Source organism: Aminobacter sp. Y103A (genome assembly GCF_030294925.1).
GTDB classification, from domain to species: Bacteria; Pseudomonadota; Alphaproteobacteria; order Rhizobiales; family Rhizobiaceae; genus Aminobacter; species Aminobacter ciceronei.
Genome location: NZ_AP017986.1, coordinates 2,073,851 through 2,293,647 on the forward strand (window position 1 = coordinate 2,073,851; position 219,797 = coordinate 2,293,647).

A 219,797-nucleotide genomic window follows, 5' to 3' on the forward strand; every position below is an offset into this window, starting at 1 on the left:
GGCGCAACCGTCGGTGGTTCGGGCGGTGTCAATGCCGACGTCAACGCGGATGTCGGCGGCAGCAAGGGCCTCGCTGACGCCAAGGCCAATGCCTCGGTCGGCGGCAACCAGGGCCTGACGGCCAATGCCAGCGCCAACGTCGCCGGCAACAAGGGCCTGGCCGGCGTCAATGCCAATGTCGGCCTCGGCGGCAACACGCTCGCCGACATCGGCATCAACATCGGCGGGCCCGGCATTGCCGGTCCGGGCGGACCCGGCGGTCCTGGTGGCCCCGGTGGCCCCGGTGGCCCCGGCGGCCCGGGCATCAACCCAGGCGTCATCGGCGGCATGTCGCAAGCCCAGGTGGCTGCCTATGTGAAGCGCTGCAAGATGGTGCTGTCCAACCCGATGGCATTCGAAAGCGACCTGCGCGAACTGTGCAAGCTTTTGCGCACCGCCAGCCGCTGAACCTTTCGCCAAGACGTTACGGACGGCCCGCTCAGGCGGGCCGTCTCGATTCCGGCGGTCGGTCGGCCCGGATATCGTCATGAGCCGGTCTTTTGGCATGCCCCGGTATTTGTCATGACCCCAGTATTTGTCATGAGATGTCTGGATCATCAGATAGCTGCCTCTGGGCAGCGCGACGTGCCTTGTCTTTGCACGTCATCTCGGCCAGACGAAGCATCTGCGACCGCGCCCGGCCAGCCGGCCTGAAGTCGCTTTCTCTGTATCGGGATAAAAAAACGTGCGTCCATTCGGCGACAAGACCGGCCAGGCCATCGTGCTGTTGCTCATTGCCGGCTCCGGCATGGTGGCGATCGCCAGGGGCATGAGCCTGACCTTCCTGGCCATCCGCCTGCAGGGCGATTTCGGCCTGAGCCCGGCCTGGATCGGCGTGCTGATCGGCACCGGGCCGTTGCTCGGCGCTGCCATAAGCCCGTTTGCCGGAACGATTTCGGATCGCATCGGCCGGCGCGTGGTGCTGGTCACCGCACTCCTGTTTGCCGGGCTCGGGCTCGTCGGCCTCGGCCTGGCGCAATCGGTCGCGGCCTTTGCGCTGGCGCATGTCGTCTCGTCGGTGTCGGCTGCGGTCTATGAGCCGGTGTCGCGGGCGCTGATGAGCGATGCGGCGCCCGAGAAACTGCGGCTCAGGATGTTTTCCTGGCGCTACCTCGTCATCAATGCCGGCTGGGCCGTCGGGCCGATGATCGGCCTGGCCATCGGCGCCAATTCGCCCTTGCCCTTCGTCATTGCCGGCATGGTGCATTTCGTCTTTGCCGCGGCGATCTTTTTCGTCGTGCCGGCGGCGCTGGCCGACCGCAGCGGACAGGCCGCGCCGCAGCAGGCACCCGGGCTGCGCCGGCTCGGCGCTGCCCTGCGCGACCGCCGGCTGCTGTTTTATGTCGGCGGCGGCACGCTGCTGATGGCGGTCTACGGCCAGTGGTCGGTGACCCTGTCGCAATATCTGACCACCAACGTTGACGACGGCATGAAGATCTTTGCCTGGCTGGTCACCACCAACGCCGCCGTGGTGGTGCTCGCCACAGCGCCGGCGCGGCTGGTGATCGAGAAGATCGGGCCGTTGCGGGCGATGGTGCTGGGCTGCCTCTTGTTCCTCGGCGGCGAGCTCGGTTTTGCCGTCTCCACCAATGCTGCCATGCTGATCGGCTTCATGGTGCTGTTCACCATCGGCGAGGTGCTGGTCGTGCCGGCCGAATATGTGCTTGTCGACAGGATCTCCAATGACGGCAACCGCGGCGCCTATTTCGGCGCCCATTCGCTGAGTTCGGTCGGCAATTTCATCGGCCCGCTGTTCGGCGGGCTGGCGCTGGGCGCCTTTGGCGGGCAGGGCATGTTCATGCTGTTTGCCATGCTGGCCGCCGGCAGTGCTGTGCTGTTTGCCATCGGCCACGCCGCGCCGCCGCCCGCCACGTCAGACGGCGCGGCGATCGATGCGACAGGCGAGATCGCAGGCGAAGCGCTGCACCGCAGCCACAGGCCGGCCTTCGCCTGATCGCCAGGCAACGGCCCTTTCCATCATGCGTCCGCTCTAATGGCTGCGGCGCGCTCTTGCCATATCGGTAACTCTCGGCCAAAACCGCCACGCCATGCTCATCATCAATGACCTTTCCCTCCGCATTGCCGGACGCCTTCTCCTCGACCACGCGTCGCTGACCTTGCCTGCCGGCACAAAGGCCGGCCTTGTCGGCCGCAACGGCACCGGCAAGACCACGCTGTTCAAGGCGATCACCGGCGACTTCAGCTCGGAAACCGGCAGCATCAGCCTGCCCAAGAACACGCGGATCGGCCAGGTCGCGCAGGAAGCGCCCGGCACCGAGGAGCCGCTGATCGACATCGTGCTCAAGGCCGATGTCGAGCGCTCGGCACTGCTCGCCGAGGAAAAGACCGCCACCGACCCGCACCGCATCGCCGAGATCCACATCCGCCTGGCCGACATCGACGCCCATTCGGCCGAGTCCCGCGCCGCCACCATCCTCGCCGGCCTCGGCTTCGACGACGAGGCGCAGAAGCGCCCGGCCTCGTCTTTCTCCGGCGGCTGGCGCATGCGCGTGGCGCTTGCCGCCGTGCTGTTTTCCGAGCCCGATCTGCTGCTGCTCGACGAGCCGACCAACTATCTCGATCTCGAAGGCACGTTGTGGCTCGAGAACTATGTCTCGAAATATCCGCACACCGTGCTGCTGATCAGCCACGACCGCGACCTGCTCAATCGCGCCGTCAATTCGATCGTCCATCTCGACCAGAAGAAGATGACCTTCTGGCGCGGCGGCTACGACCAGTTCGAGCGCCAGATATCAGAGCAGCGCGAGCTGCAGGAAAAGGGCCGCGTCAAGCAGGAGGCGGCACGCAAGCACCTGCAGTCCTTCGTCGACCGTTTCCGCGCCAAGGCGTCGAAGGCGCGCCAGGCGCAGTCGCGCATCAAGGCGCTGGAGAAGATGAAGCCGATCGCCGCGCTGATCGAAGACAATGTGCGCCCGTTCAGCTTCCCCGAGCCGGTCAAGACGGTGGCCTCGCCGATCGTCGCGCTCGACCGGGTCAGCGTCGGCTACCAGGCCGACAAGCCGATCCTCAAGAAGATGACCTTGCGCATCGACGCCGACGACCGCATCGCGCTGCTCGGCGCCAACGGCAACGGCAAGTCGACCTTCGCCAAGCTGCTGGCCGGCCGGCTCAAGGCCGAGACCGGCTCGGTGACGATCGCGCCCGGGCTCAAGGTCGCGATCTTCGCCCAGCACCAGCTCGACGATCTGAGGCCCGAGGAAAACGCCTATGAGCATGTCCGCCGGCTGATGCCGGAGGCGCCTGAATCGAAGGTGAGGGCGCGTGTCGCCCAGTTCGGCCTGCCGACCGAGAAGATGAACACCGCCGCCAAGGACCTGTCCGGTGGCGAAAAGGCGCGGCTGCTGATGGGCCTGTCGGCCTTTGACGGGCCGAACCTCTTTATCCTCGATGAGCCGACCAACCACCTCGACATCGACAGCCGCGAGGCGTTGATCATGGCGCTCAACGAGTTTCCCGGCGCCGTGATCCTGATCAGCCACGACCGCCACTTGCTGGAGGCGACGGCCGACCGGCTGTGGCTGGTCAAGGATGGCGCGGTCAACCCTTATGACGGCGACCTCGAGGACTACAAGACGCTGGTGACGGGCGTGTCGGGCGACCGGCGCAAGGAGCGCGAGGCCGACAAGGCCTCGAAGGCCGACAAGCGCCGCGAGGCCGCGGCACGGCGCGCCGCCCTCGAGCCGCTGGCCAAGGAAATCCGCGCCACCGAGGCGCTTATGGACCGCATCCGCAAGCGCATCGACGGCATCGAGGACCAGCTCGCCGATCCCAGGCTCTATGAAAAGGACCCGACGACGGCGACGCAGCTGGCCAAGGAACGCTCGCAACTGTCGGCCCAGCTCGAAACCAACGAAGAGAAGTGGCTGAGCATGTCGGCCGAATATGAAGAAGGCGTCGCCGAGTAGGGCATCTTACCCTCCCTCTTTTTGCGAAGGGTCGGACCGAAGGTCCGGGGTGGGGAGGGTCGGACCGAAGGTCCGGGGTGGGTGGCCGAGATTAGCCCCATCCCGCCTTGCCCGCTCGGCCCACGAGGGGGGAGGGTCATGCAGCGGTCCGCACTGGCCCTACACGGCAAGCCGACATCAGGGTAAAAGGGCGCCATGAACCAGCACGCCAAGATCAGGATCGGCCATTCGGCCTGCCCGCATGACTGCCCCTCGACCTGCGCGCTCGAGGTCGAGCTGCTCGACGACAAGCGCATCGGGCGTGTGCATGGCGCCAAGTCCAACAGCTATACGGCAGGCGTCATCTGCGCCAAGGTCGCCCGTTATGCCGACCGCGTCCATCATCCCGACCGGCTGCTCAAGCCGCTGGTCCGTTCCGGCGCCAAGGGCGACGGCAACTGGAAGGAAGCGAGCTGGGAGGCAGCGCTCGACCTCGTCGCGGAAAAATTCATCGCGGCGGAGGAGCGTTACGGCTCGGAGACCGTCTGGCCCTATTTCTACGCCGGCACTATGGGGCTGGTGCAGCGCGACGGCATCGAAAGGCTGCGCCATGCCAAGAAATATTCCGGCTTCTTCGGCTCGATCTGCACCAATCTCGCCTGGACCGGTTATGTCATGGGCACAGGTGCGCTGCGCGGCACCGATCCGCGCGAGATCGGCAAGTCGGACTGCGTCGTCATCTGGGGCACCAATGCGGTGGTCACCCAGGTCAATGTGATGACCCATGCGATCAAGGCGCGCAAGGAACGCGGCGCCAGGATCGTCGTCATCGACATCTACGAGACCGCGACGCTGAAGCAGGCCGACATGGGGCTGGTGCTGAAGCCCGGCACCGACGCCGCGCTCGCCTGCGCTGTCATGCATGTGCTGTTCCGCGACGGGTTTGCCGATCGCCCCTATCTCGAAAAATACACCGACGACCCCAGGGGCCTCGAAGCGCATCTCGCCGACAAGACGCCGGAATGGGCGGCCGCCATCACCGGCCTGACGGTCGAGGAGATCGAGGCTTTCGCCCGGCTCGTCGGCACCACCAAGAAGACCTTCTTCCGCTTGGGCTACGGCTTTTCGCGCCAGCGCAACGGCTCGGTCAACATGCATGCGGCGCTGTCGATCCCGGCGGTGACGGGCGCCTGGCAATATGAGGGCGGCGGCGCCTTCCATTCCAATTCGGGCATCTTCAAGCTCAATGGCGAGTTGCTTGAGGGCACGAAATTCCGCGACCCCGACATCCGTTATCTCGACCATTCGCGCATCGGCCCGGTGCTGACCAATGCCGAGGATGCGCTCTATGGCGGCCCGCCTGTCACCGCGATGCTGATCCAGAACACCAACCCGGCCAATGTCGCGCCAGAGCAGCGGCTGGTGGTCAAGGGCTTTATGCGCGACGACCTGTTCACGGCGGTGCATGAGCAGTTCATGACCGACACGGCAAAACTCGCCGACGTCGTGCTGCCGGCGACGATGTTCCTCGAGCATGACGACATCTACAAGGGCGGCGGCAACCAGCACATCACGCTGGGGCCGAAGCTGATCGACCCGCCCGAGGGCCCGCGCACCAACCACTTCGTCATCGAGCAACTGGCCGAGCGGCTCGGCGTGTCTGACATGCCGGGTTTCGGCCTGACCGAACGCCAGCACATCGACGTCATGCTGGAGAAGAAGGGCCTGGGCAATTTCGACAGCTTCAAGGACCAGAAATGGGCCGACATGCAGCCGGAATTCGACAGCGCGCATTTCCTCAAGGGCTTTGGCCATCCCGACGGCAAGTTTCGCTTCAAGCCGCACTGGAATGGCGGTGCCGCCCCCAACAAGCCGCCGCGCAGCATGGGCATCTTCGGCCCGGTCGCGCAGCTGCCCGAGTTTCCCGACCATGTCGACCTGATCGAAGTGGCCGATGCGGAGCATCCGTTCCGCCTGGCGACGTCGCCGGCGCGCAATTTCCTCAACTCGACCTTCGTCGAGACGCCGGTGTCGCGCGAGAAGGAGGGCCGGCCCGAACTGTTGATCCATTCCGAGGACGCGGCAGAACTCGGGATAGCGACAGGCGACCGGGTCGAGATCGGCAATAGGCGCGGCGAGGTCGTGCTGCATGCCCGCCTGTTCGACAAGATCAGGCGCGGCGTCGTCATCGCCGAAGGCATCTGGCCGAACTCCGACCATGAGCGCGGCGAGGGCATCAACGTGCTGACCGGCGCCGACGCGCCGGCACCTTATGGCGGTGCTGCGGTGCACGACAACAAGGTCTGGGTGAGGGCGGCGTAGGGTCGTGGGCTCAAGCCAGGTAGCTGCGGCGGCGGCCGAGGCTGGCGCGCATGTCCCTCTGCGCCGGCTCTTGGAGCCAGTTTGCCTATTCCAACGGCCACATCTCGACGACGCCATGCGCAACGGCACAGGGAACGCCTGAGATCTTCTTGACCGCCTCCACCATATCCGCAGCCTCGATGATGGCGAAGCCGGCAACCGGCAAGGCCGACGACATGAATGGGCCATCCCGCGTCTCCGGGCCCGCCGCTTCGGGATTGCGCAGCTGGGGGACGCGATCGGGACGATAACCCTGTCTTTCGGCGCAACCGACGCCAACACAGCCGCATTGGGATTTGTGCTGGCGCGTGCGCATTGGGGGCAGGGACTGGGCGGCGAGTCTATCAGGATCGAGTTCAGGCGAAGCCTTCGGCCCGCATCGCAGCACCGACGGCGGGCCGCTCGCGCATCCGCGCGCGCAGTTCGGCCATCGGCTCGGGAACCTGAACGCCGAAGCGCTCGGCCTGGAACAGCAGCATGACGTTACAGATAGAAATCGGCGGCCGCGTGCTCCTCGCCGAACAGGAACGTGCCGGTGATGCCGCCATACAACCGGGCCAGCAGACCGGCGGCGACAAGAGTGCTGAAACGGGCGACAGCATCGCGGCGAAACAGCTGGCGGCTGCCTTGAAGGAGTGATCGGGATGGCTGTCAGACCTGAACCCCGGGACGCTTACGAACAGCGCGACAGCTAAGAGATGATCTTCGCCTGCGCTTGTCCTTGCTCGATGGACCACTGACCTATCCCACGGGCGGCACATAGGCCTCGAGGCCAAACGCCATCAGCACCAGCGACAGCAGGAAGAAACCGACCGCAACGCAAAGCGCAATCCGCGCGAAAATACCATAGACGTCGCGCATGACGGTGCCGAACACCCGCCGCGCAGGATCATCGAGCGGGCGCGACTTCTCGTCGAGATAGAGCCAGATCTCGGTGCGCCTGGGCGCCTTGGTGCCGGCGGTCATCGCTTTCCACATCAGCACCAGCGCCATCATCAGTGTGAGGAAAGCGCCGCTGCGGAATGCCGATACGGGGTTGAAGGAGAAGCCGACCATGACGCATCCGATCGCGAGCGATCCGAACATGACCGCACGCCCGACGCACTCCACGGCGACCCGCCTGATCTCGCGCATTGACACATCCTGACGATGAACCCGCGCAAGGTGGACCGACGCCCAGGCTGCGCGCAAATCACATTCAGGCGAATACCGCGCGGAAAAGACCCTCGAGGATCGAGCCTCACGGAACGGGCCGGCTTGCCGACATGTTCGGTGAGGCTGTTGGAGCAGCCTTCGACCTGGCGTGCCGGTCGCGCTATGCCGCGGCAGAAAATTGGCCGATATTGTCGGCCCGGGCAACAAGCGGGACATCCGAGCCGGGCATTCAGCAACCTCGCAGGAGCGGACATGAAGCCGGCGACCGGCGCGACACCCCTGATTTCAATGGCGGCGACGGCGGTCGACACCGAGACGACCGGGCTCGACGCCAGCAAGGCCCGTATCCTGCAGATCGGTGCGGTCGGCATCTGGCACGGCAAGATCAAACCGGAACGCCGCTTCGAACTTCTCGTCGATGCCGGCGAAGCTGTGCCGCCTGCGGCTTCCCGCATCCACGGCATTACCGACGACCAACTCGTCGGCCAGCCGGATTTCACCGCAGCCTGGGACCGGTTCCAGCATTTCACCGGACCACGTGTTCTCGTCGGCCACTCCATCGGCTTCGACCTGGCGGTGATGGAGCGCGAATGCCGGCTTGCGAACCTGCCCTGGTCGAAACCGCGCGCGCTGTGCGTGCGCCTTCTTGCGGCGGTGGCCAATCCCAGTCTGGCGGACCATTCGCTCGACGCGGTCGCCGCCTGGCTGGGCGTGGAGGTTGCCGGCCGGCACACGGCTCTGGGGGACGCGTTCACGGCTGGCAAGGTCTTCATCGCGCTGCTGCCCGAATTGCGCAAGCGCAACGTCCGGACGCTGGGCGAAGCCGAACTGGCGTGCCTTGCCCTTTCGCGCGATCTTGAAGCCGGCCATCGCGCCGGCTGGAGCGAACCGGTGTCGCGTCCTCAGGCTCCTGTTTTCCAGTCGGTGGATCCTTACGCTTACCGCCACCGCGTCGGCAGCCTCATGAGCAACCCCGCCGTGGTGGTGACATCGGGCCAAACCATGCGGCAGGCCATCGAGCTGATGGTCACGCGAAAGATCAGCTCCCTGCTGGTGTCCGATGCCGGAGAACCGAACCGACCGGTCGCCGACTACGGCATCGTCACCGAGCGCGACGTGATGCGGCGACTGTCCGGCAGCGGCGCGGATGCGCTGGACCTGCCGGTCGGCACCTTCGCCTCCAGGCCGCTCGCCAGCGTGCGCGCCACAGCCTTTGCCTATCGCGCCATCGGGCGCATGGACCGGCTGAAGATACGTCACCTTGCCGTGCGCGACGATGCCGGAACGCTGGTGGGCGTGCTGTCGGCGCGTGACCTGCTGAGGCTGCGGGCCAGCGAAGCGATCAACCTCGACGACCAGATCGAACATGCCACGGGCGCCGCCGAACTGGCGGCGGCATGGGCCACGCTTCCCGGCGTCGTGCGCTCGCTGCTCGCCGAAGCGATCGATCCGCGCATCGTCGCCGAGATCATCTCCGAGGAGTTGCGCGCCATGACCCGCCGCGCCGCCGTGCTGGCGGAGCTTGCCTTGCAGGCGCAGGGTCACGGCGCGCCGCCCTGTCGATACGCCGTGCTGGTGCTCGGCTCCGGCGGACGCGGCGAAAGCCTGCTGGCACCCGACCAGGACAACGCCATCGTCTTCGAGCACGGCGAACCCGATGGTCGGCAAGACCTCTGGTTCAAGATGTTTGGCGAAAAGCTCGCCGATACGCTCGACGCCGCCGGCGTGCCTTACTGCAAGGGCGGCGTCATGGGCCGCAACGCGGCGTTCCGCGGCAGTCTCGAAACGTGGAAGAATCGCGTCGAGGAATGGGTCCGGCGCTCGCGGCCAAACGACCTGCTCAACGTCGACATCGTCTATGATCTGAAGCCCGTGCACGGTGAGGTGGCGTTGAGCGACGCGCTGTTCGACCATGCCTATGCACGCGGCCACGCCGAGCCGGTCTTTGCCAAGCTCCTCGGCGAGCAGATCGTTTCGGACAACCCGTTCACGCTTTTGGGCGGCCTGCGGCTCGACGACGGCCGGCTCGATATCAAGATGCACGGCCTGTTCCCGATCGTTGCGGCGGCACGGACGCTGGCAATTCGCCACGGCATCCGGGCACTGAGCACGCGCGACCGTCTCGAGGCGTTGATCGCCCGCGATGTCGGCGGCGAGCAGGACATGAAGGCGATGCTGGCCGGCCATGCGTTTCTGATCGGGCTGCTGCTGGATCAACAGATTCGCGACGTCTATGCCGGCGTGCCCGTCTCCAACCGCGTCGACCTGGCCGCAATCCCGCGCGAGCAGCAAGGCGAGCTGAAGGCGCTGGTCAGGCGCCTTCAGTCCGTGCCGGGGCTGGTGCGCGACCTGATGTTCGCCTGAGGCCCGTCAAACGCCGGGCGCGCCGAGAAGTTCATCGACGATCGCGGCGCGATCGGCCAGCTCCAGCAGGTCCTCATGCGCTCTCAGGATGTTCATCCGCAGGAAGTTGAAGATGTAGTCATAGTCGTTGGTCAGCAATTCGGGATGGATCGGCACCGCATCGAACACCATCCGCGCCAGCGGATCGGGGATCTCCCGCACCGGCCGCGGCGCTCCGGCCTGCGCTGCCGCCAGTCTGCCGCGCACCAGGGCGGCCGCGTCCTCCCAGAAGGTCCCAGGCGAGCCGTCGGGAACAGGGTGCTTTGCAAAACTCATGCGGGCGACCCGCTCGATCGCTGTCTCCAGACCGCGCTGACGCCCGGCTGCAACCTCGCGCAGCGACCCTTCAACCATCTCCGCGACCATGGCGTAGCACGGCGGGTAGGCCCGCCAGCGCGCCTGATCGAGCGCGGTCTGGAACTCCTTTTCGCTGAACAGCTTCTGCCAGAACACGCCCGCCCGCACGCGGCAGAATTCGACGATGCACTTCTGCGCCAGGAACGAGGCGCGCGCATCCATGAAATCTGCCAGGTCGGCGGTACCGTGGATCGGCGTGGCCTTGCGGAGAAATCCCGGAAGAAGACCATCGAGAAGGCCCATTGCAATATTCCCTTCGTCTGCCGCGTGCTGCCAAGCGTTAGCCTTCGCGACACCTCTTAGCCAGCCCGCCGAACCGATTCTAAAGTCGAATAACGGTCAGTTGCAAATACAGCTAGAGTTCAAGCAGCGTCGGCTGAGTCCATCATGACGCCGACGCTTGCCACATTCCCGTTTGCGGGAGCTTGGCGACTTGCTGAACGGCCGGTTGGTCGGGGAGAATCTGCACAGGCTGTAAATCAAGGGAGGGATCAACGCGATGGCGACGCCGGACCGCGTAAGCTACTGGAATAAGACCCGCAGTCTCATGTTTCTTATGCTTGGGCTGTGGTTTTTCTTCGGATATGTCATCCACTTCTTCGTCGGCCCACTCAACAATATCGTCATTCTGGGCTTCCCGCTGGGCTTCTACATGGCCGCGCAGGGTTCGCTCATTGCTTTCGTCGTGATGCTCTTCTGGTTTGCACGCAAGCAGAACGGCATCGACGAAGAGCACGGTGTGTCGGAAGAGTGAGGGGGGAACCATGGCAACGACGACAACCAGCGGCGGCGGAGATTTCGTCTCCAATCTAGGCCGCATCTACGGAATCTACACCGGAGGCTTCATAGCCTTCGTCATCCTCATGGCGATCCTGAGCGCCGCCGGCGTGCCGAACTACATCATCGGCTACATGTTCGTCGGCTTCACCATCCTGATCTATGCCGTCATCGGCATTCTGTCGCGGACCATGCAGGTCGGCGAATATTATGTCGCCGGCCGCCGCGTGCCTGCAATCTACAACGGCATGGCGACAGGTGCGGACTGGATGTCGGGCGCCTCATTCGTCGGCATGGCCGGTACGCTTTACCTGCTCGGCTATGACGGCCTCGCCTTCGTCCTGGGCTGGACCGGCGGCTATGTTCTGGTCGCGATCCTGGTCGCGCCATATCTGCGCAAATTTGGCGCCTATACGGTGCCCGACTTCCTTTCGGCGCGCTATGGCGGCAATCTTGCCCGCTTCATCGGCGTGATCGTGCTGTTTTCGTGCTCTTTCACCTATGTCGTCGCGCAGGTCTATGCGACCGGCATCATCTCAGCCCGCTTCCTCGGCCTCGACTTCAACGTCGCGGTCTATGTCGGCCTTGCCGGCATTCTGGTCTGCTCCATGCTTGGCGGCATGCGTGCAGTCACCTGGACGCAGGTTGCCCAATACATCGTGCTGATCATCGCCTACCTCATTCCGGCGATCTGGATGTCCACGGTCAAGACCGGCGTCCCCATCCCGCAGCTCATGCAGGGCACGGCGCTGGCCAACATCACCGCGCTCGAAACCGCGCAGGGCATCGCGGTCCACCACATCACGCCGTTCGTGCACGGCGGCTACAACGCGCTCAACTTCTTCCTGCTCATCCTGTGCCTGATGGTCGGCACCGCTTCGCTGCCGCATGTGCTGATGCGCTACTTCACCACGCCTTCGGTGCGTGAGGCGCGCGTCTCGGTGGCATGGTCGCTGCTGTTCATCTTCATCCTCTACTTCACGGCGCCGGCCTATGCCGCTTTCGCCAAGTGGACCATGCTCGACCTGGTGGCTTCCGGCCTGACGCCGGACAACATCGCCGAGAAGGCGGGATGGATGATGCGCTGGGCCGCAGCCGACAACGCGCTGGTGCAGATCTGCGGCAAGGCTGCCATCGACGCAGCCGCCATCGCCGCAGCCTGCGCGGAACAGGGTGTGACCAATATCGGCTTTGCCAACATCAACCTCAATGCCGACATGATCGTGCTTGCCACGCCGGAAATGGCAGGCATGCCCTATGTCATTTCGGGCCTTGTCGCAGCCGGCGGTCTCGCAGCCGCGCTGTCGACGGCCGACGGCCTGCTTCTGGCCATCGCAAACGCGCTCAGCCACGACATCTACTACAAGATGATCGACCAGAACGCACCGACGGCGCGCCGCCTGGTGGTGTCGCGCGTGCTTCTGGTGCTGGTGGCGATCGCGGCGGCCTACGTCGCCTCGACCAAGCCTGCCGACATCCTGGCCATGGTGTCCTGGGCGTTCTCGCTTGCGGCGGCAGGCCTCTTCCCGGCGCTGGTTCTCGGCGTCTGGTGGAAGCGTGCCAATTCGGCGGGGGCGATTGCCGGCATGATCGCAGGCTTCGGCATCTGCCTCTACTATCTGCTGGGCACCCGCTACGGTGCGGTCGGCTTCGTGGAGATGTGGAGCGGCCTGTCGACGGCAACGGCCGAGCAGTTGGCCAAGTTCGAGGAGCTCAAAGCCGCCTTTGCGGCCGCTGCCCCCGATGCTCAGGCAGCCGCCTGGGCGGCGTTCGACAAGCATGCGCAGTCGATCGCGAACTGGGGCGGGGTGAAGAACCTGTCGGCGGCGGCGTTCGGCTTGCCCGTCGGCTTCGCGGTCATGTATGTCGTCTCGCGCCTGACCAAGGAGCCGTCACACGAGCTGCAGGAGTTCATCGAGGAGATCCGTGTTCCTCGCGGCAAGACGATCATGGAAGAAAAGACAGCCTGATCATCGCATCGGACGTCAGGGGAGGGGTCCGGACAGGACCCCTCTTTCTTTTTTGCGCGATGCCGCTATGGCTCGCATGACCGCCCCATGATCCCCCCATGATCCTCATTGGACCGCGTGCATGAACGAATTCTGGAGCTACTGGTATTTCCACCTGCCCAATTTCGTGTTGGCAGCAGTGATGTACACATTGATCGGGCGGCTGGTTCTCGGTTTTTTCGTGCCGGAGAACTGGGACAACTTCATCTGGCGCGGCTTCCGCTTCGTCACGGACCATGTGGTGCGCGCCGTGCGCTACCTCACGCCTGAAGTGTTGGCCCAGCCGGTCGTGCTGATCTTCGCTGCACTGTGGCTGATGGCGCTGCGGCTTGGCTATTTCATGATGCTCTTCAACGCCGGGCTGGCACCCGGCGCAACGGCGGGGAACTGAGACATGGAACGCACGGGTCTGGTTCCGGTGATGGCGATCGCCATCGTCAACGGTATCTTCTCCCCCTGGGTGCTTGTGCTTTTCGTGCTGTACCCGGTCTGGTACCCATCCTGGGCGCCACCGACCAGCCAGTTCGTCTACATGGCGAGCGCGCTCATCCTGTCGACGCTCACCCTGATGGTGGCAGGCGTTCCGGCCGCACTCTACGAACGCCTTTTGGCGCGCCCCCAAAGCGTCGTCGTTGCGTCGATCTGGCTGGGATGCGCAGCGCTTCTCACACTGCCTGCCGTGCCCAACATCATGCGGGCCCTGGCCGGCTGATCCGATCGCGCAGCGACCCACGCATTTGAGTTGGGGTCATGACATCCCCGGCACGACAGAGTGTTCGCTAAGCGCATCGGAAGTTGGTACGACCGACACAGATCCGAAACTCATGGCGTTGCAGACAGCAAGAACCATCGGCATCGCGCGTCTGGCGATTGTCTGTTCGCATTGATACGCTACGCCGGGCGGACCGCCCATGGCGATGGTCATGAAATCTACGCGTGAACACAGCAGACATCACTGTCGAAACCCGTGAACCAGGGAGCGGTATCCCAGTTGCACGACCCCGACGTCAAACATCTGGGAAGATGAGTTGGCAGCCCATGAACAGACAGGAATTATTATGGTTCTTGCTGCTTGTGGCCACCGGACTGGCCATCGCATCGTTGGTCATATCGCCCGTGCAACAACACAGGCTCCTCGTCCACAACCTCTCCGGCGGCGAATCGAACAGCAAGGTGGCAATGGCGGCGGGATGCGCCGTCGCCACTGCGGTCGGAGGTCCGGCAACTCAATGCCCAGTGAGGGCTGCGAGACGCGTCTCTGCCGTGCTTGCCATCAGCAAGCGCTTTCATCAAAGGAACGTCCGGTAAGTGGAACGAGTACGGAGAGCAGCCGTCGCATGCCCGCCTCCAGGATCGTTCTCGAAGTGCCGAGGTTGATGCGGATGTGGTTCTCTCCACCAGGCCCCATCGGCTCGCCGTAGGTCACGACGAGCTTCGCCTGCCTTTCAATCAGCGGCTCATAGACGGTCCTCGGCGTGTTGAGCCTGGAGAGATCCAGCCAGGCGAAGTATGCTGCTTCGGCGACCGGAACCGTGACCTCGGGCAGGAATGACCGGATCAAATCCGTGACGTATGCGTGATTGCCGGCAATATGGTGCATCAGCGCGTGGCTCCAATCGTCACAATCTCGGAACGCCACTTCGGCAGCGGCGTATCCAAGTGCGCTGCCACCATACTGTAGATTGGCGCGCAGCAGGCCGCGCCGGAAGGCATCCCGCAGGACCGGGTTCGGGGTGACAACGATGGAGTGCTTCAGTCCGGTGAGATTGAAGGGCTTGCTTGGTGAGAACAGGCAATAGGAATTCATCGCAGCCCGTTCTGAAACCGCTGCAAAGGGTGTGAATTCCGTTCCCTCATACAGCATCCCGCTGTAGACCTCGTCGGAAACCACGATGACTCCGCGTTCGGAGCATATGCGTGCCAGCTCCTTCAGCTCGTCGCGAGTCCAGACCCGACCAACCGGATTATGCGGGCTGCAGAGCAACAACAACTTCGTTCGGTCAGTAATGCAGGCCTCAAGCCCGGCAAAATCCATCTCGTATGTGCCGCCGCGATTGATCAGCTGATTGGCGACGGGCACGCGGTCGTTGGCCTTCACGATCTCCGCAAAAACGTGGTGGACGGGTGGCTGGTAGATGATCTCGTCGCCGGCCTGGGTCAGTTCCATGATAATCGAGTGCATCGATGGATAAATCGCGACACACGCGTCGATCCACGTCTTCTCCACCTGCCATCCAAAACGTCTGCTCAGATAGCCCGTGACCGCGTCGTAGTAGCTGGGTCGTCTCAGAGGATAACCAAAATGGCCGGCTTCGACCGCACGATGCAGCGCTTCGACGACGGCCGGTGGCGACCGGAAATCCAGATCGGCGGTTCCAAACGAGAAAAGGTCTTTGTCGCCCAGTCGGTCGATTTCCATCTCCCACTTGAGGGTGCTGAGAGCTGACCGATCTATCGCCTTGCTGAAGTCATGGAGCGATTGCTCGGATGCAGACCGAGCAGCTTTTGCGGACATGGGGTCTCCTTGCCCCGTGGTTTCACGGGGTCGATATCTGGTTGCTTATGGAAGCGGACTACTTGACGCGCGCCAGGAACTCGCGGAGGCGTTGTGATTGCGGATTTGCAATCATTTCCTTTGGAACGCCACGCTCGACAACCACGCCACCGTCCATGAAAACGAGTTGGTCGGCGACTTCTGACGCGAAGCCGATTTCGTGGGTAACCACCACCATGGTCATGCCGTCCCGCGCCAAATCCTTCATGACGGCAAGAACCTCGCCAACGAGTTCGGGATCGAGCGCCGAAGTCGGCTCGTCGAAGAGAATGACCTTGGGCCGCATGGCAAGCGCCCGAGCTATCGCCACGCGTTGTTGCTGCCCACCAGAGAGCTGTCGTGGATAAGCGTCACACTTCTCGGCCAGACCAACCTTGCCAAGCAGATGGACCGCCCGCTCCGTGGCAGATTTGACCGATTCACCCCGGACATGGACTGGTGCCTCGATGACGTTCTGCAGGACGGTCAGATGGCCGAAAAGGTTGAACTGCTGGAACACCATGCCGACCTCGGCACGACGGCGGCAGATTGCGCTGTCTGGCAGTTCATGGAGCCGGTCTTGCCTGAGCTCGTACCCTATGAAGTCCCCATCCACGAGGAGCAGGCCGCCATCGATCTTCTCCAGATGGTTGATGCATCGCAAGAACGTGCTCTTGCCCGAACCCGAAGGCCCGATGATGCAGGCGACGCTGCCTGTCGGGACGCTCAGGCTGACGTCTTTAAGCACTTCGAGGGAACCGAAGGATTTTCGGACGCCTTCGGCATAGACCATGACATTCTGGTCGATACCAAAGCGGCCGTGATGTGTCCTTGAAACAGTCATTGTGTGACCCTCCTGCGAACGGAGAAGGCATTGCCGAATGTTGCTTTCAGCATGCCCTTGCCTTGCCGGGTGACATTGTCCCGAGAGAAATAGCGTTCCAGGTAAAACTGGCCGATCGACATGATCGCCACCACAACGAGGTACCAAAAGGTTACAACCAGCAACAGCGGTATGGTCTCGAACGTACGGGCGTAGATGGATTGCGCCGAATAAAGCAGGTCACCCACCGCAACGACGCTGACCAGCGAAGTGGTCTTGAGCAGGTTGATCGTCTCGTTGCCGGATGGAGGGATGATTACTCGCATGGCTTGGGGGATGATGATGCGGCGCATCAACAGGCTCGGCTTCATCCCGAGGCACAGAGCCGCTTCCCGCTGGCCTTGGTTGACCGACTGCAGGCCGTTGCGGATGATTTCCGCCATGTAGCCGGATTCGTGGAGCGAAAGGCCGACGACGGCCGCGACCAGAGGCGTCATGACGTCGTTGGTCGAAATGGAAAAAACGGTGCCAAGACCAGGCAGCCAAAGCTCGAAGCGCGGAACGATCAGCGCCAGATTGTACCAGAGTATGAGCTGGACCAGCGCCGGCGTTCCCCGGAAGAACCAGACGAACACTTTTGCCGGCGTTGAAAGCAGCCGGCTCGGCGACAAGATCATAAGTGCCGCAATCGTGCCCAGGACAACGGCGATCACCATCACCAGAGCGGTCACGATGAGGGTCACCAGGAGACCATTCATGATCAGCGGATTGAAGAGATAGCTTCCGGCGATGGGCCATTGCAGCTTGGGGTTCATTGCCGCGCTGCGAACTGCCAGCGCGAGAAGCGACAGCACAAGAATGATCGCCGCGAGGCGGAACGGGTGGGGCAGCGGAACCACTTTAAGCTTGGCAATTGCCGCAGAGTTTTGATCGTTTTTCATGGGTGTCGCACAGCTCTCCCCGCCCGGCGGTCGAGGCCACCGGGCGTTCAGTCGATCTCGGATGAGATATGGCGGTTAGTGGTTCAGTTGAGAGACGTCGGTATAGATGACCGGCGCATCCAGGGACGACTTGCCCATGTTGTAACTGTCGAGCAGCTTTTTGTAGGTGCCGTTCGCCATCAATTCCTTGAGGACGGCATCCACCATGGCTGCCGTAGCCTTGTCTCCCTTCGGGACCGCGATCCCAAGCGGTGACGGATAGTAGCTGTCGCCGGTAACGACGAGCTGCCCCTTGCTCGTTTTCTCAAAATAGCCTGTGGCCGTCGAGTCATCCAACCAGGCCTCGGCGCGACCTGAAAGCACCGCAGCGATGCTGTCCTTTGGCTCCGGATAGATCTGCTTGTTGATCTCCGGCAGGTTGGAGGCCTTGCAATCGGCCGAGATCCGGTCGGCAGCGATATCGCCGGAAGTGCCGGTCTGAACCGCGACAGCGTGCCCGCAAAGGTCAAGCTTCTTTGTGAATTTGTCCTTGTCCTCCGGCTTCACCGTTGCCACGGAGCCGGTTTCCATGAAGGAGATGAAGTCCACCTGCTTCAAACGCTCAGGCAGCACCGTGAAGGTGGTCCAGGCCATCGTTGCGCGCCCCGATGCGAGAGCCGGAATCTGCGAGGCGAAGGGAATTGTGACGACTTCCAGCTTCACCCCCATCAGGTCGGCAGCGGCCTGAGCCATCTCGATGTCCAGGCCAGCCGGCTTTCCGGAGGCGTCAGTGAACTCGAAGGGGGCGTAGGCGAGCGAACTGGCGATTGTGAGCTTGCCACTGGTCTTGACGGCATCCGTTACGGGAATGTCGGCAGCAAAGCTGCTGATGGTCGAAAATGCCGAGAGCGCAAGAACCACGCCACTCGTTTTAAGGCTACGCTTCATTGGTTCCTCCCTGTTTGAACCGTGGCCTACGGATAGCAGTCGCCTGCATGATCGGTGAAATTGATAATGTGACATAAGACTATGCATGCCATGCATAGTGCCGTCGTGAAACAGCCCATCAGGGGCCAACGCCTGGCGCACGCCTATTGTTGAGATTGACGGCCGCCGGAGATGTTCAGGCGTCCATACGCCGCTTCTTTCAATGCCCGCTGAACCTCTGTCGTGGCGATGATCAGGCTTCGCAGCCAGGCATGTCCCGCATCGGCCTCCAAACCACGTTCGTAAATCATGGAGACCCGAACGTCCGGGAGAGGGAACGGGGCCGGAACGATCTTGGTCTCGGTTTCTTCGGAGACCGCGAAAATGAAGTTGTCGCCAAAAACCGTTATGAGAGGCGTGTCCTTGATGATCCAAGGCGCCACGAGATAGTGCGGAATGGTGGCGACAACCTTCCGCTTGAGGCCAAGGCCTCTCAGAACGATATCGGCAACGCCATCCGCCTTGCCGTCTGCAGAGATCTGAAGATGAGGCGAAGACAGGTAGCGCTCTTGGGTGAAATCATCCAGCAGGCCATTCCCTTTCCAGCCGGCACAGACCATCTTGTGCGTCGACAGTTGCACGACTGTAATCTGGTCACTCTTGAGCGAAAAGTTGCCGAGCACCGCGCATTCGATTTGCTTGGATTTCAACAAGTCGAGGACTTCAGCCTCTCTGGTGTGCAAGACGTTGAGTGTGGCATTTGGCGCCTGAGCCGAGAAGTTCTGGATGAGGCTCGGAAGGATCGTAACGGCCGAGGAATCCGAGAGGCCGATCCTGAAGTTTCTGAATGTGCTTGCCGGCTCGAAATTCAGATGCCTTTCGACGACCTGACGAATGTCAGCCAGCGCGCGAGTAAGAACCGCAGCCAGTTCTTTCGCCCGAGGCGTCGGCTCCATCACCCCTGAATCGCGAGAAAACAATTCGTCCTTGAAGATATGCCGCAACCTGGAAAGTGAATGGCTTGTGGCCGACTGCGTCCGACCAAGCAGTTCCGCCGCCTTTGTGACGCTGCGCTCCTGCATCAATGCGTCGAACGTACGAAGCAGATTCAGATCGATTTGATTCAAGGAGAACGCGTGTGGGCTCGGAGGCATCTCACAACATCACGAATTTCAGCTCCGGCGACTTATACATACATACGAAAAATGTGCGCTACGATCACGATAATTAAGAAGCAAGGTTACCGCAGATCCTCACCGCCAGGCATGATTGCCGATTTCCGTGCCGGGCTGATCCAGCGTCCGCTTACATCATTTGCTCGCCAAAAGCAGCCGGGCAGAAAACCACCCCATACCTGTCATCTTCACTATCTCGGCAGCGTGAGATAGCTGCGCAGGCTGTCGAGGCGGCGCGCATTTGCTCTGCGTCGGCTCTTGGAGCCGGTTTGCCTACTCCAGCGGCCACACTTCGACGACGCCATGCGCAACGGCACAGGGAACGCCTGAGATCTTCTTGACCGCTTCCGCCATATCCGCAGCCTCGATGATGGCGAAGCCGGCAACCGGCAAGGCCGACGACATGAATGGGCCATCCCGCGTCTCCGGACCCGCCGCTTCGGGATTGCGCACCTGCACGGGCGCACCGGCGATTCCGATCAATGCGCCCTCCGCGCGCAGCCTTGCATCCTGCGCGTGGGCGGCGTCGCGGACGGGTTGTGAGGTCTGGTCATATCCGGCCTGGTCGCCATATCCGATGGTGAGGAATTTGGGCATGATGTCGTCTCCTTCTGGGGGGCTGCGGCACAACAGGCGGCCCGCAGACGATCCAAGTCGGTATGCTGAGGTGCTTCGGAGCGTCACAAATCTGATTGCATTATGCAACCTGTTTTATCGCGACACATGGAATCGACCTTCACCGAGCCGCCGGTGTCGCGCGACAAGGAGGGGCGGCCTGACCTTTTGATGCATTCCGAGGACGCGGCAGCCCCCGGGATCACCACAGGCGACCGGGTCGAGATCGGCAACATGCGCGGCGAGGTCGTGCTGCATGCCCGCCTGTTCGACAAGATCAAGCGCGGCGTCGTCATGGCCAGACTTCAAAGGCGCCATGCGCCACCGCGCAGGGCACCTGCGAAACCTTTTCGATTGCTGCGGCCAGATCGGCGGCCTCGATGATGGCGAAGCCCGCAATCGGCAAGGCCGACGACATGAACGGTCCGTCGCGGGTTTGCAGGTCGCGGGCCTCTGGATTGCGGACCTGCACCGGTTTTCCGGCAATGCCGATGACAGCGCCTTCGGACCGCAGTTTCGAAAGCAAGAAGTCGGCTCTTGACCGGAAATCGCCTGACTCATCCTCACCCCGCAAGAAGGCCGCGGAGGCGATTGAGGTGCGCATGAAAGCCATGGAAATCAGATCGCGCCAAGGTCACTATCTCCATAGTAAATGGCGTAGGCAATTTCCAATGGACGTAGCCAGTTCATATCGGATGATACCGTCCAGTTGCTTCGCGCCGAGTGGCGGGCCGATGACCACCACGGCCTAGCCGGCGTTGGCCCGTGAGGGTCACTCTTGGCATGAAGCGTCTCAGAGAGCGGCGGCGCGGGTGCGATCAGGTGGCGCGATTGCGCGCGTTTCTAGATGCTTGCGCAACAGACAGAAGCCAGTCTGTAAACAAGCCGGCGTCTGGATGCGTGCTATTGCCTGCGGGCTCAACCAGGTAAAAAGCCTCATCAATCGGCAGGGCGAGGGCAAACGGCGTGATAAGCCGTCCTGAAGCCAAAGCATGTTCGGCCAGCGATTTGCGCCCAAGCGCGATACCTCCGCCGTGCGCCGCCAGTTCAAATGCCGTCAGCGACGTGTCCAGATGGAGGCCGCTGCCGGCGTCGATCTCAGGAGCTCCGGCTGCCTTCAGCCAGATGCCCCAGCCCTCATGGTAGCCGAGCACATGCAGGAGCCTGTGGTTGCGCAGATCGTCGGTCTCTCGCAATAGGCTTGAAGGGGCGCAGAGTGGGGTAATCGTCTCCCATGTCAGGCGATGGCTATTGAACCCCGGCCACCGCCCGTTGCCATATTGGATGTCGAGGTCGAAATCTTCGGTGTCGAAGGCATCTTTCCAGACGCTGGATAAAAGGCGGATGGTCTTGCCCGGATATCGATTCAGATAGTCGGGCAGGCGTGGGGCAAGCCAGTTGACGGCGAAGGAAACCGCGCAGCGTAGGGTCAGGACGCTGCTACGGCGCTGGCCAAAGACCTCTCGCGTGCCGATGGCTAGACGCTCCATTGCATCCTGGATCTTGGGCAGATAGGCGGCGCCGGACTTGGTCAGCTCCAACCCGCGCGGTCGGCGGATGAACAAGGGCCGCCGCACATATTGCTCCAGCGCCTTCACGTGTTTTGAGACGGCAGCTTGAGTGAGATGCAATTCGGCAGCCGCCTGTGTGAAGCTCAGCGTCCGGGCCGAGGCCTCGAAGGCGCGGAGCCAGGTCAGGGGAGGGAGATCCAGATTCATCACAGCCTCAAAACGCAGATATAACTATTTGTATAGGCATTGCCCCCGAATACGTCGTTTGACCAATGCGCGCCAGAGGCGTCTCTGGGAGCATCCAGGGAGGTTTCATGTTCAATGTGTTTCCATCGGCGCGCCTGCGCCCATCGCCCTTTTACGCCAGCGCGGTTGCCGAAGGCATGACCGCTGCCAGCATCTACAACCGCATGATCATGCCGACCTCCTATGGCGACCCGGAGGCGGAATATTGGCGTCTGATCAACGGGGTCTCGCAATGGGATGTGGGGGTTGAGCGCCAGGTGCAGCTGAAGGGCCCGGACGCCGGGCGGCTGGCGCAGATCCTGTCGCCGCGCAATCTTTCGACCTGCCAGGTGGGACAGGGAAAATATGTGCCGCTGTGCAATCACCGGGGCACGATCATCAATGACCCGATCCTGTTGAAGCTGGCCGACGACCTCTACTGGTTCTCGATCGCCGACAGCGACATCTGGCTCTGGGCCGGGGCCATCGCCGCCGAGCGCGGCCTGAATGTGGAGGTCAGCGAACCCGACGTCTCGCCGATGGCCCTGCAGGGCCCCAAGGCCGAGGATGTCGTGGCCCATGTGCTGGGCGACTGGATACGGGGCCTGAGATACTTCTGGTTCCGCGAAACCGAGATCAAGGGCATCCCCGTTGCGGTGCAGCGCTCGGGCTGGTCGAAGCAAGGCGGCTTCGAGATCTACCTGAAGGATGGCAAACGCGGCACCGAGTTGTGGAACATCTTCAAGGACGCAGGCCGCCCCTGGGGTATCGGGCCCGGTGCGCCAGCCACTGCGGAACGTACCGAAAGCGGTCTCATATCGGTCGGCGGGGACACGGACGAGGCGACGAACCCGTTCGAAGTGCGTCTGGGCAAATATGTGGACGTTGACGTGCCCGACGACGTGGTGGGAATTCAGGCCCTGCGCCGGATTAAGGCCGAAGGGGTAAGGCGACACCAGCTAGGCCTGGTGTTGGAAGGCGAGGCGCCCGCGCCGCTCGGATTCCGCCGCGAGCAGATCACCCGAGACGGCCAGCGCGTGGGGATGATGACGAACTGCGTCTGGTCGCCGCGCATGAGAGCCAACATCGGCTATGCGCTGATCGATGCAAGCGTTCCCACGGGCGAAACGGTGCTGGTTCTGCGCGATCATGGGCCGGTTGCCGCCAAGCTGGTCGATCTTCCCTTCCTCTGAGGCTCGACATGCACCAGCATTTTGACGCTCCGACGAGGGACGCCGCCAACCACGTGGCACTGTCGCCCCTGTCCTTCCTGAAGCGGGCCGAAACGGTCTACGCGAACATCCATGCCGTGACCTATGGCGACATTCGCCGCACCTGGCGTGAGACCGCTGCGCGTTGTCGGTCGGCCGCCGCAGGGTTGGCGGCATTGGGGGTCAGGGCGGGGGATACGGTGGCGGTTCTGTCGCCCAACATCCCCGAGTTGTTCGAGTTGCACTACGCCGTTCCGCTGCTCGGCGCCGTATTGAACACTATCAACACGCGGCTGGAGCCCGAAACGGTCGCCTATATCATCGACCATTCGGACGCCAGGCTGGTGATCGCCGATACCGCGCTTGCTCCCCTTTTGCGTCATGCGTTTGAGATCAATGGCAGGGACCTTCCGGTGGTCGATATCACGGACCTTCCGGGCCATGCCGGCTTTGGCCAGACCACCTTTGACGATCTGACCGCCCATCCTCCGATGGACTGGGCGCTGCCGCAAGATGAATGGCAGGCATTGGCACTGAACTATACTTCGGGCACCTCGGGACGGCCGAAGGGGGTGATCTATCACCATCGTGGCGCCTATCTGATGGCGATGGGAACGGTCGCGGGCTGGGCCCTGCCGCCGCACCCGACTTACCTGTCGGTCGTGCCCATGTTCCATTGCAATGGCTGGAACCATCCCTGGGCCATGGCGATCGTCGGCGGCCATATGATCTTCACGCGCGACATCGCCCCGGCGAAATTGCTGGCTGCCATGGCAGCGCATCGTGTCACCCATATGGGCGCGGCGCCGATCGTGCTGCAGATGCTCTGCGACAGTCCCGATGCACGCCCCTTCGATCCGAAGATCAGGGTGCTGACCGCGGGCGCCCCGCCGCCGCCCGCCATCCTGGAAAGGGCCTCGGCCCTCGGCCTCGACGTCATGCAGGTCTACGGCCTGACCGAAACATACGGCCATATCTCGCAGTGCCTGTGGCAGGACGAATGGGATAGGCTGCCCGCCTCTGCCAGAGCCGAGAAGCAGGCGCAGCAGGGCGTGGCGTTTCCCATGGTCGAGGATATCCGCGTGGTGGACCGCGCGAGCGGAACCGATGTGCCGCGCGACGGCCTGACCCAGGGCGAAATCGCCATCCGGGGCAACACTGTGATGAAGGGATACTACAAGAACCCCGCCGCCACGGTCGAAGCCTTCGCCGGCGGCTGGTTCTGGTCGGGCGATGCTGCCGTGGTCCATCCCGACGGCTACGTGCAAATCCGCGATCGGCTGAAGGATGTCATCATCTCCGGCGGTGAGAATATCTCCTCCGTCGAGGTCGAGGCCGTTCTCTATCGCCACCCGGCCGTGCTTGCGGCGGCCGTCGTGGCCCGCCCGGACCTGAAATGGGGCGAAAGCCCATGCGCTTTCGTCGAACTTCGCGACGGGGCGACCCCGACCGAGGTTGAGCTCATTGCCTTTTGCCGCGACCGCATCGCTCACTTCAAAGCCCCGAAGACGGTGGTTTTTGGCGCACTGCCGAAGACCGCCACGGGCAAGATCCAGAAGTTCGTTTTGCGCGCGGCCGCCCGCGACCTGGGGCCAAGATCATGACCTGGGAAGCTCCCGTAAAGGACCTGCTTTTCAACATCGCCCTTGCCGCGCCGGGCGAAATCGATCTGGACACGGCTGCCGTCGTGCTTGAGGAGTTCGGCCGCTTTTGCGCGGAGGAAATCGCACCGCTAAACCTCCCCGGCGATCGCGAAGGGTCGCGCTGTGACGCTGGTCGGGTGACCACGCCCGGAGGCTTTCGCGCAGCCTATACCAAGTTCGTTGAAATGGGCTGGCAAGGTCTGCCGCATCCCATGGAGTACGGCGGCCAGGGCCTACCCCGGACTGTGGGCGCTGCGGCGGGCGAAATTCTGAATGCCGCGAACATGAGCTTTGCGCTCTGCCCTCTCCTGACCGATGGCGCTATCGAAGCCTTGCGCCATTTCGGTTCGGATCAGATGAAGGCCGTCTACCTGCCGAATCTGGTTGCGGGGCGCTGGACCGGCACCATGAACCTCACCGAACCGCAGGCCGGTAGCGATCTGGCACTGCTGCGAACGCGCGCCGAGGCGCAAGGCGACGGCATCTATCGGATCACCGGTACCAAGATCTTCATCACCTATGGCGAACATGATCTGGCCGAGAACGTCATCCATCTCGTCCTTGCCCGCACGCCCGATGCCCCGCGGGGCGTCAAAGGAATCAGCCTGTTCCTGGTGCCGAAGGTCCTTCCCGACGGCAGCCGCAATCGCGTGACCTGCCAGAGTATCGAGCACAAGCTGGGCGTCCGGGCCAGCCCGACCTGCGTCCTGAACTACGAAGGCGCGACCGGGTTTCTGATCGGCTCCGAAAACGCTGGGCTGGAGTACATGTTCACGATGATGAACGCCGCCCGCTTTGCGGTCGGCATCCAGGGAGTTGCGATCTCGGAACGCGCGAGCCAACAGGCACTGGCATACGCGAAATCCCGTCTCCAGGGCCGCCCGGTCGACGGCAGCGCTGCCGGTGCGGTCGCCATTATCCAGCATCCCGATGTGCGCCGGATGCTTTCGCAGATGCGCGCCACAACCGAAGCTTGCCGTGCGTTGGCGGTCCTTGCTGCGGGTTGGCAGGACCGTGGCGACGCGGCGATGGCGGAATTCCTCGTGCCGCTGGTCAAGGGGTTCTGCACCGAAATGGCCGTGCTGGTCACCTCTCTGGGGGTACAGATTCACGGCGGCATGGGCTTTATCGAGGAAACCGGAGCCGCCCAGCACTACCGCGACGCCCGCATCCTGCCGATCTACGAAGGCACCACTGCCATTCAGGCCAATGACCTTCTGGGGCGCAAGACCCTGCGCGACGGCGGTGCTACGGCAACCCGCATCACCGAGATGATCGCAGAGACGGAAGCGGCGCTCAGCGGCGGCTCACCGGCCGCGCAGGATATCGCCGCACGGCTCGGAGCAGCGCGGCAAGACTTCGAAGCCACCGTCGCCTACCTTCTCGCCGCCTCTCCAAACGAAGCATATGGCGGTGCCCTGCCTTATCTCATGCTCGCCGGAAATCTGGTTGCAGGCTGGCAGATGGCGCGCTCGGTCCTTGCGGGCGAAGCATTCGCGGGCGACCGTGATTTCATGATCGCCAAGACCGCCACCGCGCGGTTCTACGCCAATCACATCCTGCCCGAGACTGGCCTCCAGCGCGCCCGCGTCATCCAGGGTGCGGCTAGCCTTTTGGATGCCGCCTTCTGATCCCCTTTGCCCTTTTGAACAGGACCGTAGAATGACCCTTGAGATCGACTGCACCCGCTTCGCGAACCTGGCCATTACGGCGCATGAGGATGGCGTCTGGGTTGTCACCCTGAACCGTCCCGCCAAGCGAAACGCGCTGGATTCGCACATGATCGAAGAGCTTGTCGAGTTCTTCTCGACCGCGCCGCGCGCCGGGATCCGCGCGATTGTGCTCGCCGCTAACGGGGATCATTTCTGCGCCGGGCTGGATCTGGTCGAGCATCATCAGGCCGACCGCAGCCCGGCCGAATTCATGCATCTTTGCATGCGTTGGCATGAGGCGTTCAACAAGATGGAGTACGGCGGTGTCCCCGTCATCGCCGCACTGAAGGGGGCCGTTGTCGGCGGCGGTCTGGAACTAGCTAGCGCGGCCCACATTCGGGTGATGGACCAGACGACATATTTCGCGCTGCCCGAGGGCCAACGCGGACTTTTCACGGGCGGCGGCGCCACGATCCGCGTCACCGACCTGATCGGCAAGTCGCGAGTGATCGACATGATGCTGACGGGCCGTGTCTATCAGGGGCAGGAGGCAGTCGATCTGGGGCTTGCGCAATACATCACCGAAGGCTCCAGCCTTGAAAGGGCGATGGAACTGGCTCGCAAGGCGGCTCAGAACCTGCCCCTGTCGAACTTTGCCATCTGCTCGGCCGTCAGCCACATGCAGAACATGTCGGCGCTGGATGCAGCCTATGCCGAGGCGGTGGTGGCGGGCGTGGTGAACACCCAGCCTGACGCCCGCGCCCGTCTTGCGGCCTTTGCCGACAAATCGGCGGCCAGGGTGCGGCCCAACAATTGACGAGGTTGCGCCGATGTTCCCGCCAAAAGAACAGGACTGGCGCTGAACCGGCAGCGTCCAGACTGTGAAGTGGACTGTGTCCCTCTGGCTTCACCTCGGTCGGACGGCGGTCTTGACCGAGTTTCGGGGCTGTAGCGGCTCGTGCTGCTCCGGTCCGAGACAACCAAGCGTCGAGCGTGTCATGAAGACACTCGATTACGGCGAAGCATCATTTCGGTGTCGTTCGAGTCACTCGAGGTCGTCCGTTGGCATGGTGAGTTGATTGCCCGACATGGCGGAGTAGCAGCAGTGCCTTTACAGCGCATTCGACAACCAGATCTAAATCCCGAGCCGAAAGGCAGCTTCTAGGTCGTTGGTGCAGGAGCCCCGAGCGACCGAATTGAGGGCGCGTAGCAGACATCAACAGCGTCTAGCCCTGCGGCAACAACCCACTCCGCACCCTCATCTGAAGGCTCGCGTCCTAGGCGTAAGCCCAGAAATCGGAGCTGCACCCCGCGCGATCACTGTCTCTTCAGCGCGAGATAGCTGCGGAGGCGGCCGAGGCGGGCGTGCATCTCTTCTGCATCAATTAGAAATTCGCCGCCGCCGGGTCGGTATATTGCGCGAGATCGCCGACGCGGTCGTTGACCATCTCGTCACCAGGAAACAGGTCCGAAAGCAGCAGCTCAAGTCGGTTCGCTGCCGCCAGGCTGGTGTCGTCGCCATCGACGAAGCGGCGAAGCAGCGTATCGAGTTCGAGGGTTGCTTCATTCATCAAGGCATCGCTTCCAAACGAGGTGTCTGCGCGTGCTCCGGGCGGCGCTCTGGTTCGCTGCCTTCCCGGCTAACGGCCGCTATGTGGACGCGTGAAGGGTTGGCCGTTGAATGTGTGGGTGCAGCAGGAACATGACGGCTCCATCTGCTCGACGGACAGTGAGGGATCGACGATCGTTAGGCGGTTGTTTTCGTCGACATAGAGGCCGCTGTAATAGGAGTTCTGGCCCACCAACACCTTGGCGCGCTGCTCCGCTTCGGTGCGGGCGACGAGCCAGAAGATCGGCGCCTCGTCATCGAGCCGTGACACGGCTTCGCTGTGCACGTCAGTCCAGTCCCTGCCGACGCGTGACAGCAGGAACCGGAACAGCGGCGTGTAGTCCCGCCCACGCCGCTTTCCCGCATGCATGGAGCCTCGGCTCTCCAAGTTTGCAATGCTCAGGCTCTCGTCGCCCTGGCTCTCATCGCCCAGGCTGTCTTGGCCCGAGTTCGTTTTGCCCAAGTTCGTTTTGCGTTGCCGTGACGATCGATAATCGCCACCAAAGTCGTGGCGGACATTGTGCGTGCGCGTGTTGACGCGGCGAAACAGTGGTTCTTTGCCCGTTCGAGATCGACTCATGTCAGGACTTGACCATATCGAACGTCGTCTTTCCACCTGCACCAAAACGGGCTGCGCGCCGGATGGCGCGCAGCCCTTTCTCCCTGACCGCTCAGGCGGCCAGCGCGGCAGCCGTGTCGCGCAGCACGTCAGCGAGGGGCACCAGGCCCTTCATCGCGCCACTTCCGGTGGCCGTGACGTCACCGTCTTCGATCGCCACCGCGAAGCGGAAGGCCGGGTCGGCTTCGATGCGGTTGCGCAAAGCGAGGATGCGCGGGTAGTCGGCCGGGTCGACGGCCTCATGGAACTCGACCCAGCGTGCCACGCCTGCAAACACCGCATCAGCCAGCGTCGGCTTGTTGCCGAGCAGATAGGCGCTGTCGCCGATCATCGCCTCGAGCTGGGCGTGGCGGGTGGCGACGAAGCTGCGGCCGAACTTGCGCAAGGTCTCGCGCTCCGCTTCGCTGGCGTCGTCGGCTTCGAGCGCCACCCAGAGCGGGCCGAAGGCGCCGGTGAAGGCGGTGTTCAGGAAGGCGATATATTGGTGCATCCTGTCGGCATCCGGCGTATCAGGTTCGAAGCTGATGCGGCGCTCGGTGTCGCGGGCTTCGAGCCACAAGGCGATCGCCATGGTTTCGGTCAAAACGCGGCCGTCATCGGTGACCAGAACCGGCGTTTCCACGCGGCCGTTGAAGCGCTTGTAGGCCTCGGTGCGCATCTCGCCCAGCATGTCGACGCGGGTCAGCCGGTAGGGCTGGCCGAGCCATTCGAAGGCGGTAACGAGGCCGGCCGACGAGCCGAGCGGGAAGCCGGAGGTGAAGATCGGTAGGGTTGTCATGTCAGGTCTCCATTGTTGAGAACCCTGATGTATCCCCGTGGACTTTGATGCTGTAGTCGGGCAATCTGAAACAAAACGTCCACATTCATAGACTTTGATGCTGAACCTCAACGATCTCCAGTTCTTCACTGCTGCCGTCGATCACGGCGGTTTTGCCGCCGCCGCCCGGCGCCTCGGCTGCCCCAAATCGACCGTCAGCAAACGGGTGGCGGCACTGGAAGTGTCGCTCGGCGCGGTGCTGATCCACCGCAGCTCGCGCAATTTCACGCTGACCGACGTCGGCCGCGACTGTTATGACCATGCCCGTGCCGCCGTCATCGAGGCCGAGGCGGTGGAGACGGTGGTGTTGAAGAGGCTGGCCGAGCCGGCCGGCACAGTGCGCATCACCACCTCGGTGCCCAACGCGCAGTTCCGGCTGGCGCATCGGCTGCCGCTGCTGGCGCGCCGCCACCCCAGGCTGCTGGTCCAGCTGCATGTCACCGACCGTTTCGTTGACCTGGTGCAGGACGGTTTCGACATCGCGCTGCGCAGTCACTTCGCGCCGCTGCCCGATTCCGATCTTGTGCAGAGGCGGATGAGCGAGGATGCGATCACGGTGCTGGCGGCACCGTCCTATCTCACAGAACACGGCGCGCCGGAGACACCGGAGGCGCTTGCCAGCCATGACGGGCTGATGAGCTCGATGACGTCAAGGAGCTGGCGGCTGCGCAACGGGCAGGGCCGCATCGTCGAGGTGGCGCCGCGGCAGCGTTTCCATGCCGATGAATCGGTGCCTCTGCTGATGGCGGCGGAAGCCGGCCTCGGCATCGTCTGCCTGCCCGAACTGATTTCTGCCAATGCAGTGGCGCAAGGCAGGCTGGTGCGGCTGCTGCCGGACTGGACGGCCGGCCGCGTCACCACGACGATCCTGACGCCGCACCGGCGTGGGCAATTGCCGGCGGTGCGCGCGGTGATCGATTTCCTGCTTGAGAAGGAGCCGGCAAGCTAGTTGTCGCCGCGCTGGGGGGCGACTTCCGGAATGACGCAATCACCCATAAAGAGGCTGGCTGGTCGGCGGCGAAGAAACGAGCGGAGGGGGCGCGTAAGCCCAGACAGGAAAGCGCGGTAGTGTGGCCGTGGACGCACCAGTCGTCGCGCGTGCTCCACTAGGTGTTCGCTGGATATGCTCGGCGTTTTCATACTTGACGCTGGCCCGGAGTTGCGCCGATTGCCCGCTCGAAGCCCGCTGGTTAGGGCGGGCTTGAGGGTGGAATGCCAGGGCGATGGTGCGTTAGGCTCTGCCAGCGATCCCATACGGAGCGTCTGAAAATAGAGCGCTATGAACGATCAGGGTATCGCCCGAGATTTCGTATAGGATAGTTACTGAGGGCAATCCTATGGAGCGGGCACCATCAACGGTAAACGATCGTAGCGAGCCGCTCTCGTTGATGGGCGTACCAATCATATGGTCGTGTAGGGCAACCCAGGTGGCAGTCTGCCAAGCTTCATCCGCGCGGGGCCATCGATCAACCGCGCTGTTATAGGCCTGCTCTGCGTCCGCCCCCTCGATCAGATGCAATTATGTCAGGCCCAGTTCTTTCGCTTTGGATTTTGCCCATTCGAGTTCTTTGGCGTTTGGCTCTCGAACTCTCTGCGCTAGGACCGAGATGAACGGAAGGCGTTCACCCATCGCAGCTATTTCCCAGCCGAAATCATGCGAGAGTTCGCTGACGCTTTCTGCTGTATGCTCGTGGACAATGAACGTTGACCAGTAGTTAATTTCCTTGAGCTCGCCCTCCGAGAACACGCCGGAAACAGGATGTTGCAAGGCCTTGAACTGCCAGTGTTCGTAGTGCCTCTGTTTCAACAGAAGCTGAGAAATCATACCTTCTGCCGCCAGTTCGCCGCGAACAATCATGACATCCCGGGGTACTGGGCCATGTTCCTGGCGTGTGTAAGGGGCGCCAGTAATTGACTTCCCAGTCAGGACGTAACTGCGGGCGTCAGAGAACCAAGCAATCTTGTTGAGTTTGGTGGCGCCGAAGTCTGGGTGTGCACCAACCTTCCAGATCACATAGTGAACCAGAGCCTTCAGTCGGTCGCGTTCATACACCCGATCAGCCATGGTCTTAATATAGCGATTTCGCCCATGTTGTGCCAGATAGGAATTCGTTCCTCTTTCGTTCTTGGCTCTCTCTCTGGGGGAAATATTTCCTATACGGCGTCAACCGAGAACGCCATGGGAGGCGAGTACGAGTGCAACGTATGCGAAGGGTGACGCCATCACCGGTGATTTCGAGGAAACGTTCCAGGCGTCGCCATTCTCATAGGCGTGAGCGCTGCGGCTTTCGTCCGTCGTCCAAATCGGGCTAGCCTGTGCCAGGAGATTCCGAACGGAGGCCTTGATGAGCGGCGACCACGACCATGGCGACATGCAAAACACGCCTGTTTCAAGGCTGTGGATCGCCTTTGGCCTGACCGGCAGCTTCATGATCGCCGAGGTCATAGGCGGCATCGTCACCAACAGTCTGGCGCTGATTTCGGATGCCATGCATATGGCGACCGACGCCATGGCGCTGGCGATCGCTTTGATCGCCATCAAGGTCGGGCGCCGCGCCGCCGACCTGTTGCGCACCTATGGGTATGCCCGTTTCGAGATCCTGGCCGCCGCCTTCAACGCGCTGCTGTTGCTCGGTGTCGCCTTCTACATCCTCTATGAGGCCTATGTCAGGCTGTCCCAGCCGACCGAGATCGCCTCGCTCGGCATGCTTGTCGTCGCCGTCATCGGCCTTGCCGTCAATTTCCTCTCGATGCGGCTTCTGACGCAACACAAGGACAACAGCCTCAACGTCAAGGGCGCCTATCTCGAGGTCTGGGCCGACATGCTGGGCTCGCTCGGCGTCATTGCTGGTGCTGTGGTCATCTGGCTGACCGGCTGGACGTGGGTCGACTCGCTGATTGCCGTCGGAATCGGCTTCATGGTCTTCCCGCGCACCTGGGTGCTGCTCAAGGCGTGCATCAACATCCTGCTCGAAGGCGTGCCGCCTGGCATGGAGCTGGCCGAGGTCGAGCTGGCGATCTCGACCGTGCCCGGCGTGGCCTCGGTGCACGATCTGCATCTGTGGGCGATCACCCAGAGCAAGGCGTCGCTGACCGCGCATGTGGTGCTGGAGGAGGGCGGCGATGCCGAGACGGTGCGCCGGGCGGTGGAGGTGCGGCTGCAGGAAAAGTTCGACCTGCACCACACCACGCTGCAGATGGAGCGGGTGAGCTGCGCGCCGCTGGAGCGCATTCACTGACCTGCCTGCGTTGGAGAAGGAAACGCGGATTTCTATTGGCAAGCCAGACCGTCGCCGACAAGGGATGGCGCGAAGCGGCTCAGTTCTAGATCATATCTTTGACAAATAATTTGGATAAAACTTAACAAAATCAATTGGTTATTTTATCCTCCTGTCGAAGCCCTGCTTTCACAACGAAGCTGCTGCTTTCGAGCGTGTTGAGATGATGCTGTGTCAAACTGCCAGAGGATTAGCGTTTTCCGAGAATCTTGCACCTGGCTTGATAGATCGTTCGAAAGTGCTTCCCACTAAGGGTCGCGGATGTCTCACTCGCCATTTGCAGCACAATCAAACGCCATTCTCGGTATTCAAACGCCTGATCTTGGTTAAACATTCCTTCTGAGCTGATAGCGTCAAACGTCGCAGTGCCCTCCGCAAGCCTCAGGTCCGCCTTCTTGACTACTCCAACTTGCTCGCCGTGCTGGTAAACGCCGTCCGGGTGACGCGCTGGCGCGAGTGAAATGTGGGGCACAGGGGTAGGCGATAGCCGCTTTTCGAGATCGGCTATGGTTTCGTCGCGCTTAGTTATGCGCTCATTGAGTGTGGCGATGCGTTCACCAGATATGAAACGCCCAGCCGCAAAACCTCCGCCACCTATGAATACCACCAACGCAACGAACACCCATGGCGCGGCTGCCACTGCCGCCCAGTTTGTTTGCAGAAATTCGATAAGCCCCATGTGCGATACATACCAGAACATCCATGGTTGGGAACGTCCATATCCGGGCGATCGAGCACTGGACCAATTCGACCTGCACCACACCACATTGCAGATGGAGCGGGTCAGCTGTGCGCCGCTGGAGCGCATCCACTGACCCTGCCTGCGTCAAACTGTCAGCACTCTGTCCCGTTATCTCTAACATCTGGAATGCCTATCTATGGCTCGGCCGATGCGTGTTCGGCGCGGAACCTTAGGAGAGCGTCGATGGGCGGGTTTGATTTCAGGAACAAATACAGCGGCAAGGGCCGGGATGGCCTGCTTGGCTCGGTCCTCGGCGAAATCGGCAAGCGGCTTGGCGACAAGGCCTCAAGCGGCAGTCATGGCGGCACCAGTCACGGTGGCAGCAGTCATGGCGGCAGCAGTCGCGGCGGCAGCGGCCATGGCGGCGGCGGCAACTGGGGTCAGCGTTCGGGCAACGACGGAGCCTTCGGGCGCGACGGGCGTGTGGCGTCGGCAAAAACCGCGCCGCGCTCGCGTTTGCCCGGCTTCGGCAGCACGGCAGCGCTTGTCGTGCTGGTGGTGTGGACGCTTTTGGCCTGGGGCGGCTACAGCCTCGTCGACGGCGTGCTCGCCTGGACGTCGACAAATGCCGGCGCCCTGGTGCAGACCGGCCGGGATGCGGCGGCCGCGACCGGCATCGGCTCGGAGGTTGTCGGTGTCGTCGGCAGTGCCGAGACGTCGGGCCTGCTCGGCGGATTTTTCGCGCTCGTCGGTGCCGTGCTCAAGCCGCTGGTGGTCGTGGTCTGGCTGGTCGGCGCCGTGCTGATCATGGCGGCACCCAGGCTGGTGTCGCTGCTCACGCGCAAGTTCCGCTAGGCGGTTTTTGGCCCGGCGCGGCCAAGACAGGCACGCCCAGGATTTGCGTGGCTCAAGACAGGCCACGCGCCCCAGGACCTGGCATGGCGCCACGTCGGATGCGGTGACCAGGGGGGCCATCAAGGATGGTGATAGCGGAACTCCTGGGTCTTGCCGCCATAACCGTAGGACGCCGCGCGCACGTCATGGACGTGGATGTAGCTCTCTTCGTGGATGTCGCCGAGGATGTCGGCAAAGCCTTGGAAAACCGCCGCGATGTAACGCTTCTTCTCGTCCTTGGTGTTGGTCTCGTCGGTGATTTTGATCTCCAGCGCAAAGCTCGACTTGCCGTGGCTGGTGAGCGAGCGGCCGGCGATGATCCAGTCGCGCGGGTCGACATAGCTGATGGCAATCGCCGTCACTTCGGGCTTCTTGCCGAGGATTGTGCTGGTGTGTTCGGCGAGCATCGCCGCCACCTTGTCGGTCAGCGTGTCGCTGCGCTGGGCTGCGATCTTGACGGTGAGGATAGGCATTTTCTCTCTCCTTTTGTTAGCTATGCAACTATTGTGAAGGGCTCATGGGTCGTGATTGGCTCATTCCAGCTTGGCGGCGATCGCCTTGGCCTGCTCGACAAAACCGGCAAACACCTGGTCGCCGAAAACGCCCTGCAGGCGTTGGGTGACCGCGCCGCTGGCGGCGTTCAGCGCGTCCTTGATCGCAATCGCCTCCGCCGTCGGCGTGATCAGGGATTCGCGTTTGTCCCCAGTCGATTTGGTCCTGACGATCAGGCCCCTGGCTTCCAGCCCGTCGAGGCCGCGTGTCGCGGTCGCCCGGGCGATCTTCAACTCGTCAGCCAGTTCGCTCTGCAACAGGCCCGGCCGTGCCAGCACCGCCCTCAGCATGAAGCCTTGCGGCGGCGTCAGGCCGAAGGGCTGAAAGGCCGCCGTCCAGACGCGGTCGAGCTGGCGCGCCAGAGCTGTGGTGTTGAAGTAGATGCAACGGTCGAACATGGAGACGGTATAGCCGATAGTAGTTGCATATGCAATTATTATTTTGCCCGGTTTAAAAAAGGGCGCGGCCGACCGGGTGAGGGCGGCGGCCTCGAAGGACTTAATGGCCTGATGTTGCCGGGCAGGGGCGGCTGCCGGTTGCTCGCCGGTTTCAGGTGCTGGCCGATCTTCAGAATGCTGGGATGGCAGGGAACTGACCCGGCCGTCGCTCGTCCGCGCCGCCGCGCCTCAGCCCAGCTCTCTTGGCCTGATACAATGGGTCAGGCGCGCGCTGCCGGGGCGCAGCTCGTTCCAGCCGCCTTCGAATTCGAAGCGGGCCAGCGCGCCGCTGGGGAATTTCTCTTCGAGCGACTGGACCGCATCGGCCTCCGAGCCGGGACCGGCCAGTTGGGCAGCGAAGATCTCGAGCCCCGGATTGTGGCCGATGACCAGCAGGCTGCCGATCTCCTGGGGTGCTGATCTGGTCAGCGCGAACAGGTCGTTGGCGAGCGCGCCATAGATGCTGTCGTGGAAGCTTGCCTGGGGCAGGGGCGCCGGCCAGTCCGCTGACGCCAGCTGCCATGTTTCGCGGGTGCGCGCGGCAGGCGAGACATAGACCAGCTCGGGCAGCCAGCCGCGTCGGGCAATTTCCTGGCCCATGCGCGGTGCGGCCTTCAGCCCACGCGGCGCCAAGGGCCGGTCGAAATCGGCAAGCGCCTCGTCGTCCCAGCTCGACTTGGCATGGCGCAGAAGAAGAAGATGCCTCGTCCTTGCCATGCCTGCCTTTGCCATGTCGGGTCTTTCGGCTCAGGGCGTGATGCGGGCGAGCTGCTCGAGGTCGATCTCGTCGCGCGCCGGATGGGGCGAGACGATCTCGTCGGTGCCGATGCTGTCGCTGAAGCCGGAAAAGGCCGTGCGGCTGCCCTCCATGCGCACCTTGCCTTCGGCAAACAGCTTGAGGGCAAGCGGATAGAGCCGGTGCTCGGCCTTGAGCACGCGGGCCGACAAGGTCGGCTCGTCGTCGTCGATCAGCACCGGCACGGCGGCCTGGGCGATGATGGGGCCGTCATCCATCTCGGGCGTGACGAAATGCACGGTGCAGCCATGCACGCGGATGCCGGCGTCGAGCGCGCGCTGGTGGGTGTCGAGCCCCTTGAACGACGGCAACAGTGCCGGATGGATGTTGATCATCCGGCCCTGCCATGTCTCGACGAAGCCGGTGGTCAACAGACGCATGTAGCCGGCTAGCGCCACGATCTCGGCGCCGAACGTGTCGAGTGCCGTGGCAATCGCCTCGTCATGCGCTTCCTTGCTGGCGTGCTCCGCGCGGGTCACCACCTTGGTGGCGATGCCGCGGCTGGCGGCGATGCCGAGGCCGGGCGCATTGGCCTTGTCGGAGATGACGCCGACGATCTCGGCCGGGAAGGCCGGGTCGGCGGCGGCGTCGATCAGCGCGGCCATGTTGGAGCCGCGGCCTGAAATCAGGATGACGGTGCGTTTGCGCTGCAGGCTCATAGGGCGAGCGACCCGCGATAGATGACGCCGGTGTCGCGGCGCGGCACGATGCGGCCGATCGGCGTGACGGTCTCGCCGGCCTCCTGCAGCACGGCGGCGACCTGCGCTGCCTGTCCGGCGGCAACGACCGCGATCATGCCGATGCCGCAGTTGAAGGTGCGCATCATTTCTTCAGGCGACACACCGCCGGTGGAAGCCAGCCACGAGAACACGCGTGGTGCCTCGATCGCCGACAAATCGAGCTCGGCCGAGAATTCCTTGGGCAGCACCCTGGGGATGTTTTCGGGGAAACCGCCGCCGGTGATGTGGGCCAGCGCCTTGATGCCGTTGGTCTCGCGGATCGCCTTGAGCAGCGACTTGACATAGATGCGCGTCGGTTCGAGCAGCGCTTCGGCAAGCGTCGGGCCATCGGCGAAAGGCGCCCGGTCGCTCCACTTCAGGCCGGAGACCTCGACGATGCGGCGGACCAGCGAATAGCCGTTGGAATGCACGCCGGAGGAGGCGAGGCCAAGCAGCACGTCGCCTTCGACGACGTCGTCGGTCGGCAGCAGCCGGCCGCGCTCGGCGGCACCGACGGCAAAGCCGGCGAGGTCGTAGTCATTGCCATGATACATGCCGGGCATTTCGGCGGTTTCGCCGCCGATCAGCGCGCAGCCGGCCTGGCGGCAGCCCTCGGCGATGCCGGAGACGATGTCGGCGCCCTGGTTGGGGTCGAGCTTGCCGGTGGCGAAATAGTCGAGGAACAACAGCGGCTCGGCGCCCTGGACGACGATGTCGTTGACGCACATGGCGACGAGGTCGACGCCGATCGTGTCATGCTTGCCGGCATCGATGGCGATCTTGAGCTTGGTGCCGACGCCGTCATTGGCCGCGACCAGGATCGGATCGTTGAAACCGGCGGCCTTGAGGTCGAACAGGCCGCCGAAGCCGCCGATCTCGCCATCGGCGCCCGGCCGGCGCGTCGAGCGCACCAGCGGCTTGATCTTCTCGACCATCAGGTTTCCGGCGTCGATGTCGACGCCCGCCTGCGCATAGGTGAGACCGTTCTTGCCTTCGCTCATCGCCAATTCCTGATGCCCAAATCCTGGTGCGCTTTTGCGGCGCTATTCGCATGAACGGCCGGTTCCCGCAAGCGAGACAGCCGGATTGCCTTGGAAACGGCCGCCAAAGCGGTGGACAGGGGGCTGACGCGGCCCGCTCTCTTGCGATGCGGTCAAGTCTCGCCCATTTATCGACCAAAGACAAAATATCTTAAAAAGACAAAGCAAAAAGGCGGGATGCTGATTGTGACTGTTCCGAACATGATCACCATCATGAGGCTGATCCTCGTGCCGTGCGTGATCTACGCCATGCTGGCGGGCGAGTGGGACTGGGCCTTCGCCGGCTTCGTCATTGCCGGCGTCTCCGACGGCGTCGACGGTTTCATCGCCCGCCATTTCAACCAGCGTTCGGAACTCGGCGCCTATCTCGATCCGATGGCCGACAAGCTGCTCCTGGTCAGCGTCTTCGTCGTGCTCGGCATCATGGGGCACCTGCCTTTGTGGCTGGTGATGCTGGCGGTGTCGCGCGACGCGCTGATCATCGGCGCCGTGCTGTTGTCGACCATCATGGGCCACCCGGTGAAGGTCAGCCCGCTGATGGTGTCGAAGGTCAATACGGCGATCCAGATCGTTCTGGCGGCGGTGGTGCTGGCCGAACTTGCCTTCAGCTTTGCGCTCGGCCCGGTCCGGCCGGCGTTGATAACCATTTCCGGCCTCTTGACCGTCGCTTCGGCGGCAGCCTATCTCGTGGCTTGGCTGAGGCACATGAGCGGTTATGGCGAAGGCGACACTCCCAACCGATAACGACGCGGCCGAAGAAGCGGCGGCGGCGGCATTCCGCAAGCAGATCCGCTTCTGGCTGATTTCGGCCGTCCTGTTCGCCGCCTTCCTCTATCTGTTCAGCGACATCCTTTTGCCCTTCGTCGCGGGCATGGCGCTGGCCTATTTCCTCGACCCGGTCGCCGACCGGCTGCAGAAGCTCGGCCTGTCCAGGTTGATGGCAACCGTCGTCATCCTTGTCTGCTTCCTGGTGCTTCTGGTGCTTGGCCTTGTCATCATCATTCCGGTGCTGGCCTCGCAGATGGCCGATTTCGCCGCCAAGGTGCCGGGTTATCTCGAAAGCCTGCAGCAGCTGATCACCAACTTCAATCCGCAATGGCTGGAGCAGCGTTTCGGCGTCGATGCGCAAGGCCTGCGTGAGGGGCTGAGCTCGCTGCTCAAGTCGGGCTTCGGTTTTGTCACCACCATCTTCCAGTCGATCTGGAGCTCCGGCGTGGCGCTGTTTTCGATCGCCAGCCTGTTCGTGGTCACGCCCGTCGTCGCCTTCTACATGCTGCTCGACTGGGACCGCATGGTCGCGGTCGTCGACAGCTGGATCCCGCGCGATCACGTCGTCACCGTCCGCCAGATCGCGCGCGACATCAACACCGCGATCGCCGGCTTCGTCCGCGGGCAGGGCACGCTGTGCCTGATCCTCGGCATCCTCTATGCCGTCGGCCTGACCTTGACCGGGCTCAATTTCGGCGTGCTGATCGGCCTGTTTGCCGGCCTCGTCAGCTTCATTCCTTATGTCGGTTCGCTGCTTGGCCTGGTGCTGTCGATCGGCGTCGCCTTCGTCCAGTTCTGGCCCGACTGGACAATGGTGGCTGCGGTGGCGGCGGTGTTTTTCATCGGCCAGTTCATCGAGGGCAACATCCTGCAGCCGCGCCTCGTCGGCAAGAGTGTCGGCCTGCATCCGGTCTGGCTGATGTTCGCACTCGTCGCCTTCGGCGCGATGTTCGGTTTTGTCGGCCTGCTGGTGGCGGTGCCGTCGGCGGCGGCCGTTGCCGTGCTTGTGCGTTTCGCCATCGGCCGTTACCTCGATTCCCCGCTCTATCACGGCCATGCCGTGGAGGTGCCCGAGGCGCCCGCGCCGAGCGGTGCAAAAATCGAGGCCGCTCGCTTGCCGAGCGATGCCAGGACCGAGGCTGTCGCTTCGGGTAGCGCCAAGACCGCCGCTGCCATGCGGAGCCGTGCAAAAACCGAGGCCGATAGGCCGAGCCGCGCCAAAGTCCAGGCCCGCAAGCCGGGCGATGCGAAACCGGAAAAATGACAGTGTCGCGCGAGCCGATCAAACCGCGCCAGCTGCCGCTCGACCTTGGTCATTCACCAGGGTTTTCGCGCGACGACCTCGTTGTCTCGGGGGCCAACGCGCAAGCCGTGTCGCTGATCGACCGCTGGCCCGAATGGCCGGCATCAGTGGTGCTGCTCGCCGGTCCGGCCGGCTCGGGCAAGTCGCATCTCGCCGCGATCTGGCGCGACCATGCCGACGCACTTCAGCTCGACGTTTCAGACATATCAGCCCATCTCGGTGAGGTCGGCACAGCCTCGGTGCTGATCGACGATGCCGACCAGGGTCGGCTCGACCAGAACGGGTTGTTTCACCTCATCAACACGGTGCGCGGCTCGGGCGCGCAGCTGCTGCTCACCGCGCGCAGCTTTCCCGTCGCCTGGGGCGTGACGCTGCCCGACCTCGCCTCGCGGCTCAAGGCTGCGGCGACAGTCGAGATCGACGAGCCCGACGACCTTCTGCTCGCCGGCGTCATCACCAAGCTGTTCGCCGACCGCCAGGTCGAGGTCGAGCCGCATGTCGTGCAGTTCCTGGTCCGCCGCATCGAGCGCTCCCTGTCGACCGCCATCCGCGTCGTCGAACGCCTCGACCGCGCCGCCCTGGAACAGAAAAGCCGCATCACCCGGGCACTTGCCGCCGAAACCATCGGCGCCCTCGACGCCGGGCAAGGCGAGTTCGAGCTGTAGGGCGGGTTCTGCAGCGCTTGGGCGCTGCCGTAAGGGTGGCTTGCCGCGAGCGGCCTCTCCGCTCCGTCATCCCAGACGCTTGACCCGAGGATTCATGCCGTGAGGGTGGGGAATGTGGGACGGGTGGAAGAAAGTGCACACGTCCTGCACCGCTTGAGCCCGGCTATAATGTCACGGCATGGATCCTAGGGTCTACGCGACGGAGCTTCGCTCCTGCTTCGCCCTAGGATGACGAAGGACGGGGGGCGGTCGCAGGCTTAGTGATGATGATTGCCGAGCGCTGCCCTCTAATTCGTCGCCGAGCGGTGCCTCTCCACTTCGTCATCCTCGGGCTTGACCCGAGGATCCATGCCGTGAGGGTGAGGAATGTGGGGCGGGTGGAGGAAAGTGCCTGTGTTCTGCATCGCCTGCGCGCTGCCAGCCAGGGTAAGGCTTCAGTCGACGCGAAGCCGTTATCCCGGCTCTTCCCACTGCCTCCGGATCTGTTGCTCCAGCCTGTCAATTATCTCGCCGTTGACGCCATCGCTCGCCGCATGAGCGAGGCGAGACACCACCGCCAAAGCCGCATATTGCCCCTCGGTCGTCGCGACATCGTGCATCGCGGCCAACGCCTGTTCTGTCACCACCGTCCCGCCGTCGATCACCTGTCTGGCCAGATCGGCGATACGAGCGGCAAGAGGGGACGTCGAATTCTCGAGCCAGCTTGCCAGCAAGTCGCGTTGTCGCTCAGTCGGCAGCCGGTCGGATGCTGGCGGGCAGACGATCTCGTACAGCACGCAGAATTCAGCATTGGTCGAGATGAATCTTGCCTCCGCCATGAGCGCGGCAGCCCTGGCGGCATCCAGATACGGGAAGTTGCAGTCGATCCTGTCGGAAAAAGCCTGCTCTTGATTGTCCATGAAGGCGCTCGGCGGAGAAGATGCAAGTTCCGTAGCAAGCCGATCTCGGGACCGCAATTGAAGTGGATTTCCGTCCGGAATGGCGCAAGACCAAAAGTGCCTCCACAAGTCGAAGAAAGGCGGAAACGCTCCTCGGAAGGAGCACGCGTTCTGAACCGTCTTTACGTTGCCGTGAGGTCACGGCATGGATCCCAAGGTCTCCGCGACGTCGCTGCGCTCCTGCTCCGCCCTAGGATGACGATGGTGCAGGCTCTCGTGACATCACCACCCAAGCCCACGAAACAGCTCGTGCCATTCCGGATTGGTCGTCTCGATCAGCTCGACCTTCCACTGGCGTGGCCAGCGTTTCAGCGATTTTTCGCGCTGGATGGCGTCGCGGATGTCGAAATGCTCCTCGTACCAGACGAGGCGCTGCACGCCGTAACGTGCGGTGAAACGAGAGCCTTTGCCTGCCTTGTGCTCCGGCAGACGGCGCGCGAGATCGTTCGTCACGCCAATATAGATCGTGCCGCCCTTCTGGCTGGCGGTCATGTAGACATATCCGGTCATCGCGAGAGATTATTCGCGGCAAGGTTGCGCGCAAGGCCTGCTGCACGCATGCCCGCAGCTGAACCCACCTGGCGACACATCCATCCCTTCGTCATCCTAGGGCGGAGCAGGAGCGCAGCTCCGTCGCGAAGACCCTGGGATCCATGCCGTGACACTGCGGCAGCGCCGAAGCGGTGCAGAACGCGTGCTTTTTCTGCCCCTGCATAAGGTTCGTCACCCTCACGGCATGGATCCCCGGGGCAAGCCTCTGGGATGACGAAGCGGAGAGGCATCGCTCAGCAATCCAGCCTACCACCAAGCCCGCGGCGACACACCCATCCCTTCATCATCCTAGGGTCTTCGCGACGGAGCTTCGTTCCTGCTTCGCCTTGGGATGACGATGGTGCGGGAGTGTTGCCGGAATTGCCCTAACCTCTGGCCAGCCTGGAATAGAGCGCCTTGGCGCCGAGCAGCACGGCCAGCAGCGTGATATTGGAGACCAGCCCGACAGCGACGGCAAAGGCCTTGGCGATGTCGTCGGAGGCGCCGAAGCTGAACGGGATCAGCACGGCGACGAAGACGACGCCGAGCGCGATCGGGATCCAGCGGTTGAGCGTCGGCGCGGTGTTGGCGGCGGTGACCAGAAGCGCGACCAGCAGGCCGATGCGGAACGGGTCGGTCAGCTGGGCCAGATAGATGTCGAGATAAGGCATTGTCGTTTCTCCCCCCTCCAGTTGTGCAGGTCGCAGGCCAACTGTCGAGTAAGCCTATCGTCTAGATCGGCGCCGTTTGTCTTCGAACGGCAGCTCTGTCTCTGTGCAAGCATGATCCCGAAAACCGCTGGCCGCTCCAGCGATCATGCCCTAGCTGCCCGGTCGCGGCAGGGTCACGCCGAGCAGGAGCCGGACCAGCGACGATTGCTTGGAAACGCCCGACTTGGCGAAGATCGAACGCAGATGCGAGCGCACGGTTTCCCGGGCGATGCCGAAATCCTGGCCGATGGCGTCGATGCTGCGGCCGTCGGCAAGGGCCGCGGCGATGCGCGCTTCGCTCGGCGTCAGGTCGAACAGCGCCTGCAGCACCTTGACCGGCGGCGCGCCCGGGCCGGGCAGCGGCATGATGACGAGAATGCTGTTCATGCGGCTGAACACGTCGTTGGCCGAGCCGCGCACCGGCAACAGATGGGCAACGCCTGACGGCTTGCCGTCTTGGCCCTTGATCGGGAAGGACTGGACGATGCCGCGCCTGGTGCCGCCGGCCAGTGCCGAAAGGGCCTGATCGAGCAAGGCATCGGCCTTCCTGTCGGTGATCTGGGCACGCGCCGTGCCGTCCTGCACCATGTCGGGGATCAGCCTGTCCATCAGCGCGTTGCAGGCAAGCAGTTGGCCGCGTCCACCGAGCACCGCCGCCGGCAGGCCAAGCGCCTCCAGCGCGTCGGCCCCGGCACGCGCCTTTTCCAGCCCGAGCCGCGCGCCGACCATGGCCGCGCGGGCGACATGTGGGCGTAAGCGGTCGAGTGCCTCGACAAGGGGACGCTCGAACGGGCCGCGTGCGGTCGAACGCTCGAGGTTGAACGACAGCACGTCGCCGGTGGGCAGCGGGATATGGGTGCCGGCGGCCCAGCCCATGCCGCGTGGCCTGAGGAAATCGCGGTAGATCGGCTCGCGCTCCAGCTCCTCTTCGCTGAAGGCATCGAGGTCGGTGATGAAGCCGGGATAGGCAAGCGCTTCGGCGCGCGCCGCCCGGCCGTTCACCGCCATCCAGCCCTCATCCATGAAGGCCCCGACATGGGGCGCGACCGCCTCCGAGGCGACATAGGCGGAAGCACCGCGGCTGATGGTGAAGAGATAGCCGCCGATGCCGTCGACGGCCCTGGCGAGGTCGTCGAGCAAGGCGGGCCATTTCTCCGGGACGAAGGACGCCTCATAGATCTGGTCGATGAATTTTTCCGACAGCTCCGCCAATCGTTGCCACTCCCACCCTGGCCCGCGACCGGTTATGCAAAGTCATTCGCGCGTGGCGCAAAGCCGGCGAGCGGATCCGCCAGGCCTGGGCATGGTGGAACGCACTGCTGTCATTCAGCTTTTGTTGACCATGCTTGATCGGACGATAGCACTACACTTTGATTCATCAAATGCTGGCTGCCCTGCGCAAACGTCGCAACGGCACAACTCCCTGTGATCTTTCCACAATCTATGGCCGCCGCCGCCACGCACATCGGTTGTTCGGGTGGAGGATGTCCAGGCTGCCCGGCGCCGGCCGCGCCGGGCGGCGCGCTCAGCCGGCCTGGCTTTCTGACGATTCGGCGACGAGGTGGCCGCCGCCGACATCGGTGAGCACCAGTTTCTGAGGCGCGTCGCCAAGCTTGCGCACCGGGCTCGGGATTTCGCGCTCCATGCGGGCGAAACGTGTCCTGCGCCTGAGCGGATCGGGAACCGGCACCGCCTCGATCAGCCGCCTGGTGTAGGCATGGCGCGGATTGGAAAAGATCTGGTCGCGCGTGCCCATCTCGACGATCTGGCCGAGATACATGACGGCGACACGGTCGGAGATGTTCTCCACCACCGCCATGTCGTGCGAGATGAACAGATAGGCGACGCCGAATTCACGCTGCAGCTCCTTCAGCAATTGCAGCACGCGCGCCTGCACCGAGACGTCGAGCGCGGACACGCTTTCGTCGGCGATGATCAGCTTGGGCCGCAGCGCCAAGGCGCGGGCGATGCAGATGCGCTGGCGCTGGCCGCCGGAAAACTCGTGCGGATAACGTTCCATCTGGTCGGCAGAAAGACCGACGCGCTCGAACAAAGCGGCGACCCGTTCGCTGCGCTCTTTGGATGTGCCGATGTCGTGAATCACAAGCGGTTCGGCGACGAGGTCGCCGACACGCATGCGCGGATCGAGCGAGGCGTAAGGGTCCTGGAAAATCATCTGCACGTCGCGGCGCACCGCCTTGCGCGCCTCGCGGCCGAGGCCCTTGAGGTTGCGTCCGCCGATCTCGAGCTCGCCGTGATAGGGCACCAGGCCGGCAAGCGCCTTCGCCGTCGTCGACTTGCCGCAGCCGGATTCGCCGACCAAAGACAGCGTCTCGTTGGCGGCGATGGCAAAGCTGATGCCCTCGACGGCATGGACCCGGCGGTTGACCCGGCCGAAGAAGCCGCCGGTGAGGTCGAAGCGGACATGGAGGTCGCGCGCCACGGCGACCGGTTGGGGTTTCGCCGCTTCGATCTCTGTCTGTGCTGCCTGCCGCGCGGTGCCCATGCGCGGCACCGCGGCCAGCAGGTCGCGTGTGTAGTCGACCTGGGGCCGTGCGAAGATGTCGGCGACCTTGCCCTGCTCGACCATGCGGCCGTTGCGCATGATGATGACGCGGTCGGCCATTTCGGCGACGACGCCCATGTCGTGGGTGATGAGGATGACGCTGGTGCCGTGCTGGCGCTGCAGGTCGCGCAACAGTTCGAGCACTTCGCCCTGCACGGTGACGTCGAGTGCCGTTGTCGGCTCGTCGGCGATCAGCACGTCGGGCTTCAGCGCCAGCGCCATGGCGACCATGACGCGCTGGCGCATGCCGCCGGAGAGTTCATGCGGATATTGCTTCAGCCGGCTTTCGGCCTCGGGGATGCGCACGGCGGTCAGCGCCTCGATGGCGAGTTGGCGCGACTGGGCCGCGGACACACCTTTATGGGCCTCGATCGCCTCGACCAGTTGGCGGCCGATCGACAGCACCGGGTTGAGCGAGGTCATCGGCTCCTGGAAGATCATGGCGATGCGGTTGCCGCGGATGCGGCGCATCCGGCGTTCGTCGAGCGAGGTGAGATCGGTGTCGCCGAGCCGGATCGAGCCGGCCAAAATGCGCGCCGCCGGCTGCGGCAGCAGCGCCATGATCGCCAGCGAGGTCATCGACTTGCCGGAGCCGGATTCACCGGCGATGCACAAGGTCTCGCCGCGCGAAAGCGAGAAGGAGAGGTCGGAGACGACGGGTCGTTCGCCGTCGTCGCCGCGCACGGAAATGGTCAGCCCGGCGACGTCGAGCACCGGCCTGTCGGCTGCCGGGGCAGGGGCTCCGGCAGCCTGTTTCGGATCGGTCGCTGCGTTCATTCGAACACGCAGCGCGGGAAGTAGAATGTGACAACCCAGTTCGGCATGTCGACGATCTCCGAAATGCGCAGGTCGCCGCACACCGACACGAGCATGTAGGCGTCGACGGGGTCCATCTGGTAACGCCGTGACAGCAGGTCGACCATCTGGGCGACGGCTTCTTTGGCGCCGGTCATCAGATCGGGACCGATGCCTGTCGTCACCTCATAGCCCTTGGCGTCGAGATGCCGCGTCACCGGCCCCGGCGTGGTGAAGCGCGGCGTCTTCAGCCTGGCATCCTTGACCAGGTCGAGGGTCAGCACGACGTTCATCGGGCTTTCGATCGCCGTGCCGCAGACCTCGCCGTCGCCCTGGGCGGCATGCGTGTCGCCGACAGAGAACAGCGCGCCCGCCACTTCGACAGGCAGATAGAGCACGGTGCCGGCGGCAAGGTCGCGGATGTCGAGATTGCCGCCGACGCGGCGTGGCGGCACCACCGAGTGGTGCCCCATCTCGGCAGGGGCGTTGCCGATGGTGCCGGCGAAAGGCTTCAGCGGCACGCGGCCGTTTTTGCCGAACAAAGCCGGCTCGAGCGAGGTCGCGTCATATTTCCAGATGGTGAGCGCCGGCTCGGCAAAATCGTCGGCGAGCAGGCCGAAGCCCGGAATGTTGGCCGTCCAGCCGAAGCCGGACGGCTTGAACGCCTCGATCGTCACCTTGAGCGCATCGCCCGGTTCGGCGCCCTCGACGAAGATCGGCCCGGTCACCGGGTTGATCCGGTCGAAGTCGAGTTTGGCGATGTCGTCGACGGTGCTGTTTGCCGTGAGCTGGCCGCCCGAGGAATCAAGACATTCGAACTCGATCGTCGAGCCGGGCGCCACCCGCTCGGCCGGGGCAAAGGAATTGTCCCAGCCGAAGTGATGATGGCGTCCGTGGATGGTGTAGTTGCAGTTATTGCACATCGGTCACATACACATAGTCGTAGTTGATCGGGATATGGACCGGGTCGACATACAGCTTGTCGTCGCCGCCCATGCGCGGCGACTTCATGGTGAAGCGCTGCTCGTTGAAGACAGGCGCCCAGGGTGCGTCGGCCATGATCCTGGCGTAGATCTCGCCCCACAATTTGGCGCGTTCCTCGGCCTTGGCGGGATCGACGATCGAATCGGCGGCTGCCGCCTTTTCGTCGAGCTCCTTGTTGCAGTACCAGGCCCAGTTCCAGCCGCCCTGCACCGCACCGCCGCAGCCAAGGATCGGGCCGTAGAAGTTGGACGGATCGGGGAAGTCGGCGATCCAGGCCATGCCGCCGGACCAGATCATCGGCGCGCCGTCCTTTTCGCCGCCGGCGGCAATGACATTGGCCTGGGCGAGCGACTGGATCGCGGCCTTGATGCCGATTGCCGCCAGATCCTGCTGGATCGCCTGGGCGATGCGCGGGTTGGGATCGGTGTTCATGACGAACAGTTCGGTCTCGAAGCCCTGGGGATGGCCGGCCTCGCCGAGCAGCGCCTTGGCCTTGTCCAGATCGAAGGCGTAACCGGTGAAAGCCTTGTCATAACCGGGCATCGACGGCGGCAGCGGCTGGTTGGCGGGGACGGCGCGGTTGTTGATCAGCTTGACGATGCGGTCCTTGTTGATCGCCATGTTGACCGCCTGGCGCACCTTGACGTTGTCGAAGGGCGCCATCTGGGTGTTCATGGTGACGTAGCCGGTCTGCAGCTGGCCGCCTTCGACGACGCGCGCCTTCTGCTCGGGATCGGCCATCACCTCCTGGAACTTGGCCGGCGGAATGCCGTCGCCCGGAACGTCGACCTCGCCATTCTGCAGGCGCAGAAGGGCTACGATCGGCTCCTGGCCGATCTCGAAGGTGATCTTGTCAATATAGGGCAGGCCCTTGTGCCAGTAGTCGGCGTTGCGCTCGAACACCAGGCGCTGGCCGAGCGTCCACTCGGCCATCCTGTAGGCGCCGGTGCCGACAGGGTGCTTGCCGAAGTCGGCGCCGTATTTCTCGACCTCTTCCTTGGGCACGACATGGCTGAAATTGATCGCCATGACATGCAGGAAGGTGGCGTCGGGGCGCGACAGCTCGATCTTGACAGTCGAGGGGTCGACGACGGTGACGCCGGCCAGGCTTTCCGACTTGCCGCCGGCGACGTCGTCATAGCCGTTGATCGAGGCGAAGAAGCCGGCGCCCGGGCTCTGCGTCTTGGGGTTGGTGACGCGGTCGAGCGAATATTTGACGTCGTCTGCCGTCATCTCGCGGCCATTGTGGAATTTCACGCCCTTGCGCAGCTTGAAGGTGAAGGTCTTGCCGTCGGGCGAGATCTCGTAGCTCTCGGCCAGTTCGGGCCGCAGCGTGGTGGTGCCGGGCTCGTAATCCATCAGCCCGTCGAACAGGCTCTTGATCATCGACCAGTTCTGCCAGTCATAACCGATCGCCGGATCGAGGGTGGCGACGTCGTCCTTGTAGGTGATGGTGACCGCGCCGCCCTGCTTGGCCTTGGGGTCGAGCGTTTCCTGTGCGGTGGCCGAGGCCAGGCCGAGCGCCAGCAATAGCGCTGACGCGGCGACGGTCGATGTCAACAATTGTCTCATTCGAGGTTCCCTTCTCTTTGTTTGTCTGCTTGTCGTCTGTCTGTTGGCAGTCTGTTGGTCTTGTCGGGGATCAGCGCAGCTTGATGCGCGGATCGATGAACGGGGCGACGATGTCGGCGAGCAGATTGCCGAGCACGATGGCGCAGGCCGAGACCAGCGTGACGCCCATGATGATCGGGATGTCGACGCGCTGGATCGCCTGCCAGGCGAGCTGGCCGATGCCGGGCCAGCCGAACACGCTTTCGACCACCACGATGCCGCCCATGAACATGCCGATGTCGATGCCGATCATGGCTATGACAGGCAGGATGGCGTTGGGCAGAGCGTGGCCGAACAGCACGGCGCGCTGGGCCAGCCCCTTGGCGCGGGCGGTGCGGATATAGTCCTGGCGCAGCACGTCGATCATCGACGAGCGCATCATGCGCGAATACCAGCCGGCGCCGAGGATGCCGAGCGTCAGCGACGGCAGCACCATGTGGCTGAAGGTGCCGTAGCCGCCGATCGGAAACCAGCCGAGCTTGACGGCAAAGACGTAGAGCAGCAGCAGGCCGACGACGAATTGCGGCGCCGACACGCCGATGAAGGAGCCGACCATCAGCGCCTGGTCGGTGGCGCTGCCGCGCTTCACCGCAGCGATAAGCCCCATGCTCAGGCCGATGACCAGCTCGCAGACGATGGCGCCGACCATCAGAAGCAGGCTGGCCGGCAGGCGCGCCACGATCAGCTCGCTGACCTCCGAACGCTGGATGTAGGAACGGCCGAGATCGCCGCTGACGAGGTTGGTCAGATAGCGCCAGTATTGCACCGCGAAGGGCTGGTCGAGCCCGAGCTGCTGGCGGATGCTCTCGACCGTCTGCGGGGTTGCACTGCGGCCGGCGATCTGGCGCACCGGGTCGGCCGGCAGCAGATAGAGCAGGGCGAAGGTGATCAGCGACACGCCGAGCAGGATCAAAGCTGCCTGGATCAGCCGGCGGGTGAGATAGGCGATCATGCCCGGCCTCGCTGCGTCGGGTCGAGAATGTCGCGCAGGGCGTCGCCGACAAGATTGAAGGCGAGCGCCAGGGCCAGGATCGCCGCACCTGGGAAGAACACCAGCCAGGGTGCTGCCTGGAAATAGGTCTGGTTCTCGAAGATGATGTTGCCCCACGACGCCGTCGGCGGCTGCACGCCGATGCCGAGATAGGACAGCGTCGCTTCGAGCAGCACCGTCGTCGAGATGCCGAGCGTGCCCCAGACGATGATGGTCGGCAGAAGATGCGGCAGGATGTGGCGGAACAGGATGCGTGCCGTGCCGGCGCCGATCGTGCGCTCGGCGTCGATGAACTCACGTTCGGCCAGCGAGCTGGTTTCGGTGAAGACGATGCGGGCCGTCTGCACCCAGTTGACCAGCGCGATCACCATGGCGACGATCCACAGGCTGGGCTGGAACACGGCGGCCAGGCAGATGGCGAGCAAAAGGGCCGGAAAGGCCATCATCAGGTCGGTGAAGCGCATCAGCGCTGCGCCTGTAAAGCCGCGGAAATAACCCGCGGTGATGCCGACGAGCGTGCCGATCAGAAGGGCAGCGCCATTGGCGACGATGCCGATGATCAGCGAGGTCCGCGCGCCATGGAGAATGCGGGTCAGGAGGTCCCGGCCGAGCAGGTCGGTGCCGAGCCAGAAGGTGGCGCTGGGCGGCAGCGGCGCGCCTTCCAGCGTCAGCCCGTCGAACATCTGCTCGTTGGGGTCGTAGCCGGTGAGATAGGGGGCGAGCAGGGCGCCAGCGACCGTGATCGCGATGATCACCAGGCCGGTCAGCGCCAGCGGCCGCCTGACGAGGCGGCGCCAGACACCGGCGCGTGCCTTGGCCGGCACGGCGATGGCTGATATCTCAGGCGCGATGGGACTGGTCAAGGCCGCCCTCCTTGTCGGTCTTGGCCTTTTCGGTCAGGGCCTTCTCGGTCATGGCCTTGTCGGTCTGGGCCTTCTCGGTGATGGCCTTGTCGGTGAGGGCGACGACACGCCGGGCGGCGTCCTCGAGGCTGACCTGCCAGTTCATGGCGAGCGAACGCAACTGCGCATAAGCGCGCTCGTCGTCGACGCCCTGGCTCGACAGCGCTGCAACAGCGCGGACAATGGTCTGGCGCTCGGCGACGCGCTGCTGGAGTGCTGCGATCTCGTCGGCCAGCTGCCGGCGCGCGGCAAAACTCTGGCGGGCAATCAAAAGCGCGCTGTAGACGCCGGCATTGCCGACCGGCTTCAGCAGCTGCGCATCGGCCTTGTGCGACAGCGCCCATTCGATCCGGCCCGGCGCTTCCGAGCCGATCAGCGCGATCGTCGGCATCGGTGCGGCACCCCGCGCCCACGGAAACTGCTGGTCGAAGCCGAGATCGACGTCGAAGAACACGAAGTCGGCGGCCAGCGCCTCGGCCGGCAGGTCCGGCCAGCAGTCGACGACCTCGAGGCCGATCGCCTGGAGCTGGCGTGATATGGCGCCGACCGTGGCATGCGGGCGGTGCAGCACGAATGCCTTCGCGCCGCCGAGATTGGGGATATGGGCGGCCCGGCTCATGACACGACCCCGCTCATGACACCACCTTGAGCCTGGCACGGCCGAAGGTATTGGCCCGGTCGTAACGCGAGAGATAGGGGTCCGGGGCGACACGCTCGATATGGCTGACGCGTTCGAAGCCGAGCCCCGAGATGCGGCCGATCTCGACCGGCAAGGTCGCATGCTGGGTCTGCGGGTCGACGGCGATGGTGCCGAAGGGCGTGGCGAAACTTGACCTGGCAAAGGCGGTGGACAGTTCGGCGAAACCCGCGCCGGGATTTGCCTGGAGCACCTTGGCCAGCACCATGACAGAGGCATAGCCGGAGGCCTCGAAGGACGACGCCGGCGTCTCGGCAGTGGCGGTGCCGGCGTCGCGGAAATAGGGGCCGACGGAGAGGTGGCCGCCGCCGGCAGCACCGATCGCCGGCAGTTCGGCCTCGGTCAGGTTGCAGGACAGGATCGGGCAGCGCTCAGGCCCGAAATGCGGGTCGTTGCGCGCCAGCTCGGCATATCTGGCGAAGAAGGCGTAGGACGAGGTGCCGATCAGATTGTTGAGGATGAAGGACGGCCGTGTCGCTTTGATCTCCTCGATCAGCCTGGAAACGTCGGCATCGCCGATCGGCAGATAGCGCTCGCCCAGCACCTTGCCGCCGGCATCCGCGATCAGGTCGCGCGCGACGCGGTTGGTTTCCCAGCCCCAGATGTAGTTGGAGCCGAGCAGGAAGCCATCGGCGCCGAAGCGCGGCACGACATGGGCCAGAAGCGGCACCAGGTGCTGGTTCGGGCAGGCATGCATGTAGACGACATGCTCATTGGCCTCGAAGCCTTCATAGGGGCAGGCATACCACAGTGCCGCCCCCGACTTCTCCAGCACCGGGATGACCTCCTTGCGGCTCCACGACGTCACGGCGCCGATGACATGGCGCGCGCTGCTCTGGCGCAGGATCTCGTCGCACAAGGGCGCATAGCGGTCGATATTGCCGCCGGGGTCGCGCTCGATGGCGACGAGCTCGATGCCTCTTGCCGGGTCGGCGTTGACGTCCGATATGGCGCGCATGGCACCCGCATGGCAGGCGTTGGCGACCAGCTGGTAGCTGCCCGAGCGCGAATAGAGCACGCCGATTTCGATGCGCGACTTCAAGAAATTCCCTCCCAAAAACAAAAATGCCCCGCAGCCATCGCCGGGAGGCGAGGCATACGAGGCATGTTTGCCACCCGGCAGTCGGGGCCGGTATTTTGACGTCAGCCTAGCCTGTCGCGCTCTTCAGTCAAGGGGGGCAGATGCGAATGCATGGATCCGGGCGAATCCATGGACGCTTGATCAGGCAGCCCGTCAGATCTGGTGGCCGACAAGCGCCAGGCCGAGCCCGACAAGGATCGAGCCGCAGGCCTTGGGCACGATCCAGCCGGTATTTCCCGATGCGACGCGGGCGAGGGTGACCGAGGCGATGCCGACGGCAGCGACGTCGGCAACCGAGAACACCAGGTTGACGAACATGCCGAGCAGCAGGAACTGCAGCCACACCGGCAAGGCGGCTGCCGGATCGACGAATTGCGGCAGGAAGGTCAGGAAGAACAAGGCGGTCTTCGGGTTGAGGATCTCGACGATGATGCTGTCGCGCAGGCTTTGTGACGCGAGACTGGGCGAGGCCAGGCTTTGTGACGCGGGGCTGGGCGAGGCGGGGCTGGCGGCGTCGCCATGCGGCTTGCCCCAGCCCATGAACATCGAGAGGCCGAGCCAGACGAGATAGGCGGCACCGGCAAGCCTGATCGCCTCGAAAAGCATCGGCGCCTGCTCGATCAGCGAGGCCAGGCCGATGGCCGCGGCGAAGATGTGGACGTAGCAGCCGATATGGACGCCAAAGGCCGCCATCAGCCCGGCCCGGCGGCCGAGCGCCACCGTCTGCGCCGTCATGTAGAGGATTGCCGGCCCCGGCATGCAGGCGAAGGCCAGCGTTGCCAGGGCAAACGGCAACAACAGTTCCAGCGACGACATGCAGGCTCCTCCCCAGTGATCCGATCGCCACATGACGCGATCGCCACATGACGCTGTGGAAGGGAGGAATAGGCTGGGCCATCAGGCGAAAACATACGGCATGTGGCGTATATCGACTGCCCGTCGCCTCGGCTAAATAGTTGATGGTTAAAGAGATATTGACGTGATGTCGGGCGCCGGCAGGGCGCTGCGCGGCAACCTTCAGGCTGTGGGCAAACCCAGGCGAACCGCATAGGCGGTCAGTTCGGCGGCACTGTGGAGATTGAGCTTGCCCATCAGGTTTTCGCGGTGCTTGCGCACCGTCTGCGGGCTGATGCCGAGCCGCTCGGCGATTTCGCGCGCCGTCAGCCCCTGCGCCACCAGTGCGAGGATTTCGCGCTCGCGCCGGGTCAGCGGCACCGGCGACAGGATGTCGGGCACGGCGTGCTGCCTGCCGCTGCCGGACGCCTCGCCGACGGCGAAACGCACGGTGCGGGCAAGGTAGGTGCCGCCTTTCCCGATTGCCTCGATCGCCTCGCCGAGTTCCTCGGGGTCGCCGTCCTTGGTCAGATAGCCGCTGGCGCCGGCCTCGACTGCGGCGCGCACCGTGCGCGGCTCGATATTGGCGGTCAGCACGATGATCTTCAGCCTGGGCACGAGCTCCCTGATGTCGGAGATGAACTGGATGCCGGCAACGCCGGGCATGCCGAGGTCGAGCAGCAGCAGGTCGGCGCGGGTCTTTGTGACCTGCTCCAGCAAGGCCTCGCCATCCGCGGCTTCGGCCACCACCGACATGTTGTCCATCGTCGAGATCAGCATCTTCAGCCCTTCGCGCACCAGCGCGTGGTCGTCGGCGAGGATGAAGGTGAGAGGGCGGTTCATGTGGTCACCATTCATGATGAAGCGATGCGAATCGGCAGAACGCCAACTTATGGGAAATAAAATGGTGGTAGATCAACAGTCCCTGATGAGGAAAGCTTATGCGATCTTCATCCGGTACTTCGGGGGAATCGGATGCAGGAAGACAAGATACGCCAGGCTCTGGTCGAGCTTCTCTATCGCAATTCATATGGCGTGGTCATTTCCAACATCGTCATTTCGCTCGCCGCCGTCTACGTCTTGCGCAGCGGCATTTCCACGCCATGGCTGGCGGGATGGCTCGGCACGCTCTATGCGCTGACGGCGCTGCGCGTCCTTGCCTCCCGCCGCTTCTTCAGCCGGCCGCGCGATATCAGGACGATCATGCGCTGGGCCTGGCTGGCGGCCGCCTTTTCCTGGGTCTCGGGCCTGTTGTGGGGCATGTTCGGCTGGGTCGGCTTCCTGCCGGAAGCGCCGCTTCTTCTGTCCTTCACCGTGGTGGTGCTGACCGGCCTGGTCTGCGGCACAGTGCCGTCGCTTTCGGCCTTTCCGCCGGCGCTGATCGGCTCGATCCTGGCGACTGTGCTGCCGGTCGCCGCCCGCGTCATCACCAGCGGCAGCGCGATTTCGGCGGGTTTTCTGTTCCTGCTCGTCTCGCTCGTGGTGATCAATTTCTACTATTGCCGCATAACCTACCGCATGCTGCGCGAGACCATCAGCCTGCGCCTGGAAAATGAACGGCTCGTCGAGCATCTGCAGGAGGAGCGCGACCGGGCGCAAACCGCCGACCGCGCCAAGACCCGCTTCCTCGCCGCGGCGAGCCACGACCTGCGCCAGCCGATCCATGCGCTCAGCCTTTTGGTGTCGACGATTGCCGTGCTGGCCAAACGCGGCAACGTGCCGGCCGAGCAGGCGCGCGGCCTCGCCGGCCGGGCCAAGTCGATCATCGGCAATCTCAGCGGCCTGCTGAACGCGCTTCTCGACATCTCCAGGCTCGATGCCGGCATCGTCACGGTTGCCCGCGAAACCGTGTGCCTGCGCGAACTGTTCCGCGATTTCCGCGAGGAGTTCGCCACCGAGGCCAAGGAGCGTGGCCTGACATGGCGGGTGGTCGACAGCCATCTGCTGGTCGAAAGCGACCCGATGATGCTGAAGCGGGTGCTGACCAACCTGGTCACCAACGCCTTCCGCTACACCAGGCAGGGTGGCGTCGTGCTCGGCTGCCGCAAGCGCGCCGGGTTCGTCGAGATCCAGGTCTGGGATACGGGGCCCGGCATTCCAGACGACCAGCAGGCAATGATCTTCGAGGAATTCGTGCAATTGCAGAACCCGGCGCGCGATCGCACGCAAGGGCTCGGCCTCGGCCTCGCCATCGTCCGCCGCACCGCCGGCCTGCTGAAGCACCCGCTGAGGCTGGTATCCAGACCGGGGCGCGGTTCGATGTTTTCGATCACCGTGCCGGAAGTCCGCGCTGCGAAGGCGCCGGTGCCGCAGCGCGAGACGCGGACTGAAGCCCTGACCGGCGGCATCATCGTCGTCGAGGACGAGAGCGACATCCTCGAGGCGATGGAGCAGCTTTTGACCATCGAGGGCCACAGCGTCTATGCCGGACGCTCGGCGGCGGAGGCCCAGGCGGTGCATGCGGCCGCCGCCCTGCGCGGCGCGGCATCGGTCGACCTGATCATCTCGGACTACCGGCTGGCCCATGGCGCCACCGGGCTCGAAGCGATCCGCATGCTCAGTGCCTATCTCGGCCGCAGCGTGCCTTCGATCATCATCACCGGCGACACCTCGCCGTCACGGCTGAAGGAGGTGAGCGCCGGCGGCAGCCGCATCCTGCACAAGCCGATCTCGGAGGCCGAGCTCAGCCAGGCGATCCAGGCGGCGTGGGCCGACGGCGGGGCGGTGACGGCGGGGGAATGAGCCTGGCTGGCGGAGCGTGGGCTCTCCGCTTCGTCAATCCAGAGGCGACGTTCCTGTTGGCTCGAGACAGGCGTTGGAGAGACCGGCAACGCTTTGCGCATTCGTCATCCTAGGGCGGAGCAGGAAGCGTAGCGCATGGCGTAGACCCGGGGCCATGCCGTGAAGGTGAGGAATGTGGGGTGGGCAGAAGAAAGAGCACTTGTCCGCTCGCTTGAACACAGTTGCCATGCGGTGAGGGTGGTGGGTGGAAGAAGGAATGCGCGTCCTGCCCCGCTTGAGCCCGGCGGCAATTTCACGGCATGGATCCCAGGGTCTCCGCGACGGAGCTGCGCTCCTGCTTCGCCCTGGGATGACGAAATGGTGGGCTCCCGACATCACCACCCAAGCCCACGAAACAGCTCGTGCCATTCGGGATTGGTCTTCTCGATCAGCTCGACCTTCCACTGGCGTGGCCAGCGTTTGAGCGATTTCTCGCGCTGGATGGCGTCGCGGATGTCGAAGTGCTCCTCGTACCAGACGAGGCGATGTACGCCGTAACGCGCGGTGAAACGAGAGCCCTCGCTTGCCTTGTGTTCCGGCAGACGGCGCGCGAGATCGTTCGTCACGCCGATATAGATCGTGCCGCCCTTCTGGCTGGCGGTCATGTAGACATATCCGGTCATCGCGAGAGATTATTCGCGGCAGGGTTGCGCGCAAGGCCTGCCACATGGGCGCACGCCCCGCAGTTGAACCCCACCTGGCGACGGCCCACCCCTTCGTCATCCCAGGGTCGCCGCGTCGCTGCGCTCCTGCTTCGCCCTAGGATGACGAAGCGGAGAGGCCGCTCGCGGCAACCGGCTCACCACCTAAGCCCGCGACGACGCCCCCGCCCTTCGTCATCCTAGGGCGAAGCAGGAGCGAAGCTCCGTCGCGGCGACCCTAGGATCCATGCCGTGACCTCGCGGCCGGGCTCAAGCGGTCCAGAAGCCTCTCCTGCACCCGTCCCACATTCCTGGACCTCACGGCATGGATCCTAGGGTCAAGCCCTAGGATGACGAATTGGAGAGGCCGCTCGGCAGGCCAAGACCACCCAAGCCAGCGGCGTCCACGCCGTCCTGCGGCGGGGCAAGGCAAGGTCAAAAAACAATCCGGGCGCCGTCGGGTCTCGATGGTCGAGACCGCAACGGCGCCCGGTTGGCCTCAGGAGGCGATGGCGACGGTTCTGATGCGCGACGACAGCGCCCAGAACAACAGGAAGCTGCTGGTGACGGTTGCCGGCGCCGACAGCAGTTCGAGGTTGGGGATGGCGAGCAGGATGATGCCGATGGCCACCGCACCGAACCAGGCGACCATTCCGGGCGCGTAATAGGCCGGGAAATCGTCGTCGGGACGGGCGCTTTCCTCGCCGCTGCCGTCATGCTGTCCGCACATGATATAGGCCAGCGCCACGCCGACCCAGGCGACGACGAAGATGCCCTGATAGGCGAGTGCGACGAGCAGATACTGGAAGATGTCGGCCAGCATCACGACATAGACGATGACGCCGACAATGATCGCCCAGACATATTTCGGCATCTCCAGCTTGAACACCAGCCGGAAGAACGCCTGCATGTTGACTGTCGACAGGTAGAAGTTGGTGGTGTTGATGCGCGTCTGGCTGATCCAGACGAACAGCAGGCCGAGCGCGCCCATCATCACGATCAGCGCCTTGACGACCGACACTTCCGAGGTTGCGCCCTCGAGCGGGATCGTCTGCACCAGGAAGATGCCGACCAGGCCGTTGACGAAATAGGTCAGCGTGTAGAAGGGCAGGCCGAAATTGAACACGGCGTGGTAGGTCTCGTCCTCCTTCTTGCCGAAGCGGGCGAAGTCGAAGGTGCACATCATCATCCACCAGACGCCCATGAAGGCGATGAAGACGTTGATCCAGCCATAGGGCGGGGCGCCGCCATCAGGCGTCATGGTCAGCCAGGCGTTGGAATAGCCGTAATGCGAGATGGCATAGATCACCGTGCCCATCAGGCCGACAAGATAGAGCGGCAAAAGATAGCCGTTGAACTTGTCGAGCCAGTGCTGGACGCTGCCGAGGATCAGCGGCACGCTGTAGATGCAGACGATAAGCGCTGCGACCGCGAAGGTCAGGCCTTCGAAATAGTAGGTCGCCGCCGTGGCGATGACCGAGCCTTCGAACACGGCGTAATAGATGCTCGACACCGCATAGATGAAGGTGGCAATCGCCGAGCCGTAGCGGCCGAACAAGAGCCTTGAAAACAGCGACACCGACAGGCCGCTCCTGATCGCGTAGCGGGTGATGACCGCATTGATCGCCGAGTAGGAGATAACAGTCAGTATCAGGCCGATAATCGTATTGGCGGTGCCATAGATCTCGGCGAGCGTCGCCGAGATGATGAGAAAGAACATGGCGCTGCAGATCGCCCAGAAGGCCATCGTCAGATTGAGCTTGGGCATGCGGCCTTTGGGTGGGACGGGCCGTTGCGAATAGTCGAGTTCCCCTGCGACATCGAGACTTCCAGACATGGTTCATCTCCGAATTTTTGTTTTTTGGCAGATTCTTGATTCTTGATATGCGAACCCCGTTGGCGAAGAAGGCAGCAAGCCCACTGGAGCCTGCTGCCTTCCCTTGATCAGGCGACCTTCAGGGTCGCGTTGGCGGCCTGGCCCGATGCCGTCCAGTAGGGAACCGTCCGCCGCTTCAGCATCTCGCGGAACTCGGCGGTGGTCTTGGCAAGAAGCTCGCCCGAGCCCCAGTCGACGATGACGCCGTATTGCCGGATCAGGTCGAGCATGTTGAGCTTCTTGTCGCGATAAAGGGCGGCGATCTTCTCGGCGTCCTCGTTGAGCCAGTCCTTGCGGTGGCTGGCGATGCGCGCCCGTTCGGCCAGCGTGGCGTTCTCGTCGATCCTGTATTGGTCGAGATCGAGATCGACGACATGGACGACGACGCCATAGTCCTTCTTCGCCCGCTCGACCGAGACATAACCTTCGACCACGTCGCTGAGCACGCTCTGGATATCGCGCTTGAGCGGATCGCCGAGGCCGCCGCCGCCGGCCGAGGGCCGCTGCACGGTGTCGCCCTGCTGCAGCGGCACGCCTGAAAACAGCGAGCCGAGATAACGCTCCTTGTCCTGGCCGGGATTGACCCAGACGCCGTGCGGGATCGACGGCAAGCCGCCCCACAGGCCCCAGGTGATCGAGCGCTCGCGGTCGCAGCAATAAGACACCACGGTGCGTTCGCAGGCGTAGAGCGTGCCGCCCTTCTGGACGCCGAGGCCGCCGCGGAATTCGCCGGGGCCGCCGGAATCGACCATCAGCTCGTGGCAGGTGGTGAGAACGGGCGACAGCCGCTCCTGGCCTTCGAAGGGCTGGGTGCCGAGCTGGACGCCGAACACCGGGCCGGTTGCCGCCCAGCCGTCACGGCCGTTGCGCGCGCCCCAGCCGCCGACCATCCAGTCGTACCACATGAAGTAGGGCTTGCCTTCGTGACGCGTGTCGCGGCCGCCGATCAGCAGATAGTCGAGGTTGAAGGTGCAGGCCATGGCGCGTTCCGGCAAGACCTCCGCCCAGAGCTCGAACACCGCGTTCATGATCTTTTCGAACGGACCGGAGGCGAAGCCGGCGACCGGGGTCGGCCATTCGGCATTGACCACCGAGCCGAGCGGGCCGGCATCGACCGTCACCACCCGGTAGAAGCCGGAGTTCATCGGAATGTCGGGCGACTGCATCTTGGTGCCGGCGACGACGGCGGCGAAGGCGCCGCCATAGCAGCAGTTGAGGAACGAGCCGACCGTCTTGGGGTGGGAGCCGGTCAGGTCGTAATGGACGCGGTCGCCGTCGATGGTCATCTTGACCTTGATCGGCACCAGCCCTTCGCCCTCGTCGGGATCGACGTCGATGTAGTCGATGGTCTCCCAGGTGCCGTCGGGCAGCTCGGAGATGCGCTGGCGCGTCATGTCCTCGACATAGTCCTGGACCTCGTTGAACGACTTCTTGATCGTGTCGACGCCATATTTGTCGCACAGGCGCTGGATTTCGCGCTCGGCCAGGCGGCAGGCTTCGGCCTGGGCCTGGAGGTCGCCGATGATGTCGCTGGGCGCACGCGTATTGTGGGCGATCAGCTCGGCGACGTCGGAGAGATAGACGCCCTTGCTGTAGACCCGGACCGGGGTGATGCGCAGGCCCTCGGCCATGTGGTCGAGCGCGTTGACGTTGAACGAGCCGGGCACGGCGCCGCCGACATCGGCCCAGTGGCCGTTGGCCTGGGCGAAGCCGAGCAGCTCGCCCTTGTAGAACATCGGCGCAAACAGGCGGGTGTCGTTGAAGTGGGTGCCGCCCTGGTAGACGTCGTTGATGACGAAGACGTCGCCCGGGTGCACGTCATGGCCGAACTTCTTGATCACCGCCTTGGCGGTCAGGTGCAGCGTGCCGACGTGAGCGGCGATGTCGCCGCTGCCTTGCATGATGGTGTCGCCGGTCGGGTCGCACAGCGCCGAGGAGAAGTCGCGGGAGTAGATGACGAAGGAGTAGCAGGTGCGCAGGATCTGCTCCGCCATCTGGTCGACGATGTTGACATAGGCGTTCTTTAGGACCTCGAAGGTAACCGGATCGAGCGTGCGGCGATCTTTTCTAGGTGCCATTTCCAATCTCCAATTCAGAATTTGCGTGAGGGCTAAAGCTCGGTCGTTCAGGACTGCTGCGGGACGTGCATCCTGATGATCAGGTACTCGTCGACCTCGGCCTTGATCCCGGGCGGCACGACGATGGTCGAGTCGAGCTGGTCGATGATGGCGGGGCCGGCGACGACGGCGCCCGCATGCAGGGTCGAGCGGTCATAGACCGGGGTCTTGATGCGCTCCGGCGCTTCGTCGAAGCGGACCAGGCGTTCGCCGACGGGGGCGGGCAAGGGTGCTGTGCGCAGTTCGTGCCGGGCGAGCTCCGCCTTGCGGTTGAGGCCGGTGGCCTTGACCTGGATGCGGCACACTTCGACCGGGGCATCGGGCCGCGAATAATTGTGCTCGCGGCCATGCTCCTCATGGAACTGCCTGACCGCCTCGTCGAGATTTTCGATGTCGGCGCTGACCGGGATCGACATCGAGCGCCACTGGCCGAGATAACGCATGTCGATGTAGCGCTGGAACAGCATCTGCTCGGGCGAGATATCCTCGCTCAGCAGGCGGTCGTGGCCGTCTTCTTCGAGCAGGCGGAAGGCGCTGTTGAGCTCGGCCATGTCGATGTCGCTGACCGTGTCGGTGTACATCTGGGTGATGTCATGGGTGATGTCGACGAGCAGGCAGCCCATGGCCGAGGTGACGCCGGGATTTGGCGGGATCAAGACGACGGGGATGTAGAGGTCGCGGGCCAGTGCCACGCCATGCAGGGCACCGGCGCCGCCGAAGGCGACCAGTGCGAAGTCGCGCGGATCGTAGCCCTTGCGCAGCGACACCAGCCGCACCGCGTCGGCCATGTTGGCGTTGGCGACCTTCAGGATCGACAGTGCCGCCTGTTCCGCATCCATGCCGAACGGTTCGGCGATGACGCGGTTGATGGCGCTTTCGGCCAGCTTGACGTCGAGTTCGACCCTGCCGCCGGCGAGCTTGGTGCCGAGGCGGCCGAGATAGACATTGGCGTCGCAGTTTGTCGGCTCCGTGCCGCCCTGGTTGTAGCACACCGGTCCCGGCGTCGAGCCGGCCGATTGCGGTCCGTTGCGAAGCGCGCCGGCCGCGTCGCGCCAGGCCAGCGAGCCGCCGCCGGCGCCGATGGTCAGGACCTCGATGCTGGGGAAGCGGATCGGATAGCCATATTCGACATGCCAGTCATTGGTGACGTGGAGATGGCCGTCGGAGCACAGGCTGATGTCGGTGCTGGTGCCGCCCATGTCGAGGCTGATCGAGTTCTTGTAGCCGGCAAGCTCGGAGATGAAGCGGCTGGCAATGGCGCCTGCGGCGATGCCCGATGCCGCGAGCCGTGCGGCAAATTTGGTGGCGCCCTTGGCGGTCATGACGCCGCCGCCGGAATGCAGCAAAAGCACGTCGCCGGCATAACCGCCGTCCTGCATGCGGCTTTCGAGCTCGGCGCCATACTGGCCGGCGACCGGTCCGAGCACGGTGTTGGCGACCGTGGTGTTGAAGCGTTCATGCTCGAAGATCTCGGGCATGATGTCGCTCGACAGCGAGATCGACACGCCCGGCAGTTCCTCGAGCAGGATGTCGCGCATGCGCTGCTCGTTTGCCGGATTGACGAAGGAATTGACGAAGCAGATGGCGACGTTGTTGACGTTGCGCTTTTTGATGACGCGGGCGAGCTCGCGCGCCTCGGCTTCATTGACGCCTTCGATGACCTTGCCCGAATAGTCGATGCGCTCCGACACCACCAGGCGGTCGCGGCGCGGCAGATAGGGCGGGGCCATTTCCTTGTAGGTGTCCCAGAGATCGTCACGCGTGCCGCGGCGGATTTCGATGACGTCGCGAAAGCCCTTGGTCGTGACCATGATGGCCGGCGGGAAGCGGCGGGTGATCAGCGCATTGGTGGCAAGCGTCGTGCCATGCGAGAACAGGATGATGTCGCGCAGCGCCACGCCGCCCGCCTCGATGCCCTTGAGCACGCCGTCGATCGGGTCCGGCGTCGTCGGCGTCTTGGCGACATGGATCTTGCCGGAAGCCTCGTTCAGGATGCACACATCGGTGAATGTGCCGCCCACATCGCAGGCCACACGCACCGCAGTGCCAAATGTCTCTACCTTGTTCACGTCCAGTTCCTCCTCAGGCTGATTGGTGTTGTCGTGCTTCCGCCGGGCGGGGCCGTTTTGGCACAGCTCCGCACGTCTGGAATCCTTGCGGAATCCCAGGGAATTCGGGGTGCGAGCGAGGTCAGTCGCTCGAAGCGGCAATGGGTAGTGTCAGCGTCGTTGCTGTCTGCGCAGCCGAAGAGACGGGGCGCGCAGCGCACTGGTGGTAAAACGCAAAAAGGCTCCGGCGGAGATGAACCGCGGGAGCCTTTTTGCTCTGGTCTCAGCCCGCAGCGTCGCAGGCCTGATGTCGATGATCATCCGCAACTTCCCGATTTCTGTCAACCGGGATTTCGTCCGATCGGCGCAACATCAGGCAAAGCAACCTGTTGCGCGGTTTGTCGGCTCGCCTGCGAGCGTCGGACAGGCTTTGCCGGAACAGGGCAGTGGCCTGATATCGTTTGCCCAGGCGCAAGCGAGTTGACGGGGCAGGGCGCTTGAGGCACAGTTTACGTAAGGACAGCGATGTCCCGATCAGTCGAGCAAAGGCGCTTGCTGCGGTAACCCGCGCTGGGCGCTTTTTTTGTGTCGAGTTCGCGGATGAACAATCTGACGGAGTTGGCAATCGATGGCGACAAGAACCGAGGAGCCGATGAAGGTCGGCGTGTTGTTCTCTGAGACCGGCGTCACTTCGGTGATGGAACGCAGCATGCTGAATGCGACGCTGTTTGCCATCCACGAGGTCAATGAAGCAGGCGGCATCGACGGCCGTGAGCTTGTTGCCGTCCATTACGATCCGGGCTGCGATGCGGTTGCCTATCACCACCTCGCCAACCGCCTGCTTGTCGAGGACGGCGTCCGGATCATCTTCGGCTGCTACATGTCGAGCACGCGCAAGGCGGTGCTGAAGGCGGTCGAGCACCGCAACGGGCTGCTCTGCTATCCCGCGCAATATGAGGGCTTCGAATATTCGCGCAACGCCATCTATTGCGGTGCCGCCCCCAACCAGAACAGCGTCCAGCTCGGCGAACATCTGCTCAATCATGTCGGCCAGCGCTTCTACATGGTCGGCTCCGACTATATCTGGCCGCGCGAGTCCGACCGCATCATGAACGAGATGCTGCTGAGGCATGGCGGCGAGGTGGCGGGCCGCGGCTATCTCAAGCTCGACGCCCGGCGCTCGGCCTACAAGCCGCTGATAGCAGACATCAAGCGCAAGCAGCCTGATGTGATCTTCTGCAATTTCGTCGGCGAAAGCATCGTCCATTTCTACCAGGCCTTCGCCGAAGCCGGCCTCGATGCCAGGGCGATGCCGATCGCCAGCCTGACCACCAGCGAAACCGACATCCAGGCGATGGGCATCGACGTCGGCGCCGGCCACATCACCTCGGCCAGCTATTTCCAGTCGGTCGGCGGGCTTGAGAACGAACGCTGCGTCGAGCGCTACAAGAAGAGGTTCGGCAGCGATGCGGTGACCAACATGTGCTGGGAGGCGGCCTATTTCCAGGTCCATGTCGTGGCCAATGCGCTGCGCAAGACAGGCACCGACGATGTCGAGACGCTCAGGCCGGCCATCCTCGGTTCGGAATTCGACGCCCCGCAAGGGCGCATCCGCATCGACCCCGACAATGCGCATACCTATGTGTGGCCGCGGGTGGCACGGGCGCGCGAGGACGGCCAGTTCGAGATCCTGTCGAGATCGGCAACGGCCATCCGCCCCGATCCCTATCTCGCCAGCTACAATCCCGAGGAATGGGGGGAGCGCCTGGCCATGCATTCCTTATGACCCGTGCTGGGAGGCAAGGGACTTCAGCGATGACCCTGTGCCGAGGGGCATGGGGACAAGAAACCGCCCGACATCAGGGCAAACGACACCCTGGGCAAGCGTTGTTGCCGACGACATTGCCGTAATGAGGACCAATGGTATCACGTAGCCCCCACGTGGCGCCGCATGACGGATCAGCGCCGATCCAGATCAAGGACATACGCTCGCTGCGTGTGCTTCTGCTGCAGCCCAAGAGCAGCGAGGGCGAGGAGCTTTGGCAGCACCTCAACCGCATCGGCTGCCAGGTCCAGACCAACTGGCCGCCGCCGGCGGAAATTCCTGCCAATATCGACGTGGTGTTCGCCTTCATCCGCCCGCTCGTCGAAGGCGGCATCAGCTGGAACTGGAACGCCGACGACCCGCCGGCGGTGCTGATCGCCATCGTCGACTATGAGAACCCGATCATCGTCGAGAAGGTGCTGCGGCTCAGGGCGCAGGCGGTGATCGGCCTGCCGCTCAGGACTTTTGGAATCCTCGCCAACATCCTTCTGAGCGTCAACAACCACCGCCGCGAAGAGCGGCTGCGCATCCGCGTCGAGCGGCTCTCCGCCAAGCTCAAGGCGCATCGCGACATCGACAAGGCCAAGGAAATCCTGATGGCCACCAACAAGGTGTCGGAGCAGGTTGCCTACGAGACCTTGCGCGAGCAGGCGATGAACAAGCGCACCACCATCGAGGCGATCGCGCTTGCCATCATCAATGCCAGCGACGCGCTCAAGCTGCCGGTGAAGGAGGCCGTTGCCTAGGCATCCGGGAGAGGGGCCGATGCGCTCCTCGGTCACTCCCGGTCGGCCTGACATGCCGGCGGCCCGGGCCTGTGGCGCATCGAATGCCGGCGCGCCGCCGTCGCGCCGCGCTTGAGGCGATTCGCCATTCGGCCCGAGCCCGCGTGGCCCGTGACGCATCGCATGCCGGCGCGCCGGAGCCCCCTCGACGTGTCCGCCCCGAGTCCCAGAGATCCACCCCGGGACGCCCCCCGGATGCCCCCCGGATTCCCATTGACATGACCGGCTAAATCCCTGACGCTTCACCCCATCGCGCCCGCACCGATGCGGGCCGATGGCAGAGCAAAAAAGCTCCCGCGGGTCACCCCGCCGGGAGCTTTTTGCGTTCTGGATGCAACCAGGCGGGCCGCCTCGCGCCGCAGCCGAGGTCCGCAGACCACTGACGTCGCGCCGGCGTGCAAACGGGTGCCGGAATTAGGGGGCGGAGTTCGGGTCGGGCCGTCGTGACCGGCGGTCGTTGCGATAGGGCGGCAGACGCCGGCGACAGATGCCGGTGGCAGACGCCGGCGACAGATGCCGGCGAAAGATGCCGGCAACAGGGGGCCGACGAGGCCGGCGACATGGTCATTTCAGGAGGTGGCGCGCATGACTATTTCAGGCCTCGACTTCGGCGGAGGCGACATGGCCGACGCGGCTTTGGCGTTGACCCAGGACCCGCACGCCCTGCGCGGCGCTGCCGGCAACCGGCTCGAAATGGCGATCGGCCGCGAGGTCAGGGCCTGCAGGCGCAGGCATGGCATGACCATCATCGAGCTGGCACGGGCCGCCGGCCTGTCGCTCGGCATGATGTCGAAGATCGAGAACGGCATCATCTCGGCGTCGCTGACCACGCTGCACCAGCTGTCGCGCGCCCTGGCCGTGCCGCTAAGCGTTTTGCTGAAACCGTCCGAGGAACTGCGCGACGCCAGGTTCGTGAAGGCCGGCTTGCCAACCGAGCGCTGCGGCACGCGCGCCGGTCATCGCCCGCTCGGCTATGTCGTCCCCGATGCTGCAGGTGTCTCGGTCGACCCCTGTCTCGTTTTCCTGACCGATGACGCCGACCGCCCCGCCTTGCGCCAGCATGCCGGCACGACATTCATCTATCTGCTGGAAGGCGAGATGGTCTGGCGCCACGGCATGGAACTTTACCGCATGGCCCCTGATGACAGCCTGTTCTTCGACGCAGCCGCCCCGCACGGCCCCGATCAGCTGCTGACGCTGCCGGTCCGATACGTCTCGGTCGCGTCATGCCGGCCGGCCAGAACGGGCTGAGCGAGGGCCGGGCGCATTCCATTGCCCACGATTCGCCTGGGCATGGCTGAGGCGCGAGGATGAGGGACCTGGGGCGGAAGCAGGAGAGCTTTCTGGACCGCTTGAGCCCAGCGACAAGGTCACGGCATGGATCCCAGGGTCTCCGCGACGGAGCTGCGCTCCTGCTTCGCCCTAGGATGACGAAGGGGTGGGCCGTCGCCAGGTGGGGTTCAACTGCGGGGCGTGCAGCCATGTGGCAGGGCTTGCGCGCAACCTTGCCGCGAATAATCTCTCGCGATGACCGGATATGTCTACATGACCGCCAGCCAGAAGGGCGGCACGATCTATATCGGCGTGACGAACGATCTCGCGCGCCGTCTGCCGGAACACAAGGCAAGCGAGGGCTCTCGTTTCACCGCGCGTTACGGCGTGCATCGCCTCGTCTGGTACGAGGAGCACTTCGACATCCGCGACGCCATCCAGCGCGAGAAATCGCTCAAGCGCTGGCCACGCCAGTGGAAGGTCGAGCTGATCGAGAAGACCAATCCCGAATGGCACGAGCTGTTTCGTGGGCTTGGGTGGTGATGTCGCGAGCCCACCATTTCGTCTTCCCAGGGCGAAGCAGGAGCGCAGCTCCGTCGCGGAGACCCTGGGATGACGAAGGCACATTGGTTTCGGCCAACCGCCACGGTTGGCGCTTGGGCAGGCTCCAAGGCTGGCTTTTGGCAAGAGCTCGTGGCAACCGCAGAGCATCGCTAGGCGATCTGTGCCGGTCGCCGCCACTGATAATTGGCCTCAGGCCCACCCCTTCGTCATCCCAGGGCGGAGCAGGAGCGCAGCTCCGTCGCGGAGACCCTGGGATCCATGCCGTGACCTTGCCGCCGGGCTCAAGCGGTTGAGAACCAGTGCTCTTTCTGCACCCGCAGCACCGCACGGCCCCGAGCAATTGCTTGAGCTGCCGGTGCGTTTCCTTTCGGTCGCGTCATGCCGGAAGGCAGGGACGGGCTGAGCGCTGGCCGATGTCGGCCGTTTCAACACGCGCGATTCGTCTGCGCATGGCCGTGGCGTGATGCGCAAGGCCGTTGCCATCGCACGCCAGATGCCATGGGCGGACAGATCGATGTCTTGGGAAAAAAGCTGTCGCGGGGAGAAAATGGTCGGAGTGGAGAGATTCGAACTCCCGACCCTCTGGTCCCAAACCAGATGCGCTACCAGACTGCGCTACACTCCGAAATCACATTTCGACGCCGTGCCTAGTGGCTTCCGCTCGACATGGCAAGGGCAAAAAAGCGGAAACCGGCTTTCGCCTTGCAGCAATGGCGATTGCGCAGTAAATGACGGGCGCATCTGGACGTCCGCGCTCGCTGCGGACTCACGAATGAGGGAATTAATGTCAGCGCGAATTTTCAGCCCTGCCAAGACCGCCATGCAGTCGGGCAAAGCCAAGACCGGGCACTGGGTGCTCGAATTCGACGCCGAGAAGCCGAAGAAGATCGACCCGCTGATGGGCTACACCAGCTCCGGCGACATGATGAGCCAGATCCGGCTGACCTTCGAGACCCGCGAAGAAGCTGTCGCCTACGCCGAGAAGGAAGGCATCGCCTTCCGCGTGCAGGAGCCGAAGGAAGCCAAGCGCCGGCAGATTTCCTACTCCGACAATTTCCGTTATGACCGCAGGACGCCCTGGACGCACTGACGTCCACGATCACGCCGGCCCCGCCGGCCAGCGGTCCCGTAGCTCAGCTGGATAGAGCACCGGCCTTCTAAGCCGATGGTCACAGGTTCGAATCCTGTCGGGATCGCCACTTAATTCAATGGCTTAAGTCGCGCCAGGCTCGGCCGCTTGGACAGATCGCCTGTTACGATCTTATGGAGAGCGCTGAGGGTAGGTCGAATTCGAAGGCCGACACCGTGGAGCTTTTCAAAGCATCCTCCCTCACGTTTCGGGGCGGAAGCTTACCGATAATCGCTCGCAGTCGACGGTGGCGCATATCAGCAACCGTCAATGTTCCGACAATAGGTCATTCTGGCGCCAAGTGCCCTTGGCGGGTCGATTGCGCCTAGAAGAGCGCAGCGATGGCGCCGGCTATTCCGAAGGCTGCCAATGCGAGGATGGTGATCGGATAAACGACAAACGCGGCGACATCGCCGCCAGGCAACGACGTTCGGAAGTTCGTGAGCACAGGCAACAGGGCAACCGCGAGCAGGATAAAAATCGCGCTGACCGACAAAGCCACTTAGCTCTCCTTCCTGTTGCAGCAGACGCGGCCGCGTCATCGCAGCCGGAAGAGCGTTCTACAGTGCACAGTTCACGGCGACGACCACGTGCGCCACATCCTCGGCAGTCGCCGATCCTGTTGGCGTTCATTCTTCTGGGCAGCGGTCATCCCCAACGGAAAAGACCGCCCGGATGTTCCTCCCGATCCGGGCGGTCGCTTCAGGAGATCGCCTGCCGTCCTTCCATCTCCTGAAGTCTTATGTGCGTTCCGCACACCACGCTTCGGGCAGTGCACTTGGCTCGGCCATAGCCTGCCCCGTCTTAAGCGCATCCTCGAGGCAATCGGTGAAATACGCGGTTTCCGCAGTCGCCCCGAAGTGGTTGATGCGTATTCGGCCCTGGGACTTGCTCATGACGATGCCAACCATCCTCAGCCTTTCCTGCACGTCGCGATACTTCATCCCTCTCCACCCCCTTCATTTCACGTCAGAACACACGCCGGCCAACCTCCCTGGCGGCTGATATGAAGGCTCGGCGGGCGTCCGGGGGAGCCCGCAACCCATCGAGCACATCGCGACATATGCGAACGGCCGAACGGTATCGCGGGCCTGTGCAAGCCGGTCTTCGCAGTCGCAACCACTCCAGCGCTTCCCAGGCGGACGCTATCGTCCTGCGTCCGGCTCGGTTCTCGCGTGCTATCACCACCGGTGGGTTGAATTCCTTGTCCATGTTGAAACTCCCGGCGCGGGGCTATCCTTCGACCGCCGCCGAGGACGTCGTTTCGGGCACGCCGTCCATGGCTGCGAGCTTGTCAGCGCACATCACGGCAGCGCCTGCGACTTCCTCCGACCCGAACTGGCTCCAGCCGCCGTCTTTGACAAAGTCATCTCGTTGCCAGGAACTGAGAGCTTTCAGGTCGGTCAGTCTTTGGGCCGCATCGGTGCCACCGAGAAAGCGGTTCACACATTCCGTAGAGGCCAGTTCCGCCACGGCATCCCGCGCCGCCACCGTCGCCATAAGCCTCGCGGATCCGCCGGTAACCCAGCCTCCAGCAGTAAAACCGAATATCATGGTCAAAATAGCGCTGATCACAATTGACCAAGCCAAACTCTTCTTGCTTGGTCTGTAATCTGAAATCCTCTGATCCAAGGACTTCCGGTCATTGTTCGCCTGATTCATTTCGGGCTCCTTCCGCATTGATTGCTGCGAGATTGAGCATTCACGAAGTGTAACACATTATTTCGATCTGTGGGGCCGCCCTCACGGGATCGTGAACAAGCGTTACTGTAGGGATATCATCAAGAAGTGAGCGTTCGCTTGGCGGCGCGCTCACTGGCCGCGCACGCGGCCCGCAACCTGCAGGCGCCGGCAGAGGCGGGCGCCAGAACCAGATGTCCGGGCGCCGCATCTTTCACCGGCGGCCAATCATGGCCATTTCGCGTGAAGGTGCGCGCCTGCCCCGTGGCGCGGGCCCATCCCGCGCCACTGACGCGACATGCAGATCAGTCGAGATGCTCCGGCATGTCTTTCAACTGGTCCTTCGTCCACGATGTCACCGCGTGGACCTCGCCATCCTGGTCGCGCATGAAATCGAGCTGGCTGACGGGCACCGCGACCGGTTTTGCCCCGATGCCGAGGAAGCCGCCGACATCGATGATCACCTGGGCCGTGCTGCCGGATCCGTGGACATGCGACACCGATCCGATGTCCTCGTCGTCGGGGCCATAGATGGTGGTGTCGGCAAGCAGATCGGGCGTGAGTTCGGCCTCGGTGAGGCGGACGTGATTGCTGTGGTCCATGACTGATCTCCTCTGGGGGGAATGGCGAAACCATCCAGTCGGCGATCCGTTCCGACAAACCCGCCGCGCGGCGGCAATTGTGATCGTGATGCGGCAGCTGCGGGTGTGCCGGCTCGCGGTTCGATCCGGGCGGGGCTCGGCTGGGTGCTCACCCAACGATGGAACTTCGGCGCTGTTGTCGGGTTTAGACACTGCACATGTAGCCGGTTTCGTCCCTTTCCCGGCTGCGCATCCCAGAACCTGACGGCCTGCCGACGGAGACGTGGGCAGGCCTTTCTTTTTGGTGCATCAGCGCTTCAGCTTGCGCTGAAGCTTTTCGACGTCCTTGTGGGGCGCGGTGTCGGGCTGGTTTTCGTCGGCGTCCGGATTGGCTGACGGGTCGTCCCGCGTGTCTCGTGTCGGTTTGTCGTTGCGCGTCGGTTCGTTCCTGGGCGTCGGTTTGTCGTTGCGCGTCGGTTTGTCCTGGGGCGTCGGTTTCACCCTGGGCGTCGGATTGTCCGGGGGCAGTGCCGGCCTGGGTTCGGCTGGGCTTTGCCGCGTTGCTGTCTTGGCCATGGTGGGTCTCCGTTTCCTGTCAACAACCCGCCGTGCTCAGCTAGGGTTCCCCCACGCAGCGAAGGATGCCGCCCGGCTCAAAAATGTGCGTCTGTAAAAGAGGCCCGTCTGGTTGCGGCTGAAGGCGATATCAGCCGTCACCACCCGGTTTCCGGTCTGCGGGTGTCGTTCGACAGTGACGATGCGCATTTTGCCGGCAATCCTGCTCGCCACCTGCATGGTGGCGACCCGCGCGCCTGAGCCGCGGTCAGGCCAGTTGATCTGCAGCGTGACAGTATCGCCGCTGCGTCTGCCGGCAAGGCTGGCCGCACCGCGACGTGAACCGACATAGGTGCCGGAATAACGCGCCCCTTCGGCGCGCAGATCGACGCCGATGCGCCTGGAGAAGACGATTTTTGCCCGGCAATTGCCGTCCAGATTGAGCGAAGCGCCCTTGCTGCGTGATCGCAGCGTGCAGACGACCGGGACCGGCGCCGTATCAGGCCGCAGCCGGACCTGGCCGGAGCCCTGCCAACTGCCGGAAAGCGTTTGAAGAAAGTCCTTCTCCGTCGCAGGGGCCGCCGACAGCGACATCAGCGCCAGCGGGAGTGCCAACAATGCCTTGCTCATCTCTGCCCTCTCGAGGTCATGGGCCTGCCCTCTGCGCGAGACGACCGGCCGGTGGTCATGGATCATGCCGAAAGTGCCTGACGATTGGCCTTGTTGTCGGCCAGCGCCGTCAGGTCCTTGCAGCGGCGGAGGTCCCGGTAACCCCTTGGTCGGGACCCGGGACGTGTCATTGTCTGTCGTCGTCGCGGCAACGATCGACCGTGGTTCCCGACGGCAGCATCTGTTCGAGGCTGCGGATTCCGGTTTCGATCTCGGCCAGGTCGTCCCACGGCGTTTCACCGGGGTAGAGCGCCCGGTACAGGCTGCGCAGGCTGGCATCGAGGTTGCGCAGACGACCGATCTTCTCATCGATGGACAGGTCGGGGTTGTCGATGATTTCGGGCGGCAACATGGCGCTCACCTTTGCATGCACGTGTCGTGCCGGCCTCGGCCGGCAGGCATTTTCTCAGTAGCCGCCGATGATCGGCAGGATCTCGCCGGTGATGTAGCTGGAGCAGTGCGACGAGGCGAGGAACACATAGGCGGGGGCGATTTCCTCGGGCTGGGCCGGACGCTTCATCGCAGTCTTTGCGCCGAACTGCGCCACGTCCTGCGCCTGCTTGTCGGACGGGTTCAGCGGCGTCCACACCGGTCCGGGCGCGATGGCGTTGACGCGGATGCCGCGATCGACAAGGTTGGCGGCAAGCGCCCTGGTGAAGGCATGGATGCCGCCCTTGGTCATCGAATAGTCGACCAGCTCCTTGCTGCCCCTGATGCCGGTCACCGAGCCGGTGTTCAGGATGACGGCGCCTGGCCCCATATGCGCGAGCGCTGCCTTGGCCATGTGGAAATAGCCGTAGAGATTGACCTTGAGCGTGGTGTCGAAATGCGCCTCGGTGAGGTCGGCGATATCGGCCGAATGCACCTGGAAGGCGGCATTGTTGACGAGGATGTCGAGCTTGCCGAATTGCTTGACTGTCCTCGCCACCGCCTTGCGGCATGCGGCGGGCGAACTGACATCGCCGCGAAGCAGGATGCAGCTGCGGCCTTCCGCTTCGACGGCGAGCTTTGTCTGCTTCGCATCGACGTCTTCGCTGAGATAGCCGATGGCGATGTCGGCGCCCTCCCGCGCAAACAGCACCGCAACCGCTCGACCTATGCCTGAATCGCCGCCGGTGATCAGCGCGACCTTGCCGGCGAGTTTCTGCGAGCCGAGATAATAGGGCGCGTCATACATCGGCGCCGGCTCGACCGCGGTTTCGTGGCCGGGTTTCGGCAGATGCTGCTTCGGGAAGGGCGGCGCAGGATAACGTCTGGCGCCGGCCTGCATCGCCTTGGCGGGCCTGGCTTTGCGCGGCGCCTTGCGCCCGTCGTCCTTGTCTATCTTTGCCTGTATTGCCCGTTGCCTGCCTGCGGCGGCGGCTGGCTGCAAGGAAGCCACCGGTTAACCCTCCGCCTTGAATATCTTGGCCATCTGCTCGAGCTTTTGACGGTCCCGGCCATGCAGCCTGACAAGTTCTGCGGCCTGGAGCGGCGACAGATCGCTGGTTTCCACGAGGTGTCTGACGAGTTCGTCATCGGTTGGGAGAGGTGGGGTCGTCGATTTCATGGTCGCGCCTGCGGTTGCTCTTGAGGGGTCCCGCGGCTCTGCCGGTTTGTTCGGCAGAGCTGCAGGACGGTTGATCATGCGGCCAAGGCCTGGCGGTTGGCCTTGCTGTCTGCCAGCATGGTCAAATCCTTGTCGGTGGTCTCTTCCTCGGCCAGGGTGGCGGCGAAAAGTTCCGCTGCCTCCGGCATCTTCATGATTTCAGCCCAACGACGCAGCGTGCCGTAGCGGGTGATTTCATAATGCTCGACGGCCTGGGCAGCCGAGATCAGGCCGGCGTCGCCGGCCGCCGTGCCCTTGAACTCCTCGAGGATTTCCTCGCCCTCTTCAAGGATGCCGTCGATAGCGGGGCACGTCTTGCCCTTGGCCGGCTTGTCCATCAGCGCGAAGACCTGCTGCAGGCGCTCGACATGGCCTTCGGTCTGGTCGCGGTGTTTCTCGAACGCCGCTTTCAATTCCATGGAACTGGCGCCGCGGGCCATCTTCGGCAGCGCCTTCAGGATTTTGCGCTCGGCGTAGTAGATGTCGCGCAGAGTGTCGTGGAAGAGGTCTTCAAGGCCCTTTTCTTTGGTCGGCATGGTTGGCTCCTGTGGTTGAGATCCCTCGGGGCCAGAACGACTGATGGCGCTTACGGTTCCGGAGGATTGAGGAGAACGTCGCCGCCGCTGCTGCATCGGCAACAGCGTGCGCGCCAGTTATCTCGGCCAGCCCCTGTTATCTCGGCCAGCCCCCGTTATCTCGGCCAGCCATGGCAACCATAGTGGCGCGAGAAGGTTGAGTGAGTGGCCTAGAGGCAAACACGCCTGAAAGGCCAGGAGAAATCAAAAAATGAAAAAGCTCATTCTGGCGCTTGGCGCCACGCTGTTCCTTGCCGGCACGGCTTTCGCAGGAACTGCTGAAGGCGTGATCAAGGAATACAACAAGGAGACCAAGGTCATCATGCTGGAGGACGGCAAGAGCTTCACGGTCGGCGCCGACGTTGCCGTTCCCGCTGAGCTTGCGGTCGGCAAGAAGGTGGTGGTCACCATGGACGGCGACGACATCACCAAGGTCACGCAGGTGACGCTGTCACCGCCGATGTGATCTGGTTCTCCAGCGTGTAATCTGGTTCTCCAGATCGAGCCCCGCTGCCTTGAGGTGGCGGGGCTTTTTTATTTCATGGCAGGGGGCCGCCGGCCCGATCCCCAAGGGCTCATCAAAAGGCGTTCGTCAGGTCGAGGCGCTTCGGGCTCGGCTCCGATGAGGGTCGAGCGGGGTATGGCGCTCAGGCGTCCATCATCATCAACGAGCTGGTCTGTACTCGCCGATCCCGAGCAGCCGCAAGCCGGCGGCGAAGCGGAACAAGAATGGGTGAAGGCCGGGGTGCTGCCGATGCTGCGGCGCCTGACGCAAGGGAAAACGCACGCGAACTATTTCCCCATTGCCCCGCTGTCGAAGTCCAGCTTGTCGCTTGAAAGAAGGCGTGCCATTGCCTCGGTGATGGTGAGATCGTCGTAGGGCTTCGAAAAGAAGCGACTGCCTCCGGGTAGCATGCTCTCCTCGATGATGGCAGCACCTGAGGCTACGATCAGCTTCACGGGCGGCCATCGATCGCGGATGTAGTGGGACAGTTTGATACCGTCCATCGTCCCCGGCATCTGCACATCGGTGAACACGAGATCGATGTCATCTCGCATTTCGAGGATGCGGATTGCTTCGTCGGCGTCGCCAGCCTCCAGCGCTTCGTAGCCCGCCGACAGGACAAGATCGACTGCGCTCATTCGTATGATTGGACTGTCTTCCACGATCAGGACGACCGGTTTGCCGTTCTTCATTGGTCACTCAAGGTGGGCTGCAGCACTGCAGTTTGTGGGAGCAGATTGGTTTCTACGCCGCTGAACAAAGGTCGGTCCGCAGGCCCGCGGTTTCCCGACGGCTGATTGTGACCACCGTACCTGGGGCCGCGTCGCTCACCGTAATTTCGGCGTTCAGGTTCTTAACGAGCGCTTCCACGATGCTAGTCCCGAGCCCTGCCTTGGGCGCATCGTCCCCCACGGGTATTCCGATCCCGTTGTCGGCAATGGAAGCGTCCAGTCGTTACCCGACGATCGATGCTCGATCACGATCGTCCCGGTCCGCTCGCCGGGAAAGGCATGCTTGAGGGCATTGATCACGAGTTCGGTTACGATGAGCCCCATGCTTATGGATATGTCCGCATCCACGGTGCTGTCATCGACCTTCACCTGGATTGACAGCCTCTCGGGGTCTGCGATCATCGATGCGCCAAGACTTTGACAAAGCTGCGTGAAATAGCCACGGAGCTCAACGCTGCCGCCAGCGGATATGGAAAGCTGTCGTTGCAGCGCTGCGATTGACATGATGCGATGACGGGCGTCGTGGAGATGTCCACGAACCTCCTCCGACTGCACACGACGTGCACTCTGCATCAGGACGCTGGCGATAATCTGCAGACTGTTGGCGACCCTATGTTGGACCTCCTGCAGCAGGATGGCCTTGTCGCGAACCAGATTATCCTTCAGGCGAGCCTGGGCGCGCATGTCGGTCACATCGGTTATGGCGAGAAGCAGGCGAATATGGTGGAGGTCGCCGTCGTCGAGCGTTCTTGCGTTGACGACCAACTGCCGCGTCATCTGGTCTGGTCGCTTCAGGTCGATCTCGTAGGCATCGATGCTCGCACTGCCGGTCGCGGTCGCCGTCAACAGTGAAACGAGCTTGGGCATCGCCCACTCCCCGTTTCCAAGTTCGCCGAGGAGCTTGCCTGCGACTGACGCGGGGTCGATCTCGAATGCCCGGCAGAACGACGCGCTTGCCGCAATAATTCTGAGAGTGTCAGACAGGAAAAGCAGCGGTTCGTTGGAAGACATCACCACGGCAAGGGTGCTTGCCGCTTCAAAATGCTCTGTCGGATGTGGCATGGAGAGGCCCTCAAGGGCCGGAGACTCACGAAGCAAGTCATGACTCGGCAGTTGCGTCGAAAGGCTGATTGGCCAGATCCGACACGAGTATTGTACCACGGTTGATGCGCGGGCCTTGCATCGATTGTTCCAACTTGACCGCAATGCCGGCAACTCGATCTCGGCCCTGGCGGAATGGGCGGAAGACGGACCCCGTCGGGCGTGCAACCGCTGTACGTCGCCGCGCGGTACGGCTCCCGGCGTGCGGCCGATGGTCAGTCTGGCTGTTAGACAGGCTTGCGGCACGCGCCCTGCGCGAGATCGGCAGGGCATGGATGGTATCTTCTGGCTTCGGACACATTAACACCAAGGCTTTCACCGCCTTTTCCGGCTGCGCTGTACAATCTTAGGTGGAATCCGCTGAATTCCAAAAGCTGGAGTTGACAACGCGACAGGGCTGTCCTACATGTGGAACATCGATATTTGCTTGCTGAGCTTTGGTTACCGCGCGTTTGGCACCGCGCCCTGAACGAACCTTTTCTTTCAAAAATCGCTATCACCATCCGCAGCGCTTCGGCGTTGTGGTCCCGCTTTTGCTATGAAAGGGTTCATCATGACCACTGGCACCGTTAAATGGTTTAATTCCACCAAAGGCTTCGGCTTCATCCAGCCCGACAATGGCGGCGCGGATGCGTTCGTTCACATCTCTGCCGTCGAGCGCGCCGGAATGCGCGAACTCGTCGAGGGCCAGAAGATCGGCTTCGAGATGGAGCGCGACAACAAGTCCGGCAAGATGTCCGCCTGCAATCTGCAGGCCGCCTAAGCCATCCAGTATCTGTCTCTCCGTTGACCACGGATGTACTGGCACTGTGAGAGCATGATACCGATCAAGGTCAGGCAGCCCGCCTGACCTTTTTTATTGCCGCGCACCCTGTGCGGCCTCCCAATCGGAAAAACCATTGTTTCAGACACACAGCAAATCCCGCCAGCAGGCGGAGATTGCCTTCAGCCGTGCGCAATCGCAATTTTTCGCACGCAACACCCCCCTCGATGTGGTGGACGTCCTCGTTCGCTCGCGCGAGGAAAAGACGCTCCGGCTTCGTCAGGCGCGCCTCGCAAAGGAACTGCATGATCGTGCAGGGGCGACCGCGATCGCTCCTGGCCAGGCAAGCCGAGACCAACGGACCGCAGCTGTCGCGAGACAGGTCTGACGCGGCGCCCTGTCATCCGCGCATTGTCAGGCGGCTGCTCAAGCCCAGCGTGAACCAGGGCCCCGCGTGAACCCGGCCCCGCGTGAACCCGGCCCCGCGTGAACATTGTCCAGGGCCGAGCCACCCAAAGGAATAGCCATGTCGGAAGACACCAATGAAATTCACGCGATCAACACCGCCTGGCAAATTGCGATCCAGGAGGTCCTGCGCATGGTCATCCGCGACATGTATCGCGCGGACGGGGAGGTCGCCTTCATGGCGCATATCAAGCGCATCGAAGAGGCGGCGGTCGACAGCATCTACACCGACCTGAGGCTGCGCGGCACGGACGACTGGACGACCATGCTGGTCAAGGAGAAGGCGAGCAATTTCGTGACCACCTTGCTGACATCGTTCACATTCGACCGGGCCTGATCTGGCGACCGGGCTTGATCTGGCGACCGGGCTTGATCTGGCGACCGGGCCTGATCTGACGACCGGGCCTGATCTGACGACCGGGCTTGATCTGGCTGCGACGACCCGAACCGTCGGGCGTCGACCAGCGGAGATCGTGGCAAGGCGGATCCGTGCCTGAGCGTCTTTCCCGCGCAGTGCCAGACAACCCTCCGGCGTGCCTTCGCCCGGGGAACTTATCGAGGCGACCAGAGTTGTAGTGGCGAGCATGGCCTCCCCCCTCCGGTCATGCTCACACCAGGCCTGCCGGATGTGCCCCATCCGGCAGGCCTTTTCCATGGAACCTGTCATGAACTCGGCGATTGAGCTTGCCAGCGGGCAATTGTCCGTTGTGCAGGCTGCCACCGAGGAGGCGCCTGCTTTCTTCGCCAGCCAACTGGGTCGCGATCCCCGACAGGCAGAATTCAATGAACATCCTCCGGCAATCACCTGACGCTGAAGCCATCCGTCACGACCTCAGGCTGCTCAGGAAACGGATCGCCGATCTGCATGATCGCAGAAGTTTCGACGACGTCGACATTCTATTGTCGGTGGCGGAATCGCATGCCGACCAGCGCTTGGCTACCCTGTGTCGTACCGGCGGATAGGGTGAGGTTCGCTTGCCGCAGCTTGCACCAACGCCTCTATGAGCGCATCGGGATAGGTCTTTTCGGGGCATAATTCGGCGATCAAGCATCGTGCCGGCGCATGAAGGTCGGACTGGTCGGTCGGCAACGGGATGATGCGGCGCAAGGCGCCGAGGACAGTTTCGAAATCCAGTGCCGAGACGTTCGAGGAGCTGTTCACGGCTTCCCGCCCGCAATTGGGGCGGAAGCTTGAGGCCAACAGCCACTGCCATGCAGTATCAGGCAATTGGGCGGCGTTTGCTGCAGCGACCATCTTTTGACGGCATTCTGGAGATTGTTTCACACAACTTGCGCGCAAGGCAAGCACCGCTATCGCCGCCGCTTCGGCGCAAAGCGCATGCGGAAATTCCGTCGGGCTTCATCATCATGGATCGTCTGGCACTGGTCCGCGGCGACCAGATTGGCCTCGGGCACCATGCGGTCGAATGCCTCTTCCGTGCTGCGGATGCGATAGTGGCGGTGGCCGTTCTCGCTCGGCAATATCGTCTTGACGATGAAGCTGTTGGGCGTGCCCAGGGGCACGCCGGCACGGGACCTGAGACTGACCGTCTGGTCGACGCTGAAGGCGGTGGGCTGGCTCGGTTCAGGCATCTGTCCGGGTCATCTGCCCGCGCGGCCGCTGCGTGATGATGGCGTCAAGTTTGCGGCGGGACGGGCCGTATCGCCTGATCATCGCCGCGGCTTCGCCGCGCATCAGGTCATATTTGCGCGCGAACTCCTCGATCTCATATTCCTGCTTCGATACGAGCTTGCGGTCCTGCTCGGTTTTCTTTGGATCGTCCGGCATGTCTGCCTCCTGTATTAGCAAATGGTAAAACGCGCATGCGAGCCATTCGATCCGTCAGCTGGCGGCATGGGCCGCCATAGCCAGGCGGCCCGATCGGAATGCCGGATCGGGCCGTCAGCATTGCCCGGGGTCAGACGCCCGCGTCGAAGAAGCGACGGCGGCGGTTGACACCGGTTCAGACTACGGGTGTCGGATCAGTGGGGTCAGACCACCGGAGGAATGCGCGTCGCGTATCGCCGGCGCTCTTCCTCGATATCCCTGGGCGAGTACGGGTCGGCCGTTTCGTCGAAGGCCGTCCAGCCGCCATCGGCATAGACTGCCCGGCGCTCGCTGACATCGACTGGATTGGCGTTGTGCAGGATGGACCTTGCGGTGTCTTCTTCAGCGCCTGCGGTGACGCGCGCGGTCACCAGCGTGCCACCCCGCCGGACGCCTTCGGCGTAGACATGGGCGTCATCGGCGGGGACGCCGGAATCGGTCAGCGCCCCGATGAGGCCGCCCGTCGCACCGCCCGCCAATGCACCGGCCGCAGCACCTGCGGCGGTCGCCGCCAGCCAGCCGGCCGCCACCACCGGGCCAACCCCGGGGATTGCCATGACGCCGAGACCGGTGAGCAGGCCGCCTGTGCCGCCAACCAGGGCGCCGATACCCGCGCCGGTGCCGGCAGCGTCTGCCGTATCCGACGAGCGGGCGTCATAGGAGCCGTCTGCATTGCTCGCCACGACACTGATGTCGTCATGCGAAATGCCGGCGCCGTGCAGCTCTTCGACCGCTGCCTGTGCGTCGGAATAATTGTCGAACAACCCTGTCACACTGACCATTGTGATCTTCCTTTTACGATTTGAAATGATGGGAGGAGGCGCGATGACGTCATCGGGCCCGATTACTGGGCGACGACATTGCCCTGATAGTCGAGCGAAACGGCCATTTCCTTGCCGTCCTTGGTCGCCTTGCCCTGCCAGATGCCGCTGTCGGCCTTGACCAGCGCCGTCACGTTCTGGAAGCCCGCCTCTTCGATCTTGGCCTTGGCCTGGGCTTCGGTGAAGCTGTTGGCGCCGGCCACCGGAGCCGTCGGATTGACACTGTCAGGCGTGGCGATGGCCGGCGTCTGAGGGTCGGTCGACGGCTGGGTCTGCGCCTGGGCATGGAAAGCCGTGGCAGCCAGAATGGCCGCGCTAAGTATAAGATTTTTCATTGTTTTCTCCTGACTTGCGACAATAGAACCGTTGGCGAGACGATTGGTTCCCAGAAAGTGCCGGCACAATTTCGGCGCGCCGGCCCAGGCCGCCGCCTGGAATCGATGGCCGATCGGACGCATCAGCGGGGCGACCGGGATGTCGCAAATGCCGGCTCTGCCGGCGGTTCCCCGGAGAGCGGTAGTGCCAGTTGCGGCCCCCTTCATGTCGCGTCCCCCACTTCATTTCGCGGCCCAGGGAACCGCACCGGCGTCGCGGCATTGAGGATCATGTGCGCACCGCACCCCCTCTCCAAGGAATGAACAATGGCCAAGTCAACGAACCGCACGTCGGGCAAGCTCGCCACGATCCATGACCAGAAACTCCGGCGCGGCGAAGGCGGCGAGCTGCACCAGCTGGCCGAAGGCGCAACCCATGTGCTCACCACCGCCCAGGGCGGCCCGGTCTCGGATGACCAGAACTCGCTGAAGATCGGTGCACGCGGACCGACGGCGCTGGAAGACTTCCACCTGCGCGAGAAGATCTTCCATTTCGACCATGAGCGCATTCCCGAGCGCGTGGTGCATGCCCGCGGCTACGGCGCGCATGGCTATTTCGAGACCTACAAGTCGCTGGCAAAATACACCCGCGCCGACATCTTCCAGCGCGCAGGCGAAAAGACGCCGGCCTTTGTCCGCTTCTCCACCGTTGCCGGCAGCAAGGGTTCGGTCGACTTGGCGCGCGACGTCCGCGGCTTCGCGGTCAAGCTCTACACCCAGGAGGGCAACTGGGACATCGTCGGCAACAACATCCCGGTGTTCTTCATCCAGGATGCGATCAAGTTTCCCGACATCATCCATGCGGTGAAACCCGAGCCGGACAGCGGCTTTCCACAGGCGCAATCGGCCCACGACAATTTCTGGGACTTCATTTCGCTGACGCCCGAGAGCATGCACATGATCATGTGGGTGATGTCCGACCGGGCGATCCCGCGTTCGTTCAGGTTCATGGAGGGTTTCGGCGTCCATACCTTCCGGATGGTCAACGCCAGGGATGAATCGACCTTCGTCAAGTTCCACTGGAAGCCGAAGCTCGGCCTCCAGTCCGTGGTCTGGAACGAGGCGGTCAAGATCAACGGCGCCGATCCCGATTTCCATCGCCGCGACCTCTGGGACGCGATCAAGGCCGGCAATTTCCCCGAATGGGAACTGCAGGTCCAGCTGTTCGACCAGGAGTTCGCCGACAGTTTCGATTTCGACGTGCTCGACGCCACCAAGCTCATCCCCGAAGAGCTGCTGCCGCCTGTCCCGGTCGGCCGCCTGGTGCTCGATCGCATGCCCGACAACTTCTTTGCCGAGACCGAGCAGGTGGCGTTCATGACGCAGAATGTGCCGCCCGGCATCGACTTCTCCAACGACCCGCTGCTGCAGGGGCGCAACTTTTCCTATCTCGACACCCAGATCAAAAGGCTGGGCAGCACCAACTTCACCCATATTCCGATCAACGCGCCCAAATGCCCGTTCCACCACTTCCAGCAGGACGGTCACATGGCCATGCGCAACCCGGTCGGCCGCGCCAACTACCAGCCGAATTCCTGGGGCGAGGGGCCGCGCGAATCCCCGCAAGCCGGGTTCCGCTCCTTTGCCGACGTCGAGAGCGGGCCCAAGCAGCGGCTGCGCGCCGAAAGCTTCGCCGATCACTACAGCCAGGCCAGACAATTCTACCTGAGCCAGACCCCGCCGGAGCAGGCCCATATCGCAGCGGCGCTGACCTTCGAACTCGCCAAGGTCAAGACGCCGGTCATCCGCGAGCGCATGGTGTCGCATCTGGTCAATGTCGATCGCGGCCTGGCCAATGGCGTCGCCGCCAATCTGGGCCTGCAGTCCATGCCCAAGGCGGCCGACGCTGCAATGCCAACGCGCCAGGATCTCGAGCCGGCAGCCTCGCTCAGCATTCTCGCCAAGGGACCCGAGCGCTTCGAAGGACGAAAACTCGGCATTCTCGTCACCGACGGCACCGATGCCGCCCTGCTTTCGGCGCTCAAGGACGCGATCGCCAAGGCCGGGGCCAGCTGCGAGATCATCGCGCCGAAGGTCGGCGGGGCCAAGTTGAGCGACGGCAGCCTGGTGCCGGCGGACCAGATGATCGCCGGGGCGCCCTCGGTGCTCTATGACGCGGTCGCGCTGCTGCCGGACGAGAAGACGATGCCAGCCTTGTCGGACAATCCCGATGTTCGTGACTTTGTCTCCGATGCTTTCGCGCACTGCAAGTTCATCGGCCATGTCACGGCTGCCAAGGGGCTGGTTGAGAAGGTTTGCGGCAACGGCGCACTGGAAGATGAGGGCGTCATCCGCCTTGCCACGCCGCAGGACATGCCGGCTTTCGTCGAGGCTCTGGGCAGATTGCGGGTGTGGAAGAGAGAAGCGCGCTGACGCATGTCAGTCGCAGGCGAGCGGGTCCGGTGGCCCGCTCGCCTTGGCCGGAGCCGGCGCGTATCCTCTAGAGCGTTTCCGCTTTTCTTCGAATCGCGGAATCTCTCTATCTTCTTGTTTTTGCGCAATTCCTGACGGAAAACCGCTGCACACTTTTCCTGGAATTGCTCTAGCGCAGAAGCCCGGCCGATCGCAGCGCATCCTCGATTGTCCTGGTGATCCCCTCGGCGCGGGCCGGCCTGGCGGGAGCCGCTGCTCTTTCTCGTTTTTGCGGCAGCAGGATCTCGACCTGCGGATCTGCGATTTGCCAGAATTGCGCGATGCGCTGCGTCGACGAGATGCCGGCGTCGATCATGAACGGGCCGGGGGTCCCGATGCCGTTTGCAGCCAGCGGCGTGCCGTGCCCCATGCCTTTGATGCGATACTGTTCGATCACCTCCCGTCCCGAGCCGTCTTTCCAGACGCGACGGCTGTGGCCGTCAACCATGGTCGTCCAGGGCGGCGCTTCATCGTCGATGCCGTGAATGGTTCGCCATTGGCCGATGATGTCGTCGGCGTTCGATCCGACGACGATCTGGTCGGCCGAGCCGTGCCAGACGGAAAGCGTCGGCCATGGGCCCGTGTGGGGCGAGGCGGCGCGCAGCAGCTGCTGAAGCCGCGCCTCCGAGGGGCCGCCATGGCCGCGCATGCGGTCGAAGGCCGTCGGGATCGAATTGGCCGTGCCAAAGGGCAATCCGGCGATGATGGCGCCGCCGGCAAACACCTCCGGATAGGTCGCCAGCATCACCGACGTCATCGCGCCGCCGGCCGAAAGCCCGGTGATGAAGATCCGGCCGCGATCAAGCCGATGCGCCAGAACCATCGCCTCGATCATCTGGCGGATCGACAGAGCTTCGCCGCCGTTGCGCATCATGTCGCCCGGCTCGAACCAGTTGAAGCAGAGATTGGCATTGTTGGACCGCTGCTGTTCTGGAAACAGCAGCGCAAATCCCTGGCTGTCGGCAAGGGCGGACCAGCCGGCGCCATGGTCGTAGCCCGACGCGGTCTGGGTGCAGCCATGAAGCACGACGACCAGCGGCGCTGAGCCAGGCAGGTTCTCCGGAACATGGCTTCTGGCTCGCAGGGCACCGGGGTTCGAGCCGAAGTTCACCAGATCCCTGAGCGGGTCGTCATGCCGCTCCGGCGCGACCGTTTGCGCACGGCGTGCTGCCAGGCGCGAGATCGTATCAGAGAGGTTTCTCATGGCGGTGTCCTGTTTCCGCAGCCCTGACCGGACCGCGCGCCCTCCACAACGCCGATGGGCGTCTATCGTTGCTGCACTGCACAATAAATCGCGCGGCGCAGTTTCCAGCCGCGCAGGCGCGACAAAGGCCTGCTGAGGCTGCCGCCTCAACAGGCCTTGGCCGGGCAGGCTGGCTGGTGCTGATCTGGGTGGCGGGCAGGGCTGTTCGCGACCTCTGTCTCCCCGAACGCGCCCCGCACGATCCGGAATCCGAAGACCTTGTGGGCCTGGCCGCTGGTGGCAGCGGCCAGACGGCTTGGCGGTTTCGCAGGGTCTGGTGTTGTCGGCGCCTGCGCCACCTTCCGCTCGCGCTGGCCACGTCCACAGGTGGAAGTCGCCAGAAGACCTGTCCTGCGCGATGCGCTGCCAGAGCCGGTCGACCGCCCGCTGGATGCGCGCTTGGGTCAGGCCGAGATGTTGTGCCGCCTGCGCCGGCGATGCCGGGTCCCAGGCAAGGCGGTCTTGCGTGTTCGACATCAGGACGTCGACGAGCGCGTCCCTGACTTTGTGCATCGGTCATCCCAAGGCTTTGGTGACAAGCACCTGGGGCCAAGGCGCAGCCTCAGACCTGGGCCGACGCCCGGCCTCGCAGCCATGTGCGGCAACAGCTCCAACACAAGTCCGATTGCTCCGGCATCGGCAAAGACCAGGCCGATGTTCTCCACGATCCCAAAACCGCCGTCGAACGGCCGAGGGCGAAACAACGGTCGTTGCCCCCGGGGGCGCCGCCAGGCGGATCATGTCTCCGGCACCATTTCAGTTTCACGGCGGCGCCAGCCGATGCTGGCAAAGGCGATGGCCGCGGCGATGCCCAGCACGATGGCGATGGCCAGCGCAGGCCAGGTGCCGAAACGCGCCATCAGCACTGAAAAGACAAACGGAGCCAGTGCCGATACGATCAACCGGATCGACGATATCTTGCCCAGCAACGCGCCATAGCCCTCGGAGCCGAACAGGGCCAGGGGCAGGGACCCCTGGACGATGCTGGTCAATCCCGACCCGAGGCCGAAAAGGATGGCGAAAGCCGCCGCACCCCAGATCCAGGGAGCCGACACCAGCAAGGTCGACAAGCCGGCGACGAGGAAAGCGGCGGAGATCACCGCCAGCACCAGCTGCGACAGCCCGCGGCCGGCCAGCATGTTGATGAAGCGGCTGAACACCTGGGCAGGGCCGAACAGCGTGCCCACCAGCACAGCACTCGCCCCAAGCCCGACGGCGCTGAGCAGCGGAACCATGTGGACGAGCAGCGCCGACAGGACGAAGCCTTCGAGCGCGAATCCCAGGCCCATGAGGGCAAACGCCCGGCGCCGATCCCAGGAGGCGACGCTTCCTGCGATCGCTGCCACGGCTCTGGCCCTGTCCTTGCCGCCGCGGCGATCGGCGTTCATCGCGCGTGCCAGCCAGCAGTGAAACGGCAGGCACGCCACCAGATGCAGGACGGCGAAGGCGAGATAGACCTGCCGCCATGTCAGATGCGCGTGCAGTTCGGTGGTGATCGGCCAGAACAGGGTCGAGGCAAAACCGGCAATCAATGTCAGATGGGTGATGCTCTTCTGGCCGCTTTGCGGCGTGATCTGCACCAGGGCGGCAAAGGCCGCGTTGTAGAGGACGAAGGCCGAGGCGATCTCCATGACGATCATGCCGGCGACGAAGGTCAGGCGATCGGGTGCGAGCCCGCACAGGACCAGCGACAAGGCCGCGACCAGCGAGCCCAGGGCCATCATCGCACCCGCGCCATGGCGATCGATGCGGCGGCCGATGGACGGCGCGGCGAGACCGCCGATCAGCAAGGCGGCGGAAAAGACTGCGAACACCCATTCCTGCGTCCAGCCGAAATCCCTGGCCATCCCGGGCGCGAGGATGCTGAAGCTGTAATAGAGCGTGCCGTAGCCGATGATCTGGGTCAGGCCGAGGCCCCAGATGACGGTGCTGCGGCGCTGTTCAGTTGAAACGGGCGGTGCCATTTTCCATCTTTCCGGGATTATCGAAATAGCTGTCAAAAAAACTATGCCGCGTTGTCTTTCGTCTGCGGGGAGCGAACGTCGGCGCAGCATTCGTCGGAGAGGAAACCGAGAAGGCCGTTCATTGCGGCGTAATTGGCACGGCAGATCAGTGTTGTTGCCTGGCGCTCCTGCCCAACGAGACCAGTGGCGATCAGTCGATGCAGATGATGGGAGAGGGTCGATGCGGCGATGCCGATCCTCTCCTGCAGATGGCCGACGGCGAGCCCCTGTTCGCCGGCGCGGACGAGGGCTCGGTAAATCCGTAGTCGCGTCGGGTTGCCGAGCGCTTCGAGCTGGGTAGCTGCTGTTTCGAGTTTCATGGAAATAGCTAGCGCCCACCGCGTGGCAACGTCAATGGGTATTTCGAGAATGATAGAAATATGCCGTTAGGACGACGACCTTGCCGACGACCCCAACGGCGGGACCAGATGCTCTAGATCGCCTTGAGCTTCATGCGCGCCTCGAGCTTTTCGGCATCTTCCTTGCGTTCGCTGTAGCGGCTGGTCAGGTAGTCCGAGACATCGCGGGTGATGAGCGTGAACTTGACCAGCTCTTCCATCACGTCGACGACGCGGTCGTAGTAGGATGACGGCTTCATGCGGCCAGCCTCATCGAACTCCTGGTAGGCCTTGGCCACGGAAGACTGGTTCGGGATGGTGATCATCCGCATCCAGCGGCCGAGGATGCGCATCTGGCTGACCGCGTTGAACGACTGCGAGCCGCCCGAGACCTGCATCACCGCCAATGTGCGCCCTTGCGTCGGCCGGATCGAACCTGTGGCCAGCGGGATCCAGTCGATCTGCGATTTCATCACCCCGCTCATCGCCCCGTGCCGTTCCGGGCTGGTCCAGACCTGGCCTTCCGACCAGAGCGACAGCTCGCGCAGTTCCTTGACCTTCGGGTGATCGGTTGGCGCGCCGTCCGGCAGGGGAAGGCCGGAGGGATCGAAGATGCGGGTCTCGGCGCCGAAGTGCTCCAGCAGGCGCGCAGCTTCCTGGGTCAGGAAGCGACTGTATGAGCGTCCACGAAGCGATCCGTAGAGAAGCAGGATCCGCGGCTTGTGGGTCGACAATGCGACGGACAGCTTGCTGCGGTCAGGCAGGTCCAGCGCGTTGCTGGCGATGTTGGGCAGGTCAGGCAACGCGGTTTCCCCAGGCATCGATCAGCACCTCGCCGTCTTCCTTGTGAAACGGCCCTTTTTGCGGAAGCGGCAGGATGTCGAGCACGATCTCGGAAGGTCGGCTGAGCCGCACGCCCCAGGGCGTGACGACGAACGGCCGGTTGATGAGGATCGGATGCGCCAGCATGGCGTCCAGCAACTGGTCGTCGGTCAGCTTCGGATCGTCCAGGCCCAGTTCCGCATAGGGTGTGCCCTTCTGCCTGATGGCTTCGCGCACGCTGAGGCCGGCCTTGGCGATCATGTCCTGCAGCACGGCGCGCGCGGGCGGCGTTTTCAGATAGTCGATCACAGTGGGCTCGACCCCGGCATTGCGGATGAGCGCAAGCGTGTTGCGCGACGTGCCGCAGGCGGGGTTGTGGTAGATGGTGACGTCCATCAGGCGGACCTTTCAGCTTCGGTGGAGGATTTGACGGCCGCGCCGCGCTCGTACCAGCCCTTGCTGCGGTTCACGATCCAGACGACCGACAGCATCACCGGAACCTCGACAAGCACGCCGACGACGGTTGCAAGTGCTGCACCCGAGCTGAAGCCGAACAGGCTGATGGCGGCGGCGACCGCCAGCTCGAAGAAATTGGAGGCGCCGATCAGCGCCGACGGACCGGCGACGCAATGCTGCTCGCCCGAGATGCGGTTGAGCAGATAGGCCAGGCCCGAATTCAGATAGACCTGGATCAGGATCGGCACCGCCAGAAGCGCGATGATCGCCGGCTGGGCGATGATCTGCTCGCCCTGGAAGCCGAACAGAAGCACCAGCGTCGCCAAAAGCGCCACCAGCGAAAGCGGCTGCAAGGTGTGCAGCAGTCGGTCGAGCGCGGCCTGGCCGCCTGCGGCGAGCAGCCGGTGTCTGATCAGCTGGGCGATGACGACGGGAATGACGATGTAGAGAACCACCGACAGGACCAGCGTGCCCCAGGGAACGGTGATCGCGGACAGGCCGAGCAGCAGGCCGACGATCGGCGCAAAGGCAACTACCATGATGGCATCGTTGAGCGCCACCTGCGACAGGGTGAAATGCGGTTCACCCCTGGTCAGGTTCGACCAGACGAAAACCATGGCCGTGCAAGGGGCGGCTGCCAGGATGATCAGACCCGCAATGTAGGAATCGATCTGGTCGGCGGGCAGAAGCGGGCGGAAGAGCCAGCCGATGAACAGCCAGCCGAGCAGCGCCATCGAGAACGGCTTCACCGCCCAGTTGATGAACAGCGTGACGCCGATGCCGCGCCAATGCCTGCCGACCTCGCCCATGGCGGCGAAATCGATCTTCAGCAGCATCGGGATGATCATCAGCCAGATCAGCACGGCGACCGCAATGTTCACCCTGGCGATCTCGGCGCCGCCGATGGCCTGGAAGACAGCTGGCAGCAGATGGCCAAGCGCGATGCCCACGACGATGCACAGCGCGACCCAGAGGGTCAGGTAACGTTCGAATGTCGACATGATTTCTGGCCGTCCCTTAACAGCAAGCGGGCGCAAGGGCCGGCTGGCAGATGGCCGGATTGCCGGCGCAGCAGTCCTCCATCAGAAACCGGATCAGGCCGCTCAGGGCCTGGTAGTCGGCCGAGTAGACGATGGAGCGCGCGTCGCGGCGGGCGGTGACCAGCCCGCCACGCTCCAGCTCCTTGAGGTGGAACGACACATTCGATGCCGTAACCCCTGCGGCCTCGGCAATGCTGCCTGCGGCCATGCCGTCCGGCCCGGCCTTGACCAAGAGCCGGACGATCTTCAGCCGCGTTTCCTGGGACATCGCCCCCAAGGCGATCAGCGCTTGACGTTCATCCATATTTCAACAATCCTAGAAATGTCAAAATGAGGAATAACCGAGATGCCGACCCCTGACAACCGCGATTTTGCCGGCTCGAACGATTTCCCGGGCGACGACATATCGATCGGTGAGCTGTTGTCCGTCCTTGCCGAACACAAGGACAAGCCGTTGCTGTTCAGCTATGGCGGCCGCACGGTGAAGCCGGGCTATCATGTCACCGAGGTCAAGGCCGGAGCCTTTGCAGCACTTGATTGCGGCGCAAACCCCGAGGCCTGGACCGAGCTCTTCATCCAGCTCTGGGATGTCGACGAAGACGGACGGACCCATATGACCGCGGGAAAATTCGCGGCCATCATCGGCAAGGTAGGCGCGCACGTGGCTCTTGATCCCGGGGCCAGGCTGACCTTCGAGGTCAGCGACGGCATCGCTGCGATACAGCTCCACAAGGCATCCATGCCGCTTGTCCAGGGCGGCGAGGTCCATGTCCAGCTCTCCGCCCGGGCGTCGAGCTGCAAGCCGCGCGACCGCTGGCTTGTCGAGCAGGCGAAGGCGACCACTGCCTGCTGCGGCCCCGCCAAAGGCGATGGCCAGCCCTGCTGCGGCTAGGGCGTAAAACCCTCACAGCTTGATGGCTGCTCCGGCAGGTGGTAGCAATTTCGGGTCCCTGCATGATGGGTTGGAGACGGATGGTCAGGCCTTCCAGAAGACCCGGTTACGACAATTGCGACGCAGAGAGCTGCGCCGGGCGCTAGCCCGTTCGCCATTTCTGCCGCTTTTTCCGTAACCGCTTCTGGAGTCATAGAGATGCGCCATTCGCTGCGCTTTCCTCCTGCTGTCCTGTTGGTAACTGCATGCGCCCTGTGGGGAGCTGCGACCGTCCTGAACAAGGCGCTGCTTGCGTCGATCAACCCGGTGACGCTGCTGGTCGTCCAGCTGGCGCCGAGCGCCCTGTTCCTGTGGGCTGCGGTTCTGATCACAGCCTGTCCGGCTCCGGCGACGTCATACTGGCTTCCGCTGATCGCGCTCGGCGTGCTCAACCCGGGCATTTCCTACACGCTCAACCTGATGGGGCTTGCAAGTGTATCGGCAAGCGTCTCGACGCTGCTGTGGGCGGCCGAACCTCTGATGATACTGGGCCTGGCGGCACTGTTCCTCGGCGAAAAAATCACCTGGCGGCTGTTGCTGGTGATGCTGCTGGGTGGTCTCGGGGTGGCTTTGGTGGCCAATGTCCATGGCGGGCTCGACGCCATTGCGCCCCAGGGCGTGGTCCTGCTGCTGGGGGCGGTGCTTTGCTGTGCATTCTACACCGTGTTCTCGCGACAGCTGGTCGAAAGCGTCGACCCTGTCTTCACCGTCGCGCTGCAACAGACGGCCGGACTGGCTTGGGCGGTGGCCTTGCTGCTCGTCGGCACGCCATTCGGCTCGGTCGACGATATCAGGGCCATTCCTCCTGCTACTCTCGTTGCGGCGGCAATTTCCGGCCTGCTTTATTACGCCGCTGCCTATTGGCTTTACATCGCCGCGCTGCGTTGGGTTCCGGCGGCCGTTGCCGGCAGTTACTTCAACGTCATCCCGATATTCGGCGTTGGGCTTGCCTACCTCTTCCTCGGCGAGACGCTGACGCCTGTTCAGTGGCTTGGGGCGGGTGCAATCCTGGCATCGACCTACGCGCTGGTTCGGCTCACCAATGGTATGGGCTCCGGGCGATCGGCGGAATGACCGAGCAGGCGGTTTGACCGCAGGCATGACGGCCCTGGCCTCCGGTCATGCCGACAGCCTCCGCAGCTTTGCCGCATCGCCGGAGGCTTCGTCCGCGCTGCCATGGCGGGGGTTGTTCGGCCTCGCTCTCTAGCTCGCCGCCGGGGCCACGAGGTGCTTCATGAAATAGACCGAGGCTTTCGCGTTGCCGAAGGGATCGACAAAGTGGTTGGGCACGATGCCGATCTCTTGCCAGCCCCGTCGCCGGTACAGCCGCTCGCCGGCGCCGGCCTGGACCGTATCGAGGATCAGCAACGAACGGTTCCGATGACCAGCTTCCAGCTCGACCCTGTCCATCAGTGCCGCGCCAAGGCCGCGTCGCTGGAAGTCGCGGTGAACCAGAAGCTTGTAGACCTCCGCCCGGTGTGGTGCATTCGGTTCAGGCGACAGATAGAGCTGCACGGTTCCGACCACCTGGCCCTCGATCAGGGCGCAGACCAACAGCCGCTCGCCCAGGCTCACCGAGCGAATCGTGCCGTGCCAATAGGCCCGCGCCTGATCTGCGGAAAAAGGCAGCACGAAGCCGACGAGCGCGCCATCCCCAACGCTTGCCGTCAATATCTCCACCAGTCTCGGCATGTGCCTTTCGGCTTCGACCGCAGTCAGCACGGCGATCGTCATGTTCGCATTCATCGGCGATCTCGTCTCAGCACCGGTGGCGGAGCCATTGCCTTGTGAGTGGCCCTTCGAGGTCATGTGCGGCGGTGGCTTTGTCAAATCGCCCCCAGCCGGGATGGCGCTTCGGCGCACTTGAGCGCGTTCGGCAGGCATATCGGCATTGCTGCGGTCGGCGATGCGCGGCGACGGTTGCCCCGGTGCGGCCCTGAGCTCAGACCTTGCCCTCTTTTTGCGCCTTTTCGAGCTTTTCGTGGGTCTTCTCGAACAGCGTCTTTTCGACAGGCTCCGGCCGGAACTGCTTGTCCATCTCCTTGACCTGTTCCATCGCCTTCTGGTGCGCTTCGGCTGCACCGACGATCTTTCCTTCGTTGGGCATGATTATTCCTCCTCTTCTCCGGTTGATGACATCGACGCGTCTAGCGAACGTTCCAGTTCGTGATGGCAAAATCCACGATCATCCATCCCATGGTCAAAACCAGCGCAGCGCCCAAAGCCGCATCGACATAGTCGCCATATTTGCCGGGCAGGATTTCATCGAGAAAAACGGCAACGAAAAAGCCGAGTATCGCCCCGACCGCGCCCAGGGCAGCAGCGCCGCCTTGCCCCCAAAGAACATGTCCGGTCACGACCAGCAGTAAGAAAATCAGTATTCCAACGGCGCCGGCAGCGTGGTTCATTGTCTTTCGACCCGCGATCTCCCGTATAATGCGGCACGAAATCTCGATTGTTGCAAGTTGTCGACAGTGTTGAGTGCGGCTAAGCTTTGCCACATGCCATCTCATTTCAGATTCGCCTCCAGCCTTGGATTTGCGCTGGCCGTTCTCGCCTCCAGCGCGGCGCATGCCGCGGGCTCTTGCCCTCCCGTCAGCCGGGCGTCCGAACGCGGCAAGCTGCAACAGCTGCTTGCATCCAACGGTGTGGCGGAGAGCGAGCGGACCTTCCTGCTGGCTGGTGCCGAACAGCGGCTCGAGCAGATCCCATCGAGCGCCCTCAACGCCGATGGCGCGATTTGCGGCATCTCGGTCGTTCGTGCCTATGTGCTCAGCTGCATGAACGCCACTCTTGGCGAGCCTTTGCGCGCGATGCCGGCGGACAAGGCCTCAGGCAAGGCGCTGTGGGGCCGGGCCGGGCTGTCGGCCCGCGGTGCCGTGTTCATCGGCATGTTCGAAGCCTGCCGCGGCGGCGCCGCGGAGGCGTTTCTGTCGCGGTGACCTGATCCGTCGAGGTGCCCAGATCTACCCCGCTGGCTTGATCTGCCCAGCCGCCAAGATCTGCCCAGCTGCCATGCGCACGGGGCGAGCAACAAGCAGGATTTCCGCATGAGCCTCTTTGTCATCACCGGCGCGATCGCCGCCGGCAAGACCACCGTCGCCAAGGCGCTGGCGCAACGTTTCCCCCGCTCGGCCGTCGTCGGCGGCGATGTCTTCCGTCGCATGATCGTCAACGGCGCAGCCGTGATGGGGCCGATGCTCGACGCCGAAGCGCGCGCGCAACTGACGCTGCGCCAGGTGATCGCCACCGATGCCGTGCGTCGTTACCGCGACGCCGGCTTCACCGTGGTCTATCAGGACATTCTCATCGGGCAGGATCTTGTCGCCGCCGTCGAGCGGCTGGCCGACCTTGATCCGCGCGTCGTGGTGCTGGCGCCGTCGGCCGAAGTGCTGGCGCAACGCGACAGGGACCGGGCGAAAACAGGCTATTCCGACCATTTTCCGCCCGCAATCCTCGCCGAGGCCCTGGCGCGCGAGACGCAGCACCTCGGCCGGTGGATCGATTCATCCGCCATGGATGTCGAACAGGTGGTCGACGCCATTCTCGACGACTGACGCCTCAGCGCGTGCTTGCTGCCGTCGCCTTGTCGGTCACGCCTGCGCTGCCTCAGTTCCCTTGCCGCCGCGAGACATGTTTGCTTTCCTGAATCGGGGACAGAAGAGGCGTGTGACAGAAGCGACGGGGTCACGGGAAAAGGGGAAATGGCACATGGAAAACCAGACTTGCCGTGGCTCAGGCTCCTGGTCATCGCGCTGTTTTGTGTGTCGTGCGCTGCCTGGATCTCTGGCGTCATGACTGGTGAACTCAAGGGCCTGAACGCAGTCGCCGCCTTCTCGCTTTGGTTACCTTTGGTGTGATGCGAACTTTCGGTGGACGGATAGAACGATAGCCCAACGTTCGCTCCTCCCTGTCGCTGCCCTGCCTTTGCCGGAACTGGGCGAAGCTTTCATATCGGGTATTGGGAGTACGACCATGGCGAGGTCCAGAGGGACGACAGTACCGGGTTACGTCAATAAGCATGGGGTTACCGTCGTAAGGGGCACGGAAACACCTGGTACTGACCACGGCCAATACGTCTATGTCATGCGTTGTCCATCCGACCATGAGTTCGGCGCAAATGGCAGTGACCTGTGGCAACGCAAATGTCCTGTCTGCCAGGGAGGCCGGCCCGGACTTTGCTACTAGGCGCCGTCCGCCAGCCTCGCCCTGCGCCCCTAAGTCCACATCGAGCGCATCTTGCCCTTGATGTCGACCGATGTGCGCGGCCGTGTCGCCTTGTCCTGCTGGAACGACTGGCTGGTCCAGGCGGTCGTCTCGAAATGGGTAAGCAGATGCTGCGCAATGAAGCGGCTGCGTGAGGCATAGACGTGTCTGTCGCCGCGCGCCGCCTGGCCGGAGGTGAAGAAACGCTGCGGCGTGATCAGGTGCAGCGAATCCTTGGCCCGGGTCATGGCGACATAAAGCAGCCGGCGTTCTTCCTCGAGCTCCTTGCGCTCGCCGGCGCTGAGGTCGATCGGCATGCAGCCGTCGACCGCGTTCAAGACGAACACCTTGGTCCACTCCTGGCCCTTGGCCGAATGGATCGTCGACAGGATGAGATAATCCTCGTCGAGATGCGGCGGTCCGGCCTCGTCGCTGGTTGCCGAGGGCGGGTCGAGTGTCAGCTCGGTGAGGAAACGCTCGCGGCTGGGATAACCGGAGGCGATCTGTTCGAGTTGCAGCAGGTCGGCCCGCCGTGTCGTCGCATCCTCGTGCTTGCGCTCGAGATGCGGCTCGTACCACAGCCGCGCCCGCTCCATCTCGGCCGGCCAGCCGGGGCCGCGCCGGAGGTCCGAAAACAGCGCGACAAAACCGGGCCAGTCGCTTGCCGCCCGGGCCGGCGGGGAGAAGCGCGCCAGCCCCATTTCGAGGTCGAGCGACTGCTCCATGCTGTCGATGGCGTTCGACGCCGCCGACGGGCCGACGCCCGGCATCAGCTGCATCACCCGGAAGCCGGCGATGCGGTCGCGCGGGTTCTGGGCAAAACGCAGGATGGCCAGCACGTCCTTGACATGGGCGGCATCGAGAAACTTCAGCCCGCCGAACTTGACGAAGGGGATGTTGCGCCTGGTGAGCTCGACCTCGAGCGGCCCCGAATGGTGCGCTGCCCGAAACAGCACCGCCTGTTCCTTCAAAAGCGTGCCGGCCTCGCGCTCCTTCAAGACCTCGTCGCAGACATAGCCGGCCTGTTCGGCCTCGTCTGCAACCGTCACGATGCGGGGCTTTTCCAGCGACCGGCGTTCGGTCCACAGGTTCTTGGTGAAACGCTCCTCGGCCTCGCCGATGACGGCATTGGCGGCGTTCAATATGGCGTCGGTCGAGCGATAGTTCTGGTCGAGCGTCACCACCTGGGCAGGTTCGGCAAACAGGCCGGGGAAATCGAGGATGTTGCGCACTTCGGCGGCGCGGAACGAATAGATCGACTGGGCGTCGTCGCCGACCACCGTCAGGCCGCGGCCGTCGGGCTTGATCGCCGTCAGGATCGCCGCCTGCAGCCGGTTGGTGTCCTGGTATTCGTCGACGAGGATATGGTCGAAACGCTGGGAAAGATGGGCGGCGATGTCAGGCTCGGCGGCCATCTGCGCCCAGTAGAGCAGGAGGTCGTCATAATCGAGGATGTTCTGCGCCTGCTTGGCCTCGACATAGGCGCCGAACAGCGCCTTCAGCTCGTCGCTCCAGCCGACGCACCAGGGAAAGGCGTGGCCGAGCACCGCCTCGAGCCTGTCCTGGGAATTGACGACACGGGAATAGATGGCAAGGCAGGTCGCCTTGGTGGGAAAGCGCTTCTCCGTCTCGGAAAAGCCGAGCTGGTGGCGAACCAGGTTCATCAGGTCGGCCGAATCCTCCCGGTCATGGATGGTGAAGGCCGGCTCGAGCCCGATGTCGAGCGCATAGTCGCGCAGCAATCTCGCGCCGACGGAATGGAACGTGCCGGCCCAGCTCAGCCCTTCCATCAGGCTCGCCGCGCGCTCTTGCAGCACGTCGGCGGCGATGCGCTCGACGCGCCTGCTCATCTCGGCCGCGGCACGGCGCGAAAATGTCATCAGCAGGATGCGCCGGGGGTCGGCGCCGCGAACGATGAGATGGGCAACCCGGTGGGCGAGCGTGTTGGTCTTGCCCGAGCCGGCGCCGGCAATGATCAGCAAGGGGCCCGACACCGCGCCGTCGCCATGCAAGACGGCAGCACGCTGGCCCGGGTTCAGGCGGGCGAGATAACCGGAAACTGCTGCCGAATCACGGATGGCGATGTTCATGCCGGCATGAAGCATCGTTTCCGTTTCGTTCGCAACGGCCTGCTCCGGCGGGGCGAAGCCTGCGGCGCGCGCCATTGCCCTTGGGTTGGCATTTTGTGAATTGACGCCTGGAGGTATTTGTTCCTATTTTGTTCCCATGCCGATGTTATCCGAATTTCCCTCCGACAAGATCATCGTCTCCTGCGACAAATGCGGGATGCGCAAGCAGTTCGACCGCGACGCGATGGTGCGGGCAGGCGGCGACCGCACGCTGGCGCTTCTGCTGGACGCGATTGTCGCGCGCATCGGCTGCACGCGGACCAACACGTTCAACATTTATGACCGCTGCGGCGCCAAATATGAGGAACTGGTGCGGCTGCTGGGGATGTCGACGTCGCATCGCGCGCCGGACCGATGAGCGTCGTGGATGGGCTCCCGTATCGCCTCGGCGATCAGGGGCGCGCGCCAGGCGATGGTGAGGGCGCGGCCTGGTCGCATCGCGGCCGCGTCGCAGTCCGGTCAGACAGGAGCAAACATGTCGCGCAGGCACCACAGAAACGACAGACTGACCGAGAGCGAGATCGAGGCGATCGTCCTGGCGGCGATCCCTTTGCGTATGGCGATCCAGAAGTGCTTCATCAGCCTGAAGCCCTTCAACGAGACCTATTCGCTGCTGCATCACCACGTCGCCGGGCTGGACGCCGTTCTGGAGAGCATTACCGGCCGAAGCCTCGATTACCGCAGTCGGGATCTCGGCCTGGTGCCGCGTCGCGATGGCTAGGCACATAGCTCTCCGGCATCGCTCTCACCGGCATCGCCCTCACTGGCAGGCTTGAGCAACGCGCCCGCATTCGGCCGGCCCGCGCTTCGCGTCATCGATGGCTATTTGAGCAGTTTCGCATATCATGGCAAAGGCCTTTCGGTTGATCAGGGGCGACGAGGCCTACGCCGCCTGGCGCGCCAGGATCCGGTCGGCGAAGCGGCGGAAGAATCGGAGATGGAGGCGCATCGCCTTGGCCTTGCGGAGCGCCTGGGCGTGGTTGTGCCGGCGCCATGTCGGCATGGCGCGGGTGCGGAGGATGAAGGCTTTGATGTCTTCGAGCGCCTCGTCGACCGTGTCGGCCGGATGGATCATGACCTGACACAGCGCGGGATCCCGGGCGAGGGCGTCGGTGAGCTTCTTGCGGGCAAAATGCGCCGCCCGCGCCTCGGCGATGCCGGAGCGGCGGATGGTTTCGAAGGCGGCGAGCATGGCAGGGCTGTGGCCGGCATAACCGCATTGCTCGGCAAAGGCTTTGCTGGCGTTCATCGCTTGCTCCATCCCATGGGGTGATGGAGCAAGTTTCCATTATGGAAACATCGCTGTCAATCAAAAGTTTCCAAAATGGAAATTCACCGGATCATCATCTCCCGGATGTTGCGAATCGCCCTGGCGCATCGCTGATCCGAACGCTGGGGCAGGGGCGCCGCTAGTTGGCGGCCAGGCCGTAGGCGATATCGGCGCGCACGCGCCGCCCGGCCGGCCCTTCGACTGCCAGCACGGCGCGGAAGAAGCGTATCGTTGCCCGGCACAGATTTTCGTCCTTGGGGTCGAGGGCGGTGAGCGACTGGAGATCGTCGCTCGTTCCGCCCTGGGCAATCAGGGCATTGCCGACTTCCTCCCAATCGGCGTCGGTGACCGCTTCGATCGGCTGCGGATTCTCTCGCGCCGCACCGATCGCCCCGAACACGTCGACGGCATTGGCATCGAAGGCCCTGAGATATTGCTTGTCCGGCTCGACCAGTGCTGCCGGCCCGCTGATGATGAAGCGGGCGCAGCTTGCCGCGGTCTCCCTGGCGGCGACAAGTTGCATCAGGTCGAGTTGCGAGGTGAGCGCAGCATGCAGGCTCTCGTCCGGCGCCTGATGCATCGATTTCGCGTGCTTCTTGCGGATCGCCGCGGTCGCCTGAAGGGCCTGGTCCCTGGCCTGGGCGGCTGTCGGCCGCCTGGCGACGATCGCCGCTATTTCCTGTGTCAGCGCGGCATAGTCTTCCGGCAGTTGCTGCTCCATCACGTCGTACATGCGGTAGCCCTGGCTTCGAAGGTCGGAGAACACATCTTCCGCGGAGGGGCGGCCAGCCGGTTGTCTCAGGAAATAGTCGCCCGATACAGCGTCGAAACCGCCCGACAGGGCCTCGACCAGAAGCAAGGATCCCAAAGCAGCAACAGCAACGGTGACGGTCTTCCACCAGGACATTGACAACTCAGCCCCCCAAATCGACCAGCCCGATCCAATCACCTTTCCATATCAGTCACAATCAGGGGATGGAGGAATATTTTCCTCTGATGTTCTTGACTCTGTATAAAGGAAAATGTTCCTATCCGCTGAGAAAAAGGGAGCCGGGATGGCGATCAGACATCAGATCAAGGCGCGCTACCGATCCCGCAATGACGAGATCGTCGCCGGGCTGCGCGATGCCGCGCACGCCGCAGCCCCGCTTGATCCGATGATGGTGGTGAAACGCAAGGCAGCCGAGATCTCTACCGCGATGGCTCTTTTGCACGGCGGCGACTGGCGGGTGCAGATCGATCACCGGGAAGGGCTTGTGCTGATCGTTCGCCGTCGTCATCGAGGAAACCCTTGACCACGGCAACCGCCTTGCCGAGGTCGTCCTTGTCGACACCGAAGGCCAGAAGGGCGGCGCGCAGCTTGCTCTCCGGCGAGGTGACGGCAGCAGCAGCCGTCGGATCGCGGTAAAGCTCGATCGGGCTCGCAAGTTCGAGCGCTGCCGCAAACTGCGCCAGCCAGACGCCGTCGATGTTTTCAGGCCTGGCGAGCTTCTTGCTGATGGTGCCGCCGGCGACCTTCATGCGCTCGGCCAGCCGCTTCCTGTCCAGGCCAGGAATGGTCGCCATCCATTCTTCGATATAGAGCCGCGGCGCCTCGAAATCTGTCATGGCTAACTCTTTCATGGCCAAAATGTAGCTTTCCAGAACGGAAAGCGCAAAATTTCCAAAATGGAAATAATTGCTTGACGAATGATTTCCGTTATGGAAATCATTCGCCCATGTTCACCTCCAACAAAGACCGGCGCCGCGCGGGGCTGAAATCGGCCGACCGGGCAGCGCCGTCGCGCCGCCTGCGCCGCCCTCGGCACGCTGTCCGCCCCGCGGGCGGGCTCGAGCTCGACACGCCGGCCGGCACCGCACGACAGGCGGGGACGTTCAGATGATCCGGCTCGAGCTGGACATCACCAGGGGCAGGGGCCGCGTGCCTTCAGCGTGCGACCGGCGCGCTGACCTCGAGGCCGCCCTGTCCAGCCAGCGGCCGCGCCGGCTCAAGGGGCCGGTCTATGTCCGCCTCGCGGCATCAGGCGCCCGCGCCGAGGCCGGCTGCGGCGACGCCGCCGATTTTGGCCGGTGCATTCTCGACACGCTCACCGCGCATGGCCTGATCGACGGCCTGGTTCGCCGGCTGACGGTTGCGTGGGTTGCAGATGGCAAGCGGGCTGAAGACGGCCCGCGCTGCGTCGTGCTGGTCCAGCCGGAGGTGGCCGCATGAGCGACATGCCCTGGGTCCGCTTTTTTGCCTCGGACTGGCTCGCCGGCACACGCGGCATGAGTGCTGCTGAAACCGGTATCTACATCACGCTGGTGGCCTCGATGTATGAGCGCGGCGCGCCCGTGCCGGAAGACCATCTCCGCCTCGCCAGATTGTGCGGCGCCTCGAGCGCTGCCTTCAAGGCAGCACTCGAAAGCCTGATCAGTGACGGCAAGATCCGCCGCATCGACGGCGGGCTGTGGAACGGGCGTGTCGACAAGGAATGCGCCATCCGTTCGGAAAAGTCGCTGGCCGGCAAACAGGCGGCCCGGGCGCGCTGGCGCAAAGCCGAGCAAAATCAAGCGGCCGCCGATGCCGATGCAGTGCTGCCGCACAGCGTTGGCACTGCCAGCCAGAAGCCAGAGACCAGACCCAGAGAAACGGAAGCTTCTTGCAAAAAGCGCGGCAGCCGGCTGCCCCAGGGCTTCAGCCCTGATTTCGACGACGCGGCCAAGGCAGGGCTTTCGCCTGATGAGGCGGCACGCGAGGCGGAGAAATTCCGCGACTACTGGATTTCGCAGGCCGGGCAGAGGGGCGTCAAGCTCGACTGGCCGGCGACCTGGCGCAACTGGTGCCGCAATGCCGCCGAGCGCCGCCCGCGCCCGCCACCCCAGCGCAAACGCACCTTCGTCGACGTGGCAATGGACCGACTAGGAGCTTCCCATGGACCAGAGAGCCTATTTGGCGCTCACCGCAATGTTGAATTCTTTCCCCCAGACGGCGGGCAATGCCGACCTGACGATGCAGACCTATGAGGCGGTGCTGGCCGATGTCGCCCCGCAGGCGGTGATCGAGGCGGCCCAACGCTTCACCACGGGCGCCGTCGACGGCCAGAACCGGACGTTTGCGCCCTCGGTGGCCGAATTCGTCCACGAGGCGCGCCGCATCGCCGGCATCCTGCCGCATCGCGGCCGCAAGGCCCTGCCTGTGCCGTCAAGGGCGCTGCGGCGCGAACCCCGGCCGGACGAACGCGCCCGCATGTGCCTCAAGCTGCCTTTGCTGCAGGCGGCCATCCGCAACGGCCGCGCCGATCTGTTGGCCGAGGCCAGCCGCCACGGCCTCGATGAGCTGGTGGCGCTGGCCCGGAGCTGGCGCGTGCCGGTGTCGGAAACAATCCTGACGCAGCTGAAGAGGGCGTGATGAAACACCAGCAAGCGGAAGCCATGGCATCCCGACCCATGGCCTGGGACCTCGATCTCGCCGGCCGGATGCGTGGATCCGGCATGAAGTTCAACCAGATCGCCGTGGTCTTCGGCCTGTCGCCCGACACGGTGCATTGCCGGCTCGACCCTGATTACCGGCGCAAGCGCGCCGACGCCAAGCTTGCGCGCTGTCAGCCGGTGGCTCCCGGCTTCCGCCGCCAGGACGACAGGGTGACCCGGGCCGAATTTGCCGCGCGCCTGGCCGAGCTGCCGGACGACGACCGCGACCTCACCGCGCGTGTGCTCGGCGACCCGGTCTTTGCCCGCTCCGCCGCGGCGAAGGCAGCAGTACAGCCGCCGGCCGCCGGCACCATCACCCTGCCGCGCCTGTCGATCCTCGGCGACAGGATCTCCGGAGAGAAGATTCTCGGAGACAAGATGCCCCGAGACAACATCTCCGGAGACAACATGGCAGGAGACGGGCGATGAACCATTTCCACGCCAAGGCGGAATGGATCGACGGCGCCTGGCGCGCGCTCGTCCGCTACAGCCACAAGGCCGACTATCGGCCGGTCATGTCCGGCGCGCGGCCGGCGGCCTACCCCTCGCGCGACAAGGCGCTAATCGCCGCCTACCAGGCCCAGGAAGAACACCTCAACGGCACCATCCGCGGCTTCGGCGACAAGGTTTGCGCTGCCCGCGCCGAAGCCGAGCGGCTGTTCAGGCCCGGCCGCAAGCCGGTCGTCGTCGAACGCGCCCGGGCGAGACCGCTATGAGCCGGGCCAATATGAGCAAGGGAGGCGAGGCAGGCATGGGCAAGGCGGGCATGGCGGGCACGAGCATGGGCACGGCGGGCATAGGCAAGGCGAGCGAGGCGGGCATGGGCAGGTCGGTGCCGACAATGGCCACACTGCTCGGTTCGTGGTCCTCGCCGACGCCGCGATATGGCCGGGGTCTCATGAGGGCTCCGGTATTCGGAGGCTCGAAGAAGCGGAGAGGCGTCGGGGACAACTCGTCCGCGATCGAGCAGCCTATTATCTCCGGTTTGCCGAGGACTTGGAGGAAATGCCGGCCGAAGTAGTGTTGGGGCGCGTGGTCCGTTTCCTCTCTCATGACCTGCGAGAGGTGCTTGAACCAGTCGATTGGCGCGACCTGCCTTTGCACATCAGCGGCCGATGCATTGGGTGTGACTATCTCGGTTTTGCCTGGACAAGAACCGGCGCTGACGCCGCCGCGATCGATCAGCGCTATTGTGCGCCTGAGGCAGTTCGCGTGGATCATTTGAGCCGTATTGCGGGACTGACCGAGGGGGCCTGCGGGAAGTTGGCCGAGCGTGATGTAACCACGATCGGGGCCTTGTCAGCCGTCAACCCGGGCAGCACGATCTTCGACAGGCACCAGAACCTCAAGGCGACCCGGCACATCGTCCATGCGCGGGCGTCGTCTCTCCGCGATCGAACCCCTGCTCGACTTCCGGATCGAACCGGCACGTCAGCCATTATGCCTCGCTTCAGCGATATCCGTATTGCCCTGTCGGCGGATTATGACGTTTCATCGGGTCTCACATTCGCCATGGGGGCCCGAGTTGAAGCCTTTGTGCCCGATGGAAAGCAGCGCGACGAGGCGGGCCGGCCGATGTTTACGGCTTGGGGTAAAGCGCGTCTGACCGGAAAATGGGAACGCAAGGAGCAGACAAGGCTCGTCCTAAAGAAGACGGTCGAACAGGAGGGGGAAGTCTTTGTCGATTTTCTCTCCCGATTGCGCGACACGATCTACGAGTTCCGCCGGCAGATTCGTGCCGGTCGCCAGGAGCACGCCGACGACACCAAGTACGAGCCGACCGTCCAGTTCTTCCTCTGGGATAATCTGAACTTTCAGCAGTTTTGCCGAATGATGGGGCGGCATCTGGAGCGGATGCGGTCTGCGCCACCGTCGCCGATCACCGGCGTCGGAACGCTCTCGCCCATGGCATGGATATTCCCGCCAGAGGATGTGGTGCAGGAGGCGGACCATGTTGAGCAGAACTCACCAATCACAATCGTGGCCGAGATGGTCCGTTTGCTTGCAGCCGACATCCCCTACCACTACGCGCAGGGAGAAGTAGCTAATGCCTATCGACATCCGACGCCCGAAGGGCAGCGGATGTTCGACTATCGGCAGCATCCGTTTTATGCGGACCCGCTATCGGATCAAATCCCATCTGAACGCGGGCACGAGGTGTGGGCAGGCAACAAAAGCCCTTTCCGCAATCTGACCCCAGACGACTATCGCGACGAACTGCGGCGCGTCGTCGGTCATCGTCTTATGGCCACGTTGTCCGTTGCCGATCGCCTCGCCAGCGATCTCAGCCTAGACGAGGAGACAAAGCTCACGGCCCGAGCCCCCACGGTGTCGAGGGTTTTCGGCACGGGAGATCGTCTGGCTACCGTCGCACAGGATTTGCAGGTCATCTACCAGCATGCTAGGCTGATGGAGGCTGCTCATGCGCTCGATGTCGATCTGCTCTTGGCCAACCCGCCTTTCGAGCGTGAGGCGCGCTTTCGCAGCATCCGGTTGACCGAGCGCCTGCTCGATGACGACAGGCAACGGATTCTCAACGACGTGGGGCTGGCTCACCTGCTGGGTGATGATAACGCTTGGGCTTTCCGGATATCCCACCGCTCGACCGAGGCGAAGGTTAAGGAAGGCGACTTCAACCTGTCTCTTCTGCCGGAGAGCCAACTCTATCTCAGGCACTGGAAACTTGGCCAACTCGCCAACGAATTTCCCGACCTCTCTAATCATGTATTGGGCAAGGCCTACTGGAATGTTCGGAAGGCGGCGACCGTCCGGCTTGTCAGGTTTGACCGAGTGAGGCGTATCGTCGTCGTCGCTGCTAGCAGTCTGTTGGAGGTCATGGTGAAAGTTGGAGCTATTACCCTCGACTTCGATGGCAGCGCCGGCAGGTTCGGGATCATCGACCCGATACATTCCGATTTCTTCGTCGGTCCTCGGCTGTCGCATGCCCTGCGGTTGATAGCTTCTCCAAGGATTTCGGTCGACGATCCCCTGATCAGTGCGAAAGGGATCATCCGGTCGGGGGAGGCCAAACCAAAGGTCAAGGAAACCGGGAATGGCGCAGTCGACTTCCTGTGGCGTGCCGATCAATTGGCCACGCCCATACCCAGGGATATCGAGAGGGTCATGGCCGACTTGCCTAGCAACATATGGAACAACGCCAGGCAGCAGGAAGCGGTCCGACGAGGGCTGACGCAACGGCTGACATTACTGTGGGGACCTCCTGGCACGGGCAAAAGCGAGACTTCTGCTGCCCTGTTGGGTGGCTTTGGTCCGGCAGACACGCAGTGAAGGGAAATCGATCCGCATCGTCGTGACAGGGCCGACCTGGATAGCCATCGACAATGTTCTGCGCAAGCTACCAGGCAGGCTCAAGCCGAACGAAGCCCTGTTGGTTCGCCTGAAGTCGACCGAAGCAGGTGACGCCGGCATCGATCCGGTTCTGCTGCCTTATGTGGTTGCCAATACGCCCAGCGATGGTAGTTACGGCCAAATGATGGCGCACCTAGATGCCTCTCAAACTGTGATCGTCGGCGCCACGGCCCAGCAGATCGGAAGGTTGATGCGCAGCCATGGGGGAGAGGTCGGCCTTTTTGACTACCTCTTGATTGACGAAGCCTCCCAGATGGACGTGGCCTACGCCACAGTCGCGATGAGCTCACTGGTCGGCGGTGCGAGTGTAACGGTCGTAGGTGATGACTTGCAGATGGCGCCGATCCATCCGATCGATCCACCGGTCGGCTCCGAACATCTGGTCGGGTCAATCTACGACTTCTTCAAGCACTACCGGCGGGGCCAAACCAACGACGCTGGGGAAAGTCGCGGCCTCACGCCGGTCATGCTTGACCGAAGCTATCGATCGAACCGCGAAATAGTCGAGTTTGTCGAAACTACCGGGTATGAAAAGCTCACCGCCGAGTTTCCCGATCTTCGCACGCTCGTCACACCGCCGTTTTCGGCGGAGCGCCCGGAGCATTTGGCGGCCGGCCTGGCGTGGTCGCCGGCAATGGCCGAGATTCTCAATCCGGAGCATCCGCTAGTCGCCGTCGTGCACTCCGACCGATACAGCAGCCAGCGCAACGACAGCGAGGCGGCGTTGGTCACTTCGCTGGTGGCCTCGCTTGCAGGGCGGCTGGTCAACCCGGAAACCGATCAGCCCTTCGACCCGAAGACCTTCTTCGAAAAGGGTATCGGGATTGTCACGCCGCATCGGGCTCAACAGGCGGCGGTCATTGAATGCCTGATCGCTGCCCTTGACCCAGACGAACAAACGGCGGATGCCATTGTTCGAGCGGTTGATACGGTCGAGCGTTTCCAAGGGCAGGAAAAAACCGTGATGTTCGCTTCGTTCGGCCTGGGCGACGGCGACCAGATCGCGACGGAGGAGGAATTTCTCTACAACCTCAATCGCTTCAACGTCGTGGTTTCGCGCGCCAAGACAAAGATGGTTGTTGTGCTAAGCCGGCGTGTAGCGGACTATCTGCCCAAGGACATCAAGGCTTTGCGGCATTCCCGGCTTCTCAAGAACTTTGTCTACGGATTTCTGCGAACTGGATCGACCTTCTCGGTCGCCGGCCTGGAGGATCTTGGCGAGTGTGAGTTGAGAGTGCGATGAGTGTGGGACTGCCGGAAACTTCTTTGCTCGATGCCGGCATTCTCCCCGTCGGAGAAATCGCGCATATCGCACGGCGCGAAGGCGTGCGCCCGCGCGCTGCCTACCAGACGCACAAGTGGTTCGCCCGTCGGCTCGCAGCCACGGCGCGATCTTTGGCCGTTGCCGCGGCGACGCCGGTCGACAAGAACTTCTGGTCCGCCTATTACGGAGATACCACCTGTGAGGGACTGACCGTCCTTGACCCTTTCATGGGTGGAGGGGTGATGCTGCTCGAGGCCTCGCGTCTGGGCGCCGACGTCTATGGCACCGATGTGGAACCGGTCGCCGCCGCCGTTTCCGATTTCCAGGGCCGTCTCACTGCCCTTGAGCAGATGGATGATGCACTATCGCATTTGACGGAGACGGTCGGCGCCGAAATGGCTCAATACTACAAAACCAGTGACGCGTCGGGCACCGAAGAACGTCTGCTTCATGCCTTTTGGGTTCAACAGCACGCCTGTACCGGTTGTGGCAACGTCTTTGATGTCCATCCCACCTTTCGGCTTGCTTGGAACGACACGGGCAAACGCGAGTGGATCGTTTGTCAGGGTTGTGGCGATGTAGCGGAACGGCAGGTAAAGAAAGGACCGCACACGTGTGGTTGCGGCACTAAGACCAAGCCTGCAGAGCGGCGTCTCGATCATGGCGCGGCTGTTTGCCCATGCTGCGGACAACGAGATCGGTTGATCGACTCGGCGACCCTGACTGGGCGCCCACCCAGCTACCGGCTTTTCGCCGTTGAAACCCTGCCAGCCGGCGACGAAGCCCGCTACCCGAACATACAGCGCCGCATTCGAGCGGCTGTCGCGGCCGACCACGCCGCTTTCCAAGCTGCTGCAGATCGACTTGCTGAGGAACTGGCCGCTGACTCGGACTTTCTTGCTGCGGGTCCAATTCCGGCCGCCGGGCGCTCGGACAATCGGTTGCTGCAATACGGGTACCGGGACTATTCGGACCTCTTCGGCGCTAGGCAGAAGCTGCATCTGGGCCTCTTGGCTCGTGCGATTTCAAGGATCGAGGGTAGCGTCGGCGAAGGCATGCGCGTGGCCTTTTCCGACCACCTGACGACCAACAACATGATGTGCGCCTATGCCGGCGGCTGGCGTCGATTGACCGGCTTGTTCTCGATCCGGGCTTATCGCCACATCGCACGGCCGGTAGAGCTGAACCCATGGCTGACCAAAAACGGACGAGGGACTTTTCCCAATGCCGTTCGCGCCGTGCGCCGTGCCGCGGAGGCACTCCGACAATCGGTTGAACCCACGCTCGATGGCGGCACGCGGGAAGTGCGCTGGGTCAAACCCGGGGATTGGGACGTCAGATGTGCTGACGCGCGGAGACTAATGCACATCCCAGAACATAGCATCGATCTTGTCCTGACCGATCCGCCCTACTTCAACTACATTTCGTATTCCGAGTTGGGCCATTTTTTCACTCCCTGGATGGTTCGTCTCGGGATGATTCCCGCAATGCATCTCGTGGGGTTCCCGTCCGGGCAACTCGCCCAACCCGGCGGCAGCGCCGCAGCGGCCGACGCGTTTGCCAAATCGTTGGGTGAGGCACTCACCGAAGTTGCTAGGGTTTGCAAGCCAAGCGCAAGGATGGTCTTCACCTACCAGAATCTGGATGGGCGGGGTTGGCAGGCGCTCGCCTCCGGCTTGGCGACTGCCGGGATTGTCCCGCTCCGTATCTGGCCGATGTACGGTGATAGCAGCGGCGGCCTGCACAAGCGTGCGAACTCTATCTCCTGGGATTGCGTAGTTCTGTGCCGGTTCGGCGCGCCGGTTGACGATCTAGGGGGGCTGTCCGATCATGCAGTCGAAGGCGCGGCCCAAGCCAGTGTTTGGGTCGAACGGCTCAAGGAATCGGGTCACCATCTGGCCACGGGAGATGTACGCAACCTCACCCATGCCTGTGCCATGGTCGCTGCGTTCCAGGCGGCCAATATGCTGGCGAAAGCCCCGGTTGAGTTTGTCGATGGAGTGACAGCGTGAGCGGCGAGCTACTTGAGCATGTGTTCGAAAAGGTCGCCGCCGCGATCAAGCGGGCAGCGGCCGAGCGCAACTATATGATGGCATCCAAGGAGGCGGAACGCCTCGGCGACGGCACTCCATCAATTCGCCACCATTGGGAGCGCTAGGAGGGAACAGGGCGGGTGACGTTCATGTGGCGATGGTACGACCAATCGAAGGCACTCTCCATCCAACCCGACATGAACATCATGGCCGTTGAGCTGATCGGGAACGATACGGTCGTCCGCTCTGCCGGTGATAGCTACGAAGACTGAGTTAGTCTTTTACTTCCGCAGCCTTTTCGTGTGTGGGAGTTGTAGTCCACCTTATATTGGTCATGGTGGCAGCCTTCCAATGGTTTGGACTTAAGCGCTTGCTCGCAATCCTGCCACGCCGTCAAATGGGCATGGAGGGCTGACACCACCATACACGGATCGCTACCTGCTGCCAGTCGACGCCCCAGGCCATTGCGCGCCACGTAATCGACGATCTCATCGCTGTTGCGAGCCATGCCTTCAGCGAGATACTTCGTCAACTTCGGGCCCAGATCCTGTCGCCAATCGAGAAGAATACGCAGGGTCCTCGCGAGTGTGCCGATGTAATGTGGATTGGCTTCAAGATTGATATCGACAATTCGATGTTCGATGCTTGTCCAGAAATTATCGGACCTCGTTATCTCGTGGGTGCGACAATGAAAGAGCACGGAATCGCAGTCAAAGAAGGTCGTCTTGACCAGATCTTTCAGCGAATGGACGGCGACATGGCCATGGCTGACAGCCCACGTCGACTGTAGTGCCCATACGTCGAAGTCGAAGCGGCCATACGTCAGCCTGTACCCGCCGAATCGATTGCGTCGACCACCGAGTGACGCCAGCAGGGCATGGAGAGCGTCGGGTGAAGCTTCGACAACAACGTCAACATCAGAACTGAAAGCGGATCGCCCCTCGCGTGCGAAATCGCGGGGCAGGCCACCTAATATAGCACTGTCCCCCACTTTCCCCACCATATCGACTAGGGCACCGATCTCGGCGCCTTGCGATCCGCGGATGAAATCAGCGATGTCGTTGCTCAGGTCCCGGTCACGAACCAGGTATCGAGCGTTCATGCTGCTCCTCTTTGGCGCAGGTCTTGCAACATTGAGATCGCAAAATTGTCCGTCATGCCCGACATCATGTCCGTCATGAGCTGCAATTCACGATAACGGATAGGCATACGATTGTCCGCCGCCTCCGCCACACGCCGGTAATTCTCGGAAATGCGGGAATAGACATACCGATCGAGCGGAGTCGTTCGCTTCGAACCCAGGTCGAGCGGATCCTTGCGATTGGTTATCGCGGCCCAGAAGATATCCATGAGACCATGAATGGTCTGATGCCCCGTCAGTTCCACCTCGAGCACTCGGCGATGTGGGTAGATATGGTCGCTGGCGAATTCCTTGAGAAGGGCCCACAACTTGCCTGCGGACGAAACCGCCATCAGCTCTTTGTCGAACTTGCCTTCCATCATCGCCGGCAGGCTCTCGGCAAAGGCCTTGGTCGCGGCAACTATCATCACACCGATAGCGTTGACCCGGAACATCTGCATCGTGATGTCATCGACTTCCGCCGCCGATAAGGCTTGCGCGCGAAATTCCTTGTACTGCTCTTTTGCCTTGGCGAGCACGGACTTGATGCAGTCGTCGCCGTCAGCCTTGAAAGCAAGGAAACTCGCAAGTCGGTCGAAGTTGATCAATCCCTTCTTGGCCGCATCCTCGACGTCCACCACCGAATAGGCGATGTCATCGCAAGCTTCCATGATGAAGGTCAGCGGATGCCTGACGCCCTCGGACAGCCCCGTTTCGCGCCAGACCTCTTCGGCGATGTCTGCTTCGGATTGGAAGTAGTTGAACTTCTTGCGGGCAAGAACGCCCTTGTACACGCGATCGGACGGGCTTGGATATTTCATGATCGCTGCCAGGAACGCATAGGTCATGTTCAAGCCGAATGAGTCATTGACGATCTGCAGACGGGTCAAAAGCCGGAAAGCCTGGGCGTTGCCCTCAAACTTCAGGAAATCTTCGCGCAGGGCACCCTCTTCCAGCCCCTCGAAGATTTCAGTCTCACGGGCCTTCATCCAGGACTGGATCGCATCCTCGCCTTGGTGGCCGAACGGAGGATTGCCAAGGTCATGTGCAAGGCCAATGGCCTCCAGCAATGCGGGTAGGTTCCGCTCCGGGATGAGGCCTTCGGGCAGCCGCAGTTGTTCGGGGTAGACGTAGACCAATGCTGTGCCAAAGCTACGGGCCATGTTGGCCACTTCATGACTGTGGGTCAGACGCGTGCGAACACTGTCATGGGGGTCTAGAGGGAAGACTTGGGTCTTGTCCTGCATGCGACGCACAGGTGTGGAGAAAAGGATGCGATCGTGATCGCGCTCCAGTTCAGTGCGGTGTTCGGCAGTTTTCGCAGAACGCTCTGCGCTTTTTCCCCGCGCCTTGTCCTTACGGCGTTGAGAGTTCAGCAGCTGTTCCCAGTTCAGGTCGACCAAATGTCCAATCCCCCTCAGGCTAAGGTCTCGGCGCCAGGGGCCGATTCGTCAATCGCCCTGTCGGTTTAGGCTACGAAACCATGTGAATTGATAATCAATCACGGTGCGATCTCACCATGCTCTATGACGAATAGATGTAGTTCACTCTTTGTTCTATAAGGGTTTGTGCGAGAAATAAAGGCTATTTCGCATAACCGCTTGCCCAAGGGCTGGCCGATCCCCACGCTCGTTAGCGCGTCGAACGAGTCCGAAGAAAGTGGCAGCTTTCAGCACAAGTTTGAACTTTGGCATCAATGACTGAAATCGGGCCCGAAGCCGTCCGTCCCGGCCGCATCCCCCGCGCACCCGCCAGCCAGCCCCGCCCGCTCACCCGCCACCGCCATCAAGCGGCTGCACCGGTGCCCCCGGAAATATCTTCTGCAAATTGCCGGAGATGATCTTGTCGCCTTCCTTGATGCCTGACGTCAGCGTCACCAACTCGCCGTCGGTGGGGCCGAGGGCGACGACGCGCTGTTCGACGAGATTGTCCTTGCCGACGACATAGACATATTTGCCGAACTGGCTGGAGCCGAGTGCGGTCTGCGGCACCATCAGCGCGTTGGGCAATTCCCTGATGTGCAGGCGGATGCGGACATATTGGCCGGGCAGCAGCGACAGATCGAGGTTGTCGATCGTCGCGCGGGCGGCAATGGTGCCGGTGTTGCGCTCGACGGCATTGTCGATGAAGGTCAGCTTGCCCTGACGCGGCTTCTCGTCGCTGCCGGGGATGATGACCTCGGTTTCGACGGTGCCCTGGGCAAAGGCCTGCTGGATCTCGGCCAGTTCGGTCTCGCCAGGGTTGAAGGTGATGTAGATCGGCGCGAGCTGGACGAGATTGTTCAGCGGCGTGCCGGCGGCACTTGTGACCAGCGTGCCTTCGGGCGCCTGGTTGCGGCCGAGGCGACCGGCGAAGGGGGCGCGGATCTCGGTGTTTTTCAGGTTGATCTCGGCGGTCCGCATGGCCGAACGTGAAATGGCAAGGGCAGCTTCGGCCTGGCGCACGGCGCTGCGGCGCTGGTCGAAGCCGTCCTTGGCGAGATAGCCGTTGTCGGCGAGCTTGTTGCCGCGGGTGAGGCTCGACTTGAGGTATTCGAGGGATGCCTGGTCACGCTCGATCTGCGCCTTGGCCTGGTCGAGTGCTGCCTGATAATCCGTGGCCTCGATGCGGTAGAGCAGGTCGCCTTCATTGACGTCGGCGCCGTCGGATACCGGCTGTGCCTGCAGATAGCCCGACGCCTTGGCACGCAAGGTCACGTTGCGGATGGCTTCGGTGCGCGCGGCATATTCGAGATAGATCGGGATCGTCTTCTTGACCACGCCGACAACCGGCACCGGCATGGCCTGGGGCACTTGTGCCGAAGGGGCGGCACCGGCAGTCGTGCTGCCGACGCCCCAGCCCTGTTGAGCAAGCAGGTAGCCGCCCGCCACAGCCAGAGCGAGAAGGCTGGCGTTGAGGCCGAGTTTGAAAATGCGCATCGTAATACTCCTGATTATTCGGCCGGCTCGACCGCCTGGGTGGGCAACGAGCGGCGCGCGAAACGTTCACGCCAGGTTTCGAGGACGACGTAGAAGATCGGCACGAAAGCAAGCGTCAGCACGGTCGCGATCAACATGCCGCCGAAGACGGTGGTGCCGATCGACTGCCGGCTTGCCGCGCCGGCGCCCGACGCCAGCATCAGCGGCACGACGCCGAGGATGAAGGCGAAGGCCGTCATCAGGATCGGGCGCAGCCTGAGGCGCGCGGCTTCGACGGCCGCGGCGACGATCTCGACACCTTCTTCGCGCCGCCGCTTGGCAAATTCGACGATCAGGATCGCATTCTTGGCGGCGAGGCCGATCAGCATGACGAAACCGATCTGCGAATAGACGTCGATCTGCAGGCCGCGCAGCCAGATCGCCAGCAATGCGCCGAGCAAAGCGAGCGGCACGGCGAGCAGCACCACGAAAGGCATCGACCAGCTTTCGTACTGCATGGCCAGGACGAGGAAGCAGAAGACGATGGCGAGGCCGAAGACGAGGTTGGCGATCGAACCGGCGCGGATCTCCTGATAGGTGATGCCGGTCCATTCGAAGGCGAAGTCCCGGGGCAGGGCGCTTGCCGCGACACGCTCCATGGCGGCGACCGCCTGGCTCGAGCTGTAGCCTTCGGCGGCGGCACCATTGACCAGGGCGGAAGGGTAATTGTTGTAGTGGGTGACCGTTTCCGGGCCCGACACCGCCTTCAGCGCGCCCAGCGTGCTGAGCGGCACCATGTCGCCCGTGTTGCTGCGGACATAGAGCCGCGAAATGTCGGTGGCTGAAGCGCGCGCCTGCTGTTCGGCCTGAAGCGTGACGCGGAACGTGCGGCCGAACAGGTTGAAATCGTTGACATAAAGCGAGCCGAGATAGATCTGCAGCGTCGAGAAGATGTCGGGCAGGTCGAGGCCGAGCAGCTTGGCCTTGTTGCGGTCGAGGTCGTAGGAATATTGCGGCGTCGAGGTGCTGAAGGTGGTGAACAAAGTGAACGGGTTCAGCTCCGGCTGCTTGCGCGCCTCGGCAAGCAGGGCCTGCGTCGCCTCGTCGAGGGCGACCGCACCGCGGCCGGTCAGGTCCTCGACCTGGAACTCGAAGCCGCCCGTCGCACCCAGACCCTGGATCGAGGGCGGGTCGAAGGCGAGCACCAGCGCTTCCGGAATCTGGATCAGCTTGCCCTGGGCGATGTTCTTGAGCTCGGTCGCACTTTCCCCGGGGCCGCGCTCGTCCCAGGGCTTGAGCACGGCGAACTGGACACCGGCATTGGACTGGTTGGCGAAGGTGAGGAAAGAGAAGCCGACGACGGAGCCGACGGATTCGACGCCGGGCAGGGCGCGCAGGACCTCCTCCGACTTCTTGGCCACCGCAGCCGTCCGTTCCACCGAGGCGCCGTCGGGCAATTGCAGCACGACGAAGAAGTAGCCCTGGTCTTCGACCGGCAGGAAGGTGGAGGGGATGCGCTGCGACAGCGCGTAGGTGGCATAAAGAGCGAGCGCGAACAGCCCCATGAAAGCCCAGCGCCAGCGGACGAAGCTGCGGATGCTGCCGGCATAGGCGTTGGACAGCCAGCGGAAGCCTGAATTGAACCAGCGGAACAGGACGAATTTCGGCGCGCCGCGATGGCGCAGGAAAACCGCACTCAGCGCCGGGCTCAGCGTCAGCGAGTTGAAGGCCGAGATGGCGAACGAGATCGCCACCGTCAGCGCGAACTGGTTGTAGAGCTGGCCGGCGACGCCGGGGATGAAAGCGACGGGCACGAAGACGGCGAGCAGCACGCCTGTGGTCGCGATGATCGGGCCGGTGACCTCCTTCATCGCGATCTTTGCCGCCTCGAGCGGCGGATGGCCGTCTTCGAGCTGGCGTTCGACGTTTTCGACGACGACGATGGCGTCGTCGACGACAAGGCCGATGGCCAGCACCATGCCGAGCAGCGACAGCATGTTGAGCGAGAAGCCTAAGAGATACATCACCGTCAGGGTGGCGATCAGCGACACTGGTATCGCGATGATCGGGATGATGGTGGCGCGCCAGCTCTGCAGGAAGATGAAGACGACGAAGACGACGAGCAGCAGCGCTTCGACCAGCGTCTTGATCACGTCGTCCATGGCGGCGGAGACGAAGCGGGTGGTGTCGTAGAACATGTTGTAGGACATGCCCGAGGGGAAGCGCTGCGACAGCTCGTCCATCTTGGCCTTGACGCTGCCCTGCAGGTCGAGCGCGTTGGAGCCCGGGGCCTGGAGCACGGCGAGCACGACGCTGTCCTCGCCGTCGAGGCTGAAGGAGGAGGAGTAGGACAAAGCGCCGAGTTCGATGCGTGCGACGTCGCGCAGATGGATCGCGGCGTGGGTTTCGGGATCGACGCGCAGGATGATCTCGCCGAACTGCTTGGGGTCGCTCAGGCGGCCGACGGCACTGACCTGCATCTCGAAGGGCGTGCCCGACGGCGCCGGCGACTGGCCGATCTTGCCGGCCGCGACCTGGATGTTCTGCTCCTGGATGACGTTCTGGACATCGACGGCGGTGACGCCGAGGCGCATCGAATAACGACGCTCGCCGAAGAACTGGACGTCGCCGACGCCGGGCAGCCTTTTGATCGGGTCGAGGATCTGCAGATAGGCGTAGTTCGACAAAGTGGTGAAATCGACCGACTTGTCAGGCGAGCTGAGATTTACCAGCACGTTGAAGTTGGGGTTCTGCTTGATGACGGTGACGCCGGTCTGGTTGACCAAAGCCGGCAGGGAGGGGGCCGCCTGCGAGACGCGGTTCTGCACGTCCATGGCGGCGATGTCGACGTCATAACCGACCTGGAACGAGATGGTGATGCGCGCCGAGCCGTCGTTCGAGCTCGTCGACGACATGTAGAGCATGCCGGGCACGCCGTTCAGCTGCTGCTCCAGCGGCGTCGTCACCGTGTCGGCCACCACCTGGGCGCTGGCGCCGGGATAGTTGGCGGCAACCACGATCTGCGGTGGGGTGATGTCGGGAAACTGCGAGACCGGCAGCAGGAAGTAGGAAATGGCGCCGGCCAGCACCATGATGATGGCGATCGCCGAAGCGAAGATCGGCCGCAAAATGAAGAAGTTGACCATGATGGCTCTCTCCGAGGCGGCTCGTGATGGTCGATGGCTGCCCTGGGAGATGGCAACGAAAAACCGATGCAGCGCACGGAACCGTGCGCTGCTCCTGAACAACCCGATATTGACTTCAGACGATGGATGTTACTATCTAGTAACAGGATAAATGTTACGGATCGGTAACATTGTCAAGGGCGTTCCAGCGACAAGACTGGAAGCGAGGAAACGTTGATGACAGTTGCTGTCAAATGTCCCCCGAGAGAGCGGATCATCGACGCTGCGCGCGACCTGTTCCGAAAGCACGGCATCAAGGGCATTGGTGTCGATGCCATCGCCGAGGCGGCCGAGAGCAACAAGATGACGCTCTACCGCCATTTCGGCTCCAAGGACGACCTGGTGTTCGTCTGCCTCAAGGAGGCGGCCGCCGAGGCCGACGCCTTCTGGGAGGGCATCAAGGCGGCCAATCCCGGTGATGCCAAGGCGCAATTGCGCGACTGGGTCCGCTGCGCCGGCGAATTCGTCACCGTCGAACATTGCAATTGCGAGCTCTTGGATGCCGCAGCCCAGCTGGTCGAGATCGACCACCCGGCGCGGCAGTTCGTCGAGGAGCTTCGCAACCTGTACCGCGTGCGCCTGGTCGAGCTCTGCGAAGCAGCGGGTGCTGCCGACGCCGAGCTGATGGTCGATGCGTTGACGCTTCTGGTCGAAGGCGCCAGGACCAACTGGCGCAGCGCCGGGCCTGGCGGCGCGGCAACGCGCTTCGTCAAGGTCGCGGAGATGATCGTCGACGATTTTCTGGCCTAGCCTGGTGGCAGCTTTGGGCCGGATCCAGACAGTCCGATCAAGGCGCCTCGACATCCATGAGAATGTTCTGCGCAAATGGGGGCGCGGGACCGATCTGCAGCATGCGTTTTTCGGTCATGGGCACATGACACCGGAGCAGAAGACCGGCGGGCCGCCGTCTCGATCGCAACCTGTTCCAATGGAACGGCGCCGTGGGCGTCCCTCATCGCCTTCATCGCGGCGGACGCGGATTGCGTGCTTGTCCTCATCAATGGCATTTTAGCTGTCTCTGTAATATGGTTGTCACAATTCGGTTTGCTGACATCGGCATCCTGTCATCAGCAACCGATCCGCGCTCGAACCGATTGCGGTGGGCAATGCAGGCTGGGACCGATCCGAACAATCCTGCTTTGCCCTATGGCGAGGAGCCGGAAGGGTTCAGGCTCGCACGCATAGGCGACCTGCAGGATCTGGAAGGCGGCGCGTATTGGCCGCGGCTCCAGCCGCACTTCCTCAAGCCTCATTTCAAGCTGTTGCGCTATAGGATTCAGGAAAGGACCGGGGCCGACCGGACCCCGAAATTCTTCTCGGTCCGGGGCGCGAGCGGGGTCGGCGATCTGGATGTCGCCTATGTTGCGGATCGGCTCGCCGCGACGCTGACTGTCACCGGATCCGGCATACCCGACTACTGCCTCACCGCCGTGAGCAGGGGCGCCTTGAAGTTCGGCGGCGCGCCGGGCGCTCGGACAGCTGGAATCGACCGCAGCGTGGGCCTGGTATACCGCGGCGAGCCCGGAACGACGCTGTCCGCGACCGGGAGCCACGAGCGACTTTCGGTTTGGATTCCTGCGACGAGCCTGAACCAGCGATTGGCTGCGTTGCTGGGTGGGCCCGTGACGAAGGACATCGCCTTTGAGCCGGTCTTCGACTGGGATGCTGTGCCGGCGCAGCGCTTGAGGCGCCTCATGGAGCTGATGGTGGAGGAGCTTCGCGCGCCGACACCGTTTGCGGGCAGCGAACTCGCCAGCCACTCCTTCATCGACCTCATGCTCTACACACTGCTGCGCGCACTCCCTCACAACCATTCGGATCATCTTGCCCGGGCAGGCAGCCCCGCTGTCCCGGGAATCATACGGCGGGCGGAGGCCTATATCCACGCCCATGTCGAAGAGCCCATCGCGCTGCACGAGGTGGCGGCGGCGGCGGGGTGCAGTGTGCGCAGCCTGCAGCTTGGCTTCCGGCGGTTCCGCGAGACGACGCCCCTGGAAGCGATCCGCCTCGCCCGCCTCGTCGCGGTGCGCGACGCGCTCAGGACCGGCGACATCGCGGGCACGGTCACCGATCTCGCCCTTCGGTTCGGCTTCACCAATCCCAGCCGCTTCGCGCACGACTACAAGGCGGCATTCGGTGAGGCCCCACGCGACGCCTTGCGTCGCGGTTCAGGACATCGACGACACAGCAGGTGAGGGCGGTTTGCCGCTTTCGCGATGTTTGCGCGATCTGTCCTGCTCTTTCGTTTTCCGCATAGAACGCAGCCTTAACGCCGCGTTAACTTAGGCCTGTCGCGCTCAGTCCGGCTCTCTTGCCGTTGAGCAGCGCAGCCGCCCCTGCGGCTGCCAGGCAACCGACACTATGACACCAAGCGCAACTACCAGTTCGCTTAGGGAGGGCTGATCATGAAACGCGCGCTATCTGCACTTCTTGCATTGCCTGCAGTTCTTGCATTGCTTGTACTTTCGCATGCGGCACAGGCAGATACGAAAACAGTTGTGGTCAAAAAGAAAGCGGTCATATCAGAGGAAAGCCCGCCGGCTCTCGACAAAAGGTCCACCGGATCGGTCAGGCCCGCTTTCGATGCGATCACAGAACCGGCCGATAAAACCGGCAAAGACCCGTCCTATCCTCCGGCACTGTGGTTCACGTTCTAAACAGCGCGGCGCGTCCTTTGGGGCGTGCGAACGACGTTTTGACACGTCGAGTTGACTGATGACGGCACGCGTCAGCTTCGCTGATCTGGAGCGATGTGTCGCGTGCGGTGATCGACCACAGGGCGTTTGGCCTGCTGACCCCCGAGCCGATGGTTGGGGCGGCCGGTGGAAGCGCGCTTCATGCTGCAGCGAGCCGGCGCAGGATGTACTCCACCCTCTCATCGGCAGGCAATGGCGGCACGGTTTCGAGAGGGAAGCCGAGGGACCGGTACACGTCGATCAGCAACGCATGGATCCGGTGTTGTGCACCGGTGTCTTCGGTCCGCGCATAGTCCCTGGCGAGCGGCAGCAGGTCGAGGACGAACACCTTCCGGTAGGAGGCGGTTTTCAGCGCTTCGATCAGTTCCGGCTCCGGCTCGAGCGACAGGAAGCGGTAGTAGGCCAAGGCATCGGGCAGCGCGCGGTCGAGGAAGCAGACCTCGTCCGGGTCGAGCATTCCTTCCTGCTCGATCTGCATCTTGAGAACGCCCTTCTGGAACTCGCGCTGGTTGGCCCGTATCTCGGCGACCGTCCGTCCGGTGACGCGCTGCGTGTCGATGAAGTGCCGTGCGTGCTCGATCGTGGTGCGATAGCCACGCTTGGCGAGCAATTCGATGGTCGTCGTCTTGCCTGAACTCGGTCCGCCGGTGATCACGTACCAGTTTGTCATGGACGGCAGCCTGACACGCGGCGGCGATCGCGCCCTTGATCGGGATCAATTGGCAGCACAGGCATCGTGCTGGTCCGGACCTTTCTTCCCAGTCCCGCGAGGCAGGCATGGTCAGATATGCGAAACTTGCCGAGACATATGCTCTGCAGGTCGGTGACTTCGAGGGTGACGGTTTTCACGCTCGGGCCTCGGGGTCGGCAGCCGAAGGTCGACATCATGCCGGCCGCCTTGTGGGAGAGGTGGTGGAAGTCGTCTGATGCTGTTCCAACCGCGACTGGACGGTCGCGGTTGGGGGGATGGCATGGAACTGCCGCTGCTGGTCATTGAGACCGCGCCGGCCCTGCGGCCGGCCCGTCTCACAGTCCGCGTGCCGCGACGGCGTTATGGACCGCAGCCACGATCGCGCCTGCAATGATGCCGAAAACGAGGCTGAAGAAAATGCCTTCGAGCCAAGCCTGGGGCGACGTCACGGGTGCGAGCGTGAACAGTCCTACCCAGGCATGCGTCACCTGCAGGCTGGGAAACAGCACTCCCACGAGCGCGCACAGGACGAACAGCACGATCAGCGCTGCGCTGGCCGCCATTGCCAGCCCCAGCATCGACAGCGTGCGTCTATTGACGATGTCGGTCATGGCATGTCTCCCTCAGCAGGGGCCTCGGGTGCGGGGATGTCCTTCTGCATCTGCCGCATCATCCGCATCATGTCCATCTGCATCATCTGCATGGACCGCATCATCTCCATCATCTGCATCTGCGGCGAGCCGCCGGCGCCTGGCTGCATCATCCCGCCACTCTGCATCTGCTGCATGAGTTGCAGGTGCATCTGCATCATCATCATCATGTGCATTTGCATCATCGGTATGGCTGCTCCCCCGCCGCCCTTCATCATGCCCATCATGTCCGGGCATTGGGCCGTCGCGTTGGCTGCGGGCGGGGCAGGAAGCTGGGCAATGTTGCCTGCCGGTGTCCCGGTCGTGGCAGAGGGGGTATCGGCCCCCTCGGGGTGATGCGGGTCGGTCTGGGCGATCGCAGGATTGGCGAGGCTGAGGAACAGCGCCGCCATGAACAGGGGCCTGGTAACGCGCATGGGTCTTCTCCCTTTGCGTTGTGCTGGATTGAATGGGTGGTGACGAGACGCCGGACAACGGTGCAATGCAGGGCAGTGCGCGGGTGAGAAGCGAAACGCCGCGGCCGTCAAGGTCGCTTGTGTCAGCCGAGGTCGCGGGGCGGATGGCGGTTGACGAGCGGATCGATGCCGTGGAGGCATTGCGCTCCTGCCAAGGTCCAGGTCCGGTGCGCGGAACCGGCAAAGCCGGGCGCGTCAGCCGGCGCCACGAGGGCAATACCGCTGCAATGCGCCAGGCTTGAACAGCAATCGGCGAACCGATCATCGCACGGCTCTTGCCCGTCGGCGTCGTGCGCGATCGATGCAGGATGGACGATGGCCAGATGGTGCAGTTGTTCGACGGACGTGCCGGGCAAAGCGGCAACCGCCGCAGCGCCGACGCCAAGCGCCAACGCCAGGCTCAAAATCAGCGCCGTCGCCAGAAGCCGGAGTTCATCGCACAACCAAACCATGTTGACACGATAAGGCCATCCCGCAAGCTGTCCTTGATCGAAATCAAAATCGCGTCGCCGGACGTTCGAGCTTGCGGCCGGCCGGTTCGAGCCGCACGCCGGTTTCGGCGGCCAGGTCATCATAGCCAATGGCCTGGTCGCGGCGGTCGGGATCGTCTGCCTTCTCAAAAATCGTTCGTTTCCGCGTTTTCGTGCGCTTGCTCTGCGTCAATTCGGATCCGCAGGCCAGGTGATAGGCTGGCGTCGGATTGTGGTGCCTACGCGCCGTCTCGCACGCAAACTGGACAAAGCGTCGGCCACTCGCCGGACGCAGAAAAAGGAAGGGATATGTCAGCAACGCCGGGCAGCGATCTGCCCATGGATCTAAAGCTTGCGGATGGCATGCCGCGTCGCAGCGGCCGGTGGTTCCACAAACGATATTTGCTCGTCCTGCTGATACCGGTCTTCATGTTCTTGGGCGGCGTCCTGGGTATGTATTTCCAGCCCGTACCCCTCCAGAAATTCTATGAGATTACCGGGCTGACGCCGGGTGCGGGATCAGCCTCGCCAATCGCGCTGCCTCCCAATATCGAGTTGCCGGCGCAGTTGGCCGAAACGATGCTGCCGTCCGACGTCGTGGGGCTCGCCCGCGTGATACCGCGCGGTGACGTCTCGATCGTTGCAGCGCCTTACGGGGCCGGAGATGCCAGGCTTTCCGAACTGCTCGTCGGTGTCGGCGATTGGGTCGACCGGGGCACGCCACTGGCGCGCCTGGACAACCGCGACGCACTCGAAAGCGCCGTTCTTCTCGCTGAGGCAAATCTGGCGGTACGTCAGGCTGCACTGCTTCAGACCCGCAGCACCGTCTTGTCGAGCCGCGACGAGGCGCAGGCGACGCTCGACCAGGCTCGCTCAAATCTGCGTGAAGCCGAAGCCAATCTCGATCGCACCGGGAAGCTTGCCGGTAGCGGGGTTGCGACCGGCGCTACGCTCGATACGGCGCGCGCGGCCGTCCAGGGTGCCGCGCTCAGCGTGACGCGTGCCGAGGCAACGCTCGCCCGTTTTTCCTCGGTTCACCCCGACGAGCAGCCGGACGTGGTTGTCGCCGGCCGCAACGTTGCTGCCGCCGAGGCCGATCTTGCCCGGGTGAAGCTCGACACGCAGCGGGCGCTCGTTGTCGCGCCTATTGCAGGAACGATCCTCGATATTCACGCGACGCCGGGGCAGCGACCACCGACGGAAGGGATCATGGAGATGGGTGACACCAGCCAAATGATGGCGGAGGTCGAGATCTATCAGGACCGGATTGCCAGCGTTCGAGCCGGCCAGCCGGTGGAACTGGTCGCCAGCGCGCTGGGGCGGACATTGCTGGGAACGGTGGAAAGCATCGGCCTGACTGTTGGCCGACAGGGCCTCATCTCCGACGATGCCGCCGCGAACACCGATGCGAGGGTCATTCGCATCCTCGTGGCTCTTGACGCCTCGTCGACGAAGCTGGCTTCGGGCTATACCAACCTGGAGGCTATTGCCCGCATCGACACGTCAGCGGCGACACGGGCCGCACGATGAGCCGCCTGCTGCAACGGCTCTTTGGGCGGCTCCCTATCGGCTGGTTGCAGCTGACCCATAATCGCACCCGCTTCGCGGCTGCGATCGCGGGTGTCGCCTTCGCCAACGTACTGGTCTTCGTCCAGCTCGGCATAATGAACTCGATGGCCGTTGCGACGCTCAGACCGTATGAGTTTTTTCGGGCCGACATCATCATTTCGGCGGCCGACGCCAATGCGATCGCGGACGGGGGGAACGTTGCTCGCCAGTGGATGCTGCAGGCGCTGGCAAATCCGGACGTCATCGCAGGCATGGGCCTCTTTGTCGCCAATGTGCCCTGGGACCGCGGACAGACGGACATCAGCCTCACAACATTCGGGATAGATCCGTTCAAGCAGGACTTCATCTCGCCCAAGATTGCGGCCGACCTGAACCTGCTGCAGGTGAACGACGCGGCGATCCTGGACAGGCTCGCGCGCGGAATTACGCGAGACGAAGCTGTCGCCATCCGGCCGCAGACGCCGCTCTCCTTCGAGACTGACGGCCGCACCATCAAGGCCTACAACACGTTTTCCGGCGGTGGAGGGTTCGGCGGCGACGGCTACATGCTGGTCTCCGACCAGACCTTCCTGTCGCTGTTTCCCGCGCGAAGCTCGGCCGCGCCCGATCACATCCTCCTGCGCACGAGACCCGGCACGTCAGTGGACGAAGTGTCGGAACAGCTGCGCGGCCAGATCTCGGATTCCTCGCTGCGCATCCGCAGCTACGCAGACGCGATGGCCGAGGATTTGCGGTACCAGCAGACGCGACGTCCAACCGGCGTGATATTCGGGTTCGGCGTCTTTATCGGCATACTGGTTGGCCTGATCATCATCTATCAGGTACTCTCCACCGATGTGGCGGACCACTTGCGGGAATACGCGACCTTCAAGGCCATGGGATATGGCTCGCGGTTCTTTCTGGGCATCGTATTCGAGGAAGCGTTGATCCTCGGTGTCTTCGGCTTCATCCCGGGCCTGATCGTCGGCACGACAATTCTGACTGTAATGGCAAAGGTGACGACGCTGCCGCTATCGATGACGCTCGTTATGGCGGCTTCTGTCTTCGTCGGAACGATCGCAGTTTCGTCCCTGTCGGGCGCGATCGCCACCAGACGCGTCGCAGCCGCAGATCCGGCGGACCTCTTCTGATCATGGAAACGCCAGATCGCGACGTCATCGAAGTCCGTGGGCTCAACCACTGGTTCGGCATAGGCGATGCCCGCAAGCAGGCGCTCTACGATCTCAATTTCGCGATCGAGGCTGGAAGCTTCACCGTGCTCATGGGGCCATCCGGCTCCGGCAAGACGACGGTGCTTACCCTGCTCGGTTGTCTTCGCGGCGTGCAGGACGGATCTGTGCGCCTGCTCGGGGAGCAACTGAACGGTGCCCGTGAAACCACGCTGATGACGCTGAGACGGCGCCTCGGCTTCATTTTCCAAGCGCACAATCTGCATGAGAGCCTGACGGCCTTGCAGAACGTGATCATGGGCGTTCAGGTTCATGGTGATGTTTCGGATGAACTCGCACACAAGGCAGCGGTCCATGTCCTTGAACTCGTGGGCCTGTCCGATCGAATCAACTATCTGCCCGCCAACCTCTCGGGCGGACAGAAGCAACGCGTGGCCGTTGCCCGCGCACTCGTTGGCAACCCGGCACTCGTGCTGGCTGACGAGCCCACCGCCGCGCTCGACGCCGACAGTGCATCCGAAGTCGTGGATCTCCTCAAGCGCCTCGGCCGCAGCCGCGGCACGACCACTCTCCTTGTCACCCACGACAGCCGGATACTCGAACGCGCAGACCGTATCCTTGTGCTGGAGGATGGTCGAGTTGTCTCTGATACGGCACCACGAACAGCGCAGAAACGACACCACCCCTGACGCTTTTGGCGCCCTGCGCGGTCCTCTCATGAACTTGAAAAGACAAGTTTCAGTATCCGATCGCGGGCAGCTGAACGACCGCAACGGGGCGCATTGCCGCCGAAGCTCGTCGGCCGATGAGAAGCCGCTTTGTGATGTGGTTGTTTCGGCGGCATCCGGCCGCCGCAGGCCTGAATGGCAGAGTGATCTCAGCTGGACAAGCCTAGCCCTGCCATCCTTCTGCGCCGGCCTTGTCGCGGAGGTCGAACATCCACAGGCCGCCATCGTCGACATGAGGCCGATGATAAGGACGGTCGGCCGGGATGGGCTCGAGCTGCACGCCGGTTTCGTCGGCGAGGTAACCGACGGCCTGGTCGCGGCGGTGCGGGTCGAGAGGAGGTCGCGCCGGGCGCTGCGCCGGGCCGGGTCGTTCATCTTCAGATGATAGAGGTTGAGCCCGCTGCGTTATTCGCGGAAGCCGGCGTTCTTTGGATACCAGAGATCATGCAGTCCGGTGTCGATGCGTTCGGCCGGGTCGAAGGTCCGGAACAGGCAATGGCGGATCTTGGCGCCAAAGAGCGAGGTGACTGCAGCCCCTATCTTGCTCTTCGAGCGATGATGTCATCGGTATTCGCCAGAAGCTTGCGGACCGCGTTGCGCGCGGCATTCGGCTTCTGCAGTCGAATGCACTTCTCGATGTTCTCGTGCAGTTTCTGCGCGCGCAGCAGGCTGCTGTCCTCGCGGGTCACGTGAACGAACAGGTGGTTCAAGGCAGATTCGATCAGGACACCGAGCGGCACCAGAAGGTCGTTGCCCGATGCGCGCAGGATTGCCACGTGAAAGCGTGTGTCGGCCTGTGTCCGGTGCTGCAGCGAGGCGGCATTGCCCATGTCGTGAAGCGCCTGGCTGATCTCCGCCATCTGCGCTTCGGTCCGGCGCTCGGCGGCCAGTGCCGTCGCTTCCGGCTCGATGATGTGGCGGAACTCCTGCACCGTCCTGAGAAAGCCTTCGCGGTCGGGCGAGGCGGCGTACCAGCTCAGGACGTCGCGGTCGAGCAGGTTCCAGTGCTCCTTGGGCTCCACCCAGCTGCCGATCTTGGGGCGGGAGGCCAGCAGGCTCTTGGCCATCAGCATCTTGATCGCTTCGCGCACCGCGGAACGACTGACATCGAAGATTTCGGTCCACTTGGCCTCGTTGGGCAGGATCGTTCCGGGGGGATAGTCGCCGCGCACGATCCTGAGGCCGATCTCGCTGGCAAGGGAGGTGTGGACGCTTGCGCCCGAAATACGCGTGGCGTCGGTTCGGCGGCTCGCCAGCGGCTTGTCGGCGATGAGTGCGTCTGTCGGCTTCGAGGCCATTGGTCTTCCTGTTGTCGTCTTCCTGTTGTCGTCTGGCCGATGCTTGAATTTCGGGCCGCCTTCGCAACAGAGTGGTGCGCCATCCCAAGTGTCAAGCGTCGCTTCCCGGCGCCGGCCAATCAGTTTTGCGAGACGTATTTTCGCCAGCTGTGCTGGCTGCGGAAACCCAGGACCTCCTTGGCCTTGCGATTGGACAGCAGCGTTTCGAATTCGCCGAGTTCATGCTTCAACGGCACGCCGGGATAGAACCGCTCGAGCAGCTCTTGTGTCGGCAGGTCGGACGAGGTGTCGTCATTGGCCGCGTTGAATACCTGATAGCCCAGGCCGTCGGTCTTGACCGCGAGGTCGGTGATCTGACCCAGGTCACGCGCGTCGATGTAGCTCCAGGCGATGCGCTTGCGGAAACCCGGATCGGCAAACCACTTCGGAAACAGCTCGTATTCGTGCGGCTCGATGACGTTGCCGATCCGCAAGGCATAGATGTCGAAGCCGCTGCGCAGCGCAAAGGCCCGTGCCGTCTTTTCATTGACGACCTTGGAGAGGGCATAACTGTCCATCGGGTCGACGTCATAGTCCTCATCGAGCGGAAAATAGTGCGGGTTTCGCGGCTCATTGGCGAAGACAAGACCATAGGTCGTCTCGCTTGAGGCGATGATGATCTTGCGGATGCCGAGTTTCACCGCCGCCTCGATGACGTTGTAGGTGCCGAGCGCGTTGATGCGGAACAGCTCGTTGTCAGGTGTGAGCATGATCCGGGGGATGGCGGCGAAATGCACGACGGCATCGACCGGCTGCGGCCGCAGCGACGGGTCGAATTCGTGCAGCCCCATGTAGCTGGTCAGCGCGTTGAAGAGCTGGCCGCTGTCGGTGATGTCGGTGATCAGCGTCCGGACCTTTGGATTGTCGAGCGGCCTGGCGTCGAGATTGAGAAGCTGGTGCCCCTGGTCGACAAGGTACTGGACGACGTGGCGGCCGGCCTTGCCGCTGCCGCCGGTAAAGATGATCCGCTTCGACATTTTGTCCTCCACATTCTGCCAGATCATTGGATATTGTCAGACAATATCATCGGTGACGACTGCGCCGAATTCAACCTGCGACCGGAGGGCACGGAAGATGGCAAACAGCACCAGATCGACCGAGCAGATCGGTTTCATCGGCCTTGGCCTGATGGGGCATGGCATTGCCAGGAACATCGTCGACAAGGGCTATCCGCTGACCTTCCTCGGCCGCAGGAACCGCGGCCCGGCCGAAGACATGATCGCCCGCGGCGCCGTCGAGGTCCCCACTGCTGCGGAGGTGGCCGCCCGCTCGAGCGTCATTTTTATCTGCGTCACCGGTTCGCGGCAGGTCGAAGACGTCGTTCGCGGCGCAGGCGGGTTGAAGCAGGCGCTGAAGCCGGGCTCGGTGGTTGTCGATTGTTCGACGTCCGACCCGGTGTCGACGATGGCGCTGGCGGCCGAGCTTGCCGCCGTCGACGTGACCTTGGTCGACGCGCCGTTGAGCCGCACGCCAAAGGAGGCGTGGGAGGGCACCCTGGACACCATGGTCGGCGCTTCCGATACGATGTTTGCCAGGCTGAAACCGGTGTTCGACACCTGGGCCGGGCGTGCCGTCCATGTCGGCCAAACCGGCGACGGCCACCGGATGAAGCTGTTGAACAATTTTCTGTCGCTCGGCTATGCAGCACTTTATTCCGAAGCCCTGGCCCTGGCCGGCAAGGTCGGCATCTCGCCCGCCCGCTTCGACAGCGTCATCCGCAACGGCCGCATGGACTGCGGTTTCTATCAGACCTTCATGCGCTGGACCCTCGAAGGGGATCGCGACGCCCACAAGTTTACGCTGGCCAATGCGGTCAAGGACCTGACCTATCTCGAATCGATGGCCGATTCCGTCGGCATGGTGAACCCGCTGGGAAATGCCGCCAAGAACGCGTTTGCCGGCGCCGTCGCCGCCGGTGGGGGCGAACGCTACGTGCCGATGCTGGCGACACATATCGGGCAAATCAACGGCGTCGACCTGGCGCCGCCGGAAAAGAGCTGAGTGAACCCGTCGCGGAACAGGCGTCTACCGTCCCGAGCGGGCGATCACGTCGTCGGTGTCGGCCAGCAGCCTGTGCACGGCGTTGCGCGCCGCCCTGGGGCGCCGCAGCCGGATGTTCGTCTCGATCGCTTCATGCAGGCTCTGGGCGCGTTCGTCCTGGATCTCCTGCGTCACGAAGGTGAAGAGGTGATGGAGCGCGGATTCGATCAGCACGCCCAGCGGCACCAGAAGGTCGTTGCCGGATGCACGCAGTATGGCAAGGTGGAAGCGCGTGTCTGCCTGGGTGCGTTCCTGCAATGATGTCGCCTGGCCCATGTCGCGACAGCTCTGGCTGATCTCGCCCATCTGCGCTTCGCTGTGGCGTTCCGCGGCAAAGGCGGCGGCTTCCGGCTCGATGATGTGGCGGAACTCCTGCACTGTGCGCAGAAAAGCTTCACGATCGGGCGAGGCCGCATACCAGCTCAGCACGTCACGATCGAGCAGGTTCCAGCGATCCTTCGGTTCGACCCAGCTGCCGACCTTGGGGCGCGATGCCAAAAGGCTCTTGGCCATCAGCATCTTGATCGCCTCGCGCACGGCCGAGCGGCTGACATCGAAGGTTTCGGACCACTTCGCCTCGTTCGGCAGGATGGTGCCCGGCGGATAGTCGCCGCGCACGATCCGGAGGCCGATCTCGCTGGCGAGCCAGGCGTGTACGCTCGATCCGCTCATGCGCGCGGCGTTGGGGCGACGCATTGCCGGCGGGCGGCCGGCGACCGTTTCCTCAGGCCTTTTGGACGTTCCGTCTGCCATCGACCGAGTTGATCTCTGCTGGATCAATTCCGTTCTGATTGGTGCAGCAAAAGCCGGCTCGGGCCGGCGGGACCGTCCGCGCGCGACATCAACCGCACAGGCTTGTCGGAGCGCCGGCGAGCCGGGCGCTCCGAACTGCACCTACTTCTGGCCTGCACCTATTTCTGGATACAGGTATCGACCGTGTCCTTGGTGCACTCGTCGAGACCGGTGAAGACCGGATCGTCGACCGTCTTGCCTTCGATCAGATCGATCATGACAGTCGGTGCTTTGTAGCCCATTTCGAACGGCCGCTGGCCGACCAGGGCAGTGACAAGGCCCTCCCTGGCGATCGCCACCTCGTCGCCGATCGTGTCGGCAGCGCCGATGACGAACTCGTTCTTGGCGATCTTGTCGGCCATCGGCTTGAACAGGTCGCGATAGGGCTGCGGGGCGCCGAACAGAGGCCAGCCGCCCATGATGCCGAAGGCATCGAGGTCGGGATTGGCCGCAAGGATGTCGGTCATCGCCTGGACGCCCTTGGCGCCGTCGTCATTGGTGAAGACAGGGCAGCCGGCAACCTCGGTCCAGCCGCCTTCACCCTTGAGTTCAGTCAGGCCCTTCTGGCCGGTCAGCGTGTCGCGCATGCCCTGGGCGCGGCGCAGGATGTTGTCGGCGCCCGGATTGCCTTCGATGGTGCAGATCTTGCCGCCACTGGGCTTGGCTTTCTTGATGTATTCGCCGATGCGCGCGCCCATCAGGTAGTTGTCGGTGCCGAGATAGGTCTTGCGCAGTGCCGCGTCCTCGGCGGCGAGATCCGCGTCCAGCGTCATGACCGGAACAGTCGGGTTGGCGGTCTTGATGGTCTGGGCGATCAGCTTGGCGTTCGACGGCGAAATGGCGATGGCGGCGGTGTCGGCCTTGCCCAGCATGTCCTGGACGATCTGCGCTTCGCCAGCCTCATCCGACGTCGATGCCGGCCCGGTGTAGAAGCATTCATATTCCGAGCTGGCGTTTTCCTTGTTCCACTTCTGGCAACCCTGGTTGATGGCTTCGAAGAACGGGTTGTCGAGGCCTTTGACGACGATGACGAGCTGCTTCTTGGCGAGCGCGTTTCCAGCGCTGAGTGCCAGGACAGCGGTAGCGAGCAATAATGCCTTCCTCATTGTTTCCTCCCATTTGAACAAACGGGCACGGCGTGCCCGCGACGAAATCAACCCGGATACCAGACGGTGCGAGGATCGTTTTCCGAACGCTCGTACCGCCAGGCCGAGTCGATGAGCATTTCGAGGTCGTATCGGGGTTGCCAGCCAAGCAGGGACCTGGCCTTGGCATTGTCCATCCAGTTCGAGTGGTACTGGCTCGCTATGTCGATCGAGGCGAGGTGACGGGTGCGGGCGAGGTGGCGGGCGACCTCGCCATAATCGACCGGACGATCCATGCAGACGTTGAAGAGTTGCTGCCTGGCGCGCGGATTGTCGATCGCCGCAAGGATCGCCGACACCAGGTCGTCGACATGGACGAAGTTGCGTTTCAGCGGCTGCCCGTCGGCATCACGCAGCAGCGGCACGGTGCCCGCCCTGGCATGGCGCCTGGCGTCTGCCTCCGGCACCAGTGTCTTCCAGTCCGGGCCGCCAAAGACGTCGTCACCGAAAGACAGCGTGTATCGGAAGTCGTCCTTCTCCATGATCCACGGCGCGCGCAGGCAGCACCAGTTAAGGCCATATTGGATGCCGAACTGCTCCAGCATGACCTCTTCGAGAACCTTCGACAGCGCATAGCTGCCGGGATAGGCCCGATGCCGTGCCGCTTCGGTGAGGGGCGCATCGTTGCGGTAGTGGAAATGACCGATCGCCGCGTCGCCGCCGATGAGGATGAACTGTCGGGCGGTTGGACTGAGCCGAAACGCCTCGAGCAGCCAGAACAGGCCCTTGACGGCGACGTCCATCACGTCAGCTGGCGTTTCCTTGCATGTGGCGAGGTGCACGACGTGGGTGACGCCGGCAAGCGCGTTGGCAACGACGTCGCGATCGGCGATCGAGCCGCGGGCGATCTCGATGCGGTCGCCTTCATCGACGGAGCGGTTGTGACAAAGCGCGCGGATGCGGGTCTCGGAAAATCGCGGATCGTCAAGCAGCCCAGCGATGAAGTGCCGCCCGACCTTGCCCGTTGCACCGGTAACAAGGATCAGCATGCTCTTCCTCCGATGCCCAGCTAATATCCTGGCGCCGTCGTCGTCAATGCTATTTGTCCGACAAAACAGATTTTTGAGACATTTGTGCCGAACCCACCCGACAATTGATTGACGCTGTCGAGGCGTTTTGCATAAATGCGGGTCTTCGCGTTTCCCGGGAGGAGATCGGGGAACGTGAATGCGCAGTGCCCGAGCGTGACGCGTGCGGGACGGCTTGCGAGGCTTGCATGTTTCGGGAGGCTAGAGGCTGGTGGCAGTTCTCGAACTCGCCAACATTTCCAAGCATTTCGGCGCTATCCAGGCGGTCAGCGACGTGTCGTTCTCGCTCGAGGCGGGACAGGTCGTCGGCCTGATGGGCGACAACGGCGCCGGCAAGTCGACCCTGGTCAAGATGATCGCCGGCAACTTTCGGCCGAGCCATGGCAGCATGCGGCTGGAGGGGGCCGAGCTGGTCATGCATCGCCCGGTGGAAGCGCGGCAGCATGGCATCGAGATCGTCCACCAGGACCTCGCGCTGTGCAACAATCTGACGGCGGCGGCGAACGTCTTCCTTGGCCGCGAGCTGCGCCGCGGTTTTGGACCGTTGCGCGTCCTCGACTACAAGGCGATGTACAAGCGGGCCGGCGAGATCTTCAGGGACCTGAAGTCCGAGACGCGGCCGCGCGACCTCGTCCGGCAGATGTCGGGTGGGCAGCGGCAGGCGGTGGCCATTGCCCGCACCATGCTTTCCGAGGCCAAGATCGTGTTGATGGACGAGCCGACGGCGGCGATCTCGGTCCGTCAGGTGGCGGAAGTCCTCAACCTGATCCGCCAGCTGCGCGATCGCGGCATTGCCGTCGTGCTGATCAGCCACCGCATGCCTGATGTCTTTACGGTGGCTGACAGGGTCATCGTCATGCGGCGTGGCCACAAGGTTGCCGACAAGCCGATTGCCTTGAGTTCGCCGGAGGAAGTGACGGGGCTTATTACCGGTGCCATCGAACAGGTATGATCAACCCTGCCGGTCGCGCAGTGACGAAACGAAGGTCGATGATGGCTGTTACCCTTGACCAGAGCATTTCACAGAAACAGCAGAGCTGGATGGCGCAGGTTCTCGGCAGCCAGACCTTCTGGGTCCTCATTGCCGTCATTCTGGCCTGCATCTTCCTGTCCTTCGCCACCGATTCATTCGCGACGACGAAAAACCTCTACAACATCACCCGCAACGTCACCTTCGTCGCGATCATCGCGCTCGGCATGACGCTGGTCATCATCACCGGCGGCATCGATCTGTCGGTCGGTTCGGTGCTGTGCCTGTGCAGCATGGTGCTGGCGGTGGTCATGCATGCCGGATACGGCATCGAGGTCGGCATTGCGGCGGCCATCGGCACCGCGCTGGTGATCGGGGCGTTCAACGGCATCTTGATCGCCTATCTCGACTTTCCGCCATTCGTGGTCACGCTCGGCATGCTGTCGATCGCCCGCAGCCTGGCCATGGTCGCATCCAACAACACCGTCGTCTTCCAGTTTGGCCCCGACCACGACAAGCTGCTGGCGCTGGGCGGCGGCGCCTGGTTCTTCGGCATCGCCAATCCGGTGCTGTACATGATCGTTCTGGCGCTGCTCACCGGTTTTGTGCTGCGCTGGACGCGATTTGGCCGCTACGTCTTTGCCATCGGCGGCAATGAGCACGCAGCGACGCTGACCGGCGTTCCGGTACGCAAGATCAAGGTCGCCGTCTACATGATCTCGGCGCTGTCGGCCGGCATCGCCGGCATCATCCAGACCGGCTGGCTCGGTGCCGTCACCACCAATATCGGCGCAGGCATGGAACTTCAGGTGATCGCGGCCGCCGTCATCGGCGGCGCCAACCTGGCCGGCGGGGTCGGCACTGCCTTCGGCGCGATCATCGGCGCGGCGCTGATCGAGGTGATCCGCAACAGCCTTGGCCTGCTGGGCATCAACGCCTTCTGGCAAGGCACATTCATCGGCAGCGCCATCGTGCTTGCCGTGCTGTTCGACAGGATCCGCAATTTCCGACTGAGCGAATAGTGGTTCTGCGGGGCGGCGATCCTCGACGGCCGAACCGAAAAATTCCGTCCCGTTGCCTGTGCGCGCAACCGGCTTGACGCGAGCGGAAAGCCGACCAACGCAGCCGCCAACCGGCATGCCAGCGGCGTTGCGAGCGGGGAGACGCCGGAGTAAACTTACACCCGATGGACCAGAAGCGATGCGGGAGCATTGTGGAAGGAGGTCCGGCATGGAAGCGCCCTCGAACGACAACCCACAAAAACCGCCGGCGGCGGAGGCTGGCGTCATTCTCAAAGACCCTGTCCACGAGCTGACCGTCCATGCCGACGTTCTCGCCTTGTTAGCCGATCCGGCAACCACGCGGCTTTGCCTGGATATCGCCGAAGACGCAGCGTGTGCCGTCGGCGGCACCATGGCCGCCGCCCATGTCGGCGCCGATCCTGAAAGGATGATCGCGGCCGCCGAGGAGATCGACCTGCAGATGCTGCGTGACCTCGACGAAGGCTCGCCGGCGCAGCGGGTCACTTCCGCATTCGAAGACTGGAAGCGAGGCAAGCCGGGTCGAGACCGTCTTCGTCTTGATGATTGCCGCGGCGACCTTAATCGCTGCGTGACGAGCGAATGCCATGAGACGGCACTCGCCGTCGCCCCCTGCCATGGCAACATAGATGCCCGCGATGCGTTTCACGACCTTCTGTTCAACGAACACAAGCTCGTCCTGGCGCCGCCGCCCGGCCAATATGCCGGTGATCTGATGGGTCACATCGTGGTTGGCTGGAAGCAGCATGATCATGCCCAGCGCGCCGTCGTCGCAGCGAGACGCTGGCTGGCGGCAGCCGATCACATCACCGTTCTATGCATCAACGACAAAACCGACGGACGTAATCAGTTCACGGCGCGGGAACTGCTCAAGCAGCTCGAGCTGGACGGCGACGTTGTCACGACCAGCTCAGGCAACTGCTCCGTCGGCGAAACGATCCTCGATTTCGCGAAAACCGCGAAGGCCACCTGCCTGCTGATCGGCGCCTTCAAGCATGGATATTTCCTGGAGCTGCTGCTCGGTCGCGTCACCCACTACCTGTTGTCGCATAGCACGCTGCCGATGATGATGAAGCATTAGAGCGCCGGGCGGGGTCGTGGCCACCGCGGACTGGGCATCATCGGAAAGCGGGCGATCGTCCTTCCCATGGCACATGAATCCAGCTCAAGCGGAGTTTAGAGGTTTTTCAGACCTTCAATATTTCTCCGGCACCCAAACGCCAGAGGAAACGAGGTGCGAACAAACACCCTTTTCCGGAATGTTGTGAGCGCTTGCCTGCTCCTTTCCAGCACAGCTTTTGCCGCTGTCGCCTTGAACGGTCGCGATGGAATGTCATGGACACTCTTTCTGCGGTCGGCGCATAGGGCAACCACGCCACATATATAGCGCCTGAGGAACTCGAATAATAGAATCTCTAAACTGAATAATCTTATGTATTGCAAGAATAAATATGATTGTTTTTGATTTCGTGAGACTGTTTTCCAAATTATAAGATCATAATATGAAATTGATGATTAAATTAAGGTGGGTGAGTATTTATATTATTTCGGGAGATTTCAGATTTTTCCTTGAAAAAATCTCTGGAATGGCGTATATATAAAACTCGTAGATTTTGCCGACTTGGCCTTTCGCGGTGTCAAAGACCTTCGACCCGCCATCACCGCCGAATTCTCGAAAGCGAATGCAGGGCACCGATCCGGGGCTTATCTTGCCTGGTTCGGAGCTTGGAGTGATCTCTGACGTTGACCGTGAATGTGGCGTCAGAGCGTTGCGGGACGTATCCCGCGCAATCCTGCGGAGAACGCAGCCGTGACCAGCCGAACCATAGAAACCGTCGTCCACTTCGCATCCGCATTTTCATTCGCGGGCATCGCCGGACAGCAACCGGCGGGAGCCTACCGTGTCGATCGAGACGAAGAACTGATCGAAAGCGTCTCCCGAGTGGCCTGGCTGCGAACCAAGACATTCTTCCATCTGCCGGCGATCGACACGCCGGGGCCTAAACAACAGATGATGCCGATCAATCCGGCAGACCTCGAAGCCGCACTGGAAAGGGACCGGCAATCATGACTGCGACCTTCCTCATGCGAGGCAAGCATCCTGCCCGGCGCGACCCGACGATCCATCGTTTTTCGATAGGGCAGACCGTACGGTTGAAGCGAAGCTTCGGCACGCAGGCATACCGCATTACGGGCACGTTGCCCGCGAGAGAAGACTCGCCTCAGTACCGCATCCGCAACGAACGAGAACTTCATGAGCGCGTGACGTCCGAAGACAATATCGAACTGCTCGGCGCGCCACTGGGGCAGGACGACGCAAGTCTCATCGAAAGGGCATTCGGCCATGGCTAAGGGACAAAAGCGCAGCAGTCGCGAGATTCGAAAGCCCAAGCAGGCCCAGGTGAAAACACCTCCGATGCGTGAAGTCACGTTCGGCAGCCAGATAAAGCTCGCCAGAAAGGTGACCGCGGGCGGCAGATGAAGATCGTGATCGAATTCTATCGCACCCGCGGCAAGGACGACGCCCATGCGGTCGTGGGCCGCGAGACAGATGAAGTCGCCGACGTCGAGGGGGCGATAGAGCTTGCACTGCGCCTGTCGCAAACCCTCGACCTGCCGCAGCGGCCGGACGGCATCACGATTACCGACGCGGATGGCAGGGTTCTCTATTCCGGGGACGTAGATGCCGACGCACTCTCTGAAGGAAGGTCACGACCATGACGGACCGCAGCACCGAAAGCCAACCCAGACGCGATGCCGCCGCGATCGACATCTGGGACAATGAAGGCGGGGCGCCTTACTCCATCGAACATCAAGTTGGCCGCCGCATCGAAGCGGATCGCTCCTGGACCGTCTATCATGTCTTCACGGGCATCCCGGTCAATATCGACGGCCAGGCGATGACGGGGCTGACCCGGTCTCGTGCGACGAGCGGGATGATTTTTCTCAATCTTCGCAATACAGGCCGCCACAGGGGACGGAGCGGGCCGGAAGCGTTTGGGCTGAGCGCAACAGGAGGCAACACGTGACGCTTGCATTTCTCAATCCGAGCCGCAGCTTCGACCAAGCAAAAAATGCCGTCCGCTTCATCGGTCACGACGGCATGTTCGAAGTGCGCTTCTTCGTCGAAGCCGGCGCATTGGCGAGAGCAGGGGCCTGTGCAAGCGGGACACAGCTGTCCGAGTCAGAATGCCTGACCGCGTTCGACGTAGCGCGCAAGTCAATCTACGATGTCGCGCGCGAAGCCTATTCCCATGGTCGCCGCACCTACTACACGCTGACTGCCGTCGATTTCCGGTGAGACAGCCAATGCCCCGGGGACCGATCGTGCCTGCGCACGATCCTGTCCCAGGCGTTCACGCCGTTGGCTGCCGATTGGGTCGCAACCCGAAAAGTCGATGCAGCCAATATGAGCAACTCAAAATCTGGTCTGGAGTTTCGTCATCAACAGCTTCCCACAAGACGCGCGAGCCGCGAGCCGCACTCTGCTGAACACATGCAAGAAGGCAGCTCGTCCGTTCGCTATGCTCGAGGTCTTTGGAGCGGCCAGGCGAATGTTCCCTCTCGATACATCAGGCATGAGGCTCGCATACGCCACCGCAAGTGAAGCATCGAAGGCTGGGCCCAGCGTCAATTCTGATGATGCCGCAAAGGTGATGGATATCGAAAAATCGGACGATGAGGGCGCCGCCGTGAGAGGACCAAGAACCGAAACCCAGCGACGGAGCGAAAACGACACGAGCGGCATCAGGCGCAGGGCAAGAGAAACGCACACGCGACATCAGCTGGTCTAGGCTATTGTGCCCATCGTGCCCGACGACCAGCGACGTTGAGCGCTCTGTCCGTTGAATCTGGCCAGAAGGAAGTGGACGATGACGCGGATCGGGCATGGCTCGGACCGCTCGCTACGTCCGCTCTCGAGACGCCAGCGACTTGCTCAATATTTCCATGGCCGGCAAGTTTCAGTCGACGCTCCCAGGCAATGGTCCGCGATATCGGAACCGAGATTCCAACGAACAGCATGTGCACATCCTCAATGAGGGAGATCGACGTGAAATATCGTGAGCTTCAAGAGTACCTTCGACCGCTTGGTATAGTCATGAGCAAGAGAGGGACGACAATCCGGTTAAACAGTTTTGGCGGCCTCGAGAACACTGCGCGCTACTCCGAGACATTGGAAGGCGCGCTCGCCATAGCAGGAGATATGGCGAAACCTAGACGCAATATACTATCGTGATGGGTTTCTGGCTTGTTTTGTGTTAAAGTATGACTGACCCATTGCGGGCGCCATGCCTGCATTTCCGTTGATCGGAAAAACCATGAGATCACCTATGCTCTCGATAGCGGTGCTTTACGGCGCCGCCATCGGCGCTCTGGCTACAGCAACCATCGGCTTCACCGTTGGCGGATGGGTTACCCAAAGCACGGCCCTCTTGATGGCCGAGGCCTCATCGCAAATGGCTGTGGCGTCTGTGCTGACGCCGTATTGCCTGGAACGCTCAAGATCCGACCCGCTTTCCACTCAAATCTTGTCGGAGCTGGAGACCAGCCGAGGCTTCAACCGCCGTGGGGTCATTGAACGCGCCGGCTGGGCCACTCCACTTGGGTCCGACAAACCGCTCTCCGAGGTTGCGATTGCATGTGAGACAGCGCTCGCAAAAGGGTAGCTCGGCGCTTTTCAGAGGTGGATTGAACAGAGGTCCGTGCCAAGCTCTGCCGGCTGTTCGAGCCGATCGGCGGCGTCGGCGAATGGCGCGGCGGTGCGGCATCTTGCGCCGCAATCCCGGCGTCGGGGCGGGGTGAGAGCGGCACGGCCCTGCCTGCGGGCAGGTCTTGGACGCCGCCGGCTGCCGCCTCTGCGCCCGCCGCCGCGGCGGCGCCGGCGCATCACCGCTGCCGGGCAGCGGCCCCAGCGGCCGGACCCGGCGGCAGGCGGTTGTCCTTTTTTGTCCGATCCTTGTCCGCTGCATGGCTGGCGCGGCTGGACACGAGGGCTAGGATCAAGCACATCATGGTTCACGGAGTGTCCAGAAATGACCGATACCGCCCTGCTTGTCATCGATGCCCAGGAAAGTTTCCGCCAGCGCGCCAGCTGGCACGAGGTCGACAGCCCGACCTATCTCAGGAACCAGCAGGCGCTGATCGACGGCGCGGTGAAGAAGGGCTGGAAGATCGTGCGGGTGTTCCATGCCGAGCCTGAAGGCATTTTTTCGCTCGCTTCCGGTTTCGTCAGGCCGCTGGCCGAACTCAGGCTCGACAGGCCCGACCTCGAATTCCACAAGTTCCGGCATTCCGCCTTCGTCGGCTCGCCGCTTGAAGTGTTCCTGATCGAGAACGGCATCCGCCGCCTCGTCGTCTCGGGCATCCGCAGCGAACAGTGCTGCGAGACCACCACCCGCCATGGCTCGGATCTCGGCTGGCAGGTCGACTATGTCACCGAGGCGACCCACACCATGCCACTGACCGATGCGAGCGGAAAGACCTGGACGGCGCAAGAGATCAAGGCGCGCACGGCGGCCGTGCTCGATGGACGTTTCGCCCGCGTCTGCACCATATCAGAGGCGCTGGCCTACGAATCCCTGGCCGACGAGGGCAGGGCAGCCGCAGCATGACCGAGCCGCGCCGGATTCCGACCTATGTGGTGATGCCGGCGCGGACGCTTCTGCTCGATGTCGCCGGGCCGATGGAGGCCCTGCGTTATGCCAATCTGCTGCAAAAGGACGTCAGGTTCGACGTCGCCTATGTCGGCGCCTTGCCCGAGGTGACGAGCTCGATAGGCTTGCGCATTTCAGGCATCTCGCCGCTGCCCGAGACCATCGAGCCGGACGCCATGATCGTGGTGTCGGGCGACACTGACGAGCCGATGGATACGGGCCAGCCGGTCGAGGCGGCCGGTCAGGATTCGGACGAGCTGGTCCGCTGGCTGAGGCGCAGCATAAGGCCCGGCATGCTTTTGGTGTCGATCTGCTCGGGCGCGCTTCTGGCCGGCAGGGCCGGGCTGCTCGACGGCGTCAGATGCACCACCCATTTCAGCGATTGCGACCGTCTTGCCCGCCTGGCGCCATTGGCGCGGGTGCAGGAGAACAAGCTCTATGTCGAGGATGGCGAACGTTACACCAGCGCCGGCATCACCGCCGGCATCGACCTGATGCTGCACATCATCGGCCGGCTGACCAATCCTGCCGTCTCCGCGGCGGTGGCCAAGTCGCTGGTCGTCTATATCAGGCGCCTCGGCAGCGACCCGCAGCTGTCGCCCTGGCTCGAAGGCCGAAACCACATCCACACCGCCATCCACCGGGTGCAGGACGCCATGTCTGCCGATCCGGCGCGGGACTGGTCGCTTTCGACCCTGGCCGACATCGCCATATCAAGCCCCCGCCACCTCAGCCGCCTGTTCAACGACCAGGCCGGCATGAGCATTCCGGATTATCTCAACCGGCTGCGCGTGGCTCTCGCCCAGCAGCTTCTGAGCGAGACGCGGCTCGACATCGAGCGGGTGGCGGAGCGCGTCGGCTACAGCTCGAGCCGGCAGTTGCGCCGCGCCTGGGGCCGCTTCAACGCCACCCCGCCAAGCGCCTTTCGCCGCGGCGGGGCAGGCCAGCCGCAGCAGCTGCCCACGAGCTGAAACGCCTGGGCAGATCGGCGCCAGGCTGGGATCGGCAGATGTCGAAGCGCTCAGCCATGCACCCGTGCCTTTGTTTCGCGGGGCTCAGAAGCTCTGCAAGATTTCCGGCCGCAGCCCGATCGACCGGCTGTTGCCCGACAGATTGGGGGGGACAGCTGCCATTCCTCCCCCACCCCATTCTCGCCGACCCATGCATGGGTCAGACAGCAACCCACCATTCGGCACCTGTAGCTGTTACGTACCGCAGAATGTCTGCAGGACGCGTTCTTCGTCTTTTGGTGGCCGCGCATAGTCCTCCATCCCGGGCTGCTCGTCGAACGGGCGCGCCAGCACGGTGAGCAAGCTCTGGAAAGGGCCAAAGTCGCCTTCATTGGTGGCGGCGGCGATGGCGGCTTCGACGCGGTGATTGCGTGCTATGTATTTCGGGTTCACCCCGCGCATGCGCGCCGTGCGGTCGGCTGCAGTCTCCGGCTCGCGAGCCAGCCGTTCACGCCAGCGCAAAGCCCAGCTATCGAAGGCAGCAGGGTCGATGAAGTGGTTGCGCACGCGGCCGGAGCCGTCGACCTCATCGGCGAGATCGCGAAATGTGAGGGTGAAATCCGCCCCGTTGCGCGCCATCAGCGCAAGCAGTTCGGCAGCAAGACCAAGGTCCTCAGGCTGTTCGGTTAACAGCCCGATCTTGTGGCGCATGCCTTCATGAAACGCAGCCTCGTAGCGTGCCTGGAACGATCCGATCGCCGCTTTCGCCTGCTCGAAGCCTTCATCGTCTCCGCCTGCTTCGCTTCCCAGAATGGGCAGCAGCGCTTCGGCCAGTCGCGCCAGGTTCCAGACGGTGATGCGGGGCTGGTTGGCAAAGGCGTAGCGGCCTTGATGGTCGATGGAACTGAACACGGTCGCCGGATGATAGGCGTCCATGAACGCACATGGACCATAATCGATCGTCTCGCCGGAAATTGCGACGTTGTCGGTATTGAGGACGCCATGGATGAAGCCGACCAGCATCCACTGCGCCACCAGCTTCGCCTGCCTTGCTACCACGGCATTGAGGAACCCGAGGTAGCGACGGGGGGCTTCGGCGAGATGCCGATAGTGCCGCGTTATGGCGTAGTCCGCCAACGCCCTCAGGCCGTCGCTGTCTTCACGTACGGCAAGGTACTGGAACGTGCCGACGCGGATGTGGCTGGCGGCAACGCGCGCTATCAGCGCTCCGGGAAGCCTGGTCTCGCGAAAGACGTGCTCGCCAGTGGCAACCAGCGACAGGGTTCGCGTGGTCGGGATGCCGAGGGCGTGCATCGCCTCGCTGACGATGTATTCGCGCATCATCGGTCCGAGCGCTGCGCGCCCATCGCCATTGCGGGAAAACCGGGTCGGACCGGAACCCTTCAATTGAACGTCGCGCAACTGGCCTGTTGTATCGGGCAACTCTCCGACGAGGACGGCACGACCGTCGCCAAGCTGCGGCACGAAGTTGCCGAACTGGTGACCCGCATAGGCCTGGGCGATGGGACGCGCGTCAGCGGGGAAGCGGTTTCCGGCCAGCATGTCGATACCTTGGGGACCACGCAACCAGCCGATGTCGAGGCCCAGCTCCGTCGCCAGTGTTTCATTCAGTTCGAGCAGACGCGGTGTCGAAACCTGGGATGGATCCGGACTGGCGTAAAGCCGCTCGGGGAGGTCGGCGGCATAAGTGTGTTGGAACCGGGGGCTGCGCATGACAATTCGGGGCTTGTTCAGGTTACCGGCTAGATAGGGATGCCGCGAGGCGCGGGCCAGCAATTCGAGAGGGGCTGTTAAGTCGCAACCCAATCGCAGTTTCCGATGTTGGCGTCCAGCCAGGAAGCTGCTGTCACCAGGAAGCTGCTGTCAGTTGTCGCCGTAGCCCCATTCCACATCTGGAAGGAAGCGGGCGGCCGAGGGTCTGATGGGTGCTCTTGACGTCGTCCTCGTTCCGGGTGGCGCAGACCAGCGACGCCGAAGTCGGCATCTCGCCAGTGTCAGCGAGGACTGATAGTTCTGGGCTCCATGAACACGCTCGGTGTGATCTCGGATACGCACGGCCTTCTGCGCGAGGACGCCGTTGCGCTTCTTCAAGGCGTCGACCACATCGTCCATGCGGGCGACATTGGAAACCCCACCATCATCGAGAGATTGGAACGTATTGCGCCAGTCTCGGCAATTCGCGGCAATGTCGATGTCGAGCCGTGGGCGTCTCTGTTTGCGGATACCCTTCAAGTGACGCTGTTCGGGCAGAAGATATTCGTCATCCACGACCGAAAGGATATGACGTTTGCTCCAGCCATGATGGGCATCGATCTCGTGATTTCTGGTCATTCTCATCGTGCCAGTATCGAGAGCCGCGATGACGCCATTTATCTCAACCCGGGCAGTGCAGGCCCGCGCAGGTTCAGGCTGCCCATCACCTTGGCAATGGTCCAGATCATCCACGGGCGATTGGTGCCCAGGATCTGCGAGATTGCCTCAGATCTTCATTGAAGCCGACTGCATGGCTGACCAGGGGGCGATTGCAGACTGACTGGTTTTGGGCCAACTCAAAGGACAACGACCCTTCGGCAACCGGCCCGCTTGCTGTCGTTTCGCGCTGGAAAGCAAAACCTCCCAAGTCCCCGCACGGATCGCTCCCGCAGGCTTCTGCGAGATGACCAAGCGCCATGGATTTGCCAAGGGTTCGGCCGCCGAGCGCGATTGGCCGAACGCGATCATTCAAGACTGGCGTAGACCGTGCTGTCCATCTCGGCCGTGCCGGAGATGGCTACCAAAGTTGCGAGGGTTGACGTTGCGCCTGCCGCGGTCACGCGGCAGGATGCAGCGAGGTCGAATGGCCTGTTTCAGGGAGCCTTTGCATGGCGTTCTTCTTCTTTGGCATGAACCAGTCCCTGGATGGTTTTGTCGATCACGATCGTTTCCCCTTCGCCCCGGGCCCAAGACTCTATCGCCGCTTTGTCGAGCAGACGGAGAAGCTCGCCTGCAGCCTTTATGGCCGCCGCCTCTATGAGACGATGCGCTACTGGGACGAGGACCAGCCCGGCTGGGATGCGGACAGGCGCGCCTTTGCGGCAGCGTGGCGCAAGACCCCGAAATGGGTGGTCTCCAGGACGTTGCAGACGGTCGGGCCCAACGCCAGGCTGCTCGGCACGGAGACCGAGGCGGAAATCCGCCGGCTAAAAGTCGAGCTGGAGGGCGAGGTGGAGGTCGGCGGCCCTGAACTGGCGCGTTGCCTGACCGAATGGGGCCTGATCGACGAATACAGGATCTATCTGCACCCGGTCGTGCTCGGCCACGGCACGCCCTTTTTCGCCGGCCCCCGGCCGCCGCTGCGCCTGACCGGAACCGAGCGCTATGACGGCGACGTCATCCGGCTGAGTTATGTGCCGGCCTGATTGTGCCCCCGGCATGGCTCGAGCGGCGCAGTCCGGCGGGCAGGCGCGCGCAGCGGCACGTTTCGCTTCACCAGGCGTAACGCAGCACGCCCTTGCCTGAACAGGACCGCGTCACGTCGGAGAATTCGCCTTCGAAGCCTGCCGTCGCCGACCAGCCGTCTTGCCATCTCGTCTCGACCTCAGCGCCGACCAGTGCTGTGTCGCGCGCCATGGCAGCGCCATTGACGACGAAAGTGGCGCCGGGCAGCGTCTGGAAGGTCGCGGTCAGGCTGCGCTCGGGATCGAAATGATGGGCCCAGGCAAGGCGCCCGCGCAACGTCACCACGGCCTCGGCCATGGCAAAGGCTTTGCCCGCCCGCAATTCGACCGGATGCGGTTCGTCTCCTTGTTTGGTGTCAGCCGCTCCGCCATCGACTCCTCCTCGTCTGAAGGATCCCGGCCGGGGGGCTTGGGCACCCGGCCGGTCAGTCAGCTGTCACTTGGTGGTATTGATTGTGATGCGCTTGGCGTTCGCCTGCGCCCTTTCCGTCTTGGGCAGGGTCACGGTGAGGACGCCGTTCTTGAATGCCGCCTCAACCTTGTCCTCCTCGACCTCGCGGCCGAGAGCAAGGCGCCGCTCGAAACGCCCGTAATAGCGTTCGCTGAACTGACGATCCTTGTCTTCGGTTTCCGATTTCTTCTCGCCGCGAAGTGTGAGAACACCGTCTTCAAGCAGAACCTCGACATCGTTCTCGTCAAGCCCGGGCATTTCCGCGACCACCCGGATTTCCTTGTCGTTCTCCGAGAATTCGACGCTTGGCCAGGTGCCATTGCGAGGCGTCATGCGGCCAAGAACCGACGGTGTGTCAAAGTCCCGGAACACCTCGTCAAACAGCCGATTGACGTTGCGATGCAGCGACATGAACGGATCCATGTCCTCACTGCGATTGATCGCCGGGGCCTGGTTGTTGCCACGGTTCCATGGGATCAGGTCACGTACACTCATTGCCTTTTTCCTTTCGTCTTTCTTGTTTGTCCTTTCTCGTTTGGTCGCGACGACACCCCACCCCAGATGGGGTGTCGCACTGGACGGTTCAGTTAAGATCATGCCGCTACGTTGCCTTCGATCCGCTTCGAGGCAGACTTCGTGTCAGCGCCGGCGTTGATCGCGATCCGTCGCGGCTTCATCTCCTCGGGAATTTCCTTCTTGAGGTCGATGATCAGCAGGCCGTTCTCGAGCTTGGCGCCCATGACGCTGACATGGTCGGCGAGTTCGAAACGACGGTCAAAGGTCCTCATCGCCAGTCCATGGTGGAGATAAAAAACGTCGCCATTTTCCGTCTTCGAGCCGTTGATGACGAGCAGGTTTGGCTCATGGGTGATCGAAAGCTCGTCTTCTGCGAACCCAGCTACCGCAAGCGCGATGCGATAGGTGTCTTCACCGAGCTTGACGATGTCATAGGGCGGCCAATTGTCGGCCTGTGGGGAACTGGATTTTTCGAGCAGGTCGAAAATCCGGTCAAAGCCGATGCTCGACCTGTAGAAGGGAGAGAAGTCCATATTTGTTCTCATAGCTACATCCTCCTTGGAGCAACATAGGTACGAGGGCGCGCCAAGAAGCCTGGCGCTCCCTGACCGTGTCGACCCTTTGCAGCAGCCGACGGAATATGAGTTGGGAAGCGATTTGAGCGACGTCAAGGGGCGAGCCATCGAGCCGACATTTTGACGGCGTGGTGGTGGGTTCACAGGCTGGGGCCGCTGGAAAGCGCTCCGTCCAATGCCCATCTAGTCTGCTGGCAAATCGATGGAGTTAGCGATGACCATGACGCGGGAAGACGTTGTCTCGGTCCTCGGGCCGGTGGACGATACGATGATTGCACAAGTGATCCTGTCCGGCGCTTCGCTCGTGGAACTCAGGGAGGCGTGGGGGTGGGCTTTCGGCGACGACGCGTTGATGGGGCAAGGCCGCCCTCTGCCCGGAACGCGGGTTGCGGCACTGATCGACTTGATTGAACCCGACGATGACGAGACAGAGGGCCCGGCTGCACCGGGCCCCGGTGCTCACTGAATCGTAAATACCCCATCCACTGCCTGCCACTCGGCAGGTTTGATCAGCCGGTGGTGGGCAACGCGCACGGAATGCAGCGCACCTTCAAGTTCCTGTTCCCAGTAGCTCAGGAAACCTCTCAGCGTTGGGAATTCCGGTGCGAGGTCGTATTCCTGCCAGACATAAAGCTGCAACAACCGCGGGTAATCAGGAAGGTGATAATGGATCTCCGCGGTCGTGAGGCCGTAACCCTCCATCTGGAGCCGGAATTCCCTGCTGACCACAAGCTTCTTCTCGGTCACCATCAAGCGTCCAATCTTTCCGGGCGTTCGTGGTTGCCGCTCTGGTCGAATTTGCAAGCGACGTCGGCGCGGATTTCATCGAGGCGGCGAAGCGCATCCATGACGGCATCGAAAGTCACCGGGGCCGCAATGCCTGGTGGCTTGCGCAGGGCCGGTATGGATTCGACCGCGCATGCATCCGATGCCCAGGAGGCAAGAATGGCGCGCTTTTCCTGAATGCCGAGTTGATCGTCCGTTATCACATCGTCGGGATGGCTGAAGAACCGGGCCGGGAAAAGCAGACGGTCCAGTGACAGATCCGTGATTTCAGGGGCGATCGAGGGGATAATCGTCGGGACAGTTCGTTCCATCGATGGTCCTCCGTTACAAAAATCTCCTTGCGTTGACGATCCGACGATGGTCCCAGGCGAACCACCGTCGGACAGAAAAATTTGGAGGATTCGAACGAAATTGCAAGCCCCCGCTTTCGCGGCTTCGCGGCGGATAGCTTCATGAATTCAGCGCGCTAGCACTCGGCAAACCCGGGCGCTAGAATTTTTGCAGCCACCTCTTGAAACTCAAAAACACCTCACCCAGATCGATTGCGCGCGATGCCGAAGAGGGTCGCGCACCCCGCGCCGGCACCGCTTCGGATGCGGCGCGGAGGAACCTCAAAAATCTGTTTGTCCATGAGGAGAACGACATGACGTTCCGTCCATTGCACGACCGTATTCTGGTCCGCCGCATCGAGGCCGAGGAAAAAACGGCCGGCGGCATCATCATCCCCGACACCGCCAAGGAAAAGCCGCAGGAAGGCGAGGTCATCGCCGTTGGTCCGGGCGCCCGCGACGACAGCGGCCAGTTGCTGTCGCTCGACGTCAAGGTTGGCGACCGCATCCTGTTCGGCAAATGGTCCGGCACCGAGATCAGGCTCAATGGAGAGGATCTCCTGATCATGAAGGAGTCCGACGTCATGGGCGTGATCGATGCCGCGGTCCAGGCGAAGAAGGCCGCCTGAGTGGAACCTGCCGTTTTGAGAAGGAGCAAGAAAAATGGCTGCTAAGGAAGTCAAATTCCACACCGAAGCCCGCGAGAAGATGCTGCGCGGTGTCGACATTCTCGCCAACGCTGTGAAGGTCACGCTCGGTCCCAAGGGCCGCAACGTCGTGATCGACAAGTCGTTCGGCGCCCCTCGCATCACCAAGGACGGCGTCACCGTCGCCAAGGAGATCGAGCTGGAGGACAAATTCGAGAACATGGGCGCGCAAATGGTGCGCGAGGTCGCGTCCAAGACCAGCGACATCGCCGGCGACGGAACCACAACGGCGACCGTGCTTGCCCAGGCGATTGTCAAGGAAGGCGCCAAAGCTGTCGCTTCCGGAATGAACCCGATGGACCTGAAGCGTGGCATCGACAAGGCGGTCGACGCCGTGGTCGCGGAACTCAAGGTCAATGCGCGCAAGGTGACCAAGAACGACGAGATCGCCCAGGTGGGGACCATCTCGGCCAATGGTGACGCCGAAATCGGCCGCTTCCTTGCCGAGGCCATGGAAAAGGTCGGCAACGAGGGTGTCATCACCGTCGAGGAGGCCAAGACCGCGGTGACCGAGCTCGAAGTCGTCGAGGGCATGCAATTCGATCGCGGTTATCTCAGCCCGTATTTCATCACCAACCAGGACAAGATGCGCGTCGAGCTCGACGAACCTTACGTGCTGATCCACGAAAAGAAGCTGTCCAACCTGCAGGCGCTGCTTCCGGTTCTGGAAGCGGTGGTCCAATCCGGCAAGCCGCTGCTGATCATCGCGGAGGACGTCGAGGGCGAGGCCCTTGCCACGCTCGTCGTCAACAAGCTGCGTGGCGGCCTCAAGGTCGTGGCCGTCAAGGCGCCTGGCTTCGGCGATCGCCGCAAGGCGATGCTGGAAGACATTGCTATTCTGACCGGCGGCACGGCGATCTCGGAAGATCTCGGCATCAAACTCGAGAATGTAACGCTGAACATGCTGGGCCGCGCGAAGAAGGTGGTCGTCGAGAAGGAAAACACCACCATCGTTGACGGCGCCGGCTCCAAGACCGAGATCCAGGGGCGTGTTGCCCAGATCAAGGCCCAGATCGAAGAGACCACTTCGGACTACGATCGTGAGAAGCTGCAGGAACGCCTGGCCAAGCTCGCCGGGGGCGTCGCCGTCATTCGCGTCGGCGGCTCGACCGAGGTCGAGGTGAAGGAGCGCAAGGATCGCGTCGATGACGCCATGCATGCCACCCGCGCCGCCGTCGAAGAAGGTGTGTTGCCGGGCGGCGGCGTTGCCTTGCTGCGCGCAGTGAAGGCGCTCGACAATGTCCAGGCCGACAATTCCGACCAGAAACACGGCATCGAGATCGTGCGGCGCGCCCTCGAAGCGCCGGTGCGACAGATTGCGGAAAACGCTGGCGCCGAAGGCTCGATCATCGTCGGCAAGCTGCGCGACAAGGCCGAGTTCGGCTATGGCTGGAACGCACAAACCGATGAGTTCGGCGACCTCTACACACAGGGCGTCATCGATCCGGTGAAGGTGGTGCGCACCGCACTTCAGGACGCGGCATCCGTCGCTGGCTTGCTGGTCACCACCGAGGCGATGGTGGCCGAGAAGCCGAAGAAGGACGCGCCGCTGCCGGCGATGCCCGGCGGTGGCATGGACTTCTAAGAGACAGACAGAGAGGCCGTGTCCGCGTCCATCGAGGCGCGGACACGGCTCCAGACGGACGGGTGATTGGCATGGATACGACCAACATCAACAAGATTGCGCCGCCGCAACGTGCGGCTACCGAACTCAATTATGAGGCCGATCTTAGAGTCGTGCTGGAGCCGGTGCTGACCGAGGTGCTCGACACGGCAGAATCCGCGGGCTGGGACCGGCGGAAGGCAGCGTACACGGTGATGTTTCTGGCAGCACGGCAGTTGTCAGCCGGAAAATCGACCCCGAAAACGGATGTTGGAAAGGGTTGAGAAAATGGAAGTGGCGCATGCCGGCAAATGAAAGGAACGGACAGTATCGTCCGTTCCAACCCGGTTAGACCCGATAGCCAGCCGGAAGCGTCGAAAGGAGGAACCTGGACTTTGGGGCGAAAAAGGATGACCATGAGTTCGTCGAGTTGTCTTGCCGCGCTTTCGGCAGTTGTTCTCGACATGACCCGGCAGTCCAGCCTGCGCGCGCCGCGCTACCGCAGCCTCTCGCTGGTTTTGCCGCGCGCCCTGCTGGCCCCGCTGGTCGTCCCCGACGCCGACAACACCAACCACGCCGACGACAACGCGTTTACGAGCATGCGGCGGCAGTTGCTCGGGATGGGAGCGGGGCGGGGGTAGGGGCGTGGCGGGGTGGGGCAGGGGCTTGGGGGCGATCTTGGGGCGCAAGGCTGATCGGGGAGCGCCAGTGCGCCAGAGCTCGCGTTAGGGGCTACAGGTAATCAAAGACTGGAGTGGAGCCGTTTCTTTCATGATTCAGGTTGTCGACCTCGAACGACTTGGCGACCGTGCTGTCAGTCCCTTGCCGTGGCGTTTTGGACGGCGCGAGGTAGAGAGCCATCGTCTTGGATAGCGGTGTTCGCAGGCCCGATCCCAGCCGACTTCTCGTGCAGAACGGCTGCGTCGCCCAGAATGAAGCCGGCATTCGCATCAGTCCTGATCTGCCAATTCAAGCCGAGAGCACGTTGCGGACGATGTCGCGGCCCTTTGGGTCGCGAATGAGATCGGTGAACGTCAACTCGGGGATGTTCGTCCCGGGAACCGGCAGTGCGTTTACCGAGATGAGGATCCTCGAACGCACTGCCGGCTGACGCCTGGAGTTGGGATAACGCGGCGCGCCGGGAGTGGTAGCGCGCCGCGGAAAACCAGGCGTTTCTTTACGACCGGGTCAGGAGGCCAAGGCATCAATGCGTGTTGCTGCAGCCTCCGCCTCCAGCAGAGCTGATCGCTTGCCGCGGTGGAGATCCTTGGCAAACACACAGGCCGCATCGTGTCCCGGGGACAGCTTCAACGCGGATGGCACCTGCTGCTTGCAGTCCTCGACCGCCATGGGGCAGCGGGTTCGGAACCTGCAGCCGGACGGCGGATTGGTCGGGCTCGGCACCTCCCCCACCATCAACGGGACCTTGCGCTGTCTCTCGGCAATGGGATCGGCTTCGGGCACCGAGGCCAGCAGCATCTGCGAGTAGGGATGGCTCGGATGGTCGTAGAGCTCCTGCGACGGGCCATGCTCGACGATCTTGCCGAGATACATGACATAGACGCGCGTGGCCGCCTGCCTGACGAGTTCGAGGTCGTGGGCAATGAACAGGCAGGCGACGCCCAAATCCTTCTGCAATCGCAGGAACAGGTTCATCACCTGGGCGCGGATGGACAGATCCAGCGCGCTGACCGGCTCGTCGCAGATCAACACCCGTGGATTGACGGCAAGGGAACGAGCAATGGCAACGCGCTGGCGTTGGCCACCGGAGAGCTCGCGCGTGTGGCGATCCTTGACCGCATCCGCGAGGCCGACCTGGTCGAGAAGCTCCTTGGTGCGGCGGTCGCGATCGGCCCTGGATTTGAGCCCGTCGATCTGCAGGGCTTCGTCGATGGCTTCCCCGACCGTCTGGCGGTCATTGAGGGACGAATACGGATCCTGGAATACGTATTGCAGCGCCCTGCGGCTGTCGCGGAGAGCTGGGCCCGAAAGCGTGCTGAGGTCGACGCCATCGAGCAGCACACGTCCGGCGGTTGCCTTCTCGAGCCCGACGATGGTGCGCCCGAGCGTCGACTTGCCGCAGCCGGACTCGCCGACCAGGCCAACGATTTCACCCGGATAGAGTTCGATGGAAACATCGTCGACCGCGTGCACAAACTTGCCGCGCTGGACGCTCTTGAATCTGGTCTGCAGGTTTTCGACTTTGAGAACAGGTCCGTGTGTCATGCTGCTGCCCTTCCTTCATTGACGACGGGACAAGCGACAAAGACCGAACCGTCCGCCGAAGGCACCAAGGGAGGCCGGCTGGCCGTGCATGCGGGAACTGCAAAGTCGCAGCGCGGCGCAAATGCACAACCCTTGAGCGGAGCGCCGAGCGTCGGCGGAATGCCAGGAAGTCCACGGAAAACCGAACCAATCGGGTCTTCCCGTTTCGGAATCGCGTTGATCAGGCCCCGTGTGTATGGATGGCGTGGCGTGACCAGAACCTTGTCCACCGGACCGCGTTCCGCTGCCCGTGCCGCATACATGACAACGATATTGTCGGCGGCACCTGCGACCACACCCATGTCGTGAGTGATCAGCACCATGGCCATGTTGAGCCGACGCTGCAGGTCCTTGAGCAGGCGCAGAATCTGGGCCTGAACCGTCACGTCGAGCGCGGTCGTCGGCTCGTCGGCGATCAGCAGCTTGGGTTCGCCCGCCAGCGCCGTGGCAATGACGATGCGTTGCCTGAGACCGCCCGACAACTCATGAGGATACTGGCGGAGCCGGGCAGCCGGATCGGAGATGCCGACGAGCTTGACGAGTTCCAGCGCGCGCGCCTCCGCCGCGCGCGGTGTCATATTGAGGTGAAGCTCCGCCATCTCGGCAATCTGGCGACCGATGCGCCGCACCGGATTGAGGGCGCTCATCGGGTCCTGGAAGATGAAGCCGATGGATTTGCCGCGTAACTTGCGGATATCGGGTTCCGGCAATCCGATCAGTTCACGCCCGCCAAAGCGTACCGAACCGGACAGGCTCGTTGTCACGCCGGTGGGCATGAGACCGAGCGGAGCGAAATTCATCACCGTCTTGCCGCTGCCGCTTTCGCCGACGATGGCAAGGCACTCGCCCTGGCGGACCGTGTAGCTTACCCCGTCGACGGGACGCACGGCGGATTTTGCGGTCAACAGATCAACGGTCAGATTGCTGACGCTCAGAAGCGGTTCGTCATGCATCGGAATTCTCCTTGCCCCAGCCGGCGACTTCGATCCGCCGCGCGGCGAGCATGCGCCGCGTCAGCGGCTTCGGGATGCGATTGAGCGCGATGGACTCTCCGAGCGTGTTGAAGCCGATGACCGCAGCGGTCAGAGCCAGGCCAGGCAGGATCACCTGGCGCGGATCGGATTCGAGATAAGGCAATGCATCGACAAGCATCTGCCCCCATTCCGGCGTCGGCGGCTGGATGCCCAGACCAAGGAAGCTGAGCGTCGCGACGGCCAAAGCGGCCGTGCCGGCATCTGCTGTGGCATAGACCATGACCGCGCCGATGGTGCCGGGCAGCAGGTGGCCGAAGTAGATTCGCCAGGGGCTGGCGCCAAGCACACGCAGGGCCTCGATATGTGGCTTGCTCATGATGCTTACCGCAACCGCCCGGCTGATGCGACCGCTCATCGGCCACCATGCCAGCGCAAGTGCAAGCACCATGGTCCAGTAGCCGGGGCCGACAATACCAATGACCGCCAGCGCAACAATCAGGCTGGGGACCGACAGGCCCACGTCAACGACACGCATCAGCAGGTCATCGACCCAGCCACGGTGATAGCCGGCGATCGTGCCCATAAGGATGCCGATCGTCATTGCGATGATGAGGACCGAACCAACGCTGACCAGCGAAGTGTTCGCAGCGATGATCAGCCGACTGAGGGTGTCTCGGCCGAGATGGTCAGTGCCGAGCCAGTGAGCGGCACTTGGCCCGGCACTTCCCTCCAGCAGATTCTGCGCGCTGGGATCCTGAGGGGCGAGCCAGGGGGCAAAGGTCCCCAGCGCAACGAACAGGCCGATGACGACCAGGGCCGCGCGGGGGAACTTGTTCAGCCGGGCGAAAAGTGGATTGAGTTTGTTCATGATCAGCTCCATTGGCGCCGGATGCGGGGATCGGTCATCAGGACCGCAAGATCGACGATCAGGTTCACCACGATGAAGAAGGAGAGGAAGATCAGCAGGCATGCCTGCACGACCATGAAGTCGCGGAAGCGCACGCCTGCGAGGAAGTAGTCACCAACACCCTGCCAGGCAAAGAGCGGCTCGACGATGATCCCGGTGGCCGTCATCAACCCCACCTGGGTGCCAAGTGCATTGATGAAGACAGGCGTGATGTTTGGCAGCGCTTCGCGAAACAGGATGGCGGTGCGCCCCAGTCCCTTGCTCTTGGCCGTCAGCACGTAGGGGCTGGTCATGGCTTCCTCCAGTCCGACACGCACGACACGGCTGAGCACTGCCGCCGGCAGGACCGCAACCGTGAGCCAGGGCAGCACCCAGCTCGCGGGACCGTTGAAACCGAAGGACGGAAACAATTGGAAGGTGACGGAGAAGCCGTAGATCATCAACGCCCCGACGAAGAAGGTCGGTGTCGACGCGCCGATGAGGGCCAGACCGCGCGAAACGCGGTCCGGCAGTTTGTAGGGCCAGAAGGCACCGAGGAAGCCGAGAAGCAGGCTGAGCAGGGTCGCAATGACGGCGCTGCCGGCGATCAGCGTCCCAGTGACCATCATGCGCTGCGGCAGGTCCGCACTGACCTCCTGGCCCGTCCTGTAGGAGATGCCGAAATCACCTGTGACGGCATCACCAAGCCAATCCACGTAGCGCATCAGCAGTGGCTTGTTCAGTCCGATCTCCTCCTCGACCTGGGCGACGTAACCTGGGACGGCGACCGCGCCGCGCAGTTCGGCGATCAGGACGGCGACGTTTCCAGGGGCCGAGACGACGAGCGTGAAGCAGACCACGGAAGCCAGAAACAACAGGACCAGGGAATGCTTCAGCCGCTTGCTGATGAAGTGGATCAAGGCAGCCTCCCTCAGTCGGCCAGCACGATTTTTTCGTACGGCATGTCGTATTCGGTGACCGGGCTGGTGAAGCCCTGGACACGCTTGGAGTGCGCCCAGATGCTGGGGACGTAGACCAGCGGCGCGATGGCGTCGTTGTCGTACAGCCAGTCATAGACCTTCTGGATCGTCGGCTCGATCTGGTCGCCGGTCGCGGCCGTCGCCGCATTGATCAGCGGGTCCAGGTTGGCGGCATCGGTGACCAGCTTGCCTTCGACATCGTTCTTGAAGGTGGACAGGCAGAGCGCCACGACCGAACCGAACGGATCATAAGGAGCGCCATAGGTGAGGAAGAAGCCGAGATCGTACTTCTTCTCCAGCATGTCAGTGTGCTTGGACGCATGGTCGACAGAACGGACGACCAGGTCGATGCCGATCTCCTTCATCTCCGACTGGATCACTTCGGCGATCAGGCGGGAGCCGGGAACGGCATCGGGACTGACGACCATTTCGAGCGTCAGCGGCTTGCCATCCTTGGAGCGGATGGGACTGCCCGTCCAGCCGGCCTTGTCAAGCAGGGCCGAGGCGGCAGCCACGTCGCGGACGGGAGCGTCGTGCTGCTTGCCGGCATAGGGCAGGGCCGACGAAAACAGGTTGCCGGCCGGTTTCGCATAGCCATGGTAGAGAGCCTGGGAAATGGCCGCGCGATCGATGCCGATGCTGATCGCCTTGCGGACCTGCTGGTCCTTCAGCGCCTCGGCACGATCGGGATTGAAGGCCATCACCAGAGAGACGTTGCCCGGGTCGATGACGACGTTGAAGCCTGCCGCGTCGAGCTGCTTGCCTTCCTCCGGCGTCAATGGCGCGATCCAGAAACCGCCGATCAGGTCGATCTCGCCGGCGCGCAGTGCCGCGACCCGTGACCGTGGATCCGGGATGACCTTGGCTTCGAGCCGCTCGTAGGACGGCATTTCGCCCCAATAGCCTTCGTGGTGCTCGAAGACGCTCTGGGTGTCGTCGGCACTGACCTGGCGCCATGGTCCGGTGCCAACCGGCTCGCCGAACTTGCCGTCGGCGCCGACGGACTTCGGGCTCAGGAAGCGAACGGGACGCGTGTAGGAGAGCTCCTGCATGAGCGCGAGGACCGGCTCCTTGAAATGGAGGGTGACGTGATAGTCGTCGACCACTTCGAGGGACTCGAAATACTTGGAGCAGTTCATCCAGCTGAACTGTTCCTTGCCCAGCCAGCGATCGAGGTTCCACTTGCACGATGCGGCGTCGAACACCGTACCGTCCTGGAAGGTTACGCCCTGCCGAAGCGTGAGATGAAGCGTCTTGCCGCCATCTTCGATCTTCCAGTCGGTCGCAAGGCACGGCTCGATCTGGCCGCCCTTGCCGTACTTCACCAAGGGCTCGAACATCAGGTCCTGGATCGCCCAGATGGCGTAGTGGCTCTGCGGATCGAGATTGCCGGCGGGCTTGGCAATGGCGACACGGAGCGTGCCGGCGGCTCCCTCGGCATACGCGATCCTGGCGAATGCGGCCTCGGCCATGACCAGCCCTACGGCCGCAGTCGATACCTGCAAAAATGAACGTCTATTCAATGACATTGGGTAGCTCCTCTCTTTGATGGTCGTTCCCTGGCGCCTTGAAACTTCCGCTACGGAAATTTAGCGCTCACTTGTATAGACATATCATTCTAGGCATGTATACAATCTTTCGTCAACATCGTATTTTTCGAAAGGAAGTTTCGCGAACGGCATGATCGACGGAGGAGAGCTGAGCTGGTCACTGAGACGCGGTAGATGGTGCTCCGAGAGGCCTGGAACCCTCCAGGCAACGGTGAAGCTTTGCCGAAAAGGCAAGCTTTGGCTCGCCGGCAACCCCGCGGACAGAATTGGCCGTCAGCCATGCAAGCATTTCGGAGACGAACTATCGCGCTCCGTTGAGAATCCATTGATGTCAAAAAATTGTATACAATATTGGAGGAGCGAATGCGAATTAAGCTGATAAATCCCAATACCACAGCTTCGATGACCGAGCTTATGGGCGAAGCCGCGCGTGCAGTCGCAGCACCAGGCACCGAAGTTGTTCTCGCGACATCTCGGTCCGGCGCAGCATCGATCGAAGGGCACTATGACGAAGCCTTAAGCGTCCTGGGCACCATCGATGAGATACTCGAAGGGGGTGCCGCCGACGCGTATGTGATCGGCTGCTTCGGCGATCCGGGGCTGCTCGCAGCCAGGGAGATCACCGCAGCTCCGGTCATTGGCATTGCGGAAGCGGCTATGCATGCGGCAGCATTTGTCGCCACCAGCTTCTCCATCGTCACGACACTCGAACGCACCCGCGTCATCTCCGAACAGCTGGTGCGCAACTACGGCATGCAGGGCTATTGTCGGCGCGTCCGGGCCACCGATGTCCCCGTGCTGGAGCTTGAAAAGCCCGGGTCCAGCGCTCGCGCAATCATCCTGGGCGAGTGCGAGGAAGCGCTGCGTGATGATCGCTCGGAAGCAATCGTTCTCGGCTGCGCCGGCATGGCGGACCTGGCGAAATACCTGGAAGAACGGCTCGGCATTCCGGTGATCGACGGCGTGGCTGCTGCAATCAAGTTTGCCGAAGCAATTGTGGGGATGCGGCTGCGCACGTCCAAGGTTGGCGATTTGGCATATCCGCTGCCAAAACCCTACCTAGGCAAGCTCTCTGGCTATGCGCCAGCAAAACTGTTTCCAGCCAATGAGCGTGAGCGCACCGCCTATTTAGCGATCCAGCGGAGCTGATCATGGATTTCGATTTCGCAGAACTGCCCGAGAACGACCGCTACCGTCTGCTCTCCAACTTCGTCGGTCCGCGCCCCATCGCGCTGGTCACCACCGTCGACGAGCACGGCTGCAACAATGCCGCGCCGATGAGCTTCTTCAACGTCTTCTCGCACGAGCCTCCGCTGCTCATCCTCGGCATGCAGACCCGTCCCGACGGCACCGCCAAGGACACTGTCGCCAACATCAGGCGCTCGGGCGAGTTCGTCGTTCACATGGTCGACATGGCGATCGCCAACGAGATGATCGTCACCGGCATCAACTTCCCTAGCGACGTCGACGAGATCGAGTTCGCCGGTCTGACCAGCACGCCGTCGGTCAAGGTCGCAGCACCCCGCATCCAGGAATCGCCTAGCGCCATGGAATGTAAGGTGCTGCAGATCCTCGACTATGGCCGTCGCACCATCGTCATCGGCGAGGTCGTGCAGATGTATGTCCGCGACGAATGCATGGACGAGCGCGGCCGCTATGTCCGGCCGGAGGTCTACCAGCCAATCGCGCGCCTGCATGCCGACAACTACATCGTCGCCGAAAACCAGTTCGTATTGAAGCGTCCGACCGAGCTTCTCCATCATGAGGGGGCCGCCGGCTATTTTGCAGCTACAATGAGGTAGGCAAAATAGACACCTGAGGGTCACAGAACCAAGGCCCAATGCTGGTATAAAACGATGTCCGAAATTGGCGGAACCGCGATCTCCAAGGCGGTTGCCGGTAGTGTCCGCACTCAGGCACGGGCAGATCTGACTTCAATGATTGCCATGGTGCGCGAAGCTGCCGGCGATGGCGGTGGTCTTCATTCAAGACGGCATGTGCTCAGGAAGCGACCGGACTCTGCGTCTGGCTCAACAGCAGACCGAGCGCCTTCATGACCGTCATGATGGTTGCGAAGACCCCGTCTCTGCTCGGGGGCCGTCAATCCACGAACTTCCGCCGCAAGCACCGGTTGTGCTAGAGGCATCCGGACGTCCTGCCATATGTTCGATCCCGCGGAGGTTCAGTTGGTGTTTGCCCCCGATGCCCCCAGATGTGCGTGCGGAACACTCGAGGCGTTTTCGCGGGAGCCGTCGATCCCCATCGTCTTCGATGCTGAGCTCAACGAGTATCACATCGTCGGCGCGGGCCAGGAAAAGGTCATGATCTATCACTGCATCTCCTGCGGCGGCCGGGCGCCGGCCTCGCGCAGGCCCGATCTGTTCATGCATGTGAGCCTGGAAGAGATGGAAAGGCTGAGGCAGGTGACGCAGGGTCTGAAGAGGCTGGACGATGTCATCCAGGCGTTCGGGTCGCCTGATTACGACCAGCCGGCCGGATACGGTCACACCGAAGCGGCCGGTTCCGGCCCGCGCCGGACCACCTGGCACAGGCAGATGATTTTTGGTGGCCTGTCGGACACGGCCAATCTCCACGTCGCCATAGGCCTGGACGACAAGGTTCAATTCAGCTTCATGCCGAAGGCGCGCGACTGAGCAAGGTCGCCCGGCGCCGAGGCGAGACGCGTTTCAGCCAGGGATGCCCGGCAGGCACCCGACCCAGAAACGAACGTGCCCAGATACGAACGGGCCCAGATACGAACTGGATTGCCGGGAGTAACCTCGTCCGGCATGTTGTGTTCACGATGGCGCGTTTCGTCGACAATGTGCCACTCTACTGGGGGCTGCTTCGGCGGCCCTTTTTTCGTTTCTGGTTGCGCCGCTCAAGCTTCAGGCGTCGTCACGATTGCCAGAAGCGGGCTCGCTTCATGCGGTATCCGGACTGCTCGCTGCCACCTGGCTTTTCGATGCCAGGCTGATCGGGGTTTTGCGGGTCGGGGTTTGGCCGCTCAGTGCCCGGCGGGTTCTGGCCGTCGGCGTGACGGGTCTTTTCGTTGGTCTCGTCGACAGGCTCGGTGTTGCCGTATGTGTCGGCGGGTTTCCTGTTTTCGGCGGCTTCCTGGCTGACGCCGTCATCTTTTTGCCTGTCATTGGGCTTTGAACTGTCATCGGGCTTTGGACTGTCATTGGGGTCGCGATAGTTTGGTGCCGGCTTGCGGGCCGCTATTGCTTTTTCGTGAGGCATGATTGGTCTCCTGCTGTCCCTGAGACAACATGCGGTGCGGCGTAAGGTTCCGTTTCAGCGGGGCAGGGCGCCAGCTTGGCGCGGCCTGCCCAGGCGCACCGGCCCCAGAACGCCGCCCCCCGGGCCATCAGCTCATGAGGGACGTATTCACCGGCTGGTCACAGGCTGCGCGATGGGCCGCCACGGGTAGACCTGACCTTGAGCTGAAAGTCGCCGTCATAGATCCGGTTCAGGATCGAGCACGCAGATGTGGCGCTTTCAAACGAGCGCTCGACAAGGACGGTATTGCCAAGTGTTGCGGGCTGATCTTCGGCATCATCCCAGACCTGCCATGATCCGTTCGGCTCCTGGATACATCTGAAACGTGTAACAACTGCGGTCACGGGCTGCCCCTTTGCTCTATGGCTGGGCTCGATGGCTTGATCGTTGCCTTCCGCAACGCGCGAAGCGCGCATTCGTTCAATCATGGCATCTGGGCTAGGACAGGCAGGACGCCGAGCAGCACCCAGATGGCCATCAGGATCGCGGCCCCCTTTGCCTCCGCCACATCAGCCCCCTTGAAAAGACCCCGGCGCAGCAAAGCAAAGCCGGCCCGCCGCGGCAATAGGGGCAGCTGGTGCAGCGCCGTTTTGCCCTCCGGCGACGCGACGTTGCAGCTGGGGGTGAGGGACCACCTGATCTCGCCGTCGATCAAAACGGGATTGCGTCGGGTTACCCGATACGGCATGCTGTTCTCAACATGGCGCAGTGCGTCGATTGGGGGCTGCTTCGGCGGCCTTTTGCTTTTCAGATTGCCCGGCAGGGCAGGCAGGCCAGAGCAGGAGCAGCGGATGTCACGGTCCCGGCGCAGGACGCCCATCGTCGGCATGACGACCGCTGAGAGCGACAAGCCTTTCAAGGTGGCTGAACATCGCCGCGAGCGACGCAGCGTCAGGTCGGCAATCAAGGCCGGCGACGACAGCCCCACGGTTCGGCTGTTTGGCAATCCCTGGGCTTCCGACAAGGATGGCAAGCAGTGGCTTGGCGACCGTCACCCCGATCTGATGCGGAAGTAATTACGGCTTTCGCCAGGCGGGCAGGCCAAAAGCCAGCGCAGCACATGCCGGGCCGATAGAGGCGGCGCACCCTCGGATAGCAGCGCTTTTTGTATAGCTGAAGACTTTCGCCCCGCTTTCGCAGCCGGGCGGTCTTGCCGTGCGGCTTCGATGCCGCGCCAACACGTCTCGACACCCAATCCATGAGGACGACATGAAAAAGCTCGGCAGCCTGCTGCTGATGGTATCGGCCTATCTCCTGGCCTTCTATGGCATCGCTTCTGCAAATGTCGCGGTACCCGCCCAACCCTACAAGAGCCACCAGACTTCCTGCAACCTGATCACGCCATTCAAGATCGGCGAATGGGATCTGAGCGGCGATGGCGCCAATGGGTGGGTCTATTACGAAAAGACAGCGCTCGGAAACTGGGCGAACCACATCGTCGTCTTTGACTTCCAGGCCGGCTGCACCTTTTACCCGCTGGACGACAGTCTTTCCGGCGATCCCAACGCCTTCTACACGGTGTCGGCGCTGCAGATGGATGGCACTGCCGGTAACGAGCTGGTCGTGCGGCCGCGGCCGGGTGGCAGCGTCGGCGGAACGCCGACCTGGAGCCACCGCACCAGGGTGATCAAACAGAGCACCAGGGTCTATTATCTCGTCGACTATGGCGCGGTCGGATACCAGGCCTACAACGCCACCGACTACAACGCCCAGGCCGGCACGGACATCAGCGCGCTAGGCAGCTTCGTCGATTTCGCCGGCAACGAATCCTATTATTTCCACGTCTTTTCGCTACTGCCGTCGCCGGCGTTCCGCCAATACGACTATCGGGCGACTGTCAGCCTGCCCAACTCCCCCTTCGCGGTGCGCCCGTATAATGGGGTGATGAGCGGCCAGCTCGACGCCCAGCCCGGCGATGAAGCCGCCGTGCTGCTGCCGCCGACCAACAGCACGTCGGGCGTGATCTACATTTTCTCGGATCGCGACAGGTCGAAATGGGTCGGCAGCTTCAGCGGCAATTACGGATCGTTCGTTGCCATGGTGAAGTCGGCAACCATCGCGGCCGGCAAGGTCACGGTCGTCGTCAGCTACATCAATAATCTGACGCCGAGCGCGTCTTATGATGCGACGTTCCAATATGCGGTGCGGGTCAACACCTCCAAGGTCAACTGACAGCTCATTGCAAAACGGGATTGCGCCGGGGTAACCGTGTGCGGCATACAGGAACCACGATGGCGCATTGCGTCGATAAGGGCTGCTGCGGCGGCCCTTTTGCTTTTCCGGTAGCAGGGATTGTTCGTCGCGAGATCCACGGCATGCAACTGTGTTCAAGCGAAGCAAACAAGTGCTCTTTCTTCCACCCGCCTCACATTCCTCACTCTCACGGCATGGATCCTCGGGTCTCCGCGACGGAGCTGCGCTCCTGCTCCGCCCGAGGATGACGACGGCATGGGGGCTCGCGGCTAATCTCCAAGGTCGGCACTTGGCTGCAAAGCTTTCCGGCAGTCCAACACCACTCAACCCTGCGACATTCCCCGTCCTTCGTCATCCTAGGATCTCCGCGTCGCTGCGCTCCTGCTTCGCCCTAGGATGACGAAGCGGAGAGGCCGCTCGCGGCAACCGGCTCACCACCTAAGCCCGCGAAGACGCCCCCGCCCGAAGACGCCCCCGTCCTTCGTCATCCTAGGGCGAAGCAGGAGCGAAGCTCCGTCGCGGCGACCCTAGGATTCATGCCGTGACGTCGATGAAGCCGCAACGGGGCAAGAAGGCCAACTACGGACCGGGCGTCAAAGGTACAAGACTGCGCGATCCCAGATCCGAACGGCACCAACGCTGCCGCCCAACCCGACGACAGGCCCGACGACAGGAATGCCCATGTCCGCACCCCTGGGAAACCAGTTCTGGAAGGCGCGCAGCTCGCATGGGCGCGATCCGATCTTTGCCACGCCGGATGCGCTGTGGGGCGCATGCGGCGAGTATTTCGAGTGGGTGGACGCCAACCCGCTCTTTGAAGCCAGGCCCTTTGCCTATCAGGGCGAGGTCAAGGTCGAACAGATCGAGCGGATGCGGGCGATGACCATTTCGGGCCTGTGCATCTTCCTCGGCATCGGCCGCGCGACATGGGACGGCTTTGGCGAGCGTGACGGCTACAGCGAGGTCACCGCGCGGGCCGAGGCGGTCATCCGGACGCAGAAGTTCGAGGCTGCGGCGGCCGATCTGTTGAACCCGACGATTGTCGCCCGCGAGCTCGGCCTGGCCGACAAGGCGGAGGTGACCGGCAAGGCCGGGGCGCCGCTGACCTCTGCGGTGGACGAGCTGTCCAAGAACGACATTGCCCGCCGCGTCGCCTTCCTGCTGGCGCAGGGACTGAACAGTGCAGCTCAGTGAGGTGCTGGCGGCCCTCGACGCCCTGCCGGCGCAGGCGCGCCAGGAAGTGATCGACGAGGCGGTGAAGGCGTCGGTCGGCCGCTACATGATCCCGAACCCCGGGCCGCAGACCGAGGCGTGGCTGTCCGAGGCCGACGAGACCTTTTATGGCGGTGCGGCCGGCGGCGGCAAGACGACGTTGATCTGCGGCCTGGCGCTCGAAGAGTACCAGCCGGCACTGATCCTGCGCAGACAGGCGACCCAGCTCAAGGGCATCGAGGACGAGCTCGCCCGCATGCTCGGCGGCCGCGGCGGCTACAACAGCCAGTCGCATGTCTGGCGCCTGGCCAATGGCGGCAAGATCGAGCTCGGCGGCGTGCCGCATGAGGCCGACAAGGAAAAATACCAGGGCCGGGCGCATAGGCTGAAGGCCTTCGACGAGATCACCCAGTTCACCGAGAGCCAGTACCGCTACATCATCGGCTGGTTGCGCGATGCCAGGGGCCGGCGCTGCCGGGTCGTTGCAACAGGCAACCCGCCGACCTCGGCCGAGGGCATGTGGGTGGTCAGGTACTGGGCGCCATGGCTCGACAAAAGCCACCCAAAGCCTGCGGCTTCTGGCGAACTCCGATGGTTCACCACCATCGGCGGCGAGGACCGCGAGGTCGATGCCGACTATGAGGGACCGAAGGGCGAACGTCCGAGGTCGAGAACCTTCATCCGCTCGATGCTGGAAGACAATCCGGAGCTGATGGCGACGGGTTATGCCGCCCAGCTCGAAAGCCTGCCCGACGAGATCCGCGAGCGGCTGCGCTACGGCTCGTTCGAGGCAGGCGGCAAGGACGATCCCTGGCAGGTGATCCCGACCGGCTGGATCAGGCAGGCGCAGGCGCGGTGGCTCGCCACTCCGCCCGACCTGCCGATGACGGCAGTGGCCGCCGACATCGCCCAGGGCGGATCCGACAAGACGCAGATCCAGAGCCGGCGCGAGTGGTGGTATTCGCCTTTTGCCAGCTACAAGGGCAGCGAAACGCCCGACGGGCCGACGGCAGCGGGGCTGATCGTAAGGCAGATGCGCGACCGTTGTCGTGTGGTGGTCGATGCCGGCGGCGGTTATGGCGGCGACACGCTGACCCAGCTTGCCCATGCCGATGTCGACTGTTTCGGCTTCAAGGGCGGCAGCGGCTCGACCGCTTCGACACGCGACGGCCTCTATGGTTTTGCCAATCTCCGGGCCCAGGCCGTCTGGCAGTTTCGCGAACAGCTCGACCCGACCTATGGCGCGCGCATCGCCTTGCCGCCCGATGCCGAGCTGGAAGTCGATCTCGCCGCCTATCGCTATGAAATCCGCGCCGGGGGCGGCGGCGAGGACATCCTCGTCCTGCCCAAGGATGTCATGCGCGAACAGCTCGGCCGCTCCCCCGACAAGGGCGACACCACGATCATGCTGTCGGCATCTGCCATCAGCGGGCTGAAGCGCCCGAAGGCAGCGCAGGAGCGGCGCGAACAATCGAGGCTGCGGCTGCAATCCGTGACGTCAAACAGCGCCTTGAAGGCCAAACTGCGAGGAAAACGCCGATGAGTGGACTTTTCGGAAAGAAACAGCCGATGCCCGAGCCGGAGCCGCCGGCAACGATGCCCGACCCGGAAGATCCCTTGGCCAAGCGCCAGCGCAGCCGGACGCGCTCGCTGGCCCCGGCGGCCAAAAGCAGCGCCGCCACCGACCGCCTGGCCCAGGTTCCGGGTACGATCGGGCGTGAGTTCTCGCGCGGAACGCTCGGAGCGAGCTGATGAGCGACCAGGCAGGCCGCGACCTGATGGCGATCGATGCGCGCCTCTTCTCCGCCAAGGGCGCGCTCGACAGCCTGTATCAGGAAATCGCCGAATTCCTCTTCCCCGAGCGGGCCGACTTCACCACCGACATCGTGCTCGGCCAGGAGTTCGCCGCGCATCTGACGGATGCCACGCCCGTGCTGATGCGGCGCGAGCTTGGCGACCAGATCGGCTCGATGGTGCGGCCCGATGGGCGCCAATGGTTCAAGGCGGCGGCCTCCAACAAGCGCATCGGCCGTGACCGCGATGCTGCGTCCTTCCTCGAATTCATGACAGACGTGAACAGCGCCATCCTGAATTCGCGCGACAGCGGCTTTCGCCGCGCCGCCCAGCAGGTCGAGCATGACTTCGCCGCCTTCGGCATGGGCTGGCTGCAGGTCAGCTACAACAGGAACCGCGACAACCTCATCTACCGCTGCCACCATCCCAAAAACATGGCGGGGCAGGAGGGGCCCGACGGCCAGGTCAACCATGTCCACCGCAAATGCGACATGACCGCTGCCGCCATGGCCCATCTGTTCGGTGAGGCGAAGCTGCCGCATCAGGTGAAGAACGCGCTGCGCGACAAGGACACCAGGTCGACCTTCAAGGTCCGCCACATCTTCATCCCGCTGGAGCTCTACGAGCCGCGCCGCAAATTCCCCAAGGGGGCGAAGTGGGCGGATGTCTATGTCAGCGAAGACGGCACCATCCTGCAGGAACTGCCTGCTTTCACCTTCGATTATGTCGTGCCGCGCTGGTGGCTTCTGTCGGGCAAGTTCTACGCCGTGTCGACGGCGGCCTCGATCGGCCTGACCGAAAGCCGCATGCTGCAACGCATGAAGATGACGATCATCGAGGCCGGCGAAAAGCAGGTCGACCCGCCTCTGGTCGCCACCCAGGATGCGCTTTTGTCGCCGGTCGATCTCGGCGCCAACGGCATCACCTTCATCGACAGCCAGTATGACGAACGCCTGGGGGCGGCACTGCGCGTGCTCGACTTGGGCAAGAATGTCGGCCTCGGCATCGACCTGATCAACGACCAGCGCAACCAGCTCGGCGACGCCTTCTTCCTGAGCAAGCTGCAGCCGATCGCCCAGGCCGACAAGACGATGACGGCTTACGAGGCAGCGCAGCGCGTCCAGGAATGGATCCGCAACGCCATGCCGCTGTTCGGCCCGATCGAACATGAATGGACCGGTGCGGTGCTCGACCTGACCACCGAAAAGGTGATGCGGGCCGGCGGTTATGGCCCGGTGGACCGCAGCGGCGTGCCCTTGGACATGCCCGACATCCTTCTCGGCCAGACCATCCAGTACGAGTTCAACAATGCGCTGAAGGAAGCGCGCGACCGCCAGGTGCTCAACGCCTTCCAGGAAAGTGCCGCCATCCTGCAGGCAGGCGTGTCGCTCGATCCGTCGCTGGCCGGCGAGGTCGATGCCCGCACCATGTTTCGCGACGCCTTTGCCGCGATCCCGAACAGCCGCGCCGACTGGCTGCTCGATGCCGAGCAGGCGGCGGCCAATCTCAAGCAGAGCCAGCAGGCCATGGCCGAACAGCAGCAGATGCAGCAGGTCGGCACTGGCGCCGCTGTCGCCACCCAGGTCGGTGATGCCGCGCAGTCGATCCGGGCGGCACTCGGACAATGAGCCAGAAGCCCTATCGCCCCTGGCACCCGGTCACGGTGCGCACGGACAACGAGATGCCGCGCAGCGATCTGGAAATCCGCAAGGCCGATTGCGCAGCGCTCCATGCGCTGGCCGCCGGCATTGCCAATGAGGAGCAGCAGAAGCGGGCGCTGGGCGCGGTGCTGCATATTTGCGGCCTGCATCAACCCTCCTGGATGCCGTCGGAGCATGGCGGCGAGCGCGACAGTTCTTTTGCCGCCGGCAAGCAGCATGTCGGCTTCCAGATCCGGAAGCTGATTTCCCATTCCCTTTCCATTTTGACAGGTGAGAGCAATGACCGACCAGCCCATGACCGACGCACAGGCAAACCAGCCGACGACCGCAACGCCGACCGCGCCAGACAATAGCCCGGCGCCGGTGTCGCATTCGCCGGGTTCGACGTCGCCGGCGCCAAATTCGCCGCTACCTGGCGCCGACGCGGCACTGCAGTCGTTCCGCGAACAGCTGGCCGGCGGCGATGCCGCGATGATGAAGCAGCTCGAGCGCTACAGGTCGACCGACGAGATTTCGAAGGCCTTCCGCGAAGGCTACAGGAATGCCAAGAATGGCGGCCGGCAGGTCGAACTGACCGAGAAGTCGACGCCGGAAGACGTCAAGGCCTATCGCGCCGCCAACGGCATCCCTGATGACGCCGCCCAATATCCCGGCGCGTTCCGCGAGGGTTTCGAGGTCACCGACGCCGACAGGGCGATCCTCTCCGACTTCAAGGCGGCGATGCATGAGCGCCACGTGCCGCCGAAGGTGGCAGCCGCAGCGCTTGACTGGTACCAGGATTTCGCCGCCACCCAGGCCCAGGAGCTGAATGCCCAGCTGGCCAAGGTCGCCGGCGACACGCAGAAGACCCTGCGCAGCGAATGGGGCGGCGACTATGACGGCCAGATCGGCGCCGCCCAGGAGCTGATGCGGGCGCATCTCGGCGACGACGGTTTCGGCCAGATGATGGGCCTGCGCCTGATGGACGGCTCGCGCCTGCAGGACAATCTCGGCTTCGTCAAGATGATGGCGACCATCGGCGCCGACTATTACGGCTCGACGGCGATCCTCACCGGCGACATCGAGGCGACCGGCAAGACGCTTGAGGCCCAGCAGCAGGAGCTCCTGGCGCTGCGCGTCTCCGACCCGGAAAAATACAAGAGCGACGCCGTCCAGGGCAAACTGACCAGGATCTATGCCCAGCTCGACAAGATAAACGCCCGGAAGTGATCCGGGCGGCCTCGGATCAGGGCATTTCAGCCCTTCTTCTTCGGGAAAAGCGTTTCGGTTGCGCTGCCATTGGCCCAGGTGCCAACCAATGTCCCATCATTCTGGACTTCATAAATCACCGGATCGGCGCTGCCCCAATCTACAGTGATCGTCCGTCCTTCGAGGCTCCCAGTCCCCTCATAGATGCCGCCGACCGACCAATCGAACTGAAACTTGTTGCCTTCGATCCGGGTGATACGGCACGTTCCGGAATAGCGGCTGCCGCCGGGATTGGTGCCTTGAGCGTCGTACAGCCCTTCAAGCGAGGTTGCGAGAATGTCATGAAGCGGCTCTTTCTTGGCTTCTACGGGCTGCCTTGTCGCTGCTGCCTCTTCAATTAGATCTTCGCCATATTCAATTGAATCGACGCTATCATCAACAATATCAAGTACAAAATTGATATCATATGATTTATGATATTCTTTGCCAATAAAATTTATATATAATGGAATTGTATCAAGAAAATTATTCCACAGATTGACGATGATTGGCCTTTTCCCATATTCGGCAACTTGTATCAGCGTGAAAAACTCGTCCCCGTCGAGTTCAAATGAGTCGAGAATGAAGGTGTGAATGCGGCAATCGGCCCGGGCCGGCGCTCGGTCATTGCCTTCGCTGACCGGCGTCAGATCACTGCCCAATTCCTTCAGTCTTTTCAGATCCAGCTCGGCAAACTGTCTCAGATACGCAAAATCGTCTGCCGTGAGGTGTTCGGAACTGCTCGACAGCATGGTCGAAAATGGAGGTGGAACCCCCATCTCCAGAAGGTCCCTTTCGTTTTTGAGTGATTTCGACGCGCTGTCTAGAAGCGTCAGTATGTTGTCGGTAATCGCTATCTGCTGCCTGATGATTTCGCGTCGCTTGCTGATGGACGCCAATTTTGTCCACAAGCAAAGTCTTTTGACAAAATCAGCTGTCGTCATGAGGTGTATTGAGGCGCTGACATCCTTAACCCCGATCTCACTGCCCGATACTTTCAGAGTAAACTCAAGGTCTCGTCTGAATTTATCTGCAGTTTCCTGCACCACGCTCTTTCGATTGGGGTCAGGATGTTGCCAGGGCGGGTTGGGATTGACGGCCGCCCCTATGGATGCCTCGGCCAAGAAATTATGCTCTATGAATCGCGCGGCCTGTAATTCAGCATCGGCAGACGAAATGTCGAAAAGCAGCTTATCTCGTGAATTTTTCAGAAAGTCTTCAACGTAATTTTGAATTTCTCTCGTTTCAGATCGAGCAATGTCAATACTCATCAGCGAAGCAAAGCTGAAAACGAGAGCTGCATATATGGAAACGACAGCGATCCGAACGTATGATTGTTTGGCATTCGATCCGATCGGGGGCATCGGGGTGGCCCTCCAAGGCCACATAGGTCGCAGTGGCGCGTGCGCGCCGGACATGATCCGTTAGAGGCAACTTTCGATCAATTCACCAGTTAGCACTACATCCGATGGGCTGGACCTGGCGGCAGGGCAGTGCTGACATTGCCGAAGCCGTCATGCTTGGGTGATGGACCGCGGAAAGCCGGTTCTCCCGCTGCACGACAGGAATTGCGCTCCTGATGGACTTGCGCTCTCTCTCTCTCTCTCTCTGATTAAGCAATTCCGGACGGAAATGCGCTTCGCACTTTTCCTGGAATTGCTTCCGCGGCACCCCGGCAACGGCCCCGCAAAACGCTCCAACAAGAAAAGCTGATGTGACGCCCCGCGACGGGGTGAGTAGCGGCCCCGTGCTCCCGGCACGGCATCCCGCGAAAGCCCTGCCTGCTGCACCCCGATCACGGCTGGAAGAACCCCTCCAATCATCAATAAAGGAAATTCGAGATGCCTTATGCCATCACGAAAACCCAGTACCGGGATGAGTGGGTCGTCGCCTTTCAGCGCGGCGAAACCTACCTCAAGGACTGCGTCACCAAGGAACTCATGATCAGCGGCCTGACCGCCTCGTTCGCGCTCCAGGGCGCTGCCGGGCGCATGACCAGGCGCGGCACGAACGGTCTCATCCCGTCGCGCAACCGCACCGACAGCCAGCCGACGATCACGCTGGAAGAAAAGCACACCAAGGAAACCCGTCCCGGCTTCGACGTGTTCACCGCGGCTGCCAACCTGCGTGAAGCGATGCAGAACGCCAGTGCGCTGACCGCCTCGCGCGAAATCGACATGACCATCATCGAGGCGCTGTCGACCGCCACCAACGCCTATGCCGGCGGTGCGGCCCAGACCCTGACCTACGGCAAGACGGTCGACGCCTTGTCCGACCTGTTCGAGCTCGACGTCATGGCCGGCAACGAGATCACCTGCCTGTGGACGCCGAAAGCCTGGGCCCGCCTGCTCACCTTCCAGGAGTTCAAGTCGGCCGACTATATCGACGCCAAGCCGCTCGTCGGCCTGACGCTCGACCGGCCGAAGCTCTGGCTCGGCGCCAAGCACATCATGCACACCGGCCTGCCGGGCATGGGCACGGCGACCGCGTCCAACTTCATCTTCGCCAAGCCGGCCGTGGGTCACGCCATCGCCGGCGACGTGAAGGTCGATGCCGGCTTCAACGGCGAGGACGACTACTCCTACGACCGTGCCACGATCTACGACGGCAGCACCATCCTGCAGCAGGCCGGCGTCATCAAGGTCGTCACCGACGACACCGCTGCGTTCTCCTGAGGAGGCTTGGAAATGGCTTATGAAACGAACGGCTTCAAACTCCTGACCGATGGTCTTTCCGGCGCCAGCACCATGAAGACGTGGCTGCTGGATTCGGTCGACGCCATCGCGACGGTCAATACCTCCAACTATGTCAGCGACGGCCACGCCAAGGGCGCCCGCCAGGGTGACATCGTCATCGTGCGCACGCGCACGACCACGCTGGCCGGCCCGGTGACGGCGATCCACCATTGCTGGGTGATCGACGAGAAGACCGGCAGCGACGGTCGCGGCATCGACCTGACCGACGGCCTCGCCATCACCGCGACCGACACCGATTGACTCGAAGCGACTTGGGGGAGGCCTGCGGGCCTCCCTTTCCCTTTCATTTCCCTTTGATCCCAGGTGAAAAAATGACTGAAGTCACCAAGCTTGCCGGGCATCGCTTCGCCCAGGCCGACTACGCCATCGGCCGTTATGCAGCGACAGTGCCGTCGGACACCACGCTCGCCGACGTCACCCACCCCGAATTCTTTGCCAACCACCTCACGGTGTTCCGGCGCGGCATGACCATCGACATCGTTTCGGATGATTTCGGCCTCGACTGCACGCTGCGTGTGCTCGCCGTCACCAAGACCACGGCGGTTATCCGCGTCATCAGGCTGTTCGACGAGGACAGCGCCCCCAGGGCGACCGCCACCGAGGTCAGCCCGGCCGAGGTCAGCTTCGGCGGCCCGCACCACAAATGGCGTTTCCTGCATGGCGGCAACGTCATCCAGACCGGTTTCGACACCAGGGACGCGGCTGAAAAAGCAGCCGACCGGTATGTCCAGCAGATGAAGGGCTGACAATGCCATGGCGACAAAGCTCGAGATCTGGAAGCAGGCGCTGGTTCACCTGGAGAAGGCGACGATCACAGCCCTGACCGACGATGTCGAAGCCACCTATGTCTTCGCCAACGCCTGGGACGGTGCGGTCGAGGAAGCCTTCAATTCAGGCGACTGGAACTTTGCCAAGGCCTCCGCCGCCTTGTCGCCCAACGGCGCCGTGACGCCGGCCCTGGGCTGGGCCCATGCCTTCGACTACCCCCAGAACTGGCTGCGCACGGTGGCCGTCTCGGACCGGCCCGATTTCGCGGCCTTCCATGACTATGTCGACGAGGGCGGCCGGCTGCATGCCCAGACGCCCGCGCTTTATCTGCGCTTCATCAGCGATGCGAACGCCGCCGACGACAAGGTCATGACCTGGCCGACGATGTTCTGGCGTTATGTCGCCCTCAAGCTCGCCTTCGACACCTGCGGCAAGCTGACCTCGGGCGATACGCTGGAAGAAAAGCTGCGCCAGCGCATGGAGCGTGCCCTGGTGCAGGCCAAGAACATCGATGCCCGCAACGAAAACAACAAGCTGATAGAGCCGGGCAGCTGGCTGCGCGCCCGGCGCAGCAGTGGTGTCGGCGGCCGTCATGACGGCGGCGCAACCCTCGTCGGCGGCCAGATCAGCTTTGGCGAGGGGGAGGTCTGATGCCGCGCGTTTCAGCCCCGGTCTATTCGGTCAATGGCGGCGAGATCGGCGAGGAAGCGCTGTCGCGCCTCGACCTCGAGCGCATGCAGTTCGCCTCGGCGCTGAGCTCGAACATCTTGCCGCGTGTCGTCGGCTCGATGACGCTGCGGCCCGGCCTCGAGCACATTGCCGACATCGATCTCGGTGATGTCCGGCTGCTCGAATATTCTTTCGCCGGCTCGAATGCCTCGATGCTGGTGCCGATCCTGTCGAACAACGAGATGCGGGTTTTGAAGGACAATGCCTTCGTCTCGCGCGTCGCCGTCTCGACCACGATTACCAATGGCGACTTCAATTCCTTCACCGGCTGGACCAATGCCAGCGCCGTCGGCGCCTCGGCAAATGTCGCGGGCGGCAATCTGGTGCTGACCGGCACCACCCAGGGCAGGGCGGCGGCGCGCCAGACGATATCGGTGGCAGCCGGCGACCAGGGCAAGGAACACGGCCTGCGTGTCGAAATCGTCCGCGGCCCGGTCTGGGTGCATATCGGCTCGTCCGCAGGCGCCAGCGACATCCTGCCGCTGTCGATCCTCGACGACGGCGACCATTCGATCGCCTTCACGCCCAACAGCACAAGCATCCATCTCGAGATCTACACCGACAAGGCGCGCCAGGCGCTGGTCGCCCGCTGCCAGATCGATGCGCCGGGAACGCTTGTCATTTCGACGCCATGGACGACGGCCGATCTCGCAGCCCCCCGGCTCAAGCAGAATATCGACGTGCTTTATCTCGCCTCGCGCCAGTTCCAGCAGCGTGAGATCCAGCGCCGCGGCGACACCAGCTGGGGCATCCAGCGCTACAAGGTCGACGACGGCCCCTTTGTGTCAGCCGACGGCACGGTGGCGCTGACGCCCTCCGTCTACACCGGCAACGGCACGCTGACGGCGAGCCGGCCGCTGTTCGAAGCGAGCATGGTCGGCCGCCTGTTCCGCCTGTTCCAGTCCGGCCAGACCGTGCAGGAGAGTTTCACCGCCGCCCCGGCGAATGGCGCCTCGATCCGCGTGTCCGGCGTCAATGCGGCACGCGATTTCAGCTTCCAGGTCTCCGGCACCTGGGTCGGTTCGGTCCGCCTCGAGGTCGCGACCGATGACGGCAGCGGCAATCCCGGCGCCTGGAGCACGGTGAGCACCTATGCGGCCAACACCGGCCCGACCAACTACCGCGACCCCGACAACAACGTCGTCAAGTTCTTCCGCTTCGTCGCCGTCACCTTCACCAGCGGCACCATCGACACCGCGCTGGTCTACACCGGCGGCAGCCAGGTCGGCATTGCCCGCATGACTGCCTATGGCAGCGCCACCGTTGCCAACGTCGAAGTGTTGAGCCGCTTCTATTCGCTGAGCCCGACCTTCGAATGGGACTTTTCGACCTGGTCGGACTTCGACGGCTGGCCGTGGGGCATCGAGGCCTTCGGCGGCCGGCTCTACTGGGGCAAGGGCGACTTCGTGCACGGCTCTGTGCCCGATGCCTTCCACAGCTTCAACGACAATGTCGAGGGCGACAGCGCGCCCATCTACCGCTCGATCGGCGCCAGCACCGACAGGGGCATCCTCTGGCTGCTCGGCCTGCAGCGGCTCATCGCCGGCACCGACAATTCCGAGATCTCGATCAAGTCGTCGAGCTTCGACGAGCCGCTGACGGCGTCGAGCTGGTTTCCCGTCGATGGCTCGACGCAAGGCAGCTACGACCTGCGCGCGGTCAAATGCGACAAGGACGGCATCTTCGTGCAGAGCACCGGCCTCAGGGTCTTTGCGCTGATCGCCGAGCAGGGCACGCTCGATTACAGCGCCATGGACCTGATGGCGATGCATGAGGAGGTCTGCGGCGGCTCGCCCATCGTCAGCATGGCCGTGCAGCGCCAGCCCGACACGGTGGTGTGGTTCATCCTCGAAAACGGCGAGGCCCGCGCCTTGACCTATCGCCCTTCGGAGAAGGTGGTCGCCTGGTCGCGCGTCGTCACCGACGGTGCGTTCAAGCAGGTCATCGCCTGTCGCGGCAAGGGCCAGGACAATGTCTATTTCGCCGTGCTCCGCAACGGCACGCAACGCCTGGAAAGGCTGGCCGACCTGAAGGACTGCCGCGGCGGCAAGGTGAACTGCCTGGCCGACGGTTTCAGGCGCTTCACAACCACGGCGGGGCAGACGACATTTGCCGTGCCGCATCTCAACGGCAAGGGCGTCACCGTCTGGCTCGACGGTGCGGCCCTGCATGACCAGGACAACCTCTATCCCGTTGCCGCGGGGCAGGTGGTGCTGCCGCCGCAGCCGGCCGGCCGGGCAGTGGTGATCGGCCTGCCTTATGTCGGGCGCTGGCAGTCGACCAAGCTGGCTTATGGCGCTGCCAACGGCACCGCACTGTTCCGCAAGAAACGCGTGTCGCAGCTCGGCATGTATCTGGTCTACACCATGCTGGACGGCCTGCGCGTCGGCAACACCTTCGACAGCCTGCACCGGCTGACGGTGACCAAGGGCGACAAGCCGATCGCGGCAAACAGTCTGTTCACCAGCTTCGACGCCGACATGATGTCGGTGTCGAGCGACTGGGACACCGACAGCCGGCTCTGCCTCGAACATCGCTCGCCCTATCCGTTCACCGCCGGCTCGCTGGTGATGGATGTCAAGACAAATGGCTGACATCAGGCCCGCCGACGACATCGACTTCGCCCGCTTCTATGGCGGCGTGCAGGTAACAAGCCGGTGGATCGGCCGCGCGCTGTGGCGCCGTCGCCTGCTCGCCGGTTTCGGCTGCGTCATCGAGACGGGTGAGGGCGAGTGGATGGCCTTCCTCGAGGTGCCGGCGGAAGCGCGCCGGCCCTTCATCTTCCGCCACATCCTTCAGGTGCTGGCGGAGGTGAAGGCAAGCGGCGCCCGCGTGATCAAGGCGACCTGCGATACCCAGATCCCGCGCGCCGAAGCGCTGATGCTGAAGCTCGGCTTCAGGCCGACAGACGAAATCTTGGACGGAAAGGTGGTGTGGCAATGGGTTTCCTGACACCGGTGCTCGGGGCAATCGGCACGATCGCCAGCATCGGCGGCACGATCATGTCGGTGGCCGGGGCGATGCAAGAGGGTCGCGAACAGAAGGCCCGCTTCCAGTACGAACAGAAGGTTGCCGCCCAGCAGGCCGACGAGGCTGCGGCGGCAAGCCAGCGCGACGCCATGGCCCGCTATCGCGAAGGCAGGTACCTGCTATCGCAGCAGCAGGCGGCCATTGCCGGCTCGGGCGGCACCATGACCGATCCCTCTGTGATCGACATCATGGACGACACGTCGGAGCGGGTGCGGCTCGCCGCCGAAACCGACATCTACAAGGGCGACCAGCAGGCGCGCGGCTACAACGACGCCGCCAAGGTCGCCGGCTACAACGCCGAAAGCGCCATGCGCGCGGCACGCATCCGGGCGGCGGGTTCGCTGTTTTCGGGCATGTCGTCTTTGTTCAGCCGCTTCGGCGAAAGCAACAAGAAGACGCAGGACCGGAGCTCGGTCTCTCTCCCCTACAACGCCCCCAGGTGAACAGCGCATGGTGACCATTCCCACAGCACGCGACGTCGCTTACGCCGATCCGCGTTCGGGCCGCATCGCCAATGCCGGGCCGACGCCGATGGTGGGGGCTGCCCTTGCTGACGCCGGCCAGGCCGTCGTCCGGGCGAGCTACAGCCTGCTCGAGCTCGCCGAGCGCGAAAAGATCGACGTCGCCAACGACCGTTCCAACGCTGTCTCGACCAGCCTGACCCGGTTTCTCGCCGATGAGGAACAGCGTTTCCTCAAGGCGCGTGAGGACAGTTCGGAAAGCGGCATCGGCTTCACCCGCCAGTTCATGGAAGGCCACCAGCAGCGCGCTAACGACTTCGCCAAGGCCAATTTCGAAGGCCTGACCAAGGATGCGCAGACGGGATACCTGAACAACATTCTGTCCCGCGGCAATTCGCTTTATGAGAAGGCTGACGAATACGAGCGCAACGCCAAGGGCGCCTATTACGACCGCACCACCAACAGGAATCTCGACAGCTACCGCACGCAGATAAAGAACAATGCCGCCGATTTTGTGCAGCTCAAGCGCGCGGGTCTGGAAGCGATCAATTCGACTGACATGCCCGAGCCGTGGAAGGCGGCGCGCCGGCAGCAGTGGGAAGCCGACGCTGCCGAAAGCAAGTGGCGCTGGACGTTCCAGCAGGATCCGGCCGCTGCAGTATCTCAGATGCGCGCTCCGGTTGGCGGGCGTGTCGGGCGAGCCTATCAGCGCCTGATTGCGAAGGGTTGGGCGCCGCACCAGGCGGCAGGCATCGTCGGCAACCTGCAAGCGGAGTCCGGCGTCAGCCTCAATACACAGGCCCGCAACGCTGGCGACGGAAGCGACGGCTCGGACAGCATTGGCATTGCCCAATGGAACGGAAAGCGCGCGCAGGCGCTCAAGGCGTTCGCTGCATCGCAAGGCACTGACTGGCACGACTTCGATACCCAGATCGATTTCATTGATCACGAGTTGCGCACGAGCGAGCGTGCGGCAGGCGAAAATCTCGCGCGGTCGACGAACGCAGAAGACGCCGCTGCAGCCTTCACCGGTTACGAGCGACCGGCGGGATGGTCTGCCAGCAATGCGCGGGGCGCGCACAATTGGACGGGGCGGCGTGACAACGCGCTTCGTATCGCAGGCGAGAACCCGCAGGCTGAAGACGCCGACCTCGACAAGATTCCGTATGACCGCCGGGACCAATTGGCGTCATGGGGCGAGACGGAACACAGCCAGCAGGTCACGCGGCAGCGCGCAACGACGAAGCAGCGCTATAATGACCTGATTGCCACCGAGCCGGACACGGTTCGGGAAAGCGTGATCCTGGCCGACGCGACGCTCGAAAGCAGCGACAAGGCCGACCTCGTGACGACCCTCCGCGTCGCGCAGCAGGAAAGCGGCGGCGTCAATGCGATGATCGGCGCCCTGGCCGGCGGCAAGGTCGACGTCGACAGCTTCGACAGCGACCAGACCAGCATTGCCGACAAGACCTATGACAAGCTCTTTGCCGCAGCCGAAGATGCCGTCCAGCAGAATGCAATCACATCAGAGTTTGTCGCGCGCACCGGCTACATCCCGAAGAGCGTGCAGGCTGATATTCGCAAGGGTGTGGCGTCGACCGATCCGGCGACTTTCGCGGCGGCCATGTCGAAGGCCGACACGCTCGAACCTCTTGCGCCCGTTTCGTTCGGCGCCTTCGAAGGTGGTGCACAGGCGCGCGAAAAGCTCGGCGTCTTCCGCCACATGGTCGTTGATCTCGGCCTCAGCGGCGAAGAAGCAGCAACCCGCATTCTCGCCGCGTCCAATCCGTTGATGATGGCCAATCGCGAAGTGCTGAAGACCAAGGCGGCCAGGTTCATCAAGTATCTGAGCGTCTCTGATGTGACGAGCTCCTTTGACCCGGGCTGGTTGTCTTCGGCGCCCGGCGCCGGCATCGTCCCGCAACAGCCCAACGGTCTGCTGGCCGAATATCGCGAGATCGCCGAAGAAAAGTTCTACGAATATGGCGGCGATGCCGCTGCGGCGAAGGCCGCGGCGCTCACCGACCTCAAGCGCCGTTGGAACGTCAGCAACGTTTCGGGCTCTCCGAATCTGATGCGGATGCCGCCCGAGTTGCACTATCCGGCGATCGGCGGCAGCCTCGACTATCTGCGCGAAGATGCCATGAAGACCGCCAGCGACTACGCCGCCAAGCTCGGCCGGAAGGTCGAGAACGTCGCGATCCTGGCGTCCGACAAGACGCGTGCCGACATCGAGGCAAAACGCCCCCCACGCTATCGCCTGTTCTATCAATACACGTCAGGCGGCCAGACGCAGTTCAGTGAGGTCTTCGGCCCGCCATGGGGTGTCGATGCTGCGACCTTCAAGCGATACAGCGACAAGCTCGGCAAGCTCTCCATGGCCGAGCGCGCGCGCCAGGATGCTGCGAGTGATGCGACACGCGCCGGCGATGCTGCAGCGATGCGTGCGCTCGAGGCAACCGTCGGCCCCGACTGGATGAAGGCACGCGCGGCCGAAGCTGCCCGCGAGCTTGGCCGATCCCAGTCCGAAACAATCCGAAAGCGACCGCTTGAGACTCCGGCAAAGCCAACCTTCGATCCCGAGAAACTGCCAGTCACCTTCGGCCATGCGATGAACGACGCCATGTGGAGCGACGATGCCGCAGATTGAGTATCCCGATGAGCGTCCTGTGCTGGGCGCCTTCCGCGCGCTCGACTACACGCAGATGGACGAGCCGGAGTTTGATCCCGACACGGCGACGGTGATCGGGGCAGCGTGGCGAGATGGCAATACGTTCGGCTCGGCAGCCAACAACAAGCTGGCCGGCATCGATCGGACGACGCCCGAAGCGAGCTATACAGGCGAAGCTGCCTGGAATGACATTCGCGGCACGGCTTACGAACCGCATTGGGAGCGCTTCACCACGCTGCGCAACTGGCGCGCGCACGCAGCCATGAAAAGCCAGATCGACATGGAGCGGGAAGACGACCGCATTCTCGAAGCTGGCGGGTGGACTGCGACAATTGCACAATTCGGCGCTCAAGCGTTCGACTGGCCATCGCTCCTCCCGGGCGGGGCTCTGGTGCGTGGCGCAACGACCGGTGCAACCATCGCCCGTACGGCGCTCTCGACCGGCTTTGCCGGTGCGCTCGGGGCCACCGTGTCCGAAACGGCGCTGCAGGCAACACAGCAGACGCGGCCTCTCGAAGAGAGCGTGCTTGCCATCGGTGGCGGTGCGGTTCTCGGCGCGCTCCTTGGTGGGGGTGTCGGCGCATTGTTTTCGGCATCTCAACGCAAGGCGGCCCTGGCCACTGTCGACCGTGTTTTGTTCGAGGCCGACGACAGCGGGGCTGTGCCGGCTGAACTCAGGGCTGGCATTGCTGAAGAACAGGTCGCGGGCACTGCTGCGAACGGCGGTATCAAAGACTCCGACAACGCCGCGCGCGCCGAGCCGCTGGTCACTGTCGACAGTGTTTTGGCCGCGGCCGACGACAGTGGGGCTGTGCCGGCTGAATTCAGGCCCGGCGTCGCCGAAAAACAGGTCGCGGGCACTGCTGCGAACGGCAACATTAAAGGCGGCGACGACGCTGCGGGCGAAAAGCTGCTCGCCACTGTCGACCGTGTTTTGGCGGAGGCCGACGGCAGCGGGGCTGTGCCGGCCGACTTCAGGGCGGGCGTCGCCGAAGAACAGCTCGCGGAAGCTGCAGCGGACGGCAACATCAAAGACGTCGACAATGCTGCGCGCGCCAAGCCGCTGGCCACGGTCGACCGTGTATTGGCCGGGGCCGACGACAGCGGCGCGGCTCCGGCTGAAGTCAGGGCGGGCCTTGCCGAAGAACAGGTCATGGGCATTGCTGAAGACGGAAACATCAAAGACGTCGACAACGCTGTGGGCGAAAAGCCGCTGGCCACGGTCGACAGTGTCTTGGCCGAGGCCGACACCAACGGCGCGGCGCCGGCTGACTTCAGGGCGGGCATTGCCGAAGCACAGAGCGCGGGTGTCGCTGCGGACGGCAACATCAAAGATGCCGACAACACCGCAGAGGCCGGGACGGCTGGCCCGGCCAGCGATCATCTCGGGCCGCTGCGGCGCGCCCTGGACAGTCCGTCTGCCGTTCATCGCTCGCTCATGGCCGACCTGGTCGATACCGGCTCCCATTTCTACAACACTGCGCGCGGCGAGGGTGAAATTGCCTAGGAAAGTGAAGTGAAATTCTGGGGGCGCGCCGGGGTCGCCAAGGCCCTGACCAGAATGCGCTCCATCTATGACGAAGCGCGCAAGGCCCGCGGCTTCAACATGGGCTGGGAAGAGTTCAAAATCGCCGTCGGCAAGGCCATGCGTGAGGGAGATAAAAGCGACAACAAGGCGGTGCACAAAGCCGGCGTTGCCTGGCGCAAGGCGGTGTTTTATCCGCTGAAGCAGCTGGCAATCAAGGCAGGGCTGCTGCCGGTTGGCGTGAGCGACCAGGGCGCTATTTTGTTTCTGGCCCGCTTCGGCAACGCCCCGCGGCTGAAAGCCGGCGAAGTCCGCTTCAAGACCATTGTGAGGCAGTGGGTTGACCAACAGCTTGCGCGCCTCGAGCGCGAGGCTGACAAGATGGGCAAGCCCGCCCGCATCAAGGGCGTGAAACCCGACGCGCTCGACCAGTTGGCGCCGGAGGCCGAGCCGAATAGCCACCGGTTTCGGTCGCCGGGGGAGCGGGCGGACTATGTGAACGGCGTTGTCGACGACATCTTTTCCCAGGTCACCAGTCGGGCAAACCAGGACATGCCGTTCTATGACATCGTGATGTCGAGACACGGGCTGCTGGCGGGACGCCCCTTCGACATCGATTTGGATCGCATCGAGGAGTTTCTTGAACACGATGTCGAATTGATCGGCCGGCGCTTTGCCCGCGTCGTTGCGGCCGACGTCCAACTGGCACGCCTGGACAGGCGCCTTGGCGGGCCGGGCAAGCCGACGCTTCAGAGCCAGCTGAGCCGGCTGGAAGACGATTACCGGCAACTGCGTGAACAGGTGCAGGCATCCGACATGGACGAAGCAGCCAAGGCCAAGGCACTCCAGGACCTGACCCGCCGGGAAAGCAGCGACATCGCGGACGTCACCGCCATGCGCGATCTTCTGCGCGGGCAGTCCGGGCTCGACAGCCGGCACACCGACTTCGCCCGCGTCTTGCGGACGGCGGGGCTGTTCGAGGTCATGGGTCGGCTCGCCGGCATGCTGGTTTCGTCGCTGGGAGATGCCGTGCGGCCGGCGATGGTCCACGGGCTGGGCCGGTATATGAACGAAGGTATCGCACCGCTGGTCACCAATCTCGGCGCGATCAAGTTCGCGGCCGCCGATGCCAGGCGCCTTTACACGGTGGTGAAACACCTGTTGCGCTCGCGTATCGCCGCCATGGCCGGGCTGACCGATCCTCATGCGATGATTCCGCCCTTCGAGCAACTGATCGACAACATGGGCACCACCTTCTCCAGAATGACGCTGCTGCCGTTCCTGACCGACGTGAACACGCACGTTTCTTCAGCGCTGGTCCAGAACCGCATCCTGAAGAATGTGCTGGCGGCGAGCGATGGCGCTTCCCTGCCGGCCCGAGAGCTGGTCATTGGCGATTTCTTTGAGCAGCCGACTGTATCGCTTGATGAGCTCTATGCGGTGGTCGGCAAACGGCAGGCCGAACTCGTCGCCGCGGGAAGCGAAGTCGCCGAGGCAACCGGCTCGACCTTCGTAAATTCTGGATTCAAGGACAAGGAGAAAGCGGCAGTCAAGATTGCGCGCAAGGGATATGACGACGCGTCCCACCTGACGGATGTGGTCCGGGCCGGTTTCGTGGTCGAGACACCTGCCCGGGCCGACGAAGTGGTTGCGAAGCTGGCGGAGCGATACGACGTTCTGGACGAAGGCTGGAAGAAAAAGACCAACGGCTACTTCGACCGCAAGGTCATCCTGCGCTTTGACGATGGAACGGTGGGTGAGGTCCAGCTATGGGAATCGAACCTGCGTGACGCGAAGTTCGGACGCGGGGAAGAGCTGTACAATCTCGCGCGAGATCTTGATCCCACGTCCGAGGAATTCCTCAAGCTGGAGAAGGAGGCCGAGAAGCTCTATTCGGCGGCGCGGGCTGCTGCAGGCGAGACCTGGTCGAGCGAGAACATCGGCGGGTTCAGTTCGCCGAAGCTCTTGAAGCGTTCGCGCCAGGCCTCTTCGGAGAGCACGTCGGCGGTTTCCCAGACATCCATGAAGTCCACCGGAACCCAAGGGGAGTTGGGCTTGAGCATGGCGAATGCTCCGGCTTCACCGATGACTGCTGGGCGGTTATCCCAATTCACTAAATTGGTGGGGCGCATATCGGATTCCTTGTTTGGAAAAAGTGTAACACAGCCGGGAATCCGGGGCTATGCGGGCCTTTCTGCGGCCGACCGCAAATACATGGAATTCGTCGGTATCGACGAGGATATGGCCTTAAGAATTGCGGCCCAGTACTCACTGTTCGGACAGATCGAAGAGACTGTCCACATTCCGCTGATCGGGCGCTGGACCGATGACGAAGCGCGCCGCGCCTTCACTGCCGCCGTCAACAAGGACGTCGACACCACGGTGGTCACCGAGAGCTTGGCGGATGTGCCGCTGTTTGCTCACACGCCGGAGGGCAGGGCCTTGCAACAATTCACGAGCTTCGCGCTGGCCGCCAATCAGCGTGCATCGATGCACGGCCTGCAAGACGGTCCGGGCTCGTTCGTCTCGGGCACGCTGGGCATGTCTGCTCTGGGCATGCTGGTCTACTGGCTCGAGGCCATGGAATCGGGCAGCGAGCTTGCGGAGGATTCCGAAACATGGATTGCCGCAGGGCTGGACCGCTCCGGCATCATGTCGGTCGGCATGGAGATCAACAACGCCTGGGAAAAGCTGGGCGGCCCCGGCTTCCATGCATTGGCCTCGGCAGGCGGGCAATTGCCCGATCCGACAGCCGAGGCGCGCCGGCCCGCCGCGCGCGTCGCCGATCGGGACGCCTACGGCTCTCGGCTCGGCCCGTCATTCCGGCTTGGGACAGATGCGGCGCGGTTGCTCGGCATTCCCGCTCACGCCTCATCAGGTGATCTCGCTATGTTGTCTGGTGATGTTGACCGCCGCTCCAGGATGGCGCCGTTCCTGACGCTGCCCTATTGGCGCTGGATCATAGAGGGTGGCTTCGGGTTGCCGGACGATTTCAGAGGTGTCGAACCTGAGCTCACCTCCCTGGCCGCATAGGGCGGCGCTTTTCAGGGGACGGCAACTGGCTGCAACTCATCTCGACATATGTCGGGGCTGGACTGTGGAAGGACACTGTCGAGGGAAAAAGAGGGTGCCGCTGTGCCCGATTCCCGCCCGCCAGCTCTCTACCGGACGGGGACACGTCCGGCGGCCTTACAACAGGCGATGCTCACGAATTGGAGGGCCGCTATGGCGTTTCGGGTTTGGGGTACCATATCTGAATTCCGGGGCTGCGCCGGTCTGGATCAGGCGGCCCGACGATCGGATCCAGCGGTCCGGGTGGCGACAGCTGGTCGATCATCGGCGGGTCCAGTTCGCCGAAGCTCTTGAAGCGTGCGCGCCAGATCTCTTCGGGGAGCACGTCAGCGTTCCACCAGACATCGACGAAGTCCACTTCTACCCAAAAGGAGTTGGGGCTGAGCATGGCGAATGCTCCGCGTTCACCGATGATCGCAGGACGGCGGTCCCAATCTACCAAAAGGGTGCGGCGCTTGTAGGGTTCCGTGTCCGGTGATGCAGCACTTGCGGATTCCCCGGCTGCGCCGGCCGGGAGCGCAGGCGATGGCGGCGCCGAGGCAGAAGGCTCCGCAGCCGGCCGGCCGGTCGGTTCCTGCGCTCGGGGCAAAACCTGGTCGAACATCGGCGGGTCGAGTTCGCCGAAGCGCTTGAAGCGTTTGCGCCAGATCTCTTCGGGGAGTATGTCACCGGACCACTGGACATCTACGAAGTCCACCGGCACCCAGAGGGAGTTTGGCTTGAGCATGGCGAATGCTCCAGCTTCACCGAAGATCGCCGGACAGCCGTCCCAATCCACCAATCGGGCGCCGCGCCTATAGGGTTTCGTGTCTGGAGGAGGTGCACTTCCGGCTTCCGGGATTGCGCCGGCCTGCAACGCAGGCGATGGCTGCTGCGGCGCCGAACCTCGTTCTTTGGCCATCCACCCGAAGAGCAGGGAAAACAGGCCCCTGAGGAAACCCAGATTTTCCTGCGTTGGACAGGCCATCCAGACGCCAACGGAATACCCGACCATCGCGACCGGATCGGCATTGGTCACACACGGCTTGTTGTAATTTTCGATGATGGTGGCGAGCTCATCCCGATTGCGGAGGCCGATCACTTCGAGCACCGCGTGCGTGCTGGCATACTCGAAATTCGTGCCGATCTTGGACGAGAAATGTCTCGCGGCCACCATGGCGAACAGACCCGCGAGCAAGCGCACGTCGCTGTCGACGACCGAGCGGGGTGTAATGATGTGGCTTACGAGAAGCGCTGCCGAGCGCGGCGCAAGCTGGGTATCGGACCCGGCGGCTATCATCTCGCCGCCGATCGTGGAGATGGCCGAGCGCAGCATGGCGAGGTTTTGGCCTCTGGCGCGCGCCTCCGCGAGGAGTGCTTGCTCCCTGCGGGCTTTTCTGCTGCGAAGCAGATCGAACAGTCCCATGAGAAGCCCAGTCGAAGGTCGGTTTGACCCTGGGTTGAGGCGGCGCAACACCAGGGTATGAAAACGGTAGAAGATCGCCAGCAGGAAAAGGTTGGCGATCAGGCCCAACGCTATGCCGGGAGCCTCGGTCGGCCTGACCAAGGGCATCAGGACTGCAAACACGATCGCCCCGAGAGTGATCGTCAATCCGACCGCAATCCTGCTCTTGAGTTCGAGAGCGGTCGCCAACAGAAATGCCATGAAGGCAATCCGTGCAGGGTCAATCAACAGATCGATAAACAGGCCCATCGTCCAAGCTTCGCTTATTTTCGCGTATAACGTGTATTCAACCTGAAATTGCCGCCCCTTTCAAGGCCGGCTCTCGGCCACGAAATCGCGCTCGCCCCATGCCGCACGGACAGAACCGAGCGGCACGATGTCGCCGATGCCGGATGTCCATCGCGCCCAGGCCGGCCATTCCGACCATCGGTCAAACAAACGAACAAGCATTGGTGCCCCTAGGGTCGCTGCGGTCCGAGCTCGCTCGCGCCAGCGGTTTCATGCCGGTTCTGCCCGCGACGAACAAGATTAGCGCAGATCGTCTCGACCTGCGCTGCTTCTGCGCCGGTGCCCTGACTTCTGATGGCAACAATCGTTCCAGACGTCGATCGATCTGACGGCGCGTGGTTCGCGCCAGGCGCAAAAAGCATCGGCCTGTCTCTCCGCATCACCCACTCTGAACCGCTCGCCGCGGCGAGCCGCATTGCCTTGAGGACAAGATATGGCGACGGAATTCGACAATTCGCTGCATTGGGGCCTGTTCCTCACCGGAACCACGCTGACCAGCGAGACCGGGAAATATGTCAGGGTGTCCGAGCTGGTTCTGTCGGCGCTTCGCGCGGCCGGCGTGTTCAGCAACATGGTCGACGGCATCGTCGCACCGGCAACCGACAAGCTCTGGCTCGACAAGAATGTCGATCCGGCCGTGCTCAAGGAGTGGGACGCGACCGGGGCGTCATGGGTGCCGATCAGCTATGGCAGGCTGTTCGGCCGCGCCGCCGTGGACAAGCTTACGGTGACGGGCGGCACCGGCAATGCCGTCGTGGTCAGCCAGCCGGTGGGGTTTCAGGCCGACAGGCTCTATCTGATGACGCCGACGGCCAACAACAGTGCCGCTGCCACCAATGCTTCCTGCGGCTATCACAGCGCCGTTTCCAATCGTGACGCCAGACATAATAATAGCGCGTGCACCGATCCATACATCATGGCCAATGGTAGTCGGCCCTTTCCCCCAATATTCAGTCAGCATGCGGTCAGACTTGGCGTAGTGACGATCAAGGGGAAAGCTCGATACCCATTCGGTTCGGTGGTTCGACCGGCACATGAAGATGACGCCCTCGGCCACTGAGCAATAAGACCCGACGGACAGCAGATAATCGCTCCCCGGATAGCCAATAACTTCCCCGTTGTGCTTCTCGTACCCGAATACATTGGCTTCCCTCACACCGTAGGTGCATCGGCCAATCTTGATGCCTGGCCAAGGCCAGAGCGGCTTTCGCAGCCCGAGCTTAATCCGCAGTCCCTTGAACAGTCCCATCCCGCCATGCTCTTTTGTAAGCGTCGCGACGTATTTTCGCTGTTTGCTCTTCGCATCGATTTCCCGCGCCTTCAACCTGCTGGTCTTGGCAATCGCGCCGATCTGGGCCGCATGGGCACCACGCCGCTACCATATGCTACCAGGCAATCGGTTTGCCAACACGCCAATCTCGGCCACATGATCAAGGTCACGTTCAACCTGTATCGCCGGGCACTTATGAGTAATTTTGATTGACCGTAGAAAGTTCTACGCGGCCTTGCGCGCGCCCGTCTCGCGTGTTTGAGGGACGCTAGCTGCCACCAATGTTCGCAATTGGGATGACTGTATAGCGAGGGCGAGTCGCTTTTAAAATCAGGCGCTTTGCTTCTCGTCGAACCTTCTGCATTAAGGATTGGCGAGGCTTCAATCGTTTCAGACCTCTAGCGTCTTGGCGCCCTTGCTCCAAGGTGCTTGCAATCATGTTACTGCCAGGGAGAAACATGTCTTGTATGCAGATGGCGGGCGCCAACTGCCAGCAGGCGCCTTTGTGTAAATCAAATATGAAGTCGTCAACCGGTCGGTCGACCTTATCAGCGGAAGCGGCCAACAAAGCGGCGTGCCTTCGAGAAAGGATGTAGCCAGCCGATCCGTTGTGGAAGCTTTGCAACTTGACCAAGGCGTGGCCTGCGAACTCGAATTGCCGTCCGCCGACGCGAACGGGATTGAGCGTAGTCTCGAGTTTGATTAGATCCACTCCCAGCGGAATCCACGATGTGTCGGCCAGAAATACGGTGGCATCTGGGGAGAGATGCACGTCGTCTTCAAAGATGGCAGCATAAGGTTCGGCACCTACGGCAATCTGCTTCCATAGCTCGACGTGACTCAAGAAGCAGGCGATCTCGCCTCGCGACCAGCCGGCACTCCCGGACGCGTGACTGACTGTTTCATCAGATAGCTGATCTTTGTTGATGGCGGGATAGCGATCAAAGCTAAGCCCGACCTTTCGGAACGCATCCGTCATCCATGCTAGACGCGTAGTGTCTCGATCAAGATTGATGACGTAGCACCGCATCATCCCCAGTCCAGGGAAACATGAGATAGGCGCTCTGCTGCGATCCGGTTTCGAATTCGGTCCAGGCGCTGTGTCAGTTGCGGGAAAAGGCGGTCATGTGTTTCGACCAGCATCGCGCCAATGCTGCGATAGATACCCGACTCGAACAGCGCTTCCAAACACTCGACCTCAGCACCTTCGATGTCCATCTTGACGACCGAAACGGGCTCGCGAAGATCCCGGAGGAACTGCACGAGGTCAACAACCTCTACCTCGATCTTGCTGCCACTGAGATGCTCATGGGTCTCGAGCAGGGACGACGACTGCGTCTTGCCAACATTGGCGATATCGGGCCGCTGATAAAAAACGGCAGTCCGCGCCGAAGCACCTACCGCCTTCGGGATGATTGTGACCCGGTCGTTACGGCCAAATCGCTCGACGAGAACCTGCCTGGCGACCGGATCAGGCTCGAATGCGATGACCCGCATCCCGTACGCAAGTGCACGGTTGGTCACATCCCCGACATTGGCGCCGAGATCGACGAACAGTCCGCCACGCGGCAAAGACTTCATGACCTTGTAGAAGGTGAGTTCCGCCTTGCGCGTTGGGTTCGGTGGCCGCTTCCATCGCCGATACAGATGCCAACGTAAAATGAATTCCGGATAGCTTTCGCTGAGCATCCCGTAACAACCCCAAGTTAAGCCCGTCAGGTTGTTATCTCTAATACTCTAGGTTGGCAATTGGGGCCGACGCCTGATTCCTGCGGTGCAAATCAAGGACCTTCACATGGACCAAACCTCGAGCGGGCGCTTGCGCTCGTTTTCAAACATGAGGGAGGCTAGTCGGATTTTCGGCCGCGCCCCTACCGTGAGGGCCGGCGAAATACGGTTGCGAGCTGTCGGTACGAGCGCGTTCGGAAAGAATGGCTCTTAGCGTTGACCGGGCGCTACTGGCCGGAAAACTGCTTTTTCAAGAGGTCAAACGGTGTCCGCCACAATCTCAACGCGGCAGCGGCGTTGACTTGCTCGGCAATGGCCAAATGGCTCTTGGTGACTACAAAATCCTCTATGCGCCTTCGAGCAAACCTCTTTTTCCCACTCGTGCTGTAGTTCCGGATCGGCAACCCGTGCGGGCTGACAGTTCGCCCCTCCTGCGCCAGCGCCACGCCTATGCAGAATTGTTCCGGAGTGTGAGAGCGGAGTACGCGGCTAACCTGCTCAATCGCTGAGTAGGCAGTCTCTAGCGCGGCCAGGTTCGATGTGTGGACACCAAGAAGGCCGCTGTTCCACATAGGCTCTGCTCCGGTCAGGACCTGATCCCCCACAGCAATCCCCCTACCTGCCAGAGTTGGGTAATCCATGCGCGGGCGACCTTCGCACATCCTCATGACCGAGTGTGTCGGCGAGATCCGATCAAACACGCGGGAGACGTTTGCAACGGGGTACATGTCGGTGTCCATGAAGAACAGCCGGTCACAGCCTTTCAGAAGCTCCATTATGCCAGCGGCCTTGATGCCGAAATGGTATCGATTGCCGAACGACATTTCGGTCTTTTGAGCTTCTGAAAGCTCAATCGTCTCCACTGGGTAACCATCAAAGGCAGAGCGCTTGTCGGTCAAGATTCTGATCTTTGCGGCAGGATCGTAGTGAAGGAGCCGAAGGGCGCTGAATAGTGCCCCTCTGTGGTAAAGCTCATCCTCCCCGTAAGCGATGAACCCGTAACTGTCATGCATGCTTTGGCGCGGCCCCGGTTGCTGGCTCTGTAGATAGATGCCACGAACTCTCCCCACAACTCCTGAGCGGATGACGCCCACGATCCGAGGAACCACCATGGACCGCAACGTCGCGCGGGCGCTTGCGCTCGTCCTGGAACATGAGGGGGCCCGGTTGGATCATCCGGCCGCTCCTGGCAGCGCCACCATGAAGGGGTGACGCTGTCGACGTTCCGCTGCTCCGTGAAGCCGGAGGCGATCACCCATATCTGGTGGCGTTAGAGATCGAGCTCGATCTATCCGCACAAGCGGTCGGCGCGCTCCTGCGTTGCGGCCGGCAAGATCACCTCGGCGCCATGCATGCGCATTGCCTGCCACGTGCTCCGGCATCTGGCCTGGCGTGCGCATTCAACTGTGGCCGGAGCAGTCAGGCCGACTTGTGCCTGCCGCGAAATACCGACCAGGCAATCAGGCCGGCCCCGATCAGGCTTGCACCCCAGGCGATCAGCGCCGGCATCATCGGACTGCCGAAACATCCATAGAGGCCGATGTAATCCATCTGGTAGCAATGTCTGGCCGGGCTTTCGTTGTCAAAGCTGTAGGTTCGCGTGAACATTCCGTTGAAGAACAGGAACACGCCGGCGATGAGGATCACCCACTTCATTCAGCCCTCCCTCCCGTTGATGCTGGCAGATTGAACGACTTCATCATCAAAGGAAATCACCAGTGGCCGCAATCTACACCGGCGCTCGTCCTGAAACGTGAGGGGGGCTGATCGCACCGTGATCCGGATGCCATGGCCGCTAGCTAGTAGCCGGCCAGCCAGAAGATGCCGCTAGCCGCACCGAACGCCACGGCGATGTAGAACAGGTCAGTCCATTGCGGTCCTGGAACGTCGCTCAGATGGTCGACAGGTGCCATGTGCTCGACGCGTGAGCCCCCTGAGCCACGGAGATATAGAGCGCGTCTTTCAAGGTCATTGTCGCTGCGGGACGACTTCAGATCGGCCGTCATATTCGCCTCCCAAGAAGATTGCTTAACTCCTTGGACGGCTGACCGTTCCATGCCAGTGCGGGGCAGTCTGGCGCCGGGCCACCCCCGGTGGAGGAAGAGGGATGGCCCCGCTCACTGCTGCGGGGCCCATCAGGACTACGCGGCGTCCGAGACGTCCGACATTTGGTCGAAAATGCCATCCGGAAGGCCGAGGGCTCGCGCAATGCGGTCCCGGTATCCCTTTTCGAAGCGATGTCCGGCCTCGATGCTTTCGACTTCATCAACCGTAAGCCCGCTTGTTACAGCGACGGCGCCGATCGAATAGCCCAAATATTGGCGGTAAGCCTGGATGGCGGGCGTTCCATTTGCAATTGCTGACAGAACTTGCGCCGGCAGCGCGAAGGGCGTTGCAATAGACATTTAGCCTCCAAATTTTGAGTACAGCGCTGGCGGTTGTTTGAAATGCGTCAGCGCTGATTGAGATGGCATGCCGGAAAAGCCGGCAACCGAAAGCGTCACTCCCGAAACGGTGAGAGGCGCAATCGCAATATGGTGCCTGACCCCGAAGTGATCAAGCCATTCCGCCGATGTCAGATCGTCGGACGAACGCGACGTCGCGTCACCGCGCCTGCTGGCTGCTCAAACCAACCCCAACCGAAGGAATTTTTCATGGACCGCAATTTCGCGCGGGCGCTAACGCTCGTCCTGAAGCATGAAGGCGGCTGGTCGGATCATCCGGCCGATCCTGGCGGCGCCACCATGAAGGGGGTGACGCTGGCGAATTTCCGCCGCTACGTGAAGGCGGATGCAACCAAGGACGATCTGCGCGGGATCACCGACGCGCAGCTGGCCACCGTCTACCGGCGTTTCTACTGGGACGCCGTGCATGGCGCCGAGCTGCCCGACGGCGTCGATCATGCCGTCTTCGACTTCGCCGTGAACAGCGGGCCGGGCAGGGCGGCCAGATATCTGCAAGGCGTCGTCGGTGCCGTCCAGGACGGCCGGATCGGCCCGGCGACGCTGAACGCTGTCAGCGCCATGATGCGCGCCACCATCATCAACGACCTGTGCGACAGGCGCATGGCCTTCCTGCGCGGCCTCGCCACCTGGCCGACATTCGGCAAGGGCTGGACGGCCCGTGTCTCCGCCGTTCGGTCGGCGGCGCTGAAGCTGGCCGCGCCCCACGCGCCTGAACACGCGTCGCCGTCACCCGCGCCGGTGGGGCACCCAGTGGACGACAAGCAACCGACAGCCCCCACCAGACCCGCGCCTCATCCCGCCGGGCGCGGGAGCGGCCTGGCTTCATTCCTGCAACTCATCACCAGGGCGATCGCCGCCTGGTTCATCAGAGGACACCGACCATGGCACCGATAATCCGCATCCTGCTGCGTTATGTCTCGCTTCCCCTGCTGGCGCTCGGCCTGATCCTGCCCGAGGAACAGCAGGCGCTCATCGCCGATCCGCAGCTTGTCGAATGGCTGGGCACCGGTCTTGGCCTCGTCGCCTCGATGGTCGCCGAGGGCTGGTACTGGGGCGCGCGCCGCTTCGGGTGGACGAAATGACCGATCGCGCCGTCCCATCAGGCGAGGCGCTGACTGTCATGGGCTCTGTCCTGGGGCTGGCCGTTGCCGTCGTCATCCTGCTCGCAATGCATGCCACGCGGCAGCGCTGGGGAAGGGGCGGCTCATGACCGGCTTCCTGCTCTCCAACCCGACGCTTCTGGCGGTCATGGGCGGCCTTTTGGCCGCACTGGTCGCTTTCCTCAAAGGCAACAGCCGCGGCGCCCGCCGTGAGCGCGACCGGCAGGCCAGGGCCGAGCAGAAGGCGAGGGACATCGCCTGCGAGGTGCAGTCGGACATTGGCGTCATGTCTCCCGGCCAGCTGCGCGCCGAGCTCGCCAGAAGGACACGACAATGAGGGCGCGGCCAGAACCACACGACCATGAGGAAATGGCAATGAGGACACGACAATGAAGCGCCGGCTGCTCGACCTGATCACCCGCATCCTGCTTCTGATCGTCGTGCTGACGGGCGCTGCCGCCTGCACCGCCGCGCGCGGCAGCATCTGCCTGGGTCCAGACCTCCGCTATCGGCAACAGGTCTATGACGCCATGAACGAAGCCGAGGCAGCGCGCCACCTGGCCGCCCTCAAGCTGCGCGAACAGCTCTGCCCGAGGTCGAGATGATCATCCAGGCCACGCTTCTCACCATCAACGACGTGCTGCTGATCGGCTTCGGTCTGTCGATCGGCTGGCTGGCGGTGGCCGGCTGGCGGCGGGGGGCACCGACATGAACGAACGGAACACGGAAATCGACGGCGACCTGCGGTCCCGGCTGGTGGCGCTCGAGCATCAGGGCGCCAGCCGCGACCAGCGCCTGGCGGCACTCGAAGCCCGGCAGCGCCAGAGCGATATCGCCGAGGCACGCAAGGACGAACAGTTCAAGCACATGGACATGCGGTTTTCGACGCTCGACGCCAAGATCGACGGTGTCAGCGGCACGCTCAACTGGATCGCCAAGCTGGTCATCAGCGGCATCATCCTCGCCATCGTCGCCTTCATGATGGGCGGTGGCTTCAAGCTGCCCTGATCATGGACCGAAAGCCGACGTTCCTTGAGCCCCGCTGCCTGGAGGCGGCGAGTTTTTTCTGTGCAAGCTGGCGCGGGTGCTCATGGCCCGCAGGCCGGGGCATTGGTGAATTCAACGGCGACACCGAAGCCTGGAGCCGCAGCGTCGCATCTGCCGTTGACGATCGTATTGCCTGTCGAGCCGGTGAAGATGTTTGCCTCATAGATGTGCACGGCGCGCGTGTTGACGACGTCAGATGCGCGAGCGTCGATGGAGTTGCCACGGACAGTCCCGCTCGACATGAACATTTGAACACCAGTAACGTTGCCATCGGTGTAGTGCTCAACGGCGACGATGTTGTCGGCTATGGTCACATTGTTAGACCATCGAGCGCTGATACCAAAAGCAGTGTGGCCCGCCGATGTCGTGCTCACCGCGTTGTTGGTAATTGTTGCATGATTTACGTTTCTGGCGACTATTGCGATAGGATTGCCAAAGCTTCCCGGATTTTGGCGGTGAACAACCATTCCGGAAAATGTGCTGTAGTCCGCCATCTCCACCGCAGCCTGATTGCCTGAAATTGCCGAGTTGATGGTAGCTGCCTGGGTGTACAACGTGGCGCTTCGGCCCGAAGCGCTGCTGACGATCGTGGCGCCGGCGCCCATCAACGTCTGGCCGGTCTGAAGTCGAACCGGGGCATTGGTGTCGAATGTGCCGGACAAAATGACATGGCTGTTGGCGCCTGCGCCGGCCACTGCGCCGGCAAGATCTGCGCCAGTCGTCGTGCTGCTGCTGATCACCGAAAGCGAGCGACCGTCCGCCGTTTGCGTAGCCAGCTCTGCTGGTCCACCTGTCACCTGGGTGACGACATCGAGGTCCCGAACCACTCGTTCGGTCATCCGCGATTCCTGGGCGGTCAGGTGACCGCTTCTGCCGGCTGGACCAAGGGGGATGCGAAGGCGGGCAATGGCCGACGCTTCGGTGCCTCTGACATTGTCGTGATGCAGCTCGGCGCCGACCGTCAATCTGGTACCTTCGGCCATACCGATGAGATCCGACAGGCCGTCGAAGCTGGCCTCGAGGCGGCCGCGCGGGCCTGCTATAGCCTCGTCGACCTTGTCGCTGTCGAAATAGAAGCCACCGGCATAGGCGCGGATTTGGGTGGCGTCGCTCGGGTCAAGAATGGGCAGACGCCAGCCTATCTCGCCATCGAAGCCGGCGAGGGCATGCTCTTCCGTGCCCTGAATCCAGATGTTGGTACCGAAAATCGATGCGGTGGCGGCTTGGCCTGTGTCGCGGGTGCGCTGCCCGATCGGCAGGTAACCATTGAGGCGCAGCTCGAAGTCGGCATTGAGTGCCTCGATGCCGAGGGTCAGCTGTCGAAACGTGTTGTCGTGAACCGACCGGCGAACGTCGAAGTAGCCGTACCCACCAATGTTCCAGCCCTTGTCGAGCATGTGGCGAAGACCGACGCCAAAATTACCTTCGCGATTGGAGTTGTCGTCGAAACGCGCTCGGACGTCGGCGAACAAAAGCGAGGTGTCATTCTGCCACAGCGGCGCGAACAATGCGGCATCGCCCAGCGTACGGGCCGAGCTCACTCGACCTTCAATCTCCAGATGCGCGCCCCATTTCGTTGCGAAGTCCGAGGCGAGGGCAAAGGGCATTGCAAAAAGCCAGGCACCTGTCGCCAGTACCAGCCAGATGCCCCCATTCGTTCGATGCAAGTCCCCCACTGGTAGCTCCCGGCAGACGTTTCCCAAGTCGGCCGTCTACCCAGAGGACGCTTCGGAAAAAATACGTCACATGCCGTATTTCGGCAGTGCTCGCCGTAGAGCGGGTCTTTGGTCGCCTTAAATCGGGTGCGGTTCGGCGAAGCTGGCGAACGGCACCACAGATCTGCTCCCGACACCGGAAACATGTTATGCTGGCGCCACTGACCTCCCAGGAGCCCCGCTGCCGCAAAGCAGCGGGGCCTTTTTTCGTTTTCGTTCATGCAGGCCGCGAGACTATCCGTCTCTCAGGCAGTTCCTGTTGATGGAAACCGACACCAGGGAGAAAAACCTCCCCTGTTTGTCGGCCCGGGCGATGCCGCCGATGTCGAAACCGCATTCCGTCGCGGATTCGTACAGGTTCTCCGCGTCGCGAAAATTGTAGTAGACCGCGCATCCCCTGTCGTCGCAGCGCGTCAGATTGTCGATCGGCCTCGACAGGCGCACATTGAAGTAGTCACTCAGGAAGCGCCTTGTGCAGGGTTCCAGCGCCTCGGAGCAGGATGCGGCCAACGGCATGGGTATTGCGAAGTACAGGCTGCAGAAGCGGTGCGAAGCCGAAAAGCTTGTGCCCGGCATTGCGACCCTTGCCTTGATCAGGCAGAGCTCGCGCAGGTGCTGGCCGTATCCGTCAGAATCGATCGGGAATTCAAATGCCTGCGCGGCCTGATAAGGCAGGACGAGCAGGACTGCCCCCGCAATCGCGCTGTGCAGATGCGGTCGCCGCCGTCCCGGATCGCTGATGTCGGCCGGAGCCGTCATGGCTTCTTCGCCGCCGCGCGGATCGTTGCACATGCGAACATTCGGAGCCCCCTGCCGCCCTCCGGAATGGCCATCCCGAATGATAAAAAGCATAGCTGCTGGCGGCAGGCAGGCAAGGGGCTTGTGGCGGGAGAGCAGCGCATCGAGGCCGGCGCGACTCATGTTATGCTCTGTGCGTGAACCTCTCCCATCCTGCCCCGCTGCCGAAAGGCGCGGGGCTTTTGTCGAGAGCGCAAAGTCGCCAGCGCAAACAAGTACGGCCCGCCTGGACGTCGCCAGGTCGGGCCGTTCGTTGCGTAGCATGGGTTGGCGGGGCAGCCGACGCAACACTCATTCGTCGATGTAAGGCGTTGCGCCGGCGATCAACCCCACCTTGCCAATGCTTGATATTACTTGAGGCAGCGGCCGGCCGACAGTCAGCTGGATGGCGTAGCTCGATGGAGCGGGTTTTGGGGTGGCCCCGCCTCGATGCATCTGCGCGAGGCGGGCAACGGCACGGCTGTCACGACCTAGAAGCCGTAGCTCGCGCCGAGCCGCACGACATGGAGGTTGGTGTCGAAATCGTAGCGGTAGGCGTCGCCAGATCCGAACGATCCCCTGTTGTCCTGGAGGTCGACATAAAGATATTCGGCGCGCAGCGACCAGTTGTCGGAAAGCGCATATTGTGCGCCGGCGCCTATGGTCCAGCCGGCGACGACATCGTCGGCGACGGCGTGGTTGCCTGGGCTGAAATCGTTGTCGTCATAGCTGCTCCTGACGTGGCCGAAGGCGAGGCCGCCGGTGACGAAGGGCAGGAAGCGGTCGACCGAATAGCCCAGGCGGGCGCGGGCCGTGCCGAACCAGTCGATGCGGGTCGAGAAGCTCTCATTGGAGCCCGGGATCATCGAGTTGGCGACGGTGGCGTCGATGTCGGTCCCGGTGACATCAAGCTCGACGCCATAGACCCATCGGCCGGATTGCCAGTTGTAGCCGGCGTGGACGCCGCCGAGGAAACCGTCCGAATCGAATCTGAATTCGGTGTCGCCGAAATTCGAGAAGGAATAGTCGTCCAGTTCGGTGACGGTGGTTCGGGCCCCGCCATAACCGAGATGGACGCCGGCATAGCCGCCGGCCCAGACAAACCCTGGCGCGGAGGCCGCGTCGGCGGCCCTGGCCGGCAGGCAGGCGGCAAAAGGCAGCGAGCCCGTCAGCAGCATCAGAACTGACGCCTGGCGGATGAATCTTGTCGTGGTCATGGCTTTCCCTGTTTTTGGCGACTGCAGAACGAACAGGGCAGCGTTCGTGGTGATAAAGGGCTGTCTACTGCAGCTTATGGTGGTGTGCAAGCGCCCCAAGCAACTTTGGCGCGGCGTGTTCTCCTGTCTGGCTGGCTTTATCAGGCGCGTTGCGGCAGAGTTGGAGCATGTGCGGCCGTGTCTTTGTCAGATCGACCCTTGCCGAGATGGTGCGCGGCTTCAGCTTTGCCGACCCCGGTGACGTCGGCGCGCTCGACAACAGCTTTCCCCGCTACAACGGCGCCCCGAGCCTGGTCTATCCGGTCATCGTGCAGGACGAAGCCCAGAAGGGCAGCGCGATGTTCGTCCAGGCGAAATGGGGGCTGGTGCCGTCCTGGCAGAAGGAGGCCGGCACGGGCCGTCCGCCGCCGGTCAACGCCCGCTCGGAAACCATCGCCACAAACGGCCTGTTCAAGCGCGCCTATGCCTCCCGGCGCTGCCTGGTGCCGATCGACGGCTATTTCGAGTGGCACGACATTCACGGCACCGGCAAGGACAAGCAGCCTTACGCCATTGCGATGAAGGACGGTTCACCCTTCGCGCTCGCCGGCATCGTCGATCTCTGGCGCAACCCAGAGACCGGCGAGCTTCTGCGCAGCTTCGCCATCGTCACCTGTTCCCCCAACGAACTGATGGCCACCGTCCACGACCGCATGCCGGTCATCCTGGCACCAGTGGATTACCAGAGATGGATCGGCCCGGATGCCGATCCGGCCGAGCTGATGAAGCCGTTCCCCGCCGGGCTGATGACGATGTGGAAGATCGGCCGCAAGGTCGGGTCACCGAAGAACGACACGCCTGACATTCTCGATCCCGCAGAGCCGTAGCCGCCCGGAACGCGCGCATCATCTTGATGGCGGGCGGCGCCTTCACGCTGACCAGGTCATCCCGCAGGCGCCGGCACCATGCTGGCGCCACTGACCTCCCAGCGCTGCCGGGGCCTTTTTTGTGCGCGCAAACAGGAGCCCCGAGGCCGGGGTTTGCGATCGCTCTCGCGCGCTAGAACCTGTAGCTCGCGCCGAGCCGCACGGCATGGATGTTGTTGTCGAAATCGTATCTGTAGCGGTCATTTCCATCCAGCAATGATCCCTGGCTGTCGTTGAGGTCGACAAACAGATACTCGGCACGGACGGACCAATTGTCTGTCAGGGCGTATTGCGCGCCTGCACCTATGGTCCAGCCACCCACAACTTCGTCCGCAACGGCATGATTGTTCTGGCTAGGGTCGTTGTCGTCGTAACTGCTTCTGATGTGGCCCAAGGCGGCACCACCGGTCACGAACGGCAGGAAACGGTCGATCGAGTATCCTAGACGGACACGAGCGGTGCTGAACCAGTCGATCTTGGTCGAGAAGCTTTCGTTGGACATCGGCATCATGGAATTGGCGACGGTTTTGTCTATATTTGCGCCGGTGAAGTCAAACTCCACGCCATATACCAATTGACCCGACTGCCAGTTGTATCCAGCGTGCACGCCGCCAAGGAAGCCGTTAGAGTTGAATTTGAACTGCGTGTCGCCGAACGCCGAGAAGGAATAGTCATCCAGCTCTGTGACCGTGGTTCGGTCGCCGCCATAGCCGAGGTGGACGCCGGCATAGCCGCCTGTCCAGACAAACCCTGCGGGAGGGGCGGAGAGGGCGTCAGAAGCGGCTGCCGGCAAGCTGGCCGCGAGCGCCAAAGAACTCGCAAAAAGTGTCACAAAGGACGCCTTGCGAATAGACTTGATTATGGTGGGGTTCATGGCTTGCCCTCATTCACGACTCAAGTCGAGCGAACAGGGCAGCGTTCAACATACAGCGTGCGGTTATCATGAGTCATGATCAGGGGCAAGGTGGTTGACTATTCAGCCAGCGGTCGCGGCAGCCAGGATCGACGGCGTCAGCGGCACGCTCAACTGGATCGCCAAGCTGGTCATCAGCGGCATCATCCTGGCCATCGCCTTCATGATGGGCGGGGGCTTCAAGCTGCCGTGACAGCGGTATCGCTCTTGTTCAGCGATATTTGACAGCTAAACGGCGCCCCGCCGCGGCAAGGTCGCGGGGCTTTCGTCGTTTCGGCCGATCTTGCGGATGCGGCTTTGTGCGGCCCGTGCTATTTTAGCGATCCTGCAAGGAGCGTGCGCAATGCGATCATTCGTCCTGCTGACAGCTTCCATCGTCTTCGCATTGATCACCCTGACGCCGGGCCTTGCAACAGCGGAGAAGAAACTCGACAGCTGCAAGAGCGACCGGGCACGGTTATGCCCCGGTTTGGCAAGGCATGAATGCAAACTCGGGCGGTACGTCGATCAACTCTCTACGATGTGCAGGGCCGTTATCGAGCCTGAAATGAAGGCAAAGGGAAAGGTGCCGAAGCAGCGGGAGGCAAAAGGAAAGGCGCCGAAACAGCGCGAGGCGAAGGGTGACGGTGCGTGCGCGGCCGATAGGGCCCGTTTATGCGGATCATCCAAGGGTGGCGCCGATTGCAGGCTTGGCAAGATGATCAATGAACTGAGCCCCAGATGCCGGGCAACAGTGCAGCAGAGGCAGGCAACCCGTTAGGCGTGGCCGATTTCCGTCGTCGGTGACCTGCTGGATCGGGATTCGCTATCTGAACATTCTTGGCTGGCCATCTTTGGGCAGGCGCGTCGATTCCGCCGGCTTCGGCCGGCGGGCCTTTGCGTTCAGCAGCATCGCTCGAGACTATTCGCCGTTGTCGTGAACGATCCCCGGCTGTCCTGGAGGTCGACATAGAGATACTCGGCGCGAAGCGACCAGTTGTCGGTGGGGGCATATTGCGCGCCGGCGCGTATGGTCCAGCCGGCGACTCAGAAAACGATCTGTTTGATCTGGATCAGGGCTTTCTGGGAACGAACGCGAGATATTGCGCCGTTCACCAGAGGGTCAAGTGATGCTCGAACATACGATTCAGGCGACGCGCATCGACGAGCACGGCAGCGTCGCGCGATGCAAGGACGCGGCGATCCGTCTCGATACTGACATGGATGGACGCGCCGACGCATTCAACCCGGCGGAGATGCTGCTGGCGTCGCTTGCCGCCTGCATGATCAAGGGCATCGAACGGGCGGCCCCGCTCCTGAAGTTCGCATTCCGGGGGGTTGAGGTCCACCTGCGCGGCGTGCGCGAGGACAGTCCGCCGCGGATGGTTTTGGTGGAGTACGAGATCATCGTCGATACCGACGAACACGACCGTCGGATCGAACTTCTGCATAAGAACGTCCGCAAATATGGCACGATCTTCAACACCCTGTCTTCGGCCACCGTGTTGTCTGGCCAGATGGTCCGGAAGCTTTGACAGGCGCGGAAGCCGCCAGGGACTCGGTACAAACAGCTCGGCCAGCCTGACCGCATGGCGGTCCATTGCGGCGGTATCGGAGGGCGGCAGATCGAGCCGCGCCGTCATGTCAGCGGCGAGCACGCGCCCGCTGGCCGCGAGGAGGTCGACCGTTTCCGTCTTGGCGACCGGCGTCGCCGCCGCGAGCGCTTTCGCAGCAGCGATGTCCACCGGGATCACTGCCGCGGCGGCGTCGGCTTGGCAGTGTCTTTGAAAGGCGAGCGCAGGGCGAGGTCATGGCTGCTCCGGAAGGGGCCTCGCGACGGGAGAGGGGGAGCGTCGCCGGGCGTTTCCGTCCGGCAGCGCGATGCACGGGTCAGCCCGCGCTGTATTCCATCGACTTGAACGAAAGATCCGCAGCCGAGGCGGGCGCATCCGATATCTTGCGGATATTGGCCCAGGTGTGCTTGTAGTTCGGCAGGATCAGCTCGTTCGTGCCGGCATTGACGATGTTGCCCTGCGCGCCATTCGGCGCCCCGAACACCATGAAGGTCTCCTTTCGCCGTGCGGTCGGCGTCGGATAGACCAGCGCCTGCGTCGCACCGACGTCGTTGAACACCTCGACCAGGTCGCCGGCCTTGACCCCCAGTTCGGCCATGTCGTCCGGATTGATCTCGATGAACGGGATCGGGAAGCGGTCGGAAACGAAGTCGTTCGCCTTGTCTAGGAACCAGTTCTGCCAGATCACGTTGGCGCGGCCATTGTTGATGAGAAACGCGAAGTTGTCCCTCTGGTAGGCCTTGCCCGGCGCCTGCAGCCCGCGCCATTCGCCGCCGCAGAACAGCGCCTTGCCGTCCTCGCGGCCGTGACGCGTGAACTTGCCGTCGGTGTAGAGCCGCTTGGTCCCGACCAACTGGCCGTTCTCGAAGCCGACCACAGGCTCCTGCACGCCGTTGTTGCCCATGGCCCGCAGGCGGTCATACGTCACCTCCGGATTGCCGGAGTTGTAGCCGTCCATGAAGGCATCTTCCTCGGTCTTCCAGTCGTAGCCCTTGAACTGGTCGGCATAGGCGTCGCGACCCTCCTCGCGCAAGACCCGCTCCAGGTTCTGGGCGATCGCGGCTGCGATCAGGCAGTCCGGCTTGGCGTTGCCCGGACCGTCCATGTATTTCTCGACCAGACGCAGCCTGCGCTCGCCGTTCATGGAGGTCAGGTTCATCTCGCCCGACTCCACCGCCGGCAGGATGACGTGCGCGGCCTGGCCGATCTGGCTGTGGATGATGTCCACGTTGACCGAGAACAAGCCTCCCGCGTTGATCGCGCCAACGATGGCGTCTACCAGTTCCTCGCGGCTGGACCCCGCATGGGCGTCCATGGCGTCCTTCACCATGTTGGTACGGCGGTTGTATTCGCGCTTGAACTCGGTCGCGTTGAGCGTGGTCTTGTAGTGGTCGTTGGCCCAGATGTGATGCACCTTGCCCTGGCCGCCGATGATGAGCTGATCGACATAAGGCGCTGGCCGGCCGACATGTGCGTCGGAGGGCCGGAAGTAGCCTTCCTGATGACCGCCGAGACGGCACACGCCACCGCCCTCTCGGCCGATGTTGCCGGTTGCGAGCCCGATGTTCACCAGCGCGCCGATGACGCGGTAGTTGTCGTTGCCCCAGATGATACCCTTTTCGTAACCGGTGGTGCATTTGCGGCGCGAGCCGTCGTCCTTTGGCTTGGCGATCCACTCGGCAGCCTTGACGATGTCGGCTTCGGACAGGCCGGTGATCGACGCGCCTTCGGCGAGCGACATCTTGCACTTGGCGCGCGCCATCTCGAACGAGCCCAGAGCGGCAGGGTGCGCCTCGTCCAGCGGCACCGCGACGTCGCCCTGGAGGGTCGATGCCGCGATGAAGTCACTGTCCACCCATCCCTGGTCGGCGATGTAGGTGAAGAGCGTATTGAACAGCGCCAGGTCGGTGCCGGTCTTGATCGCCAGGTGCAGCACATTGTCGGCGCCGGCCTCCACTTCGCAGGCATTGGCGGTCACTGTGCGGCGCGGATCGACGATGATCACCTTCGCCCCGTTGCGCATGCCCGGCACCATGTGATTCAGGAACAGGTTGGTCTGGCATTCGAGCGGGTTGGTGCCGACCAGCATGATCGTGTCGGTCAGCGTGTAGTCCTCGTACGCGTAGTTCAGCTCGTCGACACCCATGTCGCGGGTCGAGTGAACCTCGGAATTGTAGGCCGGCCGGTTGTGGATGCGGCAGTTCTTGACCTTCATCGAGCCGAAATAGAGCTTTCCCGTGCCCCGGGTGTTCTCGTAACCGCCGGCCGAACCGCCATGGTCGAACATCGAGACGAACAGGTCGTCCTCATCGTCCTTGTCGATGACGCGCGTGGTGACGCGGGCGACCAGATCGAGCGCGTCGGCCCAGCTCGTCGGCTGCCAGGTGCCGTAGCGCCAGACCATCGGCTCCGACAGACGCTGCTGCTGCGTACCCGTCTTGTCGGAGCGGCGGTTCTCGGCCATGCGGGCGCCGCGCACGGAGCCCAGGCCGGAATTCACGACGCAGCCCCTGTCCGGCTTGATGACGAGATGGACGTCCTTCCCGTCCTGCTTGACGATGTTGTACATCGACGGCGCGTACCAGGCCTCGGTCTCCGCCGGCTGCTGCTCGGCGAGGTTCACGCCGAAGGCATTGGCGGCGGCGTCGGTGCCGCCCTGCTTGTTCACCGGCCAGGTGTAGGCGTGGTAGCCGCAGCCGACGATGCAATAGTGGCAAGTGACGTTATGCTTCTTCGCGTCCGCCGGGATGATCGGCAGGCGGTCGATGTTTCGCTTGTAAGCCATGGTTCCCTCCCTCAGAGCACGTTCGACAGGCGGCCGTAGAGAAGTTCGTCCACGCCTTCGGCGTAGATGTCGCCCTTCTCGTCCACCCTCAGCGCATATTGCGGAAGGTTCTGCGTTGCCTGGCCCCAGATCTGCTGGCCGCCGGCCTCGCAGTCGAAGCGGGAGTAATGGCCGGGGCAGTTCAGCGTGCGGTCGGCAGCAACGTAATTCAGTGGAAAGCCCTTGTGCGGGCAGATCGTCGAGAAGCCGACAATGTCGCCATCCGGTCCCGCGCCGCCTTCGACGCGCGTGCCGAGCTTGAGCAGCACGCCAGGGGCGTTCTCGTCCGGATAGGCGACGTCCAGGGGTTCGTTCGGCTTGAGGTCGGCGACATTGCCGAGGCGGTTCAAGGGATAGTCGACCCGCGCAAGCGCTGCGGCCTTTGCAGGCGCCGCTGGAAGCGCGACGGCGGTGGCGGTAGCGGCAGCGGCAATCGCGCCACCCCGCAGAAACTGACGGCGACCGACATCGACCAGCTTGTCGCAACGATCCATTGTTTTCCTCCCTGGTTCGCGACTGGGTACGCATTGCGTGCAGCAAGGAGCATGCCAGCTGCCGTTCGCCACCCCGACGCCGCAGTTGCAGGGACTTTGCAAATGCCGTCGATCGCGATGTCCGGAATTCCGGACATGCTGCGCCGCCGAAGGTCCGGAAACCCGGACGGCCGAAGGTGCGGGATTTCCGGTCGATTTTGACGGCGCGCGGCGCTAATCTGTCCGGCAGGGAGGATTTCGCGTCTTGACCGCACGGTACCCAGCCGCGAGCCAGGTACTCACGCGCCGTTCGGCGATCGCGCTGTGCGGCGCGGCGGCGTCGGTCGCGTTCGCGCCGGGCCTCGCTTCCGCGAAGGACGAGGGGTTCAGGTTCGGTCTGACGCCCGTCTTCCTCTCGAACGATCTCGAACTGCTCGCTGCCCTTCGCGCGTATCTGTCCGAGGCGACCGGACATCCCGTGGAACTGGTCAGCCGCCGGACTTACCAGGAGATCACCGCACTGCTCGTCGCGGGCCAGCTCCACGCGGCATGGATCTGCGGCTATCCGTACGTCCAGTTCAAGTCGGAACTCGATCTCGTCGTCACCCCGTCCTGGCATGGCAAGCCGCTCTACCAGTCCTACCTGATCGCCGCCCCTGACAGGCCCGCAAACCACTGGCAAGACCTGAAAGGAGACATCCACGCCTTCTCGGATCCGGACTCCAATTCCGGCTTCCTCGTCACCCGAGCGCTTCTGGCGGAGAACGGGCTGAAGCCCGAAGGTTTTTTCGCCCGCACCTTCTATACCTACGGTCATCGCAACGTGATCCGCGCCGTCGCCTCCGGGCTCGCCCAGTCCGGCAGCGTCGACGGCTATGTCTGGGACGTCATGCGCGAGATGGAGCCAGGCCTCGTCGGCCGCACACGAATCGTGCGCCGTTCCGAATGGCTCGGCTTTCCGCCGGTTGCGTCGCCGAAGGCCCTGGCAGGCGATCCCCGCATCGCGCGGCTCAAGCAGGCGCTGACGACGATGGATCGGCACGAGGAGGGCCGCAAGGTGCTGGCCTTGCTGAAACTCGACGGCTTCCTCGCCACCGAGCCAGCGCTGTTCGACACAATCGCGGCGAAGGTCGATGCGGTGAGGCGGTTCGGATGAGGTTCCTCGGCCGCCTGCGCACCATTCCAGTCTCCTATCGGGTGCCTGTGCTGGTGGCGCTCCTGATGGTGGCGATCAGCGTGGTGATTTCCGAGCGCGTTCTCGACCGGCTGTCGCGCACCCAGGAATCCTTCCTCGACGGCCTCGCCGGCAGCTATCTCGACGGGCTGACCGCGGCGGTACTGCCAGCGGTGCTGCGTGGCGACGTGTGGGAGGTCTTCGACGCGCTCGATCGCTCGCGAAAATCCTACCAAGCACTTTCGCCAATCGAGGCGGTGGTCACCGGTGCCGACGGCAAGGTTCTGGCGGCCACGGACCCGACCCGCATTCCCTCCTTCTCGGATCTGCCGGAAGCCTATGCCTCACGCTACGGTGCGAGCACGGTGACTTTCGACCGGGACTCCGCCACCGGCTTCGCTCACCGTGATCTCGTCTATCAGGGGCAGCCGGTCGGTGCGATCCACACCGCCTTCGACGCCTCCCACATTTTCGCCGAGCGCCGTGAGATCCTGGTGACGCTGCTCGTCACCAACGGAATCCTGGCGGCGGTGTTCGCCTTCGGCGGCTTCCTGCTGGTCCGCCGCATGATCGAACCGATGCGCGTGCTGGAGGATCACATGCGTGCCGCTGCGAACGGTGTCGCCGAGCCCATTCCGTCAGCCGAGTTTCCGGCGCGCGGCGGCGAGGTGGCGAGCCTCTTCAACGGCTACAACGCCCTCGTCCATGCCGAGCGCGAGCGCGCCAATTTCGCCATGCAGCTGGCAGAAGAGGAGAAACTGGCCAGTCTCGGGCGGCTGGCCTCGGGCATGGCGCACGAGATCAACAATCCGCTGGGCGGCCTGTTCAACGCCATCGACACGCTGAAGACCCACGGCAGGACGCCCGGTGTGCGCGACACCTCCATCAGCCTGATCGAGCGGGGATTGCACGGCATAAGGGAAGTCGTCGAAGCGGCGCTTGCTACCTATCGGCCGGAGCGATCGGCCCGGCCGCTCAGCGCCGACGACCTCGAGGACGTCAAAGTGCTCATGAAGCCGGAACTGCGCAGGCGCAGGCAGCGGCTGGACTGGCAGGTCGAATGGCCTGCGGACGCCGCGGCAACGATCCCCGGCGGCCCGGTACGGCAAGCCGTGCTCAACCTTCTGCTCAATGCCAGCGCGGCGACGCCCGAGGGCGGCCATATCGGTCTTAAGGTCAAGCGGACTGCGGACCGGTTGAAGATATCGGTCTCCGACGAAGGCCCCGGCATGCCAAGGGAATCGATCTCCATGCTGAGCGACGACGATCCCGGTCCTGCCGTCCGCGCCGGAAGAGGGCTCGGCTTGTGGATGGCCCGCCGGATGGTCGACGCCTGTGGAGGCAAGGCCACCGTAGAGCCAGCTCAGTCGTCGGGATCGATCGTTACGCTTATCTTGCCGATCGGGGAGGAAGCAAAGCATGAGGACAGTCATGCCGCCTGACCGCGCGCGTGTCGGGCTCGTCGAGGACGATCCCGTCATGGGCGGTTCCATTGTCCAGCGGCTGGAACTTGAGGGCTGGGAGGTGACCTGGTGGCAGACTGGGCGCGAGGCTGTCGCAGGTCTGGGGCGTGTTGCCAGCGCGCTCGATCTCGTGATCTGCGACATAAGGCTGCCGGATATGTCCGGCGAAGCTGTCTTCGAAGAGGCAGCGCGGCAGCCCAACGCGCCGCCCTTCCTGTTCGTTACCGGCTTCGCCGAGATTGACCAGGCCGTTCGCCTCATGCGCTCAGGCGCGGCCGACTTCATGACCAAGCCCTTCGCAATGGACGATTTTCTGAAACGCATCGCCACAGGCCGGCGGAGCGCCTGCTCCGGCATGCGGCTGAAGGAATATGTGCTTGGCCAGTCGCCGACGATCCAGCACGCCGAGGATCTCATCCATCGCTATGCCGTGCACGATCTGCCGGTGCTGATCACCGGCGAAACCGGGTCCGGCAAGGAGGTCGCGGCGCGGCTCCTGCACCAGATCTCCGCGCGGGCAGAGCAGCCCTTCGTCGCGGTGAACTGCGCCGCAATCCCAGCCGACCTCCTGGAGAGCGAAATCTTCGGCCACGAGAAGGGAGCATTCACCGGCGCCCACCAGCGCCACCTCGGATACGCCGAACGCGCGAAGGGCGGCACGCTCTTCCTCGACGAGATCGGCGACATGCCGGCCGCGCTGCAAGCCAAGCTGCTCCGGCTGATCGAAAGCGAGTCTTTCACGCGCCTCGGCGGCGAGACGCCGGTTCCCTTCCGCGCCCGCATCGTCGCCGCAACGCACAGAGACCTGGCGCCGGGGCAGGCGTCGGGATTCCGCGAGGACCTCTATTTCCGGCTCGCCGTGCTCCCTGTCGAGATTCCGCCATTGAGACAACGGCCCGAAGACATCGTCTGGCTGCTTGACCGCTTTATCGAGAATGCGGTCGCGCGCTCCCACGCCCGCATCCGCGGCTTCAGCGCACTAACGGAGGAGGCAGCACTCGTCTATTTGTGGCCGGGCAACGTGCGCGAATTGCGCAACCGCGTCGACCGTGCGGTCGCACTCTCGGCTTCGGAATGGATCATGCCGGGCGATCTATTCCCCGACAGTCCGGGAAGGCGGCCCGTACCTGGTTTCCTTCCTCTCGCCGACGTCCGCGACGCAGCCGAACGGCGGCAGATCGAACGCGCGCTGGAACAGACCGACGGACAGGTCATCAAAGCTGCCGAATTGCTCGGCATCGGTCGTTCGACGCTTTGGGAGAAGATGACGCGGCTGGGGGTGCGTATTTGATCAGCGTGATCGCGCCACGTGGCGTGGTCGGCAAGATCGAAATCGAGCGTTGAACGGAGATCGCTTTTCACGGGGACTTGGCGTCTTCGACGACATCCAACACAAATGTCGTGTTGCCCCGCGTGTGTCCGCCCATATTCAAGGCTGTGACTGCAATTTCGCCCAGGCGAATTACGTCTCCTTCACGCAGGACGCGGTCGATCGTTGTTCACGGATAGTAGCAAGCCTCATCCTTGCCATAGTGAAAGTGGCTCTTGCCGCCATCCAGCATGGCAGGGCCATCACCCTCCCTCATGGCAAACTTGCCGGCGCAGCATTGTGGGCTAGCTCCAGCCTTTACGGGAGCAGCCTTCCGGTGCCGTCAACTTGTTGTCGTCGAACGGCGATCAGAAGTGATAATTGACGCCCAGCCGCGCGGTATGGAACTTGAAGTCTGCCAGGAAACCATCGCCGTGGCCTTCGCCAAAACGGGCTCTTCCAAGATCGACGAACAAGTACTCGGCCTTGGTTGACCATTTGTCGTTGAAAGCCCACTCAAGGCCGCCGCCTGCGGTCCAGCCGGTCTTGGTATCGCTGCCGCACCAAACGTCGCCAGGACACCCGCCATCAAGTTCACCACTGACGCGACCGATGGCGACACCGGCTGAAACAAATGGCAGGACTGGACCGACCGCATACCCCAGACGAGCGCGCAGTGTCGCTGCCCAATCGACCCGGAACGTGCAGATATCCTCAACACCGCAGCCCCAGTCGTCGCCGCCGTCGCCTTTACCCGACATGCCCGCCCCCGAAACGTCACCCTCGACGCCAACGACCAAGTTGCCGAATTGCTTGTTGTAGCCAACTGTTAGGCCGCCGATGGCTCCCGAGTAGCCGATGTCATCGGAGTGTACGCCATCGAATGCGCTCGTATCACCGGTTCCGTATCCGACCATGCCGCCCATATAGACGCCCGACCAGTCAACCGCGGAGCCGTTCTGGCCAGCATCGGCTGTTTCGTTGGTGACAAGCAAAGCCGCGCCCAAGAGCAGTACGACCAGTCGTATTCTGATGTTTTGGCGAAAGGTGGAACTGTGGTCCATCTCTGATAGCCCCGACTAAAGCTCAAGTTGAGCGAACGGGGCAGCGTTCGCGATGCATTTTTGCGACTATCACGGGCGGCAACGCAAGACAAGACGGCTGATCTTCCGCCGTGGCGTCCCATCGGAACGTTCAAAACGCCCCCGCTGCCTGGAGGCAGGTGGCTTTTCCTGCGTTTGGGAGGAATGGCGGCGAAAGGCCGGCCAGCATCGGGCAGCATCGGCGGCCCGACATTGGTCTTGCGCGCCCGCTGAGCCGTGGACGCGCCTGCGCCGGCCAGCCCGTTGCTGGCATCCGACGACAGCTGGTCCTGGGCTAATCGCGGCTTTCGCCGGTGTCCCGCTCAGCACGCACCCGGTCCGGCAGGCCGTCATGACCGCCCAGCTCGCGCTGCGGGGCGTCGTGCCACCAGTCCTCGCGGATCGCCTTGCGCTCGAGATTGACCGGATAGATGATCCGGTTCTCGTCCTTGTTGGTTTCGCCGACCACCAGCAGGCGCACTTCGGCGTCGGTGTTGTTGAGGAAGCTGTGCGCCAGCCCGGTGCCGGCGGGGAAGCCGACGGAATCGCCCGGCTTGAGGCGGTGCAGGGTGCCGTCGAGCCAGACGTCGGGCTCGCCCTGGATGACATGGACGAATTCTTCCTCCAGGCTTTCGGCATGCGGAAACGAGGTGCGCCGGCCCGGCGGCAGGCGGACATGGTGGATGCCGAGGCGTTCGAGGCCGAAATGCTGGGCGAGCGGCGCGCCGAGCCCGCGCAGCTCCGAGGTGCCGATGAAGGTTTCGCCGTCGGGCTTTTCGACCTCGCTCCAGTGGACGATTTCGGCAGGGCGGCCTGAGGTTGTCATCTCGATACTCCCGATGAACGTGCCACATTCAGAAGGGCGAACGTCGTGATGGCGACGCTGCCTGTTGGTTCGCGTGCGCAGGAAGAGGTATCACGGCCAGCTGTCGGGCGCAGCTGCGCCCGGCCGCCTTACCTCACTCAGCCCACCGCATTCGCCGCAGCCAGGCCGGCGGCGATGTCTTCTTTCAGGTCGGCGACGTCTTCGAGGCCGATCTGCAGGCGGAGGATCGGGCCTTCATAAGGACCGTTGGCAATCTTGCGGTCGGCGAGGCTGACCTGCACGGCGAGGCTTTCATAACCGCCCCAGGAATAGCCGAGGCCGAAGATCTCGAGCGCGTCGAGGAAGGCATGCGCCTTCTCGGTGCCGCCGCCCTTGAGCACCACCGAGAAGATGCCGCTCGAACCGGAGAAGTCGCGCTTGAACAGCTGGTGGTCGGGGTGGCTTTCGAGGCCCGGATGCAGCACGCGGGCAACGCCCGCCTTGCCTTCGAGCCAGCGCGCGATCTCGAGCGTGCTCTTCTGGTGATGGGCGAGCCGTACGCCCATGGTGCGCAGGCCGCGCAGCACCTGGTAGACGTCGTCGGGACCGGCACAGCAGCCGAGTGTGACATAGGCGTCGTGCAGCTTCGGCCAGCAGGCGGCATTGGCCGACACCGTGCCGCTCAAAACGTCCGAATGGCCGGCCGGATATTTGGTCGCCGCGTGAATGGTGACGTCGACGCCGAAGTCGAGCGCCTTGAAATAGAGCGGCGTCGCCCAGGTGTTGTCCATCATGACGATGGCGCCGGCTGCATGCGCCGCCTTTGCGATCGCTGGAATGTCCTGGATCTCGAAGGTGTTGGACGCCGGCGATTCGGTGAACACCACCTTGGTGTTCGGCTTGATCAGCGCTGATATGCCTGCGCCGACATGCGGGTCGTAATAATCGACCTCGACGCCGAGGCGCTTGAGCATGGTGTCGGCGAAATGGCGGGTCGGGAAGTAGACGGAATCGGTGATCAGGATGTGGTCGCCCGACGACAGGAAGCCGAGCAGGGGGATCGTCACCGCGGCCAGCCCCGAGGGCACGGCGATGGTGCCGGCCGAGCCTTCGAGCTCGTCGATGGCGTGGCACAGCGCATCGCTGGTCGGCGTTCCGCGGGTGCCATATGTGTATTTTTGAGCACGCCCGGCCATTGTCGCAGCGTTGGGGAACAGAACCGTCGAGGCGTGCACGACCGGCGGATTGACAAAGCCATGAAAGCCGTGTGGATCGTGCCCGGAATGCGTCAGCCGCGTGTTGACGCCTTTGATCCTGCCATTGTCACGAGTCATGAATCCGCACCCTTTCAGTGAAGACGCCAGCCATAAGGCGACTGCCCGACCCGTGCAACCGCCGCAGGCGCCCGTTCGGCTGGGCCAGATCTGGCCGCGCGGCCACGCCGGCCGGCTGTGGGAGACGGTGGCGTTTTCCTCGCGGCGCATCCGCCGCCGGCCGATCGGCCCGGCGCAGCCGGTGTGGACGCGCGGCCTGACCTTGCTGCTCCTCTGCGGCGCCGTCGCGGTCGGGCTTTTGTTCACGATCGATTCGGCGGTCATGAACTTCATGCTCAGCAACCGCAACGGCCTGACTGCCTGGCTTGCCTGGCTGAGCGACATCGGCCGCTCGGAATGGTATCTGGTGCCGGCCCTGCTGGTCTATCTCTTGACCGCTTCGGCCGACTGGCGCGGTACAGCTTATGGCGTCAAGGCGCGGCTGGTGACCTTGTTCGGCCAGGCCGCCTTCGTCTTTGGCCTCGTCGCCTTCACCGGCATCGCGGTCAACATCATCAAACTGTTTTTCGGCCGCGCCCGGCCGGCCTTTTATGGCGAATATGGCGCCTATCATTTCGACCCCTTCGTGGTGACGCGGTATTCCTCGAGCTTTCCCTCCGGCCACGCCACGACGATCGGCACGGTGGCGGCGATCCTGATGATCTGGTTTCCGCGCCACTGGCTGGCGATCGGCATCGGCGGGCTGGCGCTGTCGGCGCTCCGGATTCCGGCGGCGGCGCATTATCCCTCCGACATCACCGCCGGCTTCCTGTTCGGCCTGATCGTGACCATCATTGCCGCCCGATTCTTCGCCGTGCGCCGGACAGGCTTCACGCTGGTGCCCGGCAGGCTGCTGCCCAGAGCTGTCGGTTTCGGCAGACGAAAACGCGCCGCCGGCTAACGTCTTTCAAGTGAAGCCGGGCCTGGCCGCAGCAATCCCTGCGGCCGCCATCTAATACTAAAGGCGCAGCCGACGGCAGCGGGCCTTTATTGCTTGACCTCACAAGAATTATCGCCTTCGATGCATGCGTGAACCGGACTGCAGCAATGCGCGCCGGACAGGACGCGCAATCCGGATTTGGGCCGGATAGGGGATGCTGAGTTCACAATTCAAAAAGGCAGGCACAAAGCCTGTAAAAAACAGAAGGGTTCGTGGGTCATGAAGTACATCATTTCAGGCATTCTCGGGGCAGCCACGCTCGGCATGGTGGCGACCGCCGCATCTGCCGGCACCCTTGAGGACGTCAAGGCAAAGGGCTTCCTGCAATGCGGCGTCAGCACCGGCCTGGCCGGTTTCTCGGCGCCGAACGACAAGGGCGACTGGCAGGGTCTGGACGCCGATTTCTGCCGCGCGGTTGCCGCTGCCGTGTTCGGTGACGGCACCAAGGTCAAGTTCACGCCGCTCTCGGCCAAGGAGCGTTTCACCGCGTTGCAGTCGGGCGAAATCGACCTGTTGTCGCGCAACACCACCTGGACCATCAACCGCGATACGGCTCTTGGCCTGAACTTTGTCGGCGTCACCTATTTCGACGGCCAGGGCTTCATGATCAACGCCAAGAAGCTGCCGGGCGTCAATTCCGCGCTGCAGCTTTCGGGCGCCGCGGTCTGCGTGCAGACGGGTACCACGACCGAACTCAATCTCGCCGACTACTTCAAGGCGAACAAGATGGAGTACAACCCGGTCGTCTTCGAGAAGCTCGAAGAGGTCAACGCCGCTTATGACGCCGGCCGTTGCGACGTCTACACCACCGACCAGTCGGGCCTCTACGGCATCCGCCTGACGCTGGGTGCGCCGGACGATCACGTCGTGCTGCCGGAGATCATCTCCAAGGAGCCGCTCGGACCTGCCGTGCGCCAGGGCGACGACAAGTGGTACCACATCGTCAAGTGGACCTATTTCGCGCTGCTGACCGCCGAGGAACTCGGCATCACCCAGGCCAATGTCGAAGAGATGAAGGCGTCGGGTAACCCCGAGGTCAAGCGCGTCCTCGGCACCGAAGCCGACACCAAGATCGGCACCGATCTGGGCCTTGGCAACGATTGGGTCGTCAGCATCGTCAAATCAGTGGGCAACTACGGCGAAGTCTTCGAACGCAATGTCGGCCAGGGCAGCCCGCTGAAGATCGCCCGCGGCATCAATGCGCTCTGGACCAAGGGCGGCCTGCAGTACGCACCGCCGATCCGCTGATCCGAAGTCTCACCCGGAGGGCGGCGCAGCCGCCTTCCGGCTCCTCTTTTGAAGGGACTTCCGATGGCTACGCAGGACATTCCCCAAGACGTAGGGGGCGGCCGCGCGTCGCTGCTCTACGACCCGAAGGTGCGCGGCATCTTCTTCCAGATCCTGGTCGTCGTTGCGCTCACCGCCTTCGTCTACTGGATCATCGGCAACACGGTTGAAAACCTCAAGCGCGCCAACATCGCCTCGGGTTTCGCCTTTCTCAACGGCCGCGCCGGTTTCGACGTCAGCGACACGCTGATCGCCTTCGATTCCGATTCGACCTACAAACGCGCCTTGCTCGTCGGCCTGATCAACACCGTGGTCGTGGCCGGGGCGGGTATCGTCACGGCGTCGATCCTCGGCTTCCTGATCGGCATCGGACGGCTGTCCAACAACTGGCTGATCCGCAAGATCTGCACCGTCTATGTCGAGCTGTTCCGCAACATCCCGCCGCTGCTCGTCATCTTCTTCTGGTATTTCGGCGTGCTTTCGGTGCTGCCCTTGCCCAAGGAGAGCATCGAGCTGCCTTTCGGCTCCTATCTCAACAGCCGCGGCTTCTATTTCCCCAAGGCGGTGTGGGGCGAGGGCGCATGGCTGATCGGCGTGGCCCTTTTGCTCGGCATCGCGATGTCGTGGTTCGTCGCCCGGCAGGCGCGTCAGCGGCAGATGGCAACGGGCGCGACATTCCCGGTGTTCTGGACCTCACTGGCACTGATCGTCGGCCTGCCGCTCCTGGCGCTTGTCGTCACCGGCTTTCCTGTCAGCTTCGACCTGCCGCAGAAGTCGACCTTCAACCTGACCGGCGGCCTGCAGATCAAGCCTGAGTTTCTCTCGCTCTATCTGGCGCTGTCGTTCTACACCGCAGCCTTCATCGCCGAGATCGTGCGGGCGGGCATCCGCGGCGTCAACAAGGGTCAGACCGAGGCCTCGTCGGCGCTCGGCCTGCGCTCCGGACAGGCACTCAGGCTGGTGGTGGTGCCGCAGGCGATGCGCATCGTCATCCCGCCTCTGACCAGCCAGTTTCTCAACCTGACCAAGAACTCGTCGCTGGCGATCGCCATCGGCTATCCGGACCTGGTCGCGGTCGGTGGAACGGTGCTCAACCAGACCGGACAGGCGATCGAGATCGTGGTGATCTGGATGGTCGTCTATCTCGGCCTGAGCCTGATCACCTCCGCCTTCATGAACTGGTTCAATGCCAAGATGGCATTGGTGGAAAGGTAGGAGGCGGACATGTCACTCAACACAGTTGGATACGTCCGCACCGAGATGGCGCAGCCGCAACCGGCGCCGCTTCGCGAGCGCGGGCCGGTGGCCTGGATTCGCAAGAACCTGTTCGCCAATCCGTTCGATTCGGTGCTGACCATCATCGGCATGATCATCGTGATCATGATCCTGCCACCATTGGTCGACTGGGCGCTGGTCCAGGCGCAGTGGACCGGCACCGACCGAACCTTCTGCTCGACCGTCGCCCAGGGCGGCATCCAGCCGGAAGGCTGGTCCGGCGCCTGCTGGGCCTTCGTCAACGCCAAGTTCGGCCAGTTCATGTTCGGCCGCTATCCGATCGAGGAGCGCTGGCGCGTCATTCTGGTGGCGATCATGTTCGTGGCGCTTCTGGTGCCGCTGCTGATCCCCCGGGTGCCGCGCAAGGGGCTGAACGCATTCCTGTTCCTGGTGGTGTTTCCGATCGTCGCGGCCTTCCTGCTGATCGGTGGGTTCTTCGGCCTGCCGCATGTCGAGACCCCGCTCTGGGGCGGCCTGCTGGTGACGCTGACCCTGTCTTATGTCGGCATCGTCGTGTCGCTGCCGCTCGGCATCCTCCTGGCGCTCGGACGGCGCTCGAAGATGCCTGTCGTCAAGATGCTCAGCGTCATCTTCATTGAGACTGTGCGCGGCGTGCCGCTGATCACGGTGCTGTTCATGGCCAGCGTCATGCTGCCCCTGTTCCTGCCGGCCGGCGTCAGCTTCGACAAGTTCCTGCGGGCGCTGATCGGTGTGTCGCTGTTCGCCTCGGCCTATATGGCGGAGGTGGTGCGCGGCGGCCTGCAGGCGATCCCCAAGGGCCAGTATGAAGGGGCCGATTCGCTCGGCCTCAGCTATTGGCAGAAGACCGGACTGATCATCCTGCCGCAGGCGCTGAAGCTGGTCATCCCGGGCATCGTCAACACCTTCATCGGCCTGTTCAAGGACACCAGCCTGGTCTACATCATCTCGATGTTCGACCTGCTCGGCGTCGTCAGGCAGAATTTTTCGGATCCGGCCTGGGCGTCGCCCCAGACCCCGGCGTCAGGGCTCGTCTTTGCGGCGCTGGTGTTCTGGATGTTCTGCTTTGGAATGTCGCGATATTCCATTTATATGGAGCATCGCCTCGACACCGGGCACAAGCGATAACGAACAACAAAAGGGAACGGCCCATGGCCATAGAAAACGCAGTCAGCGCCGACGACATCAAGGTCGATGGGGCAAAGATGCACATCTCCGATACCGACGTCGCCATCGACATCGTCGGCATGCACAAGTGGTATGGCGAGTTCAACGTGCTCAAGGACATCAACCTCAAGGTGATGCGCGGCGAGCGCATCGTCATCTGCGGTCCGTCCGGCTCGGGCAAGTCGACAATGATCCGCTGCATCAACCGTCTGGAAGAGCACCAGAAGGGCAAGATCATCGTCGACGGCAAGGAGCTGACCAACGATCTCAAGAAGATCGACGAGGTCCGCCGCGAAGTCGGCATGGTGTTCCAGCACTTCAACCTGTTCCCGCATCTGACCATCCTGGAGAACTGCACGCTGGCGCCGATCTGGGTGCGCAAGACGCCGAAGAAGCAGGCCGAGGAGCAGGCGATGCACTTCCTGCGTCGCGTCAAGATCCCGGAGCAGGCCAACAAATATCCGGGCCAGCTGTCGGGCGGCCAGCAGCAGCGTGTGGCGATCGCCCGCTCGCTGTGCATGAACCCGCGCATCATGCTGTTCGACGAGCCGACCTCGGCGCTCGATCCGGAAATGATCAAGGAGGTGCTGGAGACCATGGTCGGCCTCGCCGAAGAGGGCATGACCATGCTGTGCGTGACCCACGAAATGGGCTTCGCCCGCAAGGTCGCCAACCGCGTCATCTTCATGGATCAGGGCCAGATCGTCGAAGAGAACACGCCAGCTGAGTTCTTCGACCATCCGCGCCATGAGCGCACCAAGCTGTTCCTGAGCCAGATCCTGCACTAGGAATCGGATTCCGGAAATCAGAAAGCCCGGTCGTATTTCGGCCGGGCTTTTTTGTTGCAACAAGTGCTGCGGAAGCGGGGACGGCGGCGGGTGAGAAGAATTCTACGTCTGCTGGGCGCTATCGTGCTTGTCGCCGTGGCGGCGTTCGCGTTGGGTACGCTCGTACCACGGCCGCTGTTCGGCGGTGCTCCGGACGGGGCAAGTCCCCGCCATATCCTCGTCTTCACCAACCCGATCCACACCGACATCGCCGTGCCGATCGACGATGCCGTGCTGCAGAAATTCGGCTTCCTGCTCGACGCCGGCATCCAGGCCGACCTGCCGGCGGCGCGTTACCTGGTGTTCGGCTGGGGCAGCAAGGCCTTCTACATCGGCACGCCGACCTGGTCGGAGCTGAAGCCCGGACCGGTGTTTGCGGCGCTGACCCTCGACAATTCGGTCATGCATGTCGATCTCGCCGGCGACGTCGACCTGCCTCAGCCCGCCGTCCAGCGTTTCGAGCTCGGCGAGGCGGGTTTTGCCGCCATGCTCGACTTCATCGAGCGCAGTTTCGTGCGCGACGAAGGGGCCGTTCAGCGCATTTTCGGGGTAGCCTATGGCGAATATGACGGCTTCTTCGATGCCCATGGCAAGTTCAACGCACTCGCCGGCTGCAACACCTGGACGGCGGCGGCACTCCGGGAAGCCGGCTTGACGACAGGCTGGTGGAACCCGCTGCCGGCGACCTTGAATTTTTCGCTCGGCCTCTACAACCGGTCGTCGGATGATCTAGGCGGCGACCAGCCCGGCGGCGTCCAGCCATAAAGCCAGTCCATGTCGGCGGCGAGGCTCGCCGGCGACTTGAACCTGAGGAACAGGTTGCGGGCGAGCGCCACCGGCCCGCTCGCATGCCAGGCGAAATGGTTGAGCGCGCCGCGCCGCGCCACCCTGGCGACACGCGCCTTGCGCACCGCTTCCCACTGTTGCAGCGCATCCGCCTTGTTCTGGGCGGCGAGCACGGCGTCGGCCAGCGTCCAGGCATCCTCGATCGCCATGGCGGCACCCTGGGCGGCAAAGGGCGTCATGGCATGCGCCGCATCGCCGATCAGCACGATGCCGGATGCCGAGGTCCAGGGACGGGAGGCATCGACAGTGTGCAGCGGCCACACCGTCCACGGCCCGGCCTCCTCGACAAGCCGGGAGAGTGCCGGGGCCGTGCCCTGCATGGCGCGGGCCAAGGCGCCGGCATCGGTTTCACCGGACCATTGCTCGGAAATTGCCGTGCCGGGGGTGAAGGCGACAAGATTGACGGCATGGCCGGCGCGGACCGGATAGGCGACGAGGTGGAAGCCCGGATGCAGGAAGGTCGTGACAGTCGTCAGCGATGTCACTCCGGCGAACTGCCGGCCCAGCTCGCTGTCGACCGGGATCGTCGTGCGCCAGGCCAGCTCGCCCGAGAACCGGCTCTTTTCATGCGGGCCGACAAGGCGCCGGCTGGCCGACCAGACGCCGTCGGCGGCAACGAACAGGCCGGCCTCTTGCTGTGACGTGATGCCGTCCTGGGTGATCGAGATGCTGAGGCCGTCCGCCCTGGGCTCGACCGTGTCGACCGTCGATCCGGTGGCGACCGAGATCAGCAGGCTTTCGCTGACGCGGCTGAGCAGCGCCGACTGCAGATCGGCGCGGTGGGCAACGAGGTAAGGCGCTTTCCAGCGGCGTTCGGCCGCAGCACCCAGCGGCACGCGGCCGCGCTCGACAAGGCTTGCCGCGCAGCGCAGCACCACCGCCTCGGGCCGCACGGCAGACCTGCTGACCAGATCGAGCACGCCGAGGCGGTCGAGAATGCGGGTGGCGTTGGGAGAAAGCTGGAGACCGGCGCCGACTTCTTCGAGCACCGGCGAACGTTCATGGACGTGGACACGGACGCCGTGCCGGGCAAAGGCAAGGGCGGCGGTCAGCCCCGCGATGCCGGCGCCTGCAATGACGACCGGCGGCGACCGCATGATCGTGCCTGGGCCTCAGGCGGCGCGATCGATGGCGTAGAGGCTGCCCGCCGGCAGGGTCTCGGTGGCCTTCAGCTTGGCGGAGTAGCGGTACAGCGTCGAGCAGTAGGGGCAGACCTTCTCGGAATCGGCGCCCATGTCGAGGAACACATGCGGATGGTCGAACGGAGCCTTGGCGCCCACGCACATGAACTCCTTGACGCCGATCTCGATCACGGCATGTCCAGCGTCGTTCTGGAAGTGGGGGATGGAGCCACCGGCCATGGTATTTTCCCTTCTGAGGACCCTTATTGCAGAGCGTTTGTATCATAAGCGGCGGCTTTGCAAGATGCTGAAATGAAACTGTCGCAATTGCCTGTCAGAGGATAAGTTGAGCCGGATAAGCGGCGGAACGCGGCAGTGGGGAAGGGTTGTCCAAATGAATCAGCTGAAACCGGTCCATACCGATTTCGTCAACGACAAGTCGCCGACCGGCGCGATCGACGGCAATCCGGACCGCTTCGTCAACCGCGAGTTTTCCTGGCTGCAGTTCAACAGGCGGGTGCTCGAGCAGTCGCAGAACCCCAACCATCCGCTGCTCGAACGCGTCCGCTTCCTGTCGATCTCGGCCGGCAATCTCGACGAGTTCTTCATGGTCCGCGTCGCCGGTCTCGCCGGGCAGGTGCGCGAAGGCATCACCATCCGCAGCGCCGACGGCCGCACGCCGGAACAGCAACTCGACCAGCTGCTGCACGAGGTCGAGCGGCTGCAGGAAGACCAGCAGAAAAGCCTCGCCAGCCTGCTCGAGCTGCTCAAGCTCGAAGGCATCGAGACCATCGCCTCGGCGGATCTTACCAAGGAAGAGCGCAAGTGGCTCGAAGATCATTTCATGGAGCAGGTCTTCCCGGTGCTGACGCCTTTGTCGATCGACCCGGCGCACCCGTTCCCCTTCATCCCCAATCTCGGCTTCTCGATCGCCCTGCAACTGCGCCATCGCAAGAGCGGCGAGGAAATGACGGCGCTGCTGCGCCTGCCGGTGGCGCTCAAGCGCTACATCCGCTTGCCCGACCGCAAGCGCTCGGTGCGTTTCATCCCGATCGAGGAAACGGTCAACCTGTTCATCGGCAAGCTGTTCCCCGGCTATGAGGTCAAGGGCTCGGGCACCTTCCAGATCATCCGCGACAGCGATATCGAGGTCGAGGAAGAGTCCGAGGATCTTGTCCGGCTGTTCGAGACGGCACTCAAGCGCCGCCGCCGCGGCTCGGTGATCCGCGTCGAATTCGACAGCCTGATGCCGGCCGAGCTGCGCGAGTTCGTTGCCAGCGAACTGGGTGTCGCCTCGAACCGCGTCAGCGTGCTGAGCGGGCCGCTGGCGATCAACCAGATCTCGGAGATCGTCTCGATCGCCCGCGACGACCTGAAGTTCCCGCCCTTCAATCCGCGTTTCCCCGAGCGCATCCGCGACCATCGCGGCGACTGTTTCGCGGCGATCCGCGAGAAGGATTTTGTCGTCCACCATCCTTATGAATCGTTCGACGTGGTGGTGCAGTTCCTGCGCCAGGCGGCGATCGATCCGGAAGTGGTGGCGATCAAGCAGACGCTTTACCGCACCTCCAACGACAGCCCGATCGTGCGCGCCCTTGTCGACGCCGCCGAGGCCGGCAAGTCGGTGACCGCACTCGTCGAGCTCAAGGCGCGTTTCGACGAGGAGGCCAATATCCGCTGGGCCCGCGATCTCGAGCGTGCCGGCGTGCAGGTGGTGTTCGGTTTCCTCGAACTCAAGACCCACTCCAAGATGTCGCTGGTGGTGCGCCGCGAGGACGGCCGCCTGCGCAACTACGTCCATCTCGGCACCGGCAACTACCACCCGATCACCGCGCGCATCTACACCGACCTGTCCTTCTTCACCACCGATTCGGCGATCGCGCGTGATGTGGCGCATATCTTCAACTTCATCACCGGTTATGCCGAGCCGGCCGACGAGATGTGCATCGCACTGTCGCCCTACACGCTGCGCAGCCGCATCCTCAAGCACATCGCCGACGAGGTCGAACATGCCCGCGCCGGCCGGCCGGCGCAGATCTGGATGAAGATGAATTCGCTCGTCGATCCCGACGTCATCGACGCGCTTTATGACGCCAGCCGCAGCGGCGTCGAGATCGACCTGGTGGTGCGCGGCATCTGCTGCCTCAGGCCGCAGGTTCCCGGCCTGTCGGAGAATATCCGCGTCAAGTCGATCGTCGGCCGTTTCCTCGAGCACAGCCGCATCTATTGTTTCGGCAATGGCCACGGCCTGCCGTCGGACGAGGCGATCGTCTATATCAGCTCGGCCGACCTGATGCCGCGCAACCTCGACCGGCGCGTCGAAACCATGGTGCCGATCGCCAAACATTCGACCGTGCACGAGCAGGTGCTGGGCCAGGTCATGCTGGGAAATATCATGGACAACCAGCAAAGTTTCGAAGTATTGGCGGATGGAACCTCGCGGCGGATAACGCTCGACGAGGGCGAAGAGCCGTTCAATGCGCAGGAATATTTCATGACCAATCCGAGCCTCTCCGGACGGGGTGACGCGCTGAAGTCTCACGCGCCCAAACGCATTGCCCAGTTCAAGCGTCGCAAGAAGGCGGAGGCGGCGGCCGGCTGATGGCGCAGCTTTCGCAGGGCCGGCTCAAGGACCGCCGACCGCTGTCGATCATCGATATCGGCTCGAACTCCATACGTCTCGTCGTCTATGAAGGGTTGGCACGCTCGCCGACCCTTCTGTTCAACGAAAAGATGCTCGCCGGCCTCGGCCGCGGCATCGTCTCCACCGGCAAGCTCGACCCCGAGGGCGTGACCCGCTCGATGGAGGAGTTCCGGCGCTTTCGTGCGCTGTCCGAGCAGGCCGGCGCGGAAAGGATGTATGTGCTGGCCACCGCCGCCGCACGCGAGGCGATCAACGGCCCCGACTTCATCCAGCGTGCCGAGGACGTGCTGGGCACCAAGATCCAGGTGCTGACAGGCCGCGAGGAAGCCTATTATTCGGCGCTCGGCGTCATCTCGGGCTTCCATCCCGCCGACGGCATCGCTGGCGACCTTGGCGGCGGCAGCCTCGAGCTTGTCGACGTCAGGGGCGAAGCCATCGGCGACGGCATCACCTTGCCATTGGGCGGCCTCAGGCTGCAGGACATGGCCAAGGGCTCGCCTGTAACGGCCGCCAAGATCGCGCATGCCGAACTCGCCCGCGCCAAATTGCTCAAGGGCGGGCAGGGCAGGACATTCTATGCCGTCGGCGGCACCTGGCGAAACCTCGCCCGGCTGCACATGAACACCTCGAATTATCCGCTGGAGGTGATGCATCACTACCAGATGGACCCGGTGACCCTGGTGCCGTTCCTGCGCCAGGTGGCGCGCGGCGAGGTCGAGAAGATCAAGGGCATCGAAGGCGTCTCCAAGAACCGCCGGTCGCTTTTGCCTTATGGCGCGCTGGTGCTGCAGGAGATCATCACGGCGATGAAGCCGGAGAAGATCGTGGTCTCGGCGCTCGGCGTGCGCGAGGGTTTTCTGTTCTCGTTGCTCGAAGAGCAGGAACAGCGCGCCGATCCGCTGATCTCGGCGGCCGAGGAGCTGGCCGTGCTGCGGGCGCGTTCGGTGCGCCATGCCCATGAACTGACCGAGTGGACCAAGCAGTCCTTCGCCGCCTTCGGCATCGAGGAAACCGAAGAGGAGGCGCGTTACCGTCACGCCGCCTGCCTTCTCGCCGACATCGGCTGGCGGGCGCACCCGGAATATCGCGGCCGCCAGTCGCTCAACATCATCGCGCATGCCTCGTTCATCGGCGTCGATCATCCCGGCCGTGCCTTCCTGGCGCTGGCCAATCTGTTCCGCCATGACGGTGTCTTCAACGACAGCTTCGCCCCTGAGCTCAAGGAACTGGCGACGCCGCGTTATCTCGAGCGCGCCCGCATCCTCGGCGCGATGATGCGTGTGGTTTATCTGCTCTCGGCCTCGATGCCGGGGGTGATGCCGAAGCTGCGCTGGGAAGACAGGGGCAATGGCGTGTTGGCGCTGGTGATCCCGTCGGAGTTCGGCCAGCTCTATGGCGAGCGGCCGGCGGGACGTCTGGCCCAGCTTGCCAAGGTCACCGGCCGCAAGCTGGTGCTGGCGGTCGAGGACGGCCCCAGCATCTCAGTCAAATAGCATCGCCGTCAAACAGGCTGGCGGGCGAGCAGCCGGTCGAGCGACAGCGCGCCGGCACCCGCCACTGAGAGCGCCAGCAAGCCGCCCGCGGTAGCGATGTCCTTCATCAGCGCCTGCTGGTGCATGAAGGCCATGGCGGCATTGTCGCCGCCCCGGCCGTAATGGCCGATGAAGCCGGCAGCGAGCGCGAAGGCGGCGAGCAGGACGGGCACCACGCGGGACTGGAAACCTGTAAGCACCAGCAGGCCGCCGACCAGCTCGAACAGCCCGACGCCCAATGCGACGAGCGTCGGCAAGGGAAAGCCGAGCCCGGCGAAATAGCCTGCGGTGCCCGAGATGTTGGACAGCGTGCCGATGCCCGCCGGCACGAACAGCGCGGCGATCAGAATTCTGGCGACAAGAAGAAGCAGGCTGTTCAGCATGGAGGTGTCCTCGCAGCCGCAGGATGCACCGGCTCACTTTCGATGTCATCACCGTCTCGAACCGGCGTCAGGGCCAGGGCACAAAAAAGCCCGGGACGAGCCCGGGCCATTTCTTGGGAGGAATTTCTGCAGCTTAGCGGCGGCGGCCGTCGATCGACAGGGCGCCGGCGCCGAAGGCGGCGAGCACGAACAGGCCGCCTGCAATGGCGAGGTTCTTCTGCAGGAACATCACCTGGACCTGGTCGGCGAAGTCGAGATGGGCAACGGCGGTGGCAGCCAACGTGAACAGGCCGAGCACGATCGCGGCGATGCGGGTCTGGAAGCCGACCAGGATGGCGATGCCGCCAACCACTTCGACCAGGCCGACGACGACGGTGGTGACGGTCGGCAGCGGCAGGCCGATGCTGGCGAACCAGCCAGCGGTGCCTGAAATGGCGGTCAGCTTGGCAAAGCCGGCGAGGATGAAGATGACCGACAAAAGCACGCGGCCGGCAAGGGTGAGGGCCGAGGCGTTGGTGCTGAGGCCGGACTTTGCGGTGGCAATGGAAGCGTTGGACATGGGCTTGGGGCTCCGTTGAAATTCGATGGCCAACACCTAGTCGATCTCGACTGTTCACTAAAGGTGTGGATGTGTCGACAGATCGTTCACAGTTAGAATGAATTGCTCGAAGCCGTCGGCCGAACGATCTGGGCTGCACATAAAGAAACGGCGCGGCAGGTGACTGCCGCGCCGTTTCAAGGGGATCGACCCCGGGCCGAAATCAGCCCGGACGGGTCATGTCCTCGGGGCGGACGATGCGGTCATAGTCCTCGGCGCTGACCAGCCCGGTCGCCAGCGCTTCGTCGCGCAGCGTGGTGCCGTTCTTGTGCGCGGTCTTGGCGATCTTGGCGGCGTTGTCGTAGCCGATGGTCGGCGCCAGTGCGGTGACCAGCATCAGCGAGCGGTCGAGCGCTGCCTTGATGTTGTCCTCGCGCGCCTCGATGCCGACGAGGCAATTGTCGGTAAACGAGATTGCCGCGTCAGCCATCAACTGCACCGACTGCAGGAAGTTGTAGGCCATGACGGGATTGTAGACGTTGAGCTCGAAATGGCCCTGGCTGCCGGCGAAGGTCAGCGCGGCATTGTTGCCGAACACCTGGACGCAGACCTGGGTCAGCGCCTCGCACTGGGTCGGGTTGACCTTGCCGGGCATGATCGACGAGCCCGGCTCGTTTTCGGGCAGCGCCAGCTCGCCGAGGCCCGAGCGCGGGCCCGAGCCGAGGAAGCGGATGTCGTTGGCGATCTTGAACAGGGCAGCGGCCGCCGCATTGATGGCGCCGTGCGAGAAGACCATCGAATCGTGGGCGGCAAGCGCCTCGAACTTGTTCGGCGCGGTGACAAAGGCGATGCCGGTGATGGCGGCAATGCTTTCGGCAACCTTTTCGGCGAAGCCGACCGGCGCGTTGAGGCCGGTGCCGACGGCGGTGCCGCCCTGGGCCAGTTCCTGCAGGCCGGGCAGGGTCAGCTCGATGCGCTTGATCGACGAGGCGACCTGGGCGGCATAACCGCCGAATTCCTGGCCCAAGGTCAGCGGCGTCGCG

General features: G+C 63.1%; 237 protein-coding genes, 2 tRNA genes and 4 pseudogenes (2 of these 243 running past the window's edge). 118 read left to right on the forward strand and 125 right to left on the reverse strand.

Annotated elements, in window-relative coordinates:
- The 4 genes from Amn_RS10020 to Amn_RS10035 all read left to right on the forward strand — a co-directional run.
- Positions 1 to 447, forward strand: partial view of a hypothetical protein gene (locus Amn_RS10020; RefSeq protein WP_286296677.1) — the 3' portion only. Its footprint begins 165 nt before the window's first position; 447 of the gene's 612 nt are visible here — the last part of the coding sequence; its start codon lies beyond the left edge, outside the window; its stop codon occupies positions 445 to 447.
- Positions 448 to 724: 277 nt separating this feature from the next.
- Complete coding sequence (locus tag Amn_RS10025; RefSeq protein WP_286296679.1) at positions 725 to 1,993, forward strand: MFS transporter; 1,269 nt, start codon at positions 725 to 727, stop codon at positions 1,991 to 1,993.
- Between the two features lie 94 nt (positions 1,994 to 2,087).
- Positions 2,088 to 3,965: an ABC-F family ATP-binding cassette domain-containing protein gene (locus Amn_RS10030; protein ID WP_286296681.1), complete on the forward strand. Its 1,878-nt coding sequence runs from the start codon at positions 2,088 to 2,090 to the stop codon at positions 3,963 to 3,965.
- A 195-nt stretch (positions 3,966 to 4,160) separates the two neighbouring features.
- On the forward strand, positions 4,161 to 6,266 hold the full coding sequence (locus tag Amn_RS10035) for a molybdopterin-containing oxidoreductase family protein (RefSeq protein WP_286296682.1): 2,106 nt from the start codon (positions 4,161 to 4,163) through the stop codon (positions 6,264 to 6,266).
- 85 nt (positions 6,267 to 6,351) lie between these two features.
- Here Amn_RS10035 and Amn_RS10040 read toward each other — a convergent pair whose 3' ends face one another.
- Positions 6,352 to 6,483, reverse strand: coding sequence for a YciI family protein (locus Amn_RS10040; protein WP_281381240.1), 132 nt, complete (start codon positions 6,481 to 6,483; stop codon positions 6,352 to 6,354).
- A gap of 178 nt (positions 6,484 to 6,661) precedes the next feature.
- The gene (locus Amn_RS10045) at positions 6,662 to 6,784 is read right to left on the reverse strand and encodes a hypothetical protein (RefSeq protein WP_286296686.1); all 123 of its coding nucleotides are present in this window, start codon (positions 6,782 to 6,784) and stop codon (positions 6,662 to 6,664) included.
- Between Amn_RS10045 and Amn_RS10050 the strand changes: the two genes are divergently transcribed.
- Complete coding sequence (locus Amn_RS10050; RefSeq protein ID WP_286296688.1) at positions 6,783 to 6,944, forward strand: hypothetical protein; 162 nt, start codon at positions 6,783 to 6,785, stop codon at positions 6,942 to 6,944. The genes Amn_RS10045 and Amn_RS10050 overlap by 2 nt on opposite strands.
- A 102-nt stretch (positions 6,945 to 7,046) precedes the next feature.
- Here Amn_RS10050 and Amn_RS10055 read toward each other — a convergent pair whose 3' ends face one another.
- Positions 7,047 to 7,439, reverse strand: a complete 393-nt coding sequence (locus Amn_RS10055) for a hypothetical protein (RefSeq protein WP_154385113.1) — start codon at positions 7,437 to 7,439, stop codon at positions 7,047 to 7,049.
- 273 nt (positions 7,440 to 7,712) lie between these two features.
- Here Amn_RS10055 and Amn_RS10060 point away from each other — a divergent pair, with 273 nt between their 5' ends.
- On the forward strand, positions 7,713 to 9,824 hold the full coding sequence (locus Amn_RS10060; RefSeq protein ID WP_286296693.1) for a DUF294 nucleotidyltransferase-like domain-containing protein: 2,112 nt from the start codon (positions 7,713 to 7,715) through the stop codon (positions 9,822 to 9,824).
- A gap of 6 nt (positions 9,825 to 9,830) precedes the next feature.
- On the opposite strand, the gene Amn_RS10065 is transcribed toward Amn_RS10060, so the two are convergent.
- The gene (locus Amn_RS10065; protein ID WP_286296695.1) at positions 9,831 to 10,463 is read right to left on the reverse strand and encodes a hypothetical protein; all 633 of its coding nucleotides are present in this window, start codon (positions 10,461 to 10,463) and stop codon (positions 9,831 to 9,833) included.
- A 256-nt stretch (positions 10,464 to 10,719) separates the two neighbouring features.
- On the opposite strand from Amn_RS10065, the gene Amn_RS10070 reads away from it, so the two are divergent.
- From Amn_RS10070 to Amn_RS10085, 4 genes are all read left to right on the forward strand, one after another.
- Positions 10,720 to 10,974, forward strand: coding sequence for a DUF4212 domain-containing protein (locus Amn_RS10070; RefSeq protein ID WP_067963983.1), 255 nt, complete (start codon positions 10,720 to 10,722; stop codon positions 10,972 to 10,974).
- 10 nt (positions 10,975 to 10,984) lie between these two features.
- Entirely contained in the window at positions 10,985 to 12,967 is a 1,983-nt protein-coding gene (locus Amn_RS10075) for a sodium:solute symporter family protein (RefSeq protein ID WP_154385116.1), read from the forward strand.
- A 121-nt stretch (positions 12,968 to 13,088) separates the two neighbouring features.
- On the forward strand, positions 13,089 to 13,397 hold the full coding sequence (locus Amn_RS10080) for a YggT family protein (RefSeq protein WP_154385117.1): 309 nt from the start codon (positions 13,089 to 13,091) through the stop codon (positions 13,395 to 13,397).
- Positions 13,398 to 13,400: 3 nt separating this feature from the next.
- On the forward strand, positions 13,401 to 13,718 hold the full coding sequence (locus tag Amn_RS10085; protein WP_286296707.1) for a hypothetical protein: 318 nt from the start codon (positions 13,401 to 13,403) through the stop codon (positions 13,716 to 13,718).
- 561 nt (positions 13,719 to 14,279) lie between these two features.
- On the opposite strand, the gene Amn_RS10090 is transcribed toward Amn_RS10085, so the two are convergent.
- From Amn_RS10090 to Amn_RS10115, 6 genes are all read right to left on the reverse strand, one after another.
- The gene (locus Amn_RS10090) at positions 14,280 to 15,521 is read right to left on the reverse strand and encodes a MalY/PatB family protein (protein ID WP_286296709.1); all 1,242 of its coding nucleotides are present in this window, start codon (positions 15,519 to 15,521) and stop codon (positions 14,280 to 14,282) included.
- 58 nt (positions 15,522 to 15,579) lie between these two features.
- The gene (locus tag Amn_RS10095; RefSeq protein ID WP_154385201.1) at positions 15,580 to 16,332 is read right to left on the reverse strand and encodes an amino acid ABC transporter ATP-binding protein; all 753 of its coding nucleotides are present in this window, start codon (positions 16,330 to 16,332) and stop codon (positions 15,580 to 15,582) included.
- Between the two features lie 47 nt (positions 16,333 to 16,379).
- Entirely contained in the window at positions 16,380 to 17,303 is a 924-nt protein-coding gene (locus Amn_RS10100; protein ID WP_286296713.1) for an amino acid ABC transporter permease, read from the reverse strand.
- Between the two features lie 75 nt (positions 17,304 to 17,378).
- Positions 17,379 to 18,230: an ABC transporter substrate-binding protein gene (locus Amn_RS10105; RefSeq protein WP_286296715.1), complete on the reverse strand. Its 852-nt coding sequence runs from the start codon at positions 18,228 to 18,230 to the stop codon at positions 17,379 to 17,381.
- A gap of 143 nt (positions 18,231 to 18,373) precedes the next feature.
- The gene (locus Amn_RS10110) at positions 18,374 to 19,336 is read right to left on the reverse strand and encodes a LysR family transcriptional regulator (protein ID WP_246340759.1); all 963 of its coding nucleotides are present in this window, start codon (positions 19,334 to 19,336) and stop codon (positions 18,374 to 18,376) included.
- Between the two features lie 321 nt (positions 19,337 to 19,657).
- Positions 19,658 to 19,981, reverse strand: coding sequence for a YciI family protein (locus Amn_RS10115; RefSeq protein ID WP_286296720.1), 324 nt, complete (start codon positions 19,979 to 19,981; stop codon positions 19,658 to 19,660).
- Between the two features lie 129 nt (positions 19,982 to 20,110).
- On the opposite strand from Amn_RS10115, the pseudogene Amn_RS10120 reads away from it, so the two are divergent.
- Positions 20,111 to 20,299 (forward strand): annotated as a pseudogene (locus Amn_RS10120) (molybdopterin dinucleotide binding domain-containing protein); the annotation flags it as partial.
- On the opposite strand, the gene Amn_RS10125 reads toward Amn_RS10120, so the two are convergent.
- Positions 20,292 to 20,612 (reverse strand): YciI family protein, encoded by a 321-nt coding sequence (locus Amn_RS10125; RefSeq protein ID WP_353622425.1) that lies wholly within the window; start codon positions 20,610 to 20,612, stop codon positions 20,292 to 20,294. The pseudogene Amn_RS10120 and the gene Amn_RS10125 overlap by 8 nt on opposite strands.
- A 205-nt stretch (positions 20,613 to 20,817) precedes the next feature.
- Entirely contained in the window at positions 20,818 to 21,717 is a 900-nt protein-coding gene (locus Amn_RS10130; protein ID WP_154385124.1) for a LysR substrate-binding domain-containing protein, read from the reverse strand.
- A gap of 107 nt (positions 21,718 to 21,824) precedes the next feature.
- Between Amn_RS10130 and Amn_RS10135 the strand changes: the two genes are divergently transcribed.
- The 4 genes from Amn_RS10135 to Amn_RS10150 are packed head-to-tail and all read left to right on the forward strand — an operon-like array spanning position 21,825 to position 27,058.
- Complete coding sequence (locus tag Amn_RS10135) at positions 21,825 to 22,928, forward strand: glycine cleavage T C-terminal barrel domain-containing protein (RefSeq protein ID WP_286296721.1); 1,104 nt, start codon at positions 21,825 to 21,827, stop codon at positions 22,926 to 22,928.
- Positions 22,929 to 22,936: 8 nt separating this feature from the next.
- Complete coding sequence (locus tag Amn_RS10140; RefSeq protein WP_286296723.1) at positions 22,937 to 24,550, forward strand: AMP-binding protein; 1,614 nt, start codon at positions 22,937 to 22,939, stop codon at positions 24,548 to 24,550.
- Positions 24,547 to 26,220 (forward strand): acyl-CoA dehydrogenase family protein, encoded by a 1,674-nt coding sequence (locus Amn_RS10145; RefSeq protein ID WP_286296725.1) that lies wholly within the window; start codon positions 24,547 to 24,549, stop codon positions 26,218 to 26,220. Before Amn_RS10140 ends, Amn_RS10145 begins: the two co-directional genes overlap by 4 nt.
- A gap of 31 nt (positions 26,221 to 26,251) precedes the next feature.
- A complete protein-coding gene (locus tag Amn_RS10150; RefSeq protein ID WP_286296729.1) occupies positions 26,252 to 27,058 on the forward strand; it encodes a crotonase/enoyl-CoA hydratase family protein in 807 nt (268 codons plus the stop codon).
- Between the two features lie 568 nt (positions 27,059 to 27,626).
- Here the strand turns inward: Amn_RS10150 and Amn_RS10155 are convergent.
- The 3 genes from Amn_RS10155 to Amn_RS10165 all read right to left on the reverse strand — a co-directional run bounded on the left by Amn_RS10155 (position 27,627) and on the right by Amn_RS10165 (position 29,247).
- Positions 27,627 to 27,812: a hypothetical protein gene (locus tag Amn_RS10155; protein WP_286296731.1), complete on the reverse strand. Its 186-nt coding sequence runs from the start codon at positions 27,810 to 27,812 to the stop codon at positions 27,627 to 27,629.
- Between the two features lie 69 nt (positions 27,813 to 27,881).
- Positions 27,882 to 28,220: a hypothetical protein gene (locus Amn_RS10160; protein ID WP_286296734.1), complete on the reverse strand. Its 339-nt coding sequence runs from the start codon at positions 28,218 to 28,220 to the stop codon at positions 27,882 to 27,884.
- 301 nt (positions 28,221 to 28,521) lie between these two features.
- Positions 28,522 to 29,247, reverse strand: a complete 726-nt coding sequence (locus Amn_RS10165) for a glutathione S-transferase family protein (RefSeq protein ID WP_286296736.1) — start codon at positions 29,245 to 29,247, stop codon at positions 28,522 to 28,524.
- A gap of 97 nt (positions 29,248 to 29,344) precedes the next feature.
- Between Amn_RS10165 and Amn_RS10170 the strand changes: the two genes are divergently transcribed.
- A complete protein-coding gene (locus Amn_RS10170; protein WP_286296738.1) occupies positions 29,345 to 30,235 on the forward strand; it encodes a LysR substrate-binding domain-containing protein in 891 nt (296 codons plus the stop codon).
- 570 nt (positions 30,236 to 30,805) lie between these two features.
- On the opposite strand, the gene Amn_RS10175 is transcribed toward Amn_RS10170, so the two are convergent.
- A complete protein-coding gene (locus Amn_RS10175; protein WP_286296741.1) occupies positions 30,806 to 31,339 on the reverse strand; it encodes a Panacea domain-containing protein in 534 nt (177 codons plus the stop codon).
- Positions 31,340 to 31,631: 292 nt separating this feature from the next.
- On the opposite strand from Amn_RS10175, the gene Amn_RS10180 reads away from it, so the two are divergent.
- Positions 31,632 to 32,525: a cation diffusion facilitator family transporter gene (locus Amn_RS10180; protein ID WP_286296743.1), complete on the forward strand. Its 894-nt coding sequence runs from the start codon at positions 31,632 to 31,634 to the stop codon at positions 32,523 to 32,525.
- A 229-nt stretch (positions 32,526 to 32,754) separates the two neighbouring features.
- Here Amn_RS10180 and Amn_RS10185 read toward each other — a convergent pair whose 3' ends face one another.
- The gene (locus Amn_RS10185; protein WP_286296746.1) at positions 32,755 to 33,243 is read right to left on the reverse strand and encodes a hypothetical protein; all 489 of its coding nucleotides are present in this window, start codon (positions 33,241 to 33,243) and stop codon (positions 32,755 to 32,757) included.
- Between the two features lie 246 nt (positions 33,244 to 33,489).
- Here Amn_RS10185 and Amn_RS10190 point away from each other — a divergent pair, with 246 nt between their 5' ends.
- A complete protein-coding gene (locus Amn_RS10190; RefSeq protein WP_286296748.1) occupies positions 33,490 to 34,101 on the forward strand; it encodes a hypothetical protein in 612 nt (203 codons plus the stop codon).
- Positions 34,102 to 34,220: 119 nt separating this feature from the next.
- On the opposite strand, the gene Amn_RS10195 is transcribed toward Amn_RS10190, so the two are convergent.
- From Amn_RS10195 to purM, 5 genes are all read right to left on the reverse strand, one after another.
- A complete protein-coding gene (locus Amn_RS10195; RefSeq protein WP_286296752.1) occupies positions 34,221 to 34,613 on the reverse strand; it encodes a tautomerase family protein in 393 nt (130 codons plus the stop codon).
- Positions 34,614 to 34,673: 60 nt separating this feature from the next.
- Entirely contained in the window at positions 34,674 to 35,090 is a 417-nt protein-coding gene (locus tag Amn_RS10200) for a MarR family winged helix-turn-helix transcriptional regulator (RefSeq protein WP_286296756.1), read from the reverse strand.
- Positions 35,091 to 35,318: 228 nt separating this feature from the next.
- Positions 35,319 to 35,861, reverse strand: a complete 543-nt coding sequence (locus tag Amn_RS10205) for a SixA phosphatase family protein (RefSeq protein ID WP_286296759.1) — start codon at positions 35,859 to 35,861, stop codon at positions 35,319 to 35,321.
- Positions 35,862 to 35,876: 15 nt separating this feature from the next.
- Positions 35,877 to 36,584, reverse strand: a complete 708-nt coding sequence (purN, locus tag Amn_RS10210; protein ID WP_286296762.1) for a phosphoribosylglycinamide formyltransferase — start codon at positions 36,582 to 36,584, stop codon at positions 35,877 to 35,879.
- Positions 36,581 to 37,645 carry a phosphoribosylformylglycinamidine cyclo-ligase gene (gene purM, locus Amn_RS10215; RefSeq protein ID WP_286296765.1) on the reverse strand — a complete coding sequence of 355 codons (1,065 nt, stop codon included), beginning with the start codon at positions 37,643 to 37,645 and terminating at the stop codon, positions 36,581 to 36,583. The genes purN and purM overlap by 4 nt, the downstream gene beginning before the upstream one ends.
- Positions 37,646 to 37,870: 225 nt before the next feature.
- Here purM and Amn_RS10220 point away from each other — a divergent pair, with 225 nt between their 5' ends.
- The 3 genes from Amn_RS10220 to hdaA are packed head-to-tail and all read left to right on the forward strand — an operon-like array spanning position 37,871 to position 40,420.
- Positions 37,871 to 38,428, forward strand: a complete 558-nt coding sequence (locus Amn_RS10220; protein ID WP_263007650.1) for a CDP-alcohol phosphatidyltransferase family protein — start codon at positions 37,871 to 37,873, stop codon at positions 38,426 to 38,428.
- Positions 38,400 to 39,716: an AI-2E family transporter gene (locus tag Amn_RS10225; protein WP_286296769.1), complete on the forward strand. Its 1,317-nt coding sequence runs from the start codon at positions 38,400 to 38,402 to the stop codon at positions 39,714 to 39,716. Before Amn_RS10220 ends, Amn_RS10225 begins: the two co-directional genes overlap by 29 nt.
- Positions 39,713 to 40,420, forward strand: coding sequence for a DnaA regulatory inactivator HdaA (gene hdaA, locus Amn_RS10230; RefSeq protein WP_286296770.1), 708 nt, complete (start codon positions 39,713 to 39,715; stop codon positions 40,418 to 40,420). The genes Amn_RS10225 and hdaA overlap by 4 nt, the downstream gene beginning before the upstream one ends.
- A gap of 452 nt (positions 40,421 to 40,872) precedes the next feature.
- Here hdaA and Amn_RS10235 read toward each other — a convergent pair whose 3' ends face one another.
- The 13 genes from Amn_RS10235 to Amn_RS10295 form a co-directional block, all read right to left on the reverse strand.
- Positions 40,873 to 41,319 carry a hypothetical protein gene (locus tag Amn_RS10235; protein ID WP_286296772.1) on the reverse strand — a complete coding sequence of 149 codons (447 nt, stop codon included), beginning with the start codon at positions 41,317 to 41,319 and terminating at the stop codon, positions 40,873 to 40,875.
- A 261-nt stretch (positions 41,320 to 41,580) separates the two neighbouring features.
- Positions 41,581 to 41,868 carry a GIY-YIG nuclease family protein gene (locus tag Amn_RS10240; protein ID WP_067963929.1) on the reverse strand — a complete coding sequence of 96 codons (288 nt, stop codon included), beginning with the start codon at positions 41,866 to 41,868 and terminating at the stop codon, positions 41,581 to 41,583.
- A gap of 407 nt (positions 41,869 to 42,275) precedes the next feature.
- The gene (locus Amn_RS10245; protein WP_182575304.1) at positions 42,276 to 42,560 is read right to left on the reverse strand and encodes a hypothetical protein; all 285 of its coding nucleotides are present in this window, start codon (positions 42,558 to 42,560) and stop codon (positions 42,276 to 42,278) included.
- 150 nt (positions 42,561 to 42,710) lie between these two features.
- Positions 42,711 to 43,811, reverse strand: coding sequence for a helix-turn-helix transcriptional regulator (locus tag Amn_RS10250; protein WP_286296779.1), 1,101 nt, complete (start codon positions 43,809 to 43,811; stop codon positions 42,711 to 42,713).
- A gap of 313 nt (positions 43,812 to 44,124) precedes the next feature.
- Positions 44,125 to 45,942 (reverse strand): ABC transporter ATP-binding protein, encoded by a 1,818-nt coding sequence (locus Amn_RS10255; RefSeq protein WP_286296782.1) that lies wholly within the window; start codon positions 45,940 to 45,942, stop codon positions 44,125 to 44,127.
- Positions 45,939 to 46,883 carry an acetamidase/formamidase family protein gene (locus tag Amn_RS10260; RefSeq protein ID WP_286296784.1) on the reverse strand — a complete coding sequence of 315 codons (945 nt, stop codon included), beginning with the start codon at positions 46,881 to 46,883 and terminating at the stop codon, positions 45,939 to 45,941. The genes Amn_RS10255 and Amn_RS10260 overlap by 4 nt, the downstream gene beginning before the upstream one ends.
- A complete protein-coding gene (locus Amn_RS10265; RefSeq protein WP_286296788.1) occupies positions 46,873 to 48,516 on the reverse strand; it encodes an ABC transporter substrate-binding protein in 1,644 nt (547 codons plus the stop codon). Before Amn_RS10265 ends, Amn_RS10260 begins: the two co-directional genes overlap by 11 nt.
- 70 nt (positions 48,517 to 48,586) lie before the next feature.
- A complete protein-coding gene (locus Amn_RS10270) occupies positions 48,587 to 49,507 on the reverse strand; it encodes an ABC transporter permease (protein ID WP_182575309.1) in 921 nt (306 codons plus the stop codon).
- Positions 49,504 to 50,409: an ABC transporter permease gene (locus Amn_RS10275; RefSeq protein ID WP_286296791.1), complete on the reverse strand. Its 906-nt coding sequence runs from the start codon at positions 50,407 to 50,409 to the stop codon at positions 49,504 to 49,506. Before Amn_RS10275 ends, Amn_RS10270 begins: the two co-directional genes overlap by 4 nt.
- On the reverse strand, positions 50,387 to 51,067 hold the full coding sequence (locus Amn_RS10280) for an ANTAR domain-containing response regulator (RefSeq protein WP_286296793.1): 681 nt from the start codon (positions 51,065 to 51,067) through the stop codon (positions 50,387 to 50,389). The genes Amn_RS10275 and Amn_RS10280 overlap by 23 nt, the downstream gene beginning before the upstream one ends.
- A 13-nt stretch (positions 51,068 to 51,080) precedes the next feature.
- Positions 51,081 to 52,187, reverse strand: a complete 1,107-nt coding sequence (locus Amn_RS10285) for a transporter substrate-binding protein (protein WP_286296795.1) — start codon at positions 52,185 to 52,187, stop codon at positions 51,081 to 51,083.
- Positions 52,188 to 52,379: 192 nt separating this feature from the next.
- On the reverse strand, positions 52,380 to 53,042 hold the full coding sequence (locus Amn_RS10290; protein ID WP_286296798.1) for a LysE family translocator: 663 nt from the start codon (positions 53,040 to 53,042) through the stop codon (positions 52,380 to 52,382).
- Between the two features lie 201 nt (positions 53,043 to 53,243).
- Positions 53,244 to 53,903, reverse strand: coding sequence for a response regulator (locus Amn_RS10295; protein ID WP_286296800.1), 660 nt, complete (start codon positions 53,901 to 53,903; stop codon positions 53,244 to 53,246).
- Between the two features lie 132 nt (positions 53,904 to 54,035).
- Here Amn_RS10295 and Amn_RS10300 point away from each other — a divergent pair, with 132 nt between their 5' ends.
- Positions 54,036 to 55,802, forward strand: a complete 1,767-nt coding sequence (locus Amn_RS10300) for an ATP-binding protein (RefSeq protein ID WP_286296802.1) — start codon at positions 54,036 to 54,038, stop codon at positions 55,800 to 55,802.
- 374 nt (positions 55,803 to 56,176) lie between these two features.
- Here Amn_RS10300 and Amn_RS10305 read toward each other — a convergent pair whose 3' ends face one another.
- From Amn_RS10305 to Amn_RS10320, 4 genes are all read right to left on the reverse strand, one after another.
- The gene (locus Amn_RS10305; protein ID WP_067963896.1) at positions 56,177 to 56,464 is read right to left on the reverse strand and encodes a GIY-YIG nuclease family protein; all 288 of its coding nucleotides are present in this window, start codon (positions 56,462 to 56,464) and stop codon (positions 56,177 to 56,179) included.
- Between the two features lie 517 nt (positions 56,465 to 56,981).
- The gene (locus Amn_RS10310; protein WP_067963906.1) at positions 56,982 to 58,319 is read right to left on the reverse strand and encodes a purine-cytosine permease family protein; all 1,338 of its coding nucleotides are present in this window, start codon (positions 58,317 to 58,319) and stop codon (positions 56,982 to 56,984) included.
- A 107-nt stretch (positions 58,320 to 58,426) separates the two neighbouring features.
- Entirely contained in the window at positions 58,427 to 60,436 is a 2,010-nt protein-coding gene (locus Amn_RS10315; RefSeq protein WP_067963905.1) for a hydantoinase B/oxoprolinase family protein, read from the reverse strand.
- Between the two features lie 47 nt (positions 60,437 to 60,483).
- A complete protein-coding gene (locus tag Amn_RS10320; RefSeq protein WP_286296810.1) occupies positions 60,484 to 62,544 on the reverse strand; it encodes a hydantoinase/oxoprolinase family protein in 2,061 nt (686 codons plus the stop codon).
- 286 nt (positions 62,545 to 62,830) lie between these two features.
- Between Amn_RS10320 and Amn_RS10325 the strand changes: the two genes are divergently transcribed.
- The 5 genes from Amn_RS10325 (at position 62,831) to Amn_RS10345 (ending at position 66,948) form a co-directional block, all read left to right on the forward strand.
- Entirely contained in the window at positions 62,831 to 63,007 is a 177-nt protein-coding gene (locus Amn_RS10325) for a hypothetical protein (protein WP_286296815.1), read from the forward strand.
- Between the two features lie 144 nt (positions 63,008 to 63,151).
- On the forward strand, positions 63,152 to 64,309 hold the full coding sequence (locus Amn_RS10330; RefSeq protein ID WP_286296817.1) for a transporter substrate-binding domain-containing protein: 1,158 nt from the start codon (positions 63,152 to 63,154) through the stop codon (positions 64,307 to 64,309).
- Positions 64,310 to 64,443: 134 nt separating this feature from the next.
- Positions 64,444 to 65,094 carry an ANTAR domain-containing response regulator gene (locus tag Amn_RS10335; protein WP_083948635.1) on the forward strand — a complete coding sequence of 217 codons (651 nt, stop codon included), beginning with the start codon at positions 64,444 to 64,446 and terminating at the stop codon, positions 65,092 to 65,094.
- 624 nt (positions 65,095 to 65,718) lie between these two features.
- Positions 65,719 to 66,384, forward strand: a complete 666-nt coding sequence (locus tag Amn_RS10340) for a helix-turn-helix domain-containing protein (protein WP_182575323.1) — start codon at positions 65,719 to 65,721, stop codon at positions 66,382 to 66,384.
- A 276-nt stretch (positions 66,385 to 66,660) separates the two neighbouring features.
- Complete coding sequence (locus Amn_RS10345; RefSeq protein WP_067963896.1) at positions 66,661 to 66,948, forward strand: GIY-YIG nuclease family protein; 288 nt, start codon at positions 66,661 to 66,663, stop codon at positions 66,946 to 66,948.
- 569 nt (positions 66,949 to 67,517) lie between these two features.
- On the opposite strand, the gene Amn_RS10350 is transcribed toward Amn_RS10345, so the two are convergent.
- Positions 67,518 to 67,594: transfer RNA gene (locus Amn_RS10350), tRNA-Pro, on the reverse strand.
- A 159-nt stretch (positions 67,595 to 67,753) separates the two neighbouring features.
- Between Amn_RS10350 and Amn_RS10355 the strand changes: the two genes are divergently transcribed.
- Entirely contained in the window at positions 67,754 to 68,059 is a 306-nt protein-coding gene (locus Amn_RS10355) for an ETC complex I subunit (protein WP_067963894.1), read from the forward strand.
- 32 nt (positions 68,060 to 68,091) lie between these two features.
- Positions 68,092 to 68,168, forward strand: a tRNA-Arg gene (locus Amn_RS10360).
- 255 nt (positions 68,169 to 68,423) lie between these two features.
- On the opposite strand, the gene Amn_RS10365 is transcribed toward Amn_RS10360, so the two are convergent.
- The 11 genes from Amn_RS10365 to Amn_RS10415 form a co-directional block, all read right to left on the reverse strand.
- Positions 68,424 to 68,600 (reverse strand): hypothetical protein, encoded by a 177-nt coding sequence (locus Amn_RS10365; RefSeq protein WP_263007636.1) that lies wholly within the window; start codon positions 68,598 to 68,600, stop codon positions 68,424 to 68,426.
- Positions 68,601 to 68,838: 238 nt separating this feature from the next.
- A complete protein-coding gene (locus Amn_RS10370; RefSeq protein WP_154385155.1) occupies positions 68,839 to 69,042 on the reverse strand; it encodes a hypothetical protein in 204 nt (67 codons plus the stop codon).
- Positions 69,043 to 69,067: 25 nt separating this feature from the next.
- Positions 69,068 to 69,310 carry a DUF982 domain-containing protein gene (locus Amn_RS10375; RefSeq protein ID WP_083948634.1) on the reverse strand — a complete coding sequence of 81 codons (243 nt, stop codon included), beginning with the start codon at positions 69,308 to 69,310 and terminating at the stop codon, positions 69,068 to 69,070.
- Positions 69,311 to 69,331: 21 nt separating this feature from the next.
- On the reverse strand, positions 69,332 to 69,760 hold the full coding sequence (locus Amn_RS10380; RefSeq protein WP_067966828.1) for a hypothetical protein: 429 nt from the start codon (positions 69,758 to 69,760) through the stop codon (positions 69,332 to 69,334).
- A 323-nt stretch (positions 69,761 to 70,083) separates the two neighbouring features.
- Positions 70,084 to 70,380: a PRC-barrel domain-containing protein gene (locus Amn_RS10385; RefSeq protein ID WP_067963891.1), complete on the reverse strand. Its 297-nt coding sequence runs from the start codon at positions 70,378 to 70,380 to the stop codon at positions 70,084 to 70,086.
- A 288-nt stretch (positions 70,381 to 70,668) separates the two neighbouring features.
- Positions 70,669 to 70,935 (reverse strand): hypothetical protein, encoded by a 267-nt coding sequence (locus Amn_RS10390; protein ID WP_154385156.1) that lies wholly within the window; start codon positions 70,933 to 70,935, stop codon positions 70,669 to 70,671.
- A gap of 36 nt (positions 70,936 to 70,971) precedes the next feature.
- Complete coding sequence (locus Amn_RS10395; protein WP_286296828.1) at positions 70,972 to 71,544, reverse strand: hypothetical protein; 573 nt, start codon at positions 71,542 to 71,544, stop codon at positions 70,972 to 70,974.
- A gap of 166 nt (positions 71,545 to 71,710) precedes the next feature.
- Positions 71,711 to 71,935: a hypothetical protein gene (locus Amn_RS10400; protein ID WP_154385158.1), complete on the reverse strand. Its 225-nt coding sequence runs from the start codon at positions 71,933 to 71,935 to the stop codon at positions 71,711 to 71,713.
- 54 nt (positions 71,936 to 71,989) lie between these two features.
- The gene (locus Amn_RS10405) at positions 71,990 to 72,964 is read right to left on the reverse strand and encodes an SDR family oxidoreductase (protein ID WP_371818583.1); all 975 of its coding nucleotides are present in this window, start codon (positions 72,962 to 72,964) and stop codon (positions 71,990 to 71,992) included.
- Positions 72,965 to 72,967: 3 nt separating this feature from the next.
- Positions 72,968 to 73,132: a hypothetical protein gene (locus tag Amn_RS10410; RefSeq protein WP_185910175.1), complete on the reverse strand. Its 165-nt coding sequence runs from the start codon at positions 73,130 to 73,132 to the stop codon at positions 72,968 to 72,970.
- A 74-nt stretch (positions 73,133 to 73,206) separates the two neighbouring features.
- Positions 73,207 to 73,707, reverse strand: coding sequence for a YciE/YciF ferroxidase family protein (locus Amn_RS10415; RefSeq protein ID WP_263007634.1), 501 nt, complete (start codon positions 73,705 to 73,707; stop codon positions 73,207 to 73,209).
- Positions 73,708 to 73,957: 250 nt separating this feature from the next.
- On the opposite strand from Amn_RS10415, the gene Amn_RS10420 reads away from it, so the two are divergent.
- The gene (locus tag Amn_RS10420; protein ID WP_115732756.1) at positions 73,958 to 74,212 is read left to right on the forward strand and encodes a DUF1344 domain-containing protein; all 255 of its coding nucleotides are present in this window, start codon (positions 73,958 to 73,960) and stop codon (positions 74,210 to 74,212) included.
- Positions 74,213 to 74,538: 326 nt separating this feature from the next.
- Here the strand turns inward: Amn_RS10420 and Amn_RS10425 are convergent, their stop codons facing one another.
- Positions 74,539 to 74,943 (reverse strand): response regulator, encoded by a 405-nt coding sequence (locus Amn_RS10425; RefSeq protein WP_263007633.1) that lies wholly within the window; start codon positions 74,941 to 74,943, stop codon positions 74,539 to 74,541.
- A 52-nt stretch (positions 74,944 to 74,995) separates the two neighbouring features.
- Positions 74,996 to 76,044 (reverse strand): annotated as a pseudogene (locus Amn_RS10430) (sensor histidine kinase).
- A 592-nt stretch (positions 76,045 to 76,636) separates the two neighbouring features.
- On the opposite strand from Amn_RS10430, the gene Amn_RS10435 reads away from it, so the two are divergent.
- From Amn_RS10435 to Amn_RS10450, 4 genes are all read left to right on the forward strand, one after another.
- Entirely contained in the window at positions 76,637 to 76,846 is a 210-nt protein-coding gene (locus Amn_RS10435; RefSeq protein WP_067966826.1) for a cold-shock protein, read from the forward strand.
- A 136-nt stretch (positions 76,847 to 76,982) separates the two neighbouring features.
- Positions 76,983 to 77,234, forward strand: a complete 252-nt coding sequence (locus Amn_RS10440; RefSeq protein WP_286296842.1) for a hypothetical protein — start codon at positions 76,983 to 76,985, stop codon at positions 77,232 to 77,234.
- Positions 77,235 to 77,372: 138 nt separating this feature from the next.
- A complete protein-coding gene (locus tag Amn_RS10445) occupies positions 77,373 to 77,648 on the forward strand; it encodes a hypothetical protein (RefSeq protein WP_286296844.1) in 276 nt (91 codons plus the stop codon).
- Between the two features lie 328 nt (positions 77,649 to 77,976).
- Positions 77,977 to 78,120: a hypothetical protein gene (locus Amn_RS10450; RefSeq protein ID WP_182575332.1), complete on the forward strand. Its 144-nt coding sequence runs from the start codon at positions 77,977 to 77,979 to the stop codon at positions 78,118 to 78,120.
- A 128-nt stretch (positions 78,121 to 78,248) separates the two neighbouring features.
- Here the strand turns inward: Amn_RS10450 and Amn_RS10455 are convergent, their stop codons facing one another.
- The 5 genes from Amn_RS10455 to Amn_RS10475 form a co-directional block, all read right to left on the reverse strand.
- Entirely contained in the window at positions 78,249 to 78,566 is a 318-nt protein-coding gene (locus Amn_RS10455) for a hypothetical protein (protein ID WP_286296847.1), read from the reverse strand.
- Between the two features lie 56 nt (positions 78,567 to 78,622).
- Positions 78,623 to 78,904, reverse strand: a complete 282-nt coding sequence (locus tag Amn_RS10460; RefSeq protein ID WP_067963871.1) for a hypothetical protein — start codon at positions 78,902 to 78,904, stop codon at positions 78,623 to 78,625.
- Positions 78,897 to 79,100: a DUF3606 domain-containing protein gene (locus tag Amn_RS10465; RefSeq protein WP_286296852.1), complete on the reverse strand. Its 204-nt coding sequence runs from the start codon at positions 79,098 to 79,100 to the stop codon at positions 78,897 to 78,899. Before Amn_RS10465 ends, Amn_RS10460 begins: the two co-directional genes overlap by 8 nt.
- 203 nt (positions 79,101 to 79,303) lie before the next feature.
- Complete coding sequence (locus Amn_RS10470; protein WP_286296854.1) at positions 79,304 to 79,921, reverse strand: general stress protein; 618 nt, start codon at positions 79,919 to 79,921, stop codon at positions 79,304 to 79,306.
- 62 nt (positions 79,922 to 79,983) lie between these two features.
- Entirely contained in the window at positions 79,984 to 80,295 is a 312-nt protein-coding gene (locus Amn_RS10475) for a hypothetical protein (protein ID WP_067963865.1), read from the reverse strand.
- 306 nt (positions 80,296 to 80,601) lie between these two features.
- Here Amn_RS10475 and katE point away from each other — a divergent pair, with 306 nt between their 5' ends.
- A complete protein-coding gene (gene katE, locus Amn_RS10480; protein WP_286296857.1) occupies positions 80,602 to 82,707 on the forward strand; it encodes a catalase in 2,106 nt (701 codons plus the stop codon).
- A gap of 169 nt (positions 82,708 to 82,876) precedes the next feature.
- On the opposite strand, the gene Amn_RS10485 is transcribed toward katE, so the two are convergent.
- The 7 genes from Amn_RS10485 to Amn_RS10515 all read right to left on the reverse strand — a co-directional run bounded on the left by Amn_RS10485 (position 82,877) and on the right by Amn_RS10515 (position 88,952).
- Entirely contained in the window at positions 82,877 to 83,950 is a 1,074-nt protein-coding gene (locus Amn_RS10485; RefSeq protein WP_286296858.1) for an extracellular catalytic domain type 1 short-chain-length polyhydroxyalkanoate depolymerase, read from the reverse strand.
- Positions 83,951 to 84,726: 776 nt separating this feature from the next.
- Positions 84,727 to 85,953: an arsenite efflux MFS transporter ArsK gene (gene arsK / locus Amn_RS10490; RefSeq protein ID WP_154385167.1), complete on the reverse strand. Its 1,227-nt coding sequence runs from the start codon at positions 85,951 to 85,953 to the stop codon at positions 84,727 to 84,729.
- Between the two features lie 41 nt (positions 85,954 to 85,994).
- A complete protein-coding gene (locus tag Amn_RS10495) occupies positions 85,995 to 86,312 on the reverse strand; it encodes an ArsR/SmtB family transcription factor (RefSeq protein ID WP_067963858.1) in 318 nt (105 codons plus the stop codon).
- Between the two features lie 113 nt (positions 86,313 to 86,425).
- Positions 86,426 to 87,151, reverse strand: coding sequence for an arsenical resistance protein ArsH (gene arsH / locus Amn_RS10500; RefSeq protein ID WP_286296863.1), 726 nt, complete (start codon positions 87,149 to 87,151; stop codon positions 86,426 to 86,428).
- Positions 87,126 to 87,548, reverse strand: a complete 423-nt coding sequence (arsC, locus tag Amn_RS10505; RefSeq protein ID WP_067963854.1) for an arsenate reductase (glutaredoxin) — start codon at positions 87,546 to 87,548, stop codon at positions 87,126 to 87,128. The genes arsH and arsC overlap by 26 nt, the downstream gene beginning before the upstream one ends.
- Complete coding sequence (arsB, locus tag Amn_RS10510) at positions 87,548 to 88,609, reverse strand: ACR3 family arsenite efflux transporter (protein ID WP_286296866.1); 1,062 nt, start codon at positions 88,607 to 88,609, stop codon at positions 87,548 to 87,550. Before arsB ends, arsC begins: the two co-directional genes overlap by 1 nt.
- A 16-nt stretch (positions 88,610 to 88,625) precedes the next feature.
- Entirely contained in the window at positions 88,626 to 88,952 is a 327-nt protein-coding gene (locus Amn_RS10515) for an ArsR/SmtB family transcription factor (protein ID WP_154385172.1), read from the reverse strand.
- 42 nt (positions 88,953 to 88,994) lie between these two features.
- Here Amn_RS10515 and Amn_RS10520 point away from each other — a divergent pair, with 42 nt between their 5' ends.
- Complete coding sequence (locus Amn_RS10520; protein ID WP_286296871.1) at positions 88,995 to 89,540, forward strand: DUF6428 family protein; 546 nt, start codon at positions 88,995 to 88,997, stop codon at positions 89,538 to 89,540.
- A 198-nt stretch (positions 89,541 to 89,738) separates the two neighbouring features.
- Positions 89,739 to 90,653, forward strand: a complete 915-nt coding sequence (locus Amn_RS10525) for a DMT family transporter (protein WP_286296875.1) — start codon at positions 89,739 to 89,741, stop codon at positions 90,651 to 90,653.
- Between the two features lie 129 nt (positions 90,654 to 90,782).
- Here Amn_RS10525 and Amn_RS10530 read toward each other — a convergent pair whose 3' ends face one another.
- The 3 genes from Amn_RS10530 to Amn_RS10540 all read right to left on the reverse strand — a co-directional run bounded on the left by Amn_RS10530 (position 90,783) and on the right by Amn_RS10540 (position 91,987).
- Positions 90,783 to 91,313: a GNAT family N-acetyltransferase gene (locus Amn_RS10530; RefSeq protein WP_286296877.1), complete on the reverse strand. Its 531-nt coding sequence runs from the start codon at positions 91,311 to 91,313 to the stop codon at positions 90,783 to 90,785.
- Positions 91,314 to 91,521: 208 nt separating this feature from the next.
- A complete protein-coding gene (locus tag Amn_RS10535) occupies positions 91,522 to 91,686 on the reverse strand; it encodes a hypothetical protein (protein WP_154385174.1) in 165 nt (54 codons plus the stop codon).
- Positions 91,687 to 91,726: 40 nt separating this feature from the next.
- On the reverse strand, positions 91,727 to 91,987 hold the full coding sequence (locus Amn_RS10540) for a hypothetical protein (RefSeq protein ID WP_286296880.1): 261 nt from the start codon (positions 91,985 to 91,987) through the stop codon (positions 91,727 to 91,729).
- A 93-nt stretch (positions 91,988 to 92,080) separates the two neighbouring features.
- Between Amn_RS10540 and Amn_RS10545 the strand changes: the two genes are divergently transcribed.
- Together Amn_RS10545 and Amn_RS10550 are read left to right on the forward strand one after the other, a co-directional pair.
- Positions 92,081 to 92,521, forward strand: coding sequence for a hypothetical protein (locus Amn_RS10545; RefSeq protein ID WP_286296881.1), 441 nt, complete (start codon positions 92,081 to 92,083; stop codon positions 92,519 to 92,521).
- A gap of 108 nt (positions 92,522 to 92,629) precedes the next feature.
- On the forward strand, positions 92,630 to 93,136 hold the full coding sequence (locus Amn_RS10550; RefSeq protein WP_286296884.1) for an AAA family ATPase: 507 nt from the start codon (positions 92,630 to 92,632) through the stop codon (positions 93,134 to 93,136).
- A gap of 660 nt (positions 93,137 to 93,796) precedes the next feature.
- Here the strand turns inward: Amn_RS10550 and Amn_RS10555 are convergent.
- Positions 93,797 to 95,875, reverse strand: coding sequence for an ATP-dependent helicase (locus Amn_RS10555; RefSeq protein ID WP_502874769.1), 2,079 nt, complete (start codon positions 95,873 to 95,875; stop codon positions 93,797 to 93,799).
- A 196-nt stretch (positions 95,876 to 96,071) separates the two neighbouring features.
- Between Amn_RS10555 and Amn_RS10560 the strand changes: the two genes are divergently transcribed.
- Both Amn_RS10560 and Amn_RS10565 read left to right on the forward strand, forming a co-directional pair.
- Positions 96,072 to 96,272, forward strand: a complete 201-nt coding sequence (locus Amn_RS10560; RefSeq protein ID WP_157097127.1) for a hypothetical protein — start codon at positions 96,072 to 96,074, stop codon at positions 96,270 to 96,272.
- Positions 96,273 to 96,389: 117 nt separating this feature from the next.
- Positions 96,390 to 96,635, forward strand: a complete 246-nt coding sequence (locus tag Amn_RS10565) for a hypothetical protein (RefSeq protein WP_154385180.1) — start codon at positions 96,390 to 96,392, stop codon at positions 96,633 to 96,635.
- Between the two features lie 162 nt (positions 96,636 to 96,797).
- Here Amn_RS10565 and Amn_RS10570 read toward each other — a convergent pair whose 3' ends face one another.
- The 3 genes from Amn_RS10570 to Amn_RS10580 all read right to left on the reverse strand — a co-directional run bounded on the left by Amn_RS10570 (position 96,798) and on the right by Amn_RS10580 (position 98,792).
- The gene (locus Amn_RS10570) at positions 96,798 to 97,163 is read right to left on the reverse strand and encodes a hypothetical protein (protein WP_286296893.1); all 366 of its coding nucleotides are present in this window, start codon (positions 97,161 to 97,163) and stop codon (positions 96,798 to 96,800) included.
- 160 nt (positions 97,164 to 97,323) lie between these two features.
- Entirely contained in the window at positions 97,324 to 98,091 is a 768-nt protein-coding gene (locus Amn_RS10575) for a hypothetical protein (RefSeq protein ID WP_286296895.1), read from the reverse strand.
- A 284-nt stretch (positions 98,092 to 98,375) separates the two neighbouring features.
- Positions 98,376 to 98,792 carry a hypothetical protein gene (locus tag Amn_RS10580; RefSeq protein WP_115732705.1) on the reverse strand — a complete coding sequence of 139 codons (417 nt, stop codon included), beginning with the start codon at positions 98,790 to 98,792 and terminating at the stop codon, positions 98,376 to 98,378.
- Between the two features lie 271 nt (positions 98,793 to 99,063).
- On the opposite strand from Amn_RS10580, the gene Amn_RS10585 reads away from it, so the two are divergent.
- From Amn_RS10585 to Amn_RS10625, 9 genes are all read left to right on the forward strand, one after another.
- Positions 99,064 to 99,396: a hypothetical protein gene (locus Amn_RS10585; RefSeq protein ID WP_286296899.1), complete on the forward strand. Its 333-nt coding sequence runs from the start codon at positions 99,064 to 99,066 to the stop codon at positions 99,394 to 99,396.
- Positions 99,393 to 100,190, forward strand: coding sequence for a YdaU family protein (locus Amn_RS10590; RefSeq protein ID WP_286296902.1), 798 nt, complete (start codon positions 99,393 to 99,395; stop codon positions 100,188 to 100,190). Before Amn_RS10585 ends, Amn_RS10590 begins: the two co-directional genes overlap by 4 nt.
- Entirely contained in the window at positions 100,132 to 100,575 is a 444-nt protein-coding gene (locus Amn_RS10595; protein WP_286296907.1) for a hypothetical protein, read from the forward strand. Before Amn_RS10590 ends, Amn_RS10595 begins: the two co-directional genes overlap by 59 nt.
- On the forward strand, positions 100,575 to 101,066 hold the full coding sequence (locus Amn_RS10600) for a hypothetical protein (RefSeq protein ID WP_286296910.1): 492 nt from the start codon (positions 100,575 to 100,577) through the stop codon (positions 101,064 to 101,066). The genes Amn_RS10595 and Amn_RS10600 overlap by 1 nt, the downstream gene beginning before the upstream one ends.
- Positions 101,063 to 101,353: a hypothetical protein gene (locus tag Amn_RS10605; protein WP_286296913.1), complete on the forward strand. Its 291-nt coding sequence runs from the start codon at positions 101,063 to 101,065 to the stop codon at positions 101,351 to 101,353. The genes Amn_RS10600 and Amn_RS10605 overlap by 4 nt, the downstream gene beginning before the upstream one ends.
- A gap of 289 nt (positions 101,354 to 101,642) precedes the next feature.
- Complete coding sequence (locus Amn_RS10610) at positions 101,643 to 103,925, forward strand: DEAD/DEAH box helicase family protein (protein WP_286296915.1); 2,283 nt, start codon at positions 101,643 to 101,645, stop codon at positions 103,923 to 103,925.
- On the forward strand, positions 103,903 to 105,249 hold the full coding sequence (locus Amn_RS10615; protein ID WP_286296918.1) for a DEAD/DEAH box helicase: 1,347 nt from the start codon (positions 103,903 to 103,905) through the stop codon (positions 105,247 to 105,249). Before Amn_RS10610 ends, Amn_RS10615 begins: the two co-directional genes overlap by 23 nt.
- Positions 105,246 to 107,282 carry a hypothetical protein gene (locus Amn_RS10620; RefSeq protein WP_286296921.1) on the forward strand — a complete coding sequence of 679 codons (2,037 nt, stop codon included), beginning with the start codon at positions 105,246 to 105,248 and terminating at the stop codon, positions 107,280 to 107,282. Before Amn_RS10615 ends, Amn_RS10620 begins: the two co-directional genes overlap by 4 nt.
- Positions 107,279 to 107,428: a hypothetical protein gene (locus tag Amn_RS10625; protein ID WP_286296923.1), complete on the forward strand. Its 150-nt coding sequence runs from the start codon at positions 107,279 to 107,281 to the stop codon at positions 107,426 to 107,428. Before Amn_RS10620 ends, Amn_RS10625 begins: the two co-directional genes overlap by 4 nt.
- 134 nt (positions 107,429 to 107,562) lie before the next feature.
- Here Amn_RS10625 and Amn_RS10630 read toward each other — a convergent pair whose 3' ends face one another.
- The 4 genes from Amn_RS10630 to Amn_RS10645 form a co-directional block, all read right to left on the reverse strand.
- Positions 107,563 to 108,405, reverse strand: coding sequence for a hypothetical protein (locus Amn_RS10630; protein ID WP_286296927.1), 843 nt, complete (start codon positions 108,403 to 108,405; stop codon positions 107,563 to 107,565).
- Positions 108,402 to 109,826: a dGTP triphosphohydrolase gene (dgt, locus tag Amn_RS10635; RefSeq protein ID WP_286296931.1), complete on the reverse strand. Its 1,425-nt coding sequence runs from the start codon at positions 109,824 to 109,826 to the stop codon at positions 108,402 to 108,404. Before dgt ends, Amn_RS10630 begins: the two co-directional genes overlap by 4 nt.
- A gap of 366 nt (positions 109,827 to 110,192) precedes the next feature.
- Complete coding sequence (locus Amn_RS10640) at positions 110,193 to 111,341, reverse strand: efflux RND transporter periplasmic adaptor subunit (protein WP_286296935.1); 1,149 nt, start codon at positions 111,339 to 111,341, stop codon at positions 110,193 to 110,195.
- A 14-nt stretch (positions 111,342 to 111,355) separates the two neighbouring features.
- On the reverse strand, positions 111,356 to 114,466 hold the full coding sequence (locus Amn_RS10645) for an efflux RND transporter permease subunit (protein WP_286296939.1): 3,111 nt from the start codon (positions 114,464 to 114,466) through the stop codon (positions 111,356 to 111,358).
- Positions 114,467 to 114,682: 216 nt separating this feature from the next.
- On the opposite strand from Amn_RS10645, the gene Amn_RS10650 reads away from it, so the two are divergent.
- The 3 genes from Amn_RS10650 to Amn_RS10660 all read left to right on the forward strand — a co-directional run bounded on the left by Amn_RS10650 (position 114,683) and on the right by Amn_RS10660 (position 117,162).
- Positions 114,683 to 115,255, forward strand: a complete 573-nt coding sequence (locus tag Amn_RS10650; RefSeq protein WP_263007561.1) for a TetR/AcrR family transcriptional regulator — start codon at positions 114,683 to 114,685, stop codon at positions 115,253 to 115,255.
- Positions 115,256 to 115,530: 275 nt separating this feature from the next.
- The gene (locus Amn_RS10655; RefSeq protein WP_286296944.1) at positions 115,531 to 116,700 is read left to right on the forward strand and encodes a helix-turn-helix transcriptional regulator; all 1,170 of its coding nucleotides are present in this window, start codon (positions 115,531 to 115,533) and stop codon (positions 116,698 to 116,700) included.
- 210 nt (positions 116,701 to 116,910) lie between these two features.
- The gene (locus Amn_RS10660; protein ID WP_286296948.1) at positions 116,911 to 117,162 is read left to right on the forward strand and encodes a hypothetical protein; all 252 of its coding nucleotides are present in this window, start codon (positions 116,911 to 116,913) and stop codon (positions 117,160 to 117,162) included.
- 178 nt (positions 117,163 to 117,340) lie between these two features.
- Here the strand turns inward: Amn_RS10660 and Amn_RS10665 are convergent, their stop codons facing one another.
- The 4 genes from Amn_RS10665 to Amn_RS10680 form a co-directional block, all read right to left on the reverse strand.
- Positions 117,341 to 117,871, reverse strand: a complete 531-nt coding sequence (locus Amn_RS10665; protein ID WP_154387343.1) for an AAA family ATPase — start codon at positions 117,869 to 117,871, stop codon at positions 117,341 to 117,343.
- A gap of 356 nt (positions 117,872 to 118,227) precedes the next feature.
- Complete coding sequence (locus Amn_RS10670) at positions 118,228 to 118,503, reverse strand: hypothetical protein (RefSeq protein WP_067963662.1); 276 nt, start codon at positions 118,501 to 118,503, stop codon at positions 118,228 to 118,230.
- Positions 118,500 to 118,958 (reverse strand): hypothetical protein, encoded by a 459-nt coding sequence (locus Amn_RS10675; protein ID WP_286296956.1) that lies wholly within the window; start codon positions 118,956 to 118,958, stop codon positions 118,500 to 118,502. The genes Amn_RS10670 and Amn_RS10675 overlap by 4 nt, the downstream gene beginning before the upstream one ends.
- Positions 118,959 to 119,080: 122 nt before the next feature.
- On the reverse strand, positions 119,081 to 119,572 hold the full coding sequence (locus Amn_RS10680) for a hypothetical protein (protein WP_286296958.1): 492 nt from the start codon (positions 119,570 to 119,572) through the stop codon (positions 119,081 to 119,083).
- A gap of 204 nt (positions 119,573 to 119,776) precedes the next feature.
- On the opposite strand from Amn_RS10680, the gene Amn_RS10685 reads away from it, so the two are divergent.
- The 4 genes from Amn_RS10685 to Amn_RS10700 all read left to right on the forward strand — a co-directional run bounded on the left by Amn_RS10685 (position 119,777) and on the right by Amn_RS10700 (position 123,318).
- Positions 119,777 to 120,997, forward strand: a complete 1,221-nt coding sequence (locus Amn_RS10685) for an HlyD family efflux transporter periplasmic adaptor subunit (RefSeq protein ID WP_169808343.1) — start codon at positions 119,777 to 119,779, stop codon at positions 120,995 to 120,997.
- On the forward strand, positions 120,994 to 122,166 hold the full coding sequence (locus Amn_RS10690; RefSeq protein ID WP_154387341.1) for an FtsX-like permease family protein: 1,173 nt from the start codon (positions 120,994 to 120,996) through the stop codon (positions 122,164 to 122,166). The genes Amn_RS10685 and Amn_RS10690 overlap by 4 nt, the downstream gene beginning before the upstream one ends.
- A gap of 2 nt (positions 122,167 to 122,168) precedes the next feature.
- Positions 122,169 to 122,894 (forward strand): ATP-binding cassette domain-containing protein, encoded by a 726-nt coding sequence (locus Amn_RS10695; RefSeq protein ID WP_067963645.1) that lies wholly within the window; start codon positions 122,169 to 122,171, stop codon positions 122,892 to 122,894.
- 136 nt (positions 122,895 to 123,030) lie between these two features.
- Positions 123,031 to 123,318 (forward strand): hypothetical protein, encoded by a 288-nt coding sequence (locus Amn_RS10700; RefSeq protein WP_067963642.1) that lies wholly within the window; start codon positions 123,031 to 123,033, stop codon positions 123,316 to 123,318.
- Positions 123,319 to 123,469: 151 nt separating this feature from the next.
- Here the strand turns inward: Amn_RS10700 and Amn_RS10705 are convergent, their stop codons facing one another.
- Together Amn_RS10705 and Amn_RS10710 are read right to left on the reverse strand one after the other, a co-directional pair.
- A complete protein-coding gene (locus tag Amn_RS10705; RefSeq protein ID WP_286296965.1) occupies positions 123,470 to 124,231 on the reverse strand; it encodes a FadR/GntR family transcriptional regulator in 762 nt (253 codons plus the stop codon).
- A 119-nt stretch (positions 124,232 to 124,350) separates the two neighbouring features.
- Positions 124,351 to 125,247, reverse strand: coding sequence for an NAD-dependent epimerase/dehydratase family protein (locus Amn_RS10710; protein ID WP_182573620.1), 897 nt, complete (start codon positions 125,245 to 125,247; stop codon positions 124,351 to 124,353).
- Between the two features lie 97 nt (positions 125,248 to 125,344).
- Here Amn_RS10710 and Amn_RS10715 point away from each other — a divergent pair, with 97 nt between their 5' ends.
- Entirely contained in the window at positions 125,345 to 126,271 is a 927-nt protein-coding gene (locus Amn_RS10715; protein ID WP_067963638.1) for an NAD(P)-dependent oxidoreductase, read from the forward strand.
- A 24-nt stretch (positions 126,272 to 126,295) separates the two neighbouring features.
- Here the strand turns inward: Amn_RS10715 and Amn_RS10720 are convergent, their stop codons facing one another.
- The 3 genes from Amn_RS10720 to Amn_RS10730 all read right to left on the reverse strand — a co-directional run bounded on the left by Amn_RS10720 (position 126,296) and on the right by Amn_RS10730 (position 129,236).
- Positions 126,296 to 127,063: a FadR/GntR family transcriptional regulator gene (locus Amn_RS10720; protein ID WP_286296968.1), complete on the reverse strand. Its 768-nt coding sequence runs from the start codon at positions 127,061 to 127,063 to the stop codon at positions 126,296 to 126,298.
- Positions 127,064 to 127,221: 158 nt separating this feature from the next.
- The gene (locus Amn_RS10725) at positions 127,222 to 128,208 is read right to left on the reverse strand and encodes a substrate-binding domain-containing protein (protein ID WP_182573622.1); all 987 of its coding nucleotides are present in this window, start codon (positions 128,206 to 128,208) and stop codon (positions 127,222 to 127,224) included.
- Positions 128,209 to 128,255: 47 nt separating this feature from the next.
- Positions 128,256 to 129,236 (reverse strand): NAD-dependent epimerase/dehydratase family protein, encoded by a 981-nt coding sequence (locus Amn_RS10730; RefSeq protein ID WP_067963631.1) that lies wholly within the window; start codon positions 129,234 to 129,236, stop codon positions 128,256 to 128,258.
- Between the two features lie 227 nt (positions 129,237 to 129,463).
- On the opposite strand from Amn_RS10730, the pseudogene Amn_RS10735 reads away from it, so the two are divergent.
- From Amn_RS10735 to Amn_RS10780, 10 genes and pseudogenes are all read left to right on the forward strand, one after another.
- A pseudogene (locus tag Amn_RS10735) lies at positions 129,464 to 130,227 on the forward strand (ATP-binding cassette domain-containing protein).
- Positions 130,228 to 130,268: 41 nt separating this feature from the next.
- A complete protein-coding gene (locus Amn_RS10740; protein ID WP_067966810.1) occupies positions 130,269 to 131,267 on the forward strand; it encodes an ABC transporter permease in 999 nt (332 codons plus the stop codon).
- Between the two features lie 115 nt (positions 131,268 to 131,382).
- Positions 131,383 to 132,366, forward strand: a complete 984-nt coding sequence (locus Amn_RS10745; RefSeq protein WP_286296983.1) for a universal stress protein — start codon at positions 131,383 to 131,385, stop codon at positions 132,364 to 132,366.
- 729 nt (positions 132,367 to 133,095) lie between these two features.
- Positions 133,096 to 133,356 (forward strand): hypothetical protein, encoded by a 261-nt coding sequence (locus Amn_RS10750; RefSeq protein WP_263007550.1) that lies wholly within the window; start codon positions 133,096 to 133,098, stop codon positions 133,354 to 133,356.
- Positions 133,353 to 133,637: a hypothetical protein gene (locus Amn_RS10755; RefSeq protein ID WP_067963617.1), complete on the forward strand. Its 285-nt coding sequence runs from the start codon at positions 133,353 to 133,355 to the stop codon at positions 133,635 to 133,637. The genes Amn_RS10750 and Amn_RS10755 overlap by 4 nt, the downstream gene beginning before the upstream one ends.
- A gap of 126 nt (positions 133,638 to 133,763) precedes the next feature.
- On the forward strand, positions 133,764 to 134,006 hold the full coding sequence (locus Amn_RS10760; protein ID WP_067963614.1) for a hypothetical protein: 243 nt from the start codon (positions 133,764 to 133,766) through the stop codon (positions 134,004 to 134,006).
- Positions 134,003 to 134,314 carry a hypothetical protein gene (locus Amn_RS10765; protein ID WP_154387330.1) on the forward strand — a complete coding sequence of 104 codons (312 nt, stop codon included), beginning with the start codon at positions 134,003 to 134,005 and terminating at the stop codon, positions 134,312 to 134,314. The genes Amn_RS10760 and Amn_RS10765 overlap by 4 nt, the downstream gene beginning before the upstream one ends.
- Entirely contained in the window at positions 134,311 to 134,586 is a 276-nt protein-coding gene (locus Amn_RS10770) for a DUF1488 family protein (protein ID WP_067963609.1), read from the forward strand. Before Amn_RS10765 ends, Amn_RS10770 begins: the two co-directional genes overlap by 4 nt.
- 1,732 nt (positions 134,587 to 136,318) lie before the next feature.
- Positions 136,319 to 136,897, forward strand: coding sequence for a cysteine hydrolase family protein (locus Amn_RS10775; protein ID WP_263007547.1), 579 nt, complete (start codon positions 136,319 to 136,321; stop codon positions 136,895 to 136,897).
- A complete protein-coding gene (locus Amn_RS10780; protein WP_286296996.1) occupies positions 136,894 to 137,910 on the forward strand; it encodes a GlxA family transcriptional regulator in 1,017 nt (338 codons plus the stop codon). Before Amn_RS10775 ends, Amn_RS10780 begins: the two co-directional genes overlap by 4 nt.
- A 234-nt stretch (positions 137,911 to 138,144) precedes the next feature.
- On the opposite strand, the gene Amn_RS10785 is transcribed toward Amn_RS10780, so the two are convergent.
- The gene (locus Amn_RS10785; protein ID WP_442866472.1) at positions 138,145 to 139,623 is read right to left on the reverse strand and encodes a protein adenylyltransferase SelO; all 1,479 of its coding nucleotides are present in this window, start codon (positions 139,621 to 139,623) and stop codon (positions 138,145 to 138,147) included.
- 309 nt (positions 139,624 to 139,932) lie between these two features.
- Between Amn_RS10785 and Amn_RS10790 the strand changes: the two genes are divergently transcribed.
- Positions 139,933 to 140,403 (forward strand): metallophosphoesterase family protein, encoded by a 471-nt coding sequence (locus tag Amn_RS10790; RefSeq protein ID WP_067963593.1) that lies wholly within the window; start codon positions 139,933 to 139,935, stop codon positions 140,401 to 140,403.
- A 368-nt stretch (positions 140,404 to 140,771) separates the two neighbouring features.
- Positions 140,772 to 141,308 carry a dihydrofolate reductase family protein gene (locus tag Amn_RS10795; RefSeq protein ID WP_286296998.1) on the forward strand — a complete coding sequence of 179 codons (537 nt, stop codon included), beginning with the start codon at positions 140,772 to 140,774 and terminating at the stop codon, positions 141,306 to 141,308.
- 67 nt (positions 141,309 to 141,375) lie between these two features.
- Here the strand turns inward: Amn_RS10795 and Amn_RS10800 are convergent, their stop codons facing one another.
- The 3 genes from Amn_RS10800 to Amn_RS10810 form a co-directional block, all read right to left on the reverse strand.
- A complete protein-coding gene (locus tag Amn_RS10800) occupies positions 141,376 to 141,645 on the reverse strand; it encodes an autotransporter domain-containing protein (RefSeq protein WP_353622426.1) in 270 nt (89 codons plus the stop codon).
- A gap of 138 nt (positions 141,646 to 141,783) precedes the next feature.
- Positions 141,784 to 142,293, reverse strand: coding sequence for an Hsp20/alpha crystallin family protein (locus tag Amn_RS10805; protein ID WP_154387325.1), 510 nt, complete (start codon positions 142,291 to 142,293; stop codon positions 141,784 to 141,786).
- Positions 142,294 to 142,391: 98 nt separating this feature from the next.
- Positions 142,392 to 142,859, reverse strand: coding sequence for an Hsp20 family protein (locus Amn_RS10810; RefSeq protein WP_067963583.1), 468 nt, complete (start codon positions 142,857 to 142,859; stop codon positions 142,392 to 142,394).
- A gap of 244 nt (positions 142,860 to 143,103) precedes the next feature.
- Between Amn_RS10810 and Amn_RS10815 the strand changes: the two genes are divergently transcribed.
- Complete coding sequence (locus tag Amn_RS10815; protein WP_286296999.1) at positions 143,104 to 143,355, forward strand: hypothetical protein; 252 nt, start codon at positions 143,104 to 143,106, stop codon at positions 143,353 to 143,355.
- On the opposite strand, the gene Amn_RS10820 is transcribed toward Amn_RS10815, so the two are convergent.
- Both Amn_RS10820 and Amn_RS10825 read right to left on the reverse strand, forming a co-directional pair.
- A complete protein-coding gene (locus Amn_RS10820) occupies positions 143,349 to 143,639 on the reverse strand; it encodes an usg protein (RefSeq protein ID WP_154387323.1) in 291 nt (96 codons plus the stop codon). The genes Amn_RS10815 and Amn_RS10820 overlap by 7 nt on opposite strands.
- The gene (locus tag Amn_RS10825; protein ID WP_286297001.1) at positions 143,639 to 143,986 is read right to left on the reverse strand and encodes a hypothetical protein; all 348 of its coding nucleotides are present in this window, start codon (positions 143,984 to 143,986) and stop codon (positions 143,639 to 143,641) included. The genes Amn_RS10820 and Amn_RS10825 overlap by 1 nt, the downstream gene beginning before the upstream one ends.
- Before the next feature lie 332 nt (positions 143,987 to 144,318).
- Between Amn_RS10825 and groES the strand changes: the two genes are divergently transcribed.
- The 4 genes from groES (at position 144,319) to Amn_RS10845 (ending at position 146,955) form a co-directional block, all read left to right on the forward strand.
- Positions 144,319 to 144,633, forward strand: a complete 315-nt coding sequence (gene groES, locus Amn_RS10830; RefSeq protein ID WP_067966797.1) for a co-chaperone GroES — start codon at positions 144,319 to 144,321, stop codon at positions 144,631 to 144,633.
- A 34-nt stretch (positions 144,634 to 144,667) separates the two neighbouring features.
- On the forward strand, positions 144,668 to 146,296 hold the full coding sequence (groL, locus tag Amn_RS10835) for a chaperonin GroEL (RefSeq protein WP_286297002.1): 1,629 nt from the start codon (positions 144,668 to 144,670) through the stop codon (positions 146,294 to 146,296).
- Positions 146,297 to 146,367: 71 nt separating this feature from the next.
- Entirely contained in the window at positions 146,368 to 146,598 is a 231-nt protein-coding gene (locus tag Amn_RS10840; RefSeq protein WP_286297003.1) for a hypothetical protein, read from the forward strand.
- A gap of 126 nt (positions 146,599 to 146,724) precedes the next feature.
- Complete coding sequence (locus Amn_RS10845) at positions 146,725 to 146,955, forward strand: hypothetical protein (RefSeq protein ID WP_286297004.1); 231 nt, start codon at positions 146,725 to 146,727, stop codon at positions 146,953 to 146,955.
- A gap of 547 nt (positions 146,956 to 147,502) precedes the next feature.
- Here the strand turns inward: Amn_RS10845 and Amn_RS10850 are convergent.
- From Amn_RS10850 to Amn_RS10870, 5 genes are read right to left on the reverse strand one after another with little or no spacing between them, the layout of a single operon-like run.
- On the reverse strand, positions 147,503 to 148,540 hold the full coding sequence (locus Amn_RS10850) for an ABC transporter ATP-binding protein (RefSeq protein ID WP_286297005.1): 1,038 nt from the start codon (positions 148,538 to 148,540) through the stop codon (positions 147,503 to 147,505).
- Positions 148,537 to 149,532: an ABC transporter ATP-binding protein gene (locus Amn_RS10855; RefSeq protein ID WP_286297006.1), complete on the reverse strand. Its 996-nt coding sequence runs from the start codon at positions 149,530 to 149,532 to the stop codon at positions 148,537 to 148,539. The genes Amn_RS10850 and Amn_RS10855 overlap by 4 nt, the downstream gene beginning before the upstream one ends.
- Positions 149,525 to 150,433 carry an ABC transporter permease gene (locus Amn_RS10860; RefSeq protein ID WP_067963555.1) on the reverse strand — a complete coding sequence of 303 codons (909 nt, stop codon included), beginning with the start codon at positions 150,431 to 150,433 and terminating at the stop codon, positions 149,525 to 149,527. The genes Amn_RS10855 and Amn_RS10860 overlap by 8 nt, the downstream gene beginning before the upstream one ends.
- Positions 150,424 to 151,359 (reverse strand): ABC transporter permease, encoded by a 936-nt coding sequence (locus Amn_RS10865; protein WP_286297007.1) that lies wholly within the window; start codon positions 151,357 to 151,359, stop codon positions 150,424 to 150,426. The genes Amn_RS10860 and Amn_RS10865 overlap by 10 nt, the downstream gene beginning before the upstream one ends.
- An 11-nt stretch (positions 151,360 to 151,370) precedes the next feature.
- Positions 151,371 to 152,948: a nickel ABC transporter substrate-binding protein gene (locus Amn_RS10870; protein WP_286297008.1), complete on the reverse strand. Its 1,578-nt coding sequence runs from the start codon at positions 152,946 to 152,948 to the stop codon at positions 151,371 to 151,373.
- Between the two features lie 384 nt (positions 152,949 to 153,332).
- Between Amn_RS10870 and Amn_RS10875 the strand changes: the two genes are divergently transcribed.
- From Amn_RS10875 to Amn_RS10885, 3 genes are all read left to right on the forward strand, one after another.
- Positions 153,333 to 154,118: an aspartate/glutamate racemase family protein gene (locus Amn_RS10875; RefSeq protein WP_286297009.1), complete on the forward strand. Its 786-nt coding sequence runs from the start codon at positions 153,333 to 153,335 to the stop codon at positions 154,116 to 154,118.
- A 2-nt stretch (positions 154,119 to 154,120) separates the two neighbouring features.
- Complete coding sequence (locus tag Amn_RS10880) at positions 154,121 to 154,771, forward strand: flavin reductase family protein (RefSeq protein ID WP_286297010.1); 651 nt, start codon at positions 154,121 to 154,123, stop codon at positions 154,769 to 154,771.
- A 360-nt stretch (positions 154,772 to 155,131) separates the two neighbouring features.
- On the forward strand, positions 155,132 to 155,623 hold the full coding sequence (locus Amn_RS10885; protein WP_286297013.1) for a hypothetical protein: 492 nt from the start codon (positions 155,132 to 155,134) through the stop codon (positions 155,621 to 155,623).
- Between the two features lie 244 nt (positions 155,624 to 155,867).
- Here the strand turns inward: Amn_RS10885 and Amn_RS10890 are convergent, their stop codons facing one another.
- The 3 genes from Amn_RS10890 to Amn_RS10900 all read right to left on the reverse strand — a co-directional run bounded on the left by Amn_RS10890 (position 155,868) and on the right by Amn_RS10900 (position 157,080).
- A complete protein-coding gene (locus tag Amn_RS10890; protein ID WP_286297016.1) occupies positions 155,868 to 156,212 on the reverse strand; it encodes a prolipoprotein diacylglyceryl transferase in 345 nt (114 codons plus the stop codon).
- Positions 156,213 to 156,370: 158 nt separating this feature from the next.
- Entirely contained in the window at positions 156,371 to 156,667 is a 297-nt protein-coding gene (locus Amn_RS10895; RefSeq protein WP_182573634.1) for a hypothetical protein, read from the reverse strand.
- Between the two features lie 8 nt (positions 156,668 to 156,675).
- Positions 156,676 to 157,080, reverse strand: coding sequence for a hypothetical protein (locus Amn_RS10900; RefSeq protein ID WP_286297017.1), 405 nt, complete (start codon positions 157,078 to 157,080; stop codon positions 156,676 to 156,678).
- On the opposite strand from Amn_RS10900, the gene Amn_RS10905 reads away from it, so the two are divergent.
- From Amn_RS10905 to Amn_RS10940, 8 genes are all read left to right on the forward strand, one after another.
- Complete coding sequence (locus Amn_RS10905; protein ID WP_165915805.1) at positions 157,079 to 157,267, forward strand: hypothetical protein; 189 nt, start codon at positions 157,079 to 157,081, stop codon at positions 157,265 to 157,267. The genes Amn_RS10900 and Amn_RS10905 overlap by 2 nt on opposite strands.
- A gap of 193 nt (positions 157,268 to 157,460) precedes the next feature.
- The gene (locus Amn_RS10910; RefSeq protein WP_286297020.1) at positions 157,461 to 158,423 is read left to right on the forward strand and encodes a hypothetical protein; all 963 of its coding nucleotides are present in this window, start codon (positions 157,461 to 157,463) and stop codon (positions 158,421 to 158,423) included.
- 702 nt (positions 158,424 to 159,125) lie between these two features.
- Entirely contained in the window at positions 159,126 to 159,638 is a 513-nt protein-coding gene (locus Amn_RS10915) for a DNA-packaging protein (RefSeq protein WP_286297022.1), read from the forward strand.
- A complete protein-coding gene (locus Amn_RS10920; protein ID WP_286297024.1) occupies positions 159,625 to 161,199 on the forward strand; it encodes a terminase large subunit domain-containing protein in 1,575 nt (524 codons plus the stop codon). The genes Amn_RS10915 and Amn_RS10920 overlap by 14 nt, the downstream gene beginning before the upstream one ends.
- Positions 161,196 to 161,408, forward strand: a complete 213-nt coding sequence (locus Amn_RS10925) for a hypothetical protein (RefSeq protein WP_067963548.1) — start codon at positions 161,196 to 161,198, stop codon at positions 161,406 to 161,408. Before Amn_RS10920 ends, Amn_RS10925 begins: the two co-directional genes overlap by 4 nt.
- Positions 161,408 to 163,078 (forward strand): portal protein, encoded by a 1,671-nt coding sequence (locus Amn_RS10930; protein WP_286297027.1) that lies wholly within the window; start codon positions 161,408 to 161,410, stop codon positions 163,076 to 163,078. The genes Amn_RS10925 and Amn_RS10930 overlap by 1 nt, the downstream gene beginning before the upstream one ends.
- Positions 163,075 to 163,464 (forward strand): hypothetical protein, encoded by a 390-nt coding sequence (locus Amn_RS10935; protein WP_286297028.1) that lies wholly within the window; start codon positions 163,075 to 163,077, stop codon positions 163,462 to 163,464. Before Amn_RS10930 ends, Amn_RS10935 begins: the two co-directional genes overlap by 4 nt.
- Positions 163,391 to 164,320 carry a hypothetical protein gene (locus Amn_RS10940; protein ID WP_286297030.1) on the forward strand — a complete coding sequence of 310 codons (930 nt, stop codon included), beginning with the start codon at positions 163,391 to 163,393 and terminating at the stop codon, positions 164,318 to 164,320. The genes Amn_RS10935 and Amn_RS10940 overlap by 74 nt, the downstream gene beginning before the upstream one ends.
- 26 nt (positions 164,321 to 164,346) lie before the next feature.
- Here the strand turns inward: Amn_RS10940 and lfb1 are convergent, their stop codons facing one another.
- Entirely contained in the window at positions 164,347 to 165,702 is a 1,356-nt protein-coding gene (gene lfb1 / locus Amn_RS10945; RefSeq protein ID WP_286297032.1) for an LIC10280 family protein, read from the reverse strand.
- Positions 165,703 to 166,179: 477 nt separating this feature from the next.
- On the opposite strand from lfb1, the gene Amn_RS10950 reads away from it, so the two are divergent.
- From Amn_RS10950 to Amn_RS10995, 10 genes are all read left to right on the forward strand, one after another.
- On the forward strand, positions 166,180 to 167,013 hold the full coding sequence (locus Amn_RS10950; protein ID WP_192317311.1) for a phage capsid protein: 834 nt from the start codon (positions 166,180 to 166,182) through the stop codon (positions 167,011 to 167,013).
- A gap of 12 nt (positions 167,014 to 167,025) precedes the next feature.
- Entirely contained in the window at positions 167,026 to 167,334 is a 309-nt protein-coding gene (locus tag Amn_RS10955) for a hypothetical protein (RefSeq protein WP_182573642.1), read from the forward strand.
- A gap of 71 nt (positions 167,335 to 167,405) precedes the next feature.
- Positions 167,406 to 167,840, forward strand: coding sequence for a hypothetical protein (locus Amn_RS10960; RefSeq protein WP_286297037.1), 435 nt, complete (start codon positions 167,406 to 167,408; stop codon positions 167,838 to 167,840).
- Between the two features lie 7 nt (positions 167,841 to 167,847).
- Complete coding sequence (locus tag Amn_RS10965; protein WP_286297039.1) at positions 167,848 to 168,513, forward strand: phage connector family protein; 666 nt, start codon at positions 167,848 to 167,850, stop codon at positions 168,511 to 168,513.
- Positions 168,513 to 171,185 carry a phage tail protein gene (locus Amn_RS10970; RefSeq protein WP_286297040.1) on the forward strand — a complete coding sequence of 891 codons (2,673 nt, stop codon included), beginning with the start codon at positions 168,513 to 168,515 and terminating at the stop codon, positions 171,183 to 171,185. The genes Amn_RS10965 and Amn_RS10970 overlap by 1 nt, the downstream gene beginning before the upstream one ends.
- Positions 171,178 to 171,543, forward strand: a complete 366-nt coding sequence (locus Amn_RS10975) for a hypothetical protein (protein ID WP_286297042.1) — start codon at positions 171,178 to 171,180, stop codon at positions 171,541 to 171,543. The genes Amn_RS10970 and Amn_RS10975 overlap by 8 nt, the downstream gene beginning before the upstream one ends.
- Positions 171,531 to 172,064 (forward strand): hypothetical protein, encoded by a 534-nt coding sequence (locus tag Amn_RS10980; RefSeq protein ID WP_286297044.1) that lies wholly within the window; start codon positions 171,531 to 171,533, stop codon positions 172,062 to 172,064. The genes Amn_RS10975 and Amn_RS10980 overlap by 13 nt, the downstream gene beginning before the upstream one ends.
- Positions 172,065 to 172,071: 7 nt before the next feature.
- Positions 172,072 to 174,732 carry a phage tail tip lysozyme gene (locus tag Amn_RS10985; protein ID WP_286297046.1) on the forward strand — a complete coding sequence of 887 codons (2,661 nt, stop codon included), beginning with the start codon at positions 172,072 to 172,074 and terminating at the stop codon, positions 174,730 to 174,732.
- Positions 174,719 to 176,260 carry a hypothetical protein gene (locus tag Amn_RS10990; RefSeq protein ID WP_286297048.1) on the forward strand — a complete coding sequence of 514 codons (1,542 nt, stop codon included), beginning with the start codon at positions 174,719 to 174,721 and terminating at the stop codon, positions 176,258 to 176,260. The genes Amn_RS10985 and Amn_RS10990 overlap by 14 nt, the downstream gene beginning before the upstream one ends.
- A gap of 9 nt (positions 176,261 to 176,269) precedes the next feature.
- Positions 176,270 to 179,311, forward strand: a complete 3,042-nt coding sequence (locus tag Amn_RS10995; protein ID WP_286297049.1) for a nucleotidyltransferase family protein — start codon at positions 176,270 to 176,272, stop codon at positions 179,309 to 179,311.
- 190 nt (positions 179,312 to 179,501) lie between these two features.
- Here Amn_RS10995 and Amn_RS11000 read toward each other — a convergent pair whose 3' ends face one another.
- The 3 genes from Amn_RS11000 to Amn_RS32610 form a co-directional block, all read right to left on the reverse strand.
- Positions 179,502 to 181,043: a hypothetical protein gene (locus tag Amn_RS11000; RefSeq protein ID WP_286297050.1), complete on the reverse strand. Its 1,542-nt coding sequence runs from the start codon at positions 181,041 to 181,043 to the stop codon at positions 179,502 to 179,504.
- Between the two features lie 60 nt (positions 181,044 to 181,103).
- The gene (locus Amn_RS11005) at positions 181,104 to 181,244 is read right to left on the reverse strand and encodes a hypothetical protein (RefSeq protein ID WP_154385499.1); all 141 of its coding nucleotides are present in this window, start codon (positions 181,242 to 181,244) and stop codon (positions 181,104 to 181,106) included.
- A 505-nt stretch (positions 181,245 to 181,749) separates the two neighbouring features.
- Positions 181,750 to 182,118 (reverse strand): DapH/DapD/GlmU-related protein, encoded by a 369-nt coding sequence (locus tag Amn_RS32610; protein WP_353622434.1) that lies wholly within the window; start codon positions 182,116 to 182,118, stop codon positions 181,750 to 181,752.
- Between the two features lie 84 nt (positions 182,119 to 182,202).
- Between Amn_RS32610 and Amn_RS11015 the strand changes: the two genes are divergently transcribed.
- Entirely contained in the window at positions 182,203 to 182,565 is a 363-nt protein-coding gene (locus Amn_RS11015; protein WP_286297056.1) for a hypothetical protein, read from the forward strand.
- Between the two features lie 55 nt (positions 182,566 to 182,620).
- Here Amn_RS11015 and Amn_RS11020 read toward each other — a convergent pair whose 3' ends face one another.
- From Amn_RS11020 to Amn_RS11045, 6 genes are all read right to left on the reverse strand, one after another.
- Positions 182,621 to 183,331 (reverse strand): glycosyltransferase family 25 protein, encoded by a 711-nt coding sequence (locus Amn_RS11020; RefSeq protein WP_286297058.1) that lies wholly within the window; start codon positions 183,329 to 183,331, stop codon positions 182,621 to 182,623.
- Positions 183,332 to 183,381: 50 nt separating this feature from the next.
- Entirely contained in the window at positions 183,382 to 184,041 is a 660-nt protein-coding gene (locus Amn_RS11025) for an FkbM family methyltransferase (protein WP_286297061.1), read from the reverse strand.
- A gap of 266 nt (positions 184,042 to 184,307) precedes the next feature.
- A complete protein-coding gene (locus Amn_RS11030; RefSeq protein WP_286297063.1) occupies positions 184,308 to 184,979 on the reverse strand; it encodes a hypothetical protein in 672 nt (223 codons plus the stop codon).
- Between the two features lie 520 nt (positions 184,980 to 185,499).
- A complete protein-coding gene (locus tag Amn_RS11035; RefSeq protein ID WP_067963513.1) occupies positions 185,500 to 185,736 on the reverse strand; it encodes a hypothetical protein in 237 nt (78 codons plus the stop codon).
- Between the two features lie 143 nt (positions 185,737 to 185,879).
- Positions 185,880 to 186,086, reverse strand: a complete 207-nt coding sequence (locus Amn_RS11040) for a hypothetical protein (protein ID WP_182573654.1) — start codon at positions 186,084 to 186,086, stop codon at positions 185,880 to 185,882.
- Between the two features lie 135 nt (positions 186,087 to 186,221).
- Positions 186,222 to 186,485 carry a RodZ family helix-turn-helix domain-containing protein gene (locus Amn_RS11045; protein ID WP_067963511.1) on the reverse strand — a complete coding sequence of 88 codons (264 nt, stop codon included), beginning with the start codon at positions 186,483 to 186,485 and terminating at the stop codon, positions 186,222 to 186,224.
- Positions 186,486 to 186,734: 249 nt separating this feature from the next.
- Between Amn_RS11045 and Amn_RS11050 the strand changes: the two genes are divergently transcribed.
- From Amn_RS11050 to Amn_RS11075, 6 genes are all read left to right on the forward strand, one after another.
- Positions 186,735 to 187,439, forward strand: coding sequence for a glycoside hydrolase family 108 protein (locus Amn_RS11050; RefSeq protein WP_286297064.1), 705 nt, complete (start codon positions 186,735 to 186,737; stop codon positions 187,437 to 187,439).
- A complete protein-coding gene (locus Amn_RS11055) occupies positions 187,427 to 187,627 on the forward strand; it encodes a hypothetical protein (RefSeq protein WP_067963503.1) in 201 nt (66 codons plus the stop codon). Before Amn_RS11050 ends, Amn_RS11055 begins: the two co-directional genes overlap by 13 nt.
- Positions 187,624 to 187,755, forward strand: a complete 132-nt coding sequence (locus tag Amn_RS11060) for a hypothetical protein (protein ID WP_256441234.1) — start codon at positions 187,624 to 187,626, stop codon at positions 187,753 to 187,755. Before Amn_RS11055 ends, Amn_RS11060 begins: the two co-directional genes overlap by 4 nt.
- Positions 187,752 to 187,982, forward strand: coding sequence for a hypothetical protein (locus Amn_RS11065; RefSeq protein ID WP_182573656.1), 231 nt, complete (start codon positions 187,752 to 187,754; stop codon positions 187,980 to 187,982). Before Amn_RS11060 ends, Amn_RS11065 begins: the two co-directional genes overlap by 4 nt.
- A gap of 52 nt (positions 187,983 to 188,034) precedes the next feature.
- Positions 188,035 to 188,250 (forward strand): hypothetical protein, encoded by a 216-nt coding sequence (locus Amn_RS11070; protein WP_154385493.1) that lies wholly within the window; start codon positions 188,035 to 188,037, stop codon positions 188,248 to 188,250.
- Between the two features lie 103 nt (positions 188,251 to 188,353).
- Entirely contained in the window at positions 188,354 to 188,653 is a 300-nt protein-coding gene (locus Amn_RS11075; protein ID WP_154385492.1) for a hypothetical protein, read from the forward strand.
- A gap of 80 nt (positions 188,654 to 188,733) precedes the next feature.
- Here Amn_RS11075 and Amn_RS11080 read toward each other — a convergent pair whose 3' ends face one another.
- The 3 genes from Amn_RS11080 to Amn_RS11090 all read right to left on the reverse strand — a co-directional run bounded on the left by Amn_RS11080 (position 188,734) and on the right by Amn_RS11090 (position 192,401).
- Positions 188,734 to 190,368, reverse strand: a complete 1,635-nt coding sequence (locus Amn_RS11080) for an inverse autotransporter beta domain-containing protein (RefSeq protein ID WP_286297065.1) — start codon at positions 190,366 to 190,368, stop codon at positions 188,734 to 188,736.
- Positions 190,369 to 190,641: 273 nt separating this feature from the next.
- Positions 190,642 to 191,328, reverse strand: a complete 687-nt coding sequence (locus Amn_RS11085) for a hypothetical protein (RefSeq protein ID WP_286297066.1) — start codon at positions 191,326 to 191,328, stop codon at positions 190,642 to 190,644.
- A 347-nt stretch (positions 191,329 to 191,675) separates the two neighbouring features.
- Positions 191,676 to 192,401 (reverse strand): outer membrane protein, encoded by a 726-nt coding sequence (locus Amn_RS11090; protein WP_067963485.1) that lies wholly within the window; start codon positions 192,399 to 192,401, stop codon positions 191,676 to 191,678.
- Positions 192,402 to 192,568: 167 nt separating this feature from the next.
- Here Amn_RS11090 and Amn_RS11095 point away from each other — a divergent pair, with 167 nt between their 5' ends.
- Positions 192,569 to 193,267 (forward strand): SOS response-associated peptidase, encoded by a 699-nt coding sequence (locus tag Amn_RS11095; RefSeq protein ID WP_286297067.1) that lies wholly within the window; start codon positions 192,569 to 192,571, stop codon positions 193,265 to 193,267.
- Positions 193,268 to 193,439: 172 nt separating this feature from the next.
- Here the strand turns inward: Amn_RS11095 and Amn_RS11100 are convergent, their stop codons facing one another.
- The gene (locus tag Amn_RS11100; protein WP_067963478.1) at positions 193,440 to 194,180 is read right to left on the reverse strand and encodes an outer membrane protein; all 741 of its coding nucleotides are present in this window, start codon (positions 194,178 to 194,180) and stop codon (positions 193,440 to 193,442) included.
- A gap of 94 nt (positions 194,181 to 194,274) precedes the next feature.
- Here Amn_RS11100 and Amn_RS11105 point away from each other — a divergent pair, with 94 nt between their 5' ends.
- Positions 194,275 to 194,412, forward strand: a complete 138-nt coding sequence (locus Amn_RS11105; RefSeq protein ID WP_157097105.1) for a hypothetical protein — start codon at positions 194,275 to 194,277, stop codon at positions 194,410 to 194,412.
- A gap of 150 nt (positions 194,413 to 194,562) precedes the next feature.
- Positions 194,563 to 194,979, forward strand: a complete 417-nt coding sequence (locus Amn_RS11110) for a hypothetical protein (RefSeq protein ID WP_067963475.1) — start codon at positions 194,563 to 194,565, stop codon at positions 194,977 to 194,979.
- 122 nt (positions 194,980 to 195,101) lie between these two features.
- On the opposite strand, the gene Amn_RS11115 is transcribed toward Amn_RS11110, so the two are convergent.
- Entirely contained in the window at positions 195,102 to 195,230 is a 129-nt protein-coding gene (locus Amn_RS11115) for an outer membrane protein (protein ID WP_157097224.1), read from the reverse strand.
- A gap of 98 nt (positions 195,231 to 195,328) precedes the next feature.
- On the opposite strand from Amn_RS11115, the gene Amn_RS11120 reads away from it, so the two are divergent.
- On the forward strand, positions 195,329 to 195,733 hold the full coding sequence (locus Amn_RS11120; protein ID WP_067963472.1) for an OsmC family protein: 405 nt from the start codon (positions 195,329 to 195,331) through the stop codon (positions 195,731 to 195,733).
- An 81-nt stretch (positions 195,734 to 195,814) separates the two neighbouring features.
- On the opposite strand, the pseudogene Amn_RS32615 reads toward Amn_RS11120, so the two are convergent.
- From Amn_RS32615 to Amn_RS11130, 3 genes and pseudogenes are all read right to left on the reverse strand, one after another.
- Positions 195,815 to 195,952: pseudogene (locus Amn_RS32615) on the reverse strand (molybdopterin molybdotransferase MoeA); the annotation flags it as partial.
- Between the two features lie 136 nt (positions 195,953 to 196,088).
- Positions 196,089 to 198,557, reverse strand: coding sequence for an arsenate reductase (azurin) large subunit (locus Amn_RS11125; protein ID WP_286297069.1), 2,469 nt, complete (start codon positions 198,555 to 198,557; stop codon positions 196,089 to 196,091).
- Between the two features lie 11 nt (positions 198,558 to 198,568).
- The gene (locus Amn_RS11130; RefSeq protein ID WP_067963465.1) at positions 198,569 to 199,090 is read right to left on the reverse strand and encodes an arsenate reductase (azurin) small subunit; all 522 of its coding nucleotides are present in this window, start codon (positions 199,088 to 199,090) and stop codon (positions 198,569 to 198,571) included.
- A gap of 244 nt (positions 199,091 to 199,334) precedes the next feature.
- Here Amn_RS11130 and Amn_RS11135 point away from each other — a divergent pair, with 244 nt between their 5' ends.
- Genes Amn_RS11135 through Amn_RS11145 form a run of 3 tightly spaced genes read left to right on the forward strand, consistent with a single transcriptional unit; the run spans position 199,335 to position 202,997 of the window.
- Positions 199,335 to 200,225 carry a substrate-binding domain-containing protein gene (locus Amn_RS11135; protein WP_442866471.1) on the forward strand — a complete coding sequence of 297 codons (891 nt, stop codon included), beginning with the start codon at positions 199,335 to 199,337 and terminating at the stop codon, positions 200,223 to 200,225.
- On the forward strand, positions 200,222 to 201,685 hold the full coding sequence (locus tag Amn_RS11140) for a sensor histidine kinase (RefSeq protein ID WP_286297071.1): 1,464 nt from the start codon (positions 200,222 to 200,224) through the stop codon (positions 201,683 to 201,685). Before Amn_RS11135 ends, Amn_RS11140 begins: the two co-directional genes overlap by 4 nt.
- A complete protein-coding gene (locus Amn_RS11145) occupies positions 201,663 to 202,997 on the forward strand; it encodes a sigma-54-dependent transcriptional regulator (RefSeq protein ID WP_502874757.1) in 1,335 nt (444 codons plus the stop codon). Before Amn_RS11140 ends, Amn_RS11145 begins: the two co-directional genes overlap by 23 nt.
- Positions 202,998 to 203,383: 386 nt before the next feature.
- On the opposite strand, the gene Amn_RS11150 is transcribed toward Amn_RS11145, so the two are convergent.
- The 3 genes from Amn_RS11150 to Amn_RS11160 form a co-directional block, all read right to left on the reverse strand.
- On the reverse strand, positions 203,384 to 204,079 hold the full coding sequence (locus tag Amn_RS11150) for an outer membrane protein (RefSeq protein WP_286297074.1): 696 nt from the start codon (positions 204,077 to 204,079) through the stop codon (positions 203,384 to 203,386).
- A 313-nt stretch (positions 204,080 to 204,392) separates the two neighbouring features.
- On the reverse strand, positions 204,393 to 204,923 hold the full coding sequence (locus tag Amn_RS11155; RefSeq protein WP_286297077.1) for a cupin domain-containing protein: 531 nt from the start codon (positions 204,921 to 204,923) through the stop codon (positions 204,393 to 204,395).
- Between the two features lie 137 nt (positions 204,924 to 205,060).
- A complete protein-coding gene (locus tag Amn_RS11160) occupies positions 205,061 to 206,236 on the reverse strand; it encodes a cystathionine beta-lyase (protein WP_286297080.1) in 1,176 nt (391 codons plus the stop codon).
- A 52-nt stretch (positions 206,237 to 206,288) separates the two neighbouring features.
- On the opposite strand from Amn_RS11160, the gene Amn_RS11165 reads away from it, so the two are divergent.
- From Amn_RS11165 to Amn_RS11190, 6 genes are all read left to right on the forward strand, one after another.
- Entirely contained in the window at positions 206,289 to 207,116 is an 828-nt protein-coding gene (locus Amn_RS11165; RefSeq protein ID WP_286297083.1) for a phosphatase PAP2 family protein, read from the forward strand.
- Positions 207,117 to 207,374: 258 nt separating this feature from the next.
- The gene (locus tag Amn_RS11170; RefSeq protein ID WP_286297087.1) at positions 207,375 to 208,403 is read left to right on the forward strand and encodes an amino acid ABC transporter substrate-binding protein; all 1,029 of its coding nucleotides are present in this window, start codon (positions 207,375 to 207,377) and stop codon (positions 208,401 to 208,403) included.
- A 63-nt stretch (positions 208,404 to 208,466) separates the two neighbouring features.
- Positions 208,467 to 209,657, forward strand: a complete 1,191-nt coding sequence (locus Amn_RS11175; protein WP_286297089.1) for an amino acid ABC transporter permease — start codon at positions 208,467 to 208,469, stop codon at positions 209,655 to 209,657.
- Between the two features lie 9 nt (positions 209,658 to 209,666).
- Positions 209,667 to 210,824, forward strand: a complete 1,158-nt coding sequence (locus Amn_RS11180) for an amino acid ABC transporter permease (protein ID WP_502874758.1) — start codon at positions 209,667 to 209,669, stop codon at positions 210,822 to 210,824.
- A gap of 23 nt (positions 210,825 to 210,847) precedes the next feature.
- The gene (locus Amn_RS11185; protein ID WP_067963432.1) at positions 210,848 to 211,651 is read left to right on the forward strand and encodes an amino acid ABC transporter ATP-binding protein; all 804 of its coding nucleotides are present in this window, start codon (positions 210,848 to 210,850) and stop codon (positions 211,649 to 211,651) included.
- A 90-nt stretch (positions 211,652 to 211,741) separates the two neighbouring features.
- Positions 211,742 to 212,455, forward strand: a complete 714-nt coding sequence (locus tag Amn_RS11190; protein ID WP_182573661.1) for a TIGR02117 family protein — start codon at positions 211,742 to 211,744, stop codon at positions 212,453 to 212,455.
- On the opposite strand, the gene Amn_RS11195 is transcribed toward Amn_RS11190, so the two are convergent.
- On the reverse strand, positions 212,398 to 213,633 hold the full coding sequence (locus Amn_RS11195; RefSeq protein ID WP_182573662.1) for an FAD-dependent monooxygenase: 1,236 nt from the start codon (positions 213,631 to 213,633) through the stop codon (positions 212,398 to 212,400). The genes Amn_RS11190 and Amn_RS11195 overlap by 58 nt on opposite strands.
- A gap of 15 nt (positions 213,634 to 213,648) precedes the next feature.
- Positions 213,649 to 213,897 carry a zinc-finger domain-containing protein gene (locus tag Amn_RS11200; RefSeq protein ID WP_154385476.1) on the reverse strand — a complete coding sequence of 83 codons (249 nt, stop codon included), beginning with the start codon at positions 213,895 to 213,897 and terminating at the stop codon, positions 213,649 to 213,651.
- 154 nt (positions 213,898 to 214,051) lie between these two features.
- On the opposite strand from Amn_RS11200, the gene Amn_RS11205 reads away from it, so the two are divergent.
- Together Amn_RS11205 and ppx are read left to right on the forward strand one after the other, a co-directional pair.
- Positions 214,052 to 216,259, forward strand: coding sequence for an RNA degradosome polyphosphate kinase (locus Amn_RS11205; RefSeq protein ID WP_067963419.1), 2,208 nt, complete (start codon positions 214,052 to 214,054; stop codon positions 216,257 to 216,259).
- Positions 216,259 to 217,794 (forward strand): exopolyphosphatase, encoded by a 1,536-nt coding sequence (ppx, locus tag Amn_RS11210; protein WP_067963417.1) that lies wholly within the window; start codon positions 216,259 to 216,261, stop codon positions 217,792 to 217,794. Before Amn_RS11205 ends, ppx begins: the two co-directional genes overlap by 1 nt.
- An 8-nt stretch (positions 217,795 to 217,802) precedes the next feature.
- Here ppx and Amn_RS11215 read toward each other — a convergent pair whose 3' ends face one another.
- The 3 genes from Amn_RS11215 to fumC form a co-directional block, all read right to left on the reverse strand.
- Complete coding sequence (locus Amn_RS11215) at positions 217,803 to 218,216, reverse strand: DoxX family protein (RefSeq protein WP_154385474.1); 414 nt, start codon at positions 218,214 to 218,216, stop codon at positions 217,803 to 217,805.
- A gap of 133 nt (positions 218,217 to 218,349) precedes the next feature.
- Positions 218,350 to 218,775: a DoxX family protein gene (locus tag Amn_RS11220; RefSeq protein ID WP_154385473.1), complete on the reverse strand. Its 426-nt coding sequence runs from the start codon at positions 218,773 to 218,775 to the stop codon at positions 218,350 to 218,352.
- 202 nt (positions 218,776 to 218,977) lie between these two features.
- A protein-coding gene (gene fumC / locus Amn_RS11225) for a class II fumarate hydratase (protein ID WP_286297101.1) crosses the window boundary here: on the reverse strand, positions 218,978 to 219,797 show its 3' portion. The gene runs 578 nt beyond the window's last position; only the last 820 of its 1,398 coding nucleotides appear in the window; the start codon falls outside the window, past its right edge; the stop codon is at positions 218,978 to 218,980.

Coding starts and splice junctions, on each gene's coding strand:
- Amn_RS10030 (WP_286296681.1), top strand. CDS start 2,088: ATGCTCATCATCAATGACCTTTCCCTCCGCATTGCCGGACGCCTTCTC.
- Amn_RS10035 (WP_286296682.1), top strand. CDS start 4,161: ATGAACCAGCACGCCAAGATCAGGATCGGCCATTCGGCCTGCCCGCAT.
- Amn_RS10040 (WP_281381240.1), bottom strand. CDS start 6,483: ATGTCGTCGGCCTTGCCGGTTGCCGGCTTCGCCATCATCGAGGCTGCG.
- Amn_RS10050 (WP_286296688.1), top strand. CDS start 6,783: ATGACGTTACAGATAGAAATCGGCGGCCGCGTGCTCCTCGCCGAACAG.
- Amn_RS10045 (WP_286296686.1), bottom strand. CDS start 6,784: ATGCTGCTGTTCCAGGCCGAGCGCTTCGGCGTTCAGGTTCCCGAGCCG.
- Amn_RS10055 (WP_154385113.1), bottom strand. CDS start 7,439: ATGCGCGAGATCAGGCGGGTCGCCGTGGAGTGCGTCGGGCGTGCGGTC.
- Amn_RS10060 (WP_286296693.1), top strand. CDS start 7,713: ATGAAGCCGGCGACCGGCGCGACACCCCTGATTTCAATGGCGGCGACG.
- Amn_RS10065 (WP_286296695.1), bottom strand. CDS start 10,463: ATGGGCCTTCTCGATGGTCTTCTTCCGGGATTTCTCCGCAAGGCCACG.
- Amn_RS10070 (WP_067963983.1), top strand. CDS start 10,720: ATGGCGACGCCGGACCGCGTAAGCTACTGGAATAAGACCCGCAGTCTC.
- Amn_RS10075 (WP_154385116.1), top strand. CDS start 10,985: ATGGCAACGACGACAACCAGCGGCGGCGGAGATTTCGTCTCCAATCTA.
- Amn_RS10080 (WP_154385117.1), top strand. CDS start 13,089: ATGAACGAATTCTGGAGCTACTGGTATTTCCACCTGCCCAATTTCGTG.
- Amn_RS10085 (WP_286296707.1), top strand. CDS start 13,401: ATGGAACGCACGGGTCTGGTTCCGGTGATGGCGATCGCCATCGTCAAC.
- Amn_RS10090 (WP_286296709.1), bottom strand. CDS start 15,521: ATGTCCGCAAAAGCTGCTCGGTCTGCATCCGAGCAATCGCTCCATGAC.
- Amn_RS10095 (WP_154385201.1), bottom strand. CDS start 16,332: ATGGTCTATGCCGAAGGCGTCCGAAAATCCTTCGGTTCCCTCGAAGTG.
- Amn_RS10100 (WP_286296713.1), bottom strand. CDS start 17,303: ATGAAAAACGATCAAAACTCTGCGGCAATTGCCAAGCTTAAAGTGGTT.
- Amn_RS10105 (WP_286296715.1), bottom strand. CDS start 18,230: ATGAAGCGTAGCCTTAAAACGAGTGGCGTGGTTCTTGCGCTCTCGGCA.
- Amn_RS10115 (WP_286296720.1), bottom strand. CDS start 19,981: ATGCCCAAATTCCTCACCATCGGATATGGCGACCAGGCCGGATATGAC.
- Amn_RS10125 (WP_353622425.1), bottom strand. CDS start 20,612: ATGGCTTTCATGCGCACCTCAATCGCCTCCGCGGCCTTCTTGCGGGGT.
- Amn_RS10130 (WP_154385124.1), bottom strand. CDS start 21,717: ATGAATCTGGATCTCCCTCCCCTGACCTGGCTCCGCGCCTTCGAGGCC.
- Amn_RS10135 (WP_286296721.1), top strand. CDS start 21,825: ATGTTCAATGTGTTTCCATCGGCGCGCCTGCGCCCATCGCCCTTTTAC.
- Amn_RS10140 (WP_286296723.1), top strand. CDS start 22,937: ATGCACCAGCATTTTGACGCTCCGACGAGGGACGCCGCCAACCACGTG.
- Amn_RS10145 (WP_286296725.1), top strand. CDS start 24,547: ATGACCTGGGAAGCTCCCGTAAAGGACCTGCTTTTCAACATCGCCCTT.
- Amn_RS10150 (WP_286296729.1), top strand. CDS start 26,252: ATGACCCTTGAGATCGACTGCACCCGCTTCGCGAACCTGGCCATTACG.
- Amn_RS10155 (WP_286296731.1), bottom strand. CDS start 27,812: ATGAATGAAGCAACCCTCGAACTCGATACGCTGCTTCGCCGCTTCGTC.
- Amn_RS10160 (WP_286296734.1), bottom strand. CDS start 28,220: ATGCATGCGGGAAAGCGGCGTGGGCGGGACTACACGCCGCTGTTCCGG.
- Amn_RS10165 (WP_286296736.1), bottom strand. CDS start 29,247: ATGACAACCCTACCGATCTTCACCTCCGGCTTCCCGCTCGGCTCGTCG.
- Amn_RS10170 (WP_286296738.1), top strand. CDS start 29,345: ATGCTGAACCTCAACGATCTCCAGTTCTTCACTGCTGCCGTCGATCAC.
- Amn_RS10180 (WP_286296743.1), top strand. CDS start 31,632: ATGAGCGGCGACCACGACCATGGCGACATGCAAAACACGCCTGTTTCA.
- Amn_RS10185 (WP_286296746.1), bottom strand. CDS start 33,243: ATGGGGCTTATCGAATTTCTGCAAACAAACTGGGCGGCAGTGGCAGCC.
- Amn_RS10190 (WP_286296748.1), top strand. CDS start 33,490: ATGGGCGGGTTTGATTTCAGGAACAAATACAGCGGCAAGGGCCGGGAT.
- Amn_RS10195 (WP_286296752.1), bottom strand. CDS start 34,613: ATGCCTATCCTCACCGTCAAGATCGCAGCCCAGCGCAGCGACACGCTG.
- Amn_RS10200 (WP_286296756.1), bottom strand. CDS start 35,090: ATGTTCGACCGTTGCATCTACTTCAACACCACAGCTCTGGCGCGCCAG.
- Amn_RS10205 (WP_286296759.1), bottom strand. CDS start 35,861: ATGGCAAAGGCAGGCATGGCAAGGACGAGGCATCTTCTTCTTCTGCGC.
- purN (WP_286296762.1), bottom strand. CDS start 36,584: ATGAGCCTGCAGCGCAAACGCACCGTCATCCTGATTTCAGGCCGCGGC.
- purM (WP_286296765.1), bottom strand. CDS start 37,645: ATGAGCGAAGGCAAGAACGGTCTCACCTATGCGCAGGCGGGCGTCGAC.
- Amn_RS10225 (WP_286296769.1), top strand. CDS start 38,400: ATGGCGAAGGCGACACTCCCAACCGATAACGACGCGGCCGAAGAAGCG.
- hdaA (WP_286296770.1), top strand. CDS start 39,713: ATGACAGTGTCGCGCGAGCCGATCAAACCGCGCCAGCTGCCGCTCGAC.
- Amn_RS10235 (WP_286296772.1), bottom strand. CDS start 41,319: ATGGACAATCAAGAGCAGGCTTTTTCCGACAGGATCGACTGCAACTTC.
- Amn_RS10240 (WP_067963929.1), bottom strand. CDS start 41,868: ATGACCGGATATGTCTACATGACCGCCAGCCAGAAGGGCGGCACGATC.
- Amn_RS10245 (WP_182575304.1), bottom strand. CDS start 42,560: ATGCCTTATCTCGACATCTATCTGGCCCAGCTGACCGACCCGTTCCGC.
- Amn_RS10255 (WP_286296782.1), bottom strand. CDS start 45,942: ATGAACGCAGCGACCGATCCGAAACAGGCTGCCGGAGCCCCTGCCCCG.
- Amn_RS10260 (WP_286296784.1), bottom strand. CDS start 46,883: ATGTGCAATAACTGCAACTACACCATCCACGGACGCCATCATCACTTC.
- Amn_RS10265 (WP_286296788.1), bottom strand. CDS start 48,516: ATGAGACAATTGTTGACATCGACCGTCGCCGCGTCAGCGCTATTGCTG.
- Amn_RS10270 (WP_182575309.1), bottom strand. CDS start 49,507: ATGATCGCCTATCTCACCCGCCGGCTGATCCAGGCAGCTTTGATCCTG.
- Amn_RS10280 (WP_286296793.1), bottom strand. CDS start 51,067: ATGAGCCGGGCCGCCCATATCCCCAATCTCGGCGGCGCGAAGGCATTC.
- Amn_RS10290 (WP_286296798.1), bottom strand. CDS start 53,042: ATGTCGTCGCTGGAACTGTTGTTGCCGTTTGCCCTGGCAACGCTGGCC.
- Amn_RS10295 (WP_286296800.1), bottom strand. CDS start 53,903: ATGAACCGCCCTCTCACCTTCATCCTCGCCGACGACCACGCGCTGGTG.
- Amn_RS10300 (WP_286296802.1), top strand. CDS start 54,036: ATGCAGGAAGACAAGATACGCCAGGCTCTGGTCGAGCTTCTCTATCGC.
- Amn_RS10305 (WP_067963896.1), bottom strand. CDS start 56,464: ATGACCGGATATGTCTACATGACCGCCAGCCAGAAGGGCGGCACGATC.
- Amn_RS10310 (WP_067963906.1), bottom strand. CDS start 58,319: ATGTCTGGAAGTCTCGATGTCGCAGGGGAACTCGACTATTCGCAACGG.
- Amn_RS10315 (WP_067963905.1), bottom strand. CDS start 60,436: ATGGCACCTAGAAAAGATCGCCGCACGCTCGATCCGGTTACCTTCGAG.
- Amn_RS10325 (WP_286296815.1), top strand. CDS start 62,831: ATGTCGATGATCATCCGCAACTTCCCGATTTCTGTCAACCGGGATTTC.
- Amn_RS10330 (WP_286296817.1), top strand. CDS start 63,152: ATGGCGACAAGAACCGAGGAGCCGATGAAGGTCGGCGTGTTGTTCTCT.
- Amn_RS10335 (WP_083948635.1), top strand. CDS start 64,444: ATGGTATCACGTAGCCCCCACGTGGCGCCGCATGACGGATCAGCGCCG.
- Amn_RS10340 (WP_182575323.1), top strand. CDS start 65,719: ATGACTATTTCAGGCCTCGACTTCGGCGGAGGCGACATGGCCGACGCG.
- Amn_RS10345 (WP_067963896.1), top strand. CDS start 66,661: ATGACCGGATATGTCTACATGACCGCCAGCCAGAAGGGCGGCACGATC.
- Amn_RS10355 (WP_067963894.1), top strand. CDS start 67,754: ATGTCAGCGCGAATTTTCAGCCCTGCCAAGACCGCCATGCAGTCGGGC.
- Amn_RS10370 (WP_154385155.1), bottom strand. CDS start 69,042: ATGAAGTATCGCGACGTGCAGGAAAGGCTGAGGATGGTTGGCATCGTC.
- Amn_RS10375 (WP_083948634.1), bottom strand. CDS start 69,310: ATGGACAAGGAATTCAACCCACCGGTGGTGATAGCACGCGAGAACCGA.
- Amn_RS10380 (WP_067966828.1), bottom strand. CDS start 69,760: ATGAATCAGGCGAACAATGACCGGAAGTCCTTGGATCAGAGGATTTCA.
- Amn_RS10385 (WP_067963891.1), bottom strand. CDS start 70,380: ATGGACCACAGCAATCACGTCCGCCTCACCGAGGCCGAACTCACGCCC.
- Amn_RS10390 (WP_154385156.1), bottom strand. CDS start 70,935: ATGGCCAAGACAGCAACGCGGCAAAGCCCAGCCGAACCCAGGCCGGCA.
- Amn_RS10395 (WP_286296828.1), bottom strand. CDS start 71,544: ATGAGCAAGGCATTGTTGGCACTCCCGCTGGCGCTGATGTCGCTGTCG.
- Amn_RS10400 (WP_154385158.1), bottom strand. CDS start 71,935: ATGTTGCCGCCCGAAATCATCGACAACCCCGACCTGTCCATCGATGAG.
- Amn_RS10410 (WP_185910175.1), bottom strand. CDS start 73,132: ATGAAATCGACGACCCCACCTCTCCCAACCGATGACGAACTCGTCAGA.
- Amn_RS10415 (WP_263007634.1), bottom strand. CDS start 73,707: ATGCCGACCAAAGAAAAGGGCCTTGAAGACCTCTTCCACGACACTCTG.
- Amn_RS10420 (WP_115732756.1), top strand. CDS start 73,958: ATGAAAAAGCTCATTCTGGCGCTTGGCGCCACGCTGTTCCTTGCCGGC.
- Amn_RS10425 (WP_263007633.1), bottom strand. CDS start 74,943: ATGAAGAACGGCAAACCGGTCGTCCTGATCGTGGAAGACAGTCCAATC.
- Amn_RS10435 (WP_067966826.1), top strand. CDS start 76,637: ATGACCACTGGCACCGTTAAATGGTTTAATTCCACCAAAGGCTTCGGC.
- Amn_RS10445 (WP_286296844.1), top strand. CDS start 77,373: ATGTCGGAAGACACCAATGAAATTCACGCGATCAACACCGCCTGGCAA.
- Amn_RS10450 (WP_182575332.1), top strand. CDS start 77,977: ATGAACTCGGCGATTGAGCTTGCCAGCGGGCAATTGTCCGTTGTGCAG.
- Amn_RS10455 (WP_286296847.1), bottom strand. CDS start 78,566: ATGGTCGCTGCAGCAAACGCCGCCCAATTGCCTGATACTGCATGGCAG.
- Amn_RS10460 (WP_067963871.1), bottom strand. CDS start 78,904: ATGCCTGAACCGAGCCAGCCCACCGCCTTCAGCGTCGACCAGACGGTC.
- Amn_RS10465 (WP_286296852.1), bottom strand. CDS start 79,100: ATGCCGGACGATCCAAAGAAAACCGAGCAGGACCGCAAGCTCGTATCG.
- Amn_RS10470 (WP_286296854.1), bottom strand. CDS start 79,921: ATGGTCAGTGTGACAGGGTTGTTCGACAATTATTCCGACGCACAGGCA.
- Amn_RS10475 (WP_067963865.1), bottom strand. CDS start 80,295: ATGAAAAATCTTATACTTAGCGCGGCCATTCTGGCTGCCACGGCTTTC.
- katE (WP_286296857.1), top strand. CDS start 80,602: ATGGCCAAGTCAACGAACCGCACGTCGGGCAAGCTCGCCACGATCCAT.
- Amn_RS10485 (WP_286296858.1), bottom strand. CDS start 83,950: ATGAGAAACCTCTCTGATACGATCTCGCGCCTGGCAGCACGCCGTGCG.
- arsK (WP_154385167.1), bottom strand. CDS start 85,953: ATGGCACCGCCCGTTTCAACTGAACAGCGCCGCAGCACCGTCATCTGG.
- Amn_RS10495 (WP_067963858.1), bottom strand. CDS start 86,312: ATGAAACTCGAAACAGCAGCTACCCAGCTCGAAGCGCTCGGCAACCCG.
- arsH (WP_286296863.1), bottom strand. CDS start 87,151: ATGCCTGGGGAAACCGCGTTGCCTGACCTGCCCAACATCGCCAGCAAC.
- arsC (WP_067963854.1), bottom strand. CDS start 87,548: ATGGACGTCACCATCTACCACAACCCCGCCTGCGGCACGTCGCGCAAC.
- arsB (WP_286296866.1), bottom strand. CDS start 88,609: ATGTCGACATTCGAACGTTACCTGACCCTCTGGGTCGCGCTGTGCATC.
- Amn_RS10515 (WP_154385172.1), bottom strand. CDS start 88,952: ATGGATGAACGTCAAGCGCTGATCGCCTTGGGGGCGATGTCCCAGGAA.
- Amn_RS10520 (WP_286296871.1), top strand. CDS start 88,995: ATGCCGACCCCTGACAACCGCGATTTTGCCGGCTCGAACGATTTCCCG.
- Amn_RS10525 (WP_286296875.1), top strand. CDS start 89,739: ATGCGCCATTCGCTGCGCTTTCCTCCTGCTGTCCTGTTGGTAACTGCA.
- Amn_RS10530 (WP_286296877.1), bottom strand. CDS start 91,313: ATGACGATCGCCGTGCTGACTGCGGTCGAAGCCGAAAGGCACATGCCG.
- Amn_RS10535 (WP_154385174.1), bottom strand. CDS start 91,686: ATGCCCAACGAAGGAAAGATCGTCGGTGCAGCCGAAGCGCACCAGAAG.
- Amn_RS10540 (WP_286296880.1), bottom strand. CDS start 91,987: ATGAACCACGCTGCCGGCGCCGTTGGAATACTGATTTTCTTACTGCTG.
- Amn_RS10545 (WP_286296881.1), top strand. CDS start 92,081: ATGCCATCTCATTTCAGATTCGCCTCCAGCCTTGGATTTGCGCTGGCC.
- Amn_RS10550 (WP_286296884.1), top strand. CDS start 92,630: ATGAGCCTCTTTGTCATCACCGGCGCGATCGCCGCCGGCAAGACCACC.
- Amn_RS10555 (WP_502874769.1), bottom strand. CDS start 95,875: ATGAACATCGCCATCCGTGATTCGGCAGCAGTTTCCGGTTATCTCGCC.
- Amn_RS10560 (WP_157097127.1), top strand. CDS start 96,072: ATGCGCAAGCAGTTCGACCGCGACGCGATGGTGCGGGCAGGCGGCGAC.
- Amn_RS10565 (WP_154385180.1), top strand. CDS start 96,390: ATGTCGCGCAGGCACCACAGAAACGACAGACTGACCGAGAGCGAGATC.
- Amn_RS10570 (WP_286296893.1), bottom strand. CDS start 97,163: ATGAACGCCAGCAAAGCCTTTGCCGAGCAATGCGGTTATGCCGGCCAC.
- Amn_RS10575 (WP_286296895.1), bottom strand. CDS start 98,091: ATGTCCTGGTGGAAGACCGTCACCGTTGCTGTTGCTGCTTTGGGATCC.
- Amn_RS10580 (WP_115732705.1), bottom strand. CDS start 98,792: ATGACAGATTTCGAGGCGCCGCGGCTCTATATCGAAGAATGGATGGCG.
- Amn_RS10585 (WP_286296899.1), top strand. CDS start 99,064: ATGATCCGGCTCGAGCTGGACATCACCAGGGGCAGGGGCCGCGTGCCT.
- Amn_RS10590 (WP_286296902.1), top strand. CDS start 99,393: ATGAGCGACATGCCCTGGGTCCGCTTTTTTGCCTCGGACTGGCTCGCC.
- Amn_RS10595 (WP_286296907.1), top strand. CDS start 100,132: ATGTTGAATTCTTTCCCCCAGACGGCGGGCAATGCCGACCTGACGATG.
- Amn_RS10600 (WP_286296910.1), top strand. CDS start 100,575: ATGAAACACCAGCAAGCGGAAGCCATGGCATCCCGACCCATGGCCTGG.
- Amn_RS10605 (WP_286296913.1), top strand. CDS start 101,063: ATGAACCATTTCCACGCCAAGGCGGAATGGATCGACGGCGCCTGGCGC.
- Amn_RS10610 (WP_286296915.1), top strand. CDS start 101,643: ATGCCGGCCGAAGTAGTGTTGGGGCGCGTGGTCCGTTTCCTCTCTCAT.
- Amn_RS10620 (WP_286296921.1), top strand. CDS start 105,246: ATGAGTGTGGGACTGCCGGAAACTTCTTTGCTCGATGCCGGCATTCTC.
- Amn_RS10630 (WP_286296927.1), bottom strand. CDS start 108,405: ATGAACGCTCGATACCTGGTTCGTGACCGGGACCTGAGCAACGACATC.
- Amn_RS10640 (WP_286296935.1), bottom strand. CDS start 111,341: ATGCGCATTTTCAAACTCGGCCTCAACGCCAGCCTTCTCGCTCTGGCT.
- Amn_RS10645 (WP_286296939.1), bottom strand. CDS start 114,466: ATGGTCAACTTCTTCATTTTGCGGCCGATCTTCGCTTCGGCGATCGCC.
- Amn_RS10650 (WP_263007561.1), top strand. CDS start 114,683: ATGACAGTTGCTGTCAAATGTCCCCCGAGAGAGCGGATCATCGACGCT.
- Amn_RS10655 (WP_286296944.1), top strand. CDS start 115,531: ATGGTTGTCACAATTCGGTTTGCTGACATCGGCATCCTGTCATCAGCA.
- Amn_RS10660 (WP_286296948.1), top strand. CDS start 116,911: ATGAAACGCGCGCTATCTGCACTTCTTGCATTGCCTGCAGTTCTTGCA.
- Amn_RS10665 (WP_154387343.1), bottom strand. CDS start 117,871: ATGACAAACTGGTACGTGATCACCGGCGGACCGAGTTCAGGCAAGACG.
- Amn_RS10670 (WP_067963662.1), bottom strand. CDS start 118,503: ATGACCGACATCGTCAATAGACGCACGCTGTCGATGCTGGGGCTGGCA.
- Amn_RS10675 (WP_286296956.1), bottom strand. CDS start 118,958: ATGCGCGTTACCAGGCCCCTGTTCATGGCGGCGCTGTTCCTCAGCCTC.
- Amn_RS10680 (WP_286296958.1), bottom strand. CDS start 119,572: ATGATGACCTGGCCGCCGAAACCGGCGTGCGGCTCGAACCGGCCGGCC.
- Amn_RS10685 (WP_169808343.1), top strand. CDS start 119,777: ATGTCAGCAACGCCGGGCAGCGATCTGCCCATGGATCTAAAGCTTGCG.
- Amn_RS10690 (WP_154387341.1), top strand. CDS start 120,994: ATGAGCCGCCTGCTGCAACGGCTCTTTGGGCGGCTCCCTATCGGCTGG.
- Amn_RS10695 (WP_067963645.1), top strand. CDS start 122,169: ATGGAAACGCCAGATCGCGACGTCATCGAAGTCCGTGGGCTCAACCAC.
- Amn_RS10705 (WP_286296965.1), bottom strand. CDS start 124,231: ATGGCCTCGAAGCCGACAGACGCACTCATCGCCGACAAGCCGCTGGCG.
- Amn_RS10710 (WP_182573620.1), bottom strand. CDS start 125,247: ATGTCGAAGCGGATCATCTTTACCGGCGGCAGCGGCAAGGCCGGCCGC.
- Amn_RS10715 (WP_067963638.1), top strand. CDS start 125,345: ATGGCAAACAGCACCAGATCGACCGAGCAGATCGGTTTCATCGGCCTT.
- Amn_RS10720 (WP_286296968.1), bottom strand. CDS start 127,063: ATGGCAGACGGAACGTCCAAAAGGCCTGAGGAAACGGTCGCCGGCCGC.
- Amn_RS10725 (WP_182573622.1), bottom strand. CDS start 128,208: ATGAGGAAGGCATTATTGCTCGCTACCGCTGTCCTGGCACTCAGCGCT.
- Amn_RS10730 (WP_067963631.1), bottom strand. CDS start 129,236: ATGCTGATCCTTGTTACCGGTGCAACGGGCAAGGTCGGGCGGCACTTC.
- Amn_RS10740 (WP_067966810.1), top strand. CDS start 130,269: ATGGCTGTTACCCTTGACCAGAGCATTTCACAGAAACAGCAGAGCTGG.
- Amn_RS10745 (WP_286296983.1), top strand. CDS start 131,383: ATGCCAGCGGCGTTGCGAGCGGGGAGACGCCGGAGTAAACTTACACCC.
- Amn_RS10755 (WP_067963617.1), top strand. CDS start 133,353: ATGACTGCGACCTTCCTCATGCGAGGCAAGCATCCTGCCCGGCGCGAC.
- Amn_RS10760 (WP_067963614.1), top strand. CDS start 133,764: ATGAAGATCGTGATCGAATTCTATCGCACCCGCGGCAAGGACGACGCC.
- Amn_RS10765 (WP_154387330.1), top strand. CDS start 134,003: ATGACGGACCGCAGCACCGAAAGCCAACCCAGACGCGATGCCGCCGCG.
- Amn_RS10775 (WP_263007547.1), top strand. CDS start 136,319: ATGACCGATACCGCCCTGCTTGTCATCGATGCCCAGGAAAGTTTCCGC.
- Amn_RS10780 (WP_286296996.1), top strand. CDS start 136,894: ATGACCGAGCCGCGCCGGATTCCGACCTATGTGGTGATGCCGGCGCGG.
- Amn_RS10785 (WP_442866472.1), bottom strand. CDS start 139,623: ATGCGCAGCCCCCGGTTCCAACACACTTATGCCGCCGACCTCCCCGAG.
- Amn_RS10790 (WP_067963593.1), top strand. CDS start 139,933: ATGAACACGCTCGGTGTGATCTCGGATACGCACGGCCTTCTGCGCGAG.
- Amn_RS10795 (WP_286296998.1), top strand. CDS start 140,772: ATGGCGTTCTTCTTCTTTGGCATGAACCAGTCCCTGGATGGTTTTGTC.
- Amn_RS10800 (WP_353622426.1), bottom strand. CDS start 141,645: ATGGCCGAGGCCGTGGTGACGTTGCGCGGGCGCCTTGCCTGGGCCCAT.
- Amn_RS10805 (WP_154387325.1), bottom strand. CDS start 142,293: ATGAGTGTACGTGACCTGATCCCATGGAACCGTGGCAACAACCAGGCC.
- Amn_RS10810 (WP_067963583.1), bottom strand. CDS start 142,859: ATGAGAACAAATATGGACTTCTCTCCCTTCTACAGGTCGAGCATCGGC.
- Amn_RS10815 (WP_286296999.1), top strand. CDS start 143,104: ATGACCATGACGCGGGAAGACGTTGTCTCGGTCCTCGGGCCGGTGGAC.
- Amn_RS10820 (WP_154387323.1), bottom strand. CDS start 143,639: ATGGTGACCGAGAAGAAGCTTGTGGTCAGCAGGGAATTCCGGCTCCAG.
- Amn_RS10825 (WP_286297001.1), bottom strand. CDS start 143,986: ATGGAACGAACTGTCCCGACGATTATCCCCTCGATCGCCCCTGAAATC.
- groES (WP_067966797.1), top strand. CDS start 144,319: ATGACGTTCCGTCCATTGCACGACCGTATTCTGGTCCGCCGCATCGAG.
- groL (WP_286297002.1), top strand. CDS start 144,668: ATGGCTGCTAAGGAAGTCAAATTCCACACCGAAGCCCGCGAGAAGATG.
- Amn_RS10840 (WP_286297003.1), top strand. CDS start 146,368: ATGGATACGACCAACATCAACAAGATTGCGCCGCCGCAACGTGCGGCT.
- Amn_RS10845 (WP_286297004.1), top strand. CDS start 146,725: ATGACCATGAGTTCGTCGAGTTGTCTTGCCGCGCTTTCGGCAGTTGTT.
- Amn_RS10850 (WP_286297005.1), bottom strand. CDS start 148,540: ATGACACACGGACCTGTTCTCAAAGTCGAAAACCTGCAGACCAGATTC.
- Amn_RS10855 (WP_286297006.1), bottom strand. CDS start 149,532: ATGCATGACGAACCGCTTCTGAGCGTCAGCAATCTGACCGTTGATCTG.
- Amn_RS10860 (WP_067963555.1), bottom strand. CDS start 150,433: ATGGAGCTGATCATGAACAAACTCAATCCACTTTTCGCCCGGCTGAAC.
- Amn_RS10870 (WP_286297008.1), bottom strand. CDS start 152,948: ATGTCATTGAATAGACGTTCATTTTTGCAGGTATCGACTGCGGCCGTA.
- Amn_RS10875 (WP_286297009.1), top strand. CDS start 153,333: ATGCGAATTAAGCTGATAAATCCCAATACCACAGCTTCGATGACCGAG.
- Amn_RS10880 (WP_286297010.1), top strand. CDS start 154,121: ATGGATTTCGATTTCGCAGAACTGCCCGAGAACGACCGCTACCGTCTG.
- Amn_RS10885 (WP_286297013.1), top strand. CDS start 155,132: ATGTTCGATCCCGCGGAGGTTCAGTTGGTGTTTGCCCCCGATGCCCCC.
- Amn_RS10890 (WP_286297016.1), bottom strand. CDS start 156,212: ATGCCTCACGAAAAAGCAATAGCGGCCCGCAAGCCGGCACCAAACTAT.
- Amn_RS10895 (WP_182573634.1), bottom strand. CDS start 156,667: ATGCGCGCTTCGCGCGTTGCGGAAGGCAACGATCAAGCCATCGAGCCC.
- Amn_RS10905 (WP_165915805.1), top strand. CDS start 157,079: ATGACGACCGCTGAGAGCGACAAGCCTTTCAAGGTGGCTGAACATCGC.
- Amn_RS10900 (WP_286297017.1), bottom strand. CDS start 157,080: ATGCCGACGATGGGCGTCCTGCGCCGGGACCGTGACATCCGCTGCTCC.
- Amn_RS10910 (WP_286297020.1), top strand. CDS start 157,461: ATGAAAAAGCTCGGCAGCCTGCTGCTGATGGTATCGGCCTATCTCCTG.
- Amn_RS10915 (WP_286297022.1), top strand. CDS start 159,126: ATGTCCGCACCCCTGGGAAACCAGTTCTGGAAGGCGCGCAGCTCGCAT.
- Amn_RS10925 (WP_067963548.1), top strand. CDS start 161,196: ATGAGTGGACTTTTCGGAAAGAAACAGCCGATGCCCGAGCCGGAGCCG.
- Amn_RS10930 (WP_286297027.1), top strand. CDS start 161,408: ATGAGCGACCAGGCAGGCCGCGACCTGATGGCGATCGATGCGCGCCTC.
- Amn_RS10935 (WP_286297028.1), top strand. CDS start 163,075: ATGAGCCAGAAGCCCTATCGCCCCTGGCACCCGGTCACGGTGCGCACG.
- Amn_RS10940 (WP_286297030.1), top strand. CDS start 163,391: ATGACCGACCAGCCCATGACCGACGCACAGGCAAACCAGCCGACGACC.
- lfb1 (WP_286297032.1), bottom strand. CDS start 165,702: ATGCCCCCGATCGGATCGAATGCCAAACAATCATACGTTCGGATCGCT.
- Amn_RS10950 (WP_192317311.1), top strand. CDS start 166,180: ATGCCTTATGCCATCACGAAAACCCAGTACCGGGATGAGTGGGTCGTC.
- Amn_RS10955 (WP_182573642.1), top strand. CDS start 167,026: ATGGCTTATGAAACGAACGGCTTCAAACTCCTGACCGATGGTCTTTCC.
- Amn_RS10960 (WP_286297037.1), top strand. CDS start 167,406: ATGACTGAAGTCACCAAGCTTGCCGGGCATCGCTTCGCCCAGGCCGAC.
- Amn_RS10965 (WP_286297039.1), top strand. CDS start 167,848: ATGGCGACAAAGCTCGAGATCTGGAAGCAGGCGCTGGTTCACCTGGAG.
- Amn_RS10970 (WP_286297040.1), top strand. CDS start 168,513: ATGCCGCGCGTTTCAGCCCCGGTCTATTCGGTCAATGGCGGCGAGATC.
- Amn_RS10975 (WP_286297042.1), top strand. CDS start 171,178: ATGGCTGACATCAGGCCCGCCGACGACATCGACTTCGCCCGCTTCTAT.
- Amn_RS10980 (WP_286297044.1), top strand. CDS start 171,531: ATGGGTTTCCTGACACCGGTGCTCGGGGCAATCGGCACGATCGCCAGC.
- Amn_RS10985 (WP_286297046.1), top strand. CDS start 172,072: ATGGTGACCATTCCCACAGCACGCGACGTCGCTTACGCCGATCCGCGT.
- Amn_RS10990 (WP_286297048.1), top strand. CDS start 174,719: ATGCCGCAGATTGAGTATCCCGATGAGCGTCCTGTGCTGGGCGCCTTC.
- Amn_RS11000 (WP_286297050.1), bottom strand. CDS start 181,043: ATGGGCCTGTTTATCGATCTGTTGATTGACCCTGCACGGATTGCCTTC.
- Amn_RS11005 (WP_154385499.1), bottom strand. CDS start 181,244: ATGCTTGTTCGTTTGTTTGACCGATGGTCGGAATGGCCGGCCTGGGCG.
- Amn_RS32610 (WP_353622434.1), bottom strand. CDS start 182,118: ATGTGCCGGTCGAACCACCGAACCGAATGGGTATCGAGCTTTCCCCTT.
- Amn_RS11020 (WP_286297058.1), bottom strand. CDS start 183,331: ATGACGGATGCGTTCCGAAAGGTCGGGCTTAGCTTTGATCGCTATCCC.
- Amn_RS11025 (WP_286297061.1), bottom strand. CDS start 184,041: ATGCTCAGCGAAAGCTATCCGGAATTCATTTTACGTTGGCATCTGTAT.
- Amn_RS11035 (WP_067963513.1), bottom strand. CDS start 185,736: ATGAAGTGGGTGATCCTCATCGCCGGCGTGTTCCTGTTCTTCAACGGA.
- Amn_RS11040 (WP_182573654.1), bottom strand. CDS start 186,086: ATGACGGCCGATCTGAAGTCGTCCCGCAGCGACAATGACCTTGAAAGA.
- Amn_RS11045 (WP_067963511.1), bottom strand. CDS start 186,485: ATGTCTATTGCAACGCCCTTCGCGCTGCCGGCGCAAGTTCTGTCAGCA.
- Amn_RS11050 (WP_286297064.1), top strand. CDS start 186,735: ATGGACCGCAATTTCGCGCGGGCGCTAACGCTCGTCCTGAAGCATGAA.
- Amn_RS11055 (WP_067963503.1), top strand. CDS start 187,427: ATGGCACCGATAATCCGCATCCTGCTGCGTTATGTCTCGCTTCCCCTG.
- Amn_RS11060 (WP_256441234.1), top strand. CDS start 187,624: ATGACCGATCGCGCCGTCCCATCAGGCGAGGCGCTGACTGTCATGGGC.
- Amn_RS11065 (WP_182573656.1), top strand. CDS start 187,752: ATGACCGGCTTCCTGCTCTCCAACCCGACGCTTCTGGCGGTCATGGGC.
- Amn_RS11070 (WP_154385493.1), top strand. CDS start 188,035: ATGAAGCGCCGGCTGCTCGACCTGATCACCCGCATCCTGCTTCTGATC.
- Amn_RS11075 (WP_154385492.1), top strand. CDS start 188,354: ATGAACGAACGGAACACGGAAATCGACGGCGACCTGCGGTCCCGGCTG.
- Amn_RS11085 (WP_286297066.1), bottom strand. CDS start 191,328: ATGAGTCGCGCCGGCCTCGATGCGCTGCTCTCCCGCCACAAGCCCCTT.
- Amn_RS11090 (WP_067963485.1), bottom strand. CDS start 192,401: ATGACCACGACAAGATTCATCCGCCAGGCGTCAGTTCTGATGCTGCTG.
- Amn_RS11095 (WP_286297067.1), top strand. CDS start 192,569: ATGTGCGGCCGTGTCTTTGTCAGATCGACCCTTGCCGAGATGGTGCGC.
- Amn_RS11100 (WP_067963478.1), bottom strand. CDS start 194,180: ATGAACCCCACCATAATCAAGTCTATTCGCAAGGCGTCCTTTGTGACA.
- Amn_RS11110 (WP_067963475.1), top strand. CDS start 194,563: ATGCGATCATTCGTCCTGCTGACAGCTTCCATCGTCTTCGCATTGATC.
- Amn_RS11120 (WP_067963472.1), top strand. CDS start 195,329: ATGCTCGAACATACGATTCAGGCGACGCGCATCGACGAGCACGGCAGC.
- Amn_RS11125 (WP_286297069.1), bottom strand. CDS start 198,557: ATGGCTTACAAGCGAAACATCGACCGCCTGCCGATCATCCCGGCGGAC.
- Amn_RS11130 (WP_067963465.1), bottom strand. CDS start 199,090: ATGGATCGTTGCGACAAGCTGGTCGATGTCGGTCGCCGTCAGTTTCTG.
- Amn_RS11140 (WP_286297071.1), top strand. CDS start 200,222: ATGAGGTTCCTCGGCCGCCTGCGCACCATTCCAGTCTCCTATCGGGTG.
- Amn_RS11145 (WP_502874757.1), top strand. CDS start 201,663: ATGAGGACAGTCATGCCGCCTGACCGCGCGCGTGTCGGGCTCGTCGAG.
- Amn_RS11150 (WP_286297074.1), bottom strand. CDS start 204,079: ATGGACCACAGTTCCACCTTTCGCCAAAACATCAGAATACGACTGGTC.
- Amn_RS11155 (WP_286297077.1), bottom strand. CDS start 204,923: ATGACAACCTCAGGCCGCCCTGCCGAAATCGTCCACTGGAGCGAGGTC.
- Amn_RS11160 (WP_286297080.1), bottom strand. CDS start 206,236: ATGACTCGTGACAATGGCAGGATCAAAGGCGTCAACACGCGGCTGACG.
- Amn_RS11170 (WP_286297087.1), top strand. CDS start 207,375: ATGAAGTACATCATTTCAGGCATTCTCGGGGCAGCCACGCTCGGCATG.
- Amn_RS11175 (WP_286297089.1), top strand. CDS start 208,467: ATGGCTACGCAGGACATTCCCCAAGACGTAGGGGGCGGCCGCGCGTCG.
- Amn_RS11180 (WP_502874758.1), top strand. CDS start 209,667: ATGTCACTCAACACAGTTGGATACGTCCGCACCGAGATGGCGCAGCCG.
- Amn_RS11185 (WP_067963432.1), top strand. CDS start 210,848: ATGGCCATAGAAAACGCAGTCAGCGCCGACGACATCAAGGTCGATGGG.
- Amn_RS11195 (WP_182573662.1), bottom strand. CDS start 213,633: ATGCGGTCGCCGCCGGTCGTCATTGCAGGCGCCGGCATCGCGGGGCTG.
- Amn_RS11200 (WP_154385476.1), bottom strand. CDS start 213,897: ATGGCCGGTGGCTCCATCCCCCACTTCCAGAACGACGCTGGACATGCC.
- Amn_RS11205 (WP_067963419.1), top strand. CDS start 214,052: ATGAATCAGCTGAAACCGGTCCATACCGATTTCGTCAACGACAAGTCG.
- ppx (WP_067963417.1), top strand. CDS start 216,259: ATGGCGCAGCTTTCGCAGGGCCGGCTCAAGGACCGCCGACCGCTGTCG.
- Amn_RS11215 (WP_154385474.1), bottom strand. CDS start 218,216: ATGCTGAACAGCCTGCTTCTTCTTGTCGCCAGAATTCTGATCGCCGCG.
- Amn_RS11220 (WP_154385473.1), bottom strand. CDS start 218,775: ATGTCCAACGCTTCCATTGCCACCGCAAAGTCCGGCCTCAGCACCAAC.